The sequence below is a fragment of the Bacillus sp. FAU20 genome (assembly GCF_056033865.1).
Map to the genome: position 1 here is coordinate 518,104 of NZ_JBVYHY010000021.1, position 230,686 is coordinate 748,789.

235 protein-coding genes, 3 other RNA genes, 2 pseudogenes, 7 riboswitches and 3 other annotated features (2 of these 250 running past the window's edge) are annotated in these 230,686 nt (G+C 35.4%); of the genes and pseudogenes, 47 read left to right on the top strand and 193 right to left on the bottom strand.

Features of this window, described 5'->3' with window-relative positions; genetic code table 11:
* The 6 genes from AC0OM3_RS16430 to AC0OM3_RS16455 all read right to left on the bottom strand — a co-directional run.
* Positions 1-761, bottom strand: partial view of a transglycosylase gene (locus AC0OM3_RS16430; protein ID WP_474212434.1) — the 5' portion only. It extends 646 nt beyond the left edge of the window; 761 of the gene's 1,407 nt are visible here — the first part of the coding sequence; the start codon lies at positions 759-761; the stop codon falls past the left edge of the window.
* Between the two features lie 29 nt (positions 762-790).
* Positions 791-2,431 carry a flagellar motor switch protein gene (locus AC0OM3_RS16435; RefSeq protein ID WP_001115010.1) on the bottom strand — a complete coding sequence of 547 codons (1,641 nt, stop codon included), beginning with the start codon at positions 2,429-2,431 and terminating at the stop codon, positions 791-793.
* A 173-nt stretch (positions 2,432-2,604) separates the two neighbouring features.
* Complete coding sequence (locus tag AC0OM3_RS16440; protein WP_001192621.1) at positions 2,605-4,623, bottom strand: chemotaxis protein CheA; 2,019 nt, start codon at positions 4,621-4,623, stop codon at positions 2,605-2,607.
* Between the two features lie 129 nt (positions 4,624-4,752).
* Entirely contained in the window at positions 4,753-5,121 is a 369-nt protein-coding gene (locus AC0OM3_RS16445) for a response regulator (RefSeq protein ID WP_000940568.1), read from the bottom strand.
* Between the two features lie 150 nt (positions 5,122-5,271).
* On the bottom strand, positions 5,272-5,949 hold the full coding sequence (locus AC0OM3_RS16450; protein WP_000033627.1) for an OmpA family protein: 678 nt from the start codon (positions 5,947-5,949) through the stop codon (positions 5,272-5,274).
* Positions 5,950-5,968: 19 nt separating this feature from the next.
* Positions 5,969-6,802, bottom strand: coding sequence for a flagellar motor protein MotP (locus tag AC0OM3_RS16455; RefSeq protein ID WP_000504191.1), 834 nt, complete (start codon positions 6,800-6,802; stop codon positions 5,969-5,971).
* A 172-nt stretch (positions 6,803-6,974) separates the two neighbouring features.
* Between AC0OM3_RS16455 and AC0OM3_RS16460 the strand changes: the two genes are divergently transcribed.
* Entirely contained in the window at positions 6,975-7,577 is a 603-nt protein-coding gene (locus AC0OM3_RS16460) for an HD domain-containing protein (protein ID WP_474212436.1), read from the top strand.
* 27 nt (positions 7,578-7,604) lie between these two features.
* Here the strand turns inward: AC0OM3_RS16460 and hfq are convergent, their stop codons facing one another.
* Positions 7,605-7,793, bottom strand: a complete 189-nt coding sequence (gene hfq / locus AC0OM3_RS16465; protein ID WP_000400665.1) for an RNA chaperone Hfq — start codon at positions 7,791-7,793, stop codon at positions 7,605-7,607.
* 53 nt (positions 7,794-7,846) lie between these two features.
* On the bottom strand, positions 7,847-8,065 hold the full coding sequence (locus AC0OM3_RS16470; RefSeq protein WP_000291691.1) for an aspartyl-phosphate phosphatase Spo0E family protein: 219 nt from the start codon (positions 8,063-8,065) through the stop codon (positions 7,847-7,849).
* 233 nt (positions 8,066-8,298) lie between these two features.
* Between AC0OM3_RS16470 and AC0OM3_RS16475 the strand changes: the two genes are divergently transcribed.
* The 3 genes from AC0OM3_RS16475 (at position 8,299) to AC0OM3_RS16485 (ending at position 10,852) form a co-directional block, all read left to right on the top strand.
* Complete coding sequence (locus AC0OM3_RS16475; RefSeq protein WP_000120179.1) at positions 8,299-8,418, top strand: YjcZ family sporulation protein; 120 nt, start codon at positions 8,299-8,301, stop codon at positions 8,416-8,418.
* Positions 8,419-8,705: 287 nt separating this feature from the next.
* On the top strand, positions 8,706-9,905 hold the full coding sequence (locus AC0OM3_RS16480; RefSeq protein WP_474212437.1) for an MFS transporter: 1,200 nt from the start codon (positions 8,706-8,708) through the stop codon (positions 9,903-9,905).
* 221 nt (positions 9,906-10,126) lie between these two features.
* A complete protein-coding gene (locus AC0OM3_RS16485) occupies positions 10,127-10,852 on the top strand; it encodes a sulfite exporter TauE/SafE family protein (RefSeq protein ID WP_000513084.1) in 726 nt (241 codons plus the stop codon).
* A 59-nt stretch (positions 10,853-10,911) separates the two neighbouring features.
* Here AC0OM3_RS16485 and AC0OM3_RS16490 read toward each other — a convergent pair whose 3' ends face one another.
* The 4 genes from AC0OM3_RS16490 to AC0OM3_RS16505 form a co-directional block, all read right to left on the bottom strand.
* Positions 10,912-11,163, bottom strand: a complete 252-nt coding sequence (locus AC0OM3_RS16490; RefSeq protein WP_003300677.1) for a hypothetical protein — start codon at positions 11,161-11,163, stop codon at positions 10,912-10,914.
* Between the two features lie 220 nt (positions 11,164-11,383).
* Positions 11,384-12,118 (bottom strand): oxygen-insensitive NADPH nitroreductase, encoded by a 735-nt coding sequence (gene nfsA, locus AC0OM3_RS16495; protein WP_001002397.1) that lies wholly within the window; start codon positions 12,116-12,118, stop codon positions 11,384-11,386.
* A gap of 149 nt (positions 12,119-12,267) precedes the next feature.
* Positions 12,268-12,585, bottom strand: a complete 318-nt coding sequence (locus tag AC0OM3_RS16500; protein WP_000678055.1) for a magnetosome magnetite crystal formation protein family — start codon at positions 12,583-12,585, stop codon at positions 12,268-12,270.
* 147 nt (positions 12,586-12,732) lie between these two features.
* Positions 12,733-13,311, bottom strand: coding sequence for a YdcF family protein (locus AC0OM3_RS16505; RefSeq protein WP_474212440.1), 579 nt, complete (start codon positions 13,309-13,311; stop codon positions 12,733-12,735).
* A gap of 161 nt (positions 13,312-13,472) precedes the next feature.
* Here AC0OM3_RS16505 and AC0OM3_RS16510 point away from each other — a divergent pair, with 161 nt between their 5' ends.
* Positions 13,473-14,138: a DUF421 domain-containing protein gene (locus AC0OM3_RS16510; protein WP_000923924.1), complete on the top strand. Its 666-nt coding sequence runs from the start codon at positions 13,473-13,475 to the stop codon at positions 14,136-14,138.
* 36 nt (positions 14,139-14,174) lie between these two features.
* Here the strand turns inward: AC0OM3_RS16510 and AC0OM3_RS16515 are convergent, their stop codons facing one another.
* Together AC0OM3_RS16515 and AC0OM3_RS16520 are read right to left on the bottom strand one after the other, a co-directional pair.
* Positions 14,175-15,530, bottom strand: a complete 1,356-nt coding sequence (locus tag AC0OM3_RS16515; RefSeq protein ID WP_000388398.1) for an MATE family efflux transporter — start codon at positions 15,528-15,530, stop codon at positions 14,175-14,177.
* A gap of 132 nt (positions 15,531-15,662) precedes the next feature.
* A complete protein-coding gene (locus AC0OM3_RS16520; RefSeq protein ID WP_000925915.1) occupies positions 15,663-16,508 on the bottom strand; it encodes a MerR family transcriptional regulator in 846 nt (281 codons plus the stop codon).
* A 270-nt stretch (positions 16,509-16,778) separates the two neighbouring features.
* Between AC0OM3_RS16520 and AC0OM3_RS16525 the strand changes: the two genes are divergently transcribed.
* Positions 16,779-17,942, top strand: a complete 1,164-nt coding sequence (locus tag AC0OM3_RS16525; RefSeq protein WP_000393874.1) for a cation:proton antiporter — start codon at positions 16,779-16,781, stop codon at positions 17,940-17,942.
* A 66-nt stretch (positions 17,943-18,008) separates the two neighbouring features.
* On the opposite strand, the gene AC0OM3_RS16530 is transcribed toward AC0OM3_RS16525, so the two are convergent.
* From AC0OM3_RS16530 to AC0OM3_RS16565, 8 genes are all read right to left on the bottom strand, one after another.
* Positions 18,009-18,287 carry a DUF3986 family protein gene (locus AC0OM3_RS16530; protein WP_000417077.1) on the bottom strand — a complete coding sequence of 93 codons (279 nt, stop codon included), beginning with the start codon at positions 18,285-18,287 and terminating at the stop codon, positions 18,009-18,011.
* 56 nt (positions 18,288-18,343) lie between these two features.
* Positions 18,344-19,693, bottom strand: coding sequence for an aspartate aminotransferase family protein (locus AC0OM3_RS16535; RefSeq protein ID WP_000850944.1), 1,350 nt, complete (start codon positions 19,691-19,693; stop codon positions 18,344-18,346).
* A 189-nt stretch (positions 19,694-19,882) separates the two neighbouring features.
* A complete protein-coding gene (locus tag AC0OM3_RS16540) occupies positions 19,883-21,433 on the bottom strand; it encodes a solute symporter family protein (protein WP_001103249.1) in 1,551 nt (516 codons plus the stop codon).
* A 2-nt stretch (positions 21,434-21,435) separates the two neighbouring features.
* Positions 21,436-21,777, bottom strand: coding sequence for a DUF485 domain-containing protein (locus AC0OM3_RS16545; RefSeq protein ID WP_000817376.1), 342 nt, complete (start codon positions 21,775-21,777; stop codon positions 21,436-21,438).
* A 223-nt stretch (positions 21,778-22,000) separates the two neighbouring features.
* On the bottom strand, positions 22,001-22,630 hold the full coding sequence (locus AC0OM3_RS16550) for a sterol desaturase family protein (RefSeq protein WP_000755399.1): 630 nt from the start codon (positions 22,628-22,630) through the stop codon (positions 22,001-22,003).
* Positions 22,631-22,708: 78 nt separating this feature from the next.
* The gene (locus tag AC0OM3_RS16555) at positions 22,709-23,002 is read right to left on the bottom strand and encodes a hypothetical protein (RefSeq protein ID WP_000286382.1); all 294 of its coding nucleotides are present in this window, start codon (positions 23,000-23,002) and stop codon (positions 22,709-22,711) included.
* Between the two features lie 19 nt (positions 23,003-23,021).
* Complete coding sequence (locus AC0OM3_RS16560; RefSeq protein ID WP_000466565.1) at positions 23,022-23,654, bottom strand: LysE family transporter; 633 nt, start codon at positions 23,652-23,654, stop codon at positions 23,022-23,024.
* 124 nt (positions 23,655-23,778) lie between these two features.
* The gene (locus AC0OM3_RS16565) at positions 23,779-24,507 is read right to left on the bottom strand and encodes a YqcI/YcgG family protein (RefSeq protein WP_001043773.1); all 729 of its coding nucleotides are present in this window, start codon (positions 24,505-24,507) and stop codon (positions 23,779-23,781) included.
* Positions 24,508-24,770: 263 nt separating this feature from the next.
* On the opposite strand from AC0OM3_RS16565, the gene cspB reads away from it, so the two are divergent.
* The gene (gene cspB, locus AC0OM3_RS16570) at positions 24,771-24,968 is read left to right on the top strand and encodes a cold shock-like protein CspB (RefSeq protein WP_001161731.1); all 198 of its coding nucleotides are present in this window, start codon (positions 24,771-24,773) and stop codon (positions 24,966-24,968) included.
* 119 nt (positions 24,969-25,087) lie between these two features.
* Positions 25,088-25,336, top strand: coding sequence for a DUF2564 family protein (locus AC0OM3_RS16575; RefSeq protein ID WP_000534396.1), 249 nt, complete (start codon positions 25,088-25,090; stop codon positions 25,334-25,336).
* A 33-nt stretch (positions 25,337-25,369) separates the two neighbouring features.
* Here the strand turns inward: AC0OM3_RS16575 and AC0OM3_RS16580 are convergent, their stop codons facing one another.
* The 3 genes from AC0OM3_RS16580 to AC0OM3_RS16590 all read right to left on the bottom strand — a co-directional run bounded on the left by AC0OM3_RS16580 (position 25,370) and on the right by AC0OM3_RS16590 (position 26,855).
* The gene (locus tag AC0OM3_RS16580; protein WP_202822489.1) at positions 25,370-25,546 is read right to left on the bottom strand and encodes a zinc-finger domain-containing protein; all 177 of its coding nucleotides are present in this window, start codon (positions 25,544-25,546) and stop codon (positions 25,370-25,372) included.
* 12 nt (positions 25,547-25,558) lie between these two features.
* On the bottom strand, positions 25,559-26,218 hold the full coding sequence (locus AC0OM3_RS16585) for a ribonuclease H family protein (protein WP_000875543.1): 660 nt from the start codon (positions 26,216-26,218) through the stop codon (positions 25,559-25,561).
* Between the two features lie 148 nt (positions 26,219-26,366).
* Positions 26,367-26,855, bottom strand: a complete 489-nt coding sequence (locus AC0OM3_RS16590; protein ID WP_202822488.1) for a QueT transporter family protein — start codon at positions 26,853-26,855, stop codon at positions 26,367-26,369.
* A gap of 6 nt (positions 26,856-26,861) precedes the next feature.
* Positions 26,862-26,906, bottom strand: a riboswitch (PreQ1 riboswitch).
* A gap of 132 nt (positions 26,907-27,038) precedes the next feature.
* Between AC0OM3_RS16590 and AC0OM3_RS16595 the strand changes: the two genes are divergently transcribed.
* The 3 genes from AC0OM3_RS16595 to AC0OM3_RS16605 all read left to right on the top strand — a co-directional run bounded on the left by AC0OM3_RS16595 (position 27,039) and on the right by AC0OM3_RS16605 (position 29,286).
* Positions 27,039-27,911: an aldose 1-epimerase family protein gene (locus tag AC0OM3_RS16595; protein ID WP_000127398.1), complete on the top strand. Its 873-nt coding sequence runs from the start codon at positions 27,039-27,041 to the stop codon at positions 27,909-27,911.
* Positions 27,912-27,980: 69 nt separating this feature from the next.
* Entirely contained in the window at positions 27,981-28,367 is a 387-nt protein-coding gene (locus AC0OM3_RS16600) for a reverse transcriptase-like protein (protein WP_000573872.1), read from the top strand.
* Positions 28,368-28,380: 13 nt separating this feature from the next.
* On the top strand, positions 28,381-29,286 hold the full coding sequence (locus tag AC0OM3_RS16605; protein ID WP_000711149.1) for a DMT family transporter: 906 nt from the start codon (positions 28,381-28,383) through the stop codon (positions 29,284-29,286).
* A gap of 2 nt (positions 29,287-29,288) precedes the next feature.
* On the opposite strand, the gene AC0OM3_RS16610 is transcribed toward AC0OM3_RS16605, so the two are convergent.
* On the bottom strand, positions 29,289-29,549 hold the full coding sequence (locus AC0OM3_RS16610; protein WP_001195212.1) for a DUF6123 family protein: 261 nt from the start codon (positions 29,547-29,549) through the stop codon (positions 29,289-29,291).
* Positions 29,550-29,732: 183 nt separating this feature from the next.
* Here AC0OM3_RS16610 and AC0OM3_RS16615 point away from each other — a divergent pair, with 183 nt between their 5' ends.
* Positions 29,733-30,293: a cysteine hydrolase family protein gene (locus AC0OM3_RS16615; protein WP_000806332.1), complete on the top strand. Its 561-nt coding sequence runs from the start codon at positions 29,733-29,735 to the stop codon at positions 30,291-30,293.
* Positions 30,294-30,327: 34 nt separating this feature from the next.
* On the opposite strand, the gene AC0OM3_RS16620 is transcribed toward AC0OM3_RS16615, so the two are convergent.
* A complete protein-coding gene (locus AC0OM3_RS16620) occupies positions 30,328-31,188 on the bottom strand; it encodes a GNAT family N-acetyltransferase (RefSeq protein ID WP_000593065.1) in 861 nt (286 codons plus the stop codon).
* A gap of 122 nt (positions 31,189-31,310) precedes the next feature.
* On the opposite strand from AC0OM3_RS16620, the pseudogene AC0OM3_RS16625 reads away from it, so the two are divergent.
* Positions 31,311-46,364: pseudogene (locus tag AC0OM3_RS16625) on the top strand (DUF7507 domain-containing protein).
* A 112-nt stretch (positions 46,365-46,476) separates the two neighbouring features.
* Here AC0OM3_RS16625 and AC0OM3_RS16630 read toward each other — a convergent pair.
* From AC0OM3_RS16630 to AC0OM3_RS16700, 15 genes and pseudogenes are all read right to left on the bottom strand, one after another.
* Entirely contained in the window at positions 46,477-48,024 is a 1,548-nt protein-coding gene (locus AC0OM3_RS16630) for a glycoside hydrolase family protein (RefSeq protein ID WP_000084977.1), read from the bottom strand.
* A 92-nt stretch (positions 48,025-48,116) separates the two neighbouring features.
* Positions 48,117-49,170, bottom strand: a pseudogene (locus AC0OM3_RS16635) (glycosyltransferase family 4 protein).
* On the bottom strand, positions 49,167-49,967 hold the full coding sequence (locus AC0OM3_RS16640) for a glycosyltransferase family 2 protein (protein WP_000237678.1): 801 nt from the start codon (positions 49,965-49,967) through the stop codon (positions 49,167-49,169). The pseudogene AC0OM3_RS16635 and the gene AC0OM3_RS16640 overlap by 4 nt, the downstream one beginning before the upstream one ends.
* On the bottom strand, positions 49,942-51,156 hold the full coding sequence (locus AC0OM3_RS16645; protein ID WP_474212448.1) for an O-antigen ligase family protein: 1,215 nt from the start codon (positions 51,154-51,156) through the stop codon (positions 49,942-49,944). The genes AC0OM3_RS16640 and AC0OM3_RS16645 overlap by 26 nt, the downstream gene beginning before the upstream one ends.
* A gap of 3 nt (positions 51,157-51,159) precedes the next feature.
* Complete coding sequence (locus AC0OM3_RS16650) at positions 51,160-52,596, bottom strand: oligosaccharide flippase family protein (RefSeq protein ID WP_000533737.1); 1,437 nt, start codon at positions 52,594-52,596, stop codon at positions 51,160-51,162.
* A 56-nt stretch (positions 52,597-52,652) separates the two neighbouring features.
* Positions 52,653-53,291: a sugar transferase gene (locus AC0OM3_RS16655; protein WP_474212450.1), complete on the bottom strand. Its 639-nt coding sequence runs from the start codon at positions 53,289-53,291 to the stop codon at positions 52,653-52,655.
* An 18-nt stretch (positions 53,292-53,309) separates the two neighbouring features.
* Positions 53,310-53,930 (bottom strand): CpsD/CapB family tyrosine-protein kinase, encoded by a 621-nt coding sequence (locus tag AC0OM3_RS16660; protein ID WP_002163913.1) that lies wholly within the window; start codon positions 53,928-53,930, stop codon positions 53,310-53,312.
* Positions 53,917-54,660, bottom strand: a complete 744-nt coding sequence (locus AC0OM3_RS16665) for a YveK family protein (protein ID WP_000807051.1) — start codon at positions 54,658-54,660, stop codon at positions 53,917-53,919. Before AC0OM3_RS16665 ends, AC0OM3_RS16660 begins: the two co-directional genes overlap by 14 nt.
* Complete coding sequence (locus tag AC0OM3_RS16670) at positions 54,661-55,854, bottom strand: acyltransferase family protein (protein WP_000833038.1); 1,194 nt, start codon at positions 55,852-55,854, stop codon at positions 54,661-54,663.
* Positions 55,855-56,182: 328 nt separating this feature from the next.
* Positions 56,183-56,323, bottom strand: coding sequence for an FbpB family small basic protein (locus tag AC0OM3_RS16675; protein WP_001228048.1), 141 nt, complete (start codon positions 56,321-56,323; stop codon positions 56,183-56,185).
* Between the two features lie 322 nt (positions 56,324-56,645).
* Positions 56,646-57,512, bottom strand: a complete 867-nt coding sequence (locus AC0OM3_RS16680) for a 5'-3' exonuclease (RefSeq protein WP_000757070.1) — start codon at positions 57,510-57,512, stop codon at positions 56,646-56,648.
* Between the two features lie 132 nt (positions 57,513-57,644).
* A complete protein-coding gene (locus AC0OM3_RS16685) occupies positions 57,645-58,370 on the bottom strand; it encodes a P-type ATPase actuator domain-containing protein (protein WP_000964954.1) in 726 nt (241 codons plus the stop codon).
* Between the two features lie 335 nt (positions 58,371-58,705).
* A riboswitch (M-box (ykoK) riboswitch) is annotated at positions 58,706-58,871 on the bottom strand.
* A gap of 211 nt (positions 58,872-59,082) precedes the next feature.
* Complete coding sequence (locus tag AC0OM3_RS16690; protein WP_000606856.1) at positions 59,083-59,469, bottom strand: DUF350 domain-containing protein; 387 nt, start codon at positions 59,467-59,469, stop codon at positions 59,083-59,085.
* The gene (locus AC0OM3_RS16695) at positions 59,462-60,700 is read right to left on the bottom strand and encodes a glutathionylspermidine synthase family protein (RefSeq protein WP_000084946.1); all 1,239 of its coding nucleotides are present in this window, start codon (positions 60,698-60,700) and stop codon (positions 59,462-59,464) included. The genes AC0OM3_RS16690 and AC0OM3_RS16695 overlap by 8 nt, the downstream gene beginning before the upstream one ends.
* 3 nt (positions 60,701-60,703) lie before the next feature.
* Complete coding sequence (locus AC0OM3_RS16700) at positions 60,704-61,015, bottom strand: hypothetical protein (RefSeq protein ID WP_000169028.1); 312 nt, start codon at positions 61,013-61,015, stop codon at positions 60,704-60,706.
* Positions 61,016-61,098: 83 nt separating this feature from the next.
* Between AC0OM3_RS16700 and AC0OM3_RS16705 the strand changes: the two genes are divergently transcribed.
* Positions 61,099-61,548 (top strand): hypothetical protein, encoded by a 450-nt coding sequence (locus tag AC0OM3_RS16705; RefSeq protein ID WP_001235518.1) that lies wholly within the window; start codon positions 61,099-61,101, stop codon positions 61,546-61,548.
* A 54-nt stretch (positions 61,549-61,602) separates the two neighbouring features.
* Here AC0OM3_RS16705 and ssrS (AC0OM3_RS16710) read toward each other — a convergent pair.
* The 5 genes from ssrS (AC0OM3_RS16710) to AC0OM3_RS16730 all read right to left on the bottom strand — a co-directional run bounded on the left by ssrS (AC0OM3_RS16710) (position 61,603) and on the right by AC0OM3_RS16730 (position 63,703).
* Positions 61,603-61,786: non-coding RNA, 6S RNA (gene ssrS / locus AC0OM3_RS16710), on the bottom strand.
* 21 nt (positions 61,787-61,807) lie between these two features.
* Positions 61,808-61,990, bottom strand: a non-coding RNA gene (ssrS, locus tag AC0OM3_RS16715) — 6S RNA.
* A 116-nt stretch (positions 61,991-62,106) separates the two neighbouring features.
* Positions 62,107-62,940 (bottom strand): sulfurtransferase, encoded by an 834-nt coding sequence (locus AC0OM3_RS16720; protein WP_000637536.1) that lies wholly within the window; start codon positions 62,938-62,940, stop codon positions 62,107-62,109.
* A gap of 2 nt (positions 62,941-62,942) precedes the next feature.
* The gene (locus AC0OM3_RS16725; protein WP_000451815.1) at positions 62,943-63,215 is read right to left on the bottom strand and encodes a YpbS family protein; all 273 of its coding nucleotides are present in this window, start codon (positions 63,213-63,215) and stop codon (positions 62,943-62,945) included.
* A 20-nt stretch (positions 63,216-63,235) separates the two neighbouring features.
* Positions 63,236-63,703, bottom strand: a complete 468-nt coding sequence (locus AC0OM3_RS16730) for a GNAT family N-acetyltransferase (protein ID WP_000117689.1) — start codon at positions 63,701-63,703, stop codon at positions 63,236-63,238.
* Positions 63,704-63,775: 72 nt separating this feature from the next.
* Here AC0OM3_RS16730 and AC0OM3_RS16735 point away from each other — a divergent pair, with 72 nt between their 5' ends.
* Positions 63,776-64,030: a DUF3931 domain-containing protein gene (locus AC0OM3_RS16735; RefSeq protein WP_000369740.1), complete on the top strand. Its 255-nt coding sequence runs from the start codon at positions 63,776-63,778 to the stop codon at positions 64,028-64,030.
* 3 nt (positions 64,031-64,033) lie between these two features.
* Here AC0OM3_RS16735 and AC0OM3_RS16740 read toward each other — a convergent pair whose 3' ends face one another.
* Positions 64,034-67,693, bottom strand: a complete 3,660-nt coding sequence (locus AC0OM3_RS16740) for a dynamin family protein (protein WP_000182133.1) — start codon at positions 67,691-67,693, stop codon at positions 64,034-64,036.
* Between the two features lie 550 nt (positions 67,694-68,243).
* On the opposite strand from AC0OM3_RS16740, the gene AC0OM3_RS16745 reads away from it, so the two are divergent.
* On the top strand, positions 68,244-69,407 hold the full coding sequence (locus AC0OM3_RS16745; protein WP_000193187.1) for a DUF418 domain-containing protein: 1,164 nt from the start codon (positions 68,244-68,246) through the stop codon (positions 69,405-69,407).
* A 15-nt stretch (positions 69,408-69,422) separates the two neighbouring features.
* Here AC0OM3_RS16745 and pbuX read toward each other — a convergent pair whose 3' ends face one another.
* From pbuX to AC0OM3_RS16760, 3 genes are all read right to left on the bottom strand, one after another.
* Positions 69,423-70,745, bottom strand: a complete 1,323-nt coding sequence (gene pbuX / locus AC0OM3_RS16750; RefSeq protein WP_000809234.1) for a xanthine permease PbuX — start codon at positions 70,743-70,745, stop codon at positions 69,423-69,425.
* Between the two features lie 3 nt (positions 70,746-70,748).
* Positions 70,749-71,342 carry a xanthine phosphoribosyltransferase gene (locus AC0OM3_RS16755; protein WP_000866486.1) on the bottom strand — a complete coding sequence of 198 codons (594 nt, stop codon included), beginning with the start codon at positions 71,340-71,342 and terminating at the stop codon, positions 70,749-70,751.
* Between the two features lie 107 nt (positions 71,343-71,449).
* Positions 71,450-71,551: riboswitch (purine riboswitch) on the bottom strand.
* 116 nt (positions 71,552-71,667) lie between these two features.
* Complete coding sequence (locus AC0OM3_RS16760) at positions 71,668-72,414, bottom strand: type I methionyl aminopeptidase (protein ID WP_000256351.1); 747 nt, start codon at positions 72,412-72,414, stop codon at positions 71,668-71,670.
* 602 nt (positions 72,415-73,016) lie between these two features.
* On the opposite strand from AC0OM3_RS16760, the gene mphL reads away from it, so the two are divergent.
* Positions 73,017-73,913 (top strand): macrolide 2'-phosphotransferase MphL, encoded by an 897-nt coding sequence (gene mphL / locus AC0OM3_RS16765; RefSeq protein ID WP_474212456.1) that lies wholly within the window; start codon positions 73,017-73,019, stop codon positions 73,911-73,913.
* 40 nt (positions 73,914-73,953) lie between these two features.
* On the opposite strand, the gene AC0OM3_RS16770 is transcribed toward mphL, so the two are convergent.
* The 10 genes from AC0OM3_RS16770 to AC0OM3_RS16815 form a co-directional block, all read right to left on the bottom strand.
* Complete coding sequence (locus AC0OM3_RS16770) at positions 73,954-74,424, bottom strand: GNAT family N-acetyltransferase (protein WP_000263213.1); 471 nt, start codon at positions 74,422-74,424, stop codon at positions 73,954-73,956.
* 46 nt (positions 74,425-74,470) lie between these two features.
* A complete protein-coding gene (gene ypwA, locus AC0OM3_RS16775; RefSeq protein ID WP_000215094.1) occupies positions 74,471-75,988 on the bottom strand; it encodes a carboxypeptidase in 1,518 nt (505 codons plus the stop codon).
* A 101-nt stretch (positions 75,989-76,089) separates the two neighbouring features.
* Complete coding sequence (locus tag AC0OM3_RS16780) at positions 76,090-78,027, bottom strand: ATP-dependent DNA helicase (protein WP_474212460.1); 1,938 nt, start codon at positions 78,025-78,027, stop codon at positions 76,090-76,092.
* A 138-nt stretch (positions 78,028-78,165) separates the two neighbouring features.
* Positions 78,166-78,348, bottom strand: a complete 183-nt coding sequence (locus AC0OM3_RS16785; protein ID WP_000376898.1) for a DUF3921 domain-containing protein — start codon at positions 78,346-78,348, stop codon at positions 78,166-78,168.
* Between the two features lie 61 nt (positions 78,349-78,409).
* Positions 78,410-79,549 (bottom strand): THUMP domain-containing class I SAM-dependent RNA methyltransferase, encoded by a 1,140-nt coding sequence (locus tag AC0OM3_RS16790; RefSeq protein ID WP_000521224.1) that lies wholly within the window; start codon positions 79,547-79,549, stop codon positions 78,410-78,412.
* Between the two features lie 180 nt (positions 79,550-79,729).
* Positions 79,730-80,120: RNase P RNA component class B (rnpB, locus tag AC0OM3_RS16795), an RNA gene on the bottom strand.
* 86 nt (positions 80,121-80,206) lie between these two features.
* The gene (gene gpsB, locus AC0OM3_RS16800; protein ID WP_000622431.1) at positions 80,207-80,542 is read right to left on the bottom strand and encodes a cell division regulator GpsB; all 336 of its coding nucleotides are present in this window, start codon (positions 80,540-80,542) and stop codon (positions 80,207-80,209) included.
* A gap of 97 nt (positions 80,543-80,639) precedes the next feature.
* Positions 80,640-81,194, bottom strand: a complete 555-nt coding sequence (locus AC0OM3_RS16805) for an SLOG family protein (RefSeq protein WP_000864833.1) — start codon at positions 81,192-81,194, stop codon at positions 80,640-80,642.
* A 56-nt stretch (positions 81,195-81,250) separates the two neighbouring features.
* The gene (locus tag AC0OM3_RS16810; protein ID WP_000546270.1) at positions 81,251-81,679 is read right to left on the bottom strand and encodes a CotD family spore coat protein; all 429 of its coding nucleotides are present in this window, start codon (positions 81,677-81,679) and stop codon (positions 81,251-81,253) included.
* 156 nt (positions 81,680-81,835) lie between these two features.
* Positions 81,836-82,363 (bottom strand): YppG family protein, encoded by a 528-nt coding sequence (locus AC0OM3_RS16815; protein ID WP_000487630.1) that lies wholly within the window; start codon positions 82,361-82,363, stop codon positions 81,836-81,838.
* 177 nt (positions 82,364-82,540) lie between these two features.
* Here AC0OM3_RS16815 and AC0OM3_RS16820 point away from each other — a divergent pair, with 177 nt between their 5' ends.
* A complete protein-coding gene (locus AC0OM3_RS16820) occupies positions 82,541-82,732 on the top strand; it encodes a YppF family protein (protein WP_000242653.1) in 192 nt (63 codons plus the stop codon).
* 26 nt (positions 82,733-82,758) lie between these two features.
* Here the strand turns inward: AC0OM3_RS16820 and AC0OM3_RS16825 are convergent, their stop codons facing one another.
* Positions 82,759-83,103, bottom strand: coding sequence for a YppE family protein (locus AC0OM3_RS16825; protein WP_000786940.1), 345 nt, complete (start codon positions 83,101-83,103; stop codon positions 82,759-82,761).
* Between the two features lie 15 nt (positions 83,104-83,118).
* Positions 83,119-83,361: a hypothetical protein gene (locus AC0OM3_RS16830; protein ID WP_001252036.1), complete on the bottom strand. Its 243-nt coding sequence runs from the start codon at positions 83,359-83,361 to the stop codon at positions 83,119-83,121.
* An 85-nt stretch (positions 83,362-83,446) separates the two neighbouring features.
* Here AC0OM3_RS16830 and AC0OM3_RS16835 point away from each other — a divergent pair, with 85 nt between their 5' ends.
* Positions 83,447-83,626: a hypothetical protein gene (locus AC0OM3_RS16835; protein WP_001987054.1), complete on the top strand. Its 180-nt coding sequence runs from the start codon at positions 83,447-83,449 to the stop codon at positions 83,624-83,626.
* A 151-nt stretch (positions 83,627-83,777) separates the two neighbouring features.
* On the opposite strand, the gene AC0OM3_RS16840 is transcribed toward AC0OM3_RS16835, so the two are convergent.
* On the bottom strand, positions 83,778-84,803 hold the full coding sequence (locus AC0OM3_RS16840) for a DUF2515 domain-containing protein (protein ID WP_000495647.1): 1,026 nt from the start codon (positions 84,801-84,803) through the stop codon (positions 83,778-83,780).
* Positions 84,804-84,906: 103 nt separating this feature from the next.
* Here AC0OM3_RS16840 and recU point away from each other — a divergent pair, with 103 nt between their 5' ends.
* Complete coding sequence (gene recU, locus AC0OM3_RS16845; protein ID WP_000155598.1) at positions 84,907-85,509, top strand: Holliday junction resolvase RecU; 603 nt, start codon at positions 84,907-84,909, stop codon at positions 85,507-85,509.
* A 66-nt stretch (positions 85,510-85,575) separates the two neighbouring features.
* Positions 85,576-88,269, top strand: a complete 2,694-nt coding sequence (locus AC0OM3_RS16850; RefSeq protein WP_046945512.1) for a PBP1A family penicillin-binding protein — start codon at positions 85,576-85,578, stop codon at positions 88,267-88,269.
* Between the two features lie 26 nt (positions 88,270-88,295).
* Here the strand turns inward: AC0OM3_RS16850 and AC0OM3_RS16855 are convergent, their stop codons facing one another.
* The 17 genes from AC0OM3_RS16855 to AC0OM3_RS16935 form a co-directional block, all read right to left on the bottom strand.
* On the bottom strand, positions 88,296-88,814 hold the full coding sequence (locus tag AC0OM3_RS16855; protein ID WP_000442648.1) for a YpoC family protein: 519 nt from the start codon (positions 88,812-88,814) through the stop codon (positions 88,296-88,298).
* A 3-nt stretch (positions 88,815-88,817) separates the two neighbouring features.
* Positions 88,818-89,465 carry an endonuclease III gene (nth, locus tag AC0OM3_RS16860; protein WP_000933037.1) on the bottom strand — a complete coding sequence of 216 codons (648 nt, stop codon included), beginning with the start codon at positions 89,463-89,465 and terminating at the stop codon, positions 88,818-88,820.
* Between the two features lie 15 nt (positions 89,466-89,480).
* Positions 89,481-90,188: a DNA replication protein DnaD gene (gene dnaD, locus AC0OM3_RS16865; protein ID WP_000727172.1), complete on the bottom strand. Its 708-nt coding sequence runs from the start codon at positions 90,186-90,188 to the stop codon at positions 89,481-89,483.
* A 121-nt stretch (positions 90,189-90,309) separates the two neighbouring features.
* A complete protein-coding gene (aspB, locus tag AC0OM3_RS16870) occupies positions 90,310-91,497 on the bottom strand; it encodes an aspartate transaminase AspB (protein ID WP_000761561.1) in 1,188 nt (395 codons plus the stop codon).
* A gap of 18 nt (positions 91,498-91,515) precedes the next feature.
* On the bottom strand, positions 91,516-92,019 hold the full coding sequence (locus tag AC0OM3_RS16875; protein WP_000758739.1) for a cell wall elongation regulator TseB-like domain-containing protein: 504 nt from the start codon (positions 92,017-92,019) through the stop codon (positions 91,516-91,518).
* 7 nt (positions 92,020-92,026) lie between these two features.
* Positions 92,027-92,197, bottom strand: a complete 171-nt coding sequence (locus tag AC0OM3_RS16880) for a YpmA family protein (protein WP_000412179.1) — start codon at positions 92,195-92,197, stop codon at positions 92,027-92,029.
* Between the two features lie 250 nt (positions 92,198-92,447).
* Positions 92,448-95,252, bottom strand: coding sequence for an ATP-dependent DNA helicase DinG (gene dinG, locus AC0OM3_RS16885; RefSeq protein WP_474212462.1), 2,805 nt, complete (start codon positions 95,250-95,252; stop codon positions 92,448-92,450).
* Between the two features lie 131 nt (positions 95,253-95,383).
* The gene (panD, locus tag AC0OM3_RS16890; protein ID WP_000490182.1) at positions 95,384-95,767 is read right to left on the bottom strand and encodes an aspartate 1-decarboxylase; all 384 of its coding nucleotides are present in this window, start codon (positions 95,765-95,767) and stop codon (positions 95,384-95,386) included.
* Positions 95,768-95,779: 12 nt separating this feature from the next.
* Entirely contained in the window at positions 95,780-96,628 is an 849-nt protein-coding gene (gene panC / locus AC0OM3_RS16895) for a pantoate--beta-alanine ligase (RefSeq protein WP_046945514.1), read from the bottom strand.
* Positions 96,628-97,464, bottom strand: coding sequence for a 3-methyl-2-oxobutanoate hydroxymethyltransferase (gene panB, locus AC0OM3_RS16900; RefSeq protein ID WP_000851107.1), 837 nt, complete (start codon positions 97,462-97,464; stop codon positions 96,628-96,630). Before panB ends, panC begins: the two co-directional genes overlap by 1 nt.
* A gap of 562 nt (positions 97,465-98,026) precedes the next feature.
* Positions 98,027-99,007, bottom strand: coding sequence for a biotin--[acetyl-CoA-carboxylase] ligase (locus AC0OM3_RS16905; protein WP_001192064.1), 981 nt, complete (start codon positions 99,005-99,007; stop codon positions 98,027-98,029).
* Complete coding sequence (locus tag AC0OM3_RS16910) at positions 98,992-100,185, bottom strand: CCA tRNA nucleotidyltransferase (protein ID WP_000439317.1); 1,194 nt, start codon at positions 100,183-100,185, stop codon at positions 98,992-98,994. The genes AC0OM3_RS16905 and AC0OM3_RS16910 overlap by 16 nt, the downstream gene beginning before the upstream one ends.
* Positions 100,172-101,317 carry an N-acetyl-alpha-D-glucosaminyl L-malate synthase BshA gene (gene bshA, locus AC0OM3_RS16915; RefSeq protein ID WP_000768305.1) on the bottom strand — a complete coding sequence of 382 codons (1,146 nt, stop codon included), beginning with the start codon at positions 101,315-101,317 and terminating at the stop codon, positions 100,172-100,174. The genes AC0OM3_RS16910 and bshA overlap by 14 nt, the downstream gene beginning before the upstream one ends.
* Positions 101,314-102,018: a bacillithiol biosynthesis deacetylase BshB1 gene (gene bshB1 / locus AC0OM3_RS16920; RefSeq protein ID WP_000015673.1), complete on the bottom strand. Its 705-nt coding sequence runs from the start codon at positions 102,016-102,018 to the stop codon at positions 101,314-101,316. The genes bshA and bshB1 overlap by 4 nt, the downstream gene beginning before the upstream one ends.
* A gap of 11 nt (positions 102,019-102,029) precedes the next feature.
* Complete coding sequence (gene mgsA / locus AC0OM3_RS16925) at positions 102,030-102,425, bottom strand: methylglyoxal synthase (RefSeq protein ID WP_000684765.1); 396 nt, start codon at positions 102,423-102,425, stop codon at positions 102,030-102,032.
* A gap of 14 nt (positions 102,426-102,439) precedes the next feature.
* Entirely contained in the window at positions 102,440-103,240 is an 801-nt protein-coding gene (gene dapB, locus AC0OM3_RS16930; RefSeq protein WP_000658810.1) for a dihydrodipicolinate reductase, read from the bottom strand.
* The gene (locus tag AC0OM3_RS16935) at positions 103,240-103,581 is read right to left on the bottom strand and encodes a nucleotide pyrophosphohydrolase (RefSeq protein ID WP_002108639.1); all 342 of its coding nucleotides are present in this window, start codon (positions 103,579-103,581) and stop codon (positions 103,240-103,242) included. The genes dapB and AC0OM3_RS16935 overlap by 1 nt, the downstream gene beginning before the upstream one ends.
* A 550-nt stretch (positions 103,582-104,131) precedes the next feature.
* On the opposite strand from AC0OM3_RS16935, the gene AC0OM3_RS16940 reads away from it, so the two are divergent.
* Positions 104,132-105,013, top strand: coding sequence for a YitT family protein (locus AC0OM3_RS16940; RefSeq protein WP_046945515.1), 882 nt, complete (start codon positions 104,132-104,134; stop codon positions 105,011-105,013).
* Between the two features lie 28 nt (positions 105,014-105,041).
* Here AC0OM3_RS16940 and AC0OM3_RS16945 read toward each other — a convergent pair whose 3' ends face one another.
* The 29 genes from AC0OM3_RS16945 to AC0OM3_RS17085 all read right to left on the bottom strand — a co-directional run bounded on the left by AC0OM3_RS16945 (position 105,042) and on the right by AC0OM3_RS17085 (position 129,749).
* Positions 105,042-105,683, bottom strand: a complete 642-nt coding sequence (locus AC0OM3_RS16945; RefSeq protein ID WP_474212464.1) for a uracil-DNA glycosylase — start codon at positions 105,681-105,683, stop codon at positions 105,042-105,044.
* A gap of 102 nt (positions 105,684-105,785) precedes the next feature.
* Positions 105,786-106,469 (bottom strand): zinc metallopeptidase, encoded by a 684-nt coding sequence (locus AC0OM3_RS16950; RefSeq protein ID WP_058839490.1) that lies wholly within the window; start codon positions 106,467-106,469, stop codon positions 105,786-105,788.
* 101 nt (positions 106,470-106,570) lie between these two features.
* A complete protein-coding gene (gene ypjB / locus AC0OM3_RS16955) occupies positions 106,571-107,359 on the bottom strand; it encodes a sporulation protein YpjB (RefSeq protein WP_000831584.1) in 789 nt (262 codons plus the stop codon).
* Between the two features lie 107 nt (positions 107,360-107,466).
* On the bottom strand, positions 107,467-108,153 hold the full coding sequence (gene lit, locus AC0OM3_RS16960) for a lipoprotein intramolecular transacylase Lit (protein ID WP_000414377.1): 687 nt from the start codon (positions 108,151-108,153) through the stop codon (positions 107,467-107,469).
* A 25-nt stretch (positions 108,154-108,178) separates the two neighbouring features.
* A complete protein-coding gene (gene lhaT / locus AC0OM3_RS16965) occupies positions 108,179-108,769 on the bottom strand; it encodes a lipoprotein heptaprenylglyceryl N-acetyltransferase LhaT (protein WP_025967075.1) in 591 nt (196 codons plus the stop codon).
* Positions 108,770-108,887: 118 nt separating this feature from the next.
* On the bottom strand, positions 108,888-109,655 hold the full coding sequence (qcrC, locus tag AC0OM3_RS16970; protein WP_000554603.1) for a menaquinol-cytochrome c reductase cytochrome b/c subunit: 768 nt from the start codon (positions 109,653-109,655) through the stop codon (positions 108,888-108,890).
* Between the two features lie 43 nt (positions 109,656-109,698).
* Positions 109,699-110,373, bottom strand: coding sequence for a menaquinol-cytochrome c reductase cytochrome b subunit (gene qcrB, locus AC0OM3_RS16975; RefSeq protein WP_000932700.1), 675 nt, complete (start codon positions 110,371-110,373; stop codon positions 109,699-109,701).
* The gene (gene qcrA, locus AC0OM3_RS16980; protein ID WP_001280593.1) at positions 110,374-110,886 is read right to left on the bottom strand and encodes a menaquinol-cytochrome c reductase iron-sulfur subunit; all 513 of its coding nucleotides are present in this window, start codon (positions 110,884-110,886) and stop codon (positions 110,374-110,376) included.
* A 137-nt stretch (positions 110,887-111,023) separates the two neighbouring features.
* Positions 111,024-111,485 (bottom strand): YpiF family protein, encoded by a 462-nt coding sequence (locus AC0OM3_RS16985; RefSeq protein ID WP_046945518.1) that lies wholly within the window; start codon positions 111,483-111,485, stop codon positions 111,024-111,026.
* A gap of 154 nt (positions 111,486-111,639) precedes the next feature.
* On the bottom strand, positions 111,640-112,176 hold the full coding sequence (locus AC0OM3_RS16990) for a ReoY family proteolytic degradation factor (RefSeq protein WP_001095928.1): 537 nt from the start codon (positions 112,174-112,176) through the stop codon (positions 111,640-111,642).
* Positions 112,177-112,249: 73 nt separating this feature from the next.
* The gene (locus AC0OM3_RS16995) at positions 112,250-113,512 is read right to left on the bottom strand and encodes a tetratricopeptide repeat protein (RefSeq protein ID WP_001168671.1); all 1,263 of its coding nucleotides are present in this window, start codon (positions 113,510-113,512) and stop codon (positions 112,250-112,252) included.
* Between the two features lie 480 nt (positions 113,513-113,992).
* On the bottom strand, positions 113,993-115,105 hold the full coding sequence (gene hisC / locus AC0OM3_RS17000) for a histidinol-phosphate transaminase (protein ID WP_152121379.1): 1,113 nt from the start codon (positions 115,103-115,105) through the stop codon (positions 113,993-113,995).
* 132 nt (positions 115,106-115,237) lie between these two features.
* Positions 115,238-116,323, bottom strand: coding sequence for a 3-dehydroquinate synthase (gene aroB / locus AC0OM3_RS17005; protein WP_474212468.1), 1,086 nt, complete (start codon positions 116,321-116,323; stop codon positions 115,238-115,240).
* Positions 116,323-117,495 (bottom strand): chorismate synthase, encoded by a 1,173-nt coding sequence (gene aroC, locus AC0OM3_RS17010; RefSeq protein WP_001269388.1) that lies wholly within the window; start codon positions 117,493-117,495, stop codon positions 116,323-116,325. Before aroC ends, aroB begins: the two co-directional genes overlap by 1 nt.
* Before the next feature lie 264 nt (positions 117,496-117,759).
* Positions 117,760-118,206 carry a nucleoside-diphosphate kinase gene (gene ndk / locus AC0OM3_RS17015; RefSeq protein ID WP_000415884.1) on the bottom strand — a complete coding sequence of 149 codons (447 nt, stop codon included), beginning with the start codon at positions 118,204-118,206 and terminating at the stop codon, positions 117,760-117,762.
* Positions 118,207-118,330: 124 nt separating this feature from the next.
* The gene (gene hepT / locus AC0OM3_RS17020; protein WP_000776077.1) at positions 118,331-119,293 is read right to left on the bottom strand and encodes a heptaprenyl diphosphate synthase component II; all 963 of its coding nucleotides are present in this window, start codon (positions 119,291-119,293) and stop codon (positions 118,331-118,333) included.
* A gap of 31 nt (positions 119,294-119,324) precedes the next feature.
* Entirely contained in the window at positions 119,325-120,038 is a 714-nt protein-coding gene (gene menG / locus AC0OM3_RS17025) for a 2-heptaprenyl-1,4-naphthoquinone methyltransferase (protein WP_001187674.1), read from the bottom strand.
* A gap of 38 nt (positions 120,039-120,076) precedes the next feature.
* Positions 120,077-120,811, bottom strand: a complete 735-nt coding sequence (locus AC0OM3_RS17030; RefSeq protein WP_000332855.1) for a heptaprenyl diphosphate synthase component 1 — start codon at positions 120,809-120,811, stop codon at positions 120,077-120,079.
* Positions 120,812-120,994: 183 nt separating this feature from the next.
* A complete protein-coding gene (folE, locus tag AC0OM3_RS17035; protein ID WP_001151482.1) occupies positions 120,995-121,564 on the bottom strand; it encodes a GTP cyclohydrolase I FolE in 570 nt (189 codons plus the stop codon).
* Positions 121,565-121,684: 120 nt separating this feature from the next.
* Positions 121,685-121,957 (bottom strand): HU family DNA-binding protein, encoded by a 273-nt coding sequence (locus AC0OM3_RS17040; RefSeq protein WP_001043860.1) that lies wholly within the window; start codon positions 121,955-121,957, stop codon positions 121,685-121,687.
* A gap of 298 nt (positions 121,958-122,255) precedes the next feature.
* On the bottom strand, positions 122,256-123,734 hold the full coding sequence (gene spoIVA / locus AC0OM3_RS17045) for a stage IV sporulation protein A (protein WP_000416519.1): 1,479 nt from the start codon (positions 123,732-123,734) through the stop codon (positions 122,256-122,258).
* A 245-nt stretch (positions 123,735-123,979) separates the two neighbouring features.
* Positions 123,980-124,690, bottom strand: coding sequence for a hypothetical protein (locus AC0OM3_RS17050; RefSeq protein ID WP_000758623.1), 711 nt, complete (start codon positions 124,688-124,690; stop codon positions 123,980-123,982).
* Positions 124,691-124,753: 63 nt separating this feature from the next.
* Positions 124,754-124,957, bottom strand: coding sequence for a DUF2768 domain-containing protein (locus tag AC0OM3_RS17055; RefSeq protein WP_001289004.1), 204 nt, complete (start codon positions 124,955-124,957; stop codon positions 124,754-124,756).
* 268 nt (positions 124,958-125,225) lie between these two features.
* The gene (locus tag AC0OM3_RS17060; RefSeq protein ID WP_000369754.1) at positions 125,226-125,477 is read right to left on the bottom strand and encodes a stage VI sporulation protein F; all 252 of its coding nucleotides are present in this window, start codon (positions 125,475-125,477) and stop codon (positions 125,226-125,228) included.
* A 116-nt stretch (positions 125,478-125,593) separates the two neighbouring features.
* The gene (locus AC0OM3_RS17065) at positions 125,594-126,616 is read right to left on the bottom strand and encodes an NAD(P)H-dependent glycerol-3-phosphate dehydrogenase (protein ID WP_000161764.1); all 1,023 of its coding nucleotides are present in this window, start codon (positions 126,614-126,616) and stop codon (positions 125,594-125,596) included.
* Positions 126,617-126,634: 18 nt separating this feature from the next.
* Positions 126,635-127,945 (bottom strand): ribosome biogenesis GTPase Der, encoded by a 1,311-nt coding sequence (gene der / locus AC0OM3_RS17070; protein WP_001125893.1) that lies wholly within the window; start codon positions 127,943-127,945, stop codon positions 126,635-126,637.
* Between the two features lie 124 nt (positions 127,946-128,069).
* The gene (locus tag AC0OM3_RS17075) at positions 128,070-128,255 is read right to left on the bottom strand and encodes a capping complex subunit for YIEGIA (protein ID WP_000979059.1); all 186 of its coding nucleotides are present in this window, start codon (positions 128,253-128,255) and stop codon (positions 128,070-128,072) included.
* Entirely contained in the window at positions 128,252-129,145 is an 894-nt protein-coding gene (locus AC0OM3_RS17080) for a YIEGIA family protein (protein ID WP_000141596.1), read from the bottom strand. The genes AC0OM3_RS17075 and AC0OM3_RS17080 overlap by 4 nt, the downstream gene beginning before the upstream one ends.
* Entirely contained in the window at positions 129,138-129,749 is a 612-nt protein-coding gene (locus tag AC0OM3_RS17085) for a YphA family membrane protein (protein ID WP_000349108.1), read from the bottom strand. Before AC0OM3_RS17085 ends, AC0OM3_RS17080 begins: the two co-directional genes overlap by 8 nt.
* 117 nt (positions 129,750-129,866) lie before the next feature.
* Here AC0OM3_RS17085 and AC0OM3_RS17090 point away from each other — a divergent pair, with 117 nt between their 5' ends.
* Positions 129,867-130,001 (top strand): YpzI family protein, encoded by a 135-nt coding sequence (locus AC0OM3_RS17090; RefSeq protein WP_000513900.1) that lies wholly within the window; start codon positions 129,867-129,869, stop codon positions 129,999-130,001.
* Positions 130,002-130,305: 304 nt separating this feature from the next.
* Here AC0OM3_RS17090 and AC0OM3_RS17095 read toward each other — a convergent pair whose 3' ends face one another.
* The 4 genes from AC0OM3_RS17095 to AC0OM3_RS17110 form a co-directional block, all read right to left on the bottom strand.
* Positions 130,306-131,355, bottom strand: coding sequence for a type 2 isopentenyl-diphosphate Delta-isomerase (locus AC0OM3_RS17095; protein WP_000251039.1), 1,050 nt, complete (start codon positions 131,353-131,355; stop codon positions 130,306-130,308).
* A gap of 12 nt (positions 131,356-131,367) precedes the next feature.
* A complete protein-coding gene (rpsA, locus tag AC0OM3_RS17100; protein WP_000229559.1) occupies positions 131,368-132,516 on the bottom strand; it encodes a 30S ribosomal protein S1 in 1,149 nt (382 codons plus the stop codon).
* Positions 132,517-132,851: 335 nt separating this feature from the next.
* Positions 132,852-133,529 carry a (d)CMP kinase gene (cmk, locus tag AC0OM3_RS17105; protein ID WP_000361251.1) on the bottom strand — a complete coding sequence of 226 codons (678 nt, stop codon included), beginning with the start codon at positions 133,527-133,529 and terminating at the stop codon, positions 132,852-132,854.
* Positions 133,530-133,658: 129 nt separating this feature from the next.
* Positions 133,659-133,832, bottom strand: coding sequence for a YpfB family protein (locus AC0OM3_RS17110; RefSeq protein WP_000738056.1), 174 nt, complete (start codon positions 133,830-133,832; stop codon positions 133,659-133,661).
* 180 nt (positions 133,833-134,012) lie between these two features.
* Between AC0OM3_RS17110 and ansA the strand changes: the two genes are divergently transcribed.
* Positions 134,013-134,987, top strand: a complete 975-nt coding sequence (ansA, locus tag AC0OM3_RS17115; protein WP_000822009.1) for an asparaginase — start codon at positions 134,013-134,015, stop codon at positions 134,985-134,987.
* 35 nt (positions 134,988-135,022) lie between these two features.
* Here ansA and AC0OM3_RS17120 read toward each other — a convergent pair whose 3' ends face one another.
* From AC0OM3_RS17120 to AC0OM3_RS17175, 12 genes are all read right to left on the bottom strand, one after another.
* Positions 135,023-136,003 carry a YpdA family putative bacillithiol disulfide reductase gene (locus AC0OM3_RS17120; protein WP_001168514.1) on the bottom strand — a complete coding sequence of 327 codons (981 nt, stop codon included), beginning with the start codon at positions 136,001-136,003 and terminating at the stop codon, positions 135,023-135,025.
* 108 nt (positions 136,004-136,111) lie between these two features.
* The gene (locus tag AC0OM3_RS17125; RefSeq protein ID WP_001240655.1) at positions 136,112-136,642 is read right to left on the bottom strand and encodes a peptidoglycan recognition protein family protein; all 531 of its coding nucleotides are present in this window, start codon (positions 136,640-136,642) and stop codon (positions 136,112-136,114) included.
* A gap of 79 nt (positions 136,643-136,721) precedes the next feature.
* Positions 136,722-136,958: a DUF3961 domain-containing protein gene (locus tag AC0OM3_RS17130; RefSeq protein WP_001983018.1), complete on the bottom strand. Its 237-nt coding sequence runs from the start codon at positions 136,956-136,958 to the stop codon at positions 136,722-136,724.
* 94 nt (positions 136,959-137,052) lie between these two features.
* Complete coding sequence (locus tag AC0OM3_RS17135; RefSeq protein WP_000426761.1) at positions 137,053-137,262, bottom strand: hypothetical protein; 210 nt, start codon at positions 137,260-137,262, stop codon at positions 137,053-137,055.
* Between the two features lie 80 nt (positions 137,263-137,342).
* Entirely contained in the window at positions 137,343-138,629 is a 1,287-nt protein-coding gene (gudB, locus tag AC0OM3_RS17140) for an NAD-specific glutamate dehydrogenase (protein WP_000225173.1), read from the bottom strand.
* 311 nt (positions 138,630-138,940) lie between these two features.
* Positions 138,941-139,549 (bottom strand): genetic competence negative regulator, encoded by a 609-nt coding sequence (locus tag AC0OM3_RS17145; RefSeq protein WP_001235402.1) that lies wholly within the window; start codon positions 139,547-139,549, stop codon positions 138,941-138,943.
* A 76-nt stretch (positions 139,550-139,625) separates the two neighbouring features.
* The gene (locus tag AC0OM3_RS17150) at positions 139,626-140,501 is read right to left on the bottom strand and encodes a MerR family transcriptional regulator (RefSeq protein WP_001142714.1); all 876 of its coding nucleotides are present in this window, start codon (positions 140,499-140,501) and stop codon (positions 139,626-139,628) included.
* On the bottom strand, positions 140,501-141,277 hold the full coding sequence (locus tag AC0OM3_RS17155) for a metallophosphoesterase (RefSeq protein WP_000637794.1): 777 nt from the start codon (positions 141,275-141,277) through the stop codon (positions 140,501-140,503). Before AC0OM3_RS17155 ends, AC0OM3_RS17150 begins: the two co-directional genes overlap by 1 nt.
* A gap of 67 nt (positions 141,278-141,344) precedes the next feature.
* Positions 141,345-141,824 carry a LysM peptidoglycan-binding domain-containing protein gene (locus AC0OM3_RS17160; RefSeq protein ID WP_001231556.1) on the bottom strand — a complete coding sequence of 160 codons (480 nt, stop codon included), beginning with the start codon at positions 141,822-141,824 and terminating at the stop codon, positions 141,345-141,347.
* A 22-nt stretch (positions 141,825-141,846) separates the two neighbouring features.
* The gene (locus AC0OM3_RS17165) at positions 141,847-142,410 is read right to left on the bottom strand and encodes a CPBP family intramembrane glutamic endopeptidase (RefSeq protein ID WP_001025780.1); all 564 of its coding nucleotides are present in this window, start codon (positions 142,408-142,410) and stop codon (positions 141,847-141,849) included.
* The gene (recQ, locus tag AC0OM3_RS17170; RefSeq protein WP_000762981.1) at positions 142,410-143,939 is read right to left on the bottom strand and encodes an ATP-dependent DNA helicase RecQ; all 1,530 of its coding nucleotides are present in this window, start codon (positions 143,937-143,939) and stop codon (positions 142,410-142,412) included. The genes AC0OM3_RS17165 and recQ overlap by 1 nt, the downstream gene beginning before the upstream one ends.
* The gene (locus tag AC0OM3_RS17175; protein WP_001167007.1) at positions 143,929-144,990 is read right to left on the bottom strand and encodes a YpbB family protein; all 1,062 of its coding nucleotides are present in this window, start codon (positions 144,988-144,990) and stop codon (positions 143,929-143,931) included. Before AC0OM3_RS17175 ends, recQ begins: the two co-directional genes overlap by 11 nt.
* A 298-nt stretch (positions 144,991-145,288) precedes the next feature.
* Between AC0OM3_RS17175 and AC0OM3_RS17180 the strand changes: the two genes are divergently transcribed.
* A complete protein-coding gene (locus AC0OM3_RS17180) occupies positions 145,289-145,537 on the top strand; it encodes a ferredoxin (RefSeq protein ID WP_001151993.1) in 249 nt (82 codons plus the stop codon).
* Between the two features lie 121 nt (positions 145,538-145,658).
* Here AC0OM3_RS17180 and AC0OM3_RS17185 read toward each other — a convergent pair whose 3' ends face one another.
* Complete coding sequence (locus AC0OM3_RS17185) at positions 145,659-146,237, bottom strand: ECF transporter S component (RefSeq protein WP_000810857.1); 579 nt, start codon at positions 146,235-146,237, stop codon at positions 145,659-145,661.
* 161 nt (positions 146,238-146,398) lie between these two features.
* Positions 146,399-146,538: riboswitch (FMN riboswitch) on the bottom strand.
* Between the two features lie 249 nt (positions 146,539-146,787).
* Here AC0OM3_RS17185 and AC0OM3_RS17190 point away from each other — a divergent pair.
* Complete coding sequence (locus AC0OM3_RS17190) at positions 146,788-147,474, top strand: hypothetical protein (protein ID WP_000711797.1); 687 nt, start codon at positions 146,788-146,790, stop codon at positions 147,472-147,474.
* 164 nt (positions 147,475-147,638) lie between these two features.
* Here AC0OM3_RS17190 and AC0OM3_RS17195 read toward each other — a convergent pair whose 3' ends face one another.
* The 14 genes from AC0OM3_RS17195 to AC0OM3_RS17260 all read right to left on the bottom strand — a co-directional run bounded on the left by AC0OM3_RS17195 (position 147,639) and on the right by AC0OM3_RS17260 (position 160,687).
* The gene (locus AC0OM3_RS17195; RefSeq protein ID WP_000866118.1) at positions 147,639-148,253 is read right to left on the bottom strand and encodes a peptidoglycan DD-metalloendopeptidase family protein; all 615 of its coding nucleotides are present in this window, start codon (positions 148,251-148,253) and stop codon (positions 147,639-147,641) included.
* An 86-nt stretch (positions 148,254-148,339) separates the two neighbouring features.
* Positions 148,340-148,921, bottom strand: a complete 582-nt coding sequence (locus AC0OM3_RS17200) for a cob(I)yrinic acid a,c-diamide adenosyltransferase (protein ID WP_000781272.1) — start codon at positions 148,919-148,921, stop codon at positions 148,340-148,342.
* A 136-nt stretch (positions 148,922-149,057) separates the two neighbouring features.
* Entirely contained in the window at positions 149,058-150,833 is a 1,776-nt protein-coding gene (resE, locus tag AC0OM3_RS17205) for a sensor histidine kinase ResE (RefSeq protein ID WP_000964680.1), read from the bottom strand.
* Positions 150,833-151,549 (bottom strand): DNA-binding response regulator ResD, encoded by a 717-nt coding sequence (gene resD / locus AC0OM3_RS17210; RefSeq protein WP_000426861.1) that lies wholly within the window; start codon positions 151,547-151,549, stop codon positions 150,833-150,835. The genes resE and resD overlap by 1 nt, the downstream gene beginning before the upstream one ends.
* A 303-nt stretch (positions 151,550-151,852) precedes the next feature.
* Complete coding sequence (resC, locus tag AC0OM3_RS17215) at positions 151,853-153,010, bottom strand: cytochrome c biogenesis protein ResC (protein ID WP_000250081.1); 1,158 nt, start codon at positions 153,008-153,010, stop codon at positions 151,853-151,855.
* 14 nt (positions 153,011-153,024) lie between these two features.
* Complete coding sequence (gene resB / locus AC0OM3_RS17220) at positions 153,025-154,650, bottom strand: cytochrome c biogenesis protein ResB (protein WP_000910550.1); 1,626 nt, start codon at positions 154,648-154,650, stop codon at positions 153,025-153,027.
* A gap of 121 nt (positions 154,651-154,771) precedes the next feature.
* Entirely contained in the window at positions 154,772-155,293 is a 522-nt protein-coding gene (gene resA / locus AC0OM3_RS17225; protein WP_000742212.1) for a thiol-disulfide oxidoreductase ResA, read from the bottom strand.
* Between the two features lie 100 nt (positions 155,294-155,393).
* Positions 155,394-156,122: a 23S rRNA pseudouridine(2605) synthase RluB gene (gene rluB, locus AC0OM3_RS17230; RefSeq protein ID WP_000440556.1), complete on the bottom strand. Its 729-nt coding sequence runs from the start codon at positions 156,120-156,122 to the stop codon at positions 155,394-155,396.
* Between the two features lie 291 nt (positions 156,123-156,413).
* On the bottom strand, positions 156,414-156,944 hold the full coding sequence (spmB, locus tag AC0OM3_RS17235) for a spore maturation protein SpmB (RefSeq protein ID WP_000029514.1): 531 nt from the start codon (positions 156,942-156,944) through the stop codon (positions 156,414-156,416).
* Positions 156,941-157,537: a spore maturation protein SpmA gene (gene spmA, locus AC0OM3_RS17240; RefSeq protein ID WP_000247811.1), complete on the bottom strand. Its 597-nt coding sequence runs from the start codon at positions 157,535-157,537 to the stop codon at positions 156,941-156,943. The genes spmB and spmA overlap by 4 nt, the downstream gene beginning before the upstream one ends.
* Entirely contained in the window at positions 157,530-158,654 is a 1,125-nt protein-coding gene (locus AC0OM3_RS17245) for a D-alanyl-D-alanine carboxypeptidase family protein (protein WP_001252607.1), read from the bottom strand. Before AC0OM3_RS17245 ends, spmA begins: the two co-directional genes overlap by 8 nt.
* 112 nt (positions 158,655-158,766) lie before the next feature.
* Positions 158,767-159,678, bottom strand: a complete 912-nt coding sequence (locus AC0OM3_RS17250) for a superoxide dismutase (protein WP_001075447.1) — start codon at positions 159,676-159,678, stop codon at positions 158,767-158,769.
* Between the two features lie 105 nt (positions 159,679-159,783).
* Positions 159,784-160,275 carry a YpuI family protein gene (locus AC0OM3_RS17255; protein ID WP_000067558.1) on the bottom strand — a complete coding sequence of 164 codons (492 nt, stop codon included), beginning with the start codon at positions 160,273-160,275 and terminating at the stop codon, positions 159,784-159,786.
* Positions 160,276-160,297: 22 nt separating this feature from the next.
* Complete coding sequence (locus AC0OM3_RS17260) at positions 160,298-160,687, bottom strand: hypothetical protein (protein ID WP_000584658.1); 390 nt, start codon at positions 160,685-160,687, stop codon at positions 160,298-160,300.
* A gap of 182 nt (positions 160,688-160,869) precedes the next feature.
* Between AC0OM3_RS17260 and mprF the strand changes: the two genes are divergently transcribed.
* A complete protein-coding gene (gene mprF, locus AC0OM3_RS17265) occupies positions 160,870-163,449 on the top strand; it encodes a bifunctional lysylphosphatidylglycerol flippase/synthetase MprF (RefSeq protein WP_474212485.1) in 2,580 nt (859 codons plus the stop codon).
* 4 nt (positions 163,450-163,453) lie between these two features.
* On the opposite strand, the gene AC0OM3_RS17270 is transcribed toward mprF, so the two are convergent.
* On the bottom strand, positions 163,454-164,242 hold the full coding sequence (locus AC0OM3_RS17270) for a hypothetical protein (RefSeq protein WP_000232605.1): 789 nt from the start codon (positions 164,240-164,242) through the stop codon (positions 163,454-163,456).
* A 177-nt stretch (positions 164,243-164,419) separates the two neighbouring features.
* Here AC0OM3_RS17270 and deoD point away from each other — a divergent pair, with 177 nt between their 5' ends.
* The 4 genes from deoD (at position 164,420) to AC0OM3_RS17290 (ending at position 168,053) form a co-directional block, all read left to right on the top strand.
* Positions 164,420-165,127: a purine-nucleoside phosphorylase gene (gene deoD, locus AC0OM3_RS17275; RefSeq protein ID WP_000110707.1), complete on the top strand. Its 708-nt coding sequence runs from the start codon at positions 164,420-164,422 to the stop codon at positions 165,125-165,127.
* 157 nt (positions 165,128-165,284) lie between these two features.
* Positions 165,285-167,099, top strand: a complete 1,815-nt coding sequence (locus AC0OM3_RS17280; protein WP_474212487.1) for a sensor histidine kinase — start codon at positions 165,285-165,287, stop codon at positions 167,097-167,099.
* Between the two features lie 107 nt (positions 167,100-167,206).
* The gene (locus AC0OM3_RS17285) at positions 167,207-167,737 is read left to right on the top strand and encodes a tyrosine-type recombinase/integrase (RefSeq protein WP_000806236.1); all 531 of its coding nucleotides are present in this window, start codon (positions 167,207-167,209) and stop codon (positions 167,735-167,737) included.
* 121 nt (positions 167,738-167,858) lie between these two features.
* A complete protein-coding gene (locus AC0OM3_RS17290; RefSeq protein WP_001094860.1) occupies positions 167,859-168,053 on the top strand; it encodes a DUF3924 domain-containing protein in 195 nt (64 codons plus the stop codon).
* 214 nt (positions 168,054-168,267) lie between these two features.
* Here the strand turns inward: AC0OM3_RS17290 and AC0OM3_RS17295 are convergent, their stop codons facing one another.
* Positions 168,268-169,113 carry a DUF72 domain-containing protein gene (locus AC0OM3_RS17295; RefSeq protein WP_000897332.1) on the bottom strand — a complete coding sequence of 282 codons (846 nt, stop codon included), beginning with the start codon at positions 169,111-169,113 and terminating at the stop codon, positions 168,268-168,270.
* Between the two features lie 156 nt (positions 169,114-169,269).
* Between AC0OM3_RS17295 and AC0OM3_RS17300 the strand changes: the two genes are divergently transcribed.
* From AC0OM3_RS17300 to AC0OM3_RS17310, 3 genes are all read left to right on the top strand, one after another.
* Positions 169,270-170,541, top strand: a complete 1,272-nt coding sequence (locus AC0OM3_RS17300; RefSeq protein ID WP_000937259.1) for an ATP-binding protein — start codon at positions 169,270-169,272, stop codon at positions 170,539-170,541.
* A gap of 203 nt (positions 170,542-170,744) precedes the next feature.
* On the top strand, positions 170,745-172,595 hold the full coding sequence (locus AC0OM3_RS17305; RefSeq protein WP_474212491.1) for a Gly-Xaa-Xaa repeat protein: 1,851 nt from the start codon (positions 170,745-170,747) through the stop codon (positions 172,593-172,595).
* 195 nt (positions 172,596-172,790) lie between these two features.
* On the top strand, positions 172,791-173,219 hold the full coding sequence (locus tag AC0OM3_RS17310; RefSeq protein WP_001265550.1) for a hypothetical protein: 429 nt from the start codon (positions 172,791-172,793) through the stop codon (positions 173,217-173,219).
* Positions 173,220-173,343: 124 nt separating this feature from the next.
* Here AC0OM3_RS17310 and AC0OM3_RS17315 read toward each other — a convergent pair whose 3' ends face one another.
* Positions 173,344-175,386, bottom strand: a complete 2,043-nt coding sequence (locus AC0OM3_RS17315) for a transglycosylase domain-containing protein (protein ID WP_000769237.1) — start codon at positions 175,384-175,386, stop codon at positions 173,344-173,346.
* A gap of 311 nt (positions 175,387-175,697) precedes the next feature.
* Here AC0OM3_RS17315 and AC0OM3_RS17320 point away from each other — a divergent pair, with 311 nt between their 5' ends.
* The 3 genes from AC0OM3_RS17320 (at position 175,698) to AC0OM3_RS17330 (ending at position 178,246) form a co-directional block, all read left to right on the top strand.
* On the top strand, positions 175,698-176,318 hold the full coding sequence (locus tag AC0OM3_RS17320; protein WP_000231449.1) for a DUF47 domain-containing protein: 621 nt from the start codon (positions 175,698-175,700) through the stop codon (positions 176,316-176,318).
* A gap of 11 nt (positions 176,319-176,329) precedes the next feature.
* On the top strand, positions 176,330-177,328 hold the full coding sequence (locus AC0OM3_RS17325) for an inorganic phosphate transporter (protein WP_000380272.1): 999 nt from the start codon (positions 176,330-176,332) through the stop codon (positions 177,326-177,328).
* A gap of 117 nt (positions 177,329-177,445) precedes the next feature.
* Complete coding sequence (locus AC0OM3_RS17330; RefSeq protein ID WP_000455762.1) at positions 177,446-178,246, top strand: sulfite exporter TauE/SafE family protein; 801 nt, start codon at positions 177,446-177,448, stop codon at positions 178,244-178,246.
* A 293-nt stretch (positions 178,247-178,539) separates the two neighbouring features.
* Here the strand turns inward: AC0OM3_RS17330 and AC0OM3_RS17335 are convergent, their stop codons facing one another.
* On the bottom strand, positions 178,540-178,767 hold the full coding sequence (locus AC0OM3_RS17335; RefSeq protein ID WP_000883009.1) for a hypothetical protein: 228 nt from the start codon (positions 178,765-178,767) through the stop codon (positions 178,540-178,542).
* Between the two features lie 170 nt (positions 178,768-178,937).
* Between AC0OM3_RS17335 and AC0OM3_RS17340 the strand changes: the two genes are divergently transcribed.
* The gene (locus tag AC0OM3_RS17340) at positions 178,938-179,450 is read left to right on the top strand and encodes a Crp/Fnr family transcriptional regulator (protein ID WP_000600582.1); all 513 of its coding nucleotides are present in this window, start codon (positions 178,938-178,940) and stop codon (positions 179,448-179,450) included.
* A gap of 17 nt (positions 179,451-179,467) precedes the next feature.
* On the opposite strand, the gene hmpA is transcribed toward AC0OM3_RS17340, so the two are convergent.
* From hmpA to AC0OM3_RS17355, 3 genes are all read right to left on the bottom strand, one after another.
* The gene (gene hmpA, locus AC0OM3_RS17345; protein ID WP_000947332.1) at positions 179,468-180,676 is read right to left on the bottom strand and encodes an NO-inducible flavohemoprotein; all 1,209 of its coding nucleotides are present in this window, start codon (positions 180,674-180,676) and stop codon (positions 179,468-179,470) included.
* A gap of 159 nt (positions 180,677-180,835) precedes the next feature.
* Positions 180,836-181,354: a hypothetical protein gene (locus tag AC0OM3_RS17350; RefSeq protein ID WP_474212495.1), complete on the bottom strand. Its 519-nt coding sequence runs from the start codon at positions 181,352-181,354 to the stop codon at positions 180,836-180,838.
* A 114-nt stretch (positions 181,355-181,468) separates the two neighbouring features.
* A complete protein-coding gene (locus AC0OM3_RS17355) occupies positions 181,469-182,566 on the bottom strand; it encodes a site-2 protease family protein (RefSeq protein ID WP_000794471.1) in 1,098 nt (365 codons plus the stop codon).
* A 151-nt stretch (positions 182,567-182,717) separates the two neighbouring features.
* Between AC0OM3_RS17355 and AC0OM3_RS17360 the strand changes: the two genes are divergently transcribed.
* Positions 182,718-182,915: a hypothetical protein gene (locus AC0OM3_RS17360; RefSeq protein WP_001053357.1), complete on the top strand. Its 198-nt coding sequence runs from the start codon at positions 182,718-182,720 to the stop codon at positions 182,913-182,915.
* 107 nt (positions 182,916-183,022) lie between these two features.
* Here the strand turns inward: AC0OM3_RS17360 and AC0OM3_RS17365 are convergent, their stop codons facing one another.
* Positions 183,023-183,877 (bottom strand): YhfM domain-containing protein, encoded by an 855-nt coding sequence (locus tag AC0OM3_RS17365; protein WP_474212498.1) that lies wholly within the window; start codon positions 183,875-183,877, stop codon positions 183,023-183,025.
* A gap of 108 nt (positions 183,878-183,985) precedes the next feature.
* Between AC0OM3_RS17365 and AC0OM3_RS17370 the strand changes: the two genes are divergently transcribed.
* On the top strand, positions 183,986-184,762 hold the full coding sequence (locus AC0OM3_RS17370; RefSeq protein WP_000026277.1) for a class I SAM-dependent methyltransferase: 777 nt from the start codon (positions 183,986-183,988) through the stop codon (positions 184,760-184,762).
* 40 nt (positions 184,763-184,802) lie between these two features.
* Here the strand turns inward: AC0OM3_RS17370 and AC0OM3_RS17375 are convergent, their stop codons facing one another.
* Positions 184,803-185,012: a hypothetical protein gene (locus AC0OM3_RS17375; RefSeq protein ID WP_000880630.1), complete on the bottom strand. Its 210-nt coding sequence runs from the start codon at positions 185,010-185,012 to the stop codon at positions 184,803-184,805.
* A gap of 272 nt (positions 185,013-185,284) precedes the next feature.
* Positions 185,285-185,543, top strand: a binding site (T-box leader).
* Between the two features lie 59 nt (positions 185,544-185,602).
* Between AC0OM3_RS17375 and brnQ3 the strand changes: the two genes are divergently transcribed.
* The gene (gene brnQ3, locus AC0OM3_RS17380) at positions 185,603-186,958 is read left to right on the top strand and encodes a branched-chain amino acid transport system II carrier protein BrnQ3 (RefSeq protein ID WP_001099173.1); all 1,356 of its coding nucleotides are present in this window, start codon (positions 185,603-185,605) and stop codon (positions 186,956-186,958) included.
* 22 nt (positions 186,959-186,980) lie between these two features.
* Here brnQ3 and AC0OM3_RS17385 read toward each other — a convergent pair whose 3' ends face one another.
* The 9 genes from AC0OM3_RS17385 to gltP all read right to left on the bottom strand — a co-directional run bounded on the left by AC0OM3_RS17385 (position 186,981) and on the right by gltP (position 194,655).
* Positions 186,981-187,319 (bottom strand): DUF3922 domain-containing protein, encoded by a 339-nt coding sequence (locus AC0OM3_RS17385; RefSeq protein ID WP_116777483.1) that lies wholly within the window; start codon positions 187,317-187,319, stop codon positions 186,981-186,983.
* Between the two features lie 57 nt (positions 187,320-187,376).
* A complete protein-coding gene (locus AC0OM3_RS17390; protein WP_000598709.1) occupies positions 187,377-188,009 on the bottom strand; it encodes a response regulator in 633 nt (210 codons plus the stop codon).
* Entirely contained in the window at positions 188,006-189,061 is a 1,056-nt protein-coding gene (locus AC0OM3_RS17395) for a sensor histidine kinase (protein WP_000744331.1), read from the bottom strand. Before AC0OM3_RS17395 ends, AC0OM3_RS17390 begins: the two co-directional genes overlap by 4 nt.
* The gene (gene liaF, locus AC0OM3_RS17400) at positions 189,061-189,801 is read right to left on the bottom strand and encodes a cell wall-active antibiotics response protein LiaF (RefSeq protein ID WP_000716094.1); all 741 of its coding nucleotides are present in this window, start codon (positions 189,799-189,801) and stop codon (positions 189,061-189,063) included. The genes AC0OM3_RS17395 and liaF overlap by 1 nt, the downstream gene beginning before the upstream one ends.
* A gap of 106 nt (positions 189,802-189,907) precedes the next feature.
* Positions 189,908-190,570, bottom strand: a complete 663-nt coding sequence (locus AC0OM3_RS17405) for a PspA/IM30 family protein (protein WP_000814126.1) — start codon at positions 190,568-190,570, stop codon at positions 189,908-189,910.
* 47 nt (positions 190,571-190,617) lie between these two features.
* Entirely contained in the window at positions 190,618-190,974 is a 357-nt protein-coding gene (locus tag AC0OM3_RS17410) for a lmo0954 family membrane protein (protein WP_000808640.1), read from the bottom strand.
* Positions 190,975-191,156: 182 nt separating this feature from the next.
* Positions 191,157-192,473, bottom strand: coding sequence for a Na+/H+ antiporter NhaC family protein (locus AC0OM3_RS17415; RefSeq protein ID WP_000665488.1), 1,317 nt, complete (start codon positions 192,471-192,473; stop codon positions 191,157-191,159).
* A gap of 94 nt (positions 192,474-192,567) precedes the next feature.
* A riboswitch (SAM riboswitch) is annotated at positions 192,568-192,673 on the bottom strand.
* Between the two features lie 120 nt (positions 192,674-192,793).
* Positions 192,794-193,312 carry a ribonuclease FAU-1 family protein gene (locus AC0OM3_RS17420; RefSeq protein ID WP_000824650.1) on the bottom strand — a complete coding sequence of 173 codons (519 nt, stop codon included), beginning with the start codon at positions 193,310-193,312 and terminating at the stop codon, positions 192,794-192,796.
* 68 nt (positions 193,313-193,380) lie between these two features.
* Positions 193,381-194,655 (bottom strand): glutamate/aspartate:proton symporter GltP, encoded by a 1,275-nt coding sequence (gene gltP / locus AC0OM3_RS17425; RefSeq protein WP_000821126.1) that lies wholly within the window; start codon positions 194,653-194,655, stop codon positions 193,381-193,383.
* A 494-nt stretch (positions 194,656-195,149) separates the two neighbouring features.
* Here gltP and AC0OM3_RS17430 point away from each other — a divergent pair, with 494 nt between their 5' ends.
* Together AC0OM3_RS17430 and AC0OM3_RS17435 are read left to right on the top strand one after the other, a co-directional pair.
* Positions 195,150-196,424, top strand: coding sequence for a murein hydrolase activator EnvC family protein (locus tag AC0OM3_RS17430; protein ID WP_000726084.1), 1,275 nt, complete (start codon positions 195,150-195,152; stop codon positions 196,422-196,424).
* A gap of 102 nt (positions 196,425-196,526) precedes the next feature.
* Complete coding sequence (locus AC0OM3_RS17435; RefSeq protein WP_001096000.1) at positions 196,527-196,685, top strand: hypothetical protein; 159 nt, start codon at positions 196,527-196,529, stop codon at positions 196,683-196,685.
* Between the two features lie 26 nt (positions 196,686-196,711).
* Here AC0OM3_RS17435 and AC0OM3_RS17440 read toward each other — a convergent pair whose 3' ends face one another.
* The 12 genes from AC0OM3_RS17440 to AC0OM3_RS17495 all read right to left on the bottom strand — a co-directional run bounded on the left by AC0OM3_RS17440 (position 196,712) and on the right by AC0OM3_RS17495 (position 207,724).
* Positions 196,712-198,067, bottom strand: a complete 1,356-nt coding sequence (locus AC0OM3_RS17440) for a sodium-dependent transporter (RefSeq protein ID WP_000665432.1) — start codon at positions 198,065-198,067, stop codon at positions 196,712-196,714.
* 111 nt (positions 198,068-198,178) lie between these two features.
* Positions 198,179-198,427 (bottom strand) — a binding site (T-box leader).
* A gap of 64 nt (positions 198,428-198,491) precedes the next feature.
* Positions 198,492-199,106: an NAD(P)-binding protein gene (locus tag AC0OM3_RS17445; protein ID WP_000283355.1), complete on the bottom strand. Its 615-nt coding sequence runs from the start codon at positions 199,104-199,106 to the stop codon at positions 198,492-198,494.
* Positions 199,081-199,836 (bottom strand): sirohydrochlorin chelatase, encoded by a 756-nt coding sequence (locus AC0OM3_RS17450; RefSeq protein WP_000648889.1) that lies wholly within the window; start codon positions 199,834-199,836, stop codon positions 199,081-199,083. The genes AC0OM3_RS17445 and AC0OM3_RS17450 overlap by 26 nt, the downstream gene beginning before the upstream one ends.
* Position 199,837: 1 nt before the next feature.
* Complete coding sequence (gene cobA / locus AC0OM3_RS17455; RefSeq protein ID WP_000521258.1) at positions 199,838-200,614, bottom strand: uroporphyrinogen-III C-methyltransferase; 777 nt, start codon at positions 200,612-200,614, stop codon at positions 199,838-199,840.
* Positions 200,615-200,700: 86 nt separating this feature from the next.
* The gene (locus AC0OM3_RS17460; RefSeq protein WP_000366922.1) at positions 200,701-200,901 is read right to left on the bottom strand and encodes a DUF3906 family protein; all 201 of its coding nucleotides are present in this window, start codon (positions 200,899-200,901) and stop codon (positions 200,701-200,703) included.
* A 10-nt stretch (positions 200,902-200,911) separates the two neighbouring features.
* A complete protein-coding gene (locus tag AC0OM3_RS17465; protein ID WP_000119627.1) occupies positions 200,912-202,534 on the bottom strand; it encodes a nitrite/sulfite reductase in 1,623 nt (540 codons plus the stop codon).
* A gap of 11 nt (positions 202,535-202,545) precedes the next feature.
* The gene (gene cysC / locus AC0OM3_RS17470; protein WP_000380505.1) at positions 202,546-203,139 is read right to left on the bottom strand and encodes an adenylyl-sulfate kinase; all 594 of its coding nucleotides are present in this window, start codon (positions 203,137-203,139) and stop codon (positions 202,546-202,548) included.
* Positions 203,140-203,151: 12 nt separating this feature from the next.
* Positions 203,152-204,288, bottom strand: a complete 1,137-nt coding sequence (sat, locus tag AC0OM3_RS17475; protein ID WP_000029487.1) for a sulfate adenylyltransferase — start codon at positions 204,286-204,288, stop codon at positions 203,152-203,154.
* A gap of 39 nt (positions 204,289-204,327) precedes the next feature.
* Positions 204,328-205,032: a phosphoadenylyl-sulfate reductase gene (locus AC0OM3_RS17480; protein ID WP_000959020.1), complete on the bottom strand. Its 705-nt coding sequence runs from the start codon at positions 205,030-205,032 to the stop codon at positions 204,328-204,330.
* Between the two features lie 87 nt (positions 205,033-205,119).
* Positions 205,120-205,263, bottom strand: a complete 144-nt coding sequence (locus tag AC0OM3_RS17485) for a YezD family protein (protein ID WP_000058410.1) — start codon at positions 205,261-205,263, stop codon at positions 205,120-205,122.
* A 73-nt stretch (positions 205,264-205,336) separates the two neighbouring features.
* A riboswitch (SAM riboswitch) is annotated at positions 205,337-205,445 on the bottom strand.
* 115 nt (positions 205,446-205,560) lie between these two features.
* Complete coding sequence (gene lysA, locus AC0OM3_RS17490) at positions 205,561-206,877, bottom strand: diaminopimelate decarboxylase (protein ID WP_000280643.1); 1,317 nt, start codon at positions 206,875-206,877, stop codon at positions 205,561-205,563.
* A 180-nt stretch (positions 206,878-207,057) separates the two neighbouring features.
* A riboswitch (Lysine riboswitch) is annotated at positions 207,058-207,239 on the bottom strand.
* A gap of 89 nt (positions 207,240-207,328) precedes the next feature.
* Positions 207,329-207,724, bottom strand: coding sequence for a DUF3888 domain-containing protein (locus tag AC0OM3_RS17495; protein WP_001228752.1), 396 nt, complete (start codon positions 207,722-207,724; stop codon positions 207,329-207,331).
* Positions 207,725-207,978: 254 nt separating this feature from the next.
* Here AC0OM3_RS17495 and AC0OM3_RS17500 point away from each other — a divergent pair, with 254 nt between their 5' ends.
* Together AC0OM3_RS17500 and pssA are read left to right on the top strand one after the other, a co-directional pair.
* On the top strand, positions 207,979-209,865 hold the full coding sequence (locus tag AC0OM3_RS17500) for an LTA synthase family protein (protein WP_474212507.1): 1,887 nt from the start codon (positions 207,979-207,981) through the stop codon (positions 209,863-209,865).
* Between the two features lie 188 nt (positions 209,866-210,053).
* Entirely contained in the window at positions 210,054-210,755 is a 702-nt protein-coding gene (pssA, locus tag AC0OM3_RS17505; RefSeq protein WP_000285417.1) for a CDP-diacylglycerol--serine O-phosphatidyltransferase, read from the top strand.
* 30 nt (positions 210,756-210,785) lie between these two features.
* Here pssA and AC0OM3_RS17510 read toward each other — a convergent pair whose 3' ends face one another.
* The 20 genes from AC0OM3_RS17510 to ilvE all read right to left on the bottom strand — a co-directional run bounded on the left by AC0OM3_RS17510 (position 210,786) and on the right by ilvE (position 229,016).
* On the bottom strand, positions 210,786-211,757 hold the full coding sequence (locus AC0OM3_RS17510; protein WP_474212509.1) for an NAD(P)-dependent oxidoreductase: 972 nt from the start codon (positions 211,755-211,757) through the stop codon (positions 210,786-210,788).
* Positions 211,758-211,901: 144 nt separating this feature from the next.
* Positions 211,902-212,069, bottom strand: a complete 168-nt coding sequence (locus tag AC0OM3_RS17515; RefSeq protein WP_001118886.1) for a YozQ family protein — start codon at positions 212,067-212,069, stop codon at positions 211,902-211,904.
* Between the two features lie 68 nt (positions 212,070-212,137).
* Positions 212,138-213,154, bottom strand: coding sequence for a histidinol phosphate phosphatase domain-containing protein (locus AC0OM3_RS17520; RefSeq protein WP_046945104.1), 1,017 nt, complete (start codon positions 213,152-213,154; stop codon positions 212,138-212,140).
* Positions 213,155-213,166: 12 nt separating this feature from the next.
* A complete protein-coding gene (gene hisE / locus AC0OM3_RS17525; protein ID WP_474212511.1) occupies positions 213,167-213,490 on the bottom strand; it encodes a phosphoribosyl-ATP diphosphatase in 324 nt (107 codons plus the stop codon).
* A gap of 10 nt (positions 213,491-213,500) precedes the next feature.
* Positions 213,501-213,806: a phosphoribosyl-AMP cyclohydrolase gene (gene hisI / locus AC0OM3_RS17530; RefSeq protein ID WP_000803965.1), complete on the bottom strand. Its 306-nt coding sequence runs from the start codon at positions 213,804-213,806 to the stop codon at positions 213,501-213,503.
* Complete coding sequence (gene hisF / locus AC0OM3_RS17535; protein ID WP_000880109.1) at positions 213,803-214,561, bottom strand: imidazoleglycerol phosphate synthase cyclase subunit; 759 nt, start codon at positions 214,559-214,561, stop codon at positions 213,803-213,805. The genes hisI and hisF overlap by 4 nt, the downstream gene beginning before the upstream one ends.
* Positions 214,555-215,274, bottom strand: a complete 720-nt coding sequence (hisA, locus tag AC0OM3_RS17540; protein ID WP_474212514.1) for a 1-(5-phosphoribosyl)-5-[(5-phosphoribosylamino)methylideneamino]imidazole-4-carboxamide isomerase — start codon at positions 215,272-215,274, stop codon at positions 214,555-214,557. Before hisA ends, hisF begins: the two co-directional genes overlap by 7 nt.
* Positions 215,247-215,876 carry an imidazole glycerol phosphate synthase subunit HisH gene (gene hisH / locus AC0OM3_RS17545; protein ID WP_000560354.1) on the bottom strand — a complete coding sequence of 210 codons (630 nt, stop codon included), beginning with the start codon at positions 215,874-215,876 and terminating at the stop codon, positions 215,247-215,249. The genes hisA and hisH overlap by 28 nt, the downstream gene beginning before the upstream one ends.
* Positions 215,877-216,461: an imidazoleglycerol-phosphate dehydratase HisB gene (gene hisB, locus AC0OM3_RS17550; RefSeq protein ID WP_474212515.1), complete on the bottom strand. Its 585-nt coding sequence runs from the start codon at positions 216,459-216,461 to the stop codon at positions 215,877-215,879.
* Positions 216,461-217,750 (bottom strand): histidinol dehydrogenase, encoded by a 1,290-nt coding sequence (hisD, locus tag AC0OM3_RS17555; protein ID WP_000402928.1) that lies wholly within the window; start codon positions 217,748-217,750, stop codon positions 216,461-216,463. Before hisD ends, hisB begins: the two co-directional genes overlap by 1 nt.
* An 11-nt stretch (positions 217,751-217,761) precedes the next feature.
* Positions 217,762-218,397 carry an ATP phosphoribosyltransferase gene (gene hisG, locus AC0OM3_RS17560; protein ID WP_001244491.1) on the bottom strand — a complete coding sequence of 212 codons (636 nt, stop codon included), beginning with the start codon at positions 218,395-218,397 and terminating at the stop codon, positions 217,762-217,764.
* Positions 218,373-219,635: an ATP phosphoribosyltransferase regulatory subunit gene (locus tag AC0OM3_RS17565; protein WP_474212604.1), complete on the bottom strand. Its 1,263-nt coding sequence runs from the start codon at positions 219,633-219,635 to the stop codon at positions 218,373-218,375. Before AC0OM3_RS17565 ends, hisG begins: the two co-directional genes overlap by 25 nt.
* Positions 219,636-219,943: 308 nt before the next feature.
* A complete protein-coding gene (gene leuD, locus AC0OM3_RS17570; protein ID WP_046945107.1) occupies positions 219,944-220,525 on the bottom strand; it encodes a 3-isopropylmalate dehydratase small subunit in 582 nt (193 codons plus the stop codon).
* Complete coding sequence (leuC, locus tag AC0OM3_RS17575) at positions 220,503-221,897, bottom strand: 3-isopropylmalate dehydratase large subunit (protein WP_000518101.1); 1,395 nt, start codon at positions 221,895-221,897, stop codon at positions 220,503-220,505. The genes leuD and leuC overlap by 23 nt, the downstream gene beginning before the upstream one ends.
* Positions 221,897-222,961, bottom strand: coding sequence for a 3-isopropylmalate dehydrogenase (leuB, locus tag AC0OM3_RS17580; protein ID WP_000415381.1), 1,065 nt, complete (start codon positions 222,959-222,961; stop codon positions 221,897-221,899). The genes leuC and leuB overlap by 1 nt, the downstream gene beginning before the upstream one ends.
* Before the next feature lie 77 nt (positions 222,962-223,038).
* Positions 223,039-224,559: a 2-isopropylmalate synthase gene (gene leuA / locus AC0OM3_RS17585; RefSeq protein ID WP_002181741.1), complete on the bottom strand. Its 1,521-nt coding sequence runs from the start codon at positions 224,557-224,559 to the stop codon at positions 223,039-223,041.
* Position 224,560: 1 nt separating this feature from the next.
* Positions 224,561-225,571, bottom strand: a complete 1,011-nt coding sequence (gene ilvC, locus AC0OM3_RS17590; RefSeq protein WP_001151743.1) for a ketol-acid reductoisomerase — start codon at positions 225,569-225,571, stop codon at positions 224,561-224,563.
* A gap of 26 nt (positions 225,572-225,597) precedes the next feature.
* Positions 225,598-226,107 (bottom strand): acetolactate synthase small subunit, encoded by a 510-nt coding sequence (ilvN, locus tag AC0OM3_RS17595; protein WP_000822953.1) that lies wholly within the window; start codon positions 226,105-226,107, stop codon positions 225,598-225,600.
* Complete coding sequence (gene ilvB / locus AC0OM3_RS17600; RefSeq protein WP_000095836.1) at positions 226,104-227,804, bottom strand: acetolactate synthase large subunit; 1,701 nt, start codon at positions 227,802-227,804, stop codon at positions 226,104-226,106. The genes ilvN and ilvB overlap by 4 nt, the downstream gene beginning before the upstream one ends.
* Positions 227,805-227,876: 72 nt before the next feature.
* Positions 227,877-228,104, bottom strand: a binding site (T-box leader).
* 15 nt (positions 228,105-228,119) lie between these two features.
* The gene (gene ilvE / locus AC0OM3_RS17605; protein WP_474212518.1) at positions 228,120-229,016 is read right to left on the bottom strand and encodes a branched-chain-amino-acid transaminase; all 897 of its coding nucleotides are present in this window, start codon (positions 229,014-229,016) and stop codon (positions 228,120-228,122) included.
* A 414-nt stretch (positions 229,017-229,430) separates the two neighbouring features.
* On the opposite strand from ilvE, the gene AC0OM3_RS17610 reads away from it, so the two are divergent.
* Positions 229,431-229,670 carry a DUF3911 family protein gene (locus AC0OM3_RS17610; protein WP_000752512.1) on the top strand — a complete coding sequence of 80 codons (240 nt, stop codon included), beginning with the start codon at positions 229,431-229,433 and terminating at the stop codon, positions 229,668-229,670.
* 86 nt (positions 229,671-229,756) lie between these two features.
* Positions 229,757-229,996, top strand: a complete 240-nt coding sequence (locus AC0OM3_RS17615) for a YkuS family protein (RefSeq protein WP_000101018.1) — start codon at positions 229,757-229,759, stop codon at positions 229,994-229,996.
* A 352-nt stretch (positions 229,997-230,348) separates the two neighbouring features.
* Here the strand turns inward: AC0OM3_RS17615 and AC0OM3_RS17620 are convergent, their stop codons facing one another.
* Both AC0OM3_RS17620 and ytfJ read right to left on the bottom strand, forming a co-directional pair.
* Positions 230,349-230,438, bottom strand: coding sequence for a hypothetical protein (locus AC0OM3_RS17620; RefSeq protein ID WP_000608227.1), 90 nt, complete (start codon positions 230,436-230,438; stop codon positions 230,349-230,351).
* Positions 230,439-230,546: 108 nt separating this feature from the next.
* Positions 230,547-230,686 carry the 3' end of a GerW family sporulation protein gene (gene ytfJ, locus AC0OM3_RS17625; RefSeq protein ID WP_000204241.1) on the bottom strand. It continues 328 nt past the right edge of the window, so only the last 140 of its 468 coding nucleotides appear in the window; the start codon falls outside the window, past its right edge — the gene reads right to left on this strand; its stop codon occupies positions 230,547-230,549.

Below are 230,686 nucleotides of genomic sequence, written 5' to 3' on the forward strand. Positions count from 1 at the left end.
TTATTTGCTTTCCCTTTTAATGTAACGCGCACTTCTTTTACAACCGATTCTATATCTGACGCTTTTACTCGTAGATGTATAGAATCTCCCTGTTTTCGTTCAACTAAGTTCTCTTTTACTTCATCAATAGTAACTTTCTGTAACTTTGGCAATTCTTTATCTATAGTTGGCGTTTCATTTTTAATACGAATGAGTGGGACTTTCACTTCATTTTTTATGAGCTCTTCTTTCTCATTCTCTTTGTAACTTTGAACAAGCTGAAGATTCCAATCACCTTGCAAATCAAAATCCCCTGCTTTATAGTTAGCAACCCAACTCTTCGTTTCTTCATCATACTCAAAAGATAGTATTCTTTCTTGCGCATATTGCTCGCCATTTTTTTGTAACTGCAATATACCTTTCATACTTTGAATGTTTTTCCCATTTGGTTCTACAGCAATTCGCACTTCTTCGCCAACTTTAAGCTCCGGCTTATTTACTGTAATAATTCCCTGTTCTGTTTCTATCTTTCTTTCATTCAATTGTTTATTTACTACTTCTTGTTGTTTTGCTTCTTGTTCTGCTTCTTTTTGTTCCTCTTCATCTTGTTTCGTTTCCACTTGCTCTGAAGATTTTTGAGATTCCTTATTTTCTTCTTGTACATTCACTTCATTTATTTTTTGATCTGGCTCAATTTGTTCCTCAGCCTGACTTTGCAAGGGGAAGAACAAGCACACATGTATGCATAGCCAACTCATTAGAAAAAACTTTACGTTTTTCATCTACTAGTTCAAACTCCTATTTCAATGCCTTATAGTGATTTCGTCACTTTTACTCCGAAAAATCCATCTACATTTACAAGTTCACCATACGCCACTAATACATCATTTACATAAATACGAATCGGTTCATCAATATCCTCATCTAGTACAACTGCTTCATTTTCTTGTAAACTTAATATATCTTGAATCGTTTTCACTGTACTTCCAAATACAAATTTCACATTCATTTCTACATTTTGTAGAATGGACGTGTCCATATATACTGGTTCCATTTGTTTTACTTCTTTAAATTCAATAGGTTGCACAACTGGTTCTACAATTTTTTCTTCTTCAATTTCTTCTGTGGCAATCTCTTCTTCTTCCACCATCGGATACAGAAGTCGCCTTACCATTTCTTTCGCTTCGGAAATTGGCAAAATTTGATACATCTTCGATTGAAGCAGATCGCCAATTTCAAGATTGAACGTAATTTGAACGAGTTCGTCCACTTCCATTGACTCTCCCAAATATTCCATTTCTTCTTTTAACGTTACAAATTTAACATTTGGAGGCGTCATGTCCATTTTTTCTTGAAACATTTCTGACATCGCCGTAGCAGCATGACCCATCATTTGGTTCATAATTTCTTTAATACCGCTCAGTTCTAATTCAGTAAGCTCTTTTTCTGGGTCAACTTCCCCTGTTCCCATCATCATTAAATCTACCATTGTTAAGGCAACATCTTTCGTAAATACGAATACATTCTCATTCTTTAGCCCTTCAACAAAGTCGACATTTAAAATAACAAATGGTACTGGTACTCCATCATAATGACGAACATTGATTGCTTCCACATTTGGTGTACTAATTGTAACTGGTTGATTTAAAAGCGTTGACAATACTGTTGAAGCGGAACCAATTGAAATATTTGCAATTTCACCAAGAACATCTTTCTCTTCTTGTGTTAAATGCTCTTTTTCAACTTGTTCTTCTACAATCTCAGTTTCCACTACTTCTGCTGGTTCGTCTGTTTCTTCTACTCCACCAGATAATTGCATTAATTTATTTACCATTTGTTTCGCATGCTCAACTGAAACAATTTGTACAAGTTTAGAGTTTACAAGATTATCTATCTTTAAATCAAACGATACTTTAACAATCGTATGATTCCCATCGATTTCAGAGATTTTCTCCATTTCTTCTGATAACTTTACAACTTTAATCGTCGGCGGAGACATATCTACTGTATCTTGGAAGAATTCCGACATAGATGTAGCTGCGAATCCCATCATTTGATTCATCGCTTCTTGTACAGCACTTAGCTCTAATTCACCAAGTTCTTTTCCGTCCTCCACTTCACCTGTTCCCATCATCATTAAATCAGCAATGGACAATGCAACATCTTGCTTAAGAACAAGAAGGTTTTCCATATCTAATCCTTTTGTAAAATGAATGTTTAATACAACATGTGGAACTTCGACATCTCTTGAATCATATAAATCTACCAACTCTATACGAGGAGCAGTAATGCTTACTTGCCTATTTAAAATTGTTGATAATACAGTCGAAGCTGAACCAAATGATATATTTGCAATTTCGCCAAGAATATCGCATTCTTGGGGCGTTAAATGCTCATTTTCTTTTTCTAGCACAATCGTGCTCGTATCCCCTTTTGTGTGTTGCTCAGGCATTTTCCCTGCCTCCTCATTTCTGTTTTTCTATCAAATAATATAAACTCTTATTTTATTTTAGCAAAATTATTATATAAAACGTTAATATGTATGTATTCCCATTATTAGATTCGTAACGATTAGCCAAAAAGCTCCCCAATTGTATACAAGTGGGGAGCTTTCCTTCATTCCTATTATAAACCTTCTGGGTTTAAAATGAGGACCACTCGTCCATCACCGAGAATCGTCGCACCAGAGAAATAGTTAGAACTCTCTGCAAAGAAGTCACCTAATGACTTTAAGACTATTTCTCTTTGACCGATAATTGTGTTTACAATAAGTCCATAGCTGCGATGTGTGTTACGAACAATTAACACAGGAACCATTTGACCATCATATGACGCAAACGCCTCATCTACTGTTTTTTCACCAAATACAGTACTTAAATGTTTCACTTCAATAATTTGATTACGATAATTTAACACATCTTTTCCTTGTAAGGATTGGATGTCTTCTCTCTTAATTCGAATCGCTTCAACGATATTTCCAAGAGGTAAAGCATAACGCTTATCATTCGTTTGAATAAGCATAGATTGAATAATAGATAACGTTAATGGAAGTTCAATTCTAAATGTACTTCCCTTTCCTTCCTCAGAATCAATAATTAAATGCCCACCTAAACTATGAATCGTATGTTTTACAACATCTAATCCGACACCGCGTCCAGAAAGATCTGATACAACTTCAGCTGTACTAAATCCTGGTTGGAAAATAAGATCAAACACTTCACGATCTGTTAATCTATTCGCATCCGCTTCAGTTACAACGCCATTTTTAATCGCTTTTTCTAATACTTTCCCTTTATTAATACCGTTTCCATCATCCGTAATTTGAATAACGACATGATTTCCACTATGAAAGGCTTCTAATTTAATCGTACCTGTCTCATTTTTACCTGCATCACGTCGTTTTTCAACAGTTTCTACACCGTGATCGATTGCATTTCGAATTAAATGAACGAGCGGATCACCGATTTCATCAATAACAATTTTATCTACTTCAGTATCTTCACCTGTAATTTGTAAATCGATTTTTTTCCCTAAATCTTTCGCTAACATACGTACCATACGTGGGAAACGATTGAATACAGTTTCAATCGGCACCATACGCATATTTAATAGTACATTTTGAATATCTTTTGAAATATCGCCTAATCGATTTAAATGTTCAATTAGCTCCTTGTTTTGAATCGTTTGAGCCAATTCATCAATGCGCCCACGTTCAATTACACTTTCTTCAAACATATTCATTAATCTTTCGATTTTCTCTAATTGAACACGAATTGAACGATTCTCCACTTTAGCATTTTTCGTTTTTGTAGTACTTTTAGCCGGCATAGCACTTGAAGGTTGATTCGTTGCCTCTACCGGTGATTTTACTTGCGTAACCACAGCTGGTTGTAGCTTTTCTTCTACTTGCACAACTTCTTGTGTAACGACTTTTTTAGAAGCTACTTCCTTCGATATAGGTTCTCCTTGCTTTACTTCCACTTTCTCAATTTCAGAAACATGAAGTACTACTTGTTTCAATTCTTCTATACTACAATCCGTATCCATAAATACTGTAAATTCAAATCCGAAAGCATCTGCTTCAATTTCTTCAATACTCGGAGCTGTTTTTTGTATATTCCCTACATTTTGCAATGCTTCAATACACATAATGGCACGTACTGCTTTTAAAATTGCCTGCTGTTCAACTGTTATATGCACTTCATGCGAAACTGCATCATCGTTGTCTATATGATTTTGCTCTATATGTTCCGTAGGAGTTTCTACATTGCCGTTCAATAATGCTTCTAATTTCTGTTTAGTTGAGACTACATCAATATTGCCCATTCCACCTTGTTGCACATCTGCAACCATCTTCTCCAAATTATCAATGCACTCAAAAATTACATCAATAATATCCGCATTTACAACTATATTTCCATGACGAATTTCATCTAACACATTTTCCATCTTATGCGTTAAATCAGCCATCTCCGTAAATTCCATGCTCGCAGACATACCTTTGAATGTATGAGCGGATCGGAATATTTCTCCTACAACATCCATATCAGCAGGATTTTGTTCTAACACTAGCACATTTTCATTTAGCGACTGTAAATGTTCTTCTGACTCTTCGAAAAATATATTTAATAGATCTGTTTGCATTTTTATCCCCTACCTGTCTAACAAACATTTCATTTATGTATAACAATTTAGTGTTTTACAATGAGAAAAAAGGGGGCCACACGTCGATCCGCTATCACTGTTTTGATTCCTTGTGGCACCCCTTCTATATTAACTATTTGCTACTTTTGTTAAAGCTTCAATTACACGATCCGCTTGGAATGGCTTTACAATAAAGTCTTTTGCCCCGCCCTTAATTGCATCTAATACCATACCTTGTTGTCCCATTGCAGAACAAATAACAACCTTTGCACTTGAATCAATTTTAATAATTTCTTTTAATGCTTCAAGCCCATCCATTTCTGGCATAGTAATATCTAATGTTACAATATCAGGTTGAAGTTCTTTATACTTTTGAATTGCTTCTACCCCATTCTCTGCTTCGCCGATAACTTCAAATTCAGCATTACTTTTTAATAAGTTTTTAATCATCGTTCGCATAAACATCGCATCATCTACTACTAAAATTTTATGTGCCATTCTTTTTAATTCTCTCCTTCTATGTATAAATATATCTTAATATTTCACCTTATCATTCTCACTCATTATACAAAATAAAATGATAAAATTTAATATTTTTTTAAAAGAATTTTCGTATTTTTAGTATTTTATTATTAAAATAATAATATACTACTCTTTTATATAAATAACAACGCGACGGTTTTTTTCCCAGTTTTGCGGTGAATCATTTGGTACAATTGGCTTTGTGTCTGCATATCCTACCGCAGCTAGCCTTTTATCGTCCACATTATACACTTCAATTAAATGGTGAATCATATTTGCCGCTCGTGCTGAAGATAACTCCCAGTTAGAGGGGAATTTCTCGTTATGAATAGGTCTACTATCTGTATGTCCCTCTACAACAATGGGGTTAGGTACGGATTGAAAAAATCCAACTAATTGACTTATTATCCCTTTCGCTTCGGGCTTAACGTTCGCATCGCCTGTATCAAATATTAAATTATCTACTATAACGACGCTTACCCCTGTATCCTCTCGATATACATTCACTTGACTAATACCGTTATTATCTACATACGCTTTTAACTTCTTATATAATTCATCCATTCTCTTTTTTGAAATCATTTTTTCATCATTTTTTTCATGTGAAATATCCGGTATTGTATTTTCCATTACTTTTGCATCTACTTGCCCCGTATCACTAAACTTTTCAAGCATCTTTGACAATTTTACTGCATCTTGCTTTGATGTAGCAACTAGTAATACAAAGAAAGTTAATAATAACATCGTTAAATCTGTAAAAGTCGTCATCCAACGAGGCGATCCCTTTTGCGGTCCTTTACTCATCATACCACTCCTTGAAATATTAGGCTGCTCCTTTTACCTTTTTTACCTTTGTTTCGTATACATATGTATCCAGTTTCAACTTTAATTTAGAAGGGATTTGTCCACGATACAATTCTGAAATTGCTTCTATTACAAACTTCTTCTCTGTATATAAATCTTCAATACCACGATATACTTTTTCCGCAAGAGGGATTGCAATCATATTCGCAAGTACAGACCCATATAATGTCGTTAACATCGCAACTGCCATTCCTGTACCAATTTGCGATGTATCTTGTAAGTTTTGGAGCATAATGATAAGACCGATTAACGTACCAATCATTCCCCAAGCTGGAGCAAAATCACCAATTTTATCTAATAATGCTGCTCCTTTTCTTAACTCATACACTTCCGTTTCAATATCTTTCAATAACACTTCTTTTAATTCATCTTCATCGTAACCGCTTAACATTAATCGAATTCCTTTTTGAATAAAAGGATTGTCTACTTGCTCCCCATCTACCTCTAAAGAAAGTAAGCCGTGCTTTTTAGACTTTTTCGAAAAATCGACAAACAAATCCGTTAACTGTTCTAAATCTTCTTCTCTTCTATGTAAAACAGTAAAAATGCTTTTCGTATATTTTTTTATTTCTCCAAATCGATATGCCACAACAATTGTCGCTGTAGTTCCCCCTATGACAATTAAAATAGATGAAACATCTAAAAAGTTTTTGAAAGCTTTTATTCCACCGCCGCCAAGCATAATTGCCGCTATCACTATAATGAAACCTACTATAATGCCCACTGGGCTAGAAATATCAAACTTCCTTTTTCTTCTTTGTGGTCTAGCTAATACTTGATTTTTCTCTCCCATATTTCTGCCCTTTCCTTTCCATTTTTATATAACATTTTTTTATTTTAATAATACGTTTTCACATATAACATGTATTATACGCTTATCATCTGTTTATCGCAATATACTCATGAAATTGACACATTTCATTTCTATATTAGAATTATGGTATGAATAAATGAGGAGGATGACGATGGAAGACAACATTTTACAAGTCATTGCATTAGCAGAAAAACTAAAATATGAAATGCGACATAGCTGGCTTTCCAACGGGCGTCAAGAAAGTGTTGCCGAACATACATGGCGTATGTCTCTAATGGCCATTTTAGTTGAACCTTATTTGGATCAAAAAGTAAGTATTGAGAAATTACTTAAAATGGTTATTATTCACGACCTAGTCGAAGCCGAAGCTGGTGATATTCCTGCTTTTGATACAATGAATAGTCACGAATTACAGCTACAAAAACAAAAAAATGAACTAGAGGCTATTTTAAATATTAAACAAACGTTAACAGGTTCTCTCGGCGAGGAATTATATGACTTATGGATGGAGTTTGAAGCGAAAGAAACGTACGAAGCAAAAGTTGCTAATGCACTCGATAAACTTGAGGTGAAAATCCAACATAACGAAGCTGATATTGATACGTGGCTACCAATTGAACATAAAATGACGTTCCAAGTAGCAAAGCATACAAACTTTGATTCTTTCCTATCTAAATTACAAAAAATTATTGAACAAGATGGAGAAAAGAAGTTAATTGCTGCCGGCATTGATGTTGAGGCATGCAAGCAATAATGAAATAAGACACTCAATAAGAGTGTCTTATTTCATTATTGTTGATATAGCCTGCTTATAAATAAGCTGTTGTTTTCCATCCACTAAGATTAAAACTGTAAATTTATCCACTCCAACAACTTCTCCTACTATTCTAACGCCACTCTTTAAGAAAATTGTAACTGTACCTTTTTCTTCTTTTATTTGTTTATACAATTCTTCCTGTAAATGTTCCAATTACTGTCCTCCCCTTTCTGTTAAACATCTTAATATAAAAAACTATAAATTCTTTATTTATGCACTTTGTCTTTTATATTCATAAACTTATTAATTAGTATATCTAAATCTCGGCTGAATAACAAAACTTTATCATGATCCAATCCGTGCCTCGCAACAAGTTGAATTAACTCTTTCTTTTTGTTTTCTATTTTATTTTGTAATTGTCCCATCTCCATCTCTATACTAAAACTCCCTTTTCCCATAATATTACTTGTAAAATTATAGTACATATTCTCTCATAAAAAAATAAAAAAATGGTTTTTTTTACAATTTTTTATTTTTCTATGCCTAAATTACGGATTACGTAAAGATTTATTTACAAATCACTAACATACAATCCTAATGAATCTACAGGTATTTGTCTAATTATAAATGAGACTGGCTCGTTTTCTATACAAAAAACATACTGTATATAGTAGTCCATGAACCATATAGATTAACTTACTAAAAAGGAGGAAAACATATGAGTTATGGTGGAAGTTGCGCTGGTTTCGGCGGTGGATTTGCTTTGCTTATCGTACTATTCATCCTTCTAATCATCATCGGATGTAGCTGTTGGGGTGGCGGTGGATACGGATATTAATATATCCTATCCTTGACAAATGAACGAAAAACTATAGAAAAACAGCTCATATTTGAGCTGTTTTTTTCATACTTTCGTATGAATTTATATCCCTCTTATTTGCGATTTCAACTAACAAAATATTGTTTAATATAGAATAAGAAACATTTTACTAAGGAGGATTACAATGATTAAAGGTCTTTACGAAGCACAATTACCTGTTGGACTTCCTACAGAGGAAAAAGTGTATTTAAGCGAATGGAAAAAACAAGTTCAAGCATCATCATTACATAAGGATTAATCTATTTATGTCAGTTTCTTATTCCAAACTTCTTAAAACAAATAAAAACTTCAATAAACTATTTTATGGGCAAACATTAAGTGTACTTGGGGATTGGTTCCATACGGTAGCTTTATTAACATTTGTCTACAGCATAACGGAATCGCCGTTTATGATCGCACTTACTTTTATAAGTAAAAGTTTACCACAGCTTCTTCTTAGTCCATTCATAGGCGGAATTGTAGATCGTTTCTCTAAAAAGAATATTATGATTTTTACCGATATTACACGGGGAATTCTAGTCCTTACATACTTACTCGCAGGCTATAAAATTGAGATTATTTTCATTGCTAATATATGTTTATCTGTACTTTCTTGTTCATTTGAACCGGCTAAACAAGCAACCCTAAAAAATATTGTACACCAAAATCATTTCGTAACTGCTAACTCTCTTTCTAGTACAATTAATGCTTTTATGTCTATTATGGGAGCTTCTTTGGGCGGAGTAATTGCACAATCTTTACATATTGAGTTCGCTTTTTTAGTAAATAGCCTATCATACTTTATTTCAGCCTATTTTATTTATAATATGAGTATTCCTGCTCATGATACTTGTAACAAGAACAAAACATTTTTCACTGATATAAAAGGTGGTTATACATACATATTACAAACAAAAATCATTTTAACATTAATTCTTGTCGGCATTTCATGGGGAATTATTGGAGGCGCTTATCAACTACTTCTAACGATCTATGCCGAAAAAATTTTCCATACGAACATTGGGATTTTATATACGGTTCAAGGGGCTGGGCTTATGATAGGAAGCCTTCTCGTTAATCTTTATATATCCCATAATAAAGAAAAAATGAAAAAAGTATTCGGTTGGGCCTACTTACTACAAGGAATTTTCTTTCTCGGATTCATTCTATCCGATCAACTTATTATCGGTATCATTACTTTATTCTGTATGCGCATAGCAGGAGGAATCATCGTTCCACTTGATACGACATTACTTCAAACTTATACACACGAAAATATGATAGGTAAAGTTTTTTCATTCCATTATTCCATTTACGCATCTCTTATTCAGTTATCGATGTTTTTTACAGGAGGACTGTTAGAAATTCTTTCTCCTCAAATGATTGGCAGTTTATTAGCTACATGCTGTATTTTTGTAAGTTTTATATGGCTGTTCTTGTTTTATCGCGGGGATCTCAGTGAATAATTTAATGATAATCAATACATTTTGATCCCATTCATTATTTTTTTCCCCATAATAAAATTGTTTAAAAATGTAAGTCGGATTTTTTAGGTAAAGAGCCTTATATGGCAACACTATTTAAGAAAAAACTAGATATTTATGTTAAAATACAAATAAGTTTGTGAAATATTGCACTTAAATAATAGACTTTAACTAGTTAAACTTGATTAAATAGGAGGGCTGTTTTGGGTATCACATTCATTTTCATATGCATTATATTAGTGGCTTCTATTCTGCAAGCAAGTACAGGTTTTGGCTTCTCCATAATGGCAACCCCTTTCTTACTTATGTTATTTCTGCCACAAGAAGCTATACAAATAAACATTATTTTATCTTTAATTATCTCCATTTCACTCATTTGGAAAATAAGAATGGATGTTGATTTTGTTCTACTGAAAAGGTTTATTTTTGGAAGTATAGTTGGTGTTCCTTTTGGCATTTTAATTTTCATTTCCGTTAACATAAACACTTTTAAATTAGCAGTTAGCATCCTACTCTTGCTATTAACATTGTTGCTAATATGCAACGTTAAGGTTAGATCAACACAATCTAGAGATTTCATAGTTGGCGGATTATCTGGTCTTTTAACGACAAGTATCGGTATGCCAGGTCCACCCCTGTTACTTTATTTTACAGGAACTGATACTGAAAAAGAGAAGTTAAGAGGAACTACATTAGCTTTTTATCTATTTATATATTTCATTAGCCTAGTAACTCAAATACTCTTTACTGGCACAAACAAAACCATTTGGGAATCAAGTTTTTATGCCATTCCAATTGTATTTTTAGGTTTGTTTATAGGTCAAATTATTTTTAAATGGTTTAATCAACGGATTTTTAAAATATTTACGTATATCCTTTTAAGTTGTACGGGTATGTATCTTCTTATTGAAAGTTTGCATTTATTATAGAAGTTGCTTTAGGTTATGCATTAAGAATTAGGTTTCGAATGAAATATCATGATATATTTTTAAACGTGATAACGATAAAAAGCGGCTATTATGCCGCTTTTTACATTATCAAATTGGTCGATATTAAACCAAATGACAGTAAATACATCGTTATAACAATCATCCACATATTGTTTTTCAATAGGGGTACTTAATGATTTATGAATAATGTACAAAATTAATTTTCCATATTGATCAATCACTTCTTTCAAAGCATCTTGATCATGTTTTTTCATAGCTATAATTAAATCCTCTTCAGAATTGAAAATCATAAGCATCTTCCTTCCTCAGTTCCCCTTTAGCAGCTGCTTTTACTTACTATTGGCATTTCATTCTCATTTTCTATCACTTTTGTAAAAAATTATTAATTTTTATTTCTATGTATATGATAACAAACAAAATACCTAAGTTCAGAAAGAATAAACAACTTTCTGGCCTTAGGTATTTCTCCTCCAAAAAAGGCAAACCTATACGTCAGGTTTGCCTTCTTACTCACTTCTTATTTAATCCTTTTTCACTTAAAAACTCTTTCATATGCATTCTTTTTTCTTTAGACATAAATGAACTCATGGATTCCGTCCATGTTACGCTTTTCTTATTTGATGATCTTTCTTTATAATACGCGTTCATCGTTTCATCATATTCGTTTAGTAATTCATCATATTTTTGTTCATCATATCCATTTTCATGAAGAACTGCTGCTACTGGTAAACGTGGTTTAACTCCATGTTCTTCATCTGGTACACCGACTGTCATTCCAAATACAGGATATACTTTATCCGGTAAATGAAGCAATTCGCTCACTTCTCTCGGATTATTGCGAATACCACCAATATAACAAATACCGTATCCTAATGATTCTGCCGCTAATGCTAAGTTTTGCGCAAAAAGTGAAGCATCTACCGTCGCAACGATAAAGTCTTCTACTCCCTCATGCTTTATCTCTGTACTATGTTTTTCACATGCAATTTCAAGTCGTTTTAAATCTGCACAACAAACAAAAAATGCTGCACAGTCCTTCACATGGCGATTTCCGGATAGCTCTGCTAGTTTAGCCTTTAATTGCTGATCTGTTACATATATAACAGAATACGCCTGTACAAAATGTGATGAAGCTGCATGTTGCGCAGCATGCACCATCTTTTCTACTACATCTTTCGGAATTGATTCTTCTTTATATTTACGAACTGAAACATGTTGCTCCATCTTATGTATGATCTCATTCATGAAAATCACTCCTTTTTTCTCTTCATAATGAAAAATTAACATATTTTTTTCAATTTTCACAACTTATAAGCACAAAAAGAGCAATTCTTTTTGAATTGCCCTTTTTTAAAACGTTTATCAATACGGTAAATGAAATTATACTTATCTTATTACGCCGTTTTCAAAACTTTAATACCTTTTACGATATTCCAAATGAAGTAGTAAATCCCTACAAGAATGAACACTGCATATGTGATAGCCATTCCAATTCCAGCACCGTCAGATTGATTGAACCCTAAACCGTACATGCCTGATACTGCTAGTCCTCCAAATAAGATTGCGTATGGGAAAACATGTGACCAAAATGCTTTTTTCGCGTGATACTTCACTTCATCTTCTGCAACAAAGTACACGATAATTGGTAGTAAAAATGGTGCAAAAAAGATACTAAAGTAACATAACGAAGATAAAATATTATTTCCTTTCATCCGATTCACCTCTAAATAGTTTTTGTTACCTTCATTATGTCAGGAAATCATTCTAGAAACTATCGCTTTACCTTTCACGAACGTGACATATTTGTAAGATTTTCCTCAAACTAAATCCCGCCTGAGTTTCAGACGGGATCACTTTCACTATATTCGATTCATAAACCAATACTGTGTAATTGCTAAATATTCTCGTACATTCGATGGAATGATGATTGGTTTCGGTGTTTTTGCCGGAAGACCTTCTAATTGTAAACCTTGTTTGGCCGCTATTTTTTTCGCTCTAAACATGTGAAAATCGTTTGTTACGATCATACCTTTTTTCATATCGGCTGGAATTAACGGTTTTGAGAATGTAATATTCTCATCTGTACTCGTAGATTTGTTCTCCATTATAATGCGGTCTTCTACGATGTTTTGTTTTATTAATCCTTGTTTCATTGCTAATGCTTCTGAAATGTCTTCACCTTTTCCTTGTCCTCCAGATACGATAGCGATTGTTTTCTCATGTGATTTTAAATATTCAGCTGCTTTATCAATACGATATTGCAATGAATAAGATGGTTTCGTCCCATTTACTTTCGATCCTAGTACAATTATGTAATCAGCATCGTAGGTTGCATTCATATGCCCATGCTTATAAATGTGATATTGTAAAAACCCCGCATACACGGCGCAAATCATTATAACACCTAAAATGCCCTTCATTATTTTCTTCTTTCTCATATTCATATACTCCTATTTTCTTTTACTTCCTTCATGATAATATCCATTTATTTGTTTGTATACAGACAAATTCCAATAAACCCTAATTTATCCTCTGAAAGGTAATATTTATATTACTTTCGGGAATAGTAAGTACAACTTTACACGAAGGAGTGTCTCTATTGCTTCTCTTTTTATGTAACGTGTCGTTCTTTTTCATCTTATTTTTACTATCGCTTAAGTTACTCGGTAAATCCGCGTTAGCGCAACTAACTCCTCATGATTTTGGGGCTATAATTTTTTTATCTTATTTAGCTTTCCAGGCCATACCCGTCTCTGGTGCTTTACAAGCATTTCTCGGTATGGTTGTTATCACATGTTTACATTTACTCCTTACAAAATTAAGCCTATTCAACAAACTAAATCGTTTTATTCTCGGACACCCTATCATTTTAATTAAACATGGTGATATTATTTTTGAGAACTTACAAAAAAGTAGATACCCCATTGCAGAATTGCTTTCTAATCTTCGCGTTGCAGGATATCCAAGTGTTCATGAAATTGAATACGCTATTTTAGAAGCGAACGGCGCTATTAGTATTTTACCAAAAAGAGAACTTGTACCATTAACTCCAAAAGATTTAAACATAGAAGTTAAGTATGCTGGATTACCAATTGCACTTATCGTCGATTCACAAATTCAATATGATAACTTAAAGTTAATACATAAAGATGAAAAATGGTTATATAAAGAATTAAAAGAAAAAGGAATTACAAATATTAAAAACGTTGCCTTTGCTTCTGTTCAAGAAACGGATGGATCTTTTGCGATTAGTTTAAAGGAATAAGAAAATCCCCTTAATTGCTTAAGGGGATTTTCTTCATCATATCGCTTCTTTCTCTCCTGCCATATTTAATGGCACAGGATGTTTCATACGATTCATCGTAAATACGATAACCGCTGTCATTACTTCTGCAACTGGCATAACGAGCCAAATTCCATTTATACCAAATAATTTCGGCATAATCCATAACAATGGAATAATAAATAGTAATCCTCGGCTCATTATAATAAGTACTGATTTCTTCGTTTGTCGCACTGATTGGAAGTACTCTCCATACACAATGTTATAACCTAAAAATACGTATTGGATAAAGAATAAACTAATACCTGTTAAGGTTAACTCCAATAATTCTGGAGATTGAACATCAAATAAACCAATGATATATTTCCCGAAGAATAATCCGACAATTATCGCAAAGCCTCCGAGGACAACAGCAATTTTCACAGCAAACTTCAATCCTTCACGAAGTCTCTCTGATAAATTTGCCCCGTAATGGAAACTAGCAATTGGCTGTAATGCTGCTCCAACACCAAAGAATAATAGTAATGTCATTGCATGAATACTATTCACCATCGCATAGGAAGCTACTCCTACTTCTCCTGCATATTGGACAAATGCAATATTAAAACCAATCGTTACGATTGCAACCGTACTTTCTGCTGTAAAACTTGGGAAACCAATCACCATAATTTGTTTGACAGTATCCCATTCAAAATGAAATTTCGTCCACTTTAAAATACTACTTTTTCTAAAGAAATGGGTTAATAATACAAGGAAACCAATCGCTGCCGAAAGAATAGTCGCTGAGGCAGCACCTGTTACGCCCCATCCAAAGATAAAAATAAAGATATAGTCAAACACTATATTTAATACAGCCGTTACAACAAGACCAGCCATTGCTAAATTAGGATTTCCATCATTTCGTATAAATGTACTTAAAATATTTTCTAAAACGTATATCATTCCAAATGTTAATAATACGTGTAAATAGTCTAACGCATATGGTAAAATTACTTCATTTGCACCAAATAAGTATGCTAAATCTTCTATTCTCCATAAGCAAATCGCTGCTAAAACACCTACGATAACAACTGCTACCGTCATTGATTGAGTAAAAATAGACCTCGCTCTCTCTCGTTTATTTTCACCTAATGCAATGGAATATAACGTTGCCCCGCCCATTCCAATCCATAATGAAATAGAGAAGAAAATCGAAAAGGCTGGAATAGCCACGTTCACTCCTGCTAAACCGTTCGCCCCAACTCCTCTACTAATCATAACCGCATCAATTACAATATTCACTGACATTAATACCATTCCGAGGACGGCTGGTATTAAATAAGAAATAAATAAACTTTTAATTGGTTTTTCTCTTAATTTTTCTGTTGCTTCCATACTCTAATATGCTCCTTTTTTTCAACTCTCTTTTCTTAGTTTAAACCTTCAAGTAACTTTAAGGTCAATAGAGAATTAAAAAATAGGTGACTTAATTATCGCGTTTGATGCTCATTTGTAATTATACGAGTCCTATAACTTATTGCTTTGTTTTTTCATTATAGGAATTTGAATTTCTGTTACTTGCTCCTCAGGATCTTCTGTTACAGACCAATCAATCAATCCAATCTCAATCGAATCTCCATGTACTTCGTAACCTTCTTTATCAATGTATGTAAGTAACTCCTTGTACGTTGCATCTGTTTCTTCATACGGTCCATGATGATAAGAACAAGCATATAAACCTTCTTTAATTTCATCTGAAGTATGCACTTCATACGGCATATAATCCAAAAGAATAAATACACTGCTATATGCTTGAAACTCATTTTGCATTAACCCTTTTTTCGCAACAGTTACACCAATATCTCCAGAAAATAAGCTATCATCCATTTGCCTCATATTTTTTTGCAACGAATGAATGTAGTACTCAAACATATCATCCGTCGTATTCGGGGCAACCGCAATAGCTGTTATTTTTCGCTGCGGGATCTCTTTTATTACCATTTGTTCAGCTTTTGCTTTTGTTGCTTCCTTAATTAAATGAATTCTATGCTCCATTTTCGCCAAAGCATACTCAATTTCTCTTTGTTTCTTCAGCATCATCTCTTGTTGTTTTTCCAGTAAATTGAGTGCGTATGCTGGATTTCTTTCATCAATATATTTCTTAATTTCCTTTAACGGAATATTTAACTGGCGTAAAAATTTAATCGTATCTAACAGTGAAAATTGATCGATTGTATAATAACGATAATTCGTTTGAGGATCAACAATGGACGGATGAAAAATTCCTTTTTCATCATAATACCTTAATGTAGATTCTGCGATATTATGCATTTTTGCCATTTCTCCAATTGTAAAACGTTTATTTAATAACATGTTTCCTTCTCCAATTCATTAAAAATGTTGCCTTATTTCTTCTTATTATATAGCCATTCCCTTCATACTTAAATCAAATTCCATCATGAAAATCTGCTATTTTTTCATTGATTTTTAATAAATTTTATTATATATTAATTACAGGTTCAAATTACGAGTTCAAAAGAACTTGTAATAAGACCCTTTTTGTTTAATGGGTTTTACATATTTTCATTAGGCAAATTCCGAGAAATCGTATGATAAAACTAAAAATGACGAGGAGAGGATCAGATGGAATTCGAATTTTTCTTTCAAATTGCACTTATTTTATTAAGTACAAAACTTGCTGGTGATCTTAGTGTTAGATTAGGTCAACCTTCTGTGCTAGGTAAATTAATTGTCGGTATCGTTATCGGCCCAGCTATATTAGGTTGGATTGAAAATTCAGAGCTTCTAACACAATTAAGTAATGTCGGTGTTATTCTTTTAATGTTTATGGCAGGACTTGAAACAGACTTAGATGAATTAAACGCAAATCGCAATTCTTCTTTAGCAGTTGCACTCGGGGGTATCATTCTTCCATTCGTAGGTGGTTACGTTTCCGGTCTTGTTATGGGAATGGAACAAGGAAACGCTGTATTCTTAGGGCTACTTCTGTGCGCGACAAGTGTTAGTATTTCCGTTCAAACACTTCGTGATTTAGGTAAAATGAAAACACGTGAGAGTACGACGATGCTTGGAGCCGCTGTATTTGATGATATTCTTGTTGTTATTTTATTAGCATTCGCAATGAGCTTCTTAGGCACTGATGATGTTAACTTAACAATGATTATCTTGAAGAAAGTAGTATTCTTCGCTTCTATTATTTTAATTGGATGGAAAGGTGTACCAGCGATCATGCGTTGGTTATCACCACTACGCGTATCTGAGTCTATCGTGAGCGCAGCTCTTATCATCTGTTTCTCATTCGCATATTTCGGCGAATTATTAGGAATTGCTGGTATTATTGGTGCTTTCGCTGCTGGTATTGCAATTTCTCAAACAAACTACAAACATGAAGTAGAAAAGAAAGTAGAACCAATTGCTTACGCTATGTTCGTTCCAGTATTCTTCGTTAGTATCGGTATGAATATTACATTTGACGGTATTGGCAATCAAATTTGGTTCATCCTAGCATTAACAGTAATCGCTGTATTAACAAAACTAATTGGTTGTGGTGTTGGTGCACGCATGACTGGATTTGATGCAAAGTCTTCTGCAATTATCGGTTCTGGTATGGTTTCTCGTGGTGAAGTTGCACTTATCATCGCAGGAACAGGACTCTCTTCAGGTCTATTAGCACAAGATTACTTTACAGCAATCGTTATTGTCGTTATTTTAACTACAATGATTACACCACCAATGTTAAAATACACTTTTGGTGCTAAAGATAAAGCAATGAATGAAAGCAAGTAAATAAGTTTACTATAATAAAAGGAGATTGCTATCTTATAAAATAGCAATCTCCTTTTTGTTTTATCTTTAAACAATCTCGTGCTTTTTTAACCATTTTTCAAAAATAGTTCGAGCTTCTTCATCATCGATATCATTACTAAATGAATACACCTTAATGCCATAATCATCTATATATTCGCCTAGTTTCATTTCCTCCACTTTCTTATAAAAACCGTCTGCCTCATAGTGCGGAATATAAGCATCCCAAACTGGTTCATTTATTCTTTTGTACGCTGTCACTTCCAAATCATATCCATCTTCATAATATCCGATGTGATAATGTTGACTAGGATCATATTTCTCCATAAAAAACTCCTCCTACTAAACAAAAGCGAGCTGTAATCTACAGCTCGCTTCATTCATTAAATGCGTTCCATCGCTGTCTTCAACGTTCCAACAACAAAAGCGATTTCTTCACTCGAAATAACAAGCGGTGGTGCTAATGTTAAGACGTTATTGTATCCTGCTGTTGTCATACCGTTTCGCCCTATAATTAACCCTTTTTCTTTACAAGCATTTACAACACTTGCAATTTTGTCGTTATCAATTGGCTCTTTCGTCTCTTTATCATTTACTAGCTCAATTCCAACTAGTAAACCTTTTCCTCTAATATCCCCAACAAGTGGATGCTCTCCAATTTCTTCTTTTAATTGCTCTAATAAAAGCGAGCCCATTTGTGCAGAGCGCTCAACTAAATTTTCATTTTCCATAATTTCTAAGTTTTTAAGTGCTAATGCACAAGCCGCTGGATTTCCACCAAATGTATTAATATGACGGAAGAATTCATATTCTCCCTTCCCTTTAAATGCTTCATATATTTCTTTTTTCACAGCTGTTGCTGATAACGGTAAATATGCGCTCGTAATCCCTTTTGCCATCGTAATGATATCTGGCTTCACATCATAATTCATAAATCCAAATGCTTTTCCTGTACGTCCGAAACCACAAATCACTTCATCGCTTATGAGCAAGGCACCGTGTTTTTGACACGTCTCATGAACAGCTTTCATATAGTCTTGTGGTGGCATTAAAATGCCTCCACCCGTAATAATTGGTTCCATAATAAAAGCTGCAATCGTTTCACTTAATTCCCATGTCATAACGCGATCTACTTCTTTCACACATTCTACATCATAAATGTTCTCTCTTTCTATTCCAGGCATACGATAGCAATCTGGCGGCGTTACATGTAAAAAGCCTGAAGCAAATGGCTCATATTGATATCTACGCTGTGCTTGTCCCGTCGCTGCCATCGTTGCCATTGTATTTCCATGATACCCGCGGTAACGTGACATAAATTTATAACGATGTGCTTCACCTTTTTGCGCATAGTATTGCCTTGCTATTTTAAAAGCTGTTTCGTTCGCTTCCGAACCACTATTAGAGAAGAAAATAACATACTCTCCTCCAAGCCACTCATTTAATTTTTCTGCAAGCTTTATAGCCGGTTCATGCGATTGTGACATCGGAAAGTATGATAATGTTTGTAATTGCTTATAAGCTGCCTCTGCGAGCTCTTTTCTGCCGTATCCACTATTCACACACCAAAGACCACTCATACCATCTAAATATCTTTTCCCTTGTATATCTTCAACCCAGCACCCTTCTGCTTTTGCCCCTACCATTGTATTATTTGGACTAAAGGGACGCATTCCGTGCCAAACATATTGCTCATCTTTTGCTAATAATTCATCAGTCTGTTTCGTTTTCATCATTTCTTCCACCTTCCATAACAACTTATTTTTCACAAAAGCTGCGCTGGTGCCATGATGATTTAAATTTCTCCCTGCTTATTTTCATTCCACAAAATTAAGACAAATCCTACTTACAAAGCAGTATTATTTACAATAAAATGACAAAAGAAAAAGGAGCTTTTCTTATTATCGAAAAGCCCCTCTTTTTTAATGTGAAGACGCATCACTAATACCATGACCAGTATTAGATTTCACAAGAATTTCATCAAACTTCGCCGCATCTTCTTTCTTACTAGATAAAATGGTCCCTAAATACGCTGCAAGGAATCCGAGCGGGATCGAAATAATTCCAGGTGTCGTATATGGGAATATCGCTTCTCCAACAAATATAGCTTTTCCAGCTACAGGATTCCAAACATTCGGACTTAACGCTACGAGAACAATAGCTGATACGAGACCAACAATCATACCAGAGATGGCACCCGCTGTATTGAAACGCTTCCAATATATTGTGAATAATATAACTGGTAAGTTTGCACTCGCTGCAACTGCAAATGCTAATGAAACTAAAAATGCTACGTTCAATGTTTGAGCAAATAACGCTAGTATAATGGATAATACCGCTACTCCAATAGACGCATAGCGAGCCATTGAAACTTGCTCTTTTTCCGTTGATTTCCCCTTGCGAATAATTTCATTATAAAAATCATGTGCAAAGGCTGACGCTGCTGTTAATACAAGGCCTGCCACTACAGCTAAAATCGTTGCAAAAGCAATGGCTGATACGAAAGCAAATAAGAAATCTCCACCTAACGCTTTCGCTAATAAAGGTGCTGCCATATTACCAGCAGGATTTGCTTTAATAATTGCCTCATTCCCTACAAATGCCGCTGCCCCAAATCCTAAGAAAATTGTCATAATATAAAATGCGCCAATTAACCACGTCGCGTATACTACAGATTGACGTGCTGTTTTTGCATCACGAACTGTAAAGAAGCGAACAAGAATATGTGGTAATCCAGCTGTACCAAGAACTAGTCCTAAATTTAAAGATAGCGTATCAAGGCCATCTTTATACTTTACTCCTGGGTTTAAAAACGAGTCTTTTAACGGTGTAGCTGTCTTCATTTGTGCGAACATTTCAGTCACACTAAAATTAAATTTTGCGAAAACGATAACAGAAATAATAAATGTACCAGCCATAAGTAATACAGCCTTTACAATTTGAACCCAGCTCGTCGCAGTCATTCCGCCAAAAATAACGTACACTGTCATTAATGTACCAACGATTAAAACAGATGTCGTATATTCGATTCCTAATAATAATTTAATAAGTGCACCAGCCCCAACTAATTGTGCAATCATATAAAAAATCGAAATCGTCATCGTATTAAGCGCTGCAACTCCGCGAACTTTTTTCGCATCAAAACGCGCTGCAATCATATCTGCTAACGTGTACTTTCCTAAATTTCGAAGCGGCTCTGCAACTAAGTATAATACAACTAAGTATGCAACTAAAAAACCGATGCTATAAAAGAACCCATCAAACCCAGTTAACGCGATCGCCCCAGCTATACCAAGAAAGGACGCAGCAGACATATAATCTCCTGCAATAGCCAGACCATTTTGCCAACCAGTTAATCCCCCTCCAGCCGTATAAAACTCACTCGCATTTTTCGTTTTCTTCGATGCAAAATAAGTTATGACGAGTGTACCAAGTACGATGATTAAAAATAGTGCAAAAGCGGTTACATTCAAAGTCATCCCCTCCCTTTTTGCATATCTTGCAGAATGTTTTGTGAGATTTTATCAAAGGATTCCGCTTTTTTGCTGTAAATCATACATAATGACCACGTCATAATAAATTGAGCAAATGCAAATACCCATGCCCACGTAACATCACCGAATGCCGGTGTATTGAGTACCTTTGAATACGATGTTAATATAGGTAACGCAATAAAAAAACTTAAAAAGAAAATACTCATTGGAACGATGAACTTCTTTTTCGTATTTAATAGCAATTGAAATTCTTCTGACTGAACAACCTCTGTATAATTCACCTCATTTTGCAACTTACGTGCTGACGTATCATCTCGTTTCATTAACCGATCCCCCCTCTTACTTGAAATGCACTTCCCCCTTGCATACCTAAAGACTAAATTTTATAAATATTCAGAAACTTATACTTATTGTAGACAATCCGTGCATTCATGCAAAGATTTTTTGATAGACATTTTTCGGCAATTTCCCCTAAATTTTTAATATACTTTTTCAACATAAAGTGACACCTTACTTATTTTTTCCTCATTAAGACAAAAGCAGTGCTTAACGCACTACTTTTGTCTTTTTTTCCTTTTCTAAATTACGAGCTGTTTCGCTTAACTCAACCTCTTTTCCGTCTTTAAGTGTTCCAAATATAAAATCGAATACTGGATTTGAAACACCGAACCAAAACTTTTCGTTTTTATAATGGTGTAATATATGTTGTTTTTTTAACCATCTTCCAAACTTAGTGACGGGACGAATCGGTCTATGGGCAATATAATGTTTCCATTCGTAAACGAGTAGCATAATAATCATTCCGATTCCAAATGAAAGTGTAATAGTAACACTTTTTGTAATACCATATGCTATAAGCAAATATATAGTAAAACTAGGTATACTAAACCAAACAGGTAAAAACAAAAGTTTTAAATCATCTGGATATACGTGGTGATCATAATGCAATCTTCTTAACATTTTTAATAGAAATGTGTTTTTAGGTGGCTTTATATGGAATAAAAAACGATGTGTCATATATTCATTAAGTGTATAGAAAGCAATCCCAACCATACATGCTAACATACCAAACCACGTAAAAAATTGCATTTTTAAAATAATAATGAAAATAAATAGAATGCTATACATAATAACGATATCATGTTGTAAAAAGAACTCTTTCCCCACTTTCTTCATCTTGTTTCCCCCTTTTCCAAAAAAACAGCCGCAACATATCGTTACGACTATTTCTTTTCTATTCTTATTCTATTCACTTTACAAATTTGCCTGCTGTTCTATTGTCGAGAAAAAATTGTTTGGTCCAAATATATTTTGCTTCGGAATAATATGTTCCACTGCAAACACTGTTACTTCTCCTCTTTGCACTTCTCCAATAATAAGCCCCAATATTTCATGATTTACTGCAAACGTCGGTTGCTTTGTTTGTAACAATCTTGCTGCATTATGAAATACCGTTTCATATAGTGGATCTCTATCAGTAATTTCTTTTCGGATTTTTGGCGCTAACGTAATTATAATTTCTTTTCCTTCAATAGTGGTTCGATACATAAAAATCTCCCCTTCAATCTTATGTGAACAACTGTAAAGCTTTGTATGCAAAATGTATAGAGTAACATACTAAAATAATACCTGCTCCGGCTGTTATGTAGCCAAGCGCTTTTGGTTTTAATAAAGTTCTTCCAAAATGTACAGAAAAAGCAATATTTAAATTCCATAAAATAATACCAGCAATAATGCAAAGACTGTATAAAAAAGCTTCTTGTTTCGTTACCTTCGTAAGTAATGAGCTAAGTGTACTTCCGTATATACCAAACCAAAAAACAAGATTTAATGGATTGGATATCGCAATTAAAAATCCTGCCATAAACGATTGCTTAAGGCCACCTACCTCTTCTTTTTTATATTCCATATTCGAGTGGAAAATTCCTTGTTTTACACTTTGAAATCCTAAATAAAATAACAAGAAAAAACCCGTGCAATACATGAAGGCTTGTACATATGTATACATAAACACAGAAGATAAACCGAAATAAATGAGAAGCATAAATAAAACATCTGCAGTCATTCCGCCAATTCCAACAACCCAAGCGTGCCAAAACCCACGTTCGATTCCTCGTTTTAACATTTCAATATTAATTGGCCCTACTGGCGCAGCCAATGATATACCTAATACGATTTGCTGTATAATTGCTCCAAACATCGCTCTATCCTTTCTACTCTCTTTACTACTAGTTAATGATGTAATTAAAAAAATAGACTAGCTTTCATAATAAAATACCCTTTTTTATCCAAAATATACAAAAGAACCATCTAGGTGATGGCTCTTACTTTTCTATCCTATGAAGAAAAGGACATTTCCCTTTTATTAGCTCTACATCGTCTCCTATGAAATATTGTTTCCATTCGCGATGCTCTGGGTCACCATAATGACTAATGTTAGGATGTTTCGGCAATTGATCCCACTTTTCAACTCGCTCACGGACCATTTGTCTTGAATATGCTCCTTTAGGATGATCTCCCTCTAATCCATCAAAAATAGTGCGTGGCTGAAACCCAATAACGAGTGAATTCCCTAAATATCTAGTTTTTCGTTTTTTATAAGCTGGCGCATTTCCAAATGCGAATATTGGCTCACCACCAAATGAAAATTCCCATAAATAATGGTCTGGATCTTCAGGAATTTGCTTTGGCCATGCTTGATTATCGTTTTCATGTAAATACTGTAACACTTTCCAAAAGGAATCACGGTAATATTCGAGTGATTGTTCTTCACATTCCGGTTCTACAAAAAGGAAAAAGCCCCTTCTTACAATCGGCCTCTCTTTCATTAACTCTAAAAAAGATAACATTGTATGTGGCAAATGACTCCAATCATTATGAGAAAGAAATGAATAACGAAGTTCATTCTTTTTCAAAGCTGTTAAACCGAAATAACATGGAAAAGTTGGTTCTAACACGACACTTGAAAAAATCTCAAATTCTTTTGCAACCCAATCCGGTATATCGGTTCTCGTTCTCATTCCTTCATTGTCTAATAAGTAAGACTTATTCATTCTTTCACCTCATTATGTATAGCATTCAATTAAGAATATTACATACTCGGTCTGTCCTATACCTATTTAAAAATTTGACTGAAAAATTATTTAAAAATACAAAAAAATAAAATCGCTTACTTGACTAAATTCTCCCAATTCGTGTATATTTAAATTAATCATTTAGCAGAATATTCAAGAATATAGCATTTTTAGTTTATATTATTTTTTTAAATGAATTTCACTAAATGAAAATAGTAAACGCTTTTAGGAGGAATTGTAACATGCAAGGAAAAGTAAAATGGTTTAACAACGAAAAAGGTTTTGGATTTATCGAAATGGAAGGCGCTGACGATGTATTCGTACATTTCTCTGCTATTCAAGGAGACGGCTACAAAGCTTTAGAAGAAGGTCAAGAAGTATCTTTCGATATTACTGAAGGTAACCGCGGACCTCAAGCTGCTAACGTAGTAAAACTTTAATCCAACATATAACAGGAGGTTACCTTACTTGGTAACCTCCTTTGTTATTCCTTTGTATATTTCCGTTTTACAGAGCAAAAACTATGTGAAATGCGCACTATACAAAGGAGGAATTATTAATGGGATCAGAAGTAAATGATTTTGAAGAAGTGAAATTCCGTGTAGAAACAGCACAAAAAATGGTAGGATCAGCAACAATTTCAATGGATCCAGATACATTAGAGCATGCTACTACTGCTGTAGAAGCCGCTCGCTCTCAGCTTGAAATTATGAAGTCTGTTGCAACAGATTTAGATGAGCCGTTTCTGATGAATGAGGAAAAAAAATTAAGTCAATGCGAGCATCAATTAAATGAAGCGAAGCACTAAAAAACATCCAGAGAATTTTCTCTGGATGTTTTTTCATGACAGCTGTTCTCCATACTTTTTCAACATTTCTCCAACTGTACATTGCCTGATACAAAATGAATGAGCGTAATACTTACTATTCGTCTTTCGATTATGTTCTCGCAAAAAACACCCTTCACAATACGTTTCTAATAAGTCATTTACCTCTGTAATGAGTTGCTTTTTATCCACCTTTGCACCTCTCTATTCGGTTATTTCTTTATGACTATCAATAACTGTTCCTTCTAATGCTTGCGTAGCTAATTGATGTGCTTCTTTATTTTGTTTTCTAGATATCGGCTCACATACAAGTTTTAATTTCATTTGCTTCGCCTTTTGTTCAATTTGATCTAAATAATGATTTAAATGTTCATCATAACAAGGCCATTCTCCGGCTAATTGCTGCAGTACCACTTGTGAGTCTCCGCGAAGTGTAACTGCTTCATACTTAATCCCTAGTTCCTCGAGTATATTCATACCGTATAATAATGATGCATATTCCGCTTCATTATTATCATATATACCTTCTATATATGCATTGCGGCGAATGCGGTAGTTTGTATTTCCTTTTTTATAATACACACATATACCAACGCCAGCCTCTTTCGTTTGCACATCATACCCCCCATCAAAATAAACGTGTATTTCTTGAGGCTCTTCCTCCACTTGTTTACTCAGCTTTTTCATTTCCTTTAATGACCATTCGGCATCCATTTCATCGTAAAATAGTAGTTCTTTCACCCTACCCGTTTTCTCAAAATCCTCTGCAAATTGAAGTACTTCTTCTATGTTCATATAATCTGTCGTTAATTCCGTCTGCAAACCGCGCTTTGTTTTATACAACCAATGAATTTTATATTTCATACTAGATTCCCCTTATATAAGACTTCTTATATGTAGCCAGCTAATGAAAGCCTCACTTTATTTTATTATATTGTATCAATAGTCACAGCATTATATTCAATGTGATTACATACAAAAAGAGCTATCCCTATAGGAATAACTCTTTCATCTATTGCATAAATCTTTCAAATTGTACTCGCTTGTTAATCCAGTACATTACAGGCATACCAATCGCCATGACAACAAATTCACCGATTGCACATGTTAACCAAGACAACATAAATGGTAAACCCAATGCAAGATGAAGTTCAATTGCAATCATAAACATTGTAATTGTAAAGATAACTGTATTAAAAATCATACGAGCCCAAACACCTTTAATAAATCGCATAGAAATAATCGTTGCAACTAATGCAAGAATAGATTGCCCTACTCCAAATACTAAATCGTAAGCGATCATAGGTGAGAAAAAGAGATTCGTTAAAAATACACCTAATACAATTCCGTAAATTGCTTTCTTATTAAATACAACAAGATGATTAAACATCTCTGAAATACGAAACTGTACATTCGTAAAGCCAAATGGCTGAATAAGCATAGAAACAGCAATATATAATGCCGCTAAAATACCATTACCGACTAAAGTTCTAATATTCATGACAAAATCTCCTTAGTTTTTTTACGTGGGATGGTTTCGAACCACGTTATTCGTTTTTTAAGCAACAAGATTATATTTTACGTGGTAGCCCCTCTTTCGTCAATAGATTCCTATCGTGAACTACCTTTTTTCTTTTAGACAACGTATAATGAAACATATGAAAGATTTAGGAGGTTTCACTTCATGACAGCAACAATTCAAAATGAAAAAGTGATCGTTTCCATTTCTGACAAAGGTGCAGAATTACAGAGCGTTCGCTTAAAAGAAGACAACATAGAATATTTATGGCAAGGTGATTCTACTTATTGGGGGCGCCGCGCACCAATTTTATTCCCAATTGTCGGTCGATTAGTAGATAATACATACTACGTAGACGGTAAACCATATTCATTAACACAACACGGTTTCGCTCGTGATCTTACTTTCTCTGTGAAAGAACAAAGCGAAACAAAGATCACTTATATCGTTACTAGTAATGAAGAAACATTAAAAAAATACCCATACGAATTCGAATTACTCGTTTCTTATGAGCTAGATGGACAAAGTGTTCATGTAACATACGAAGTAAACAATCCTACTTCAAAAGAGATGTTCTTCTCAATCGGAGCACACCCTGGATTCAACTTGCCTTTATTGGACGGTGAATCATTTACAGATTATCACTTATCGTTTAATGGTTCGGAACACTTAGAAACCAGTGTATTAGAAGGACCTTATCTTTCAAACAAAAAGCAATTAATCGCTGAAAATACAAATGAATTGCCACTTACATATGATTTATTCAAAAATGATGCGCTTATTTTTGAACATATGAATACGAATGAAATTTCGATTCGTTCTCATAAACATAATAAATTTGTAAAAGTAGAATTTGACGGATTCCCATTTGTCGGCGTATGGACACCAGGGGATAATGCACCTTTCTTATGTATTGAACCTTGGTACGGAATTGCCGATGAAGTAACTCCAGCAAAAGATTTCAAGGAAAAAAAAGGAATTCAATCTTTACAAGCGAATGAAACATTTACATGTCGTTATAGCATTACAATCGGCTAATTACTCTATCCCCTACTTCAAAGAAACATATAAGTAGGGGATCATCTTATCATTTGGAGGTTTCTCATTTTGATTGAAGTATATATTGATGGTGCATCAAAAGGAAATCCTGGTCCTTCTGGTGCGGGAGTATTTATTAAAGGGGTTCAACCAGCTGTACAATTATCATTACCCCTCGGGACAATGTCCAATCATGAAGCAGAATACCACGCTTTACTTGCGGCATTAAAATATTGCACGGAGCATAATTATAACATTGTCTCTTTTCGTACAGATTCGCAACTTGTCGAGCGAGCTGTCGAAAAAGAATACGCAAAAAATAAAATGTTTGCACCTTTATTAGAAGAAGCACTGCAGTACATAAAAAATTTCGACCTCTTTTTTATTAAGTGGATTCCAAGTAGTCAAAATAAAGTTGCTGATGAGTTAGCTAGAAAGGCTATCTTACAAAATTAACGGAGGTATGAGTGTGAAAAAAGATTGGATTGCTCCTCTTGCTTTATTATTTGTCTCTTTTATTTGGGGAGCTACGTTTGTTGTCGTTCAAAATGCTATGTCTTTCGTTGGTCCATTTACTTTTAATGGTATTCGCTTTTTATTCGCCGGAATTATTTTATTATTCGTTCAAATGATTTTCGCAAAAAAAACTTCAAAACAAGATATAAAACAGAGTAGCTTTGCTGGATTAATCGTTGGATTCTTTTTATGTGTTGGCTATGTGTTACAAACATTCGGCTTACTTTATACAACTTCTTCAAAAGCAGGATTCTTAACAGGGCTTAGTATCGTTATGGTACCTATTTTGTCTTTTATCTTTTTAAAACAAAAAGCTACTATTTTTATCGTAATGGGCATTGCTGTAGCAACAGCAGGTTTATACTTATTAACAGCTGGTGATTCATTTCAATTAAACATTGGAGATATACTCGTTCTCGGTTGCGCGGTTGCTTTCGCTACTCATATTCTTGTTAATGGCTTCTTCTCTAAGAAAATATCACCTTTATTGTTAAGTACGTCGCAAGTGTTAGCTGTCGGTATGTTTTCTTCTATTTGCGCCTTTTTGTTTGAAGATTGGGAAAAATTACTTTCAGCAGCACTATGGACGAATTCTTCCTTTTTATTCGCCCTATTTCTAACTTCTCTATTCGCAACATCCATTGCTTTTTTCATTCAAACATCAGCGCAAAAACATACGTCTCCAACGAGAGTAGCCATTATTTTCGCAATGGAGCCCGTTTTCGCTGCCTTAACAGGCGTTCTCGTTGCAAACGAACAACTTTCTATTTCCGCTATTATCGGATGCCTCTGTATTTTCCTAGGCATGGTGTTTGTTGAATTACCTTCCAAAACAAAAAAAGAAGCGCAGGCTGCGTGAAGTTACGCTTGTAACTTCCGCATAAAAGCCTTAGCGCTTTTTTTATCTGTAATCTCTTCTTCTTTCAATCGTTCTAATAACGCAACAAAATAACTCCCATCAAACTGTAACTGATGTTTAATTGTCGCTTCTATTGCCGCGTTCACAATTCCATCAGATGCACCCGTATATCCTTGTCCGAACATAATAAACCCTTGTGCTTCCTCTGATAGTTTAAATCCTTTCGTATGTAAGAATGAAAGATAATCTTCTACTGTTTGCATGCTATTCCCACCTACTCAAAAATTCTCCATCTCCTATCATACATGTTTTTACAAGCTATGAGAATGAAATTTATATGACAACTTTGTAAATCTATCCGAAGTAGACGATAGAGGATTTCCTTACAATATAAAAGAATATGTAACTGGTAACTTATTTTATATTAAAGGGGATAGGGATATAAAATGAAACAAGCACTATTAATTATTGATGCGCAACAAGAGTTAATGGATGGAAATGAAAAAGAAAATGCAGTTTTTCGTAAAACCGAGTTACTATCCACACTAAATACAGCTGTGCAGAAAGCAATCGATGCAAATGCCCTTATTGTTTTCGTAAGAGATATCGATGTTGCTTCTGGTAGCGGTGAGGGATTTGAAGTACATAATGAAATTCAAGTACCTCAGTCTGCAATCCTTATTAATAAAGCAGCAACGAACGCATTCTATGGCACTTCTTTACTTGAACTTTTAAAAGAAGAGAAGATTGGCCATATCGTTATCGGTGGATGTAAAACAGAGCATTGTATCGACACTGCCGTTAGGACAGCAACTGTACAAGGATTTGACGTTACATTAATTAAAAATGGTCATTCCACAACTGATTCTAACGTATTATCTGCAGAGCAAATTATCTCTCACCATAATAAAATTCTACATGGACATTATAATGTGGATCATTTTTCAGTTGTTAGGGATGTCGAGGAAGACCTTTTTGTACCTATTCATGATCAATATCGTGATTAACGAAAAAGAATCCTTCATTCAGAAGGATTCTTTTTTATCCAAAAATTTGCGCTGCAATACTATATAGTTCACCATTTCTTTTTAATAACCGATTACTATTTTTCATCATAATTGGTGGTGTATTCACCTTTTTAAAACCAGCAATCTCTAATTCTTTCATGAAATCGTTCTTTCCTTCTGGTACATCCATTCTTAATTTTCCATTATGCCCTCTTACTAAAGCATGTACTATTTTCATTGCCATTTCATCATTTTTAGCAACGATTGGCCCTATTATTTTATTTTCTGGCGTTTGTATACTTAAACCGTAACCTAATACACTTTGTTCCTCATCCTTTACAACGATACACTGTTCACTTTGCATAATTCTTTTCGTTAAAAACTCTTTTCTATTTGTTCCAAACGCATATTCATCTAATTTTATTAGTTCTTCTAAATCACACTCTTGATAATTCATTATATAATCTTCATTTTCTATACAATAATCATTCACATTGTACGAGTTACATATGTATTTAGAAACATAGCTTACTGCTCTAAATCCTAATTTTTTATATAAAAATTCCCCCTCATCCGTAGCAATAAGCATAATGGCAGTTTGAGCCGATACGCTCTTCATGCATGCATTCGTTATCGTCTTTCCAATCCCGCGTCCCTTATAATTCGGATGTACAATGACCATTCCGATAGATGCTAATTTCTCTTCATATAATATTATTGCCGCACTAGCAATGAGTTCCTCCCTCTCATTCCACACACCGTATACAATACCTGAGCTAAAAATAGTCTCAATTTCTTCCCTGTTATAATCCCACCCAATATAAGAAGATAACGCTACAATGTCCTCTATTTTTTCTTTCCTAAGACGTTCTACTCTAATTTCCAATTTAATCATACTCCATCCCCTTATCTAGACATTTAAATCATTATTATCAAATCAACTTGTACATGTTTCCATTTATTTGTCACGTACATATCCTATTTTGACCAAGACTATATCGGAAATGAGGTGACAACATGCCCATTACGAATCGATTTTCTACCACCACTAACGGCGCACTCGCTATTACAGGAAATACTTTAGGATTAAGTAAAATTAGTAATCAAAACCGTGCTGGTACAATCGGAGCAATTGGTGCATTCGCAACTACAAATACTGCTTTACAAGTACCTACTTTTCCTGCTGGTACAACGTTAAACTATACACAAAATAGTTCTACCGCTCTTTTAAATATACCTGCTGGTAGTACGATTCTTTACGCAGAACTCGTTTGGGGTGGAAACTATTTATCTCGTGATCAAAACATTACGAGTGTATTAGGAAACCCGGTTTCTTTTACAACACCTGTTTCAACATACTCGATTACTCCTTCAGCTGTTACAGCTTCAAATCAAACTTTCGTTTCAAATTCTATTACATTTGGCTTTTACACTCGTTCAGCAGACGTAACAACCCTTATTCAAGCTGGAGGCTCTGGTTCTTATACTACGGGAGCTGTCCCTGGACTTGTAGATCCTATAGATGCTTCTAATGGAACAATTAATTCAGCTGGATGGACGCTTATCGTCGCTTATCAAAACGGGACATTACCAGCAAGAAACTTAACAATTTACGTAGCTGGAAACCGTGTTTCTGCTGATACTGGTAGTGCAGATGTAGCTGTTTCTGGATTCTTAACACCTTCAGGAGGACCTGTAAGCGGGAGATTATTTTTAAGTTCTATTGAAGGAGATGCAGATATAACAGGGGATCAAGCGCTATTTGGACCAAATTTCAGTTCATTAAATGCTTTATCTGGGCCAAATAATGCTGTAAATAACTTCTTCGGTTCTCAAGTGAATAATGCTGCAGGAAACTTAGATACAACTGGGACATTTGGAACGCGCAATCAAAGTGCCGCTACAAGCACAAATATCTCCGCAGGCCGGCAAGGTTGGGACATTACTTCTATTGATATTTCTCCTTATTTAACAAATTCTCAAGTGTCCGCCGCAATCCGTTTAACGACTAACGGAGACGCTTATATGTTGAATACAGTCGGTTTACAAATCAACATAAATTCACCTAATATTCAAGCAACGAAAAGCGTAAATAAAAGTGTTGCGGCAATTGGAGACGTTCTCACTTATACAGTTACTATCCCTAACACCGGACTTCTTCCTGCCAATAACGTTATTTTTACAGACATCCTCCCTAACGGTACTTCCTTTATACCTGGCACTGTAACAATAGATAATGTCCCACAAACGAACGCAAATCCGGCCGCTGGTATATCTCTCGGAACCATTAATAATGGTGCTTCTCGTACAGTAACTTTCCAAGCTACTGTCGTTTCTCTTCCAAGTCAAAATCCTATCTCTAACACTGCTAATATTACATTTCAATATACACCAATCGCCGGAGGAACAACCTTTAACGGTCTTGCAACAAGCAACTCTGCTGGAACACAAGTTAACCTCGCAGATATTAATGGCACAAAATCAGTCAACAAACTTTTTACAGATATTGGTGAAACGTTAACTTACAGTATTGCCTTAGCTAATATAGGAAATATCGCGGCAACGAACGTTATATATACGGATCCGATTCCTAGCGGGACTACTTTCATTCCAGGGAGTGTAACTGTTAACGGGGTTACTCAAGCTGGCGCAAATCCCGCTACTGGTATATCAATTGGATCTATTGCTGCTAATTCTACGACTACGGTTTCATTTCAAGTATTCGTTCCTTCTATCCCGCAAACAAATCCAATATTAAATAGTGGTACAACAACTTATCAATACATTCCTGTGCCAAATCAACCGGCAGTAAGCGGGACTGATACGACGAATATTGTCTCCACTCAAGTGAATAATGCTACTGTAACAATGACGAAAGCAGTAGACAAAAATTTTGCAGATATTGGTGATACACTAACGTACACTGTTTCCTTTACAGGTACAGGTAATACGAATGCGAATAACGTTATTTTTACAGATGTCATTCCTACTGGAACAACTTTTGTTCTCAACAGTGTAACAATAGATGGTACGACACAAGTTGGAGCAAATCCCGCTACTGGTGTGAATATAGGATCTATTCCAACTGGCACAACAAAAAATGTTTCATTTCAAGTAGTAGTAAATACAATTCCAGCGTCGAATGTCATATCTAATGGTTCAAGCGCTTCTTATCAATATACCGTCAATCCTAGCCAATCACCCGTTACAAAAAACATTTCTTCTAATCTTGTTTCTACTCAAATTAACAATGCGAATTTAACAGTAACAAAATCAACAAATAAACAATTTGCTACAATTGGCGAAACAATCAGTTATACAATTCTTATTACAAACAGTGGAAATACAGCTGCAACTAACGTGCAACTAACAGATCCACTACCAAATGGAACGATATTAACTCCTGGTACTGTAACACTAAACGGTGTTTTACAAAATGTAGATTCTCTCATTGCTTTACCTATAGGAACAATTCCTGGCGGAGCTACTTTTACTCTTTCTTTCCAAGTAACAGTCATCAATATTACTCCCCAAAATCCTATCATTAATAATGCATTCGCTTCTTACCTATATACTGTAAATCCAAGTGTGCCACCAACTTCAAAAACAACAAATTCTAATTCTGTTACATCAACAATTAGAATAGCAAACCTTCAGGCTACTAAGTCTGTAGATAAAACATTTGCGGAAGTTGGAGATGTTTTAACTTATACCTTTTCTCTTACAAACGATGGAAATGTTGCGGCGAACAATGTAGTACTATCCGATTCAATCGCGAATGGTACTGTCTTTATACCAAACAGTGTTACGATTAACAATGTTACTCAACCAGGCGTTACACCAGCTAGCATCAATATCGATAGTATCAATGCTAATACTACAATTACAGCTTCATTCCAAGTATTAATAACTAGCATCCCAAATCCAAACCCTATTTCAAATAGCGCTTCTATTTCCTATAACTTTATCGTGGATCCTAATGCTTCCCCTGTAAGTAAGAACACAACTTCAAACACTACATTCACTCAAGTAAATGACGCAAATGTCGTTTCAACCAAAGCAGTGGATCGAGCGTTTGCTACTGTTGGGGATGTATTAACTTATACCGTTACTTTGGCAAATGCAGGAAGTGTTTCCGCTGATGGTCCTACTTTTGTTGATACGAATCCAGACGGTACTACCTTTATCCCAAATACTTTCCTTATTAATGGTGTACTCCAAAATAACGTCGATCCAAATGTCGGTGTTCCGTTACCTTCTATTCCTGCTAACGGCTCACTTACCGTCTCTTATCAAGTAACTGTCACCTCTTTACCAACACAAAATCCAACAATAAATTCATCTAGTACACAGTATAGCTTTATTTTGAACCCAGGAGATCCACCAACGATAGAAACATCTTTAAGTAATACTGTAAGTACACAAATTAATTTAGCAAATGTAATTATTTTCAAGGATGTAGATTTAACTATCGCTGATGTTGGGCAACCAATCACATATACAATTGCCTTAGCTAACCCAGGAAATACTCCAGCAGATAATGTAGTCGTTACCGATATACTTCCACCTGGTACGACTCTCGTACCAAATAGTATTTTTATAGGGGGTGCTTTACAGCTAGGTGCGGATCCAAGTGCCGGCCTTCAAGTTGGTACGATTCCAGCAGGCGGCATTACAACAATTGTTTTCCAAATTAGTGCAAATAGTTTACCTTCACCAAATCCAGTTCAAAACAGTGCTGCACTTCAATATAGCTTTATCGCAGATCCAAATTTACCTGCTGTTGTCAGGAACGCTATTAGCAATATCGTAGCTACACAAATTAATACTGCTAATATTGTCGCTACGAAACTAACAAGTACAAATTTCGCTGATGTTGGCGATGTCATAACTTATGCAACAATTTTAACGAATAGCGGCAATATCCCCGCCTCTAATGTAACGTTTACAGATATCATTCCAGCTGGTACCACCTTTCTTCCTAATACTGTAACGATTAACGGTGTCCCTATAGCTAATGCAAATCCTGCTAACGGCATTTTAATTGGTACAATTGGAGCAAATTCATCACGTACTGTTGCATTCCAGGTTTTTGTACCAACTATTCCTAGTCCAAATCCGCTTACGAATCAATCGAGCACTACATTCCAATACATGTACGATCCATCCAAACCAGTTGTAATGCAGATCGTGGCCTCTAACACTGTACAGACAATTATTAATAATGCAACGATTACCGCTGCAAAATCTGCAGATAAACAGTTTGCGAACGTAAATGATATTATTACGTACACGACTACTTTAACGAATAACGGGAACACACTTGCATCAAATATAGTCTTTACCGATGCAATTCCAAGCGGGACATCTTTTATTCCAAATAGTGTAACAGTAAACGGGAATATACTGCCTAATGTAAATCCAACGAATGGAATAGCAATTGATCCTATAAATCCGAATGCAAATACGATAATTTCGTTCCAGGTGCAAGTAAACTCCATCCCGAATCCGAATCCAATCCCGAACCAAAGTAACACAACGTACCAATATATCGTAGACCCGAACTTACCTCCAGCATCCGCCAATGCATCAAGTAATGTAATAACAACTCAAATTAACAACGCTACGATTATCGCTACGAAATCAGTAAACATACCGAATGCTGCAATTGGAGATATCGTTACTTATACGATTGCAGTTACGAACACAGGAAATATCCCTGCTAGTGCTACAGTTTTAACGGATGGACTTGGACCAGGTGCATCCTTCATCCCCAATTCCGTTACGATCAATAACATTTCCCAACCTGGATTAGACCCTTCATTAGGTATTCATTTAGACGATATTTCACCAGGAGGCACTACTTTCATTACATTCCAAGTGAAAATTCTCGCTATTCCACCTAGTGGAACTTTAACGAATAATGCTCTTGTAAACTACGAATATGCAGTGAATCCAACTGAAACACCAGCTGTTGGTAGTACCGTTACAAACACGACAGTTACACCGATTATTGACGCTACTTTAGTAATAAATAAAAATGCTAGTACAACTTTCGCAACAATTGGAGATACGATTACATTCACCTCAGTTGTTACAAATACAGGAAATACTACCGCTAATAACATTGTTTTTACAGATTCCATTCCAAATGGTACCGCCTTTGTCCCAAATAGCTTTAAGATAAATGGTGTAACAATCCCGAATGCAAATCCACAAAACGGTATTACTATTGGTAACTTGAATTCAAATGCATCGGTTACACTTAGTTTTCAAGTGAATATTACAACTCTTCCAAATCCTAATCCCATTCCGAATCAATCATCGCTTCAATATAGCTTTATTGTTGATATAAATGAGTCGCCTGTTTCACGAACAGTTCAATCCAATACAACTTTTACACAAGTAAATACTGCGTCCGTTATCGCAACAAAAACTGCAAGCAGTGCTTTTGCTGCTGTTGGAGATACAATTACGTATACAACTACGCTCATTAATAGCGGAAATACTACCGCAAACACACCTGTTTTTATCGATATATTACCACCTGAACTTTCATTCGTTCCTGATAGCGTACAAATTAACACTATCCCACAACTTGGATTTAGACCAGATAGCGGGATTTCTTTAGACGCAATTCCGGTTGGAGGAACGACAATAGTTAATTTTCAAGCGATCGTCGGCTCAATACCAGCTACAAATCCAACTTTAAATCAATCTAGTACGACATACTCTATCATTGTTGATCCTAACCAGCCACCAGTGACAGAAACAGCTACTAGTAATCCAACTTTAGTGCAAATTAATGAAGCAATTATCCAAGCAACGAAAAGTGTGGATCGACTATTTTCTGACATCGCACCTGGAAATTCATTTTTAACGTATACAGTTTTATTAGAAAATATAGGAAACACGACTGCTACGAATATCATGTTTACAGATTCGATTCCAAATAATACAGTATTCATAGAAGATAGCGTTCGAGTAGGCGGGGTTTTATTACCTGGAGTAAATCCAGCAAACGGGATACCAATTGGGGATATTATTGCAGGAGATTTTATAAACGTTACCTTCCGCGTGCAAGTAGTTAGTATTCCAAATCCTATTTTTACAATCGGACCTGGAGGGCCAAATTCACCAGTTGTAAACGGTGCTTTCATTGATTATCAATTTATGACAGGACCTAATTTACCACTTGTTTCACGAAGTACGACATCTAATTCTGTTTCGACACAAATAAATTCTGGGGAAGTTGTGGCAATCAAATCTGTAGATAAAACTTTCGCTACGATTGGCGATACAATTTCTTATACAATTACATTAAGTAATCCTGGAAATGTCACTTCACAAAATATAATTTTTACGGATATTTTACCTGAAGGAACAACATTTATTTCCGGAACTTTAACAAATGATTCTGGTACACAGCAAATTGGAAATCCTGGGAACGGAATACAGATTGGAAATATAAATCCAAGTGGAACGACTGTTATTACTCTCAATGTTCTTGTTACAAATATTCCAAGTATAAATCCAATTTCTAATTTTAGTTCCGTACAATTTGAACATGTAGTTGATCCTAGCCAACCTTCTGTATTACAAACAACTATATCAAATACGGTTTCAACGACCATTAATAGCGCAATATTAACTACAACAAAAACTGTTGATAAATCGGTTATTTCCGTCGGGGATACACTTACGTATACAACGACTATTACGAATACAGGAAATACCCCAGCTACAAATGTAACTTTTACAAGTACCATTCCAGCTAGTACTACATTTATACCAAATTCAGTTACAATAAATGGAATTCAGCAGTCTGGTGTGCAACCAGCACTTGGAGTAAACATACCAAATATTGCTCCTGGTGAAACAGTAACCATTACTTTCTAAGTAAATGTTCTTTCTGTTCCCCCTTCAAGTTCAATTATGGGGAATGATACCATTTTATATTCTTATACTGTCGATCCAAACGGAACTCCTGTTACAACTTCTACTTCAACGAATATCGTTACAAACCCTGTATTAGATGCTATCATAACGATGATTAAATCCGTCGATCAAACACTTGTAACACTAGGTGATACCATTACCTATACGACCATTTTAACGAATAGTGGTAATACAAACGCTACAGATATTGCTTTCATTGACCTTATACCAGATGGAACAACGTTTATTACTGATAGCGTTACAATAGATGATATCAAGCAAATTGGACTCAATCCTAATACCGGTATAACGATTGGATCAATTGCTCCTAACAGCTCAATATCTATAGCATTTCAAGTTACTGCTACTTCTACACCCGCCCAAAATCCTATTGCCAATTCCGCTACTGCTTCTTACACATTTATCGCTGATCCTAATGCCCCTATTGTTTCAAGGACGGTTACTTCAAACACAGTGTTCACTACGATTAATACAGCTACCATTCTTTCATTAAAACAAGTCGATAAATCCTTTAGTCGTATTGGAGACACACTCACTTATACTGTCGCTTTAACAAACAATGGAAACTCATCCGCACAAAATGTTATATTCACAGATACTGTACCGAACGGAACAGCATTTATTGCAGACACATTTTCTATTAATGGGATTCCTCAAAGTGGCGCAAATCCAGTGAACGGTGTAAATATCGGAACTATAACAGCTGGGACTACAGTAACAATTTCGTTCCAAGTTACTGTAACGTCATTACCAACGGAAAACCCCATTGTAAATTTCTCATTAACATCGTACCAATTAGTCTCACCGCCTGATGCAGAAACTTCAATTAGCAATCCTGTTTCAACGCAAATTAAAGAAGCACTATTATCCATGACGAAAAATGAAAGTGTATCGTTTGCAGGTATCGGGCAAACTGCTTTTTACACTACTTCTATTTCAAATATAGGGAATACAGATGCAGCCAACATTGTATTCAAAGATGTATTACCAAGTGGAATCACATTTGTTCCTAACACATTAACTGTCGATGGTGTTTTGCAACCTGACGCGAATCCGAATAACGGTGTATTTCTTGCAGCACTTCCACCAAATGAAATATATAGTATCACCTTTCAAGTTACAGTGAACAGCATTCCACCTATTAATCCAGCACCAAATACTGCATCAACGACATATGAGTTTACTGTTGATCCTGTTAATCCTCCAGTATTAAGTGCGGCTACTTCCAACACTACGCTTCTTCAAATAAACAATGCAAATATTATAAGTACAAAAACAACAGATCTTACTTTTGCGGATGTTGGTAATACAATAACATTTACACTTAACCTCCCGAATACAGGAAATGTGACTGCAACTGATGTTACCGTTATCGATATACTTGATAGCAATTTAACTTTTGTTCCAAACAGTTTCACGGTTAATGGGCAAACCATTCCAAATGCTGATTTATCTACTGGTGTAAATATCGGTTCAATTAACGGTGGTACTGCAGCCATTATCACATTCCAAGCTACCGTTACAACCCTACCAATCAACAACCCTATTTCTAATTCAGCTCTTACCACTTATCGTTATATTGTTGATCCCGACCAGCCGTTCATTTCAACTTCTAATCAATCTAATACAACGACAACACAAATTAATAGCGCTATCCTTACTGCACAAAAAAATTCAAATGTATCAACGGTAGATATTGGGCAAGATATTATCTACTCCGTTACGATTACAAATAGCGGAAATGTTAGTGCGACGAATGTTATTTTTACCGATATGATTCCAGACGGAACTTCCTTTGAACCGAATAGTTTTACACTCAATGGAACTACTATCCCAAATGCAGACCTAATTACAGGCGTTCCAATTGGTGATATCGCGCCAAACCAGTCTGTCCTCGTAGCTTTTCATATTAGTGCCGATGAAATTCCGCCTATAAATCCAATTTCTAATCAAGCTAGCGTTAATTTCCAACATATCGTCAATCCAGCTAACCCTCCAGTTTCAAAAAACATTACTTCAAATAGTGTTACAACAACAATTGAAAGTGCTATTTTAACTACCACTAAAATTGGAGATAAAGCTTTTGCAACGATTGGTGATACGATTACGTATACAACTACGATCACGAATACTGGAAATATTCCTGCCAATAACGTTATTTTCTCAGACCCGATACCATTGTGGACACAATTTGTTGCAGGATCAGTTATTGTTGATGGCACTCCGTTACCATCCGCTTCTATCATTGACGGTATTGGCATAAATACGATCATTCCAAATCAAACTGTAACAATTGTATTCCAAGTTCAAATTGTAAGTAACCCAACAACATTCACACCAGAGCTCCAAAACTTAGGATTTGTAAACTTCCAATATAACGTAGGAAATGCATTACAGGCTCAACCTGGAAATGTGGAAACGAACGTCTTCGTTACTTCTATTAATTCAGCAATCCTTTCAGCTGTAAAAACTGCTAATACTGCCTTTGCGAATATTGGCGATACGATCACTTATACAGTTTTAATTCAAAATAGCGGTAATACAAACGCTACGAATGTAAATTTCTCAGATACGATTCCAGCAGGAACAACTTTTGTAGAAAATAGTTTTACTGTAAATGGAAGTACCATTCCAGGGGCAGATCCAAATAACGGAGTTAATATCGGAACAGTTAGCGTGAGTAGCTCCTTAACTGTTACTTTCCAAGTCATAGTTACATCAACCCCACCTTCAAATCCGATTACAAACGTAGCATCTATTCAATACGCTTTCATCGTTGATCCGGCCTCTCCTCCTGTTACAGGCACGATAAATTCTAATAGCGCTTCAACACAAATTAATAACGCAACTGTTACAACTGTCTTACAAGCAAATCGTTCAATTGTATCTATCGAGGAAGTAATTACGTATACAGCAACATTAACGAATACTGGAAACTTCCCTGCAAACTCTGTATTACTCATTAATGGCATTCCTGAGGGCGCATTATTTGTTCCAAATAGTGTTACGCTAAATGGAATTTCACTTCCTGATGCAAGTCCAACTCTCGGTATTCCAGTTGGTATTATCGCGCCAGGTGATTCTGCTACTATTACGTTCCAATTTGTCGCTAGTTCTATTCCACCGCAAGGAGCAATTATCAATCAAGCCATTACAAGTTACACGTATATCGTCGATCCAAATCAACCTCCAGTTACAGCAACATCCTCGTCTAATACAGTTAATACAGCTGTTGTTGATGCATCGTTATCCGTAATTAAAAGTACAGATTCTCTCGTACAATCTACTGACGGTACAATCACTTACACAGTAGTCGTTCAAAATAACGGAAATACTACTGCAAATACAGTTACTTTAATAGACTTGGTCCCAGAAGGAACCGCATTTATTCCGAATAGTGTTACCATTAATGGCGTTTCTGTTCCAGGTACCGATCCTAACATAGGAATACCATTAAACTCCGTTTCACCTTCAGAAATCGTCACCGTCACATTTCAAGTTATCGTTCAATTCATTCCAAACGTGAATCCTATTTCTAATACAGCCCGTATTGACTATACTTTTATCGCTGATCCAACTGCTCCTATCATCTCTCGAACAATTACGTCCAATCCAGTTTTCACACAAATTTCGGACGCGACTATTCTTTCTTTAAAAGCAGTCAATGCACAACAAGCAACAACAGGAGATATTTTGACTTATACGATAACACTAGAAAATACCGGAAATATTCCAGCTACAAATCTCATATTTTCAGATACTCTTCCGGAAGGTACTACATTCGTAGAAAATAGTTTTACACTTAATGGAACAGCTATGCTTGGTGCCAATCCAAATGCTGGTGTTACTTTACCTACCTTATCAGCAAACGCTACTCACCTTATTTCTTTCCAAATTCTTATTAACGATCCATTCTCGCAAGAATCAATTACAAATCAATCCAACACAACTTATACAATTCAGCCAGACCCAGGGCAACCGCCTATTACTGAAACATCTACTAGTAATATCGTCATTACAAATTTCGTGCAAGCACAATTGGTAATTACAAAAACATCCAATCCAACAACTGTAGATATTGGCGGAACTATACTTTATATTTCTGAAGTGAAAAATATCGGTAATGTTGACGCAATAAATATTATTTTCACAGACTCTATTCCAGCTGGGACTACATTTGTTCCCGATAGTGTCACAATTAACGGCGTCCTGCAGCCAGGTGTAAATCCTGAAAATGGAATACCGATTGGAACCATTCCTGCTAACAGTTCCAAAACGATACTATTTCAAGTGCAAACAAATAATCCACCTACTGAAACCGAAATTGCAAATCAATCTTCAGCAATTTACCAATATGTAAGCATTCCTACAGCCCCACCAGTAAATCGCTCTGCAAATTCTAACATTGTTACAACATCACTTCAAAATGCAAATATTATTTCTGTTAAAAGCGCGGATGTAACTTTCGTATCAATCGGGCAAATGATTACCTACACAAATACACTACAAAATATAGGAACCGTTCCAGCTAACAATACCGTGTTCGTTGATAATATTCCAGAAGGTACTATATTCATTGAAGATAGCTTAACAATAAATAATGTAATTCAGCCTGGCGTGAATCCTGAAAACGGAGTAACTCTCGGCACGATACAACCAAATGAAACAATCACTATTTCATTCCAAGTACAACTTACAAATATACCAGAGGGCAATGCAGTCATTAATATTTCAGACACTTCGTACGAATACCAAATTGATCCTAGTTCTCCTATTATTCAGCGCATATCGTTATCAAATGCAGTAAATACTGAAGTGCGGACGGCAAATGTTAGTGCAATTAAATCCGCTAACAGATCTATTACACGCATAGGTCAAATCATCACATATACAATCGCAGTTACAAACGCTGGTACAGTACCTATTACAAATACTCTCCTCATTGACGCAATTGCCGCTGGCACCACATTCGTTCCAAATAGCATACTTGTAGATGGCATACCAAGGCCTAATGAAAATCCAATTACCGGTATCAATCTTGATATAATTCTTCCAAATAACACGATTATTGTTACTTTTCAAGTAAGCGTAGTCTCTATACCGCCACAAAATAACATTAATAATATCGCTGTCATTCACTATGAGTATCGACCAGACCCAAGCGCCCCACCAATTTCAGAAACGACCTCTTCCAATAGTACAAATATACAATTTATTGATGCTATTCTTATTGCTACAAAATCTGCTAATACTGTATTAGCTAACATTGATGAAACCATTGAATATACAGTATCCATTCAAAATAACGGATCCACTACAACTAACTCCATCTTTTTTACTGATATTATAGAAGATGGAACGGTATTTATTCCGGGAAGTGTAACAGTTAACAACACTGTACTTCCTGCAGCAGATCCGAATATCGGCTTTTCCATTCCTAATATCGCATCAGGTCAAATAGCTACAATAACATTCCAAGTTTCAGTTACGAATTTACCTGCTGTAAATCCAACACCTAATACTGCAAACATCGTCTACGACTTTATTTTCAATCCTGACTTTGCACCAATTCAAAAATCGACTACTTCCAATACTACTTTCGTTCAAATTAATGATGCTGATATCGTTTCACTTAAAACTGTTGATTTGACCTCTGTAACGATTGGTGACATTTTAACTTATACAACAACTTTAACGAATACGGGGAATACGGATGCAACTGCTGTTGTATTTACAGACAATATACCTGATGGAACAACCTTTATTGACAGTAGCGTTTTAGTAAATAACATTCCTCAGCTTAATGCCAATCCAAGTGCTGGTATACTTGTAGGAACGATTGCTCCTAACACTTCTATCCCAGTCACATTTTCTGTTACTGTCGCAGCTCTTCCAGCCAGCGGCTATGTTCAAAATCAATCAACTTCTCGTTATACAATTACTGGCGAGGAACAACTATCGACTAGTAATATTACTTTCACTGAAGTTATTTCTGCTAATGTAATTGCGACAAAAACAACACCTATCCAATATGCTGACCTACAAACAATCATCCCTTATACAATTTCCATTATAAATAACGGAAATATACAAATAGAAAACATTATTGTTACAGATAGCATCCCAGGAAATACGAACTTTATAGAGAATAGTGTTATTGTGAACGGAAACGCTCGTCCAAATGACAATCCACTTAACGGTATACAAATTGATAACATTCCGCCTAATACGAGAGCAACTGTTCTATTCCAAGTACGGGTCACCTCGATTCCACAAACCAATCCTATCTCTAACACGAGTACAATTGAATATGAATACACGTTACCAGATCGACCACCTATTACGGAAACCATTATTTCATCAGCTGCAGCAACAGAAATTAATCATGCGAATTTGAATAGTAATAAAACTGTTGATCTTGCATTTGCAACGGTTGGTGATACGTTAACGTATACGATTACACTAAATCAAACCGGTAATGTTGCAGTAAATGATGTAATTATTCAAGATATTATTCCTCAAGGTACTACGTTTATAGAAAATAGCGTCATTGTAAACGGAGAAATCCTTCCAGGAGTGAATCCAGTAAGCGGCATACCAATTGGTACTATACCTATTGGTGGAGACGCAATAGTTTCATTCCAAGTAACTGTAACTTCTATCCCAACACCAAATGAACTCAACAACAATGCAATTACTACCTTTAACTATATAGTCAACCCAAATAACGCACCTGTTACGAATACAACTACAACAAATACTGTCACTACAACTGTCCAAAATGATAATGTCGTTGCGATAAAGGTTGTTGATTTCACGAGCGCCTTGCCTGGTCAAACTTTAACGTACACCATTACTATTACGAATAATGGTAATATCACTATTGAAGATCTTCTTCTAGTAGACACGGCACCAGTAGATACGACATTCGTTATTGGTAGTGTTACGATTAACGGAATCAATCAGCCTAATGAGAACCCTGAAAATGGTATTACGTTAGGAAATCTTGCTCCTAATGAATCTGTTATTATTACGTTCCAAGTGAAAATTTCTTCTTCTACTCTTCAATCTAGAATCAATAACGATGCGACTATTTCCTATACGTCTATTGTCGGTCCAACCGAACCACCTATTACGATTAGAAGGCAAATAAATACTGTTACAAAACAAACAAATATTGTTACAACGATAATCATTAATCCAATAGTTCGCATTGAGAAAACAGCAGACAAATCTATCGTCATTATAGGAGATGTTATTACATTCACATTAGAGGCATTTAATGATTCCCCAATTCCTACATTAAGTACTTCCGTTTTAGATATGATTCCAGCTGGTACAACATTAATAGAAAACAGTGTAACAATTAACGGTACTCCCGTTCCAAACATTCGACCAGATACTGGTATTAATATCGGCTCTTTACCCGCAGATTCAGTAGCAACTATAACATTTCAAGTTCTCGTAACTTCTATTCCTTCAAACAGTACAATTATAAATTCTGCAACAGTTACCGCTGCTTTTCAATTGACACCACAGGATCCAATTGTTACTTTCATTGTTAATTCAAATATCGTTCGTATACCAGTTCAATTTGTAACTGCAACAGTCACGAAAAACGCTTCCGTCAGCTCAGTTTATTTAAATCAATATTTTGATTATATGGTACGTGTTACAAATACTTCCGAAATTTCACTCTCAAATATTTCTTTACAAGATACCATTCCAGCAGGTTTACAATTTATAAACGGCACTGTCTTTATTAACGGTGAACGCTCTCCACTAGCGAATCCGAATATCGGTTTCCTAGTCGCTACTAATTTGGAACCAAACGAAACAATTATCGTGTCATTCACAGTACAAGTAATAAGCCCACCTGTTAATAAAGAATTTAAAAATACGGCCAATATTTCGTTACAACTTCAAGTATCGCCTACCGACCCACCAATTACAGTAACCGTTACAAGTAACGAAAACATCGTCACCTTTGTTCCAGAAAATCCAGATGAAACACTTCCAAATTTAAATTGCTTCTTTGACGGTGAACACTTCATTCGCATTACTCCTCGAAATGTACGAAATTACCTTTGGACTTGGATTTGGTGGAAGTAATTTAAACAAAAAAGAGATTGTAGTTTGGTTGAAACCAAATTACAATCTCTTTTTCATTACCTATATCCCACTACGTTGTAACTTGTCTAAGAATATACACTTAAACACCCTCTCAAGTTATTTTAGTCGTAATAAGTTGACCAGCTTCATTAATAGTAACTTTCCATTTCGCTCCACTAGCAGTCTTCATGATTATACCTTTACTTGCCTCTATTTCAATATCTCCAAACATTCTGCCACCAGTTGTCGCTAACCAAGCATTCCCGTTTTCCAGAGAAGATCTTGCAAAGATACGATTAATTCGAAAACGCTTATGATCTTGAGAATAACCACTTAATGTAATTCTTACTTTATATAGTTGATTCGCCTTCATATTCGATATAATTGTATCGCCTACATTTAATGGAACATCCGATGCGATAACCCAATTTCCAGTTGCGCTTAATGCATATTCAATTTTAATTTTTTTTGGACTCTCTCCCCATCCAAAATACATTCCGAAACAATTTAACATTTGTATTGGTTTTTTCGTAAAATCCAGTTCAATAACAACTGGATTACTATCTGGAACGTCAATATAGTTTACACTTTGTTCATCTATTAAATTAAAGCAATTTGCTAGATTTCCACCGTACGGTACTTTCCCACTTACTTGCTTAACAATATACTTTTGCTGAGCATTTACTAATATATCATCTTGATTGCCTATTAAGTGAGGTTTATTTAACGTAATCGGTAACTGAATTCGAAGAGATTCTTCATAGGTAGACTTACAAACATTATATTGCCCTTTATCTACAATAGTTGTCGAAAGCAGATTTGAAAAAAGGTAGTTACGATGAGAATTAGAAGAAAATTCAATGACAATTTGTTCACTACTCATCCGGTACGTATCCCAGATCATACAATCAAATGTATTATACGCACCTGAGCAACGAATTACTTTTTTCGTTTGTTGTCTACATTGTACTTGAATATCATGAAACGTATTTCCTGAACTTTCATTTGGTAAATCACTATTTCCATCTACTTCAATCCCATACACACATCCATCAATAAATATAGATTGAAATACATTGGCGTTAATCCAACAAGGTGTATTGATATCATTTATATATTCTGTCTTCAAATGTATTGCAGTTTGAAAGTTTTTAATTTGAATAAATTTAACTTGAAAGAAACTAATAAAATCCCATGCCTTTTGACAATAAAAATGTATAGCTTTTCCTTTATACGATGGGGTTGCATTTACTATATTTATATTTGATATAACAGATTGATTAGGTACTTCGATTTGTTGTGAACCAGAAACATAAATAACAACAGATTGAAACAATGGATTTATAACTTGAAGAGTACCACCAACTATCGAAGCGTTACTTTGTAGCTCAAATGCATTAAAATCTCCATCAATTTGCAGCGTTACGGTAGGATCTAACTCTAATCTTACGTTTGATTTAATAACAATCGGCTTTACAATTTTGTACGTATTTACCCCGGTAATTCTAACCGTCGAAATTCGATTCGCTACACAATAATCAATAGCTTGCTGAATTGCTAATGAGCTATCATTTCCCGAGTTTGGAACTGCGCCAAAACAATTAATGTGAACGCTACTTTCTGGCACACAATCTTCTTGGGAAGAAATATATTGTGACAAAATAAATTCACTCCTCATATTACCTTTTTCATATAATATGTGAGTTGTCTCTTAAAAGTTTCTATAATAAAAAAAACAAACGACCTACCCGGTCATTTGTTTAATTCATATATATTTTTCGTTTCCTCTATCATTTTAGTTAACGAGAAATACATCATTGCTTTCTCTCGTGCTTTTAGTCTAATAGCAATTACCTTTTCTTCATTCCCTTGTAGTTCCTCAAGCGCACTTGCGAATTCATATTCGCAATATTCAGATATCAAAACACCTGATTCTCCATCTATTACTGCTTCATGTATTCCACCAACATCTATTGAAACTATTGGTGTCCCTGTAGCCATTGCTTCAATTACTACCATTGGAAACACTTCACGAAAAGATAATAAAAGTAAGGCATCCATATTCCCTATAAACTCATGCGGCTCAGAAATATTTCCTAGCATCTTTACACTCTGTTGCAATCCATATTTTTCTATTTCTTTCATAATCGGTTCTTTCTCTGGTCCATCACCTGCAATATAAAACATAAAATCATTTCTCTTTTTCAACACATTTGCAATTTTGACAAATAGTAGATGGTTTTTCTCTTTGGATAATCTAGCTAATATCCCTATTTTATATGTAGATTCTTTCTTTTTCTGCTGGAATAAAAACTTTTCAATATCGACACCGTTATAAATTGTATTTATTTTTTCTTCTGCTACATGAATTGAAATTAAATTATTCTTTTCAAACTCACTTACTGTAATAATATTGTTTACATATTTATTCATGAAATAACGAAAAAGCGTTGGCATTTTCTTTTCTAATATCGTTACATTATGTTTCGTATAAACAATTTTCATCTTTTTTTTTAATAAACTTTTGAAGTAGCAAAGCATATAATACCATTCGCAAACTATTTGCATGAATAAGTTCTATCTTTCGTTTACAAATTTCGTTTCGTAAATAATAAATATTCCTCAAATGATTCCATCGACTAAGTAAGATGAAATTTTCTTTTCTAGTAAGAGATTCATATAGTTCTCCATCACCTGCAGCTGTATAAATCTTAAAATCCTCATAACGCAAATTACTTTCCAATTTACAGAAATAGCTCTCGGCTCCGCCAGTTATCAATTTATCTGTCATCAACAGTATATTCATAATTGCGTCTTCCCAACTACATTGATTTTATTTTTTTTATAAGCATGATAAGCATACTTGCTGAAATAGTAAAAAATTTGTACCGAATTCAGTCTTTCTTGTTCCCTTAACAATTTCCAATACCGGAAAGCTGCTCTAATTTTATTTCTAGAAACAGAATTTGTAACAATTCTATATTTTGCTAACACTTGCTGTATCCCTTTTGCTTCATACCCTTTATGTAATAAGTTCAGCCATAACGCTGTATCTTCCGGCTGTATACTAGGCATTTCTACATACGGAATTTTTTCACGATCAATCATCACTGTTAAACACCCGATAATTGTATTTCCTACTAAATAATGATAGTCAACAGATTTTGGTACACTCACTTCGCAATTTAGTTCATTACCATTTTCATCAATTAAACTATACGACGCATATGAAAAAGCAATATTCATTTCTTCCATAAATAACAATTGTGTCTTCAATTTATGCGGCAACCATATATCATCACTATCTAAAAAGGCAATATACCTTCCTCTTGCCTCTTGGATCGCTAAATTCCGAGCTTTAGCAGCACCAACATTTTCTTTTAATGATAATAATCTAATTCGTGAGTCTCCTTCTATTATCTCTTTAATTTTTTCCGCAGATTGGTCGGTTGAACCGTCATCAACGATAATCATTTCCCAGTTTTCATACGATTGATTCTGTACAGATAAAATTGTCTCACCTATAAATCGTATACTATTATAAGAAGGTGTTATTACAGAAACATAAGGCGGCTCGTTATGTGCTGATAGACATTTTACCATCTATCTTTCCCCTTCCTTCATATATTGAAATATACTTCACAACAACTGCTAAAAATAAAAAGAACGCTTCGTTAATAATGAGTGACAATGACATCATCTGAAATAAAAATGCAATCATAGTCAATAGAAGGTATGGTTTTTCACGAAACAAAGTATGCTGCGCTAGCTTGAATATTAATATGAATAAAAACGCGCTATATAGAAGAAAACCAATTGTACCCGATTCAGACAAAATTTCTAAAAATGTATTGTGTACATACAATTTTTCATTAAATTGATACTCATAATAATTCGAAAAGTTAAAAGCACCGATTCCGATATATGGATTGGATAAATAATATTTAAAAGCAGCTTCCCATAATGTAAATCTACCACTTCCATTATCATGGGAAAAATCAGAGATTCGTTTATTTAATATGTCATCTAATTGCCCCCCCATTACACTATTCGATAAACTAAAAATAACTACACTAAACAATACTAAACTCATAATTATTTTTATTTTTTTAGCGAAACTAGACATACATATATATACAAAAACGACAAGCACAAGCGCTAATATACCACCCCTTGAAAAGGTTAATAGACTCGTCGTAACACATAAAATTAACCCTAGGATGTTAGTGATATTTTGTAAATTAGTCATATAGTACATAAAAAATATTGTATTATAGAAAATAAAAATGTTAGGATCATCTAGCAATCCAATTAACCGTGGATATCCTCTATCAACTAATAAACCAGCAAAAATTTCTCTCTCTTCTCCACCGTATAAACTAAAGTATTGTAAACCGATTATATAGAGTATTAGACTTACAATATTAAATACTACTCCTACATAAGCAATAGATGATTCAAGTACCACTATTTCAGTATTCCCCAATAAATTCCTCATTATAAAATAGCATCCTAAAACGAGTAGCACGCCAAAAATCATACGAATACTAGCATTTAAATACATAGAAAAAATTCCACTTAAACAATAAATGAAATAAAACAGTAAAAATATAACTTCATGAAAATATAACTTTTGAATATGAAAGTTTTTAATTGTTAAACAAAAATATATGACTAAAAAAATCATATATATTTTCAATGAAAATCCAATATATAAATTGTATTTACTTAACATAACAAATAATATTAGAAGAATAATCCATCCCATCGATACTTTCATACTATTTTCCATAAGCTATATCCCCTGTTTCGTAATATAATCCTTTTTGCGTATTTTTCTTATAAAAGAAAGAAGAAGTTTTTTTAGCTCATAATCATATAAGAATATGGCAGCTACTACAATTAGTATATTAAGAACAAGCGCAATTAAATGATATGTATGCAATATATATTGCACTCCAATAAAGGTTACACCAAAATAAATTGTATACGGCATTACAATTTGGAATACAATTTTTTTCTTCACTACACTTACCGCTATATATCCCACTAAAGCGACAATTTCAAATAAAACCATAGCGTATGCCGCTCCTATCACTCCACCAAGACTACTAAAGCTATAAAGCATAACCCCACCTATCACCAATGCTACACACTGCACAACAGTTCTCTTATTTTGGCATCCACTCGTCGTTAAACCGTCAGCAATGGCAATATTTAAACTTTGTAGCACAATAAGAAATGATAATATTTGGAGTGGTTCTACTGCATTGCTCCATTCTTCATGAAAAAATATAGAAATAAAGTATGGTGCTAAATGATATAAACCAATCGTCATACATATTCCTACAATCGCCATTGATTTAATTTGAAGCAAATTTAATTTCGTATGCGCTTCTAAATTATTCTGGTTATAATGCTTAAAGAGCACTGGGAAAAATGCACCTGCAATTACCCCTGGTACTTGATATAAAGCTGCCGGCATCCGGTACGCCACTGCAAAAACACCTACCATACTTAATGGCAATGTATAGTTAAGCAAGATAGGCGCTAATTGTGGCGTACTCATTATTAAAAAACCGCTAATAATAAAGGGAGTTAATTGCCAAAATAACGCTTTATGAATTACGACTTTCATATTCATTTTCGTCTTTCTTCTCATGATATATATACTGAATACACCACCGATCATATACCCAAAAGCATATAAGCGAGCTGTTACATACACCGGTAACTCTCCGAAAATACAAAAACATGTAATTATAATGACAACTGATGCTGATACAACTTTTATGAGCGCTATATACTTCATTCGTTCCGTCAGTTGAAAATAGGCAACCCCTATGTTTTGCCAAGTTAATCCTATTAACATGAAAAACATTACGTTTATCATCATATAAATTAAATTTTTATCCGCATACATATAATGAATAGCAATATAACCGATGATAGAAATAAAAATAAGTAGAATCATCCTTATTTTTATATACGATGATAAAATCTGCTCTAAATCTGCTCCATCCTTTGCCCCTTCTCGAAGAAACGTATTACTAAGTCCTAAGTCTGTAAAAAATAACATAACAAACGTCACTGCTATGGCAACACTAAACATCCCATAATGTTGTGTGTTAAAAAAGTTTGCTAAAACAATTAAACTGACGGCCTGAAGAAGGTTAGCTAAAATCGTACTATAAAATAGATGGATAATATTGTTTAGAATAGATCTACCCATACCAGTTCTCCTTTGCAAGTAACCTACTTACATATGTTGTTTGTTTACATATATATTTATCTTGCACCATTACCATTCAATACAATTAAAACGGTTTTACATAAAATACGGATGTCCATCCGAAATGTTTTCATTTCAATATACTCCATATCCAGCCTCAACTTTTCCTTTGGATCAAGATTATACCCTCCATTTATTTGTGCCCATCCTGTTAATCCTGGTTTTACTATTAAACGTTCCTTAAACTCTGGAATATACGCATCAAACTCATTATAAAAAAACTCTCTCTCTGGTCTAGGGCCTACAAAAGACATATCTCCTCTTAAAATATTTAAAAGTTGCGGTAATTCATCAATTCTCGTTTTTCTTATAAACAATCCAACTTTTGTAATTCTTTGATCATGTTCTTTTGCCCATTGTGGTCCGTTCATTTCAGCACCCTTTACCATCGACCTTAATTTAAATACATTAAACTTCTTCCCGTTTATACCTAAACGTTCTTGAAAGTAAAATGGAGCACCTGATGTTTCTAAAGTAATCATAATACAAAAGAACAACATAATTGGTATTGTTAATAGTAACAATATGATTGAAAATATAATATCAAACAAGCGTTTTACACTTCGATTCAATATACTAGGCTTTTCTTGAGCCGGAATCGTATACAACTTGGCTTGATTTGTTTCACGAATCATGGATCGTTACCCCCACATTCAAGAATATAAAATTATACCTATTAATTCACATTCTTTCCTCTTTATATCCGCTATTACTTTTTGCACTGTACGTAGTGAATCTTTTCGCTTTTTAACTGCTAAGACCACTCCATCGCATTTCCCTGCAATAATGTGCGTAGCAGGAAGATCAAATACTTCAGAAGAATAAAAGAAAATGTAATCAAAATCTTCTTTCCACTTAGCAATCGCATTATCAAATTCATCCATAGCAACTAAGGGGGTCCCTGTGTGTACTGTTTTTTTTGCAGGAATACAATATAAGTATTTAGACAAATTACTAGAAAAAGATTCATAATTGCAGGGGGAAGAGCTTATTATATCGTTTACTGTTATCATGTGATCACTTTGTAATAATACATGTAATTTAGGATCAGAAAAATTCACATCAATAAGTAACACCTTTTTCTTCATTTCCGCAAACACTAGACCCATATTTACTATAAGCGAGGCAACAACCCCTCTGTCCTTCGTTGAACTAACTGTGAACAGTTGTTTTCCAGATTTTTTTAGCTCGTGATACACCGTATAAAACTGTTCTTTCATCAGATCATCATGCAGATCGAATGGCAGCTGTTTCTTTGTCCTAAACATCAACATGTTCACCTCGATATATAGATGATTGTTTATCAACCTCTGTAGGTTTCTTTTTTCTATTCGGTTTCATATTTATGTGACCAATAACAGAGACTGTTGTTATTTTCTCTAAATCTTGTTCCGTGTATATACGTTCATCAAAATAATCTCGAAATACAGCTAAACCTACCCCAACAAAAAAACTAACAATTAAAGAAATAGGAATGATTAGTTGAAATTTTGGAAACAATTTTTCAGCCTGTTCCTGTAACTCAGGATCCGTCAACACTTTCACACCTTGTACATTTGTGTACTGTTGAAAACTTTGTTGTGATTGCTCTGCCAATGTCTTTACAATGTCTTTCACGACTTTCGGATTGGAATCTTTTACTGTAACAGTTACAATTTGTGAGTTATCCGTATTCACAACCGAGATTTTTTGTGCTAATTCATGACTTGATTGCTCTAATTTCAAAGTTTTTTTGACTGTTGAAATAATTAATGGGCTTTTTAAAATATCAACATACGATGTTACTAGTTGCTTATTTTCTTGTGTTTTATTTGTTGAATTTTCCTTATTAAACTCATCTAAATTCCCAACAAGAATTTGCGTTGAATATTGATATGACGGCTTTAGAACATACATTGAGATAAGAACTAAAGAAGCGGTTAAACAACACATCGTCAAAATAATCGTTACGAATCTTCTTTTCAATAATTGTTGAAAATCTTTTATACTCATTTCTTGCTTCAATTATTTCACCGCCCTTTTCTGAATAACATCCTGCAAGTCACTCTTTACAGATAACTCTCTCTTCTTTCTGTCCACTTGTTTTGTTACATAGTTTCCGACTCTGAATGCAAACTTTTCTACATATACATACGAAAGTATTGCAAGTATAAACGAAAAAACAAGTGAAAAAATTAAAATAATAGGCAATGGTAATATTTCATGGAGCATGTATATAAGGGAGAACAACGATATAATATGGTATAAATAAAGACTGTAAGAAATCTTCCCCAAATATAACAAGTATTTATTACGTAGCAAGGACGACAAAGTTGATATTGACAAACTTAATATGACAAATAGACTTGCACTTATCGCCACTACGTAGTCTCGAAATATAAAATTATTGAGCACTTTAATTTCTCCAATAAGTCCTTCATACATAAAAAGTAAAATCGCAAATAAAAACCATGCAATTTTCGTGTTTTTAGTACAATTACTATAAAAAACTATTAAATTGTTTTTATACTTCGCAACTAGTGCTCCTAGTAAAAACAGCACCGTGTAATGCACTGTTAATGCATAGCTTGTCAATGTTAAGCCCGAACGAAACAAAAATAATATTACAACAGAACATATACTTAAACTAAACAATAATAGTAATGAACACCTCAACGTTTTTCGTAAACAAATCATCAAAATTAACGGAAAAATTATTGATATTCGCATTTCATGGACAAGTGACCAAATCACACCGTTATATGCATCTGTATTGTATTTCCCAACCAATAAAATATGTTGCGCTATTAAGCTTGAAGAGCTTTCAATCGTCCATGAGCGATTAAACCATTCACTTAAATAAGAAATACCATATTCACTAATTGTAGCCTGGCATATAATAGCTATAATTAGTGCTACAATATAGGGAATATATATTCTGCATATACGTTTTAAAAGGTATGCCCCATAACTACTATAGTTTTTTTGAATAGATTCGTACAAAACAAATCCGCTCAAAACAAAAAAGATAATAACAGATTCGTTACCACTACTAAAAATAAGACGAGCAGGCGTTTCTTTTAATAGGTACACAACAAATGGTTTATTATCTCCATAACTGTAATTTTGAAATGCTAAAAAAATCATTAAATGATGACCGATCATTACTATTAATGAAGAAATCCCTCTTATAGAATCCAATTCCTCGTATCTCTTCATCTTTTTACATCAACTCCTAATGAAATGATAATAATCATTTCAAAGCGACATCTTTATTCATATTCCTCTCCTTTCTTTTCATTCCAATTTTTCATATTAAAATGATTTTATAGTATAAATTTGAGTGTATTGTAACATTTTTTGTAATATTATGAATAGCGAATCCTAAAAATTGGTATATACCAATTTCAACCTCGAAAAATGAGTAATATTGATAGAAAAACACTATAAAAATATCTTGCATATTTACAAAATTAAAGAGCTGAATAGCGTTTTTTCAATATAAAATAAAAAAGATAGCCTACATAGGCTATCTTTTTTATTTTATTTAATTACTGGCACCACTATATGCTACATGTCGTTTCTCAATTCTCTCTTCAATTTCTTTCATATTTTCTTTATTATTTAATAGTGATTGTTTATTTTCAATTAATAATTGTTTAAAAGATTTTCTCACTTTTTTTCTCATTTTCATTGTCCTCCTTGGGGGATGGTTTATATAAAAGATAAAGAATTATCTGTGTGTTCTTATAATAATTGATTGTTGTGAATTCTATTTGAACTTCATATGAAAATTCTATTTATTTTCTGACAACTTTGTGAACACGCAAAAAGAGACTATCTAAAACTATATTGAAATTAATTTACTTCATTATATTTTGTCGAAACATTTATATATTTAAAATTGAGTTCGACATAATTTTATTTACTATAATACTGTTTACAAAAACAAAAAGAAGGTGTTACCAAGTCAAAGTTCGACTTATGCAACATCCCTCTTTCCAAGCTATTTATAGCATATTTATTAATATTTCAGGTCTTCCCCAATTCATTTCTTCACAAACAAATCTAATTTTTTCTGCATCCATTGTGTGTAATCCTTCTTCTAGTGAACATGAAATTGGAACTTCACAGTGAATTTGGGCTAATTGTAACGAAATATTTAAGTTCTCTAAATCACTTTCAATCTTCGTACGCTGCGCTTTTGTTAATGATTCTACATTTTCTAGTACAGCGGATACTGTTCCGTGCTCTTGAATAAGCTTATACGCTGTTTTTTCACCGATACCTTTTACACCTGGATAATTATCACTTGTATCTCCCATGAAAGCTTTTGCATGGACGATTTGCCACGGCTCTACACCTTTTTCTTCCATGATTTTCTCCGGTGTGTAATATTCGTAATTTCCAATTCCTTTACGCAGAAGCATAACTGTAACGTTCTTATCAACAAGTTGAAGTAAATCTGTATCACCTGTTAAAATATAAACTTCAGCTTCATTGCAGTATTGTTTTGCAAGCGTACCGATACAATCATCCGCTTCGTAGCCTTTCATACCGATAACTGGAATGGATAATTTCGCAGTCATTTCTTGCACTAAATCGAATTGAGGAATTAATTCTTCTGGTGGCGCTGCACGATTTGCTTTATAATTCGAGAACGATTCTGTTCTAAATGTCGTACTTCCCATATCCCAGCATGTAACGATATGTGTTGGTTCGATCGCTTGCGTAGCTGTTAATAAGTGTTTCATATAACCATGAATTCCGTTGGTAGGGGTTCCATCTTGTCGTTTCATAAATTGTCCGTAGACACTTGTTGCGTAAAAAGCACGAAATAATAGTGCCATACCATCAACTAATAATACTTTTTTCATAATTCCTCTCCTATTAAAAAAATAATAACCTTACGTTATCACGTAAGGTTATATAAATAGATTACCATTCTACGTTTTTGCTCAACTTTGTCTATTATACATTGTTTTTGTATATTTAGCATCATTAACACATTAAGACGTTCTACTACAACAAGTATGCAATATGCCTGAATACGTATTTTTCCCAGTAGAAACAACGACAGCTTTTGCATTTCCACTAACGATATACGAACCTTTAAAACATACATTTTCAAGCTCAAGTGGATTATAATCTTTCATCCGTTTTAATGGAATAAATCGTTTACGTTCAAGGTGATAGCAGCTCTCAAACTTCTCTATATTCGCTTCGTTTCCCGTTAACACAGACTCATTCACTAATAAGTCATCTGCATAAATAATACGTACATCAGCTGGCACAGCATCTCCAGCCGAAAGAAAAATCATATCTCCAGGTACAAGTTCTCGCACTGGTATCTCCATCATTTTCAGTTCACTATTTAGCCCTGTACTACTAGAACATTCTACTCTAGATACAGTAATCGTTTCACGTTGTAATTCATCACACACACGTTGTTTTGAAAAACCTGGAATCATGCCACCAAGCTTCATCATGACTTCTGTAAGAAGTGCTCTTTTGGAAGTTAGTTCATTTCGGCCATATACTTGAATACGTTTTTGTGCCTCTTTCATTGATAGTCCGTCTCTTGTTGTTTTAAAATATGCAAATACAGATTTGACATCTCTTGTTGCAATTTCAATTAATAAATCTTTATTTTTTTGGAGCATTGTTTGTTCTTTTATTGATTTTTTACTTAGTTTATATGACGTGTTACCCACAGTTTTGTTTGCATATAACATATTATCGTCTCCTCCTTTACAACATAGGAAGAAACGCTTTGTTTCTCAATTTATCCACTTTACTGTGAAAGTGTCTCGCGCTTTATAAACGCTACATCGTGATAAATATAGAGGGAGGAACAAATCGTTTCCTGCCTACATCATATATTTTTGATTTGAAGTATATGGGTAACGGAACCGAGTCAGAATTTGACATGCTCCTCACCTCCTCGTTTAATTTTATAGTTTATACTATGAAATTACTCATAGCTTGGTAACAAAAAAGACCCCTACCCTTAAGAGAGTAGCGGCCATTACATACACAAATAAACGATTTCTAATATGATTAGAAATCTACGGACCTCTCCCTCACCGAGTTTTAGCACTGTATAGCATAGGTACATTACCAGCTACGTTAAGAAAAACCTTAATTCGATCATTCCTGTTGACCCATTGGCGTCTCTCGACATTTTTGGGCAGTAGCATTTCTCTATACAGGAGCCTCACCTAACAGAGACTTATTTTCATTACATTGAAAATGTTACTCTTATTTAAAATAGATGTCAACCGTAGCCTACAATTTTTTCAAAAGGTATGGCAAACTAACATATATAAAGTGAAACTTTAATCAGTGGGGGGGTGTTTATCCCCACTGTTTATTAGCCCTCACCAAGCGGGCTGTCCTGTAAATAGCGGGATAAAATAAAAAACTTTACGTTTAAACGTAAAGTTTTTAATAAGTTATACAACCAGCAATTACAATCCCAATTGAAAGCGATAAAAACATAAGAAAAAGACCGACTGCTTGATTATCTTCTTCGAGACTTTTGTTTATATTAAAGCGTGGTGTAAGCCACTCAGCTAAATAAAAGACAATAATTTGAGCCAAAATCCCAATTGCCCCCCACGAAATCATATCAAGAAGTGAAATTGAATTAGCTGCTGTCGAATATAAAACAATAGCTAACCCAAGTAATCGTCCTCCAAGCACATAGCTTACCGCCTTATTCCCTTGAGCCATTAACTTAAATTCCTTAACTTTCGTTGTCACTTCCATCAAGAACAGACCAATACATAAAAGTCCGAGTGTTACTGCTAAATATAATAAAAAATTAATCATTTTTCCTCCTCCTTTTTATACCTACCGGTAAATAGTACGATTCATTTCCTGTAATCTTTTCTCCCGCGCGAATACCGATACTACTCGCTTTTCCAGCAATTAAAAAAGAACCAAACACATACGACAGTTTCTCCATCCCTTTTTCTGTTTCCAAGAATACGACTGGAAGTTCTGTATACTTTTGAAATATTGGCAGTGACGTTTTATATGTTTGATGTGCATTTTGAAGCATAATATTTTCATCCTTATCGCGAATCGTAATTGTATCTCCTTCTCTACCAAATGAAGGTTTTTGAACGAAAGAACCTTTTCCTAAAAATAAATCTGGTTCTAAATATGTAGGTAACATATATTCTTTAATCCACTGTTGTTCCTCGTTTGTATAAAAGGCCTCTTCTTCTGCTAACCCCCAAATAAGACACTGAATTGATTTTGGCTGAAGTAAAAATGCTGACAAAGGATTTATTATAAAAAGCTTTCCGGCTTTTACAAGTTGCAGCAGTTCCACCCCTACCAAATCTCCTGTTTCAGAATCTTGATCCTCAATTAAATCTTCTATCGGATATGTTTGGCGATATAAAACGTCAATCTTCGCCCCATCTTTATCGATTAGAGCATCTTTTGTAATTCTAAGTTCTGACATTGGCACTACTTTATTTTCAACATGGCATAACTGACTCAAATACATAGTCGTATTCCAATCCTCAATATGTTCATGATGTGCTGTAAAAACAACATTTGGATTGTCTAATCCCTTTGTCGCTTCCATTACAGCTTTCGTAACACCAGAAGATAGTAATCGTTCTTGATCCGAGTTTGGATCATCATAACCTAGATTTTCACATACTTTCCCATTCATTTGAAAACATTCCACAATAAAAGTTGGTGTATCACTATTAAACTCAAGCATTTTGATTTGGTTATCCTCTGTTACAGCAAAATCAAATCGCGAAATTACAGATTCAGGATAAAGCCCTTTCATTCTAATGAAAGATAAGCTCACAGGAGGAAAACCAAGCTCAAGAAGCTGTTCGTCACTTAAATTACGCAAAAGTCTAGCAGTCTTAAAAAATATTTTTCCCATTCGTTCAGTCGCCAATCGTAATTGTTCCAAAGTCTGATTTGTTATAGAAAAAACATGAAACAAACTATACTCACATTCATATAAATCCGACCAAAAATTTGGATATTTCAAATAAAACTCTTTTCGATCCCTTATGTATTGCGACATATTTTAGCCCCCAAATCCTCCCTTTGAACCGCTTCCAATTCCACCTTTAAATTCAGCAGACGATTGATACGATTTAAACGCCGATGAATTTTTAAAAGAGGATTTATTTTGATAGTATCGCCCACCATAGAAATAATGCCCACGATAACCTGAACTACTATCATCACACTGCCATACCCCAAGTTCATCATCCCAATCCCAATCAGAACAACTATTATCATTCGGTTTTGGGGGAAGATCTTGTGCGCAACCAAATAAAGTGCCAGTCATTAAAGACGTTACGACACCACCTACTAGCCATTTCGTTTTTGTCACTTTCGCACTCCCCTTTTTAATTTCTATTCCTATTATATAGGATAGCATGATAAAGTAGAAGAAAAAGGAAGAAGAGGGATAAAATGCGCTTAGAATATCGACTTAATGATGAAACGAAAGGGTATCCTGCTTTATGGAACTACGCCAATATTTCTAATTCTGAAATTATCGCACGCATGACTTGTGAATATTTTATTAAAGAGAAAAATACTTATGTTGTTACTGCAACTTCGGTTGATCCAGACGGAACAGCAGTTATTTATATTCAAAAAGAAGTTTTCGCAAATGACCCTTCAGACCCTACATACTCCCACATCGGATTTGAAATTAGAGAACTAAGTGAAACGAGTTCAAACATAGTAGATAGTCAAGATGTATGGAAATATGAAGAAATTTTACCATCTCTTCATTCAGATATTATATATATTCAACGAGACGGCATGTCTATGGAATTCTCCTTGGATTCTAGAGAGATTGATGAAGACAGAAAGTGCTACATTTATTACGGAAACTTCACAGGTGAATCAAGATAATATTGATATATCTATACAACAAAAAAACCTTACGTATAAAACGTAAGGTTTTTATATAGCCCCACATATGCCGTTCTCTCTAGATGTCCATAAACCTGCTCTCACAGGTGGATGCTCTCACAAATGTTTGTAACTTCCTTCTTAAAAAGATGGCATGTTAGCTACATTTAAATATTGAACTTCCATATTAAACTTATTGGTTTAAGACATGCATAAGCTACGTACACCGTAGGAATTTTATATAAGGTTAGTTGAAATAAGACCCCCGCACGTGCCGCTCCTCGTAAATGTCCAAAAACCCGCTACTCGCAGGTGGATGCCCTCACAGTTACCGTACATCTTCCTCCACAAGGAAGGCTTGATGATGGTCGCTAAATATTGAGCTTCCGTATAACTAACATCGGTTTTAGACATAAATAAGTTACGCACACCGCAGGATGTATTATTTACTTGTCGTTATATTATCACATTGTTTCTAATGTGTAAAATACAAATTTTTTCGAGCAATCTCTTGCTTGTGACCTTATTTTAATACAAATTATTTTTGCATGCAAGTGATTAATCTTCTTCTTTTGCAATTTGATTTTCTGGATAAGAAATCCAATCACTCCAGCTACCTACATACAATTTAACATTTTGGAATCCAGCCAATTTTAACGCAATGATATTTGGACATGCCGTAACACCAGAACCACAATATACAATGGTTTCCTTATCTTTCGACAGATTTTGGAATCGTTCTTGTTGCTCAGCTTCATTCTTAAATTGTCCTGATTGCAACATTCCATCTTTCCAAAAATAGTTTGCTGCTGTCGGAATATGACCTGCTTTATGATCGACAAGTTCCTCTACACCAGCATAACGTTTTGGCTCTCTTGAATCAATTAATGTAACATCTGCACCTGCCTGGATATTCTCTCTTACTGTTTCCATCGATACAAGCATATGATCTTGTATGTTTGTTTTGAATGTTCTTCGTATAACAACAGGAATTTCCGTTGTTGTCGGTAGTCCATTCTCTTTCCAAGCCGGGAAACCACCATCTAATATATATACTTTCTCATGTCCTACATAGTTACATAACCACCATAAACGAGCAGCATTTGCACCGGCTTGACTATCATACGCAATTACTGTCGTATGTTCATCAATACCAGCCTCCGAAAGCTTGTCTGCAAACTCCTCAATATTTGGTAAAGGATGGCGGCCACCATGTTCTGCTATAGGACTTGATAAATCTAAATTCAAATCAAAATATAACGCATGAGGAATATGTCCTTCTTCATACTCTTCTCTACCCCAATTAGGATTCGCTAAATCAAAACGACAATCGATTATACGGACATTCTCATCTTCTATATGCTCACGTAACCATTCGACTGTAACTATCATCTTTAACGACCTTCTTTCTCTTTCAAACGACTTACATACTCCATAACCATTTCTTCTGTAACATATTTACGCTCTAGTGTAACACCATTTTTTGCAAGATCATTAATTTGCTTCGTTACAACATTAATGACATCAACCGAAAATTCTTTCCCATTTGACGCAAGAGATACAGCAGCTTCAATAGCTGCTTCACGCTGTGCATCTAATTGTAAACATGCTTTTACACTTTCATTTTGTTTACGAGAATGTGCTGTAATTGCTTTATGTACTTCCATCTTCTCTTCCCCCTAAATAGTTATACGTTTTTATTCAATTCCATTGCAAGCCGGATCATATCACGACATACAATCCCATTTTCAATAATCTCTTCTTCATAATGCTTCGAAAAGTAATCAAAATCAATAGAAAAAATACGAAATCCACATTTTTGATATAAAGCAAGTTGTGAAACACTAGAATTGCCTGTACCAACTTCAAGTTTTGACATACCATATCCTTTAGCAGTTTCTACAGCATGCCTTAATAGCTTCTTCCCAATCCCTTTTCCTTGTAAATGCTCTGCAACCGCAATATTCATGATTTCCATCGTCTTTGGCCTTGTTTCCAAAAGAACATATACACCGATAACGCTCCCCCCCTGCTTAGCTACATATGTTAATCCTCTTTGTACATATGTAGCTATTTGCCGTTCACTTGGATCAGCAAGTAGCAATAAAGACTTCGGTATAGCCTCTTTTGGAATACGTTCTATTACAACAGACATAAAAAATTCCCCCTTCTCTATTGTTCTAAACCCTCCTTGTCTACCATAAGTAATAGAAAGGAGGGATTCACCATGGACAACAATGAGAAAAAATGCAACGTCATCTCTATTGATGGAAAGAAGAAGAAAAGCGACACGTATTCCTATCCAAAATTAGTAGTTGAAAACAAAACATATGAATTTTCTTCATTCGTCTTATGCGGTGAAACACCAGATGGCAGACGACTCGTTCTTACTCATATGATTTCTACCGATGAATTTGCTGGATTTGTAAAATCTTTAGATACTGTACTGCAAAAGAAAATTGAACGAATCTTTTTCTCATAACGACTATATAACATAAATTTCTTTTTCAATCTCTACTAACTGCTTTTGCAATTGTTCTTTACTTTGCTCATATAGAGATACATCGATCGTTTCAGCCAATGCAAACAATATACTTTCATAATAGTTCATCACATCTTGCTGCATCACTTTTTGGAATAAGTTCCACTTCATATCCCACTCTTGCTTATAATGATGAACAAATAAATCTTTTTCATCAGCTACATAGTTTGATACGAGCGGTTCTAATACAGATTTAGCGTCTTCTTGCATAAAAGCTTTGTCATTCTTTTCAAAAAAGCTTTTCTCATTTTTAAAATGTGCCAGTGCTTTTTTGAAATCTTTTATTTCAACTGAAGGGAACGGTTCTTTATGTGTAATATCTTTATATTCATACTCCACTGTTCCATTCATAGAAATTGATTCATTTTCCACTTTACAGTTCACTACAATTTCGTCCTTTGCACGCTTCATCGCTTCGTCTATCCATTTTTCAAGGCGTAATGATGTCGCACGCATTTCTTGCAATAAATCATGCTGAATAAATGCTACTAATTCCATAACACACTGTTGCAATTGTGTTTTCACATTTCCATCCGTTCGAAGTGAAGCCGGATTAATAAATTCAGTAAACACATCGTTATAGCGTAGGAATAGGCGCTGTTGCACGTAATAAAGCAACTCTTTCACTTCATTTTGCATCGCCTGTTCTTCAGCAAGTACACTATATGATGAAATGATATGAAGTAGTTGATCACGCTCTGCTTCATATTTTTTTGTTTGCTTCTCTTTCTCTTCATTCCCCTGCTTTGCACCCTTTATCATGTTTACTAAAAGCTGATCTGCCCCTTGCAAAGCACCGTATAGAGCATGCACAGAAACAAGCATTAAATCTCTCATCATAAAGGACGTAAATGATTCCTCAAACTTAGTAATCCCAGAGTTTTGTAAAATACCATACTTCTCTTTTTCAACATTCTTTCCTTGTTTCTCTTCAAGCGCACATAAACTTGAAATTGCAAATAAACGCGGATTTCTAATACCGTATTGCAGTAGCTGATCTGCGATATAACCTTTTACCATTTCAAGTTCTTCTTCAGACTCTGCTAAATCCGCCGCATTAATTAAGAAGAACATTTTATCAAGGGCAAAAGTATCCTTTACACGACCAAGTTGAATTAAAAATTCACGGTCAGCACGAGAGAATACATGGTTATAATATGTAACAAATAAAATAGCATCTGCGTTTTTAATATACTGAAATGCAACATCCGTATGGCGAGCATTAATAGAATCCGCTCCAGGTGTGTCTACAAGCGCTACTCCCTGCCTTGTTAAAGCACAATCATAATAAAGTTCCATATACTCAACGAAGCATGATTTCTCTTCATTCGCTACATAATCAGAGAACTCTTCTAATGTAACTTGTACTTGTTCTCCTAAATAAGTAGAAACTGCATCATACCCTTTTTGTACCGCTCGTAAAAAGCTAAATGTTGTTTTTTGCTTCCCAGTTGGTGAAGGATATTTCATAACTTTATCAATTTGTGCTAACGCTTCATCTAACGTAGCAATCTCATAATGAAACAGCTTATAAACAGCTTTCATATCTTCTAATAACGCTTGCTTTGATTTAAACTGAACAATTACTGTTCCATGTGGTTTTTCCTCTGTAACCGGCAAAATTTGATTAATCGTTGCCGTCGTCGGGTTTGGTGATACAGGAAGTACTTTGTCACCGAGTAAGGCATTGGCAAATGATGATTTCCCAGCACTAAATGCCCCGAATAACGCTACTGTAAATTGTTTTGTTTCCACACGTCTTCTTTTCTCTATTACCTCTTGCTGTACATGTTTCAACGCTGGTAATGGCTCTAATATCGTTTCGGCTTTTTTCACTTTCTCTAATATACGTTGAATATTTAAAGCTGCCGTTCCTTTTAGCTCTTCCTCATGAACCGCTACGTTATCGTTTACGATTTCCTGTTCTTGTAGTGTAAATTTCTCACTAACAATTTGTGTCTCCCTTTGCAATATCTCATCTATTTGCAACCCTTCAGGCGTAGCAACATGATCGTGCCAAACATTTCGTAAATAGTCTTCATATGCCTCCAAATTGTTACTGTATTGTAATTGTGTTTCTTTCGCCGTTTGCAACATCGTATATGTTTCAATCTCTTCTTCAATACGAGCAACTGCTTCCCTCACCTTTTGCTTCAAAACGACCGCACTTTTATCAAAAATTTGCTGTGCTTTTATAAAATAACGTTTCTTCAGTTCATTCGCTACATCCGCTGTATAAAGAAGTAAGTAATCACCTGTGAAACCTGCACCTTGTTTAATTACTTCGGCCAACATTTCTGGTCCGAAAGCAATTTCTAACCCATATATGTCTTTCCCAATTTCCTCCGTGAACAATCCTTCTTCTTTTAAGAAGGCTACAATAAATTCCTTCACATGAAAATCAAGTTGCGTTTCAACAGTTTTTTGAAGGGCAGAATAAAACGCCTCTACACGTCTTTGTTTTTCTTGCTCCGTCTTTCCTTTCGAAAATAGCAAACCGACCTTAAATTTTGTTAATTTCGTTTCTAAATATGCATTTGCCAATTCTCTCATTTCAAATGGCATTAAATAAGCATTATCTAATATAGCTTGTAAACCTTTTATAAATTCGTTTCTCACATGAGATTCTTTACTTGCCTCACGATTTTTCGCTTCCGTTAGCTCTTCCTTCTTTTCAACTACCTCTGAAATAGAAAGTGGTGATGCTAACTCTTCCTCATATTTCAAAAGAGCTTTTTCATTTTCAGAAACAATAAACGAGAAATGTTCCCCCATTAAATATTCTGTTTCTCGCTCCATTCCAGTCCTTACACACTGCTCTTTTTCCTTCATAATAGAAGTAATTAACGCTTCTAAGCTTCTAATTTCATTATGTGGATGGTTCATCATTCGTAATGACGTATAATAAACACCATCTACTTCAATATCCCAGTTAGAGAATGATTGTTTTACACTATCTTTATAATTCTCAAACGATAATTCATTTTCTTTATGTTTATCTATTTGATTTACAACGAGATAAACCGTTTTATTACGTTGTTTCAATTCTTTAACAAATTGTAAATTCACTTCCGATTGGACGTGATTATAATCCATCATATAAAAAATGACATCTGCCAGATGAAGTGTCGATTCTGTCGCTAATTGATGGGCATCATCTGTTGAATCGATCCCTGGTGTATCAACTAACATAACCCCTTCAGGAATTGGCGCGTCGTTTCGATAAATATGAACACCAATTACTTCATCGCCGTCTTTACAAATTTGTTTTAATTCTTCTGCTGAATATGCACCGTCATATTCGTACTGCTCTCCAGATTTAACCGTTACAACAACACGATCCATTCCTTTTTCAATTTTGACAACGTTAGCGCTTGTCGGAATTGGACTTGTCGGTAACAACTGCGCTTTATATAGATGATTCATCATCGTTGATTTCCCTGCAGAGAAGTGACCGCAGAACGCTATCATAAGCTGTTCTTGTTTATATTTTTGAATTACCTCAAACAACTTTAAACTATTCTCTGCATCGCCGTGTTTTTGCCACTCTTCATAAAAACAAACAAGTTTTTTCATACCGTTTGTCTGTACTATGTTTGTCATCCCCTTGTTCCCCTTTATCCAAGATGTATATACTTTTCCCCGCTATTTGCGAGCTCATAACCAGTGAGAGTTACACCTACCCAATGATTACAGTTTCACTTTACTATCATACTAAATTTTCAGCATATTCTCATTAAAAATAAAAAATCCCTTTCATTCTTTTTACAAATGAAAGGGATTTTATGTCATATCACTCATTTTGCTGTTCCTACTCCATTTAAAACATACTTCGCAATAACTGCATATACAGCGACTGTACCTGCTACTAATGCATATACCATACTTACGCACCAACCTTTTTTTGATAATGATTATCACTTTTGAATACAGTGTATCATTAAAGAGAATCATTATCAACACTTTTCATAAAGAAAGCTCCTTATAAGAAGGAGCTTTACCGCCTGTTTTGAAGAAGGTTAAAACTTGTTGTGCAATCTTATTATATCTCATCCTACATAACTTAACAGTTTAAAAAAATGGAAATATCCCCTATCCCCTCCATCTTACATTTTGTATAATAAAAGGGAATTACTTAACAAGGAGGAAAAAAATGACACAAAATCTCACACAAGGCGAGAGGATACACTCCATTGATATTATTAGAGGAATAGCTGTACTAGGTATTTTTCTTGTGAATTGGCCTGTTATCGCCGGGGTTGACTCACGTGATCTTTCAGGAATTTACGAAGGGATAGACAGCTACATTCGCCTATTTTACGATATGTTTATTCAAACGAAATTTTATACAATTTTTTCGTTTTTATTCGGATTAGGTTTTTATATTTTTATGAGTCGTGCTGAAGCGAAAACAGATCATCCGAAAATTTTATTTGTTCGCCGCTTACTTATTTTATTATTATTCGGTTTCTTACATTACGTTCTTTTATGGGACGGAGACATTTTACATACTTATGCGATTGCTGGATTTTTCTTATTTTTATTTTATAAGAGAGAACCTCGTACTATTTTAATATGGGCTATCGTTTTATTGAGTATTTTTCAGTTTTTCATGCTAATCGTAGGTATTATGATTGCATTCGTTCCAAAGGCAGAATTAGGATTCTCCTTACCTATCATGCCACTTGAAGACTGGGTGTCACAAATCCAAAATCGTTTCCATGCATTTTATGCTGATGGAATTGGACTCAACGTATTCATGCTCCCAGAAACAGTTGGGCTGTTTTTACTTGGTTTATACGCCGGCAAAAAGGATATTTTCCGCCGCGCGAAAGAGTTAGATCCAAAGCTTAAAAAATGGCAAATTATTATGTTCATTTTAACATTACCAATGTGGTTCTTCATGGTCCGTTACTTCTTATCAAAACCATTTTATGAACCAATTTATATGCAGGTCTTTACAATGTTTAGCGGAAAGACATTGTTCATCTTCTACATTGTCACGTTAATGCGTTTATTACAAAAAGAAAAATGGCAAACAGTATTACGTCCATTCCAATACGTTGGACGAATGGCATTAACAAATTACATCTCGCATACAATTGTTATATTGCTTGTATTCGGGCTATTATTTAAAAATGATTATCCTTCTCCATTATGGGTTGGACCAATATTCTGCATTAGTTTCTACACGTTACAAATCTTTATTAGCCGCTGGTGGCTTTCACATTACCAATACGGGCCACTTGAGTACATTTGGCGTCTTGGTACTTACGGGAAAATGATGCCACTTAAAAAGAAAAGCAAGGTCTCATAACGAGACCTTGCTTTTTTACGCTTCTCTTACTGCATTTTGCATAGATACTGGCTCTTCTTCTACTTTCACTTTGCGCTGCGGCACCATATTAAATACGATATTTAAAAGTACTGCTGACGCACTTCCAAGTACAATTCCGTTATCTGTTAAAATACGAATGCTTTCTGGAAGTTGTGAAAATAATGTAGGAACGACTGTTACGCCAAGCCCAATTCCAACAGAACATGCAACGATTAATAAGTTTTCTTGTTTACCAAAATCAACGCTACTTAACATTTTAATACCATATGCCATAACCATACCGAACATCGCTAACATCGCACCACCCAGTACTGATTTCGGAATAATTGTTGTAATAGCTGCGATTTTAGGAATGAAACCAAGAACGATTAACATACCACCACACGTGTAAATAATAACGCGATTTCTTACTCCAGTTAATTGAACAAGTCCTACGTTTTGAGAGTATGTTGTATATGGGAATGCGTTGAAAATGCCACCTAACACCATCGCTAATCCTTCTGCACGATAGCCTTTTGTTAATTCTTTTTCACCGATTTTTTTATTGCAAATATCAGATAATGCAAAGTATACACCCGTTGCTTCTACAATCCCTACACAAGCAACAAGAATCATCGTAATAATTGGTGTTAATTCAAAGGTTGGTGTACCAAAGTAAAATGGTTGAATACCGTGGAACCAATCAGCCTCTCCAACCGCTTGCAAACTTACTTTCCCCATAAACGCTGCAACGATAGTACCGAACAACAAACCTAATAGAATAGAAATGGAACGGATAAATCCATCAAAGAAACGATACATAACGATGATAAATAATAACACTCCAAATGCTAACGCTAAGTTTTCAAGACTTCCGAAATCTTTGCTTCCTACTCCACCAGCCATATCATTAATAGCAGCTGGAACAAGTGTAACTCCAATTACTGTAACTACAGATCCTGTTACAACAGGTGGAAACAGTTTTACAAGTTTTCCAAATAATTTCGCAAAAATAACAACAAATAACCCAGCAGCAATAATTGCTCCATAAATTGAAGACACACCGTATTGTTTTCCAATCGCAATCATCGGTCCAACCGCTGTAAATGTACAACCAAGTACAACGGGAAGTCCTATACCAAAAAAGCGATTTGATAATGCTTGTAAAATTGTCGCAACGCCGCACATTAATAAATCAATTGAGACTAAATATGTTAACTCTTTTTGATTTAAACCAAGTCCGCCGCCCACAATAAGCGGAACGATAATTGCTCCAGCATACATTGCAAGCATATGCTGCATACCAAGCGATGCAATTTTAAATGGATGCTGCTTCATCGTTTATTTCACCTCCGCAGTTTCTTGCTGTACAAATGTAACTGTGCCGTTATCAAATGATGCAATTTCTGCTAGTGATTCAACACGAACTCCTTGTTCACGAAGCTTCTTTCCTCCATCTTGAAATGCTTTTTCAATAACAATCCCAATTCCTGCAATACTGGCTCCTGCTTGCTCTACTAAACTCATTAACCCTAAAGCAGCCTGACCGTTTGCTAAAAAGTCATCGATAATTAAAACGCGATCACTTTCATCAATATGATTTCGAGATAATGAAATTTCATTCGTTTCTTGTTTCGTAAATGAATATACGTTTGCAACGTACATATTATCTTGTAACGTTAACGATTTACGTTTTCTTGCAAAAATTACTTTTACACCAAGCTCTAATGCAGCCATAACAGCTGGTGCAATGCCTGAAGATTCAATCGTCACGATCTTTGTAATGTTCTCTTCTTTAAAACGTTTAGCAAATTCTTTTCCGATTTCTTGCATAAGTACTGGGTCAATTTGATGGTTTAAAAAAGCATCTACCTTTAATACGTCACCAGATAAAACCTTTCCTTCGTTCAAAATCTTTTCTTGTAATACTTTCATGTTTGTTCCCCCTCTTATGCAATAAAAAAACTCCAAAAGCCGCCACCACTCGTTACAAGTGAGAGACGCGCTTTTGGAGTTTCGCAAAAAAGAATGCTAAACAAGCAAATATATTCGTCCTCACTCATAGTCAAAGTATTTACGGTACTTCGGTAGAAACTTGCAGGCCATATCCCCGCGATTATATGAGTGTAGCTAACTATTTATTTTATAGATGGATTATAACGCACTTTTTATACTTTGAAAAGTATTTATTAACAAAACACGTACAAATTTTATCAAAATATCATTTTCGTTCGAGTTTTGTAAACTCTTACATATTATTTCAAAGCGCCGTTAAAACGATTGGCCCATCTTTTGTAATCGCAATTGTATGCTCATATTGCGCTGATAATTTCCCGTCCATCGTTCTTGCAGCCCATCCATTTAAATCTACTTTCGAATATCGCATACCTACATTTACAATTGGCTCAATTGTAATTACCATTCCTTCTTGCAGCTCAGGCCCTTGTCCTTGTTTCCCAAAATGAAAAATTGCTGGTTCTTCATGAATCTCTTTACCGATTCCATGTCCCGTAAAGTCTCTTGCGACAGAAAAACCTTCATTTGTTACATAATTTTCAATTGCATAGCCAATGTCTCCTACATGATTACCAATTACCGCCTGATCAATCCCTTTATACAAAGCATTCTCAGCTACTAACAACAACTTTTCTGCTTCATCAGAAACATTTCCAACTCTATACGTCCAAGCAGAATCTGAAAGACCACCATTTAAGTTTACTACCGTGTCAATTGTTACAATATCGCCCTCAGTTAAAGGTACATCCACCGGAAACCCATGGCACATTTCATCGTTTATAGATGCACATATCGCATATGGATACCCGTTATATCCTTTCTGCTGAGATATTGCACCATGCTTTTCTAAATATGCTTCAACAAACGTATTAATTTCTTTTGTCGTAATACCTGGTTTCATCATTTTTGCAATTTCCCTATGACATGAAGCAAGTAACTTCCCGGATTCGTGCATCAAATCTATTTCATTTTTCGTTTTAATTGTAACCATGCTTACCTCTACCTTCCTTGCTAAACTTACTATTTGCTACTAATACAAATCCTCTTCCAAAACTTCCAATTATAAAAGCTAACATCATTTCTTCTATTTTCCGAATGTAAATTTTTATTTAATTCGTTTTTACATATTACATCTAGTATTTTTTGTTGATGTTTACTTATAAACAAAGTATAGTAACACTATACTATTAAAAGGAGGATTGTTAAAGATGATGCATGCAGGAAGACTACGTCAGCAAACTTTGAACAATAAGTAACTTAATATGTTCAAAGGCTCTGTTTTCATAAAGCAGAGTAAACGGGATTAGTCTGCACATTTTTAATAATCTTCAACGGAAGAATACACTTTCCATATGAAGAAAGGCAGATATACATCTGTCTTTTTTTCGTATATTTTTTTGATACAAAAAGAGACGTTTTTTCATTATATCCTCGTTTACTCTTAACCACAGACAGAAGCCCGTCTGTGGTTTTTTTATGATTACATTTTCTTATATCTTGCTACTTCAATCATATGGATGTAGTTAGAAACAATTCGTAACAGAAAACGTATGAAAACATTGAAATCTAAATAAACATTTGGAGGAAATCAAAATGAATACACTTAAAGTGAAACAATTTGCAAATAAGGAAGGACTAAATATATTAGAAGATTCAATAGAAATCAATGAATCTGGCGTTGACTTTCAAGTAGCACACGTCAAAGAACAAAACGGGGATAAATGGATACTACGAATTCCTCGTAGACGAGAATCTATGAGACATGCTCTACGTGAAAAAGAAGCATTAGAAATCATGAAAAAACATGCAGAATTCCAAGTTCCTGATTGGTCTATATTTTCTGAGGAACTAATTGCTTATAAACAACTAAGTGGCGTTCCTGCCGCTACTATCGATATAGAACAACAAGGTTATATATGGACCTTTAACGAAAAGGATGTACCAACTGAATACTATATTTCCTTAGGAAAAGTTTTAGCGAATTTACACTCATTACCTCAGCAAAAATTTAATAGTATAGGTGTTGAAATTCTTACTGCTAATGAATTAAGAACTTCTATGAAACAAAGGATGAATCGAGTGAAGGAACAATACCACATCAATCAAAACTTATGGGATCGTTGGCAAGCATGGCTAGCTGAAGACTCTTTTTGGCCATCTCACGTAGGAGTAAAGCATGGGGATATCCATCCAGGTCATATCCTGATTGATAATAAAAATAAGGTAACTGGCTTAATCGATTGGACAGAAGTAGGGATAGGTGATGTATCTATAGATTTCACATCGCATTATCTACTCTTTGGAAAGGATGGACTAACAAAGTTAATTCACTCTTATGATAACGCTGGCGGTAAAACTTGGTCAAGAATGGATGAATATATTATCGAACTTCTAACAACGAGTAGTATTACTGTTGCTGAATACGCTCAAGTGTCAGGTTTGAAAGACATGCATGAAATAGCTGTACACATGCTATCAACTGAAAGTTAATGAAGTTGCAAAAAACAGAAGAACCCTCTTCTGTTTTTTGTTATTTTTCACATATATAATTCATTTTCAAAAACTCAAAACAACTACCATTCGTCTTCTGTATAAACGTTCCAACTGCTTCAAATCCTGCCCTTTTATATACTTTAATAGCTCTTTTATTAAATGTCGCTACTGATAACGTTATATAATTGCATCCGTATTTTTCTTTAATAAAAGCTAGTCCAGCATTTACGAACTGTAAACCAAATCCATTTCCAGTTATATCAGGTTTCATTCCAAGACCTATATCAACCGTTCCATTATTTATTTTACAAATAGTAAAAAAACCAACGAGAATGCCATTTTCCTTCACTGAAAATGTATGATTCCCTCTACTCTCATCATGTAAAAATCCAGCTAAATCTTCTTCATCTGCCTCTATATCGTAAAAGGAATATTCCCCTTTATAATGCCAGTTATATGCAATCTCTTCCGCCTCTTCTTGCGTCATTACTGTATATGTATAAACCATCTTCTATCCCCCTATAAAAAAAAGCTGCAAGTAAGCAGCTCTTTTTTTACAACTCATAAATTTCTTTATACTTCGCTTCTAAATAATCTGCTAAGTAATTTGCATTTAACCCTTCGCCTGTTACATCTTCTAAAATTTCAAGTGGCTTTTTCGTTTTACCATATTGGTGAATATGTTCAGTTAGCCATTCACGAATTGGCGTTACGTTTCCTTCTTCTAATAATGCATCAAAGTTCGGAATATCTTTTAACATTCTTTGCTTAAACTGCGCTGCGTACATATAACCAAGCGCATAAGATGGGAAGTATCCAAATGAACCACCAGCCCAGTGAACATCTTGCAATACACCTTGTGCATTGTTTTCCGGACGAATTCCTAAATATGCTTCCATCTTATCATTCCAAGCCGCTGGCAAATCTTTCACTTGTAATGTACCATCAAATAATTCTTTCTCAAGCTCATAACGAACCATAACGTGAAGCGGATATGTGAGCTCATCTGCTTCTATACGAATGAACGATGGCTTCGATTCGTTAATCGCATCATAAAACTCATCTACTGATATATCATTGAATTGACCATTGCTATACTCTTTTAATAAATCATAATTTTTCTTCCAGAATGATTTATTACGACCGATAAAGTTCTCAAAGAATAACGATTGTGACTCATGAATACCCATAGATGTTCCACTACATAGCGGTGTACCTTCAAATTTTCCTGCAATATTTTGTTCATATACAGCATGACCACATTCATGAATTGTTCCAAACACAGCCATACGGAAATCCTTTTCGTCATAGCGTGTCGTAATACGAACATCCCCTCTATTTAATGTAATCTCGAATGGATGCACCGTTTCATCAAGACGACCTGCTTCAAAGTCATAATTCAACTGCTTTAATAGCTCTAATGTAAAGTTCTTTTGTTTTTCTTTTGAAAAATGTTCTGATAAAGCACTTGTCTTTAATCTCTTTTGTGACTCCGATATTTCTTTTACAAGCGGAACGATACGCTCACGAAGTTGACCAAATACGTGATCTAACACTTCTACTGTAATACCCGGCTCATACATATCTAATAATGTATTATATTTGTATGTTTCGTAACCCCAATATGTAATAAATTTCTTTTTAAATTCAACTATTTGTTCTAAATACGGACGGAACATTTCGAAATCAGATTTTTCGCGGGCTTCTTCCCACACACTTTCCGCTTTCGCTTCTAATTTCACATACGCTTCATATTCAGCTTGTGGAATTTTTTTATTTCTATCATATTCTTTACGACACTCTTCAACCATTTTCTTCGTCGTTTCAGAAAGTTTGTCTTCACTTATTAAAGCTTCAAGCTCTGTTAAATAATTTCCCATCTCATCTGAAGTCGACATAGCAAACACTTCTGATGAAAGCATACCAATTACTTCTGAACGCTGGTCCACACCTTTTTTAGGCGCACCTGTTCTTAAGTCCCAAAACATTAAGCTTAATGCTTCTCCGTAATTTTGTATCTTCTTCACATATGTTAAAAATTGTTTTTCTACTTCATATGTAGCTACTGTCATCGTATAAAAACCTCCCTTTTCTACCTCAAACTTAATTCGACATGAAAATCTAAATTCCTTTTATAATAGAAAAAAAGCTTGGCAAGCGCCAAGCTTTCTCCTTATAATTCTTTACCTTCTACCGGTAGTACGTTTTTCACCGCTTCTATCACTTTCTCATCTTCTGTATCAGATAAGAAGATTGAAATAGCACCTTTATCGTCACTCGTACGAATTAAACGACCGATGCCTTGACGAAGACGTAAAATCATATATGGTACATCTACATCCCAGAACGGATCATTAACATGTTTACGCTTCGCTTCAAACACCGGATCGTTTGGAGGGAATGGTAATGACCAAATGATAACATGTGATAATGATGAACCAGGAATGTCTAAACCTTCCCATAAATGAACGGCACAAAGTACAGTCTCTTCTTCATTTTGGAAGCGAGAAACGAGCTGACTAATTTCTTGATCCCCTTCATATAGGAACGGAACTGACATTTGTTCTTTACTTACATATTCTTTAAACGCTGCAAGCTCTTGCGTTGTACGGAATAGTACAAGTGTACGTCCATTTGTTTTTTGTATATTTTCAAGTGTATATTGACACTTTCTTTCCCATTCATTTTCTTTCGTATGCGATAGTAAGTTTACTGCCATTTGCTCCTCATAATCAAACGGTGAGGCAACTGAGAATGATAAGTAATCTTTTACCCCTAAGCTATTTGCTGTAAACGCGAATGAATCGTTATTAGATAATGTAGCAGACGAGAAGATATACGGGATTTTCTTCAAGAATACTTTCTCTTGTAACACTTCTTCAACTGCACGTGGCATAATGACTAACGTGAAGGCTCCATCACCTTCTTCGCCCCATGTAATTACATTTTTCTCGTGCATGAACAGACGAAGTGAATGTTCTAACACATCTAAATGTTCATCAACGATATTTAAATCATACGTATTTACTGTATGCATTTCACTTTCAAATACTAATGCATCACCGACTTCACCAATTTTCGCATAAAGTCGTTTTGCTTCAGCTGTTACTTTTTCTGTCACAGTAATTTCTAAACGATCCGAACCGGCAATTTCCTTTTTATTTTCTTGTAACACATCAAAGAATCGCTCTGTTTGCCAAATTGTTTCTTCTACTAAATGTGCAAACTCTTCACGAATATCATTTTGTAATAATCTCGTTAATAGTTGCTCCATCATCGTTTGCTTTAAACGGTATGTTAAAGCTTTTTGAGCTGCATATTCTACAAGATGTCCTTCATCGAATACAACGCAGCTACTTTCTGGTAATAACGGAATTTGCCCTTCACGCTTACGAGCATCGTACGTCCAAATATGATCCATATAGAAATCTTGAGAACAAATAATTAAATCTGCTGCTTTACGATAATGTTCACGAGAAAGAGTTTGTCCACAACGATGACGAGAATCACAAGTAAAGCAATCTTGGAAGTAATCCCAATTTACTTTTGACCATTCTTCGTCATTTAAAAGTGGAAATTCTTTTCTGTCACCATAGTGCGTAAAGTTTTGCATCGTACCATGATCGAATACAAACTGTGGTAACTCGTAATATACGTCTTCAATTACTTCTGGAGCTCGTCCACTCATAACATCTTCAAGTTTACGTAAGCATAAATAATTATCCATTGATTTTGCAAGCCTTACATCAACAGATAGCCCTAATGCTTCAGATAACTTAGCAATGTCCCCTTCTTCTTTCACAAGCTGCTCAATTAACGTTTCATCTGCACAAGCAATAATAGCTGGTTTCCCAGTATAACGCGCATAACAAATTGCATATAGAAGATATACAATTGTTTTCCCTGTTCCTACACCCGCTTCTGCGAACATTACTTTCTTTTCTTGGAAAGCACGCTCTAATTGAAACGCCATAAAAATTTGTTCATCACGCTCTTCAAATCCTTTTTCTGGAAGGATGTCGTAAAACACATCTCCAATCCACTCATTCAACTTATCATAAAAATTATCTTGTTTTCCTACTTCAAATGGTAATCTCTTCTCAGTAAACATCCTTAGCCTCCAACCAAAAAGTTTTTCTATAAAAAGATATAGCAACCGCTACTCATTTGTATGCAGTCACTTTCCCCTGTTACAATACATAGAAATGCACGAAAAAAAATTTTCCTTTCGAAAAAGGAAAATTTTCTTCTATATTAATGACTTTAAATACCGTTTATCAATCGCTGTTTCATGTGAAAGAGCTGACAAATATTCTTCTTGTGCTTTTTGTATTTCATCTACAATCACACCTTGGCTATCCACTTCTTTTCCGAGCTCATCATACGTACGGTGAATAGCTTTTTGAATCATTGATAATTGGAAACTATCCATATTAGTTCCTCCTTTACGCATTACATAATAGCCAGTATATGCGTGCTAGAGGAGTTTTATACTATGAATTACGCGGTGGACGTTTTCCGAAGTATTGGTAGTAATCTGTACGGATAAATCCGTTAAATAGTTTACGTTTCTTCGATGCATCTTTTCCGTAACACTTCTCAAATGCTTCGTAACTTGTTAATACATATGCTGACCATGTATCTAACGGACGGAATACTTGTCCCATTTCTTTGTACAATTGTTCAACAAGTGCTTTTTCACTTAAACGTTCTCCGTATGGAGGATTCGTTACAACGTAGCCATAATCCTCTTTTGTTGTGAAATCTTTTACTTGCATTTGTTTAAATGTAATTAAATCGCCTAAGCCTACTTCTTCTGCGTTATCTTGAGCAACTCGAATCATACGATGATCAATATCTGATCCAATGATTTGTAATCGTTGATCATAGTTCGCTAAATCTTCAGCTTCTTGACGAGCTTCACGCCAGTTTTGTTTACCTACCCAGCCCCACTCGTCAGATGCGAAACCACGGTTAAATCCTGGCGCAATGTTTTGTCCAATTAATGCTGCTTCAATCGGAATTGTACCTGATCCACAGAATGGATCAACAAATGGACGATCTGGCTTCCAGTTTGTTAATTTAATTAAAGACGCAGCTAATGTTTCTTTTAACGGAGCTTCCCCTTGATCCATACGGTATCCACGTTTATGAAGTCCAACACCACTCGCATCAATTGTTAATGTTGCAATATCCTTGAGCATTGCAATCTCGATACGGAATAATGGACCATCTTCTTCAAACCAAGTTGTACGTTTATATGTTGTTTTTAATTTTTCAACGACAGCTTTTTTAACGATACGTTGGCAATCCGAAACACTGAATAATTCAGATTTTAAAGATTTACCGATAACAGGGAATTCGCCATTCTCTGGAATATAATCTCCCCAGTTTAATGCTTTCGTTTTTTCAAATAGCTCATCAAATGTTGTTGCTTTAAATTCGCCAACTTTAATTTTTACACGGTCCGCAGTACGTAACCATAAATTCGTGCGACAAATCGCCTTTTCATCTGCTTCAAATGTTACTTTGCTGTTTTCTACTTGACATTCATAACCAAGATCGCGAACTTCTCGGGCAACTAACGCTTCAATACCCATTGCCGCTGTTGCAATTAAAGTAACTTTTCCCATTTGCATTCACCTCTTATGTATATTCAAACAATAATTAATAGCAATTGGTCCTATTAATCATTACATTTTACGAAAAATTTTCTCATTAACCATTTTAACTCATACTTTATAACTTCATACAAATAAAAAGCCCTCCTCTAACAAAGGAGAGCTGAGTTATTTCATAGTTGGTTCATAACGTTCTGTAAGCCATGTTCTGTTCCTTTGTACTACAAACGGCCCACGCCTCGTACTCCGGTGGCAATCATCTATCTACAGGTTATAAAACCTGTCCTTTCCCATCGTTCATTTCCTTGGAAAAGATTCCCCTACCATTATTTGGGTTTCTCGCTCGTGGGGTTTACCTCGTTCCACTCCTATCATTTCTTCAAGGACTTCGTCACTGTGGCACTTTAAAGGTAGTCAAACCATATCCGAAAGGACTTAGGTTTTTTCCCTGCCGTTAAACCAGCCTTACAGCCAGAATACCCTAGCTTATGAATTGGCTAGGCACGAACACTACAGCCATCTCAGGCCGTGCGAGCATGGACTTTCCTCTACAACGTTGGCGTTGCAGCGATTACCCAAACGTTATGACATCCATTAGTATAGTGGAAACAAAAAGATTTTGCAACGTTTTTTTCTATGTAAAATGCTTAAACCTTTTCCCACCTTACATCATTCGTATAACTTACTTCCAAATACAGCTTTTTCTAAGTTAGATAAGCGTTTTAAAATATCCGTATTCGTGTTGTTATAAACTGGTTGTGCAACTGGTGTTTGTACAGGTTGTTGTGGAACTTGCGTTACAGCTAGTTTTTGTTCCTCTAATTCACGCTTTAAACGAGCATTTTGTTGCTTTAATTGCTCAAACTCTTTGTGGAAAGCTTCATAGTCTTTAATGATCATATCAAGAAACTTGTCTACTTCTTCTTGCTGATAACCTCTCATACCTGTTTTAAATTCTTTTTCTAAAATATCTTTCGCTGTTAATTTAATTTTATCCGAAATCATTTTCTTCACCTCAAATTTTTACCAAAACTTTCATTAACTAAATTTTTTCAGAAACAATGCTTTTTGTCAATCATATATACGAGTACTATATTACATATTACTCTGCATTATTCCACTGTTCCTCTTCTATTATATCTTGTAAATCAGAAAAAAGAATGAAATAACTGTGATAATTTTCTATTTCCCCTTTTTTCTTTGCTGATTCTACAATATATTTGGGAGTTCCTGGTTTTTCTTCATCGTATACCGCTAAAAGCGCATCACTTTTTTCAATAAAAAATTGATTTTTTAATTTAAATTGCTCTGGGCTTTCATACTTCCGTTTCGTGATACTATCAACATGGTCTGCTTGAGAAAGAATAAATTCGTAATATTCACGATTATCTTCTTTCCAATTTTCTTCTTGTTCTAAAAACGGAGTGAATACCCCTAATTTTAAATCTGGATATTCTACTTGCATTTCAAAAACAACTTCAGCAGCCCATAATTCTACACCTAATTGGCCGCTTATTATAACCCACTCTAAACCATCTTCTACAAAAGTGAGTAATTTACGGTGTAATGCTTTCTTTATACACTCCACTCCTGGATGATCATTTTTAAATATTCCAAGTTCAAATGGCTTATATCCTGTTACTGAAATAACTTTCATATCAACACTCCAATTACAAAAAAAGAACTAGCATTTCGCTAGTTCTAACATATCATTTACTTTTTAAATATTCCACCAACGTTTGGTCCGATATTTGGACCTACTGGTGATACATTGTTTGGTAAAAACGGTGATACATTTGGTCCTGGTCCAAACGGTGATACATTCGGTCCCGGCCCAAATGGAGATATTTGATGACCGTGGTGATGATGATGATGACCATGACCACACGGTCCACATCCGCCGCCGAATCCTGGGTCGATTGGGTCCACAACATTTACATTTGAATTTGTTTGTGGGAAGAAGTTTTGGTTTTTAATTTGTTGATGATGTACATGTGTTGTATGTGTTGGGAAAATGTGTGGCACCACCGTTGTTGAAAAAGAGTGTGTTACGCATTGTTTCGTCGGATGAATGACAGGAGCAGTCGTACAAATAGGTCCTGTAGGCTTATGCCCTCCAAAGCAAGGATGACAATGATGCATAGTTTTTTCTCTCCTCTCTCGTTAAAAAAAATCTGATTACACTTTACAGTATGAGAAAAGAGAGAAAGCCGTTTGTTATATATACCCATTTATTACAAGGAAATTTGTCTAGTCCTTTATTTCATCTACATTGTTTTTATAGACAATCCTTCAACATTACTTACCAAAAAAGCCTCCAACTTGCTTTACAATACCTGTCACTTGATTCATCGCATTCATCATTTGTCCAGCTGTATTCATCATTTTATTTACATCATAGTTACCATCTGATGTTTTAAATTGAGAAACAAAACTAGAAAACTGACTTGGCTGTTGTTGCTTTTGCTTACCCTGCGTCGGATACGGTTGTTTTGGTGGATAAAACATCGCTTGTTGATTAGCATACGGCGATGGTGGTGGTGGCATATAATATTGCGAATTCATATAAGGCTGCTGCTGTTGTTGATTCATGTATGGTTGCTGAGCTTGTGGTTGTTGAGCTTGATTCACATAAGGTTGCTGCTGTTGTGGTTGTTGAGCTTGATTCATAAAGGACACTTCAAACGGTTGATAATAATTTTGATTTCCATAATAAGGCTCGAAAGGATACATATTATACCGTAAATATGTATCCGTATTATATTGGTACATATTTTGCTGTACATATGGATTCGTTTGCTGATATACGTTAGGTTGTTGAAACATGCATTCTCTCCTCCTTCACATAAGTTTCTACATATATAATATGTACCTATAAAATAATATGTGTGATGGAGTATCTGTCTATTTTTGTCGGAAGTTTAAATTTTTAAAAAATTAAAAAAGAAAACCCTTCCATGCTATGATAATGAAGAAGAAGATTCTCATGGGGGAGGAATCAACATGGTATTAGGGGATTTAAAACAAGCGTTTTCTCAAAAAAAGGGGTATTGCACAGAGAATGTAAATGAATTATTAGACTTTGCGAGACATTGGTATCTCGAAGGAAAAATATGCATATCAGATTATCGAACATTAATAAAAGAATTAGAAATAAACGGCGCAACAAAACCCACAACAATGACAGAAGCATAAAAATAACAAGAGGGCTCTCCCTCTTGTTATTTACATTGCTCAACTATATTTTGCAAAGTATACGAAATGGCTTGGTGTGTTTCAAAGAATCGTTTACCTTTACCTTTATTTACAAAGCATTGTAACACATTCGTTTGTAAATTATCGTATACTTGATCAATTTGCTGTACATGTATATATTTTGGCTTTTCTTCTTTAATCCACGTATAAGCTAATTCTTTCCACTTCTTTAATTCCTCATCTACCATATCTACAAACGGTTTCATATCCTTATAAAAGTCGTATTCGGTTAGTTCTCTCTTTTTTACATTCGCTTCATTATTATACTGCATGAGTTTTTCTGAAGACTGTATTAACGCTTCATTCTTCATTACTTTCCCACCTTATTATGCACTCACTACGACGTTTTGAAATGTCTTTACCCAATTCCCTTTCTCTTCGTGATGCACTAATTTATTTTCCATATGTTCAATATGCATTTCTGTTATTTCTATCTTATTGCATATTTTTTCACTCGCATCCTTTAATGCATGATTCATTCTAATCCCTATATTCATTTCCAGCAAATCGAGAGAACTTAACATTTGATCCATTTTTTTCATTACATCTTCCTTTTGAACCATCGCCATATACAAAACGCCTCCTTCTTTGCTTTTCCTTTGTCATGTATTTTCGCCGAATGATTCACCACTCCTCCCCACATGACAAAACTAGTTGTTATTCGTCAAAGAAATCATTTCGTATGTCATTTATAGAAATGGTAACAATACAAAAAGGAGGTGTATTACAATGGCAAAGAACAAAAATGAAAAAAAGAAAAACCAAAACAAACAACAAAATAAACCCGAGACTGGCAATCCAAAGCTAGATGGTCCAAACTTCCCTGCTACATAAAGCGAGACTTTATTACGAACAGTTAAATTTCAAGTCACCCTTAATCTCCTACTAGCATTACGTTTTGAGATTAAAGTTGTAGCACACATAGCAGGATTGTTTCAAATTAAGAAGTCCCGTCTTCAAAATGGAAGACGGGACTTCTTTTTTATTATATCATGAACTCATCCATCCTTTTAGCAAAACGATTTACGATAGATAGCCTATAGATTTGTTCTCTCTTTCTTCTATACCATTCTGTTATATTAACTTCCCCTTTAGGTTCTTCAAGTACAAATAGCACATTCATTTTCATATTTGCACAAAACCAATCTCTCATTTTTATTTCTTCATGTAAAATAACAGGATAAATATCTCTAAGTGTTGGCGTATAAGACTTTCGAGTTTCCTTTGCGTAAACTTCATAATCTTCTCTAGACCCAGTATGTGTAGTTTGCAATGCAAACTTATAAAACGAACCATTATAAATTGGATGAAACAATAACCATGCTAATTTTTTTCCTAGTTCTATACGCTGTTGTAACGTTTCAAATTGATAAACCGAAAATCCATACATTCTCCCTTCAATTGTTGGGAAGATAACTGCACTAATATGAAATCTTTCTTGTACTTTAAAAAGTGCAGTATGGAATACATGTTTTTTAAAATATGTGTTCTCAATGACTGGTTTTTGAATTTTATTTTGTTCATTTATAATAAGCGCTGTCATAAGCCTATTTATATCTCTTCTTTCCCAGAAAAATAGCCATTCTTTTTCCATAAAAATTGATACGCTGAAATATTGCAACAAATGAAAGAGAGGTGCACGTCTCTTCTTACTTTCCTCATACAATAATAGCTGTGGAAATGCATCTAAAAAAATAATCCAATTAGCCTGTTCGTACAGAATAAATAAATGTTTTTTTACCGTTTTAGGTAAAACAGTAGCATAATATCTCCCTTCTAAATCAGTCATATTCCAGCCCGCATTTCTCGAAACCATACTCGCTAAAAAGGCCCACCTGATTTCACTATTTCTTAAATAATATTCTTGATAAGATTGTGTTCGAGAAATATTGTCCACATTAGCTATTTCTGTTTTCTTTTTAATATTGCGAATGATTGCTCTTTCTTCCTCTGTACAAAACTTTTTTTCTCGATTTTGTTTAATTTTCATATAATCATTCCATGTAAACATAAATAAGTCATCATACCTTTCATCAAAAAGGTCACATCTTTTTTCATTTTTTGATATAATCACCTTTGTAAGTAATTCTTAGCAAGTTGGGAGTGGACACACTATGACCATTCGTTACCCAAATGGAAAAAGGTATAATCAAGCTTCACAACCTCAAAAAACACCTATAAAAACACATACTTATAGTAATAGAGGTATGTCCCTTGAAGAGGAATTGAATGAAACAAATCAATATTACTTAACCCATAATATTGCATGTGTACATAAAAAGCCTACACCTCTTCAAATTGTAAAAGTAGATTACCCCGCTCGAAGTGCTGCAGTGGTAAAAGAAGCGTATTTTAAACAACCTTCTACAACAGATTACAACGGTGTATACAAAGGGAAATACATCGATTTTGAAGCAAAGGAAACAAAAAATAAAACTAGTTTCCCACTTCAAAACTTCCACCTTCATCAAATTGAACATATGAAGCAAGTGGTTGCTCATAATGGAATTGCATTTGTTATTATTAAATTTACACTTTTTGATGAATTTTATTTACTAGATGCAAAACATATTATTGCATTTTGGAATCGTCAAAATACTGGTGGACGCAAGTCGATTACGAAAGAAGAAATAGAAGAGCATGGATCCTTATTATCATGCGGTTATCACCCTCGGATTGACTATATCCGTGTACTAGACATGGTTTATTTTTCGTGATAGAGTCATCACTAAGGCTCTTTTTTCGACTTTTGGGGGAGAGAATGAAAGGTAGGAGAAAGTATAATGTCAGATAATTATCGTTCTCGTACAGAACGAAATCATGTGAAAAATCAAGAGAAAAAAACACATAAAGAAGAAAAACCAAAGAAAAAAGGCTCCTTTTTCAAGAAATTCCTTATAGGTTGTCTACTTCTTGGTATCGTTGGTCTTGTAGCCGGCGTTTCCGCTTTCTTTGTTATGGTAAAGGACGCTCCAAAATTAGACAAATCCAAACTTGTTAATCCTTTATCAACAAAGTTTCTTGATAAAAACGGAAATTTCTTCTATGAATACGGTGCTGAAAAACGAACACATGTTACTTATGATCAAATTCCAAAAGTAGTTGAAAATGCATTCCTTGCAACTGAGGATTCGCGTTTCTATGATCATAATGGAATTGATTTTAAACGAACTACAAAAGCAGTTATGGAAAATGTCACTGGTGGTTTCGGTTCCCAAGGTGGTAGTACGATTACACAGCAAGTCGTTAAAAACTACTTTCTAACGATGGATAAAACCGCTAAGAGAAAAGTACAAGAATGGTACTTATCTTACAAATTAGAGCAACAATACTCTAAACATGAGATTTTAGAAATGTACTTAAATAAGATTAATTTAGGTAACCGTTCATACGGTATTGCGACAGCAGCGCAAAAATATTATGGTAAAGATTTAAAAGACTTGCAATTACATGAAGCTGCTATGCTCGCTGGTTTACCCCAAGGTCCAAACATTTATGATCCAACCAAAAAGGAAAATGTTGAACGAGCAACAAATCGTCGTAATGTCGTATTGTCATTAATGAATCGACATGGTTATATAACAAAAGAAGAAATGAATAATGCAGTTAAAATCCCAGTAACAGAGGGCCTTCAACCGTCTTCAGAAATAACTGAGATGAAGTATCAAGCATTTTTAGATGCAGTTGTAAAAGAAGTTGAAAAAGAATATCCTGATGTAAATATCGGTTCAGATGGTTTAACGATTCATACAACACTTGATCAAGATGCTCAAGATTATGCTGAAAAAATTATGGATGGCAATCTTATTAAGTATCCAAACGATCAATTCCAAGGATCATTCGTATTTATGGATACACAATCTGGAGAAGTTCGAGCAATTGGTGCTGGACGTAAAGAAAATAAGTCCACTTTCAAAGGTCATAATATGGCAACTGATTTAAAACGCCAAGTTGGTTCAACAATGAAACCAATTTTCGACTACGGTCCAGCGATTGAGAATCTTCAGTGGTCTACTTATCATCAATTAAATGACTCTGAATATACTTATTCTGATGGCACAAAGATTAAAAATGCTACAGGGAGTTTTAAAGGTGACGTTTCACTTCGTGAAGCATTGAAGAAGTCATTAAACATCCCGGCTTTAAAGACAGCTCAAACAGTTGGACTTAATAAATCAAAAGAGTTTGCTGAAGGTTTAGGCATGACATTTGAAAATGGAGTACATGAATCTACTGCAATTGGTAGTAACGATAGTTCTCCCTTAGCAGTAGCAGGTGCATATGCAACCTTTGGTAATAGTGGTAACTACAATAAACCACACTTCGTAAAAGAAGTAACCTTCCCGGACGGGAAAAAGAAAAGCTTTAAACCGAAAGAACAACGTGCTATGCAAGACTATACAGCTTACATGGTAACTGACGTTCTTCGTGACGTAGTAAAACCTGGTTCTGGTGGTACAGGACCAACAGCATATGTTTCAGGTGTTGACGTAGCGGGTAAAACTGGAACGCAAAACTTTGATGCAAAAGATTTAAAGAAATACGGCATTCCAGCTGATGCAAACAGAGATAGCTGGTTCGCTGGATATACACCACAATATACGATGGCTGTATGGACGGGTTACGTAAAGAACGGTCCAGAAAACTACATTAGTGATCGTTATACTAAAATTGCACAGCAAATGTTCCAAGTAATGATGAGCAAATTCGCTACAGATAAATCACGCTTTGAACGTCCTTCTTCTGTTCAAGAAATAAACGGAGAATTATATGTAAAAGGTGCGAAAAAAGATGCAATTAAACAAATTAAAGTAGATGCCCCTAGTGGTCTGAATGTCACTTTTGATGGCGCTAGCACAGTTACACTAAACTGGTCTGGACCAGCAGAAGTTGATGCATATGCAGCCAGCTATAAAGCAACTGACGGTTCAAGTGGCAGCCTATCAGTAAGTGGTACGACAGCTACTCTTGGTGGTATTAAACCAGGTGTTACTTATAGCTTCTCTGTAGTAGCGAAAAAAGGCACTGGCACAAGCCCAGCAGTTGGTGCATCCTTCACTGCGCCTGGCGGAACTCCAGATGCGAAAAAAGCTGAAGAAGAGGCTAAGAAAAAGGCCGATGAAGAAGCTAAGAAAAAAGCTGATGAAGAAGCCCAGAAAAAGGCTAATGAAGATAAAGTAAAACAAGACGAAGCTAAGAAAAAGGCTGAAGAAGAGGCTAAAAAACAACAAGAACAGCAACAAGAACAACAACGTAAACAGCAAGAAGAAGCTCAGAAGAAAGCTGATGAGGAAGCTAGAAGGAAAGCTGAAGAAGAAGCTAAGAAACAAGCTGAAGAAGAAGCTAAGAAGAAAGCTGAAGAAGAGGCCAAGAAAAAAGCTGAAGAAGAAGCTAAGAAACAACAAGAACAGCAACACCAAAATACCGGAGGAGATACACCTCACGCAGACGGTGCTGTTGTTACAACAGAGTCCTAATATACAAAAAAAGAAGTCCGTTTCTCTTAACGAGAAGCGGACTTCTTTTTTGTTATCATTTTCTTTACATACAGCTTTTCTATTTCGATATACAACTGCGCTAATTGAATATAAGAATGATAATTACTCGGTTTCTTTATAATGAATGAATATCTTTCCATAAAATTAACAGGTTGTACTTTTAATTTATTCGTATTTATTTGCATTTCATTCAAACTATGAACAGGTTGTTCATTTAGCCAATAGACAACCGATAACAAGTGAGCTGCAAAAAGAATCATTGGTCCCTCAGCCTCTTGCTTATTTCTATTTCGAAACAGTATAGCAATGTCTTCATGCTTATTTTTCCATACATTCAACATCGCTGGAATACTGTTTTCAATTTCCTTCCATGGCTCATACTGTCTTTCAATATCAAATATAAAGTAAGTATTTTGTATTATCTCTTCAAAAGAATTGTCTGTATGATACTTAATTAAATTTACACTTTCTTCAAAAAATGGTAAACAGTGAAATTCTTTCGGTATTTCTATAACTCGCTCCATCCTTTATTTCACCTTCATTCGCTTCTTTCCTTCACGACATACTTCTAACAGTCTGCACTCCTCACATTGCGGTCGTTGTGCTTTACAGTGATAACGTCCAAAGAAAATCATACGATGATGTGTAACTCCCCACTCATCCATCGGTACTTTTTTCATTAATGTTTTTTCTACTTCTAACACAGAGTCTTTCCATCTACACATAGCTAATCGTTTACTCACTCGCTCCACATGTGTATCAACAGCAATTGCCGGAATTCCAAACGCTACGGAAACTACAACATTCGCTGTTTTCCTTCCTACACCTGGTAATTTCGTAAGTTCATCTCGATCGCTCGGTACTTCTCCATTATAGTCATCTAATAACATTCGGCATAATTTTTGAATGTTTTTTGCTTTATTTCTATACAATCCGATAGAGCGTATATCTTGTTGTAATTCTTCTAGAGAAACACTTAAATAATCTTCTGGTGTTTTATATTTTTGAAATAAATTTCTTGTCACTTTATTTACAAGTACATCCGTACATTGTGCAGATAACGCCACCGCGATTACAAGTTCAAATGGATTATCATGAACCAATTCACAATGTGCTTCTGGATACATATCCGCCATTGTGTCTAAACAATAACGGATTTGCGTTTTGTTAAGCATATTTTTCCTCCTATATTACTGCTCCAACCAATTATAAAAAGGCACTTTTCCAGTAAATTTCGTCTCTTGTTTTGTCATTTGTTGTGTTCTTTGTTGATTCGCTCTAAATTTTTGACCTTGATTTTGAGCCTGATCTACCGTTTTAATTCCATTCTTTTTCCACTCAAATAAAATACGATCAATATATCGGAAATTTAGTTTTCCACTCATTACAGCTTCTCTAAGAGCCGCTTGAATTAAATTTGGATGATGTTGATCTTGGTCCTCCCACATTCCTAACGTTTCACATTCGAACGGCGAAAGTGGTCTTCCAAATTCTTTTTCAAATACTGTATATAAATTTACTTGCAGCTGTTTTTTTTCTTTTTGCTCTTCCTCTATTGATTCATCCATTAAGAAATGTAATATTTTTTCCCATAACGGTTGTAAAGAATAACTTTCGCACATCATCGCTTCTGATCTTTGTCCACCTTCTAGTGATAAAAACCCTTTTTGAATCAATACTTGAATTACTTCCATACATTTCATTTCCGTTATCGTCATCCGTTCAGAAATCTCTGAAGGAGTCGGAAACGAATTACCTGATTCTAAAAATGTGTGTACATGAAGTACCACCATAAATTCCGTCTCATTTAAACCTAATTTTTTATAATGCATCATAAGCAATTTTGGAATTGCAATGCTTCCCTGCTCAAACCACTGTAACATTATTTTCTTTTTCATCACCAAACACCTCGCTCTCTAGTATAACACACCTTTAGCTATTTCTTTTTGCCACAATTCGTCAAAAAAACCTCCCCATTAATAGGGAGGTTTTTTTATATTACATGAATGAAATATAAAATTAAGCTTGCACTTTACTTTTCATAAATGTATGGATGCGCTCTAATGCTTTCTCTACTTGTTCAAGAGATGTCGCATATGATAAACGAACATTATTTGGAGCCCCAAATCCTGTACCGGGTACAAGAGCCACTTTTTCCTCTTCTAATAGAGCTTTTGCCCACTCATCAACTGTTGCATATCCTGATAAAGCTACAGCTTCTTTTACGTTAGGGAATAAGTAAAATGCACCTTGCGGTTTAATACAAGTAAAGCCAGGGATTTGAATTAATTTATCATAAATGATGTTTAATCTCTCTTCAAAGGCTTGACGCATTGTTTCTACAGGTTCTTGTGAGCCTGCATATGCCGCAATTGCGCCGTATTGAGCGATTGAAGTAGGGTTTGACGTACTATGACTCGCTAAGTTCGTCATCGCTTTAATAAGCTGCTTATTCCCTGCTGCATATCCAATACGCCATCCTGTCATAGAATGAGATTTAGATACACCATTAATAATAAGTGTTTGTTCTTTTAATGCATTAGAAAGCTGGGCAATTGAAGTATATTCTACGCCACCATAAATTAATTTTTCATAAATTTCATCAGAAACGATTAAAATATCATGTTCTAAACACACTTCTCCAAGCTGTTGTAATTCTTCTTTGCTATAAATCATTCCTGTTGGATTGCTCGGTGAATTAATAATAACCGCTTTCGTTTTCTCTGTAATTGCCTCACGCAGCTGCTTTGCTGTAATTTTGTACTCATTGTCTTCTAAACCTTCTACATAAACCGGCTTACCGCCAGCAAGCTTCACTTGCTCTGGATAGCTTACCCAGTAAGGAGTTGGGATGATAACTTCATCTCCCTCATCAAGTAATACTTGGAATAATGTATATAATGCATGCTTTGCACCATTACATACAATAATTTCAGATGGATCATACGCAATACCTTGATCGCGAGTAAACTTTTTCACAATTTCTTGTTTTAACGATTGTAATCCACCTGTTGGTGTATACTTCGTATGCCCTTCTAACATCGCTTTATGTGCAGCATCCATAATATGCTCTGGTGTATTAAAGTCAGGTTCCCCTGCCCCTAATGCAATTACATCATGACCCTCTGCTTTTAATGCTTGTGCCTTTGCTGTAATTTCTAAAGTTGAAGACGGTGTTAAAGCAGCTACTCGCTTTGCTAATTTCATTTGTAGTTCCCCCTACATCTATTTTTCAATGCTATATCGTCTTAAAAATTTTCCATCTTTAAATTCAAGATAGTAATAGCTATAACGATTGTCATCATCAATATATGTAACTTCCCATAGTGGTACATCATTTTCAAAGCCTAATTTCACTTTCATAATCTCTTTCGGCTTACTTTTTGATTCCTTACTTTCATTGCCGACTTGCTCTATTGTTCTTTGTATAGCCTCTTTTTCAGAAATACCTTCGCTCTTTTTCCTTACTACAGTATCCCCTTTTTTCTCAGGCACCCAAACGATAAGTTGTTCTCCCTTTTCATCTGTACCTTGCACGACTATATATGCAGATTTTCCATTGTAATAATCAACAGATTTGACCTTTGTAAGCTTTGCTTTTTCTTTAGCAATTTCTACAAATTTCGACTCTTTGGGAATTTTCTTTCCCATCGCTTTATTATAAACATACGCCCCATATATTCCGCTAGCAACGATAACAATAATGATTGCAAAGATCCACTTTTTCATTGTATCACTACGTTCTGTAAATCGTAAATACAGCTGTTTCTTTATCTTTTTCGTCTAATGCTAGTCCGAACATGAGGTCCTGCTCTTTTAACGTACGATTCAAACTATCAACAATTTTATACAAATCAGACGAATATTTAATACGTGTCGTTGATAGTACTTCGATTTTCTTCTCCATGAAAAAACTCCTCCGTTACACAAAAATTTCTAATTATAGAAGAACGCAATGCGGTTACAATAAGAGTACATTCTTTACAACCCCTGCTTCATCACCCATCTATTATAGCAGGACATGTACAGCAAAAAAAGGTTTCAAGTCGAAAACCAACACATTTTGTATACAAGAAGTAAGAAAAATAAAATTCCTCCTACCCACATTTTTTACGCCCGAAGTTTATAAATACTTCAGGCGTATTTTTCTTCCATTTTTATTCATTTGGTGGTTCTTCTAATTGTACTAATAATTCTTCTAATGGTCCTTCATAAAGAGGTACGTTAGGAATCGATTGTAGAAATCGTTTTCCATAAGAAGAACTCGTCAAACGACGATCTAACACTACTACCGTTCCTGTGTCTGTATTCGTTCGAATTAAACGGCCAAATCCTTGTTTGAAACGTAATATTGCTTGTGGGAGCGCTAATTTAGCGAATACATCTTCACCTTGATTTTTTAGCCACTCACCTTTCGCTTCCATCATCGGCTGATGAGGAGGTGTAAATGGTAGACGGACTATAACAAGACAACTTAAGGCATCTCCTGGAATATCTATTCCTTCCCAGAAACTGCTCGTCCCTAATAAAATTGATTTGTCGAACTCTTGAAACTTTCGAATTAAACGGCTTCTACTTCTATTATTCACACTTTGTGTGAGTAATAAATAACCCTCTAATTCATCATTATTTTTTAAATTCGCATACGCTTCTTTTAACATTTCATACGAAGTGAATAAAACGAGCATTCTGCCTTTTGTGGTTTTCGCTATCTTTGCAATATGTTCCGATACAGATTCAATAAATCGTTCATTACTTACTTGCTTAATAAAAGGTACATCCGTTGAAACCATTAATTTCATCTGTTCATCATAACGAAATGGTGACGGAACCTTTAAAGTATTTGGAGCGAAATCATGTAAACCAAGTTCCTCTTTTATATAATCAAACGTATCGTTAATTGTTAGTGTTGCAGATGTAAAAATAACACTCTTTTTTTCTGTTAAAAATTCATCCGCAAATCTTTCACCAATATGAACAGGCTGTGCATATAGAACTGTTGAATGAATCGTCCCTTTCGTTTCAGTCTCCATCCAAGTTACATACGAATTCTTTTCTAATATGAGTAATTGTAATGATTCTGCCATCTTTCTCAGCAACTCAATTAAATGCATAAATTCACCTGTTACAACATGCATCTCCCATTCTAACTTACTTTGCAATATATTCACTTGCTTCTCAAGAGCAGTTACTACCCTTCTTAATTCATATATAAAACGATTTGTTAATTCGACAATACTATCCCACAACTTACCTTTTTCTAGTTCTGGGTTATACCTATAGATGAGCGGCATATTATTCGTTCCTTGTTCTTGCTTTGTTTGTTTAAATATAAAAGTACGTAACATTTGGAAGAGTTCATCCGCATCAAACTTAAGTTCCTTCAAACTATAACTTATCATACGGAAAGTTGAACGAGATGCTTGCTCTGATTTTTTCATCATTTTATATACTTTGGAGAGTACATCTTCTGTTTCTAGCGTCCCAAGACGAGATATAACCAATTGAAAATACATACAAGAGAACTGTTCACCCAATGTTCTACTCGCAGCTTCTTCAATATGGTGAGCTTCATCAAAAATAATATGTTCGCATGAAGCAAACAACGGTTCTTCACTTGAAAAATCTTGAAATAATAACGCATGATTTGTAATAACGATATCTGCAAATAAAGCTTTATTCTTCGCTCGCTGGTAAAAACAACGACTATACCAATTACTTTGCATACCGCCTGGACTATACGCATCGCTACAAATCCGATTCCAAAGTAACTTTCCACCCTCAGGAATATTTAATTCGTCTCGATCACCTGTTTCAGTTTGCAATAGCCAAACTAAAATCTTCGCCTTCGTAAGTGCCATATCATAATTTTTTTCTTCCTCTTGCAAAGCATACTCAAATTTATGTAAGCATAAATAATGCTTTCTTCCTTTTAGAAGAGCTACCTCAAATGAAAATGGCATTATTTTTTGTAATAACGGAATTTCTTTTTCTAATATTTGTTGTTGGAGTTGTACCGTTTGTGTACTTATAATGACAGGTTCTTCTTTTCTCTTTGCAAAATAAAGACTAGGAAGCAAATAAGCAAGAGTCTTTCCTGTTCCTGTACCGGCTTCAATTAGTGAAAAACGAGAATCTCTTAACGCCGTATATATCTCTTTCATCATCAATTGTTGACTTTCTCTTCTTTCAAACTTTGGCATATGTGATTCCAATTTATCCATCGTTTTATTCAAGAAAGCATCAAACTTTGATGAACACGTTTCTCCAAGGTTTAAGGAATAGTTCCGCTTTTTCAGCGCAATATTTCGATGTATTTCATACTCCGCTATATCTTCTTTACCGTGCATTACTTTCTTTAAAATATTTTCAGAAAGCACATCAGCTATATCACTTTGGAACACATCGCTTAATTCATAAAGCGATTGCAACGTGACAAGTGGTAACTTTTCAATTTCATTTAAAAATTGTAAAAATAATTCCGCTGTTGCAAGAGCATCACTATCCGCACGATGTGGTTGATCGTGCTCTAGTTCATGCTTCTTAGCTAAATCACGTAATTTATAACTATCGGCTGTCGGCAAAAGAATTTGAGCCAATTCAACCGTGTCGATTTTCGGACAATGTATTTCTGTATATCCAGCTTGCCTTAATTCTTCATTTAAAAAATTCCAATCAAAGTGAACATTATGCGCAACGAAAGCCGCACCTTGTAATAGCTCAACAATCATCGGGGCTACATCTTGAAATAACGGGGCTTGTTTTACAAGACTTTCATCAATCCCTGTTAATTCTGTAATAAATGGTGGGATCTCTCTCTTTGGATTAACAAAAGACGAAAAAATCTCCAATATCTCTCCATCTTCTACTACAACAGCTGCAATTTGGGTAATTTTATCCTTCCCATCTTTCCAGGAGTTCCCTGTCGTCTCTAAATCAACAACGACATAACGCTTACTCATATATGTAACACCTCAATTTCTTACCTTTCAAACAACAATAATTTATATAATGTTACTATACCACGTTTCATCTCATCTTAATGAAAAGATGCACAAAAAAGCTATCTCCGCAATGGAGATAGCTTTTCTACTTATAATATCGTACCCGCTTTTTCAGCACCTAACATTTCAATAATTTGATTATTATCGTCTAGTACTGCAATTTTTGGTTCTTGTTTATGAATCTCTTCTTCCGTAACTAGCCCATAACAAATAATAATTACTTTGTCCCCTGGTTGTACAAGCCTTGCCGCAGCACCGTTTAAACAAACAACACCACTACCGCGTTCCCCTTTAATAACGTATGTCTCTAAGCGAGCACCATTATTATTATTTACAATTTGGACTTTTTCGTTTTCTACAATATTTACCGCATCCATTAAGTCTTCATCAATTGTAATACTACCTACATAATTTAAATTTGCCTCCGTTACAGTTGCACGATGTAACTTTGCTCTCATCATTGTGCGAAACATAGATGCTCCCCCTTATTTAACCGTTACTGTTATATTGTCAATTAATCTTACATTTTCAAACTTAACTGCAATAGCTAAAATGATCCTTCCTTCGACTTTCTCTACCATTGTTAATGACGGATATGCATATAAATCCACATAATCTACAGTGCCTTTCGTATGCGTCTCAATATACTCTTTCACAAGATTTGTAATGATTTCCGGATTACGTTCACCTGCCTCAATTCTTTCTTTCGCTATACATAGGCTTCGGTATAAATGAAGAGCTTCTTCACGTTCATCTTGTGATAGGTACACGTTACGAGAACTTTTCGCTAAACCATCTTCTTCCCTTACAATATCAACTGGTACGATTGTAACTGGAATATTGAAATCAGTTACAAATCCTTCAATGACAGCAACTTGTTGAGCATCTTTCATACCGAAATAAGCACGCATTGGCAGCGTAATATTAAATAGTTTCATTAGTACAGTTGCAACACCAGCAAAATGACCAGGTCTTTGTTTGCCACATAATACATCGGTACGCTTTACAACTTCAACTGTTGTCGTTTGTTCTGCTGGATACATTTCTTCTACACTCGGATAAAATAAATAATCTACACCGTTTTCTTTTGCTACATTTTCATCTCTATCAATATCACGAGGATATCGATCTAAATCTTCATTTGGGCCAAATTGTAGTGGGTTTACAAATACACTTAAAACTACAATTTCATTTTCTTCTCTTGCCTTACGTAATAAAGTAGCATGGCCTTCATGTAAATAACCCATTGTTGGAACAAAACCAATACTCTTTCCACTTGCACGAAGTTCGTTTGTAATTTGCTGCATCTCTTGCACTGTAGTTACGATTTTCATTATTGTTTTCCTCCGTATAACGCTAAGCATTCTTCCTCTTTCATTGTGAACGAATGTTTTTCTTCAGGAAATTTCCTTGTCTTTACTTCAGTAACATATTGTGAAATCCCGCGTACAATCTCCTCTTGAACAGACGTATATTGCTTCACAAATTTCGGAACACGATTTACGCCGTATGAGATAAGATCATGATAAACAAGCACTTGCCCATCTACTTTTTGTCCTGCACCAATCCCAATTGTCGGTATTGTTAGTTGCTCTGAAATAAGTTCTGCTAGCTGCATTGGTACACATTCTAACACAAGCGCTATTGCACCAGCTTCTTCACATTTCTTTGCATCTTCTATTAATTTTTTTGCACTCTCCGCATCTTTTCCTTGCACTTTATATCCACCCAACACTCCTACAGATTGAGGGGTTAAACCTAAATGCGCTACTACAGGAATTCCTGCGTTCGTCAAATATTGAATCGTCGATATAACTTCTCCAGCACCTTCTACCTTCAGTGCGTGTGCCCCGCTCTCTTGAACGATGCGGCGTGCATTCACCATCGTTTCTTGTAATGATACGTGATACGACATAAATGGCATATCAGTTACAATAAACGTCTCTTTCGCTCCACGGCGTACAGCTTTCGTATGATGAATCATATCCTCTACTGTTACAGGTACTGTTGAATCGTATCCGAGTACAACCATTCCAAGAGAATCTCCAACTAGAATCATATCAACTTCAGCTTCTTCTGCTAATTTAGCAGATGGATAATCATACGCCGTTAGCATTGTAATCGGCTCACCTTGCTCTTTCATCTTCAAAAAATCTGTTTTTGTTTTCAAAAACTACTCCTCCTTTATGCAGGAGAGAGGAGATGGCCGAAATCATATAAAAAACCCCTCTGGCCATAAAAGGGCAGAAGGGTTGTGTGTTAGTCGGCATTATTCATCCCTCTGTCCCAGTCCGTTATTGGATCAAGGCAGAATCCAAGTTATTATTTTTCGTATGACTTCGAATCATGGTGCAGTTCGCTCTGATACTGCCCACATTCGAACTAATTATAGCAAACTACAAAAAGGAATTACTACATTTTTTTGAAAAAATAATTTTTTATTCTTATTACGGTATATGAAATTTAATACGAGAGTATATATGCTATACAGTTTTTATGGATAATTCAATCCTGAAAAGATACATGTTTTTCAACGCATGTTAAAAAAAGTCCAAGTTAATTTTTTCTGTAATCCATTTAACTGTATAGTATAACCCTTAAACTAATGATGCAGGTTAATTGAAGAAAGCACTTAACAAAGGAGAATTGCAGATGAAAAGAATTTATTATCATGTTACAAATTCACCTCAAAACTATTGAAATAAAAAGAAGTTCCAAAAGAGGAACTTCTTTTACTTAATTTCGATATCTGCAGAATGAATATGATGTACTTTTCCTTCATGGTCTTCTAGAAGCAATACACCATCCTCTGTAATTCCTTTTGCTACACCCGTAATCGTCTCTCTCATTGTTCGAGCGGTAATTTCTTTCCCGATGCTCACAGCGTAACTTTCCCAAAGAATTTTAATGACAGAGAAACCATTTTGTAAATACTCTTCATATAATTTTTCTAGTTGTAAATAGATTTGTTGCATAAGTTCTGCACGAACAATCGGCTTACCTGATTCAATCGCTAATGAAGTAGCAATGTGCTGAATTTCTTCATCAAAATGTTCTTGCTTTTGATTCGCATTAATACCGATGCCCATAATGACAGCATTAATTTTATCAGGATCCGCTTGCATTTCTGTTAATATACCTACAGCCTTTTTACCTTGAATTAAAATATCATTTGGCCATTTTATTCCTACGTTTACACCTGTACATTTTTCAATTGCCTGTGCAACACTAACAGCCGCTAACAAAGTAAGTTGCGGTGCATGATGAACTGGGATTGATGGGCGTAAAATAATACTCATCCAAATCCCTGTTCCTTTTGGTGAATGCCATTTTCTGCTTAAACGACCTCTTCCCGCTGTTTGTTCTTCTGCTACAACGACAGTTCCTTCTTCTGCACCTTCATAAGCAAGTTTTGCTGCAATGTGCTGCGTTGATTCAACAGTTTCTTCAAAATACACTGTTCTACCAATTCGCTTCGTTTGTAGCCCTAACTGAATTTCATTAGCAGTCACTTTGTCTGGCTTACTTGCAATTCGGTAACCTAATCGGCGCACAGCTTCAAGTTCATATCCCTCACTCCGGAGATCCTCCATATGTTTCCACACAGCAGTTCTTGAACAACCAAGTTTATCACTAATTGTTTGGCCGGATACAAACTCGCCATCCGCTTCAGAAAAAACTTGCAATAACTGCTTTCTTATAGTAGATTGCATCCTTGCAGCCACTCCCTTATACGCTCTTTCTCATTAACTACGTTTCCTTGTACGATTGCTTCTTCGATTTTCTGAAGCATTTCAGCAACCCACGGACCAGGCTTTTTGTTTGCCCAGTTTAATAAATCATTACCAGTCACATTCATTTCTTGACGCTCCTGGATTGGCAATGCATGAAACATTGATTGTACTCGTTCAACAGATGTAGGATCATAGCTTTCAATCATCGCTTCATATACTCTCTCTGCCATTTCAGCGATATGAATTCCCGTTTTATAAAGAAGGACTGTATCCCAATCCTTCTCCTTTCTAGTACGAATTGCCAATAAAACTGCAACAATATCTTTTATTTTTTTATTCGAAAACTTCCATTGACGTAAAAAGACAGATGGATGTTCTTCTCCGATACAATATAAGAAAAATGCCCACGCCTCAATATCCGTTTCGAAAGAATCCCATTTATACTGCGTAGCTTTTAACAGTCTCTCTTCTGACATTTGTAAATATGGCAAATGAGAAAATAGCTTCGTCTCTACTAATTCTTTGAGACCTTTCACACAATATGTACCAGTTAACAGTTTCTCAAACTCTACTGTAATACGCTCAATTGCTATATGTTCTAGCAAATGCCCATGCGTTTCAATCGCTTGCTTCGTTTTCATTTCTAATGAAAAACCTAACGTGCTTACAAACCGAATACCACGCATCATTCGCAGGGCATCTTCTTGAAAACGATCCGCAGCATTTCCAACTGTCACAATTTCTCTCTGTTGAATGGCTTCCTGTCCAGCAAATAAATCAACCATTTTGCCTTCTTCTGTCATAGCAATTGCATTCATCGTGAAATCACGACGTTTTAAATCCTCTTCTAATGAACGAACAAATTGAACACTACTAGGTCTTCGAAAATCTTCATATTCGCTTTCTGTTCGAAAAGTAGTTACCTCATAAGGCTCACCATTTTCTACAACAATTACAGTTCCATGCTCAAGACCAACAGGAACATTTCTTGGGAATATAGCCATCACTTCTTCTGGTAGAGCGGATGTCGCAATATCAATATCTCCAATCGGCCTATCGATAATAAGATCTCGTACGCTCCCACCAACAAAGTAAGCCTCATGTCCTTGTTGCTTTAATGTCTCAATAATAGAACTAGCTTTTTTAAATCTTTCCATTTTTGTCATCCCTTAGTACGTCATAGTAAATCGTTTCATATTGTGAAACAATTTTTTCTGAGCGAAATTGCTCATAAACACTTTCTCTTGCTCGCTCTCCCATATTACGGTGAAGTTCCTCGTCCTTTAATAGCTGAATAGCTTGATTTGCCACTCCTGTTGTATCGCCAACTTCACATAAATATCCTGTTTCCCCGTGTTGAATAACCTCTGGAATACCTCCAACCCGCGTTCCGATACAAGGTACACCACACGCCATTGCTTCTAATAAAACAAGACCAAAACTTTCCTTCTCTGATAGAAGCAACATTAAATCACTCATCGCGAGTAGTTCTGCAACATTATCTTGCTTCCCTAAGAATAAAACGCGATCTTCAATATGTAAATTTTTCACTATCTGTAAAATCGTACAGAATTCTGGTCCGTCTCCAACAAGAAGCAACTTCGCATCTACTTCTTTAACAATTTTAGCAAATGCCTGAACAACATCCTGCACACGTTTCACTTTACGGAAATTCGAAATATGAATAAGTACTTTTTCACTCTCACTTATACCATATTCTTTCTTTAATTGAGACATATTACGCTTGAAATATACACGTTCGTCTATAAAGTTATATACCGTTTGAATTTCTTTACTTGGTTTTACAAGCTCATGTGTTTCATTAATTAATGAATGCGAGACAGCAGTGACAACATCTGATTGCTCAATACCAAAACGAATTAAATTATTTAACGAAGGGTCGGAACCTAACACAGTAATATCTGTTCCATGTAAGGTTGTAACAATTTTAATACGCTCTCCGATCATTTGTTTTGCTAAATATGCACAAATTGCATGTGGTATTGCGTAATGCACATGTAAAATGTCTAAGTTTTCTCTTTGTGCAACCTCGGCCATTTTACTTGCTAACGCTAAATCGTATGGTGGATATTGAAATACAGAGTATTGATTTACCGTCACTTCATGAAAATAAATGTTTGGATATACTTTATTTAACCGGAATGGTAAACCCGATGTAATAAAGTGAATTTCATGCCCACGTTCCGCCAATTGCTTTCCTAATTCTGTTCCAACAACTCCAGAACCACCTACAGAAGGATAACATGTAATACCTATTTTTAATTTCATTTACATCCCCCTAATAAATCAGCATGTAATAAAACCGGTTTCTTACTCATAAATCCCTCGGCATACAAGACTCCAACTTCTTTTCCAAACATCTTCTCACGAGCGATCACAGTTTCAACGTAACCTTCTGTTAACGGTGTCTTAACACCATCGCTCCCTGTTGAAAACTGACTTTCATACGCTTCTAATGCTTCCACCTTTATAGAGAGGTACTCACTTATATCTATACAAAAATTCGGTTTATGAAAACCATTAATCATATAATTATAAAAAGACTCCACACGATGTGGTGAAAGTTCCGGCATATATTTACGGATTCCTGCTGAAAAAATAGCCTCTTCCACAAGCTTTGCACAATTTGCATGATCTGGATGGCGATCTTCATAGTACGGCGCAAAAACTAGTTTTGGTTTATATGTACGGATCACCTTGACAATTTCACGTATATACTCTTCTTTCATATACAAACCACGGTCTGGCATCGCTAAATTCAGCCTCGTTTTTACTCCCATTATACGAGCTGCGACCTTCGCTTCTTCTTTTCTCAACTCTATCGTTCCATTTGAAGAAAGATCAGCTTCTGTTAAATCACAAATACCTACTTCATACCCTTGCTTTGTATATTTAGCGATGGTACCAGCCATGCCGATTTCAACATCATCGGCATGAGCACCAAACGCTAATATATGTAATCCACTCATAATTGTTCCCCTCATTTTCTTAACTTACGATAATCTAAATCTCCTCGCTCTAATGCGTGCATTAACATTTCAGCACTTGCCATATTCGTTGCAAGTGGAATCGCATATACATCACATAAACGAAGCAATGCATTCACATCCGGTTCATGCGGCTGTGCTGTTAATGGATCGCGGAAGAAAATCACCATATCTAAATCGTTCTTTGCAATCATTGCACCAATTTCTTGATCTCCACCAAGAGGGCCAGATTGATATCTTGTTACAACTAATCCAGTCGCTTCCATAATACGAAGCCCTGTCGTTCCTGTTGCAAATAATTCATGTTGTTCAAAAATTGGTTTATATGCGTATGCAAACGAAACCATATCATTTTTCTTTTTGTCATGTGCGATTAAGGCAATTTTCATCCGTTGTCTCCCCTTTAGTCGATAATATTTTCTAAACCGTACACAAGATGATCAAGGTTCATTACTGTCTCAATTGATAGTTTTACACCTGACATAAATGATGCACGATTGAATGAATCATGACGAACTGTTAACATTTGTCCATCTCCACCGAACATTACTTCTTGGTGTGCAATAAGCCCTGGCAAACGTACACTATGAATGTGAATACCGTCTACATTTGCACCACGTGCACCTGCTAGTTGCTCTACTTCATTTGGATGACCTTGCTGCTTTGATTCACGATTTTGACGAATTAACTCTACCGTTTTTACAGCTGTACCAGATGGTGCGTCTAATTTTTGATCATGATGTAATTCAATTACCTCAACATCTTGGAAATATTTCGCTGCCATTTGTGAGAATTTCATCATAAGAACTGCACCAATTGCAAAGTTTGGAGCAATAATTGTTCCTACGGCTTTTTCTTTTGCATTCTCTGTTAAACGTGCCAATTCTTCTTCTGTAAATCCAGTTGTACCAATAACCGAACGAAGTCCACGCTCAACTGCAAGTGTAACGTGTTGTTTCCCCACTTCTGGTGTTGTTAAATCTAACAACACATCTGCTTCTACTTCATCTAAACAAGTATGTAAATCAGCGTAAATCGGTGCATGTAATGCTGGCATGCCAGGTAAATCAGAAATCTTCTCACCACCATGCTTATAATCCACTGCTGCTACTAAATTAAAATGTTCCGTTCTTTCCATAAGAAGAACTGCTTCATGTCCCATACGTCCTCTTGGTCCGGCGATAATTACTTTAATTTCTTTCATTATTCTTTCTCTCCCTCATCAATACGTGTCCAGCGATCTTTATCACGTGTATTAAATTTATTCATTACAATGTTATGTGCTGTCTCTAAATCAATATTTAAACTATTTGCCATACAAATCATAACAAATAATACATCTCCAAGCTCTTCTTCAATACTTCTTTCTTTTTCAGTTGTTTTCTTCGGTTTCTCACCATAATAATGATTTACCTCTCTTGCAAGCTCTCCCATTTCTTCCGTTAAACGAGCCATCATTGCAAGCGGACTGAAATAACCTTCTTTAAACTGACCAATATATGCATCTACTTCTTTCTGCATATCTTTCATCGTTTTTGCTTCCATACTATTCACCTCTAATCCTTCCTCTTTCATGTTAGCCAATTCATCGCGATTTGACAAATATTATTCCCCGCCAAACACCTATTTGCGACCCATTTTTGGATAGACTATAATAAAGTGAAACTTCTTTTGCGTTTTTTTGCAAAAGATTAGTTGAACTAATCGGGTTCCTACGGCTGGTTCGCCTTTCTTCAGAGCTTTATCTCCTACCAGCCGTTGGTACGGGGTAAAGTGAAACTTCTTTTGCGTTTTTTTGCAAAAGATTAGCCCGTACCAATCGGGTTCCTACGGCTGGTTCGCCTTTCTTCAGAGCTTTATCTCCTACCAGCCGTTGGTACGGGGTAAAGTGAAACTTCTTTTGCGATTTTTGCAAAAGATTAGCCCGTACCAATCGGGTTCCTACGGCTGGTTTGCCCCTCTTCTTTGCTTCATCTCCTATCAGCCGTTGGTGCAGGTTCTTACTATTTTCACTAGCAATTAGAAATTACTTATTATTATGGTTTACCGTTTCAGCGGAGCAATGCAATCATTACATAATTAGGGGGATTTCTATATGACATCAAAATTGAAGATGCGAAATATTATTTTTATTTTAATTGGTTCCGCTATATTTTCTTTCGGTATTGTCAATATCAATATTGAAAATCACCTTGCAGAGGGTGGCTTTACTGGTATTACACTATTATTGTATTTTTTATTTAAGTTTGATCCTTCCTACTCAAACTTAATTTTAAATATCCCTATATTTTTTATTGGTTGGAGGTTACTTGGCAGAGCGACATTTTTATATACATTAATTGGCACCTTTAGCGTATCTTTATTTCTATGGATTTTCCAGCGTTACGAAGTACTCAACTTACATTTAAACTTGCAAAATGATATGACACTCGCAGCTTTATTCGCCGGGGCATTTATCGGTATCGGCCTTGGAATAATATTTAAATATGGCGGGACTACTGGCGGTGTAGATATTATCGCACGACTAGCTCACAAATATGTTGGCTGGAGTATGGGGAAAACAATGTTTATGTTTGATGCTGTCGTTATCGTCGTCTCTATTCTTACCTATTTATCATACCGCGAGGGCATGTATACGCTAGTTGCTGTTTTTATCGGGGCTAAAGTCATTGATTTTATGCAAGAAGGAGCTTATGCTGCCAAAGGAGCGACTATTATTTCAGAGAAAAACGATGAAATTGCTGCCAAAATTTTATCTGAAATGGAGCGCGGAGCAACCTTTTTAAAAGCTGTTGGATCGTATACAAAAGTGGAACGTAACGTATTGTATTGCGTTGTTGCTAAAAATGAAATCGTGAAATTAAAAAATATCATTACTTCTGTAGATCCTCATGCTTTTGTCGCTGTAAGTGATGTACATGATGTAGTTGGTGAAGGATTTACGTTAGATGAAAATAAAAACCCTTTACATAATTAAATGTAACTAGAAAAGCGCCTTAGCTTTTCTAGTTTTTTATTACAAGTCTTTTAAGCTTCTCTAAATCCTCATAAATAAGCTCCAATAAACTCCGATTATAAAAAATGGAAGCTGGATGAAAAGTCGGAAAAACATGATATTCTTTCTCTGACCATGTAAACTCTGCACTTTGCATATCCTTTAATTTTTGAATGGGCTGTTTTAATAATTGCCCGTGTATATCTGTGATTTTTTTATTTTTTCCTGTTAAACGTTGAAGACCGATATTTCCAAGCGTGACGATAAGCTTCGGATGTATTTTCTCTAATTCATAATCTAACAAAGGCGCATGGGCAACTATTTCTCCCTGATTTGGCGTTCTATTATACTTTTTTTGTATGATTTCACCATTTCGTTCTTTTTTCTCTCGCCATTTATAAGGTCTACTTCGAACAGCGCTCGTAATATATACTTCTTCCCTTGTAACATCAATACGCTCTAAAAAATCCATTAATTGTTTTCCCGCCCTCCCGCTAAACGGAATCCCATTATGAATTTCTGTTTCACCAGGCGCTTCTCCTAACAACATAAATTTGGGATTTTCAGGACCTTGTCCACTTAAAAAACCTTCTAGTTGATAAGGAGCACTGCGCTCTTGCACTTGTTTTACTAAATGGTCTGGATATTTCATTTCCCCCCACCGCCTTTCCGCATTACTTCTATTATTTCTATTTGCAATACATTATATAATTCAATCTATACAATAAAAAAAGACTATCAAAATTGATAGTCTTTAGTCGTCGCTACGCTGCATACCAGTATACATTAATACGAGACGTAATAATTCAAATACCGCTACAGCTGCAGCTGCTACATATGTTAATGCTGCCGCATTTAATACTTTACGAGCTTGCCCATATTCATCTGTTGATACAATACCTAACGCTTCAATTTGTTGCATTGCGCGCTTTGACGCATCAAACTCAACTGGCAATGTAACGAGCTGGAACACAACACCTGCTGCCATTAAAATGATACCTAATAACAACAAACCAGACATTTGTGCAAATATACCGATTAGGACGAAAATCCAAGACATATTCGAACCAAAGTTTGCAACTGGCACTAACGAATGACGAACGCGCATAAATTTATAATCTTTTGCATCTTGAATTGCGTGTCCTACTTCGTGTGCTGCAACTGCTGTACCAGCAACTGAATGTCCATAATAGTTATCTGTTGATAATCGAACCGTCTTAGCGGTTGGATCATAATGGTCTGATAAATGACCTGGTGTTTCTTCTACAGCTACGTTGTATAATCCATTTTCATCTAAAATTTTTCGAGCCACTTCCGCTCCTGTCATACCTGATGTTGAATAAACTTGTGAATACTTGCTATAGGCACTACGTACTCTTGACTGTGCATACAACGGTATGATCATTATGATCGCGAAGTAAATTAAATAAAACATCATGAACCTCCATTGAAGTTTTAATTATAGTACTTCTCATTCTATTTTCTTCTGCCACTATTGTCAATGAATAAACCTTACAATCCATATCTTTATTTATTGCATTATCTATTTTTAGAATGTACATTACTTTTTCTTTTTTCTCTCTCTCCTTTATACTTTCTCCATCCAACATAAGTTAATGTGAATAAAATAAGTCCCCCAGTAATTGTCATAAACCAAATGAGAGAGGGTGCAATTTCATCTTTTTTTACTGTGTGAAATATCTTTTGCAAATCCCCTTTAATAATCCCTAATTGCATTTGGCCGCCTTTCGTTTTTAACATAACGTTACGAAATTCATCTAAATAAGATAAATGAACATTTACACGCTGAACCTCGTTTTCTGGCAAAGCAATCATTAAGCTTGGATAAATAATATTGAATTCATTTAAAAACGTATTTAACGTTTGTTGAAACTGCCCAGCATCTTCTTTTTCCATCGCTTTTTCCATTTGAGAAAAGGCATCCATTACTTTCCTTTCTCTTTCCATCCAAAGTGGTTGATATTTCGATACTTGTGCATCAACAGCAAGTTGTAATGCCAGCACATTATCAATTTTAGCTTGCTTACCTAAACCTTCTTCAGAGAGCGATTGTTGCGCCTTATCGTAAGCTAAAGAAATAACTCTAACTTGATCTGGTGTTACTTCCTGCTTCTTTTCATTCCCCTTTATTAAAAATTGCTCCGAGAAATGTTGTAATACTTGTACCGCTTTTTCATCTTCATTACGCTTCACTAACTGTAACGAGTCGTCTAACAACCCTGTTAGCTCATTCCACTCTTCAGCATATATACGTAACGGAAACATTATAATTAGAAATGCTATCAATCCAATTAATGTTCTCTTCATCCCGGTCCCCCCTATAACTACTAGTACAAAATATGTTAATTTGGACAAGAATAGAACAGAACTAGACCGAAAAATATATTATCATTTTACAAAGAAAAAAATTCTCTTTAAGCAGAGAATTTTTTCTGTGACATCCTTTTCTTTTTTACGAAATATCGATATAAACTGTAACAAAGTATACTACCACCTAAAATGAATAATAAAATAGCACACGCAGCATGCATAAAGAACTCTTCTGGTAACATTAATATAATTGGATCTTTTTCAGGATCAAAAACCCAATAATCATTACTAAATAAAAGTTTATGGAATAATACAAAACTCTTTTCAAAATTAATAGCAATTGGTAACATAAGCGCTATCGGAAAAATGATTGTTAAAATCGATCCATGCAGTAAAAACTTTTCATTTTTCTTTTTTAATAAATAAATTCCGCCTATCACTGCAATCATAATTGTCGCATACATCACATATTGAATCTTTACTAAAATATTTTTAACATCTACAAAATGAATACGGCCATTTGTGGACATATCTAATGTTGGCAAATGTAATGCTCCGTCATAAAACGGGGATAAATATGTAATAAGCACATCGTAATTTCTTTTAATTTCATCCTTCGTCATATCCGCTAAATCAGGAATATTTAAAAAATCAATTTCAAAATAATACAGCCATTTTCCATACACAACTGCCGTTGTTGCGAGTGCAAAAATAGAAAATGCTATGCTATATGAAACAACTAAAGTAATCAATCGATCCAATATTTTTGTACCACTCTTATTTTTCTCCATGTTCTCCCCCTAAATGTTCTAACCATCATAAAGAAAATTGTTTCCTTTGCTCACGTAAGCAACAATAATATGTAATACATAGTACAGCAATACTTAACCAAAACGTAAAATAACCAATTTCCTCTACAAACAAATGCATAATTCCATATCGCGGCATTTGCCAAAATAAATAATCAATTGCATCGTTATGCAACGTCCACACAGCTGCTACTATAAAATGCCATTTTTTTATACGATAGAATGGAGCATATAAAAATCCTTGTACTGCCATCGCAAAGTGCGAAAGCATTAACATGTAGCCCATAAGGCCAATAGGCCCTTTTACGTAAATCATAATCCCGTTTACAACAACAGCCCAAATACCATATTTTATTAAAGTTACAATCGCTAACGCTTCTATTAATCCCCAGTTTCTCTTTGCCAAAAAAGCAATTAAAACAAAGACAAAAAAGAGACTCGCCATAGGACTATCTGGTACAAACGGCCAAAATATAGGTGACGTTTCTTTCAATTGATTTCCGTACCATATAAATCCGTAAATTGTACCTAATATGTTAACAATTAATAAAAATAATAATACCGAGCGTTGTCTTAACATTGCATACAAGTACACCAATCCGTATGTCCAACACCTTTCAAGCAAAGTAATTCATTCATTAAATCCTACTCTATTATAACAAACTTCATCCAACTAAATAGAAAAGCTGACTACAAATTTTGTAGTCAGCTTTTTATTATTTTTTATTATACTTTGCAACGAATTCCGAAAGCTTCTTCAGTTCCTCATCCGTACCTTTAAATACACCTTTAGGCATTGAACCTTTTCCCTCTTTCGCAATTTTAGCAATTTCTTCTGGCTTTAAAGTTAAGTTTTGCAGTGCCGGTGCTGCTGCCCCGCCCTGTAAATTGTCACCATGACATGTTAAACAAGTATTTTTTTGCATTAATTTATAGCCATCATCATTTTTATCAACTGGCGCTGTTTTTACAATTGCTCCTTGTTTTTTTGCAGCTTCCCAGTCGTGGTGTGCTACAGATTCCCAAGTTAAAAAAATAATCGATGCAATTGCTAAAAGCATAAATCCAGTTGCCACAGGACGCTTCAATGGACGTCTTTCTGGACCTCGATCAAGAAATGGAGCTAACAGTAATGCTCCAAACGCAATCCCTGGCATAATAAATGCTCCAATTACAGTAAATGAACCGGAAGCATAAGAATACTTTAATAACTGATACAAGAATAAGAAATACCAATCTGGAAGTGGTATATATCCAGCATCAGTTGGGTCCGCCATTCTCTCAAGCGGCGACGGATGCGCCACTGTTAAACATAAATAACCGATTAAAAAAACTGCACCAACCATCCATTCTTTTAACAAGAAGTTCGGCCAAAATGCTTCTGTTTTCCCTGGGTATTCAGAATAGTCTTTTGGAATATTTGGTTTCCGAGCTACTGGTACCCGAGAATCTCCTACAAACTTCATCCCTTTGCCGCGATGCATAATCTCCCTCCTTTTGTTCTTTCCCCTTTAATTTAGCAATCTCTTATAGTGGACCGGAAATACCTTGTTTGCGAATCATGATGAAGTGGAAGGCCATTAAACCTAGAAGTGCTGCTGGTAAGAAGAAGACGTGAATAGCAAAGAAGCGAGTTAATGTTTGAGCGCCAACAATTTCGGAATGACCAGCGAGTAATGTTTTAATATAAGGACCAATGAGCGGTGTTTGCTCTGCAATTTGAATCCCTACTTTTGTAGCAAATAAAGCTTTCATATCCCACGGCAATAAATATCCGGTAAAACCAAGACCTAACATAACAAAGAAAATAAGAACACCAACAATCCAGTTTAACTCACGGGGCTTTTTATACGCACCTTGGAAGAAAACTCTGAGTGTATGTAAAAACATCATTACAATTACGAGACTAGCACCCCAGTGGTGCATACCACGAACAATTTGCCCATAAGCAACTTCATTTTGTAAATAGTAAACTGATTCCCAAGCATTTTTAATATCAGGCACATAATACATCGTCAAAAACATTCCAGATAAAATTTGAATTACAGTAACGAAAAAGGTAAGTCCTCCAAAGCAATAGACGAATGCAGAGAAGTGATGTGCCGGGTTTACATGTTCAGGTACTTCATGATCAGCGATATCACGCCATATTGGTGTAATATCCAATCTTTCATCCACCCAATCATAAATTTTATTTAACATCTACTTTGCACCCCCTCTTGGCTTCGCTTTTCCTAGATACAGCGTTCCATCTTTCACTTTAGACTCGTACACATCAAGCGGAGCAAGGGGTGGCGTACCTTTAATGTTAATCCCATCTTTTGTATAACGCCCCCCGTGACATGGGCAAAAGAATTGATTCGGATGTGCTTTGTCCGAATTCCAGTTAACTGTACATCCTAAATGTTTACATACTGGAGAGAACGCAACAATGTCTCCGCTTTCATCTTTATGAACCCAAGCCGATTTTGGTTCTTCAGACTTGTACCAACCATCAACCTGCTTCACTTTAAAATCGAAACGCTTCGGCTCTGTTGTAATATCCTTTACTTGCGCAACAGCAACCATATCTGTTCCCGCTTCTTTTCTTAACACCGGATCAAGCGCAAATCGCGTCATCGGCATTAAAATACCGGCAGCCATAAAGCCTCCTACCCCTGTGAGTGTGTAATTTAAAAATTGTCTTCTTGACACGCGATGTTCTTTGTCGCTCACGAAAATTTCCCCCCTCTATCAGAAATTGTCCCCTCGTGATAAATTATATAAAAAATAAAAACTAGGACACTATCATGATATAATACGCTCATGCACAGGTCAATATCATACTACTCATAATAATAAGAACTTTCTGTTTATTGCAAGTTTCCCCATTTCTCTTCCAACATCACCATTATATTTTTTATATGCGCATGAATAACTTCTCTTTTTGCTTGATCACTAAATTGTTCTAACGCTAATGAAGGAAACCAAAATAAATCTCCCTGTAACTCTTGCATATCCTCTTTCCATGAAAAATCACTTGTAACATAAGCAATATGCTTAAAACCTTCACTTCGTAAATGATTTGTCCATTCTTGCAAACGACCTTTTTCATTCTTTTGACTTTCTACCAAATACGTAAACGCAGGCAGTAAAAGCACTCTTCCTTTATACTCTCTTTCCAATTCCGTGCTCAACAATTCGATAAATTCACCTTGTTCTACAATCATTTTCATTTCTTTTGCTGCCGAAATTGATAACAGCGGTATTACTCCTGTATCAACATACTCTCTTGCTTGCTCAAACTGTTCTACATCTTTTACAATCCACTTCAAATCCCTTCCCTCCTTCACTTACAAATGACAGAACTTTCACTTTATATATATTAAACCACACTAAAAGAGGTAAAAAAAGAAAAACTACCCAATATAGGTAGTTTTTCTTAATAAAAGTCTGAAATTTGTAAAAATTAATTAATCCAAATAAATTCTATAAAGTCTTTAACTCTGCCGTTAATCTATGAAACGTTTCCTTATCTTGCTTATCTAACGCTTCATCAATTTGTTTCAAAAGGCGTTCTCTCCTAAACGAAAATACACTTTCTTCCAAAAACCTTTCTGCAAGTAAACGATCTTTTTCATTTACTTCAATATGCTTTGGTAGATATGGGTTTTCTTCTAATACAGCTACATAATTCGCATTTTGAAACGATGATTTAAAGTTGAGTTGAATATAAATATCCTCATCTCGATTTAAACGAATATCATGAAACGATTTTTCAGCATCTGTTGTCATAACATTTTGTTTAAAAAAGTGAAACGGTGTGTCTTTCACACAATTCGCTGACATTACTAAGCCACGCGGACAATATTTTGCATGCTCTACGAAGTGGACTTTATGCATCAATTGGTCGTGACTCATTAAATAATTCAGAATCCATACACATTCACGCTGTTTCAGTTGGTAATTATTCAAAAACCATTTTACAAAATCCTTCTTCTCGTTTACAGAAACAGGGGTATTCATAGCAATTAAGTCCCTCCTCTGTCTTTCTCTTTTCTTTTTAGATTCAAGAAGCGGCATTCAGTTTCCTTCCAACTTATGAAAAATCCTCTAAATTATATAACAACTCTTCAATATGAATTTGTGTCGGGTCTAGTTGTAATAACTGGGTAAATACTTCTTTCGCCTCTTTTCGTTTTCCTTCTTCCAATAAGAAATAACCGTACTCTTCTAAGAAGTCTGGATGATTCTTAAAAGAAGTATATGCACTTTCATAGTGTTTTAATGCATCCGAATACATTTCTAATTGTTTTTTTGCATACGCAAGATCCCAAAGTAGTTGTGTATCTGGTTCTCCACTATCAATAGCACGCTCTACAATTGCAATTAACTCTTCGTACTTTTCTTGTTCTTTTAAGATATATGCATATTTTAATGTTGCACCTAAATGCCCTGGATCTAACTCAAGCGCTTTTTGAAGAACTTCCTCTGCTTCTACTATTTTTCCTAATTTCGCCGCAATGTTCGCTAACTCTACATAAAATGGAACTGAAAGCTCATCTACTTTAATTCCTTCATGAAGCGTTTCATAGCTTTCTTGAAGCATTCCTTCTTTTTCATAGCTTTTCGCTAAATACATGTACAGTGATGCGTACTCAGGGTCTAATTCTTTTAGTTCTTGCCAAGCACCAATTGCTCTCTGATATTCTTCACCTTGGTATAATGTAAAGGCATATCCAAATAATGAGTGAATATCTTTTTGTTCCTCTAGGCCTGCTTCATAATAAGAAATCGCTTCTTCCCAGTTTCCGATCGCGCTTAACGTTTCTGCGAGGCGAAGTGCAATCACAACACCACCCATTACTTTATGTTCCGCTAATAGCGATTCATAATAAGTAATTGCCTTTTGTTCTTCACCTTTACTACTATATAATTCTGCTAACCCAAACGTAATAACAGGTTCATCAGGCATCATTTCTTTCGCCTTTAATAGTTTTTGCTCTGCTACATCATCAAAACCTTGCATTTGGAATAAATCTGCAACAAGTAATAACGATTGAACATATAAATCGTCATTTTCTGGAATATCATGAAGCACTTCAATCGCTTCATCTTCTTTATCTAGATCAATATATAATTCTGCTAAAAATACAGTGAATTCACTTTCTTCTGGATACAGTAAACGTAAGTCTTCAGTAATTGCTAATGCCTCATCTGTAAATCCAAGCGTATGATAGTAACGAGCGATATCATACTTCTCTTCATCATTCGCAATTTTTAATTGTTCTTTTAATAATTGTAATCCTTTTTCCGCTTCACCATTTTCAATATATGAAACAGCTTGTTCAAACTTTTGCATAAACGTCTCCTTTAATTCTAAAAAATATTCTCTTCTGTTCATTTACCCCGCTATTAACGGGCAGTAAGACCCCCACCTCAAAATTCAGCTAAGGCAAAGAAGTTAGTTTTGGGATCAACTGCCCGTAAAAGCCCGATTGGTTCAACTAATAATCAGCGGGGGATAAACATCCCCCCACTGATTAAAGTTTCACTTTATCATAAGCAACTCACTGTTAGAACGCAACCTTTAGAATGAGCATGTATCTTCTTATACTTCTTCTTACAGAGTAGGTAATTGTTCAAACGGTTCGAATATGACACCGATACCTTATCCTCATCTTCTATTGTACCGCTTTCTTTTATGACCGTGCAAATAACTTCTCTCACTAATTATCGAGCCATACAAACTATGGTTTACAGAACAACTTAATTAGCAGTCTTCAACCTTTATTTTTAATGCGATAAAAAAGGCTCCTATACTAGGAGCCTTCACAATCTCTTAAGAATATGTTTCTTCTTTCTGTACTTGCTCATTTACAAGCTCTTTCAGCAACTCTATAATTTCATCATTTTCTTCCTTCAAACCGACAGTAATACGAATACCATCATCGATACCAAATGCAGCACCAGAACGAACGATATATCCTTTTTTCATTAATCGTTCGAAAGCTTCATTACCCGGTATACCAAGTTTTAAGAAAATGAAATTTGTTTGAGATGGATAATAGAATACGTTATATTCTTTACAAAATGCATAATACTGATTTAAACCTTCAGCATTCTTTTGCACACAATCTTGTAAAAATGCTTGATCTTCTAATGCAGTGAGTGCTACAGATTGGGCTACAGTTGATGTATTGAATGGTAACCTAGCTACTTCTAGCTGTCCGATTAACTTCGCATCCCCAATCGCATATCCGATACGAAAAGCAGCTAAACCATATGCTTTTGAAAACGTGCGTAAAACCATAAGATTTTCATACTTTTCAAGAAGTGGTAATGTTTGCGGATAATCTTCTGCTTCCGCGTATTCATAATATGCTTCGTCCATAATAACGAGAGCCGACTTAGGAACTGATTCTAAAAATGAAAGTAATTTTTGTTTCTCAACATATGTACCTGTTGGATTATTCGGATTACAAATCCATACAATTTTCGTTTTCTCATCTACTTGCTCTAGCATTGCATCTAAATCGTGAATACCATCTTTAAGTGATACTTCACGAACTTCTGCTCCTTCAATAACAGCATGGTGATGATATTGTGAAAACGTAGGATTCGCCATTACAACGTTTGTTCCTTCATGTAGTAACGCTCGGCTAATCATTTGAATGACTTCATCTAATCCACTACCAAATAGTAGTTGTTCTGCTTTTACACCTAAATGTTCCGCTACTTTTGTCCGAAGTTCAAAGGCATATCCATCTGGATAAAGGGCATATTGGCTCGCTAAAGAAGTTAATGCTTCTGTCACACGTGCTGAACAACCGAATGGATTTTCGTTGGATGCTAATTTCACAATTTTTGATAAACCATATTCCCTTTTTACTTCTTCAATGTTTTTCCCAGGCACATACGCTCTCAAAGTTAACAATTGCTCTTTCACTCTCATTTTTCTTCCCCCAGTCATTTCATTCAATTTGATTACAATACGGTTATAGCCCCTTACTGTAATCTTTTGTCATAACCGTCACTATTACGAGAATACCTCTAAATGAGCACTTCACAGCACTTCGCTATCATTTTAAACCATATCTTTTTGAAATGCCTCTAACGCAATATGAACAGTCTCATCTGAAATAGATACGACATTCACTACCCCATATTCCTGCATAAGCACCATATGAATTGCTCCTGCATTTGCTTTCTTATCTTGTTTCATCAATTGAACGAGGCGCTCTACATTCAAATCTCTTGGCATTTTTGGATAGCCGTATTTCAAGAACCACTGCTTCATATCTTCATAAGCAAGATCAACCTTGTACACTTGCTCACTTAAAAATATGGCGAATAACATTCCAACCGCTACACCGTCACCGTGAGTAATATTTCCATACCCTAGCTCTTTTTCAAGAGCATGTCCTAACGTATGTCCAAAGTTCAAATGAGCACGTATACCCTTCTCTGTTTCATCTTGTGACACAACATTTGCCTTTACAGGAATCGCCTTCGTTAATATATGGATTAACTTCTCATCATGAAGATCCGTTAATGTTTGCACTTCTTCTTTTAACCAATGGTATAGCTCCACATCACCGATAAGAGCATGCTTTATCACCTCTGCATAACCTGAACGCCACTCTTTTTCAGGAAGAGACTGTAAAAACGGTGTATGATATACAACTGCTTCTGGCTGATGGAATGCACCAATCATATTTTTACCTAACGGATGGTTAATCGCTACTTTCCCACCCACTGCGCTATCGTGCGCTAATAAAGTTGTCGGAACCTGCACAAAGCGAATACCACGCATAAACGATGCAGCAACAAAACCAGCTAAATCTCCAATCATTCCGCCTCCAAGTGCAAGAATTAAAGAATTTCTATCTAATTTATTTTCAAGAGCTGACGTATGAGCCGCATAGAAATTTTCGAAAGACTTCTCTTTTTCGCCACTTGGTACAACAAACGAAAACACGTGCTGCTCTACTTGTAATGCATCGATAACTGTCTGTAAATGTAGTGATGCAACAGCTTCATCTGAAATGATCATTACGTTAGATACCGCTGGCTGCATATTTTGAACGATCATTGTTAAGTTTGACAACGCTTCTTTACCAACATGTACATCATATTCTTTTGATTTCGTTTGAATATGTATGTTTCCCATTAAAATCCCCTCGCATATTCATTATGTTTCTCAATATTTTCACGAATTAGTTCCATACGATCTAATCCGAATTGTTCTATTAAAGCTGTCGCTAATTCCCAAGCCACAACCGCTTCTGCAACGACACTAGCTGCTGGCACTGCACAACTATCTGAACGTTCAATACTCGCTGTAAAAGGCTCTTTCGTATCAATATCTACACTTTGAAGAGGTTTATAAAGTGTAGGTATCGGTTTCATCACACCGCGCACAACAATTGGCATTCCAGTCGTCATACCGCCTTCTAGTCCACCTGCATTATTTGTTCTTCGTGTATATCCATGCTCCTCATCCCACAGAATTTCATCATGAACTTCACTTCCTGGTCTATGCGCTGCTTCAAAACCAATTCCAATCTCGACACCTTTAAAAGCATTAATACTCATAATTGCAGCTGCTAATTTCGCATCCAGTTTTCGATCATAATGCACGTAGCTACCTACTCCAATTGGCATCCCTTCCACAATTACTTCAACGATTCCACCAATTGAATCACCATTTGCTTTCGCATCATCAATCGCTTTCATCATTTGGTTACCAGCTTCTTCATCTAAGCAACGTACAGAAGATGCTTCTGTAATACTCTTTAATTCTTCAATTGAACTATACGTAATCTCCTTAGCTTGTACACCGCCAATTTCAATTACATGGCCCGCCACTTTAATACCAAGTTCTGCTAACACCTTTTTAGCAACCGCACCAGCAGCAACACGTACCGTCGTTTCGCGCGCTGACGAGCGTTCCAGTACATTCCTCATATCTCTATGACCATATTTAATCGCACCATTTAAATCAGCATGCCCAGGCCTTGGTTTTGTCACTTTCCTTTTCATCTCTTTTTCTTCTTGCTCAGTTAAAGGCTCCGCCCCCATAATTTTTGTCCAGTGTGCAAAATCACGATTTTCAACAACAAGTGCAATAGGGGAACCTAATGTTTCTCCATGTCTAACACCACTTAAAATTTGCACTTGATCCGTTTCAATTTGCATGCGTCTACCGCGCCCATACCCCTTTTGCCTTCTAGCTAACTCTTCGTTTATATCATCTGCTACTAAAGACAATCCTGCCGGAACACCTTCTATAATCGTTGTAAGTTGTGGACCATGAGATTCACCAGCTGTAATATATCGCATACGTTATTCCTCTTTTCGTATATGTATTTATCTCACTATATTAACTTTTATCATTCTAAAAATATTAAAGAAATTATATCATAAATCGACCATTTTCTTATTCTATATTTCCGATAGGCCTAATTTAAATATCAACATATCATAACAGCTCAAACTTCGTAACTAACTGAAAATAAAAAAAGTGCAAGAAGAATACCCCTATTCTCCTTGCACTTTTTACTATTATCACAGTGATTAAAGCGTTTACAAATCATTTCAAAATAATTAGTAAATCCATTCATTCATTAATTTTGAGTAGTCAACTAATTCTTCTTCTTTAAAGAAAATAGCAATCTCGCGCTCTGCGCTTTCTAAAGAATCAGAACCATGGATAATGTTTTTCGCAACAGTTACACCGAAATCTCCACGAATTGTTCCAGGAGCTGCTTCATGTGGTCTTGTTTTCCCCATCATGTTACGCGCTGTATCTACTACACCTTCACCTTGCCATACCATTGCGAATACAGGTCCAGATGTAATAAACTCTACTAACTCACCAAAGAAAGGTTTTTCCTTATGCTCAGCGTAGTGTTGTCCAGCAATTTCCGGAGTGACTTGCATTAATTTTGCACCAACTAATTGAAAGCCTTTTTTCTCAAAACGAGCTACAATTTCCCCAATGAAGGCACGTTGTACACCGTCTGGTTTTACCATTAGAAATGTTTTTTCCATAAAAAATCTCTCCACTTCTGAATTATGTATGTAATTGTATATCCCCACACACATATTATCACCCTTATCACAATTGTGCAATAGTTTTGAAATAGAGAGATTATTTTATTTTTTAGAATAAACATTAAAATTTTCGTTTTCCAATATACTTTGCAACATTTTGTAATGCGTACTTTGCTTTTCCACGTGGAAGTGGTTTTATTATTTCTAAAGCTTTATGTAAATAACGTTCACTAAACGCAAATGCTTGATCAATTGCTGTACTATTTTTTACAGCATCAATAATTTCTTGCATTTCACTTGCTGTTGAATTTTCATGTACAGATGTGATTTTCTGACGAAGTACTGGATCTTCCATCGCATATAAAGCAGGAAGTGTAATATTCCCTTGTAGTAAATCTCCGCCAGCAGGTTTTCCAAGTTTCTCTTCTGTGGAAACGAAGTCTAAAATGTCATCAATAATTTGATAAGACATCCCTACAAAATACCCATACCAAAATAGACGATTTACCGTATCACGATTAGCACCAGCAGCAATCGCTCCCAATTGACAACTCGCGGCAATTAATAATGCTGTTTTTCGCTTTATTCTTCTTAAATACGTTCTTAAATTTTGGTCATAATTGTATTTATCTTTAATTTGTTCAATTTCACCTTTACAGACTTCTAAAATAGTATGTGATAACGCTTGATGCGCCTCTGGAATTTCGATATTTGTTATACATTCAAGAGACTTAGCGAACAGATAGTCCCCTGTATACATCGCAATACGATCTCCCCATTTCGCATTCACAGTCGCACTGCCGCGTCGTAAAAATGCAGCATCAATAACATCATCGTGAACAAGAGAAGCCATATGAATAAGTTCTAACGCAACAGCAACATGCTTAATCGCATCTAACTTATAATCTCCAAATTTCCCTGCAAGCAACACAAATACAGGACGAATTCGTTTCCCACCAGCTTCAATAAGCTGTAATGCTGCCTCTTCTACTAATGGCTGTTCAGAAGCGACTGTCTTTTTTAATTCTTTTTCTATCACATTAATATCCGATCGTAAAAAAGAGTACATAAGTTGTAACTTCATATTGTTCACCTTAACCTAAAACTTCTTTTTTCTATTTTGATTCTGGTTTAATACCTAAATGCATCGCTGCTACCCCAAAAGTAAATGGTTTCACTTGCACACGTTCAAGTCCAGCTTGCTCAAACATTTGAGCCAATTCTTTCATTCCTGGGAACGTACTAGCAGATTCTTGAAGCCATGAATATTCTTTATAACTTTTCGCAAACATCTTTCCAAATAACGGCATGATATATTTAAAGTATAAAATATACCCTTGTCGAAAACCAATCATTGTTGGTTGAGATGTTTCTAAACAGATTACTTTTCCACCTGGTTTTACTACACGCGTCATTTCTTTTAATACGTGCATATAATCCGGCACGTTACGTAAACCAAACCCAATCGTCACATAATCAAACGTATTATCTTCAAACGGAAGTTCCATTGCATTCCCATGTAGAAGTTCTACTTGTTTTAATTGTAACGCCTCTACCTTTTGCTTACCGACAGATAACATATTTTCACTGAAGTCTAAGCCAACAACCTTTCCTTGTTCACCTACGGCTCCAGCTAGCGCAATTGTCCAATCCGCGGTTCCACAGCATACATCAAGCGCTTGACTGCCTGGTTGTACATCCATAATTCGCATCGTTTCTTTACGCCACGCTTTATGTCTTTGAAAACTAATTACAGAATTCATCACATCGTATTTATCAGAAATCTTTTCAAATACGTCATGTACTCTTTCTTCTTTTGATTGTTGCATGCTCGTACCTTCTTCCAATGTAAAATTGCTTATGTCTTCTATTTATTCCTTAACACAGAATTTATTTTATTTATATCTGTGTGATTTTCTAAAAATTGTTTTTCTTTCTTTCTCAAGTCCTTCAGCCAACCATTAATCACTACTTCTGCTTTATCCCCTAAAGCATCTTGCATAGCTTGAAAAACAGGTGAATGTTGTTTATCAGCATACAATTGAATTTCTTTTTGAAGGCGATTTCCACCTAATACGTATGTGATAAATGGCTTCCAATGTGATAAATGAAAATGATCACATGTTTTTTGAAGGAGTGCAGACTCAATCGTTACTATGCTTTTCATTATGTCATTCATCGTTTCATGCGCTTTTTGGTATAACATAATTTTGTGTTCATTTATCTCTTTAATTCCTTCAGCAAGTGCACGAATTAAAACAATATCACGGTTCATAGACAATAAATAATAATATAGTCCACTATAGTAATCGCCTGCAAGTACTGTTAATTGACGACATTTATGCGATTCAATTTCTTCCTCGCCTACTTTATTTGATACCCTTTCATGTGTATCAAGCGCAATTTGTACAAGCATAATTGTTACTACGTAATGCTCAATTTGTTCTATATGTAAGTTTGCACTCTTTAAAGCACCATATAACAATGCTATCTTTTCTTCATCAATAAATGGTTCTTCAATATAGTTTATAAAATAAGGATGGCGTAATTTCTCCATCAATTTTTCTTTTATACCCGCATACCCTCCGTAGATGTCACACACAAAAAATCACCCTTGTTTTCTAATTCATAAAACTTATTATAACACATACACTCTATTTTCTATAACCAAAACTTGGCTACACCTACCATTCATGTAAGCAATCTTTCTAATCTCACTCTGTCTAGTTAAAACTATATCATTTATTTACTAAAAAAAAAAAGAAAAGCAGTTTCCCGCTTTTCTTTACTTCGTTTTAATAAACGATAAAATTTCACTGCGTGCTGCAGCATCATTTTCAAGCACACCACGTACTGCTGTCGTTACTGTTTTCGCACCTGGTTTTTTCACACCACGCATCGTCATACACATATGTTCTGCTTCTACTACTACCATTACACCATGAGGCTCTAGTACTTCCATAATAGAGTTCGCTACTGTTGATGTAATACGTTCTTGCAGTTGTGGACGACGTGCAATTGTATCTACAGTACGAGCTAATTTACTTAACCCTGTCACCTTTCCACCTTGCGGAATATATGCAACGTGAGCAACTCCATAGAATGGAACTAAATGATGCTCACACATCGAATAAAATGGTATATCTTTTACTAGTACAAGCTCTTCGTGATCTTCTCCGAATACTTTATGCAAATGCTCTTTCGGATCTTCATGCATACCTGAGAACACTTCTGCGTACATTTTTGCAACACGCTTTGGTGTATCAAGTACTCCCTCACGATTTGGGTCATCCCCAATCGCCTCTAAAATAAGGCGTACTGCATGTTCAATTTGTTCTAAATTAACTTTTGCCATCCGCTAGCCCTCCCGAAAACCTAAAAGTGATACGAACACATTCTAGCATATTTATGTTTTTAAAAGCAAAAAGAAGAGTTCCCAAAAAGGAAACTCTTCTTCCCTGTTAATATGTAAGGATTATTTAACCGCATCTTTTAACGCTTTACCAGGTTTGAATGCAGGTACTTTACTTGCAGCGATTTCAATCTCCTCACCTGTTTGTGGGTTACGACCTTTACGAGCCGCACGCTCACGAACTTCGAAGTTACCGAATCCGATCAGTTGTACTTTATCACCTTGTTTTAAAGCTTCTAAGATAGAATCAAAAACAGCGTCTACTGCTTTTGTTGCGTCCTTTTTAGAAAGGGAACTTGCTTCTGCAACAGCATTGATTAAATCTGTCTTGTTCATGCCATTCACCTCCTCCCAAAGATAAGACTGTATAATGATCATAAAATGAGTCTTACTTTCATTTGTAGGCAATTTTTGCAAATTCTATACTACAAAGATGTAGATAAATCATTATCAACGCCTATATTATACGATTCTCCTTTATAATTCAATATTTTTAAGGAAATTGTTACTCTGAAAATGTGAAAATCTGATGAAACTTGACAATTTACAACAATGTATTAGATAATGACTGTTTATTTTTCTATTTTACAATCAAAAAAATAAAAAATCCCTCTACAATGAGAGGGATTTTTTATTATAGTATAATCGCAATTAATCCGCCAGATCCTTCATTAATAATTCTTTCTAGCGTTTCTTTTAATTTATATCTAGCATTTTCTGGCATTAAAGATAATTTTGCCTGAATTCCTTCTCGAACAATCGAGCTAAGTGAACGTCCAAATATATCAGAATTCCAAATTGATAACGGGTCATCTTCAAAATCTTGCATTAAATAACGAACTAATTCTTCACTTTGCTTTTCAGTACCTATAATCGGCTCAAACGTTGACTCTACATCTACTTTAATCATATGAATAGATGGCGCTACCGCTTTTAACTTCACACCAAACCTTGAACCGTGACGAATAATTTCTGGCTCATCTAAGCTCATATCCGCTAATGCAGGCGCTGCTACACCATATCCTGTTTGCTTAACCATACGCAGTGCATCCGCCACTTGATCGTACTCTATTTTCGCATGAGATAAATCGAGCATAAGCTTTAATAAATGATCTTTCCCTCGAATTTCTACTCCTACTACTTCTTTTAAAATCTGATCATATAATTCATCTGGCGCATATAAATCAATCTCCGCCACACCTTGCCCCATATCAATGCCAGCTAGGCTCGCTCGATCAATAAATTCATATTGACTAAACTGCCAAACAACGCGATCCACATCACGAAGACGTTTTATATCCTTCACAGTTTCTTGAACTGCTTCTTGATAACTTTGACGCAACCAATGCCCTTCATTTAGCACCATCACCCAGCTTGGAAGGTTCACATTCACTTCTAATACAGGGAATTCAAATAACGCTTCACGAAGTACATTATATACATCTGTTTCTCTTAAACTCTCCACACTCATTGCAATAACCGGGATATCATATTCTTCTGATAAACTTTGGCGTAATTGCTCTGTATCTGGATGATACGGCTGTACCGTATTAATTATCATAATGAAAGGTTTTCCTACTTCTTTCAACTCATTTACAACGCGTTCTTCTGCCTCTATATAATCTCTTCTTGGAATTTCACCAATTGTTCCATCTGTTGTAATTACAACACCAATTGTTGAATGTTCTTGAATTACTTTACGCGTGCCGATTTCTGCAGCTTCATGGAATGGAATAGGTTCTTCATACCAAGGGGTATTAATCATGCGCGGGCCATTCTCATCTTCATAGCCCTTCGCTCCAGGAACCGTATATCCAACACAATCTACTAATCGAATATTCACTTCAAGTCCTTCATCTACTTCGATAGAAACCGCTTGGTTTGGAACAAACTTCGGTTCCGTCGTCATAATTGTACGACCAGCAGCACTTTGAGGCAATTCATCCTGCGCTCTTTGACGGTCAGACTCATTCTCAATATTTGGAATAACTACAAGTTCCATAAATTTTTTAATGAATGTTGATTTCCCTGTTCGAACAGCTCCTACAACTCCAAAATAAATATCACCGCCTGTTCGTTCTGCAATATCTTTAAAAATATCTACCTTTTCCAAGTGATTCCCTCCCTCAAAATTTTTGGGAATAATTCCGCGTTTATAGTCAACTAATACCTTCTCTAACGTTGCCTATAATATCTGATATAATATAATGGTATTCTAGAAGTTCGGACAATATATCATATAATTTTGTCCAATTTCATATGACTATTAAAAAATATCTTTTGTTTGCATCGTAAGTTGTATAACATAAAAAACCTTTCTTCTAGAACTTATTCACTAAAAGAAAGGTTCATGACTTATCATTTTAAAAAAATTGGTTCTCCGTCCTTTACTGTGTACGGTAAAGAATAAGCTGGTACAAACGGGGAAGCTTTCAAAAGTATATTTCGAATATCTTCTCCCTCTGTAAACTGCCCTTCATTTTTTTTCAAAGCGTCATATAAGTCAATTCTATAATCAACAAAAACTTCTCCTTTTTCATTTATTACAAAAGGAAGTCCTTTACCAGAATATGGACTTGTCACTTGTGGTACATCTTTATAGCCTAGTTTTTTGAAATCCAATTCATATACACCATCTGAAATTACTTTTTTAAAAGGTGGATATTGATGTTCATCACGATACATCCTAAGCTTTAAAGAGAGTTCCTGAATTTGTTCAGCCATCCTAACATCAATTAACTTTACTGTTGGATTTGTTTCAACGTCTATTAATACGTATTGATATACTCCTCCACTTTCATACGCATTCCCTGGCGCTTCTTGTATGTAACGCGGGGCAATCTGTTGAAAATCGATTGGATACTTTTGATAAATAGGTGTACTCATATCCCTCGTCTTAATTGGCAATATCCCATCATTTTGCTCCTTAAATGTCACAACAGCTTTTTGAACAACCTGTAGTTGATCTTCATAAGGAACCGCATTTTGCTTTATATTTTCTTTCGGATACAGACACCCTGTTAAAAGGCTCATACAACAAAATATTAAAATAATATAGACTTTTTTCACTAGCATCACCTTTTCATACTAATATAACTTGCTCCGTATATAGTATTTTCGAGACCATTCCATTTACTGCTGTACAGGTCCACTAAATACAACAAGAAAAATAACAATTCCTGACACAATCATAAGGGTGTAGGCTACTAACGCTGTAATCCCTTTCAAAAATTTATTCTTTATTTTATGTCTACTTAATAAAATAAAACTTACTGCAAAAAACATAAATCCAATTGCCCCTAAAGCCAACCACATTTTCATAAGCCCTTCTGACATATACACACCCCTTTTTATTAATCTATTTTTATACTATTTTAACAAATTAAAATCTTTAAACAAATACAAAAAGAACATTTTACTACAAATTGCGAATATGTAACTTTAATCAATAGGTTTTTTCAGCATTTCTCACCAATCTAGGCAAAAATAAAGCCGAAGCGATTGTATCTCTCGCTTCGGTTGACCAAATATGCCCAAAAACAGCTCTATTCCCATTCTTTCATGGCTATCATATGCAATCTACAAACTCTTTGTTTCTCATAATTTATTTTTTAAACATCTTGCTTAACGAGCCAAAATCTGTTGGCATATTATTATTAATAATCGCTTTTACAATTTGATCCTCTTGCTCTTTCGGCACTTCACGTCCCGCCATAAGAGCCACTTGATGAATTAATTGACGAAGTACAGTTTCATCACGTAAATTCGCATTTTGCACGGATGATGCTAATTTAAAAATATCCTCTTTATTTACTTTCGCTTCCTTCTCAATATTATTAAAAATGTTATTATCCATTCTTTTCACCCTCTCCTCAAGTTACTCTTCATCCTATGCAAAAATGAAAAAATGGTGAAAAGACCCAAAAAATAAAAAAAGCGCCAGAAGTACAAATGTACTTCTGGCGCTTTTCTTTACAGTAAATCAGGTATAGCTTCCACTTCATGTTTTCGAACACGTCCCATCAATGAGCCTACCGCATCTTTTACGTTATTCCCATTGAACAGCACGTCATATAAAGCAGCTGTAATCGGCATTTCAACTTCCATTTTCTCTGCCAATTCATGAGCAGCTTTCGTTGTTCTTACACCTTCCACAACCATACCCATACTTTCTAACACTTCTTCTAAAGAGTGTCCTTTTCCAAGCATATTTCCAGCTCGCCAATTTCGGCTATGAACACTTGTACAAGTTACAATTAAGTCTCCCATACCAGTTAGACCAGCAAACGTTAACGGATTCCCGCCCATCTTTCTTCCTAAACGAGCAATCTCTGTTAAACCACGTGTCATCAATGCTGCTTTTGCATTATCACCTAATCCAAGACCATCAGTTATACCAGCAGCTAATGCGATAATATTTTTTAACGCACCACCAAGTTCAACTCCAACGATATCTGGATTTGTGTATACACGGAAATAACTATTCATAAATAAATCTTGTACTTCCTCAGCCGCTTCCATACGCTTTGCTGCAGACGTAACTGTTGTCGCTTGTCGTAAACCGACTTCTTCAGCATGACTCGGTCCAGACAGTACAACAACATCTTTAATTAAGTGCTCTGGAATTTCTTCCTCAATCACTTCCGAAATACGTTTTGACGTACCAGGTTCAATTCCTTTGCTCGCATGAATCCAAGTAATTGATTCAGTAACAATTTCTTTCATCTCTTGTAATACATCTCTGTACGCTTTCGTTGGTACTACTAGCAGTACTGTATTTACATCTACTAATGCTTCTTCTAAAGAAGAGTAGGCTACGATTGTGCTTGGCAATGTAATGCCTGGGAGATATCGACTATTCTCATGTTTCGTATTAATTTCATCCATAAGTTCTGGGCGATTCCCCCAAATACGTACATCATGTCCATTGTCAGCTAATACCATCGCTAACGCTGTTCCCCAGCTACCTGCTCCTACTACTGTGATTTTTGTCATAAAATCACATCCTCTCCATTAGTCTCTTGCTCTAGCGATAATGTGAATCGGCGTTCCTACGAAGCCAAATGATTCACGTAAGCGATTCTTTAAGAAACGCTCATATGAGAAGTGCAATAATTCTGGATCGTTTACAAACACAACAAATGTCGGTGGTTTTACCGCAACTTGTGTTGCATAGAAAATTTTCAGACGGCTACCATTATGAGTTGGTGTCGGATTCATCGCTACCGCATCCATAATTACATCGTTTAATACGTTCGTTTGAATACGGATACTATGACTTTCATTTACCTCATCGATAACCGGTATTAATGTTTGTGTACGTTTTCTCGTTTTTGCAGATAAGAAAACAATTGGTGCGTATTCTAAGAATTGGAAATGAGCACGGATATTTTCTTCAAATGCTTTCATTGTTTTCTCGTCTTTTTTCACTGCATCCCATTTATTTACAACGATAACAACAGCTCGCCCTGAATCATGAGCATATCCAGCGATTTTTTTATCTTGCTCAATAATTCCTTCTTCACCATCTAAAACAACTAAAACAACGTCAGAACGTTCAATCGCTCTTAGAGCACGAAGTACACTATATTTTTCTGTACTTTCATACACTTTTCCTTTTTTACGCATACCAGCTGTATCAATAATTACATAATCTTTTCCATCTTTACTATATGGTGTATCGACAGCATCACGAGTTGTTCCTGCTACATTACTAACAATTACACGCTCTTGACCAAGAAGAGCATTTACAAGTGATGATTTCCCTACATTTGGACGTCCAATTAAAGAGAAACGAATTGTGTCTTCATCATATCCGTCTTCTTCAATCTTTGGGAAATGTTGTGCAGCTTCGTCTAGTAAGTCACCTAATCCTAATCCGTGTGTACCTGAAATTGGGAATGGTTCGCCAAATCCTAATGCATAAAAGTCATAAATGTCACTGCGCATTTCCGGATTGTCCACTTTATTTACCGCAAGTACAACCGGTTTATTTGAACGATATAAAATTTTTGCAACTTCTTCATCAGCTGCTGTTACACCGTCACGACCGTTTGTCATAAAAATGATAACATCCGCTTCATCAATTGCTACTTCAGCTTGTTGACGAATTTGTGTCAAAAACGGCTCGTCTCCAATATCAATTCCGCCCGTATCAATAATGTTAAATTCATGATTTAACCATTCTCCAGCGCTATAAATACGATCACGCGTTACACCTGGAATATCTTCTACGATTGAAACTCTTTCTCCAACAATTCTATTGAAAATAGTAGATTTCCCTACGTTCGGGCGACCTACTATCGCTATTACTGGTTTCGGCATATACTTTCATCCTTTCAACTTGCTTCTGTTTATTATGTAAAAAACCCTTCTTTGTGCAAGAAGGGATTTGCATTCCAGAATATTTCTCAACGTATCAAAACACCTCACATTATAACACACGTTGCTAATGTTTCACAATAATATATACATTCTCTTGTAAGCGATGTGCAATACCATCTAAAATTGCCTCTAAATTATTTGCAACAAATTCTAGTTCCTCTGTCGATTCGCAAACGAATAAAGGAGCACCACCTGCAAATTTTTCTGGAGTCGTTGTTATAACTGCCAGAATAACACTTTCTAACATCATCTCTTATCTCCCCTTCCTTTCGGGGCTTCCGATGACATATGGACAGCACTTTCTAACGTTGGTACATTTCCTATGACACCTATCGCTTTCTCTGCATCTTGATCTTGCGGCAGGACAAAAATCCCAACCCTGCCATCCTCTAAATCACGCTTTGCTAACGGTACAAGCGCTGGTGTACCAGAATCTCTATAAATCCCTAACGCTACTGAAACATCGTGTAAAATAGCTTGTCGTTGCCCTAAATTTGAGATTGTAACCATCGCATCAATTGATTTCGGCTTTAAAATAAAACCCATACCATATTTCATAATTTCTTCTTGTCTTGCTGGCAATCCAATATTCATAATGTAAATATTGTCAATATAAAGCCCTGCTCCTTCAAAACGAAGCGGAACGTGCTCAATTTCAACAAGATCATGCAGCCTTTTACCAGACATTAATTTTTTCGCGATAAAAAATGCAATTATAGCCATAATTACTCCTGCAATCCATGAACGGAACCCTATATACGCAAACGTCGTTGCAAACGACGTTAACATTGCCAAATAGTTGCGACTTTCAAAAACCAATGCAATTCCTTCAATGTATGTATTTCCACGCGGTACGAGCTCATACCCATCTAATTGTTGAAGCGTATTTCTTTCCATATTACGTACATCACGAAATTGTGTCGCTGCTAACGTAAGAAATGTAATGGCAGAAAAATCTTTTTTCAAAATAGACGGGATTGCAATCGCTCCTAAAGCAGCTGCAATTAAACCCATTGCAATATGAATGATTTTCCCATGCAGCCTCGTCGGATATTGCCGCGTATCCGTCCGCAGCATTAGCACCCTTGTAACTGTCCCTGCTATTACGCCGCATAAAATGGCTGGTGTATATTCAGTCATGTATTACCCTCGCCTTTCTTTTACGTGTTTTTCTCTTAAACTGTTCCCTGTATACTGATGCTTTTGCAATCAAAAACAATACTGCCATGAATAATGTAGAAACGGCGACGATATCAAAAAATGCTAAACTACCGTAATCATATGGAAAATTCAATTTCCTAAAAATAAATGTCACTAGCAACTCTCCTTGTAACATTCCTACATATAGGGAACATAATCGTAATACGCGATCCCCATGCAATAACACCGATGCATACACAAGAGCACTACTTAGCAGAAACACTCTATCCACCACAATCCAAATCGGATCATATATTTCTAACAGATGAAAACTTGTATATAACATTGCGATAATAAGTGCCGAAAGTAAGCTATACAATTTTTTCCAGACAGAATATAGCGTGATCCCTATAAAAGAAATAATACAAAGTAGAAGAGCATTTACCGATACCACGAATGAGGCAATCGTTACATGTAACGGAGAGCAAATTATAAAAATCAGTATACAAGCGCCTAACTTCCACCGAATAGGGTCCTTTTTCATAAAAAAGGTTGCGATGACCCACCCTATCCAAGCTACAAAATAAAAAGTACTTCCATCCATCAACTTCACCTCCTATGTTTTCCATTATGGGAACTTTTTATGAAAGTTAATCCACTTTATTTACGCATAGTTTTTTCTTATAACAGCAACACTTTTAACAAGGAGGTGTTATTCATTATGGGTAAAGATCGCCAAGAACGAAAACTACGAGAATCACGCCGCGTTGAATCCGATCGTGATCAATCACTACAATATCCAGGTGCGACTGGACTTGATACACCAGAACAGGCTCGAAAACAAAACCAGCACTAATTAATACAAAAAGACGGTTTCGATATTGTACGAAACCGTCTTTTACATAATCATTTTAATGTTTTAAATTTATATCAAAATAATATTTTGCGCACTATATCCTTCCACTACTTCTTTTTACCTTCACCTATTCCCATTAAAAATTAAGTTCTCTCCAGTAATTCGACAACACACCATCTACATTTTCAACCCTTTTTCAATTGTAATTTTCACGAAATGATATTTTCATATAATACTAGTTCCATTCTCCACTTTATATTACGAAAAAGAATAGAACAAAAAAATCAACCGAACGGTTGATTTTTTATCTCCTACTATAATGCGCAGTATCAATACCACGTTGCATTAACCAATGATATGTTTCACCCTTTACAACAAGAGGTACAGATTGCAACTCTTCTATCGTCTTCGCACCAAGAGCTGTCATAATAAATTTCAAATCTGTATGTAGAAGCTCAATTTCATCCACTAACTTCTCGATACCATCTTGCATTAAAATACGTAAAAAGTAACCAGCAAACGCAGTTGTATTCGCCCCTAATGCGATTGCTTTCGCTACGTCAAGAGCTGTTTGTATACCCCCAGATGCAATAAAAGAGAGGTTATTATTTGTAGAGGTTGCTTCAATAATCGAGGTTGCTGTTTGTATGCCCCAGTTATTAAAATAAGAAAGCATTCGCTGTCTTCTTTCATTTTCAACAGCAGCAAAATTCGTACCACCTTGCCCACCAATATCAATGGCTGTTACACCTACGTTCGCTAACTGTTGCATCGTTTCCTTACTCATCCCAAATCCAACTTCTTTTACAATGATAGGAACTTTACTATTTAAAACAATTTTCTCAATGCGCTGAAGTACTCCAGTAAAATCACGGTCTCCTTCTGGCATCGTTAACTCTTGTATGACATTTAAATGAATTTGCAATGCATTCGCTTCAATCATATCAACGGCGCGCTCTGCCTGCTCGATAGTTGCCTCACTACCTAAATTAGCAAAGAAAATACCATTTGGGTTTACCTTTCTAATCACCTTATAAGAAGCAACTTCACTTTCATCTTTTAACGCCGCCATTTGCGAACCTACAGCCATAGCAAGGTTATGATGTTTCGCTACATATGCTAATTGCTCATTAATATGTAACGTTTTCTCTCCTCCACCACCAGTCATCGCATTGATAAAAATCGGCGAACTTAGTGAAAGTTCGCCGATTTTTGTTTCACATGTTATTGTGTCATAATTTGAATTTGGCAAGCTTTGATGCACAAAATCAATATCATGAAAGCCATGCGTACGAGACTGACCAGTAGAAAGAGCATATTCAATATGATCTAATTTACGTTTTGCCCTTACCACTTGTACCCCTCATTATTTCTTTAATTTTTTCAGTTGTTCACCAATAATATCACTTAATTGGAAAGTAGCAGAATCAGCATTTGGCTCATACTGACTATAATCTTCAGTTACATTATTTTCCTCAAGCGCTTCTTTTATACTTAAAGAAATACGTTTCTCTGCTACGTGAACTTCAAGTACTTTCACTTTTACTTCTTGTCCCATTTCCAATACTTCATTCGGATTTTTCACGTGACGATTTGCAATTTGAGATACGTGTACAAGTCCTTCAACACCAGGTAAAATCTCAACGAATGCACCAAATGTAACAAGGCGTTTTACTACTCCCTCACGAATATCTCCAGCTTTTATTTCGCCAGCAACGTTTTCCCAAGGTCCTGGTTGAGCTGCTTTAATTGATAAAGAAATACGTTGTGTATCAGCATCAACAGATAACACCTTTACCTTAACTTTTTGACCTTGCTCCAACACTTCAGAAGGTTGCTCTACACGTTCGTGTGAAATTTGTGAAATGTGAACTAAGCCGTCCACTCCACCAACGTTAACGAATGCGCCAAAGTCAGTTAATCGTTGCACTGTTCCTTCAACAACGTCCCCTTCTTTTAATGAAGAAATTGCTTCTTTTTTCTTAGAATCCAGTTCTAATTCTACTACCGCTTTATGCGAAAGGATTACACGATTTTTTTCACGGTCTAATTCAACAATTTTCACCGCTAATGTTTTACCTTTATAGTCAGTAAAGTCTTCTACATAATGTACTTCTACAAGTGAAGCTGGAATAAAACCGCGAACACCAAGGTCCACAACTAATCCGCCATTCACAATATCTTTTACAGTAACATCAAATACATGACCAGAAGTAAATTTCTCTTGTAGTTCTACCCATGCTTTTTCTGCATCAACAGCACGTTTAGATAAGACAAGATCATCTTCTTCTAATTTAATAATTTTCAACTCTAGTGTTTGATCTAATTCTACAACATCGCTTGCTTTTTCAATATGAACGTTAGCTAATTCACTAATTGGAATTACGCCATCTGTTTTGTATCCAACATTTACAAGCACTTGTTTCTCTTCAACCTTCGTTACAGAACCTGTAACAACGTCACCAACTTGTAATTCTTTTGAATCCATAACTTCTTCATTCATTTTCTCTACCATGGAAATACCTCCCTACAGAATTGACAAAGCATTTTTTATGTATATACGAAATGAAAACAAAGTTTTCATTTGCACGTTTAAGAATTTCTCATCACATACTCTTTTTCAATACCATTCACAAGAAAATATATTAAACCTATATAAATAGTATACAGCAAAACTAGCTTGAAAAAAGTATGTTTTGAAATATAATAGCGAATATATTCTGACAGTTTTATTCCTCTTTAACTAACTTCTTACAAATCAGCTCATTTGTCAAGGAAAGAGACTCACAATTCACGTATCCTTTACATTTCTATTTAAACAAAAAAAAGAAAGAGGATTATCCCCTTTCTTTATTTCGCAAACACTCCAGAAACAATGCTCATAATTTTTTGGACAACTTCTTCAATTGATAAAGAAGTCGTATCTAATTCCAATGCATCATCAGCCTTTTTTAGTGGAGAAACTTCGCGTTCTGAATCTAATTTATCACGCTGAGCAATTTCTTCTTTTAACTGCTCTAAATTAGAATCGAAACCTTTATTTAAATTTTCTAAATGTCTTCTTTCCGCTCTTTCTTCAACAGAAGCAAGCATAAAGATTTTCACTTCAGCATCCGGTAATACATGTGTACCAATATCACGGCCGTCCATTACAACGCCGCCTTTTTTCGCTAACTCTTGCTGACGACGTACCATTTCTTCACGAACAAGGCGATGTTTCGCTACAATAGATACTCGATTCGTCACATCAGGTGTACGAATTACTTCAGAAACATCTTGTCCATTTAAAAATACAAGCTGTGTATTGTCTCCTTGCTGAAACTCAATATTTACATTCTTTACAACTTCCATTAACTGCTCTTCATTTTCAATGTCTACTTTTTGTTCAAGGGCTGCATATGTAAGCGTACGGTACATTGCGCCTGTATCAATATAAACGTAAGAAAGTTCCTTCGCAACAACTTTTGCCACTGTACTTTTCCCAGCAGCTGCTGGACCATCTATAGCAATTGAAATTCGTTTATCCATCGTAACACCTCATTTTTTCACTTATAAAACAAAACGAAAAGCAGGTGTTCACCCTGCTTCTTCTCATTTGCTTCACGTCATTAAATCCTCAATTATTGTAGCATAATCCTTCATAGAAGAAAATGAAAACTACCTATTCACCTGCAAGATTTCCATTTTGTTTTTTACCATGACACCCTCATAATAAACAATTTTAGATAAATATTTCACTGATGACTTATGTATAAATAACAATTGCACAACAGAAAGACAAATGAATTGTATTATTAATATACGAATAAAAATTCTCTCCATCTTTTTCACCGCAATCCCTCCCTCCTATACTATATTTGCCCATTTCGTTTCGTGATTTTATACATCGTACATATAGCGGTTAATTTTATTGTCATTTTCGAGGCATACTTTTATACATTTCCATTGTCGAATTTACTCAAAACATGTTATGTTCTAAATGTATTTTTTTACTTGAAAGGGGTATAAGCATTGAAAAGAATCCTAGTTTTACACACAGGTGGAACAATTGCAATGGAGGAAGATAAAGAAACTGGGGTCGTACAACCAGGTGAAAAAAATCCTCTTTTAAAATTCATTCCTGATTTAGAAGGCGATGTTGATTTAATCGTTGAAGATGTGTTCCATCTACCATCTCCTCATATGACACCGAGCGAAATGTTACAATTACAAGTCATCATTGATGAAAGAGTAAAACAAGACAACATTCATGGCGTAGTCATTACGCATGGCACGGATACATTAGAAGAAACAGCTTATTTCTTAGATTTAACAGTACAAGCAACTATTCCGATCGTAGTGACAGGTGCAATGCGCTCTAGCAATGAGTTAGGTGCTGATGGTCTATATAACTTCTTATCAGCTGTAAAAGTTGCTAGTTGTGATGAAGCTGCAGAAAAAGGTGTTTTAGTCGTATTAAATGACGAAATTCATTGCGCTACAAATGTAACGAAAACACATACAAGTAATGTCGCAACATTCCAAAGCCCACAATACGGACCAATTGGAATGGTAACAAAACGCGGCGTTGTCTTCCATCACGCTTTAGTACATCACGAAACATATACGATAAACAAAGTGTCTAAAAATGTAGTTGTTCTAAAAGCATATGCTGGCATGGATGATACATTATTAGCAGCAATCGAAAATCTTCCTGTAGACGGCATTGTTATCGAAGCTCTTGGACAAGGTAATCTCCCTCCGAGAACACTACCTAGCCTAGAAAGATTATTAAATAAAGGTATTCCTGTCGTATTAGTTTCTCGCTGTTTCAACGGTATCGTTCAAGACGTATATTCGTATGAAGGTGGCGGTAAACACTTAAAAGATATGGGCATTGTATTCACATACGGCTTAAATGCACAAAAAGCACGCATTAAATTGCTTGTTGCATTAGAGAATACAAATTCTCATGAATCCATTCAAAATATGTTTATGCACGAATAAAAAGAAGCTGTCGAGGTTTTCCCGACAGCTCCTTTTTATTTTTCTCTTAATGCAATGGTTTGCGCAATCGCATCTCCATGAAATCTACCGTTCTCGATAAATATTTCATTTGCATTATTTCCAGCAGCAATGACACCTGCAATGAAAATATTTTCAGCACTCGTTTCCATTCTATCCTCTGTATAAATTGGACGTCCTGTTTCTTCATCAATCTGAACACCCATCTTCGTTAAGAAGCTATGATCAGGATGATAACCAGTCATCGCAAATACAAAATTGTTTTTGATTGTAAAAGCTTCACCATCAACTGTAAACGTTAATGTATGCTCAGTAATTTCTTTCACATGAGCCCCAAAATGCATTTGAATTGTACCATTTCGTACTAACGCCTCAAATTCCGGCAAAATCCAAGGCTTTATGCTTGGTGAATACTCACTTCCACGATACAGTACCGTTACACGTGCACCAGATTTAACAAGTTCTAACGCGGCATCTACACTCGAGTTTTTCCCACCTATAACTACTACATCTCGATCAAAATAAGGATGCCCCTCTTTAAAATAGTGAGCTACTTTCTTCAATTCCTCACCTGGAACATTCATATAATTTGGATTATCATAATATCCAGTTGCTACAACAATATATTTCGCTATATATATTTCTTTACTTCCGTCACGCTTTGTCGTCTCAACCTGAAAAACTTCTCCATCTTTTTGAACTTTCTCCACTCGCTCAAAAGCATTTACACGTACAGATTTACGTTTTACTACTTCACGATAATACGCAAGCGCTTGATTTCGAACTGGCTTACGATTTTCTGTAATAAAAGCTACATCACCAATTTCTAATTTTTCACTCGAAGAGAAAAATGTTTGATGAGTTGGATAATTATAAATAGCATTTACAATGTTTCCTTTTTCAATTACTAACGGATTTATCCCAACCTTTTGCAACGAAATTGCAGCCGCTAATCCGCACGGACCGCCTCCGATTATAATAACTGTTTCTTTCTGCATACTCGTCCACTCCTAGTCTTCTACCAATACACTATTTATAAAAACAAGAAAAAACCTACTTACAGCAGTAGGCACCTATCTTTATTGTATTCATTTTTCATATATTTGTCATCTAAACGAAACGTACATCCGATAGACATCTGCTAAAAACTGCTGAAATTTAATACCTTGTTTCCCTAATACATTCTCAGGATCAATCTTTCTAGCTGGATCAAGCGTTTTATGTGACACGATATCTTTTTTCGGATTTAAGCCAAAGTTTTGGCATAAATACGCATGATACCATGTAAAACGATTATATGCTTCCCAAAAGTTAACATCACCGCCATAACAAAGTTCCACTCCAATGGCCGCCTTATTCGCGTCATAGCCATATAAGTCATTATCCGTCGGCACACCATATCGAACATGATACGCAACTTCATTTATAGGAATAATCTCCAATATTGTTTTATCATCTATAAATGTATGCGCCGAAGCTTTCGGTTGTAATTCATTAAAGTAATCTCGATTTCCTATCGCATTGCTTCCAGGATTCCCCGTATCATGGCTTACAATAAATCTAACTTTAGTCAGAGGAATCCCTGGTCGTGAACTTCCATATCCAATATAGTTGCGCTCTATAGGAAACATTGCCATTGCTACCAACTCCCGCTCTAGAAGGTTACCTTACTTCCTTATATATGTATTCGGTAACAATGTCCTTATCGCATATTTCTTACGCGAAGAGAAAATCGAAAATATTTGAAGTGAACACCATAAACAACAAGATACTTACAGCCACTCCATAAAAACCGTAAAACCAAACACAATCTTCTTTCGTATCTAAACCGAAAAATTTATTTACCGATTGTAATAATGTGCCACGCTTGCTTTGTTTGTTTCGTAATACTTCCACTCGCTCTACAACATCTGCTGGCATCATAAATCTTTGGTCTACTGTCATTTTCATCATTTATCTCTCCTTAAAATCATTTCCGTTTTGTTTATCTAAGGAGAGTATAGCACGTTTGTTCGTATAGAACAAGCGTTCTTTTTTTGTTTTTATTTTATTTTTCAGCAATCCAAGTAAAAATTGAGATTACAACGGCAATAATCGGCCCTACTACAACCACACCAAATATCAAAAACAGTAGCCCTTCCCCGAACATCCGAACGATACTTATTTTTCGAGCTTTCATCGTTCTTGCAAGTTCTCCCTCTAACCTCTTAACCTTTTCTTCTAATTGTTCTACTCGTTCCAGCATTTCATTCTCCATATACAACACCTCATTCAATATTTCAACAAAAAAACGTGATTTCCTCGAAAGGAAATCACGTTTTCTCAAGATATAATATTTTATACCCAACCTCTGAAGCGGCTTGCTTCAGCCATTTTACGAACACCAACCATGTACGCCGCTAAGCGCATGTTCACTTTACGAACTTGTGCTGTTTCATAAATAGAATCAAATGATCTTACCATTACTTTTTCTAAACGTTGTTCTACTTCTTCTTCAGTCCAGTAGTAACCTTGGTTATTTTGTACCCACTCAAAGTAAGATACTGTTACACCACCAGCACTTGCTAACACGTCTGGAACAAGTAAAATTCCGCGATCTGTTAAAATTTTAGTCGCTTCTAATGTTGTTGGACCATTTGCAGCTTCAACAACGATTTTCGCTTTAATATCATTAGCATTTTCTTCTGTAATTTGGTTCTCAATTGCAGCTGGAACTAAAATATCGCAATCAAGCTCTAACAATTCTTTGTTTGAAATTGTATTGTTAAATAGCTTTGTTACTGTACCGAAGCTATCACGACGGTCTAATAAATAATCAATATCTAATCCGTTTGGATCATGTAACGCGCCGTAAGCATCTGAGATTGCAATAACTTTCGCACCTGCATCATGCATAAATTTAGCTAAGAAGCTACCAGCATTACCGAATCCTTGAACAACAACGCGTGCACCCTTAATATCAATGCCACGTTTTTTCGCAGCTTCGCGAATACAAATTGTTACACCTTTCGCTGTTGCTGTTTCACGTCCATGTGATCCACCTAATACAAGCGGTTTACCTGTAATAAATCCTGGTGAATTAAATTCATCAATACGGCTATACTCATCCATCATCCATGCCATAATTTGAGAGTTTGTGAATACATCTGGAGCTGGAATATCTTTCGTCGGACCTACGATTTGGCTAATTGCTCGTACATAACCGCGGCTTAATCTTTCTAACTCACGGAATGACATTTCACGTGGATCACAGATAATTCCACCCTTACCTCCACCATATGGTAAATCAACAATACCACATTTTAAACTCATCCAGATTGAAAGTGCTTTCACTTCATTTTCTGTTACATTCGGATGGAAGCGAATTCCACCTTTCGTTGGACCAACAGCATCATTATGTTGTGCACGATATCCTGTAAATATTTTAACAGTCCCGTCATCCATACGAACTGGTATTTTCACTGTCATCATACGAATTGGTTCTTTTAATAATTCATATACTTCGTTTGGATAACCCAATTTTTCTAACGCTTCACTAATAACAATTTGTGTTGAATTCAATAGTTCAAAATGTTGTTCCCTTTGTTGTTGTGTTTTTGTTTGAGTTCCCTTTTCGGCTACCATAGTAAGTAAACCCCCTGTAATTTCACTTGTTTAGTAAACCTTCATTGCCTAGTATACACCCTTAAATTTGGAATGCAATAGAAAACGCTAACAAATATATACAAACTATTTTATGTTGCAAGCGTTTTCACTATTATTATAGTCCTTTTATTACTTTTAGAAAAGTAAAATACTTAAATATTTAAATGTTTTTTATTTTCATCAACCATACTCCCATAAAACTGCATATTTTATTTTCAAAAAGTATGTTCGAGTATTTACAATCATCCCTTCCCTTATCCAAATAAAAACAAAACCTCAGCTTTGTTGTATTAGCTGAGGTTTTGTTTTTTCACAAAGTAATTGTGTATTTGTTCTATCGCGTTAACATCCATTAATTCTTTACCGTACTCCATGATGCGATAAATGGTTGCTGTAGACGGATTACCGTATTCCGCTAAAATAGCTATAAAATCCGCCTTTAACAATTGAATTTGTTCCTCTTCTTCCACCCAAAGATAGAAGCGCTCATCCCACGTATATAGCTTTCCGCCAGTTACACCAAGGTTATATAAGCGATTCGACAGGTTAATTACGTCATCTAGCGTAGCAAACTCATATAATATATGCTCACTTTCATCTAGAGTCACTTGCATTTCAATAAACTCGTCACGGAACTCATCATCTGTATCCATTTCTTGATTTTCTTTCGTTACAATTACAACCATCCCTTGTGCTTGTAGAGAAAACACTTCAACTGCAATCGGACCATCTGCTTCAAATCCTAATTCCTTATTTGCTTCTTGCATCATATCACGAAATAATTGCTGTACTTTCGGCGCATTTCTCCATAAATCTTCTTTCGTTAATCCTCGTTCAGATAAATCATCAAATGTTAGAAAAATTTTTATCTTATTGTAATTTAATCGTTCCAGCCTCATCTCATACCCTCCCTACGTAACCAATGCATCTAATTTTATTATATGAAATAGAAAATAGATGGTTCTTTTCGAACAACTATTCCGATATTTTTAACCATTCATCCCATTCTTCTTTCGTATCACCAATTAAGATTGTTTCAATGTCTAACTGCTTTAGAACGCCTAGCTTTCCGATAAATCCAACAGAAAGAGATTCCCTTTTTTCTTGTAATAAATTTATAAAGTTCATCGTCTTTTTCATATCTTGTTCGTCAGCAAAAGATACAAATACATATTTCGGCTGTATTTCCTCTACCGCTGACAACATACCATCTTCAGCTAAGCTTGTCCTAATATATATCGCCTCATATCCTTTTAAGCGTAAATAAGTTGAAAAAATAAATCCTTTCAATGCATTCTTTTCTAACACAATAACTTTGTGTAAAGAGGAAAACATTGAGGCATTGTGATACACCATCCCTAGACGCGTTTGTAAAAATGATAGTGCATATTGGAATTGCACCATTGAAATCTCATTATTATTTTTTGACGTTAATAATTTGTCTGTCACTCGAAGAACGATACTGGCAACAACCTTTTCTGTTGAATATATACTAAAAGCTTCGTTTAATAATGCAGCAATTGTAATTTCATCAAATTTTAACAAAGCTTGTAGCAAATCGTCCACTAAAACAACTTCTTTATCGAAATGTATCTCTTTTTGAACTGTACTCGGCAAACGATTCTCTTCTAATAACTGAACTGCTTGTCCAATCATCATGCCGGAGGAAACTTTTTCCATTAACCATTTTAAAATTTGAATATGCTCTTCTGTATATAAACGATGCCCAGCTTGATTTCGCTTTGGGGCAATAATTTGATATCGTCTTTCCCATGCACGAAGCGTGCTCGGCTGAACTCCAATTATATTCGAAACAGCTTTTATATTATATTTCCCACTAAGAGTTGGCATCATTTCCCTCCGCACAATGTAATGATATGTGTTTGAGCAGGTGCTCGGAAACGAAGTGGTATCAATGTTGTTCCGTACCCATTACTAACAAAGAGAATCGTATTCAAATGCTTATATACGCCACCTTTTAAATATTTTTTAGATGGGAATAATCGGATTTGTCCTCCATGCGTATGTCCACTTAACACAAGTGAAATCTGTTCATTTCCAGACATTTTTTTTATTATATCAGGGTTGTGACTAACTAGGATACGAAAACCATCTTCTTTACAATCCGCCAATGCCAAATCTAGACGATCACGGTGCAATCCAACATCATCGATACCGAGCAAACAAATTTTCTCTCCTAATTCAGACTCAAATACCACTCTTGTATTATCTAAAACTTTTACGTTATTTTCTAATAATAACGCATCTAATTCATGATATTCTATCTCATAATCATTGTTTCCCCACACAAAATATACAGGACCTATCTCTCTTAACTTTTGAATATTCGCAGAGATTTTTGATAAAGAGACACCTTTCTCTGCTAAATCTCCTCCGATAATTACAATATCTACTTTTCCTTTTACTTGTTCAATTAACAAATTCGAAATGACTCTTCTATGAATATCAGAAATAAAAAACACATTTACTTTTTGAAAACTTTTCGGAAATTCTTTAAATACTAAAGTATGTTCCAACACCTTATTACGCATCGCTTCTTTATACATCACAAGAAGTAATAAAATCCCCATGCCTATGAGAGTACTGAATAATATAATCCATATCATATTTTTGACTCCCCTCCTCATAAAGATAATCCTAGGCTTTTATAACAAACTGTGATCGCTTAACTCACTAGCTTTCTTGCTTTGTGGACTTATCTTTTATCGGAATTTTTAATTCTTGACCTGCACTCACTTCATCTTCTTGCAAGTTATTATACTTTTTAATTACTTCAATTCCATTTCCATCTGAAAAATATTGCTTCGCTATACTTTCTAAAGTTTCTCCCTCTTTCACAGTATGCGTTATTACTTTTTCAGACTGTTTCTGCGACTCAGATTTAGCTGAATCAAAGAAGATTACTTCAAACGCACTTTTTCCGGCATTATTACTATCACCCTTCACCTGAATATATTTATCCGTGTACCACAAAATACTAATTGGCAGCAGAATGAATAGAAATGTTAAAACCCGGACGAAAATGTGATTTATTTTAAACTTTTGTTTTTTCTCTTTATTTCTATGAATTTCACTACGCGGCGGTAAACTTTCTTTTTCTTCCACTCGCTCAACTTCTAATTCCTCTTCAAAATCAGGAATTCGTTTCCTCATGTTGTTCACCACCACCTTCCATTTATTTTCTTAATTGGAGTCCCATTATAAAATCAACAAGAAAGTGTGCAAAGATTGTTATAAACAAATTTCCTGTCCATTCAAATACATAACCAAAGACAAAACTAATGAAACAGACGAAACAAAACAAAAATGGCTTTGTTATATAACGAATATGTAACACTGCAAATACGAAGCTCGCAATTACAATTCCAAAATGAGTCTGCACTACACCTCTAAATAAAAACTCTTCTGCAAAACCAATTAAGAACGTAATAACGAGTAAATGCAGAACGGACATTCCTCGAAACATCTTATCGTTAATACCACCATCATCAAACCAAGACTCCGGAAACACTCGCATTGCAACATAATCTAATAACACAATACCAATCGCTAACAAACCACCTATAATAAGTATAGATACTGGTTCCCATTTCCATAAATTAAAGACTTCTTTTACATCTTGAAATAATATATATGCCAGTAAACAGCCAATACCGATAATAATTAACTGTGTTATATATAGATTCAGCCTTATTTCCTGCGGACTCATATCTTCAACATTATGCCTTTGAATGTTCATCATTCCTCCATCTTTTCTAGGCCGAAAAGCTTTTGTAACTCTGTTTCCCAATTATAGTCGAAATCCGATTGTTGCGCTCGTCTTTTTTTATAATCTTCTTTTGTAATACCGCAATAATCGCAGCAATTAATTAACTCTTGCTCTTTCCTATAACCGAACTGTTGCAGCACATATTCACGTCTACATCCTTTAACTTGTATCCATGACTTCATATTTTCTAGCTCACTATATTTATTACGCAACCTTATTTCTACTTCAGCTATTAATCGGTTCATGATTTCATCTGACAAACCTTCTAATAATAATCTTCGTTGTTGTATAATTCCAACCTGTTCGAGATGATAACGAACGAAACGCCAATATTGCTCATTAAATCTTGCTGCATTATAACAAATTTCTTCTACATCTTCTATTGGTAATTCTTTCGTTTGAAACATTCTTTCTTGTAGTAAAGAAAATAAAAATTGTATTTGTGACTTACTTGGCAATTCATCCTCAATGATTGAAATTGGTAAATCATGATCCAACGGACTACATAATAAAATAGCTATACTCGGTTCGCCATCTCTTCCAGCTCTTCCGATTTCTTGTAAGTAAGAAGCTATATTAGTTGGATAATGAAAATGAATAATATATCGCGTATTCGCCTTATTTACCCCCATACCAAATGCACTTGTACATATTACAAGTTGCAATTGATCGTTCATAAACTGCTGTTGAATTAACATACGCTCTTCATGTTCCATACCACCATGATAAAAAGCTACACCAGTAACACCTTTCCCTCTCAAGTATTCCGTTAACCTTTCTGTCCACGCTCTACTTGAGCAATATACAATCCCCGGCCCTTGTAAATACATCACCTGCTCTAAAAGCGTCTCTTTCTTTTCTTCTATCGTCTCTACAAATTGCACATCCATTGCAATATTAGGACGGTCAATAGAGTATACATGTTCCGCAGCACCCTTTAAATTTAAACTATCTGCGATATCCTGCAGTACCCCTTTTGTCGCTGTGGCTGTCAATGCTAATACTGTAGGAGAACCAATATTTTTAATAACTACATTTAGTCTTTTATAGTCCGGTCTAAAATCATAACCCCATTGAGAAATACAATGAGCCTCATCAACAACAAATAATGAAATATGAATTTTCTTCAATTCCCTAATTAATAACTCCGACTGTAACATCTCTGGTGAAACAAAAATAAATTTATATGAAGATAATTTTTTCATCGCTTCTCTTTTTTCATTTAATGTCCGAAAACTATTAAATGCTATTACTCGGTTTTTCACAACATACTTTAATTGTGTCACTTGATCTTCCATTAAAGATAATAACGGTGATACAACAAGCACTGTTCCTTCTCGCATAAGCCCTGGAAACTGATAGCACATAGATTTCCCTCTTCCAGTCGGAAGCATTGCTATCACATCTTTTCCTTCTAATAAATCTGTAATTACTCCTTTTTGACCTGGACGAAATTCAGAATATCCAAACCACTTATATAAATATTCTTCAAGTTTCATTTACACCCTCCATCCGCGCTAATACAAGACGAACTTCAAAATAAGAAATATCTTCTCCAACCGCTTGTTTCAAAACACGTAACTTCCGCGTTTGCAATGCTTCAATTACTTTTATTACTTTGTCTATCTTTTCTTTTTCCATAAACATTTCAATAGAAAAATCTTTTTCTCGCAAAGCAATTTCAACAAAATGATCTTCTATCGTTGCAACCTTTAAATTCCGAATCGTCGCTATTTCTTCTAAAGAACGTCCTTGCCTCCAAAAATTATATGTTTTTTTCGTGGATAAACTAAATAATTCAGCTCTCTCATTTGGATAAGATATAATTTCAGCTAATAGTGGAAATTCATTTTCTTTATCACGAACTTCTTGTATAAAGAAATGCATTGTACCCCAAAATAAAAAATACACCCTGAATATATCTTGTTTCGTAATTTCTGCTAATTGTTGCAATGTACAACCAATACGTTCATAACCCGTTAATCGATATGTTACAATCGTCGCTTCTATCGCATTACTCTTTTCTAAAAGATTCTGTACTTCCGTCCATAGTTTTCTCGCCAACTCACTTCTCTTATATGGCCTTCCTGTTAGAAAACGTTTCACCCACATCATTATTTCTGTATCTTGCTGAATTGGAATAAACCTCGTATTATTCTGTTGTAAATTTGATATGGTTTGAATAATCAATGATAATCTTTTCCAAAATGTTTCACCTAATTCACCGTAATGTAAACCATGCAAATGTGCTGGAAAAGCATAAACTTCCTCCCATTTATGTAACTGCATTTTACCCGTAGGTGTTAACACATATGTATTTTCATGTATTTCTTGAATAAAATCCGCTTGCAACAACTTTGCAACTTCACCATCATAGTCATTTCTATTCAATGATTTATATATTCCGAACAAAAATGAAATTCGGAACATATTTCCATCTTGTAAAGTTTGCGAAGAACGTTTGCCCTTTAGTAAATAATAAATAGAAGAAACGGTTCTCTCACCATTCAATTGTTTTAAACAATGCAACAAAGTATATTGTATTTGCATGACCGCTTCCACCTTCCAATCTTAACTTCATTCTTTTCAGTACAATTACACTATCTACTGTCGCTCATTAAACTTATCATATAAGAACTATATACTTGTATATAGTCTATTGTATCAAACGAAATCATATTTACGTATTTTGAAAATCTTATGACATAATTCAAAAATAAGTTGACACTCTAATTGATAAGCATTATCATTATAATTTTATGTTGAAAAGTTTTACAAACCGTTTTACAATAAGGTTATAATTTTTATGGCGAGCTTTTCACATACATATTATCAGGAGGGAAAAAAGATGGCAAAATATACAATCGTTGATAAAGATACTTGTATTGCATGTGGTGCTTGTGGCGCTGCTGCACCAGACATTTATGACTATGATGATGAAGGTATTGCATTTGTAACATTAGATGATAACCAAGGTATCGTTGAAATTCCAGATGTATTAATTGAAGATATGATGGATGCATTCGAAGGCTGTCCAACTGACTCAATTAAAGTTGCTGACGAATCATTCGACGGAGACGCTTTAAAATTCGAATAGTCTTTTATTAACTTCAAAAAATGCCCCTCATATTGATGAGGGGCATTTTTTGTATCTAAATTTTATTTTCCTTAATAAAAAACCATTAGTAGTTTCACACTACTAATGGTTTTAATATATATTATGCATTTTTCATTTTTGCAAACACCCATACTTTCAGGCGTGAGAATAATGCTACAAATACAATTGTTACAACAATCCCTTTAATTAAATTAAATGGTAAGATTGCCGTTACAACCGTTGTTCTTATGGTTTCGCTAGACATAGCCGGTGAATTTAAAAACCAAGTGTAAGCCGGGAATATGATGATGTAGTTTAATACACTCATAATAAGTGCCATTGTAATTGTCCCTAGCATTAATCCTGTAGTTAAACTCTTCACAGTACGATACTTTCTAAATAAGAAAGCTGCTGGTCCAATAAATAAACATCCTGCAATAAAGTTTGCAATTTCTCCAACTGGTACTCCCGTTAAACTCCCTTGAATCCCGTAATGTAAAATGTTCTTTATCGCCTCTACAATCACTCCTGCTACTGGTCCAAAGATAATTGCTGCAATTAAAGCTGGTACATCACTAAAATCAATTTTCAAAAATGGCGGAAGCCCTGGGAACGGGAAATCCAACATCATTAGTAAATATGCAATACTACTTAGCATCGCTACACTCACCATCTGCACTACACTGTTTTTTTGTTTCATCTTTCTCTCTCCTTTTCCATCGATCATCTCATGGAAAGTGGAAAGGTTCTGCTATGCCTGTTTTTCATAGAACGAAAAAACCCTTTGTGTTTTACACAAAGGGAGAATTTAAGGCACATCAAACAGACGTTCAAATCCATATCTTTTTTGAACGCTTGAACCTCCATCTTCTCCCATCCAGACTATACTGTCGGCTTTGGAATCACACCAAATCCTGCCTTAACGGCTCGCGGGCTTAGAACAAAATCATAAATAGTTCATCACCGCCGGTCGGGATTTTCACCCTGCCCCGAAGATAGACCGATATTCTATTTTCCCCTTCATTATACAACAACCTCATAACATTGTGAACTAAAAAATTGTAACTTATTTAAAATTAGTTATTTATTTTTCATAACAACAAATAAATTGCGAGATATTTTACAATACAATCCATATTTTTTTATTATTCGGCATTTCTCTTTTGGATTACCTAGTCATATATAATTAAAAGTGATAAGATATTGAATTGTTAAGATAAGAACATTTTCTGAGTTATGGAGGAAATGTCATGAAAAAAGAAAAGAGACATTCTATTCGAGAAGCAATGAAAAAAAACTTAAGAAAAGAATACTTTTACTTAAAAAAAGAATTACTTTTCTACTGCCCAATTGATTTAGGCACATTCTCAAATGAGACATACTATGCTACTTTCGATGAAGATGGCATAAGTATTTATCAGTATGATAAAAAAACAGAAAGTAAATTAAAATTGTGTGAGCGTCATCCGTGGAAGAGTTGGAATAAAGTGAAGATTGATCACTATTTGACAACTTCTCAATTTATTTTTCAGGGTGAGCGAAATTGGATCTTATCTCTTTTTCAAAAAGGAAAAGAAGCCCAAAAAATTATTGAAGAGCATACATCTTTACAAACAGAAGTTGTTTCCCGCTCTTTCTTAAAAAAACTTCCTGGTTTTCGTTCTAATACACCACTGAATAAATACATCGGTAGTATTTGTTACACTGCACTTATTGCATTTTTATTAAAATGGATGATTCCATTTCAAGCACCACAAATCGCCCTGTATTCTATTTCGATTGGTTGTATGCTTCTTGGCCTACTTTGTTTGACAATCGGTTTAATTGAACCGACTATCGTACTGTTTCGAACAAAAGAGAAAACAAGAACAAAAGTTTTTTACTTGTATAGCTATTTAGCTATTTCTGGATTTATATGTGTCTTTATTTTTTGGTAAAAGAAGCCGTCCCAAAATAAACTTTGGGACGGTTTTCTTTTAGATATAGATGCTCTGATTCACTCAATAGTTCTAGCAAAAGCGCCCATATAATTTCATTTACATTGAACATTATTTAAGAAGAACATAAATTTGTTCAAAGTTTAATTTTTGAGACGTTTCCTTTACTTAACATATAATTGTTGATTAGGATAAATTAGCTCTTGCTGCAATCCATTTTTTTCTTTAATTTCCTTAAGTGTCATACTAAATTTCCGTGCAATACTAACTAAAGTATCCCCTTTTTGTACGACATATAATGACGAAGAAACAACTTCATTTCTTTGTTCACTTAAAACAAGCAATGGGTTCATCGCATTCTTTTTCGCCATCGTCCATCTTCCTTGATGAAGTTCTAAATGTAAGTGTGCACCTCGCGATTCTCCCGTGTTCCCTACTTCTCCAATTTTTTCTCCTTTTGAAATATAATCTCCTTGTCCCACATATCTCTTATTTAAATGTGCATATACAGCCTCATATTCTCCGTGTTTAATAAATACAACATTTCCATAACTACTCGAATAATAAGACCTCGTTACCTTACCATCTTGGATAGCTGCCACAGGCGTTCCAATTGGCGCAGCTACATCAATACCATAGTGTTTTCCATGCCTTGTCCCAAAATAATCACTTATCTGACCTTCAACAGGCCATGTCCATCGATTTTCTTCTGCATAAACATGTAATTGAGATACAAACAGTATACTCAATAGCATGACGCCGCATTTTAAAACTTTCATATACATCCTCCGTTTTCTAATTACCACTATACCTTCTCTATTTTGGTATATTACAGAAAAAAGTATACAAAAAAAAAGAAAGTGAATTACTCCACTTCCTTCTCTTTCTTATCACGAAAAACTAATGCACTACGGTTATACTCCACATCTTTCACTTGTAATCGAGCATTTATTACTCGAGCTATTGCAAACAAATAATCAGATAATCTATTTACATACTTTAAGACAACTTCATTTATTTTCACTTCTTTTTGCAATGATACTATAGAGCGTTCTGCTCTCCTTACAACAGTACGTGCAATATGAATAGTAGCCGCCGCCTCGCTACCTCCTGGCAAAATAAAGCGTTCTAATGGCGGGGCTTCTTCTATATACAAATCAATCTTTCTTTCTAAGCTTTCAACCATCTCAATTGTCACCTTATAAGGAATTTTTTGTTCCACTATTGCCAAGTCTCCTCCGCAATCAAATAGCTCATGTTGAATATTTTCGAGCTCATTGTAAATATCTCTATAAGTCCCGCCTTGAAGCTTAGTCATTGCATATCCGATATGAGAATTCGCCTCGTCTATTGTTCCATACGCTTCCACACGGATATCATCTTTATCAACCCTACCGCCTATTACACTTGTCGTTCCTTTATCTCCTGTTTTTGTATATAATTTCATTTCTTCACAGCACCTCTCTTGTTATTCTTTATTCGAGCAACATAGAAAAAAGTTCTACCATTCTTTATTTAATTGAGTTTACAAAAAAATAAAAAACAGCAGAACTTTATTCATTATCAACTTTAAAAACACATATCTAAATTATACGATTCGGTAAATAGACAGAAAATGTAGTTCCTTCTCCAACAACACTTGATACAGAAATTTTACCATCATGGCCTTGCACAATATTTTTCGCAATCGCAAGCCCGAGTCCTGTTCCACCCTTTTTCCCACGTGTTCTTGCTTTATCAGCTTTATAGAAACGATCAAATAAAAATGGAATATCCTCTTCTGGAATGCCTGCACCCGAATCTTGTACTTCAAAAATGAGGCCATTATTTTTCGTATCAATTACAAGCGTTACATGTCCGCCTGCGTTTGTATGACGTATTGCGTTATCAATTAAATTCGTCAATACTTGTTCCATACGATCTGCATCAAACGGGTATTGTTCAATTGGATCTTTGAAATCAACCGTTAACGCGACCTCTTTATCCTTTGCAATCCCTTGGAATTTACGACCTATTTTTTCAACGAAAGGATGAATATCAACTTCACCTATATGTAACTCTACATTACCACTTTCCATGCGTGCTAAATCTAATAATTCATTTACAAGTTTACCTAAACGAACGGATTCATCATAAATGATTTGAACAAACTCATTAATTTCTTCTTTCGTTTGCACAATATCATCTAAAATCGCTTCACTATACCCTTGCAGCATTACCATTGGTGTACGAAGTTCATGCGATACATTCGCAATAAAGTCTTGACGCATCTTTTCAAGACGGCGTTCTTCCGTCATATCTCGCAGTACAGCTACAGCTCCACGAATTTTCGTTTGATTGTAAAGCGGCGTCATAAGAACTACATAGTTCCCTTTTTGTAAATTAATTTCAACAACTTGTTGTTGTTCACTTTCTACAACAAGATGGAATAGTTCCACAAGTTCAGAAGGTAGTTTTTTACTTAGCTCTATCTCTTTTTCTTCTTGCCAAACTTGTAAGAAATGTTCGGCCGGCGGATTGATTACTACAACTTCACCTTCTTGATTTAATGTAATAACCCCATCTGCCATACTACTTAAAATACTAGCTAACTGTTCTTTCTCTTGTTGCAAGGCGTTCATATTAAACTTCAACTGTTTTCCCATTTGATTTAAGGCCGTTGCAAGCTCACCAATCTCATCCTGAGATACCATAGGAGCTTTCGCATCAAACTTCCCACGCGACACTTCAAAAGCAACCTCACGCATTTTACGAAGTGGTGCTGTAATTCGAGTAGATAAGAAGAACGCAAAGAAAGTTGTTAATATAATCGCAATTCCAGCCGATAAGAAAATAAAATCAGTCGTTCTTTCCATACCTTGTATCGGTACTTGTAAAGATTCATATACGAACACTGCACTTTGATTTTTTGATTGCACTGGTTTTCCGACGATCATAATATCATTTTCGGTGTTTTTATTCTTCCTACTATTAGACGCTTTTCTAATGTTATTCTTAATTTCTTTTTTGTCTGTAAAAACAGCCGCTAATTCTTTATCTTCTTTTAAGTCATCCATTGTAAGAGTGACTAATCCTTCTTGTTTCGGTGAAGAAGAAATTTCTTTACCATCTTCTACAATAATAATCCTTGAAAGTGGATCAGAGAATTTGTAAGCGATATTCTCAATCGTTTTTACATCGGCACCTTCTTCAATTAACTCTGAAACACTTGTTGCGACTTTTTGAAGCCTAGCTTCACTCATATCAACATAGTATGTTCTAAAAAACTGTGAAAGTAAAATCGCAACAAATCCAAGCACGAACGAAACGAGAAGTAATATGGTCATCCATAACTTCCCTACTACACTTCTCCAAAGCATCAGTCGTTCACAACCTCAAATTTGTAACCTACACCCCAAACAGTAACAATCATTTTCGCTGCATCTGGTGATTTTTTGCTTAACTTCTCACGTAAACGTTTTACATGTGTATCAACTGTACGTAAATCTCCGAAGAATTCATATTGCCATACTTCTTTTAACAGTTGCTCACGATCGAATACTTTATCAGGAGCTTTCGCTAAAAATAATAGTAACTCATATTCTTTCGGCGTTAAGTTTACTTCATTACCATCTGCAGTAACACGGTGTGCATCGTTATCAATTGTTAAGTGCGGGAATACAGTAACATCTTTTGTCGTTGTATCTTGTGTAAAGAATGTTGTTGGTACAGCACGGCGTAATACCGCTTTCACACGTAGTACGACCTCACGTGGACTAAATGGCTTTACAATATAATCATCTGTTCCAACTTCAAATCCTTGTACTCTATTTACTTCTTCACCTTTTGCTGTCAGCATAATAATTGGTGTCGCTTTCTTCTCACGAACCCCTTTACATACTTCAATGCCATCTTTACCAGGCATCATAAGATCTAATAAGATTAAATCGTAATCATTTTGCAACGCCATTTCTAAAGCTGTATCACCATTATCTGCTTCTTCAATCGTATATTGTTCTCTTTCTAAGTACATTTTCAATAAACGACGAATGCGATCCTCATCATCTACAATTAAAATTCTTGATTCATTTTCCATCTCTACCCGCTGCGCACTCTCACCTCAGCGGTTCACACCTACCCTTCTTTAACTATTATGTTGCGCTATTCTCGTTTATTTAAGCAATCTTCTAAATGTTTCACTTCCCATATTATGCTTCACAAGAATAATAAATTTTGTTCAATTTTTTTCCAAAACTATGTATTTTTTTTGAACAGCATATAATGTCCTCGACATCATTTTACAAAATCAACCGCTACTTTGTCATGTTTTTCTCAAAAAAGAAGAAAAGTTGACAAAAATAAAATAGGAAAGTGACATGCACTCTCCTATTTTATTTCTCTATGCATATGAATGTAAACCGGCAATAATTAAGTTTACTACAATAAAGTTAAACATAATTATTGCAAAACCAATTACTGCAAGCCAAGCTGATTTCTCTCCATGCCATCCTTTTGATAGGCGTAAATGTAATACTGCTGCATAAAAGAGCCAAGTGATAAGTGCCCAAACCTCTTTTGGATCCCAGCCCCAAAAACGTGTCCACGCTATTTGTGCCCAAATCATCGCAAAAATTAATGCACCTAATGTGAAAACTGGGAATCCAATTGCAATAGATCGATATCCGATTTCATCTAGTAGATCACTATTCGTATTCTTTACTAACGGCTGAAGTGCCGCCGATACTCGCTTCCGTAAAACAAGTCTTAATACAATATACAGTAACGTTCCTACTAACACTGACCAAATAACAGTATTTAATTTTTTCGCATTTACAATCGCTGGAACTTCAACTGCCGGTTCTAATTTATTTTCTGTCAGTAACTTCCCTTCATGCGGTCCAACTAAGGCCGGAAGATTGTACTTCATTTCCAGTTGTTGTTCATTTTTATCAATCCATTGAAACTTCGCTTCATATTTCATACTAGAAAATACCGTTGTCACTCCAATAAACCCAACCGTACAAACAAGCGTGAATACGACCGTTTCTAACCAAAATGTACGTTTGCTTCTCGTTGATTGATCTACATTTTTCAATAAATACATAACGCCCGTAATAAAACTAATCGCTAAGATTGCTTGTCCTGCTGCTGCAGTCGTCACGTGAATATGTAACCAATTACTTTTTAAAGATGGAATGAGCGGAGATATTTCCCTCGGAAACATACTTGCATAGGCAATTAATAAAAGCGCAACTGGTAATGCAAATAGTCCGATTATACTTACACGGTACATAAAATACATGACAATAAATGCTCCTACAAGCATCATGCCGAAAAATGTACCGAATTCAAAAAAGTTACTAACTGGCGCATGCCCTGATGCAATCCACCTTGTAACAAAATATACTGTTTGTGCTATAAACCCTAAAATTGTAATCGTTATTCCTACATTTGCCCATTTATGACCCTTTTCTTTAATGGCTCCCCCAAAAAATAGAGTCGCAATTAAATATAAAATAAATGCGGTAAAGAGAAAGTTACTACTTATTTGCACCATATCGTTTCCCCACCTTAACTAATTTTTTTATCAATTACTTTATCATTTGGCTGTGGAATTGCTGTACCTTCTATTACTCTTTCAATATCTTTCTTTAAACCGAACCAATTTTTATTTGTATGCCCTGCAATCCACCATTCATCATTAACACGTTGTATCCAAATACGGCGATGATTCCAATACATACCTTGAATGACACCAACCATAAATATAAATCCTCCAATGCCGAGAATCCAAAGCGTTAAATCTTTTCTTACAGTAAGTGCTGTTGCATTTTGCATTTCCACACCTGCGAAGGACATTTTATATTTGTTATTCCCATCTGGTTCTATATTTTGCTGAATACCAACAAAACTCACTTCACCATCTGGCGTTTCAGGTGTAAACATTTTAAATACAAATGCAGGATTGTTTGGTAATTTCGTTTTTGTATTTGGTTTTCCATTCTCATCAAAATAAAAATCAGGAAAATAGCTTAATAGTTCTAAAGAATAACTATTTCCTAAATCATATTTTTCCTTAGGGTTCGTTAAATCTACTTTAATCGGTCCCCACTTTTGATTATTTTCTTTATTTTGCAAGTGAAAGGACATACTTTTAAATTCACTTTCTTTATAATCCACTTGATACACTGCAAATTGATCAAATTTCAGTGGTTCATTCACTCGAATTTCCGCTTCTTTTACTTTTTCTAATTTCGGTTTTTGTCCTGCTATATTTTCTCCTACTGCTTTATATAATACGGCATTCGTTTGGAAGTTTTTCGCAATCATTTTATCGCCTACACGATCAATCGCTTCCTCAAAAACTTCCTTGTCCTTACTTTTATCATAAACTTCTTTTATAAATTTTTCGTTTTTTAAGTAGTATTGTCCATCCGTCCCTGGTATTTCTTTCGTTTCACCGTCACGTAACCAAAGTGCTTCGTCTACGTACATACTCGGTAAAAAACGAAGCATCGCACCGAATAAAAAGATAATAAGACCGATATGATTCACATATGGACCCCAACGCGAGAAGCGTCCCTTTTCTGCTAAAACGTTTCCGTCTTCCACTTTCACGTTATAGTTTCTTTTCTTTAAATTCTTTTGCACTCTTTCCAGGTCACCATCTTGCGGTGTACCAGTCCCATATAATCTCTGTCTCTTTAAAAAGCTAGGATGTCTTTTTACGCCTTGCTTTTTTAAAGCTTTATAAAGTGGAATAACGCGGTCTAAACTACATATCACAAGAGAAATACCGATAGAAGCAATCAAAATCATATACCACCATGAACCGTATAAATTATTAAACCCTAATTGATAGTATAATTGTCCTAAAAATCCGTATTCTTGTTTATAATATTCAGCTGGTGCAATCCCTGGAGTTATGTACATTTCTTGCGGAAAAATAGTTCCTATCGCTGATGCAGCTAAAGTTATTACGATTAGCCATACACCCACTTTTACAGAAGAGAAAAAACTCCAAATTTTATCGACTATCGTTTTTGTCTGCGTGAGAGATCTCCGTGCACTCCCCTCATAGCGCATATCCAATAGTTTTGTATTTTCATTGCTTTCAAATGGTTTCCCGCAAGCTTCACAAAAAACGGTTCCTATCGGATTAACATGTCCACATTCACATTTAATTTCTTTCAACACTCTCACCGCCCCTGTATCTATATGTACTATTGTATATTCTAACCTCAAGTTACCGCAATACTCAGAATTTTTAAACCAGAGGCGCTACAGACACGCACCTCTTATGTAAAGGCTTTCTTTATTACGGAGTAATTTTCTTTAAATACCCTTCTAACTGTTCTTTCGTTTGTTCCCCTATAATTTGCTCCACTACTTTTCCATCTTTATCAATCAAAAAACTTGTCGGTAATGGACCTACGCCATATGTTCCTATAATCTTTTGTCCTTTATCAATGGCAACTGGGAATTTCAAACCATATTGGTTCACAAAGTTCTTTACTGCAATATCCGTTTCATCTGCATCTAACGCTATGATTTCAACGCCTTTTTCTTTATACTTTGGATATAATTCATTCATATAAGGCATTTCTTTTTCACAAGGTTTACACCACGTGCCCCAAAAGTTTAAAAATACACCTTTTCCCTTTAAATCTTTTAGTTCAATTTTCTTCCCTTCTAAATCCGTCACAACAAAGTTAGGTGCTTCTTTTCCGATTTGCATTTTCTCTTTATTAGCAAAGAATCCTTGATAAAGGGTAAATCCTACAGCACCACATAAAATGAGTAGAATAGTAACGCGAAATAATAAGCGATTTTTCTTCATATTACCTCTCCTCGGTACATGTTATGTATTATCTTCTGTAAATGTTGTATGAATAAATCACCAGCAGAGCACTCCACTGGTGAATTTTTAACTCTATAGCTTATCTTGGCTTTGTAGAAGCAAGTGCGCGTAATTGTTTCACCTCATGTGGTGTCAATTCTCTCGCATCACCAGGTCGCAGGCTTCCTACTTCTAAGAAAGCATAACGTTCACGTTTTAATTTCACTACTTTACAGTCTAACGCTTCAAACATACGACGTACTTGACGATTACGTCCTTCATGAATTGTTAATTGTACAATAGCCATCTCTTTACGCTTGTCCCAAGAAATAATTTTCACACGTGCTGGTGCTGTTTTACCGTCTTCTAACGTAACACCGCGTTCTAACATGCGAATTTTCTCACCTGTTAATGGACCTTTTATTTTTGCAACATACGTTTTTTCAACTTTATATCTAGGATGCATTAATACGTTTGCGAAGTCCCCATCGTTTGTCATTAATAATACGCCAGACGTATCATAATCTAAGCGTCCGATTGGGAATAAACGTTGTGTAATTTCCGGGAAAAAGTCCGTTACAACACTTCTTCCTTTATCATCTGATACACTTGAAATTACGCCAGTTGGTTTATATAGTAAAAAATAAACAGGTTCTTCTTTTTCAAGAGGGATGTTATTTACTTCTACTTTATCTTGAGGAGTTACTTTTGTCCCTAACTCCTTCACTATTTTCCCATTAACTTTCACTTTTCCTTGCTGAATTAATTCCTCAGCCTTTCTTCTCGATGCAATACCTGCTTGCGCAATCACTTTTTGTAATCGTTCCATTTCTTTTTTTCACCTCGAATTTATCTTACCTTACATTAGAAAGACTTGGCAACCGCATACGCTTTACGGCTATTCGCTTCATCTTACTTAAACAACATAGCGATGATAATAAACATATAAAGGTCAAATCATGTTTTTACCCTTTATTATTGTCCATATTTTTCATATTTCTCACAATAAAAGTTCATCATTTTGTCAAAAACACCACATAAAAAAACCACTATTAAGCTCTACACCTTAATAGTGGTCGTATACGTATTATAAGCGAAATAGTGTAAAAAATGAATAGTATTACTGAAACAATAAAGAAACGAATACAATTGAGCATATAATCCCGATTAAATCTGCAAAAAGTCCTACTTTTAGTGCATCCCCCATTTTTCTAATCCCAACCGCTCCAAAATATACAGTTAAAATATAGAAAGTCGTATCTGTGCTCCCTTGCATCGTAGAAGCCAATCTCCCAATAAAAGAATCTGGCCCATATGTAGCAATTAAATCGGTCGTAATACTTAAACCAGCAGAGCCTGAAATAGGGCGTATAAGTGCTAATGGTACAATTTCTGCTGGAACATGGATTAAATCTAACATTGGCTTCATTACCGATATCATTGCGTCTAACGCACCTGAAGACCGGAATATAGAAATAGACACAAGCATTCCAACCATAAATGGTAAGATAGAAATTGCAATTTGAATCCCTTCTTTTCCTCCCTCAACGAACGATTCATACGTCGGCACTTTCTTTATCGTGCCATATAAAAGGATAAAACCAATTACACAAGGGATTACCCATAAGGAAATTGTATTTACAATACTCATTTTTTCCGCCCCTTTCTACTCCTTCTTCGGTAAAAATAGCGGTCAATCCAAATTGCTCCAATCATAGAAAGTACTTGTGCAATAAATGTTACCCCAACAATTTCAGTAGGATTCGCTGATTCATACGTCATTCGAATCGAAATGACTGTCGTAGGAATTAATGTAATAGCTGATGTATTTAATGCTAGAAACGTCACCATAGAACGGCTCGCCGAATCCTTTCCTCCATTTAACTCTTTCAGTTGTTCCATCGCTTTAATGCCAAGAGGGGTTGCTGCATTACCTAGACCAAAAAAGTTTGCCATCATATTTGATAGAATAAATCCCATGGACGGATGATCCTTTGGTATTTCTGGAAACAACCTTTTTACTATCGGCATAAAAAGTGTAACTAATTTTTTTAACAATCCGGCTTCCTCTGCAATTTTCATTAAACCGAGCCAAAATACTAAAACACTAATAAGTCCTATACAAATCGTTACCGCATCTTTTGCTCCGTCAAATACAGCTTTATTCACTTCTTCCATCGTTCCATTTATCATGGCGTATACAATCCCAATGACAGCCATCGCTACCCATACGAGATTAACCATCGTTCCCAACACCTATCATGTAAGAAAAAATTTCTTTCACATTATTCCAGTAAAGTCCTGTTGTAGCTACTAACTTCCGTTTACTATAAAATAAATTCCGTTCCCCAACTTTCTCATTGCCAACATAAACATCTGTCTTTCCAACCTTTACTCCATCCTCAAGCTTTATACTTTTATCGAGTTCAACTTTTAATAATACGTTCTTTCTTTCCTCTTCAGTTAACGGCACGGAAAAACTATTTTTCGTATAAACATGGTTGGCATACTTCTTTTCATTTATTTCAGCAATTGCTCCTTGTCCTAAAACTTTCGTTTGTTTAAAACGTTCAAAACCTTTATCAAACAAATTCATATGATCATCCCAATCACTAGAAGCACTCAAAGTTACGACAATTAAATCTAGTCCACCTTTTGATGCCGTTGTCACAAGCGTTCGCCCAGCTTTCTTCGTAAAGCCTGTTTTTCCTCCTGTTGCAAATTCATAATAAGACGTTACCAGCTTATGTTTATTTTTCCACGGGTAATCCCAAGAATCTGATTTATACGTTTTAGTTCCGAAAATTTTCTTAAATGTCTCGTTTCCCATTGCATATTTCGTTAATAATGCCATATCGTAAGCCGATGAATAATGTGATCCATCTCCATCTAAGCCATGGGGGTTTGAGAAGTGCGTATCTTTCATTCCAATTTCTTTCGCTTTTTGATTCATTAAATATACGAATCCATCTATACTCCCACCCACACTTTCAGCAATTACTTGCGCTGCGTCATTACCAGATCTAAGCATGAGTCCGTATACTAAATCTTCTAACTTCACTTTTTGTCCAGGCTTTAAATAGATTGCCGATCCTTCCACCCTCACCGCTTCATTACTAACTGATACCATTTCTTTCATCTTCCCTGATTGAGCAGCTAACAAAGCGGTCATAATTTTTGTTATACTAGCAATTTTTTGAGGCTCATGTTCTGCTTTTCCGTATAATACTCGACCAGACTGTTGCTCCATTAATACAGCATTTCGAGCACTGACATTGCTGTTCATCTTTGCATATGTAGGAATCGGCATAACGCTTGCATACATCATAAGAAGCGTAATGATTATACAAATTCGTCTCATATTTCCCCCCACGTCCTTTTGGCACTTTTTGTACAAGTGTATGCTTGGCCTTTTAAAATATGAACGAAATCTTCCTTCTACTTCCATTAAAAAAGACGCAGAGAATTTGCGTCTAATATGGTGTCCATTCAATTTGTTTCGCAGTTTCAAACCTTTTTTCTACATCAGGCCAATTTACAACATTCCACCAGTTTTTAATATATTCATCTTTTCGATTTTGGTATTGTAAATAATACGCATGTTCCCAGACATCTAGTACAAGGAGCGGTATCGTATCCCATTGTGTAAATAATTGATGAAGTGTACTTTGCAAAATTTCTAACCTTCCAGACCGGGGCACCCAAACGAGAATTGCCCAGCCTGAACCTTCTACTTTAGAGGCCGCTTCTGTAAAATGTTTTTGAAAACGTAAAAAGCTCCCAAAATCTTTTTCAATTTGTTGTGAAAAAGCTCCTCTTGGACTTCCACCACCGTCTTTTTTCATGTTATTCCAAAATATCGTGTGTAAGTAATGACCTGACCCATGAAAAGCCGCTTCCCTTTCCCAATGCTTAATTAAATCAAATTTATTTGTTTTTCTCGCTTCTTCCATCATCTTCTCTGCTTTATTTAACCCTTCCACGTAACTCCGATGATGTTTATCATGATGTAATATCATAATTTCTTTAGAAATATACGGTTCTAATGCATTATACGGATAAGGTAATGGCGGGAGTGTATGTCCTCCAATTGGGACAGCTCGTTCACTATCCCCTCTTTCATATAATTCATATTCTTCTTCTTGCATAAATACTTCCTGCAAGTGATGCTGAATATGTTCTACATCATCGCTTATTTCATACATAAACTCTGCATCTGTTTCATACTCATGCTCTTTCATACGCTCTAATAACGTCTGAATTTTATAAGCAAGCATATGGACATCATACACTTCCATTGCACGGCTATCTAATACGTGAAGAACACTTTCACACCAATTTTCTACTTCATGAAAGTAATCTGTAAATACACCTGGTTGATTCATGTTGCACCTCCCTAATGCTATCCACTTAACTATATTCAATGAAAATCCCTTATATAACTGTACAAAAGGAAAAGAAGCTAAGTCACCTTAGCTTCTTTTCCTCAATCAATATTTGTGTAACATCTTTGTCTGATAATCGGTCTCATAATATTCTAGTTCTTCACGCATCAATTGAAATTTACCTTCTAAACTCTTCATCACTTGCTCTAAAGATACAGGTGGTGTTTGTTGAAAAACGATAGAATTTTTCCCTGTATATGCAGACCGACTATTTTCATACCAATGATCACTCTTCGGTGAAAAAAACTCTGCAATTACTTGATGGTAAATCTTATATAAAATTTTTTCAGCTGCTGTTTTTCGAAATGGCTGACTATTCAACAAAACAAGACATGCATCCTGTCCTTCTTCGCAAAAAACGAGAAGTCGTCTCATTGATGCTAATAACCCTTTATAATATCGCTCATTCCCTGCTGGTGTTTCCTCTAATAAAGAAGGTAACGTATGATAATTCACATAATTGGTTATCAAATTAATAGCATCTTCTAAAAATATAGAAACTTGTTCTGTTTGATTTTCAACCATCAAATTAGACATTTTTTCTCTCTCCTTTGCCATTTCACGCTATTTCTACTCTTTTATTTTTATGTAATTCAGTTAATATTTCTTGTACTTTCGACACCGTTCCCTCATCAAAATATTGTTGAAATTCTTCCATATTATTTAAATACAAACGTTTTTGCGCACGAAGCTCCCTGTCTTTCACTAAACAACATATCGCTACAATATCGCGCAAATATATGTTTTGTTCTTCTACTTTATACACTGGATTTCCTTCAAAAGGATTAATTTCTTGTAAAACTTCTTCAAAATATCGAACGTATAAAACCGAAAAAGTTTTCTCTTTATCATTTAATATATATGTCACTTCAGATCTGTTAAAAAAATCTTCTGATGTATTAGGTTTCGCTTTTTCTAACTCATACCCTACGTAACTTTTTATAATCATATACTCCCCTCCCCTTTCTTTCATTTTATTCTAACTTAATTTTCTGATAAACAAAATATTCCTTTAAATATACCTATATAAAAAATAGCTCGCCTATACAGGATTTTACCTTTTTATTTTTCTTGAAGTTTGTCATAATAATATTATTGTCTCAGTTTTCTTATACAAGGAGAGTTGTATTTATGTCGTTTTCATGGAAACGTTTCTTACAAATCGGGAAAATTATCTTCCCATTTGTTGTATTAACAATTGTATTCTTTCAAGCAAAAAAAGAACTAGCGGGCATTTCTTTTTTAGAAGCGATTGATACAATTAAAAACATTCCAACCGGAGGAGTCTTTTTAGCAATTACACTTGGTGCATTCGCTGTATCAACAATGTTCTTTTATGACTATGTTATGCTTCGTTACTTAAAAGCTGATATCCCTGTCCAAAAGATTTTCCGTATCTCGTGGATTGCTAATACTTTAAATGGATTTATCGGGTTTGGTGGTCTTGTTGGGGCCGGCGTACGCACAATGCTTTATCGTCCATATATAAAAGAAAATGGAAAACTTATTAAAAGTATCGCTTGGATGACAACTGCCTTTATTAATGGATTAGCCATTCTTTCATTTCTTGGTCTTATCGGAATATTAGACACGAGATTTATTCTGCATGAAAAACCATGGCTATGGCCTGTTCTTATCTTCTTCGCTCTTTTCGTCCCTATATATATCGGATTTTCTAAATTAAAAAATAGAAAAGCGACGCAAACAGAGGAACAAGAAGAAGAGGAGAAAAACCCAACTGTTTTATACTCATTAGTTTCATTAGTCGAATGGGTATCTGCTGGTATTGTTATGTACGTCATATTACTATTATTTGGCATTGAAATCGAATTCCAAAAGTTTTTAGGCGTATATATTATTGCTGCTTTAGCTGGTGTCGTTAGTCTTGTTCCTGGTGGCCTTGGATCATTTGATCTTGTCTTCTTAACTGGGCTTGGGCAATACGGCATCGATACAGGTGTTTTACTCCCTGCTATGTTATTATATCGTCTCGTCTATTACATCTTGCCCTTCTGCCTTGGTCTCATTTTTGCAGCTTTTGAAATGACAGGAGTAGCCATTAAAAAGTTTGAAGATAAACCTTTTATTGCGCCTGCATTAGAGACAACTGGTGTTATATGGACTTTGCAGCGTGACTTTCTAGGAAAGTTAGGTTCTTGGGCATCTGCTGCTTTAACAGTATTTGCTGGCTTAATGGTTATTTTATCAACCATTCTACCAACAAGTATAAATCGGGCACACGCCTTACATATTCTAGCTCCAAAACATCTTATTCAATTTTCTTTTAGCTTATCGCTAACATTCGGTATTCTCCTCCTCATTCTTTCGCGGGGGATATATTACGGAACAAAACGTTCTTATTATATGACGATTGTTTCTTTAATTGGAGCGGCTATTTTTAACACACTAAAAGGAATTGATGTTGAAGAAACTTTTATTTTATTAATCGTACTCGCCGTATTGTATATGCTTCGTAAAAGGTTTGTACGTGAGAAAATGGAAGTCTCACTTTCCGATATCGTAAAAGTTTTTATATTCCTACTTGTAACGTTATATTTATATAAAAACTTAGGTATTTTATTTGCAGGTGCAAAAGAAGCTTTCAAACCTGATTTTGTCGTTCGTAATATTACACAAGTGAAACGAAGTGCATTAGCAGCTGCCTTTTTTGTTCCTACTTTTTTACTAATTGGTTCACTCATTGCAAATCGTTATCGAAATGAATTTCCCGGGCAACCAGCTAATGATAAACGATTACAAAACTTCTTAGATGAACATGGTGGAAATGTACTTAGTCATTTAGGTTTTTTAGGAGATAAACAGTTCTTTTTCAGTAGTGATGGAAAAGCACTCATTCTCTTCTCAATAACTGGAAAACGACTTATTGTACTAGGTGATCCAATTGGAGACCCTTCCTCCTATCGTACTGTATTGCAAGAGTTTTTAGCTGAGGCTGATCGATTTGGATACATTTGTGTATTCTATCAAATTGAAAGTAAATGGATGAGTTTATACCACGATTTTGGTTATAACTTCTTTAAGCTTGGTGAAGAAGCTGTTGTTGATTTAAATACCTTTACAATAACAGGAAAGAAACGCGCTGGCATGCGAGCTACTTTCAACCGTTTTGAAAGAGAAGGCTATACATTCTCTATTCATGAGCCACCTTTCTCCGACGAATTATATGAAGAGTTAAGAAAAGTTTCAGATGCATGGCTTGGTGGAAAAAAAGAGAAAGGTTTTTCACTCGGATACTTCGATCGTGAATATATTAGTCGCGCTCCTATCGCAACATTATCTGATGCGGATGGAAAAATCATTGCATTCACAACATTCATGCCCGTATATCAAAACGGATCATTATCTGTCGATTTAATGCGATATTACCCAGATGCGCCTAGCGGCATTATGGACGCAATTTTCATCCACTTATTCCAGTGGGCAAAAGAAAATGAATACCACTCCTTTAATATTGGTATGGCACCACTTTCAAATGTTGGTTTATCCACACAGTCTTTCTGGTCTGAACGAGTGGCTGCTGCGATCTTTAATAATGTTCGCTATACGTATAGTTTCAGCGGATTACGACATTTTAAAGAAAAATATAAACCAGCATGGAGCGGTAAATATTTAGCATTTAGGAAGAATCATTCTTTACCAATTACAATGCTCTCTGTAACAAAATTAATAGGAAAAAGAAAAAACAGCTAAATTCTTAGCTGTTTTTTCTTTTTTGAACTTGTACAATAAATTCTTTTTCATACTTCTTACCATTTATATAGAAATTCCCCCACATTTTATACGTGCCCTCGGCAGGAAATGTAATCCGGTATTGTAATTGCTCATCCGTATCTACAGGCATAGCGTATAAAAAGTTCTCCTTCGTTTCATCCACTATATAGAGTGACTCTACTTCCCCTCTCTCTGAATGTAATTTCAATTTTCCACCCTTTTTCGCTTGAAACTGAAATGTTAACGTAACTGGTTCATTCGGATGTAATGCGCCAAATAAAAGAGAAACTTCATACTCTCCTATTTTTTTTGTAAGTACACTGTCGATTGGAAATTTCACTTTTTTCTTATTGTTCTCCTCTTTCGTTCTACCAAAATCTTTCCTAGCGAATGACTCTACGGACTTATTTTTGTCTTCGTATAAAAATATTGTATATTCTTCGTCTTTCGCTATTTTGGAAGATAACTTATATGACCCGTTCCCTGCAAATGTGGGTTTAATTTGTTGTATGTTTTTTAACTGTCCATCTACAATCACTGCCCTCATTTGATCATTTACACCAAGAATTTCATTATTCTTGTTGTTTAACAACTGAAATACAATATCTACTTTCTCATTTCCCTTTCCATTTGAAACATCCCACTTTACTTCCTGAACATCTCCTACAGTCTCTTCGTTTTCTTGATATTTTTTTATGTAAAATCCTCCTGCCACAATAAGTACTAACGCAATAAGCCCAATGACAAGATTTTTCAAAACATCACCTACCATTTTTATTGTCTCTATTCATACAAAACTTCTTAAGATATATATTCTAGATTATGATTTATGAAATCCTCCTATTTTGTACATATTACAAATAATAAAAAGATTTTAATTGAAAGGATTCGTAGTGTATAATGCAAATGATATTGATTTCTATCAATACATTATAAGGAGGACTTTTTTATGAGTGTACATATCGAAGCAAAACAAGGCGAAATCGCTGAATCTATTCTATTACCTGGTGATCCATTACGTGCAAAATATATCGCTGAAACATTTCTAGAGGACGTTACTTGCTATAATAATGTGCGTGGTATGTTAGGTTTCACTGGAACTTATAAAGGAAAACGTGTATCTGTTCAAGGTACAGGTATGGGTGTTCCTTCTATTTCTATTTATGTAAACGAATTAATCCAAAGCTACGGCGTTAAAAATTTAATTCGCGTTGGAACTTGCGGTGCAATTCAAAAAGATGTAAAAGTTCGTGATGTTATTATCGCAATGACGGCTTGTACTGATTCTAATATGAACCGTTTAACATTCCCAGGATTTGATTTTGCACCAGCTGCAAACTTTGACCTTTTAAAGAAAGCTTATGATGCTGGAACTGAAAAAGGATTACACGTTCGTGTCGGTAACGTTTTAACAGCAGATGTGTTTTATCGTGAAAGCATGGACATGGTTAAAAAACTTGGAGATTACGGTGTATTAGCAGTAGAAATGGAAACAACTGCTCTTTACACATTAGCAGCAAAATACGGTGTAAATGCATTATCTGTATTAACAGTTAGCGATCACATCTTCACCGGCGAAGAAACTACATCTGAAGAGCGTCAAACTACATTTAACGAAATGATTGAAATCGCTTTAGATGCAGCAATTCAACAATAATACACTAAAGAACTTGTCATACGTCTGGCGAGTTCTTTTTATGTGACTTTTTATAAATAACTACTTTATAAAGAGACAGATTTCTCCCCTCTACTTTCTTGTAACGTTTGTTATAATAAAGAAATCATTTACAGTATTTCTCATAAGAGGTGACGCAGTGAAAAACAGAAGTATCGTCTTTAAACTATTTTTATTAACATCCACTTTATTTACAATCATATTCCTACTTTTTTTCCTAGGACAATCTCTATTTTTAGAGAAATTTTATATTAATAAAAAAGTAAAAACAGTCCAAACTGCTTTTGAAAAATTCGTAGATAATTATGATAAAAGTGATAAAAGTTATGAGCAGGTTAGAAAACTAAAACAAGAATTTCATGATAAAACAAATGCAGATATGCAGTTTTTGGATTCTAACGGTATTATTAAAAGTGATAACAATTACTATATCGATGTATTTAATCCCAACAATAATAAACAGTATTCCATTCCACTCAATAATCTTTTAACACCAGAAGAATATAATAAATTCGAAAATTTAGGTTTAAAAAAAGATGTAATAATCAATGTTGATGGAGTCGTACAAGAGAATAATATAATCACACCACAAAAATTAGGAACGAATTATAATCAATGGCAGAACGAACATTTCTATTCGGATTTTCAGTCAATTAATGGTAACCCTTCTAAGAACAGACTTGCAAGCCGATACAAATCTACAACTCGAATCATCTTTACAGGTGTTATAACTAAGTTACAGCTCCCATCCAAAGCTGAGGTTCGTCTTGCAAATGATATTGAAACATTACAAGCCGTTCAATATTTTGCAGATATGATTAGAGAGGGCACTTCTAACTCGAACCAATTAAGTACTTTCATATTAGATGGCGGAGAAAATATAAAAAATAGTATCTTTGTAAAACCTATTATAGAAAATGGAAGGATTACAGAATATGCTTTTGCGATAGCATCTTTGCAGCCTGTTAATGAAGCAATGCTCGTTTTAAAAGATTATTATGTCTATGCCTTAATCATCGTGTTTCTCGTAATTATTTTGTTATCCTTCTACTACTCAAAAATCATTGTTAAGCCATTAATTAAAATAAATCGTGTTACAAAAAAAATGGCTAATTTTGATTTCAGCGAGAAATTACCTGTTACAGCTGACGATGAAATTGGGGGGCTTTCTGGCAGTATCAATACATTATCTGTAAATTTAAAAGATCGAATCGATCGATTAAATGTTGCTAATACAAAGTTACAACAAGATATTGAACGTGAACGTCAATTAGAAAAAACAAGAAAAGAATTCATTTCTGGCGTATCACACGAATTAAAAACACCGCTAAGTGTAATTAGAAGTTTTGCAGAAGGAATTAAGGATGGTGTTAGTAAGGATACTTCGTATTATACTGATGTTATTTTAGAAGAAACAGAAAATATGAACAGGCTGATTGTTGAAATGTTAGAATTAGCAAAGTTGGAATCTGGTACTTACAAACTAGATATGACGACGTTCTCAATCGGTGAATTAACGCAACAAGTCTACAAAAAATTATTATTTAGCATGGAAGAAAAACATTTACAAGTGAACATCGATGCAGACCCTTCTATACTTGTTAAAGCAAATCGCAGTCGCATTGAGCAAGTAGTTGTGAACTTACTAAGTAATGCAATCCGTTATACGCCAGATGGAGAAAAGATACAAGTCTCCATTATAGAAGCAGAAGATACCGTAAAAGTCGAAATCGAAAATACAGGAAACCCTATCCCTGAAGAAAGTCTTGAAAAAATTTGGGATCGCTTCTATCGTCTAGATGCATCACGTAGCCGTCACACTGGAGGTACCGGTCTTGGATTATCTATCGTAAAAAACATTTTAGACCTTCATCATGCCGAGTACGGTGTGTATAATACGACTAACAGTGTTGTATTCTATTTCAATTTACAAAAAGTAAAAGAAGTCAAATAATTTGTCTTAATTTCACTAGGAGTTCACATGAAATTCACACTCTCCCTTTATAGTAAGAAACAAGTTAATCCTTTCCTTTACACATATAAAAGAGGAGAGTGCGTGAAATGAAACAAGCAGGACAACCTATTCAAAATGAAAAACAATTAGAAACTATCAAAAATATACTTTTACAATCTTCGAAACGTGATGGCTTATTATTCGTATTAGCTGTAAATTCTGGCTTAAAAGTAAGTGAAATCTTACAATTAAAAGTTAGTGATGTAATCGATGAAAATGAAAATGTTCGCCATTCCATTTTATTTTACAATGAAAAAGTGAAGAAACATAAATGGTTTGCTGTAAATGAAGACTTACAGCACGCAATCGAAGACTACATGAAAGAACGTAAAACTTGGAAACGTAATGAACCATTGCTAAAATCTCAAAAAGGAACAAAATCTATTACGAGACAACATGCATGGTACATTTTAAACAAAGCTGCAAAAGAAGTTGGATTAGAAGGGATTAGCTCACATACACTTCGAAAAACTTGGGGTTATTGTGCATACAAATCAGGTGTTGATATTGCGTTTTTACAACACTTCTTTGATCACAGTACTCCATCAAAAACTTTAAAGTATATCGGTATTGCTTAATAACTCTTATACATAAAAAAGGTTACCATTTGAAAATTTGGTAACCTTTTTTATATTTCATATTCTCTTTTCTTGTCTCTCCTATACTGTAGTGGTACTCTAATAATAAGGGGGAGAAATTATGAACACACTTACAATTGAATTACCAAAAGAAACGGCTGAAAAACTTGATTTATTAAAACAAGCTTATGAAAAGAAAACAGGTGCTTCTATCTCTGAGAGCACTCTCGTTCAAACACTTATCTCAAAAGAATTTATCCAAGCGATAACTCCTTTTGATTTACAACAATTCGTCAATGGAAAAGAACAGCATTAATCGCTGTTCTTTTTTTATCTCTATTTAAAATATACAAGTTTTTTATATATTTTTAGAAAAACCATTGACAATGATAATGATAACCATTATCATTTATTATGAAGCCAACAATTGATGAATCAACCAAACGCTCAGTAACATTGTTACCCCTCTTTTTCATATAGAAAGGCACTGTACATTCCCCCTGTTTGTACAGTGCCTTTCTTGTTTATTATCATTCAAAAAAATTTAATTGCTCCGGCTTCGGCTCACCATATGTAATGTTCATCATTTTCATAAGCTGTTTCGCATTATCTGCTGCATCCCCACCTGAATTGTTGTTAAACAGTACGTATATATCCTTTGTTTTCTTTTTTAATTGCTCTAATCGTTCAACCCATTCTTCCAGTTCTTTATTGTTGTAGCGATATAAACAGCGAACCGCTCTCCAATTTTCCCCTTTATCAAGCCAACCATGAACATTTCGACCGTGAAAACGTATTAATGCCATGTCTGAATTCGTAACCTCTAACACGAGTGGCACAGAACCTATCCCAGCCTGTGGTTCATCACAAATTGTATGAATCCATTTCTCCTGTTCTAGAAACTGTAACGTCTTATCTCTCATTTCTGGATAAAACCATGTTTGATTTCGAAATTCTATTGCACATGGTAAACCTTCCATTTTTTCTTTCGTATATCGAAGAAAATCTACATTTTTCTTTTTGCAATCAAACCATGGCGGATATTGAAATAAAATTGTTTTTAATTTACTAGCTTCAATTAAAGGAAGAATAGATTGTTTATATACATCAAACATCTCATCGAACGTAGAAAAAGGAATTTCACCTTTCATATGTCCTGTCATTCCTTGATATGCTTTTACTATAAAAGAAAAATCTTTCGGTGTTTCCATTGCCCATTTTATATAGTTTCGTGCAGGTTGCATCGCATAAAATGAACTGTCCACTTCTACAATAGGAAAATACTCACTATATGTTCGTAATTTATTTCTATTTTCATAGGCGTCTATATATAAAGAATCATGATCTCCCCACCCTGTTACTCCAATGAAAAGCAAATATATTCCTCCCTTTTTAACTTCACCTTCTATCCATTCTACTCAATTACTGAACACTTCGACCAATCAATTTTATTAAGTAGTCTCTTCTTTAAGAGTATCCGTATAAAAATATGATATACTAGATGGAAGAATTTTTAAATTGAGGGGTTATTTATGCTTCCAAACGATGATATTATATCTCATGAAAAACGAATAGAAGAACTAGAAAATAAAGTACGTTTTTATGAAGAACTTGTAAATCAATTACCACACCATTTCACATATAAAAATTCACATATTGGTTTACAAATAAAGAAAACGAGATCGACTCATTCCATTCAAAACATACAAAAAGAAAATAAAGAGGCCGATTTTCAACTTACTTGCGACTCATTATTTTTATTTAAACAACTTGAAACATACTTTGTTCATATTTTTGATGCTTTTTCACATCATGTAACCTTTGTTGATAATAAAGGAAATATAACTTTATGTAATCAAGCTGCTGCAGATGATTTTGGTGTAGTACGAAATGATATAATTGGAAAACCAATTCAACAATTACTAAAATTGCCTGAAGAAAAAATTAAAGCTCTAGAAACATTAAGAACAGGCACAGAAATATACAATGAAGAAGTTTTAGACAAAAACTATGGCATTTTAAATAACCGAATTATTCGTGATTATAACGGAGAGATTTTTAGAGTTATTAGTGTCTTTCATTATTTAAATACAGAACGTGATGCAGAAAAATTTTCGTTAGCAGGGCGAATCGCGGCTGGTATTGCACATGAAGTACGTAATCCTCTTACAACCGTACGAGGATATTTACAATTTTTACAAGAAAATGTTTCTCCATCTAATAAAGAACTATTTAAAAACTTACTTATTCCTGAATTAGATCGCGCAAATAGTATCATTACAAAATTTTTATCTATTTCAAAAACACGTGAATTTAAAAGAGAACCCTTTCCCATTAATACATTTTTACGTGAGTATATTCAACAGTTATTAGCTAGTGAAGTCTTTTTACATAACATTTCAATTGATTATAATTTTTCTACCGAATTAGATGATATATTAGTTCATATTGATCGTCATGAACTTGTACAAGTTTTTTTAAACTTATTCCAGAACGCTGTCGATGCTCAAAGCGAAAAAAAACTTTCTATACAAATCGCTAGTTACCGCCTTGATAATTTTGTCCGTATTACTTTCACTGATAATGGAACTGGTATTCCACGAGCCATTCAAGAATATATCTTTGATCCATTCTTCTCAACAAAAGATTCCGGTACAGGGCTCGGCTTGTCAGTAACGAAAAAAATCATTCAAAATCATAACGGTACATTAAAAATGACTAGTAATGAAAATGGTACAACTTTTACTATTTCAATTCCAATCTTACCTAAAACAGCCCTTGAAAGATTAAATCAATACAAATAAAATCCAATCCACGAACTGCATGCCAATTGTTAATCCTTCAACAATTGACATGCAGTTTTTTATGTTGAACTTTTCTTCTTTACGTTATATAAATCCTTCTATACCTTACTTACTTTTTGCTAAGTGGGCCAATTCCTTATTTTTTTATAAATGGTAGTTTGTCCATTACGAATTTAGTATAAATTTCATTTTAATATATAGTAATGACTATTGATTCTATGAAAGAAAGGAATGAAAAGATGAACAATAAAAATAAAGGAAAAGTATTTTATGGTAATGATTGTTGCGAAGTAAGAGCTTGTAGTCATATTAACATCTCTAAGTCCGAACTTACAGAATTCGTTAGACTTCTTCAAGCTCTTGGCCAAGCTATTCAAGCTGTCTTTCAAAACCCTTCTCAAAATAATATAGATAACTTAATCGCTGCCCTAAATAACTTACAAAAATTCCTCAATTGCTTAGATTTATCCCCAGCACAAAAACAAATTGGAAATTCTATTATTGCTAATTTATTAACTATTTTAAGAACAACACCTTTCTCATGTGGAGCATTATACGTTGAGCTACAAAGCTTGCTTAATTATTTATTGTATATCGCTAAGTTATTCAAAGTAGATTGTTGTACGATCGACAAACTAGTTAGACTCATAACAGAAATCCAAACTATCCTAGTTCAATACGGATCAGGTTGCCTTGGAGGCGGAGGAGCAACAGGTGCTACGGGTGCTACGGGTGCTACCGGGCCTCAAGGACCAGCGGGTGCTACTGGTGCTACTGGACCTCAAGGACCTCAAGGCGCTCAGGGACCAGCGGGCGCTCAAGGTGCTACTGGACCTCAAGGGCCTCAAGGTATTCAAGGACCAGCAGGTGCTACGGGTGCCACTGGCGCTACGGGTGCTCAAGGTGTTCAAGGGCCAGCGGGTGCTACGGGTGCCACTGGCGCTACGGGTGCTCAAGGTGCTCAAGGACCAGCGGGTGCTACGGGTGCTACGGGTGCTCAAGGTGTTCAAGGGCCAGCGGGTGCTACGGGTGCCACTGGCGCTACGGGTGCTCAAGGTGTTCAAGGGCCAGCGGGTGCTACTGGACCTCAAGGGCTTCAAGGTATTCAAGGACCAGCAGGTGCTACTGGCGCTACGGGTGCTCAAGGTGCTCAAGGACCAGCGGGTGCTACGGGTGCTACTGGTGCTACTGGCGCTACTGGCGCTACTGGACCTCAAGGGCTTCAAGGTATTCAAGGACCAGCAGGTGCTACTGGCGCTACGGGTGCTCAAGGTGCTCAAGGACCAGCGGGTGCTACGGGTGCTACTGGCGCTACTGGCGCTACGGGTGCTCAAGGTGTTCAAGGGCCAGCGGGTGCTACTGGCGCTACGGGTGCTCAAGGTATTCAAGGACCAGCAGGTGCTACTGGCGCTACGGGTGCTCAAGGTGTTCAAGGACCAGCAGGTGCTACTGGCGCTACGGGTGCTCAAGGTGTTCAAGGGCCAGCGGGTGCTACTGGCGCTACGGGTGCTCAAGGTATTCAAGGACCAGCGGGCGCTACTGGACCTCAAGGGCCTCAAGGTATTCAAGGACCAGCGGGCGCTACTGGCGCTACGGGTGCTCAAGGTATTCAAGGACCAGCAGGTGCTACGGGTGCTACTGGACCAGCGGGTACCCCAATTCCTGTAACGATCGCGGCAATCGGAAACTCCAATGCTCAAACAATATCCCCTGGAACAAATATCCAATTTAATCAAGTTTTCGAAATAAATAACATTAATTTCAATGACACTGCAGATACTTTAACAATTTTAGAAACAGGCGTATATGATATTAGTTTCTCAGCGTCTACAACTTTCCCAGGCTCTTCACCGTTTGGATTCGGTATTTCATTCAACGGCCAACCACCTACTCGTAATTTCTCAACTAACGTTATCGGTAGTGCTGTATCGTTCTCTACAATCGTTACTTTACAAGCTGGTACAACAATTTCTGTACAACCTACAGCAAACACTATTTCTATTCCTAACACGGGCGATACAACTGCAACACTATCTGTATTCCGAATTTACTAATTTTCGCTTGAAAATTATATTTATAATAATATGTATCGTTTAACCGTGCATTAAATCTCTCTTTATATAGAAAGGAGCACTTATTTGGGAGGATAAGTGCTCCTTCTTTACGTTTCTTTACCTCAAATTTACTCTATCTTAATCCTCATTTTGTATGATAAATAGTGAAGTCAAAGATATGAAAGAGGGATGAAAATGAGAGTTATGTCACTAATACGCATTTGGTTTGCACTTATGGTATGCATTATTTTATGTTTAGGATGTTTTTTAACTCTAAAATATTCCACTATATCAAAAGCAGAGAGAAAAACTACTCCATACAAACTTCTATATACGAAACAAAGCAACATCCCTTATTCCAATGCCACAAAGAATGAAAAAAAAGTTATAAAAGGAATGCTTATTACAAAAGCTTCTAGTTCCGAGGCGTTACTTCAGATTGCTGAAACGATTAAAGATCAGTATACAAATAAAAAAATCGATGAAATTACACTTTCTATCCACAATGAAAATAACGGTAATTACGAAGAGGAATTACCTTACGAACCTATTAGTAAAGGCAAAATAATCGTCACATACGATTCCGAATCTTTTGGCAGTACGAATATTATACTTAACGAGTAATATTATGTATCTCAACGGATATGGATTAATAGCTAATTAAGATAGACAAAAATCTCTACCGATTAAAATTTCATTTTGTTTTCATACAAAAAAAGAGGCGAATTTCTTTATTCGCCTCTTTCTTTTACCAAAATGAAGGAATCCATTCTTTCACTTTATCAAGCCACTCTTGTTGCTCTTGTTTTCGTTGTTGTTCTTCTTCTTTTCTTCTCTTCTCTTCTTCTTTTCTTCGTTTTTCCTCTTCTATTGTAGTCAATTGTTTTTTATAATCAGCCTCAGATATGAGCGATAACTGGAACGCTTTTTGAGCTGGATTTGCGTTCGCTTTTTTCATAATATCCCGGAACATTGTCGTCGTAATTTGACTACCACCTGGAACATAATGATCGCTATCTGTTTTATCATATCCTACCCAAATCGCACCTACCAAATCTGGTGTGTATCCAACAAACCATGAATCCTTTGCACCGGTGCTCGGGCCATTTACAATTTGAGTAGTTCCTGTCTTACCTGCTGTATCAACATTAGTAACTTTCGCCTTTTCGCCCGTTCCCTTTTCCACAACACCTTTTAATAAATATGTCATCTTTTGAGAAATTTTCTCGCTCGTCACTCGTGTCTCTTTCTTATACCACTTTCCAATCGTTTCACCTTCAGCATTTTGTATCTCTCTAATTGCATGAGCTTCCACTTGGACACCGTCATTTGCAAATGTACTGTATGCTTGAGCCATTACAAATGGAGATGTCCCCACATGCATACCGCCTAAAGCAATCGGATACGTACGATCTTCTGGTACTAATGGAATACCAAATCGCTCTAAAGATTTCAATCCTTTATCTAATCCAATTTGTTCTAATAGCCACACAGCCGAAACATTGTACGATTTTGCCACAGCTTCATACATTGTCACATCACCGTGAAAAGTATGATCGCTATTTTGTGGTTTATATTCTTTAATGTTAAATGGTTCATCTTTTAATATATCGTATACTTCATATCCTTGTTCTAACGCTGGTACATATACAGCCAAAGGCTTTAGCGTTGAGCCAGGTTGTCTTTTTAATTGCGTTGCATGGTTAAACTGTAAAAACTGATACGGCCCTCTGCCTCCAACTAGAGCTGGTACACCACCTGTTTTTGGATTCATAAGAACTACACCCGTTTGCATAAGTTGGTCTGAGCCACTATCTTTGAAATAACTATCATTATTCACAACGTCTTCTACAGCCTGTTGTTTTTTCGGGTCAAGCTCTGTATAGATACGATAACCACCCGCTAAAATTTCATTTTGTGTTAATTCGTACTTTTCCATCGCTTCTCTAACAATATAGTCTACATATTGAGAGTATTTTCCCTTGTATTTATCATCAACGCCTCGTTTTAACACAAGTCCGCTCTCTTTTTCTTTACTATACTGTTCGTCAGAAATATACCCTTGCTCTTTCATTAAACTTAATACAACATTACGTCTTTCAATTGACTTGTTAAAGTTTTTATAAGGTGAATACGCAGACGGCGCTTTAATTAAGCCCGCAATCGTTGCAGCTTCTGAAATTGTTAAATTTTTTACATCTTTATCAAAATAAGATTTAGCCGCCCTTTTTATACCCCAAGCACCTTCACCAAAATAAATTTGGTTCATATACATTTCAATAATTTCATCTTTCGTATACGTACGCTCTATTTTTTTTGTTAAAAAATATTCCTTTATTTTACGCGAAAATGTGCGGTCTTGTGTCAGAAATACATTCTTCGCAAGCTGCTGTGTAATTGTACTTCCCCCAGCTACAACTTCTCCTGCTGTAATATTTTTAAAAACCGCACTTATAATTCCACTATAATAAATACCATGATGGTTAAAAAATTCCTTATCTTCTACTGCAACAATTGCCTGAACCATAATATCAGGAATATCTTTTCTTTTAACGCCTTCTGTTTTTGAAGAAGCTAATTTTGTTGCAACCTCATTATTTGCATCATAAATTAAAGTCGGTTGTGGAACAGCTTGTTTTAATTCAGATATGTCTTGAATGGAAATTATTATATTTACAGCAATAAATAGAGTAACGAATACACTTCCCAATACAATTAATGAATTACGAAGTTTCTTCCTCTTATTGAACCACTCAAGCATTTTTTTAAAATGAGTGTTCTTCAATTTCATTCGTTCACTTCCTTCATTTATTTACACTCTTCTTTTTAAAAGGAAGAATATACCGCCTTTTAAATTTATTATAATAACGTAGTCATTCCTATAGTGTAAAGCTTTTCTTTTGCATTCATACTTTTTGCAAGAAAAGGACATTCTACAAGTAAGATATTCACTATTGGATATTAATATTATTAATAGAACAACGAGAGTTATGTTAAGTTTTTGTAAACTTTTCGATAAAATGTTTTAAAAAACGACAGTTTTTTGTTAGAATTGATTAGCCAATATATTTTACATATATTACTTTTGTGGGGGTAACAATAATGGTCTTTAAATCAAAAAAAGATAAATTTTCTGAAATGTTAATGAATGTTTCCGAAAATTTAAAAGAAGGCGCGCAGTTTTTCGTGGAGTATAAAATTAAAAATGCTAGCGATTTAAAAGAGTTTTCTATGCGCATGAAAGAGTATGAGTCAAAAGGTGACTCATTTATTCACGAAATCATTATGGAGTTAAACAAAGCGTTTATCACTCCAATTGAGCGTGAGGACATCCTACAACTTGCAATGAGTATGGATGATGTATTAGACGGATTAGATCACAGTGCTGGTCTGTTCGAAATGTATTCTATTACAGAAGCTGATGAATACATGATTAAATTCGTAGAAGCAATTAATCAATGTGCGATTGAGATTGCAAACTCTGTTGAATTAATGTCTAACAAAAAATTAGTCGACATTCGTACAAATGCGATTAAGATTAAGGATTATGAATCACAGTGTGATGATATTCGCCGTCATGCGATTAAGAACTTATTCTCTCGTGAAAAAGATCCGATTAAGATTATTCAATTTAAAGAGATTTACGAAGAGCTTGAAGAAGTAGCTGATAGCTGTCAAAGCGTTGCAAACGTATTAGAAACAATTATTATGAAGAACGCGTAAGGAGTTTGATCATGGATACACTCTTGATACTGACCGTTTTAGTAGTCATTTGCGCTTTAGCTTTTGACTTTATCAATGGATTTCACGATACAGCAAACGCTATTGCAACGGCTGTTTCAACGAAAGCTCTAAAGCCTAGACATGCCATTATTATGGCGGCTATTATGAACTTTTTAGGCGCAATGACATTTACAGGTGTAGCAAAAACGATTACAAAAGATATCGTTGATCCATTCGCCTTACAAAATGGTTCTCTTGTAATTTTAGCTGCTTTGCTTGCGGCAATAGCTTGGAACTTAATTACTTGGTACTACGGTATTCCAAGTAGTTCTTCGCATGCAATTATCGGCTCAATCGCAGGTGCAGCAATTGCGGCCGCTGGGATTAGCTCGCTAAATCTTAAAGGATTTATTAAAATTATTGAAGCTTTAATCATTTCACCGATTATCGCTTTCGTTATTGGTTATATCGTATACAGTATTTTTAAAGTAGTATTTAAAAACTTTAACTTAACGAAAACGAATAAGAACTTCCGTATATTCCAGATTTTCACTGCGGCATTACAAGCCTACACACACGGTACGAATGATGCACAAAAAGCAATGGGAATTATTACGATGGCTCTTATGGCTAATAACTATCATACTTCTAGCGATATCCCGTTCTGGGTACAATTATCTTGTGCTATCGCAATGGGGCTTGGTACTTCTGTCGGTGGATGGAAAATTATTAAAACTGTCGGTGGACAAATTATGAAAATCCGTCCTGTAAATGGTGTAGCTGCCGATTTATCATCATCACTTGTTATTTTCGGTGCAACATTCATTCACTTACCGGTTAGTACGACGCACGTTATCTCTTCTTCTATTTTAGGGGTTGGTGCTTCTCACCGTGTGAAAGGGGTAAAATGGGGAACTGCAAAACGTATGTTAATTACATGGGTTATTACACTTCCTATTTCAGCTTCTTTAGCTGCTCTGTTTTACTACCTATTACATTTTGTTTTCTAATCAAAAGTCGTCTTCCTTATTTTTCTAGGAAGACGACTTTTTTGTGAACAAGCCTATTTCTCATTAAAAAGCGTGTATAATAATTGGTGGATAAGTTATTTAGAGGAGTTGGCAATTTTGGAATACATCATGTTACTTTTCATCGGACTAATCGCCGGAACAGTCGGCAGCCTAGTTGGGCTTGGAGGCGGAATTATTATTGTTCCGTTATTAATTGGATTACACAGTTTATCACCACAACTTGCAGTAGGGACTTCTATGGTAACAGTCGTTTTCACAGGACTATCTTCCACCCTTACTTACATGAAGCATAAGCGAGTAGATTATAAAAGTGGACTTATTTTATTTATCGGAAGCGGCCCTGGTGGTATTATTGGATCATGGGCAAATAAATTTTTAAACCAAGACACATTTTCTTTATACTTTGGGATTTTCCTTATATTCGTCTCAATTCTACTTATGCTTCGAGACAAATTAAAACCTCTTTCCCTCTCAAATACGTCTGTAATTAAGCGTTCTTTTACAGATAATGATGGAAATACTGTACACTACCAATTCCCACCGTTTCTTGCTATCTTTATCGCCTTTATAGTTGGGTTTATATCTGGATTATTTGGAATTGGTGGCGGTGCCTTACTTGTTCCAGCAATGATGCTTCTTTTTGCATTCCCAGCACATATTGCAGTAGCAACTTCAATGTTCATCGTATTTCTATCAGCAATTGTAAGTTCTGCAACTCACATCTCACTTGGAAATGTCAGCTGGATTTATGCATTAATCCTGATTCCGGGTGCATGGATCGGCGGAAAAATCGGGGCTTACATTAATACAAAACTAAGTGGAAATGCCGTAATTAATTTATTACGTATTACGTTAATTATTCTTGGAACTAGATTAATCATTATTTCCCTTTTATAACGTATTCTTTTTAGAATGCGTTTTTCTTATACACATGAATATAAAAATCCTCCGAGGAGAACAAATAAAATTAAACAAACACATAATAACATATAATTTGAAATATGTACTTTCTTCAAGTTGACCACTCCTATAACTGCGACTGTTATCTTTATGATAGCGAAAAAATAGTTCACTTGCAGTTACAGAGCGCTAACAATGCAAAATCAATTATTACAAATTTTATCCTTATATTTCATTTCTTTGTATATTCTATCGATTTAATAAAAAAAGATGTCATATTGACATCTTTTTTAATGAAGAAGTGACCATCCCATGAAGTCTTCATGTACTTGGCACGCCCTCTTATCGTTTCGATCATATAATTCAGCATAACTATCTGTTTCTTCATCATAAGCCATCGTATAAATAATTTGGCCGTCTACTTCAACGGATAAAACGACTCCACCTTTCATCTCTTCTACATGAATGATAGCATTCGCCGGAATTCTCATATCCGTCATTCTCATCGCATCTAACAATATACTAAACCCCCTACAGCGTATTCATTGCTAGTACTATTACACACTAAATAGTATACTACTGTAATAGCATACATTTCGTCAATGAAATTGCTGTTGAAATAGCATATTGTCTATATACATATACGCTAAAATAGAAGAAATAGAAACATATTAATGGGGGGCTAACATTGATTCTACACAAAGGAGATGTACTATTCCGTCAAGGCGAGGACGGTCCTTTATACTTTATAAAAACAGGCTTATTAAAAGTAGTTCGGCTAGAAGAAGACGGAACACCATTTTTATTCAACATTATCGTTCCAGGTGAAACGATACCTCATCATTCTTTAATTTCGCCGAAAGAATATCACGGTACAGCTATCGCTTTAATAAAAACAGAAGTGGAACCGATCACTAGTAATGAATGGTACGAGAGACTTCAAGCAAATCCCGAATCGTATGCTAACATCGCTATGCAATTGCAATCTAAATTAAGAATGATGCAACAACGAATTGATCAATTGACAACCGTCTCTCCGAAAGAACGTCTTCATCGTTTACAAGAATGGTTCACCCTATATTTAGGTGACATTCCTATATATGAAATATTAACACAAACCGAAATTGGCCAACTGATAGGTATACGCCGTGAAACAGTAAACCGTTTATTACGAGAACAAATAAAAAACGAGGTAAAATAAATACCTCGTTTTTTTGCTTATTGTAAGCTTGTTGCTGGGCCGAAAAATTCATAATGAATATGCTCTTGTTTCACACCTAAATCAGTTAGTGCAGCATTTATATGCTTCATAAATGCTACTGGACCACAGAAATAAAATTCTGCTTCAGTTGTCGGAATAATAGTTTTTAACCACTCACTTTCAATGTAACCTTCTTTATCAAAGTTCTTCATTTCTAAATCTTTTTCAGTCGGTGCAGAATAACAAGTATATGCTTTAACTTGTTCATATTCATTTTCTACTGCCTTAACGTGTTCTTTCATTGCATGTGTATTACTATTTATTGCTGCATGAACAAAATATACATTACGTTTTGAATCTTGTTCAATTAACGTATTTAACATACTCATCATCGGTGTAACCCCTACTCCACCACTAATTAGTACAACTGGTAATGTTGAATCCATATTTAACACGAAATCTCCTGCTGGTGCACTTACTGGTAAAACATCTCCTTCTTTTACATGTTCATGTAAGTAATTAGACACTTTACCGTCTGGTGTATCTACACTTTTTTCTTTTTTTACACTAATACGATAATATTCTTTCCCAGGAGCGTCGGATAAACTGTATTGACGATTATGTGTATATGTCTCACCTTCAATATTGATTTGAACCGTTACATATTGACCTGGGATGAATGAAGAAACTTTCCCTCCATCTTCAGGTTTCAAATAAAATGACGTAATAACATCGCTTTCCTTCACTTTTTTAACAATCACAAATTTGCGGAAGTCTTTCCATCCACCTTCTTTATGTGCAGCTTCTTCATACATCTCTGCTTCAATGCTAATGAATGCATCAGCAATGACACCATATGCTTCTCCCCATGCATTTAAAACTTCATCAGGTGCACCTGCGACCTCTTTAATGGCACGTAGTAAACATGTACCTACAATCGGATAATGCTCAGCTTTAATCCCTAAACTTCTATGCTTATGACCAATTTGTTTTACAACTGGAATAATTGCTTCTAAATTATCAATGTACGTTGCAGCTGCATAAACAGCATTCGCTAACGCTTGTTGTTGTCTTCCCTTTTTCTGATTCGTATGGTTGAAAATATTCAACAACTCCGGATGTTCCGAAAATAAAATTTGATAGAATCTCGTTGTAATTTCAACACCTTTTTCTTGTAGTAATGGTACTGTTGACTTTACGATTTCAATTGTTTTTGCACTTAACATTGTATCCCACTCCTCTATTTCCTTAACTGTTTTTAGTTTAACTGAATCTTATAATGCAGATTGTGATTTTAATCACTATTAACACGGTGTTTTTGTGAATAATATATGAACATTGCATTTACAAAACAAAATAAGCTAACTAGAATTCTAGCTAGCTTATTATTTTGTTTTTATAGCTTGTTCAATTACTTTTATATCTTTCCCATCGCCAAACTCCGTATACCCCCAGATATTCGTTTCACCTCTATATTTATTTACGATAATATCCAAGTCATGATATACACGGTGGGCATACACTACATACTCAATATTTTGAAATTCCACACCTTTTTTTACAATTTCATAGCTTCTATTTACATCGCGTTTTATTTTTTCATTCTTTATTTCCGTATGTATATTTTTTAAAGATTGTTCTTGTTGTTGAAACCATTGCTTAAATTGATTCCAATCCCCGTCTGTATAATTCTCTGCTTTACCGTAATTTAAGAAATTATTATAGCTTTCATGTGTCATTCGAATAAAATCTAGCACTTTTGTCTCTTCTTGCACATCTTCTATTTGAGCTATTGTATTTACCTCAGCAGGCTTATTCGCATAATGTAACAGCACTTTCATAAGACTATAACTAGCCATGATCATCACGATAATAATTCCAAATACATTTAACAATTTCTTCATATACAGAACTCCTTCTCTACTAAAAATATTACAACGTATGACTATACATGTAACATTCTCTCGTAGAAATATAATTCCTGTATTAATTCTTCCTATCATTTCGACAATGTTTTTCTATACATTTCTCGTTGGCAAATAATCTTGTAAAACAATATATCCTTCATAAGCTGTGTAACCGAGTATAGCCATTAATCCGATATAACAAGCAAATACTGTCCATTTCGTTTTCGCATCCACTTTATAATAGTTTTCTTGTTGTTCCTTTTCTGTTTTCCATTCATTTAATTTTCTTTCTGACGCTTCAAATGCTTCCCTTATGTGAATTGTATACTCATCTTTTTCATCTTCATATGGAACATAATCTAACGGTTCGAACTTCGGTAAAAGATACTCTAACACTTCCATTTTTTGAAGTTCACCTATTTGTAACTCTTTTTCCCGTTCTCTTTGTCTTAATGCATGCATCTCATGATGCATCACATATATAGTCCGATGTACAGCACCCGTTTCTTTTAATTCCTCTTCAAGCCTAGTAACATATTCTTTCATCCCATCAATTTTATGCCCTAATTCCTTAATCGGCTCATCTCTCTTTATTACTCTATATAACTCCATACAACCGATAATAACAATAAATCCTCCCAAAATACTTTTAAAGTAAATTGAATAGCCAAGTAATAAAATAAGGCCTGCTCCCCAAATTTTAGTACTGACAACTGAAATAATTCTCCCACCATCTAGCGGCGAAACGGGAATTAAATTAAAGAAATTAATCATACTTCCAAGCAAAATAACAAGCGCCCAAAATGGCTCTTTCGTCATTATATAAAGCGGTATCGCTGGTAAAAATGACAGAAGTCCGAAAAGCGGACCCATATAGGCAATGTAAGCTTCATCTTTCGCATTTTTCGGCATCTCTTTCATTCCAATAAGGGCCCCCATAAATGGAATAAAGATTGCTGGCGATGTTGGAATCCCCTTTCTTTTGGCAGCCCATAAATGGCCCATTTCATGAACAAACAACAAATAAATGAGCGCTACTCCAAATTTCCAACCATATAGAACTGCGTATGCGCCAAGCGATAGAAACATACTAAATACCGTTGAAAACTTTGCTAATTTAAAAAATGCAAATACCCACTTTAACTTAGACAGTAAAAATAGACCTATCGCAACAATAATTCCCCATAATCCTTTTTTATTATTTTTCATATTCCTCTCCTTTATCTCTCATTAATGAATCATATTCATTCATCAAAGCTTGTTCTTTTCTCTATTATGACATATTTTTTTCTATTATTAGAAATAATGTTTATATAATCCATTTTAAGCCAAAAATATAAATAAAAGGAGGTGTACACAAATGAATTTACAATCTCTTATAATAGGTGCTCTATCGTTTTTAGCTTCAACTCTTATTTTTTATACCGTTAGTTACGTATTATTATTAGATTTGTTGCCCAATCACGTATTTATTGCCCTTGTCATCCTTTCCGCTCTTATGATTTCTTTTCTTATTACACGAAAATCAATGAATGAGCCATCTACAAAAGCAAAGTAATAGAGAGGGGTGTTTTCCCCTCTCTATTATCATTTCCTAGGAAAGGCCATATAGATTTGACGAGTTTACATTCATTCCAATCAGTAAGGGCTAATTAAAGTCTCACTTTATCTTTGAAAATTCATTTTTTCACCATAATCTTTAACAATCTGAATTATATTTTGAAACAAACCTATTTTTTCTTTTTCACTGTTTAATATTTTCAAATCATAATTTTCGTAATATGTTTCTAATGATTTTAATTGTGATTCTGAAGCGCTTTTTACCTGCACAGTAGCATGCAATTCATATTGCTTATACCCTTCCTTTACTTTTTCACCTAAAATCATTTCACTCTCTTTTGCGCCAATTAATTTTTGAACTTTTTCTGAAAAATTGAGTTGCAAATAATATTCTTTCTCCTTCACTAACTTATTGTATAGTGATTGTGAAATCGTATACCGTACCATATAATTCACGTTTTGATCGCCTGTTTTAATATGAAACGCGGTAATCTGCAAATCTTTTTTTGTTACTTCCGTTAAAGGGCTTACCTGCATCTCATCTTCTTTTTGTTCTGAGACATTTGGAAATATATCCAAAAGCTTTTCCGTATCTTTTTCATTCAACATATACATAGCTTTCTTATATTGCACCCATCCTCGTCTATCTTCTCCCCTTAACCATGCATAATAAGTTTCTTTTTTCCCATCTCTACTAATGTGTATTTCATATTCAGGTTCACCGAAGCTTCCTGTTATTTCTTGTTTTTCAGCTTTATCCAAAATGTCTATTACTAACTTCGCTTCTGATTCTTGCAACTTTTTCTCTTTATGTTTTCTTTGTATAACGGTTACCCCTATTGTTTCTTTCACTTCATTCACCGTCTCTTCTATTTTTTTTGTTTCTTTTTTTGGCTCAACTTGACCACAAGCTGCTAGTAACATAACAAACAACAACACCAATACATATTTCCCTTTCAAATTAATCCTCCTTTTACGATAAGAAATCCTTATAATCTTCATACATAAAACAAAAACGTGACATCCTATTAAATACGCTATACTAATCATTGAAAGGAGGTCTTTATCATGTCCATTAATTTTCATGATGAAAATAATAAGTACACATATGCAACAAGAAACGCTCATATTTCTTGGGCTGAAATGGTAAAAAACATTACAGAAATACAAAACAAGCAAATAATTGATATCGGCTGTGGTGGCGGAATTTATACGAAAGAACTCGCTCTTATGGGAGCAAAAAATGTTGTGGGACTTGATTTTTCAAAAGAAATATTACAAGCTGCAAAAGAAAATTGTAACAACTTTCCAAACATTTCATTCGTCCACAGTGATGCACATAATCTCCCATACCTTAATGAAACATTCGACATAGTTATTTCTCGCGCAGTTATTCATCATTTACAAGACATTCCTACATTTTTACGTGAAGCTTCTCGTATATTAAATAAAAACGGTGTACTTATTTTACAAGATCGAACAATTGAAGATTGTACAATTCCAGGAAGTCCCGAACACATTCGCGGATATTTTTTCTCTCTATTTCCAAAACTTATTGAAATAGAGTCAAAAAGACGTCCAAAAACCAACACTATACAGACAGAATTACAAAAACATTCTCTTCATGTACTTCCCACACAAACACAATGGGAAATACGCAAAATACATGATTCTGTAGAAGCATTATTGCAAGATTTATCTCCTCGAACAGGTCGATCCATTCTATATGAGTTAACAGATGATGAACTTTCTCAACTTCTACATCATATACAGACCGCATTACAAAACGTCTCTCCTATTATTGAAAGAGATCGATGGACAATTTGGAGCGCGATGAAGTTGTAAGGAAGGAAGCCTCACAAAATAATGTGAGGCTTCCTTTCTTTCATAATCTAATTTTGCAACACTCTTGATATCCTCCACTTCTAGCCTGTGCACTTCCACACTTCGGACATACTAAATATCTAGACTGATTTGTCAACAAACTACCTTTTTGAAAGAGTAAAACTTCTGCTTGTTTAAACGAACGCGAATAATATAACCACATAAAACCAATTATAGCAATAATGCCAAATAATACTCCCATCGCAAGCATTTCAGTCACCTCTTTTGGTTTGTTCTTTCCAGCAAGTGGATTGTTGTATTATTCTCTATAAATTCAAACAATCCCTTCTTCACTCCTATAAATATCAATTTTCTCTATAAATTTTACAATTCTCCGCAAATTTTTACTCCCATTTTACAATTCATCATTCCCTTTACAACAACGAATATCACTTTCGATATTTTCGTATATAAATATATCTTCCAAAAAACATATTGACTTTCTAAAAAAAACATGCAACAATACTGTCAGAATACTTGAATAAAAATTCATTGACGAGAACGAGTACGTTATAGAACTGTTCCCCAGAGAGTTGGCGATTTGCTGAAAGCCAACGTTCAGTGCGTAACCGAAAATCATCTCCGAGAAGTAGAACCGAATGTTACAGTAAGTTCTTACCGGCCGTCCCCCGTTACAAGGAACACGTATCATGTTGTACGTTGCAAAGCCGTATACATATAGATTTATTTCTACATGTGTAAATTAGGGTGGTATCGCGGGTAAATATAACTCGTCCCTTTCTTTAGGGACGAGTTTTTTTGTGTTCTTACAAATGAATGAATGAAAAAGGAGGAAAAACAATGAACACTGTATCAAAAAAACATATTTTTTTCACGGGTCTTATGCTATTTTCTTTATTTTTTGGGGCAGGTAATTTAATTTTCCCTCCCATGCTTGGACAAAACGCAGGTGAAAACTTTTGGCCAGCAATGATTGGATTTTTACTAACAGGAGTTGGCTTACCACTACTTACTGTTATCGCAATTTCTCTATCAGGAAATGGAATGCAGCAACTTGCAAGTCATGTTCATCCATTATTCGGAATTTTCTTTACGGTAGTTGTATATATTGCCATCGGTCCATCCATGGGCATCCCACGTGTTGCAAATGTCGCTTATGAAATGGGTGTTAGTTCTTTCTTACCAGAAACAATCCGCTCTAGCAGCCTAGTGCTATTTGTATATACAATCATCTTCTTTACTATCGTATTTTGGCTGAGTTTGAATCCATCTAAACTTGTTGATCGTATTGGAAATATATTAACACCTATTTTATTACTCTCAATTTTCTTATTGTTTGTTAAAAGTGTATTCACACCACTTGGGCAATCAGGACCAGCAATGCAAGAGTATCAAACTTCTCCAATCTTCAAAGGATTTATGGAAGGCTACTTAACAATGGACACCATTTCAGCACTTGCATTCGGAATTATCGTTGTAAATGCAATTCGCTCTAAAGGTGTGAATAATCGTAAGTCCATTGCCATCGCCACAGCAAAAGCAGGGCTTATTGCCGCTACAGGGCTCGTACTTGTATATGGTGCACTCGGCTGGCTCGGGGCAACTAGCGTCTCTCTCGGATATGCAAAAAATGGTGGACAGTTACTTACTGTTATCGTACAACAATTATTCGGTCCGTACGGTTTGCTTCTATTATCTCTTATCGTTACACTCGCTTGCCTAACGACATGTGTTGGACTCGTATCTGCATGCAGCCAATATTTTTCAACGTTATTAACTACATTTTCATACAAAATGTTCGCAAGTATCATTTGTGCTTTAGGGTTACTAGTTGCCAACTTAGGTTTAACAAAAATCATTGCCATCTCTGTTCCAATTCTACTTGTTGTGTATCCAATTGCGATTGTACTCGTACTACTATCATTACTTCATAAATACTTCGGTGGATATCGCTCCGTTTATGTAGGCGCTTTGATTGGAGCAGCAATCGTAAGCGTATTTGATGGATTAAAACAAGGTGGTATTTCCGTTTCATTTATCACATCATATTTTGAATTTATCCCTTTATATAATGAAGGAATAGGCTGGCTAGTACCTGCATTAGCTGGATCTCTTATCGGCCTTACAATCGCTAAGCTAAGTGGTGCGAAAAAAGTCCCCTTGCTAACCGAATCTCATGAAGTAAAAGCATCCTAAAAAACTCCCAAAAGGGAGTTTTTTACATTTGAGAAGCAGTATGATTAAAACTACTTATTTTATACGCTCTCGTATAATAATCGATATTTGTATCCACTGTTTCTACTTTGACAACATCGTAGCAATCTTCTTGCTTTATTAAAAATAAATAGTACTCTTCTGTCGCCTCAATAATTGCAATTTTATCTGTTTCAACATTATATTGTTCACAAAGCGCTTGTAATACGTTCACATAATCCCCTAATTTTTTAGACTTATCCATGCCAAATATAGTTTGAACTAACATATACATTCTCCCCTTTGTATGTACTGTTAACAACCTAATGATAACGCTTACATATATTGACGTCAATAATAAGATTCGGTGCAAATTAATAATCAGTGAGGATAGCTCCCCACTGATTAAAGTTTCACTGTATCATTTCGTCAATTGATGTCTAAACGCATAAATAACCGCCTGTGTCCGATCACTTACATTTAGCTTATTCAATATATTACTCACATGTGTCTTTACTGTTTTGAGCGCAATAAACAACTCATCTGCAATCTCTTGATTACTTTTCCCCTCTGCAATTAATAACAAAATTTCTGACTCTCTTTCTGTTAACTCCTCATGCAAAGGTTGCTCTTTCTTTTGACGCATACGGGACATCATTTTCCCGGTAACTTTCGGCTCTAATACTGTTTCTCCATCATAAGTAGCTCGTACAGCATCTGCAATATCACTTGCTCTTGATGTTTTTAACAAGTAACTGGTCGCCCCAGCCTCAATAACAGGATACAATTTTTCGTCATCTAAAAAACTTGTTACAACTACAATTTTTGCTTCTGGCCATTCTTGAATAATAGCACGTGTTGCTTCGACACCATCCATCTCGTCCATGACAAGGTCCATCAAAATAATATCCGGTCTTAATTGCAAAGCTAACTCTGAACCTTTTCTTCCATTTTCAGCTTCTCCAACTACTTCAATATCTGGCTGCGTTGATAAATATGCAGATACACCCATTCGAACCATTTCATGATCATCCACTAGTAATACTTTTATCATGATTCTCCCCCTCTCTCAATCATAATGGGTACTTTCACTTCTATCTGTGTACCTTTATTTGGAAAACTAAGCACTTTTAATGTACCACCAATTTCATGAACACGCTCTTGCATCGATCTTAGACCATATGAACCAGCCTTATTAACCCCTACTTTAAACCCAACGCCGTCATCAATGATTTTTAAAATCGCATATTGATCAATTTTTCGAAGGCGCACTTCCGTTTTCTTTGCCTTCGCATGCCGTAAAGTATTAGACAGCGCCTCTTGCACAATACGGAATAAGTGATCTTCTACACCTTTTTTTAATTGAATCGGTTCAATTAACCATTCAATTTTCATATGTTGCTTTCTAGACAGTTCTGTTAATAATTCTTCTATACCCTCTGTTAGTTTTTTACCTTCTAACTGTACTGGGCGTAAATGAAGAAGCAATGCTCTCATTTCTGATTGTGCATTTACGACCATATTTTCAACGAGTTGCAACTGCTTTTTCGTCGTTTCTGGAAATTCAGCTACTTGTTCATTAATAGCCGACATCATCATCGACATTGCAAAAAGCTGCTGACTGACAGAATCATGCAGCTCCCTCGCCAATCGATGCCTTTCTTGAGAAATTGCTTCTTGTCTCATCTCTTCATTCCAATGAGCTCGTTCATTCGTTACTTTTTGAAAGAGTCCAGCTTGCTCCTCTAATCGGCGAGCCAGAACGATTACTTTTCGTTCCACTTCATGAAATTCATCATCTGCAGTAAACGAAACATCACTCGGAAAATTCCCTCGCTCTACTTCAAATAGAAACGTATTTAATCCTTGTATACGCTGCTCTATATAGTAACCGATTGCATATCCTACAATTCCTCCGATAAGTAAACTTGTAGTCATAATAAACAAGCCAATTGGAACAGAAGCGATGGATTCCTTCCATAATAAATCATATACTTGTTGCTCGCTTTTCCATACATATACAATTGTACAAATGAGTGCGATACTAACTGAGGACAACATAGAATAACGAATATACATCCACGAAATATTTTTTTGTTTCTTCATTATACTTTCCTCACTTCCGTATCGCCTACGACAAGCGAAGAAATAATTTTTATACGACGAGGAGCCTCTTTATACTGCTCTGTTCTAAATGTAACATTGCGGTTAAACCCTGTCTCCTCATGACCTGGCAAGAGCACACGTCCGACAATAACAGAATGATTTAGAGACAATTCAATATCATACGGCACATATAAACGAATATTACCAACGACACCCCGAATAACAATTACCGTTTCCCCTTCTGGAATCATAGCAGTTGTTAAATCTATTTCCACATCACAAGCACCATATTGAACATTAATATCCTCAAGTTCATAAATATGATCCATCATTCTTACATTGCCTACAAACATATTTTTCAAATATGGTTCTGTACGATATATTTGCTTCTCTTCGTCTATAATCCCTTTTTCTTTAATTTCAACCTTCATTGCTTTTTGCTGATGTCCTTGTTGAATCAATTGATAACCAATTAAAGCTAAACAAGCAAATACGACAAGAACAAATGCTGCTGATGAAAATAAGAAAAATAAAAATACGATACCACCAACAAATAAAAATACATTTCCCCGTACATAACGATTCTTTTTACGATAATGCCTTCCAAACATAAGCATAATAAATGCAAAAATGAGACCACCTGGTTCAAAATGTCCAAGTATCATATCAAGAAAAAGACCGAATCCAAATATGATGAGGAGCATTCCCATTAATTGTGTCTTTGAAAAATGTTTCTTCATTTCAGCTCCCCCCTTCTTGTCACATATACATAGAAGAAAAGGCATTGCTTTCCAACACCTTTTCTCCTATCACTATATCATAAGCCTGTTTTATAATATACTACTATTATTTTGTTAACTCTTTCGTTAACGATATATCATTCTTTTCTTTCATTTCACGCTCAAGTTTTGCAATTTTCATATCAAATGTGTCACGCTCATGCTCTTCATTCATACGAGTTTCTAAGTCACGAATGTGATCTTCAATTTCTTCAAATCGTAAGAACGGATTATTTTCATCCATTTTATGCATCGCAGTATTCATACGACGATTTGCATGTGCCATATTTTCACGTGCCATTAGTTCCATACGCTTTGCGTGCATTTCTTTTAACTTATTTTTCATTTCAGAAAGACGACGCTCTAACTCATCAATTTGCTCTACAACACCTGCATACATTTCTTCTAATCGAGTTACTTGCCCTTCATAATAAGCTACCTCTTCTAAAGCACGTTCATGCAATTGTAATTCGCCTGCTTCTTGAGCAATGATAGCTTGCTTTGATCTTTTATTAACGAAATAACGCGCTTGCTCAAGCTCACGAGCAAAGTTAGATTTTAATGTTTTATGACGCTCAATTAACTTCTCAATTTTTGTTATTTCGCGCTCACTATCACGTAAATATTGGTTTAACATCGCAATTGGATTTTTTCTTTCCTTCTCATCTAACACGTTATGAAAATCAGCTAAAATTGCATCGCGTACACGTCCGAATAAAGATTGTTTCATTATAAATCTTCCTCTCTTCTACTTTATTTATAATTTGATTTATTGTTTTAATTTTTCATTAATTTGTTCCACTCATCTTCAAAGTTGCTATATGGTTTAGAACTTTCTGGAGCAGATTCAACAACTACATCTTTTTCTTTTTTCCACTCACGGTATCCGTAATATAAAACCACTAAAGCAGCGATACCGATTAATGCTGGCGAATGAGAAAGTGCAATGGATAAACCGATTAAACCAACAATACCCCAAGCTAACTTTCCAAAAAATGATTTAGCTCGCACAAATGATTTATAGCTCCAATATACAACTCCTGCTCCGATTGCGAACCCTACAATACCAGCAAGACTACCAAGAGCAATTAAAGCCAAAATACCGGCTGCGATAAACGCTAGAAATTGTTTCATCTTGTGCTTGCCTCCCTTCGATTTGATACTCTTATCTTAACTATTTTTTCATCTTTCCATAACGAGCTTAAGAACCGTTTTTAACTCAGACTTAAGACCGAGTCATATTCAGCCCTTTACGCAAAAAAACGTGCAGAGTCTATTCTCTGCACGTTTTTTTAATTACTAACATTCATATTAAATTAAGCTGTTTTATGATACTTTTTTTTCTCAGCTACTTTCGAAAACCTTGGAAACCCAATTAAAATAGAAACAATCCCACATACTCCAACTAAGATTGGATAAAATGCATATGGTAACAATTCAACCGGAGATAACGCTGCAAATCCTGCTGCCGTTAACATTTGGGCACCGTACGGAATTAATCCTTGCACACAACATGAGAAAAGATCTAATACACTCGCTGATTTACGAGGGTCTATTTCATATTGATCTGCAATATTTTTTGCAAGCGGGCCTGTAAAGATAATTGAAATCGTATTATTCGCTGTACACATATTTGTCATACTCACTAAACCAGCAATACCAAATTCCGCTCCTTTTTTCGAACGAATATTACGTGTTAATACATTCATTAAATATTGAATACCACCATTATATTGGATTAATTCAACCATACCGCCAATTAATATAGCAAGTAATACTAACTCCATCATACCGCCCATTCCAGTCGTTACACTTTTAAAGAAACTTTCTAACGTGTAACTTCCATCTATAAGACCGATAACACCAGATAGTACAGTTCCACCAGTTAATACAATAAGTACATTCCAGCCAAGTAGCGCTGTAATAAGTACTCCTGCATACGGTAAAATCTTTATCCAATCAAAGCTATGCGCTTTAACCTGCGTATCACTTCCTGAAGTAACTATTACTAATAGTACAATTGTGATAATAGCTGCTGGTAATACAATTAAAAAGTTCGTTTTAAACTTATCTTTCATTTCTGTTCCTTGTGAACGAACAGCTGCGATTGTTGTATCTGAAATAAATGATAAATTATCACCAAACATCGCTCCGCCAACAACAGTAGCCATCGCAAGCGCAATTGAGATATCAGTTTGACCACTAATACCTACAGCAATCGGTGCTAATGCTGCAATTGTTCCCATTGAAGTTCCCATCGCTAATGAAATAAACGCAGCAATAACAAAGATTCCAGCTATGATAAATCCTGGCGGTAAAATAGTTAACGCTAAATTAACAGTTGAGTCTACTCCGCCCATTCCTTTAGCAGTTTCAGAAAATGCACCTGCAAGCACAAAAATTAATACCATAATCATAATATCCGGATTTCCTGCACCTTTAGCGAACCGCTCGACTTTCACATTAAAACTTTCTTTACGATTCATCACTAAAGCGACTCCTACAGCAATTGAAATCGCTACAAGTATCGGCAATTTATAGAAATCACCTGTAATAATTCCAGAACCAATAAATAGCGCCAAAAATATCCCAAGTGGTAATAAAGCTAAACCATTTCCTCTCGTTTCTTTCAAAGTACCATCTCTCCCTAGTTTCAACCTTTTTCTAATGAATAACAAAAGACCTCTTCCAATGAGAAGAGGTCTTATACATCTATAAGAAACGCTCTTCTCATCTTTCAAGCACACGCTTGCTGGATTTGGCACAGCACTCTGAAATCGAGTCCGCTGCCGAGGCATCGTAGGGCCAGTCCCTCCGCCTCTCTTTATAAGAAGGTTTCATATTTATTTTTTAATAATAATTTCTTTCCTAACTTTACTCGCTTACAAAACAAAAGTCAATTGTTTTTTGTATAGATTTTTTTGGTAATTATACAAAAATGTGAATACAACAATCATTTTAACTTTTCGATTTCTTCTTCTAATATTGAAATCCAATAAAATTCACTATTTTTTATTGCAGCTAATATCCATTTCGTAGTGTACCAAGCTAACTCATACTCTTCCTTCGTGACATCGCCACTTTTATAAGCATCCTCTAGCTCCTCTTCATCTAATACATACACCTTACCGCTAGATAATAATACTACATCTAAATATAAATCATCAAAATAAGGTAAACCACGATCGTCTATTTTATATTCTTTCGCCACATCGATATAATATTGCACTAATTTTTTCTGATCATCTAACATAGCGGTAATCGCAAAGTTTTTCCCGTCTATGAAATATTGAATCCACATATACTGATCCGCTGCAATACAAAGTTCTTCACCATCATATTCTTTACAACTAGGCTTCCTCACCTTTTTTATATCCAGTATTCCGAGCATCCCCTCTTCCACTTGCTTAACCGTATAACCCTTCTCTATTAGCCTCTTCCACGAAGAACCGTCACCATATTTACGTTTCATTATGTCTGCTCCTCTTCTATATACAGAAAAGCTCCCACATATTATGTGAGAGCTTGTTCATATTATAATTAAGCCGCTTGACCCTTTTCAGAAATCTCTTTTAAATAAGCTTGTCCTTTTTCAGCGTCATATTGACCTTCCCACTTAGACATAACTACAGCTGCTAAAGAGTTTCCTACAACGTTAACTGCTGTACGAGCCATATCTAAAATACGGTCAATACCAGCAATGAACGCTAAGCCTTCAGGTGGAATACCTACTGTACCAAGTGTCGCTAATAATACAACGAATGATACGCCCGGTACACCTGCGATACCTTTTGATGTAACCATTAATACAAGCAATAATGTAATTTGTTGTGTAATAGATAAATCAATACCGTACATTTGCGCTAAGAAAATAGCCGCAATTGCTTGATATAAAGTTGATCCATCTAAGTTAAATGAATAACCTGTCGGAATAACGAAAGATGTAATTGCTTTCGGACAACCGAATTTCTCCATTTTCTCCATGATTTTTGGTAAAACTGTTTCTGAGCTTGCTGTAGAATACGCTAAAATCAGCTCGTCTTTTAAAATCTTAAAGAATTGGAAAATATTAATTCCAAATATTTTCGCTGTAAGTCCTAAGACAACTACTACGAAGAAAATCATTGCTCCATATACGACAATTAGTAATTTCCCTAATGGAATTAATGAAGCAAGACCAAATGTAGAAACTGTAACACCAATTAGTGCAAACACACCAAATGGTGCAAATTTCATAACTTGGTTTGTTACGTAAAACATTGCGTCAGCTACACCTTGGAAAAATTGAAGAACTGGTCTTCCTCTTTCACCAATTGCCGCTACACCTAAACCAAATAGTACAGAGAAGAAGATAATAGCAAGCATATCTCCGTCAGCTAATGACTTCATAATGTTCGTTGGAACAATATTTACAAATGTATCTGCAAATGAATGACTTTGTACTTGCTCTGTCGTATGTGTATATTTCGAAATATCTGTCTTTGTTAACTGCTCCATATTTACGCCTTTTCCTGGTTGGAAAATATTCGCTATTAATAGACCAACAATAATTGCAATTGTTGTAATAATTTCAAAGTAAATAATTGTTTTTCCGCCTAGTCGACCTAGTTTTTTAACATCGCCAACACCAGCAACCCCAACAACAATGCTTGCTACAACAATCGGTACAACGATCATTTTAATTAATCGGATGAAAATATCACCAATTGGTTGTAAGTACTTCACAACAGCTGGATTATCAAAGAAAATCGCCCCAACCGCAATACCAAGTGCAAGTCCTATTAATATTTGCCATGCAAGTCCTATTCTTTTCATATTTGTTGTAACCCCCTCTTCGATGTGTCACTCTATCTCTCATTCTATCTCTATAAAACTTGAAATTAAGAGTATTACATATTATTCGACAATTCACTACATTTTGTCCCTGTTAAAAATCATAAATCAAAAATTTAAATCTGACAACAAAATAACTTTGCCCGAACACAAATAATTTTCTTGACAAAAAGCAGACCCATGTCAGAAAACCTAACATGAGAACGATTCCTCACTAGTGTTTTATTAGCTTTCCAAGCAATATCTTATCTCATAAAAACGATTACTTTCCTCCTTTATTTTACAGATAAATCCCAAAATATACCTTTGTTACACATATGAATAAAATGTAAGCACTATGACAATTACAGTTGAAAAATGATAAATTCCGACAAAACTTAGCAATTTTATAAATTTTTCTTTACATTATGATTACAACGATAGACACCCTTCTTCTTATGATATATAACATTCATAGGGAAAGGAGTCAGACAACAATGAAAAAGAAATTTGCAGCGTTTAGTGTTTTAGCAGCAGGAACGATTTTTGCTTCCCCGTTACTTTCACCCGTATACGCTGAAACGAATCAAGATAAATTATCTAATATTCAATCTGAATTAGAAGGCAAACAAAGTGACTTACAAAATAAATCAGTCGAGAAAGAACAAATAGAAAAAGAAATTCAAGAATTACAGAAGAAAATCGATGAATTAACTACTTCTATTAATAAAAATGAGGCTGAATTAAACGATACAAAAAAGGAAATTAGCAAAACGCAACAAGTAATTACTGATAAAAAGAAACATATAGAACAATTACAAACAAACATAGATACACGTCAGGAAGTTATTAAACAACGATTACAATCTATGCAAGAAAAACCGCGTACAAATATCATTACAGAAGTATTAACAAACTCTACAAACATTGCTGATCTTGTTGATAATATGTACTCCGTAAGTTTAATATTAAACAACGATACAGATATTGTAAAAAAACAAACATCTGATCAAAATGCTGTAACAACAGAAAAAGAAGCTGTTGAGAAAAAAGAACAACAACTGAAAGAATCTGAACAAAAACTAGAACAAAAACAGCAAGAATTACAAAATAACCAACAACAGCAACAAACCCTTATTAACGATCTACATACGAAAGTAGCAAAAGTAGATTCAGAGATTGAAGGATTAGAAGAATCCAAAGGCATTTTAGAAAATCAACGTCAAGCTGTTCAAAGAGCAATTGAAGAAGAAAAACGTGCCGAAGAAGCTCGTAAAGCGGAAGAAGCTCGCCAGGCAGAAGAGGCTCGCAAGCAACAAGCTACTAAATCTGCTCAAAAAGCTCAAGCAGCCCCAACACCACATGATACAAATATCGGTGGCTTTATCAAACCAGCAGCCGGATCAAAAACTTCCGGATTTGGTGTACGTTCTTTAGATAACCATAAAGGAATTGACATCGCTGCTTCGGGAACGGTTCCAATTATCGCTGCTGCAGATGGCGTTGTTATTCGCTCAGAATTATCATCTAGTTACGGAAACGTAGTGTATTTATCTCACCGTATAAACGGAAAAACATATACGACAGTATATGCTCATATGAATAGCCGTTCTGTATCGAATGGACAAACTGTAAAACAAGGCGATCAGCTTGGATTTATGGGGAATACGGGCCAATCATACGGACAACATTTACACTTCGAACTCCATCTTGGAGAATGGAATGTCGGCAAGACAAACGCAGTTGACCCATCTCCTTATATCGGATTATAAAAAACCTCGGTGCCTACCGAGGTTTTTTTATTTATACTTCACACAATATAGGCATTCTACATAGACCATAACTAAATGCCTCTAGTTTACGAGGTGATCCATATGAATACGCAATTACAACAAAAAATAGAAGAAGCTAGAGCGACATATATCAGCCGGATATTTACATTTGGCGGCTCAGTTTTATTTTTAATCGGTTCATTCCTCGCAGTCACCACAGCCTATAAAGCATATAATCCTCTATTACATTCAACAACATAAAAAAGACGGGAGCTCCCCGCCTTTTTTTATGCAAACATTTTAAATACACCTATCGCATTTAAAAATACAATTATTACAGTTATCGGAATAACATAACGAAGTAAGAAGAACCAAATGTTAAATAACGTTTCCCCTTTCGTTTCCGTCACTTCTAATTCTTTCATCAACAATTCTTTACTCATTTTATTTGGTACAAATAATGAAATAGCTAGTACCCCTAACGGTAGCAATACGTTACTTACTGAAAAGTCGACTAAATCAAAGAATGTTTTCCCAAATATTTTCACGTCACTCATAATCCCAAATGATAACGCTGATGGAATACCGACTGCAAAAATAAGAATACCAATTAATAATGATGCTGATGGACGCTTCTTCTCATTACCTTTCGCAACAGATGCTACTACTATTTCAAGCATTGAAATTGCTGATGTTAAAGTCGCAAAGAAGAATAAAATTAAAAACATAATAAAGAAAAATTGACCAAATGGTATTTTTGCAAATACTGCTGGAAGGACGATAAACAGTAATCCTGGTCCTTCAGTCGGTTTAACTCCTAATGCGAAAATCGCCGGGAAAATCGCTAATCCTGCAAGTACTGTAACAAAAACAGTTAAACTTACAATAGATGTTGCTGATTTCGCTAAATGTTCCTCTTTCTTTAAATACGAACTATACGTTACCATTACTGAGGCACCTACTGTTAGCGAGAAGAAAGATTGTCCCATCGCATATAAAATCGTATCTGCTGTAAGCTTTGAAAAATCTGGCTTTAAGAAGAACTCTACTCCAGCAAAAGCACCATCGAGTGTTAACGCACGAACAATAATCGCAATAAATAAAATAAATAATAGCGGCATCATGTACTTACTTGCCTTTTCTATACCTTTCTCTACACCTTTACTTACAACAAAAATCGTACAAAGCATAAAGATAAATTGCGCTCCAATCGCACTTAATGGATTGGAAATCGTTTCACCGAACAATTGTCCATAATCAGCTACTCCATTCCAGAAACTTCCTGTCACACTATAATATAAATAAAGTAAAATCCATCCACCTACAACACTATAAAAAGATAGTACACTAAAACAAGTAACAACTCCCATACGACCAATCCAAGGATATAATTTGCTATTTGGCACTAGTACTTTATAAGCTGTAACCGCCTCTTTTTGCGTGCTACGTCCAATAACAAACTCCGCTATTAGAAGAGGCATACCTATAAATAAAGTTAATAGTAAAAATACAAGGAAGAATGCGCCTCCCCCGCCATTACCTGCAACATATGGAAATTTCCATATCGCACCAAGACCTACTGCGGCTCCGGCTGCTGCGAGTACAAAGCCGATTTTCGACGTCCATTGCTGTGTTTCTTTCATCATAAATTCTCCTTTTCTGAATATTTAAACTTTTGTTAATTATACACTTTCATTTCATACTCGCACACCTCCTTTAGAAAATAAAAAAGTCCCCTACACGCAAATATGCATGTAGAGGACGATATATGTAATGTAAATACCGTGGTACCACCTCAATTGGATTGATAAATCCCACTTGTTCAAGTACAGGAATAATTCCGATACTCTATCCTTTTAACGGCAGAACCCGGGTTGCCTACTACAATGTTCAACATACCTCTCGCAAGCCCATTCTGTATATTTTATCGTACCGGGCTCCCACCTAACCCCAGCTCTCTGAACGCATCAAATATACGTACTCTTCTTGCTCATCGATTTCATCTATTGAAGTTACTTGTGATTATAAATTATATTTTTATATTTGTAAAGCGCACTTTATCTTTTATTATTTTAAAATCTTTTCCTCTAATTCTCGTAAAAAACTTTCTCTTTTCCCCTCGTTTTGCACATATACTGATTTCAACACTTCTTGGAGCAATATATTTCGTTCCCTCTTTTCTAACTGTAAATCTTTTAACTTCAACCTTACTTCATATAAAAAATCTAAATATGATTCATATGTCTCATCATATTTATTTGCAATATCATCTCGAATTTTTTTTGCGAGCTTCGGGCTCGCTCCCCCAGTAGAAACTGCTATATTAAGTAAACCACGATGAATCGCTGCCGGAAAATGAACATTACCACTTTCCGGATTTGTAATAACATTTACTAATTGATTCTCAGCGGCATCTTCAGCAACTTGTTCATTTAATATTGAATCACTACTTGCTGCAACAACTAAAAAAGCACTTTTAATATCACTTTTTTCATATTCTCTTTGATACCAACGAATTTTCTTTTCTTCCACAAGTTTTACTAAATTCGCATCTAATTCTGGACTTATCACAACTATATCCGCACCCTGTTTGAGTAAAGGAATAATTTTAAATCCTGCAACTTTTCCCCCGCCAATAACAACAACGCGTTTCTCATTAACTCGCACTGTAAGTGGATACATACTGATCTCCTTTCAATAACTCCGTCGTTTTCTGAATTAACATATCTTGAAACGCTTCATTCTTCCCTAAATATGGACTGATTTTTATCTCTTCCAATTCATATTGGCGCACTTCTTTCTCAATATGTTTCATAAGTAAACCTGTAAATAACAAGTAAGGCAGTACAACGATGTTCTTTTCTTTTCGTTCTACAACTTCCTTTAACTTCTCCTCAAATTTTGGCTCTGCAGCCGCTAAATAACAAACTTCTACTTTTTTAACCTTCTCTTTTGTTTGAAATAAAGAAGCAATCCAGTTTATATCTCTTAATACTTCAGGATCACTACTCCCTCTTGCAACGAGAAGTAACGTCACTTCATTTTTATCTTCCTGTTCGATGCCACTTCCGCTATACACCGATTTAACAAGTGTTTCTGATACACCAAACGGATTACCATAAGTCACTTTAACATTTGGATATTGATTCTTGAGCTTTACCAATTCAAACGGAATATCTTTCTTCACATGACCTGCCGCTAATAAAAAAACAGGGATAGCAATAATCTCTGTGGCCCCACGCTTCACACATGTACGAAAACCATCTTCAATAGAAGGATTCGCTAACTCTAAAAAACAAACTTCTTGAATAGTCGCTTCTATACGGCTCATACACGATGTAATAAATTGAATCGCCTCTTCTTTCGCTGTCTTCAAACGACTTCCATGACATATATATAAAACGGCTTTCATTTTACAACACTCCACTTACTTGATAAGCATTTTCTGTCTGCTTCTCAAACCAATGAATTTTTTCTCTAAAACGGACAACTTCTCCAATTACAATCATGCTCGGATTTTGAATTTGCTCTTTTTTCGCAACATCTACAATTGTCCCTAACGTTCCAACAACTGTGCGCTGCATAGACGTCGTCCCCTGCTCAATAATAGCAGCTGGCGTACTTTTATCTTTTCCATGCTTCATAAGTTGCTCACATATGTAGAGCAAATTACTAACCCCCATATATACCGCTAAAGTCTCTACACCTTTCGCTAAACTTTCCCATTTCACTTCTTCTTCAGCACCTTCTTTCCTATGCCCAGTCACAATAGCAAAACTTGCACTTGCATCACGGTGCGTCACTGGAATACCAGCATAAGCAGGTGCGGCTATTCCAGACGAAATACCTGGGACGATTTCAAATGGTACACCTTGCTTTGCTAATGCTTCGGCTTCTTCTCCCCCTCTACCAAACACAAATGGATCGCCGCCCTTAAGCCTTGTTACAACTTTTCCTTTTTTCGCATACTTAATAAGAAATATATTAATTGTTTCTTGCTTCATCGTGTGATAATTCGGGAGTTTCCCGCAATAAATCAAATCCGCTTCAGGCTTTGCGTGTGAAAGCAGCTCTTTATTCACAAGACGGTCGTATAAAATAACATCTGCCTTCTCAATACATTTCAATCCTTTAACAGTAATTAAATCTGGATCACCAGGACCCGCTCCAACAATATAAACCTTCCCCATCATCTCTCCTCATTTCTACTATTAAAGTGAAACTTCCATCCTTATATATGAATGGAAGTTTTCATTTCTTCATATTTCAATGTTCCTTACTCATGAATAACAAAGGCCGCGCTTTTTCGAATCTTCTTTTTTTCAAATAAAGCAATCTCCTTTACCTCTGGTAACGGTAAAAAATGTTTTTCAAGCTCCATCTCCGCCATCTTAAATGCCTGTTCTTCACTTTCAGCAACAACAACAATTGGAACAATGCTACTCACTAATACCGCTTCAAATCGATATAAATCCATATTGCCCCTCCTAAGACGCTATTACTTCTTCTAACACGTTATTTAACGCTATTTGTAATGTCTCTATACCAACACGACCTACAAAATCATAAAATGTTTCGGCTGGTAATTTGTTCTCTTTGAAATAACTTATAAATGATGCGAGTACATCAGGTAGATCCTCGCCATCTATTTTTCCTTTTAACTTTTGATTGTAGGCACCGCCATCTAACAATGTTCCACCTACGTATATTTCAAACGCTTCAACAATGCCTTTTTCCTTCGTTTTCATTTTCACCCCTTGTAACCCAATGTCAGCAATTTGACGTTGACCACATGAATTCGGGCAGCCTACCATATGAATTCGAACTGGAACATCGAGTGCAATTTGTGTATCTAAGTATTCTGCAATTTTTCTTAATCTTTCTTTCGTTTCTACTAGTGCAAGATTACAATATTCAATACCGGTACATGAAACCGCATAACCAATAAATGATTTCGGGCTAGCAGATATCGCTTCAAACAGCGGTTCACTAAGTAATCCTTTTACATTTTCCGGAGGAACGTTCGGAATAATGAAGTTTTGCGAGTTACATGTACGAATTTGTCCATTTCCATATCGCTTTGCAATTCTTGCAATCTCAAACATTTCTTCTGCATGTAAACGACCTACCGGTACATTAAAACCTACATATTTTAATCCCTTTTGTTTTTGGTCTTGAACACCATAAAAATAGCCTGCATTCCATCCTTTGAGTGCACTTTCCCCTTTACTTTGTAAAGGCCCTGTATACTCTATTAGTTTCTCTTTAAATTTCTCTGCTCCCCAGTCCGCAACAAGAAATTTCAACCGAGCTAAATGACGTTTTTCACGATATCCAAAATCACGGAATATAGTAGCAATTGCAATCGCCACCGCCTTCACTTCTTCTGGTAAAACGAATACATCTAATTCATCAGCTAAATACGGTCGAGCTGATAATCCTCCACCTACTTTTATATGAAAACCAACTTTTTTCTCACCATCTATTTCTTTCGTTGCAGGCGTAAATGCAACACAGTTAATTTCTGCGTTTGCTGAATTATAAATATTAGAACTAATAGACATTTTAAATTTGCGTGGCAAGTTAGAAAACTCTTCATTATGTTGGAAGTAATCATATACTTCTTTTACAATATGCGTTGTATCGAATAGTTCATTTGCATCAATGCCAGCAAGCGGATTACCTGTAATATTCCGCGTTATATCACCACAAGCCCCCGCTGAAGATAACCCAACTCTTGCTAATCTTTTAAAAATATCTGGAATTTGCTGAATTTCTAACCAGTGAAACTGAATCGCCTGTCTCGTCGTAATATCTATTACATCACGTCCATAATCTTCAGCGATAGAAGCAAGTACTTCTGCCTGTGCATTTGTAATAATCCCCGACGGAATATTTACCCGCATCATAAAATAACCAGCTTCTTTCGGTCTTTGTAAATACAAGCCTGCCCATTTAAAGGCATCCCACTCTTCTTTCGGAATAGATTTGAAACCATTTTCCGCATAGTAAGGAATATCATTGAAAATTTCTAAGCCATCTTTTTCTAATTTATTTTTCTCGGTCTGATTTAATTTTTCATTGTTAGCCCATACTTTTTCATAACTCATTGTTTATCCCCCTATATAAAACTACGCTCTTGTAAGTACTTCACGATTTGTTCTGCACATTCTTCAATAGAATATTTGTGCGTTTCTACAATTAATTCCGCTTGCTCTGGCTCTTCATAAGGCGAATCAATACCTGTGAAATCCTTAATATCACCTTTCCTTGCCTTTTTATAAAGTCCTTTCGGATCACGTTTCTCACACTGTTCAATCGGACACTTCACAAAAATTTCAATAAATTCATCTGCCTCTAATAAATCTCTTACTTGTTTGCGGTCTACTCGAAATGGTGAAATAAATGCTGTAAGGACAACTGCTCCTTGATCTACAAATAACTTTGCCACTTCGCCAATACGTCTTATATTTTCCATGCGATCACTTTCAGAAAATCCTAAGTCTTTATTTAAACCGTGGCGAATGTTATCCCCATCCAGCACATAATTTCCAATATTCTTTTCAAAAAGTTTACGAGCGACCGCATTCGCTACTGTAGATTTACCCGAAGCTGATAAACCAGTAAACCAAATTACAAAACTATGATGTCCATTCTTCACTCTTCTCTCATCTTTTGAAACCGAAGCTGTGTGCCAAGTAATATTCGTATCCATCTCGTTCTCTCCCTATTCTGTTACTACTTCTTTTTTCAAACCTTTAATTAGCACTTCCACTACTTCTTTACGACTAAATGTACTTGGCGGAATCTCACCGTTTCTTAATAATTCTCTTACTTTCGTACCCGATAAAATAACATGATCTTCTTTTCCGTGCGGACATGTTTTCGTTGAAGCCATCGCTTCACATTTCGTGCAGTAAAAACTATGTTCAAAGAATAGTGGTGTAATTCCTAACTCTTCTATCGTAAAATTTGTGAAGATTTCTTGCGCTTCATACGTTCCGTAATAATCTCCTACTCCAGCATGATCACGCCCTACTATAAAGTGGGTACATCCAAAATTCTTTCTTACTAACGCATGAAATATCGCTTCCCTTGGTCCTGCGTAACGCATGGCAGCAGGAAATACACTTAAAAAGACACGATTTTTCGGATAATAGTTTTGAAGAAGTACTTCATAGCTTTCCATTCTTACATCAGCAGGAATATCATCCGATTTCGTTTCTCCGACGAGCGGATTTAAAAAGAGACCATCTACAATTTCAAGAGCAGATTTTTGAATATACTCATGGGCACGATGTACCGGGTTTCTCGTTTGAAATCCGACCACTGTTTTCCACCCACGTTTTTTAAATGCTTCCCTCGTTTCAATTGGGTCTAAATGATAAGAAGGAAATTGATTATTTTCAAAGCGTTTTGTTAGAATAATAGTTCCTCCAACGTAAACGTTTGGTCGTTCATATAATTTTTTCACTCCTGGATGAGCCTCATCCGTTGTTTTATATACAAGTAACGCTTCTTTTTCTTTATCTGGTACAAAAATATCTTCTATTTGAATGACACCGTATATATTTCCGTTGTTGACAAGCTTTACTTCCTCTCCAGTCTTCAGGCTTTCTGCGACTTTTTCTGTTACCGGTAATGTAATCGGTATACTCCACACACTACCATTTGCTAAACGAAGCGTTTCTACAACTGAATCATAATCTTCCTTCCCTAAAAAACCAGTAAGGGGGCTATATCCACCTATCGCCAATAGTTCTAAATCACTTAACGCAATATTGTCTAATTTAATTTCTTTTTCAATTTGTGATACGTCATATGTCTCATCTATACGGTTTACTAATTCGTTTACTATGCTCATTTTTCTATATCCTCTCTTAGCTTTATTTCAAGATTCATCTTATTGGTAATGAAGACCACATTCAGTTTTCACTTTTCCAGCCCATCTACCATCTCTTGAATCGCCACCATCCCCTACAGGTAACGTACATTTCTCACACCCAATACTTGGATAGCCAACATCATGCAACGGGTTATACGGCAAGCTATGTTTGTATACATATCGCCAAACTTCTTTCCACGTCCAATGAATGAGTGGACAAACTTTAATAGATTGAAAACGATGATCTTGATTTATAAACTTTGTATGCTTACGTGTTTCTGATTGTTCCCTTCTTAAGCCCGATATCCATGCTTTTTCCACGACTAATGATTTTTCTAAAGGTAAAATTTTTCTAATCTTACAACAAAGATTCGGATTGCTCTCCCACAGTTTTTCACCATGCAACTTCGCCTGTTCATCAAGTGTAAGTTCTGGCTGTTTTTCTATAATATTCAATGAAGGAAATCGTTCCCGCACTTTTTGAATTAATTCATACGTTTCTTGAAAATGAACATTTGTATCCAAAAATACAACTTTAGCAGATGGATTTACTTGGTTTATAATGTGCAGCAATACCATACCTTCCACCCCAAAGCTACATGCGTAGACAACCTCATCTTTATATTCTTTATAAGCCCAATTTAATACTGATAACGCGCCTTTTGTTTCATCTTCTTCCGAAAACGAAACAACATTTTCTTCCCACGTTTCATACGTCAACATGTTTTTTCCCCCTGTAAAAGCAAAAAGACGGTTTTAACCTAATGAAAATAGGTTAAAACCGCCTCTAGTTTTTCTAGTCAGCGCTTTTCACTTTAAACGTACTTTTTCACTTTTCTCTAACTGAATTACTTTTCCATCTTGCACAACAATTGTAATTGAACCATATTTCATATCAGCAAGCATCGCTTCAATCTTCTCGGATACTTCATCAAAATGTTCCCGTAAACTCACGCGAACAGCCCCCCCTTTTTATTCATAAAAAAAATCTTTCCCATTTCGAAAAGACTGTTCGGTAATATATTTTACCTTATCTTTCAAAATGGATCCCATTTTGCTGGATTTAGCACCTTGCTTTCTATAAGCAGGTTGCCGAGCTTCTTCGGGCCAGTTCCCTCCGCTTCTCTTGATAAGCTTTGTATTTGTATTTTATCACAATTCTGATTTTTTTCAATCCTAGTTTTCCGATATATTTTAATTATTTTATTTTATAAAAAAGGAATTGCCCATTCGAACAACTCCTTTTCCTATTTAGACAAGCTCTTTAATACGTATGCGATCGTTCCCAATAATATTTTCATATGTTTCGCGTTCCACAACTACTTGCGATGTTCCGCCTTTTGCAAAGACAACGGCTGGTCTTCGAATCCGATTGTAATTATTCGCCATCGAATACCCGTAGGCTCCTGTACAGGAAACTGCTAGTAAATCAGCAGAAGCGACTTTTGGTAAATGAATATCCCAAATCAACATATCTCCACTCTCACAGCATTTCCCAGCAATCGAAACGAGTTCCTCATTCTCATCATTCCCTCGATTCGCTAACATTGCTTCATAACGCGCACTATATAAAGCAGGTCTTAAATTATCTGTCATTCCACCATCGACTGATACATATTTCCGAATACCAGGAATATCTTTCACAGATCCAACTGTATAAATTGTTGTCCCAGCATCACCTACAATGCTACGGCCTGGTTCAATCCATATTTCTGGCAATGGATATTCACATACAGTAAATTGTTCTCTCACTGCACTTGTTACAGCTCGCACATATGTTTCAAGAGTTAATGGTGTATCCGACTCTGTGTAGCGTATTCCAAATCCCCCGCCTACATTTAGCACTTTTACTACATAGTTTGTTTGCTCTCTCACTTCTTCTAAAAATTGGCGAAGAACTTCAATTGCTCGAACAAAACCAGCTGTTTCAAATATTTGCGATCCGATATGTGAATGAATCCCTAGCACATTATAATTTGATTTTTGTAAAGCAAATCCAATTGCCTGCATCGCTTGACCGTTTGAAACGCCAAATCCAAATTTCGAATCATCTTGGCCTGTTGTAATATATTCATGTGTGTGCGCCTCTACTCCAGGCGTTACACGAATTAATATGTTCACAAATTTTCCATGTTGCATCGCTAAATCGTGTAAAACTTCTAATTCAAAGAAATTATCTACGACAAAACAACCAATATTCGCCTGAAGAGCCATCACTATCTCTTCTTCTGTTTTATTATTTCCATGAAAATGAATACGTGATGCTGGAAATCCTGCTTGGAGCGCAGTATATAATTCTCCCCCAGAAACAACGTCTAATGACATATTCTCTTCACGAGCTACTCGGCACATCTCCATGCACAAGAACGCCTTACTTGCATATGCTACTTGATAAGAGAAACCACTTTCTTTAAAAGCACGATGAAACGCTCGGCATTTTCCTCGAATAGACTCTTCATCGTATACATAAAGTGGTGTTCCGTATTGCTTTGCTAGCTGCGTCGTATCGCACCCTCCAATTTCTAAGTGTCCTTGCCCATTAATTCGGCTTGTGCCGTGTAAATACATTTAAATTCCTCCCTTATTTCCTCTAAAACTCATAACCCCAATCTTCTATTCATTGCAGCACGCTTTTAGATAGACAAAAAACGCGCGGAACAATGTTCACACGCGTTTCTTATTAGGAAAAATATATATTGAAAAAATAAACGAGTTGTTATCTCCTCAAAATAAGAAACCGCATCAACATCTCCAAATAGCTCTCCATAAAATAAATCTTATGACAGTACTACATTTATTCAATGCAGTCCCAATATATGAATAAGATGGTTATTCTTATATTTCGGCAATAGTCCCTTTCAACCTATGATCACAGATTCCATTAAATCTCCCATAGCTTACTCTTTCCTATCGCGGCCTCTACCTTTGAGAGTAGATGAGGTAAGTCTATTTAATTTTCAAACATCTAATTGTTGCTATTAACAATACCAAAGGACCATTTTATTTGTCAAACAATTTTTTATATTGTTTTTTTGCAGTTTAGTTTGGTATCGTTTGGTAAGCGCTTTACTGAAATCTTTGTCACTTCCCATTCGCCTTCTTCGTTATTAAATGTAATCGTTACCTTCTCAAATGGTGGAGCAATTTTCCCAGCAACACGTTCATACTTTGTAACTTCAATACTTGCTTGAAATAAATATGTACCGCTATACACTTTTTTCAAACTAATAATTTTAGGACATTGATAAGGTTTCAAACTTCCATATTGTTTTTCAATTGCTTTATTTATTTTTGGAAATAAAACAGAATAAAGTGCATCTTCCATAAGAGGTGGATCATATTGGGCTACCGACACACTCGGTGAAGTAAAAAGTACAACACTACTGCATGCTATAAAACATAATAATTTTCGCATTATAACCTCCGTATTATCACGCGATTCTTTCTGCGTACGATAATTATCATACATAGAAATTCTGTTTTATTGTCTCCCACCACTCTTTTTCTACTCGATTATTATAAAAAAGCCCACAACCTTCTTTTATTTTCGTATAATGATACTCATAGTATAATAATCATAATAACAAAGGACTGTTCGTATATATAAAATGAGTCGTTAAGCAAACTGACTCTCAAGAACTGTCATGCTTTTTAGGAGAGGAGTATATTATGCTACAACATCTGTTTCCAAAACTGCGATTTGCACTCGTTGCAGTCGTTTTACTATGGATTAAAACATATATTGTGTACAAGCTAGCATTTGATATTAAAATTGATAATTTCTTTGAAGAATTCATGCTTTTTATCAATCCACTAGCTGCGTTACTTTTATTTTTCGGCTTAGCTTTACTTGCATCTAAGCACCGAAACCGAATTATAATTGGAATCAGTTTTATACTGTCATTTATTTTATTTGGAAACGCAATGTTTTATGGGTTCTATAACGATTTCGTTACTTTCCCGGTTTTATTCCAAACAAACAATATGGCTGATTTAGGGACAAGTATAAAAGAACTCTTTACGTACAAAACATTACTTTTATTTGCAGATGCAATTATTTTAATGTTTATTTCGCGTAAATTCCCATCATTTGGCGACAAAACACCACTTTCCCGCTCAGAGAAGCGAACTTTCTTTAGCGGTGTAACAGCTTTATTAGCACTACAAATTGTTGTATCAGTTATTTATAAACCACAAATGTTCTCACGCTCATTTGACCGTCAAACTGTCGTGAAGAATTTAGGTTTATACACATATCATCTATTTGATATTACGCTTCAATCCAAGTCTTCAGCTGAGCGTGTATTTGCAAGTGGGGATGGGTTTTCTGAAATTAAAAACTATACAGACTCAAAAGACAAACAAGTTGATAAAAACTTATTTGGAGCTGCAAAAGGTAAAAATGTAATTTTAATTTCAATGGAATCTACACAAAGCTTTGTTATTAATAAAAAAATAAATGGAAAAGAAATTACACCATTTTTAAATGAATTTATTAAGGATAGTTTCTATTTCGATAACTTCTATCATCAAACTGGACAAGGTAAAACTTCTGATGCTGAATTTATCGTTGAAAACTCACTTTATCCGCTAGATCGTGGTTCTGTATTCTTTACTCATGCAACAAATGAATACACAGCGACACCAGAACAATTAAAGAAATACGGATATTCTTCTGCTGTCTTCCATTCAAATGATAAAACGTTTTGGAATCGGGATGTAATGTATCCTGCGCTTGGATATGATCGTTACTTTAATTTAAATGATTACGCAGGAACGGAGCAAATGTCTGTCGGTTGGGGATTAAAAGATAAAGAGTTCTTTGAACAATCTATTCCAAAGTTAAAATCTTTACCGCAACCGTTCTATACAAAATTTATTACATTAACAAATCATTTTCCGTTTCTTCTAAATCCGGAAGATCAATATGTTGATGAATTCAACTCGGAAAGTGGTGTTGTAAACCGCTACTTCCCAACTGTTCGTTACACAGATGAAGCTCTTAAATTATTTATTAAACAATTAAAAGAAGAAGGATTGTATGATAATTCCGTTATTGTCATCTATGGTGATCATTACGGTATTTCCGAAAACCATAACGCAGCTATTGCACAGTTCCTAGGAAAAGATACTATTACACCATTCGATTCTATGCAATTACAACGAGTCCCTCTTATTATTCATGTGCCTGGCCAAGAAGGAAAAGTTGTTTTTAAAGTATCCGGTCAAATTGATATTAAGCCAACGCTCTTTCATTTACTTGGTATTAAAACAAATAAATCCGTTGAATTTGGAACTGACTTATTTATTAAAGAGAAAGATCCGCTTATGGTAATGCGTGATGGTAGCTTTGTTTCTGAAGAGTATGTTTATACAAAAAATATGTGCTACAAAAGAAGTACAGGTGAAGAAGCTGACATGGCGCTATGTCAGCCGTATATTGAAAAAGCAAAAACAGAATTAAAACTCTCCGATAAATTAATTTATGGAGATTTGTTACGCTTCGATCCTAATAATCGATATAAAACCGGAACGATGACAACGAAATTTGAATAGTAAAGGAAGCAACTTTATACAAGTTGCTTCCTCTTTTTATTTTCACTTAATTTTCAAACCATCCTTCTATGAAATCTTTCACAAATTGGTAATTTCTTTCGTATGAGGAATAAATTTATGGTATGATAAAATAAGTAAACTTTCATACACTAATTAAGAATTTATTACAGAAAGCAAGGGATCAGATTTTGTATAGAGCAGCTATTCCAAACTTATTTACGCTCGGAAATTTATATAGCGGATTTTTATCAATCGGCTATGCATCTTTAGGATATTATAAATCAGCTGCTATTTTAGTACTTATCGGGATGATGTTAGATAGTCTTGATGGTCGTGTTGCTCGTTTATTACGTGTTGATTCACAAATGGGAAAAGAGCTCGACTCGCTTGCAGATGTCGTAACATTTGGTGCAGCACCAGCTGTTTTAATGTATTACACATCTTTCTCAAACTACGGAATCATCGGATTATACATAGCGGGATTATTCCCTCTTTTCGGAGCATATCGTTTAGCACGATTTAATGTAACACCATCTTCTACTTCAATGAAATATTTCACTGGAGTACCGATTACAGCAGCGGGAGGGCTTGTTGCTTTCTTAACATTATTTTCACATACCATTCCAAAAATCGTTCTTATTACCGTATTTGTAACGTTCGCATTTTTAATGGTGAGCCGCATTCGTATCCCAAGTTTAAAAGATGTACCAATTCCACGATATAGCATCATTATTACACTATTTTTAGTTGGAATCATTATTACAATGTATCAAACAGGATTTGGAAATTTTTCTGTTTTCTTATTCATTGCCATTCCACTATATATTTTGTACATGTTATCTCAATTCATTAGACAAAGACCGTCTAAAAAAGCGAATAAAGAAAAATAAGAAAACCTTCCGAGTCCGGAAGGTTTCTCTTTATTTTGTAACTAATACCTTTTGATTTACAGGTGTTACTGGCTCTTCGCCGTTTAATATAGCTAAAATATTTCTGACAGCCATTTCAGCCATCGCATCACGAGTTTCAAATGTTGCATTCCCTACGTGTGGAGCAAGTACTACATTCTTTAATTCTTTTAGCTCTTCTGTAATTTTCGGTTCAAATTCAAACACGTCAAGAGCTGCTCCTTCAATTTCATTCGTTTTTAATGCATGAGCAAGTGCTGCTTCATTCATAATTGGTCCACGTGAAGCATTTACAATATACGCTGTTTTCTTCATCATTTTAAACTGCTCTTCATCAATCATATGATGTAATCTTGGATTATAAGCACAGTTAATTGTAATAAAGTCTGCTGTTTGTAATAATTCTTCCAACGTCACATACGTTGCTCCCAGTTCACTTTCAGCTTCAAACTTACGATTTGGCCCTGTATATAAAACATCCATTCCAAATGCTTTCGCACGTTTTGCAACAGCCTTCCCGATTTCTCCAAGACCTATAATTCCGATTGTCTTACCATGGACTTCTCGTCCTAAGAAAAATAACGGTGCCCATCCGTTAAATCCAGTCGTACGACATAACGTATCCCCTTCAGGAATTCTACGCGCCGCTGCTAAAAGAAGTGCAAATGTTAATTCTGCAGTCGCTTCCGTTGATACTTTCGGTGTATTCGTAACTGCAATTCCTTTTTCACCCGCATACGTGTAATCAATATTGTCGTAACCAGCACCATAGTTTGCAACAATCTTTAAATGAGGTGCTGCATCAATAACTTCTTTTGGCACCTTTGTCGAAAGTAAACTTAACAATGCATCTTTATCTTTTACACGCTCTGTTAATTCATCTATAGAAATTAACTCCTCTTTATCGTACATTTCTACATCATGATCTTTTAATAGTTCTAATCCAATTTTCGGAATTTTTCCTGCTACTAATATTTTTGCCACTACTAACACCTCTTCTATAGAAAATAAGATATCTCTTATATTTCATTGTAAGAAATCCACATATAAAAACCAAGGAATTTGATTATAGTTTTAAAAATCGACACTTTTCCATGAAAAAAGAGGAGATGCAACTCTCCCCTTTTCTTACGCTTTTTCCTGAGATTCTTTTCCAAGCTTCACATCAATAGTTCCTTCTGCAACCGTATCGCTAATTTGCTCCTCAATAACCGATTGAGATGCAGCATTCGTTTCAGAAGTATAAGCTTGTTGCTGTGTACCTTGTACATTTTGTTTATTTTGTTGTTTCGCCATTTCTTACCCTCCTTTTCATTCTTTCTTATTTTGAACAAAAAGGACAGTTTTCATCAAAAAATTGCGTTTCATTTTGAATTTGTTACTTCTTCTTCAAGCGACCTCATTACTCTTGCTCGCTTCGTAAATGTTGCAACCTGAGTAACACCGTGAGCTAGTAATGTTTGTACATTTTCTTGTACATAATTCCCTAAATCATTTGGATAATGGGCATCCGAAGAAATCGTAATTGGAACACCATACTTAGCTAATACTTGTAAATATAGTGGACTTGGGCACATTTCACGAACAGGATAGCGATAGTATAATCCTGCATTTATTTCTGTTGCCGTATTCGTTTCTACTAACGCACAGGCAATTTCCTCATAATAAGAAAGCTGTTCATTCTCATCCAATCGATAATTAAATACCTTTATATTATCAAGATGAGCGATAATATCAAATAACTCAGTACGAATCGCACTCTCAACTGTTTTAAAAAACATATCATATAATGCGCGTAGGTCATGCTTCTCAAAATATTCTTTCGTATCTGGATTATCGAATCCCCAGCCATTTAGAAAATGAACGGAACCAATTATATAATCAAAGTCTCCTAGCGCTAATAATTCTTTTAACCCTCCTTCACAACCAATAAAATAATCCGCTTCAATTCCAAGTTTAAGTGTGACACCTCTTTTACTCCATCGTTCTTTCGCCTCTTCAATGACCTTTGTAAAATCATACAGTGAAACTACCCTTACTTGATCTAACCATTCCTTCTGTATACGACCGAGCTTAGAATCACTAATATCTACATATTTTTCATAATATCCTTTCGCTTCATGAAAACGATATAAATGATCAACAATCCCAACTTCTGTTATACCTTTTCTCACAGCTTCTTCTAAATAGAGGTCCATCCATTCTGTTGTAAATGGCCCTTCCTTCACACGCTTTTGCAAACGCTCTTGTGTTTTCATAAGCCAATCAATAGAATGCCTTTCTTGAAGCGGTTCATAACATTCCAGCGCTTCATTTATTTTAGCAAGCCATCCTATTGAATACGGTCCTTCTTCTAAGTGAAGATGATAATCTACTTTCATATACATTCCCCCTTATAATGTATCTATTTCCCTTCTATCCCCAACTCTCGAAAGCTTTCCATTTCGTTCTTTCACCTCTCGCATGACATCTTCCAATGTAATATTTTTTTCAGCTAATAAAACGAAACAGTGATAAAATACATCAACCATTTCTTTCACTACTTCTTCTTTATCATTATTTTTACATGCGATAATTACTTCAGCACACTCTTCACCAATTTTCTTTAAAATTTTATCTTCTCCTTTTGAAAATAAATAATTTGTATACGATTCAGGAAGTGGGCTTTCCTTTCGTTCTTCAATTGTTTTATACAGCAACTTAAAGGCATTTTTCATATGTATCCCCCTATAGAATTTGATAGTGAAAACATGTCTTCTCTCCCGTATGACAAGCAGGTCCTACTTGTTTCACATTCACAACAATTGAATCTTGATCACAATCTAAATATAAAGATTGCACATATTGAACATTCCCTGATGTTTCCCCCTTATTCCATAACGACTGCCTCGAACGAGAATAAAACCATGTTCTTTTCGTCTCTAACGTTTTTTCATATGCTTCTTCATTCATATAAGCTAGCATTAAAACTTCTTTCGTACCTTCTTCGATGACAATTGCTGGTATTAATCCTTTTGAAAAATTAGGTTTCATAACCGCACCTCAACATTTGCATCTCTTAATTTTCGCTTTACACTCTGCACTGTCGCCTCACCATAATGAAAGATGGATGCCGCTAACGCTGCATCAACTGTTGTCTTTTGAAAAACTTCTATAATGTGATCCGTATGACCACAGCCCCCTGATGCGATGACTGGAATGGAAACACTTTTTGAAATTTCTTCTGTTAAACGAAGGTCATATCCGCTTTTCGTTCCATCTGCATCCATACTCGTTAACAAAATTTCACCTGCCCCAAGTTTAACAACACGCTTCGCCCATTCTATGGCATCCATTCCTGTGTCAACTCTTCCGCCGTTGACATATACGTTCCATTTACCTTCTGCTACTTTTCTAGCATCAATTGCCACGACAATACATTGTGATCCAAAGTGTTCTGCCCCTTCTTCTATTAACTTCGGGTTTCGCACTGCCGCTGAGTTTATTGAAACTTTGTCTGCTCCAGCTCTTAGTAAATTGTACATATCTTTCACACTTGAAATCCCCCCGCCAACCGTAAGAGGAATAAATACTTTAGCTGCTGTTTTTTCTACAACATCTATAATCGTTTTTCTTCCTTCATGAGTCGCCGTAATATCTAAAAATACGATTTCATCTGCCCCTGCCTCGTTATATGCTTCAGCTATTTCAACCGGATCACCGACATCTTGTAATCCTATAAAATTTACACCCTTTACGACTCTCCCTTCTTTCACATCTAGACATGGAATAATTCGTTTCGCTAACATAACTTCGTTACCTGTAACACTTCTTCTAAATCAATCGTTTTTTCGTAAAGCGCCTTTCCAATTATGACACCATATATATTCATATCATTTAACTTTTTCACATCTTGAATAGATGCCACTCCTCCAGAGGCGATGAGACGAATGCCCACACTTTTTTGAAGTATCGCTAATTGTTCAAAATTTGGACCTGCAAGCGTTCCGTCTTTCGAAATGTCTGTAAACACAATCGTTTGAACACCTAAACTTTCCATTTGTTTCGCTAAACTAACGTAAGAAATTTCAGACAGATCAAGCCAACCTCTCGTTGCTACGAAACCATTTTTCGCATCAATTCCAACAATGATTTTCTCTTTATATAGATGAACTGTTTCCTCTAAAAATGACTTATCATAAAGAGCCGCTGTTCCTAAAATCACTTTTTCTACACCTACTGACAATAACTTCTCCACCGCTTTAAGTGAACGAATTCCTCCTCCCACTTGCACAGGAATACGTACCGCCTTGCAGATTTTTTCAATGACGGGCAAATTTAACGACTCGCCAGCAATTGCACCATCTAAATCAACAATGTGTAGTATTTCCGCTCCAAGCTTTTCAAATATGATCGCCTGCGCTACCGGATCTTCATTCATCACCGTTTCTTTACTAAACTCTCCTTGATAAAGTCTAACGCATCGCCCTTCTTTTAAATCGATAGCTGGGAAGATTTCCATGCTTCTACCACTCCTTGAAAATTTTTTAATATTTGCATGCCAATTTCGCCACTTTTTTCTGGATGAAACTGTGCACCAAATACATTTCCTTTCGCGACAAACCCTGGTACTTGCATTCCATAATCACTTACTCCGCATACAATTTCATCTGGACAATCCGCGTAATATGAGTGAACATAATACACGAAAGAACCATCCACTAATCCATTCCAAAGCGAAAATTCTCTTTCCTTCCTTAATTCATTCCATCCCATATGAGGAATTTTATACGAAACTTTTAACTTACGAATTTCACCTGGTAGTAAACCTAACCCGCTACAATCTTTTAGTTCCTCACTTCGTTCAAATAAAAGTTGCATGCCCAAACATATACCGAGGAGTGGTTTTCCTATGTCACAAACTTCTTTTAGTACACACACTAAATCTCTTTCTTCTAATACATCCATCGCTTTCGGAAATGCACCTACTCCCGGTAGAATCACGCCATCGCTTCTCAATATCTCTTCTTTATCACTCGTTACAATGTACTCTGCCCCAATATATTTTAATGCTTGCTCTACACTGCGAATATTCCCCATTCCATAATCTATAATGGCAATCAATTACAACATCCCTTTCGTTGAATTTACACCAGTAATGTTGGCATTTTTTTCGACCGCTTCTCTAAGCGCTCTACCAAAAGCTTTAAATAATGCTTCAATTTTGTGATGTGTATTACTTCCGTATAGAACGCGCGCATGTAATGTAATATTGGCAGCATGTGCGACTGCTCTAAAAAATTCTTCCGTCAATTCTGTATCAAAATCCCCGAGCTTCGGATTTGTTAATTCCCCTTGAAATACACAATATGAGCGTCCACTTATATCAATTGCGACAAATCCTAAAGATTCATCCATCGGTACATACGCAGAACCGTAACGATTAATTCCCTCTTTGTTTTGCAATGCTTCTTTCAAGCAATTTCCAAGTACAATTCCAACATCTTCAACGGTGTGATGTGCATCGACAAATACATCACCTTCTGCTTCAACTTGCAATCCAAATCTTCCATGTCTAGCAAATAAAGTCAGCATATGATCGAAAAAACCAACCCCCGTTTGAATAGATACACTCGTACTTTCATCAAGCTGCAAATTTAATTTAATTTTTGTTTCTGTCGTCTCACGTACTTGACTGGACTGACGCATTATTTTTCCTCCTCAAACCTTATTTGGATTGCTCTCGCATGTGCATGTAACCCTTCTTTATTTGCAAGCTCTACAATATGATGCTGTACATTTTTTAATGCTTCCTCTGTATAAGAAATAAAACTTGATTTTTTCACGAAATCATCGACTGATAACGGAGAAAAAAATCTTGCCGTTCCGCTCGTTGGTAATACATGATTCGGTCCCGCCAAATAATCCCCGAGCGGTTCAGGTGCATATGGCCCAAGGAAAATAGAGCCTGCATGTTTCACATAATCTAGAGCATTCATTGGTTCTTTTATATGTAACTCTAAATGTTCTGGAGCAATTTCATTTGATAACTTTAGTGCCTCCTTTAAAGAAGGAACGATAAAGATGGCTCCATTTCTATTTATCGATTCACGTGCAATTTCACTTCTTGGCAACGTTTCTAACTGTCTTTCTACCTCTTTTTCTACTTCTTTAGCTAGTTCCATATTCGTTGTAATACAAATCGCCGTTGCTCTCTCATCATGCTCCGCTTGCGATAATAAATCCGCTGCGATATATTTTGCATTACCTGTTTCATCCGCGACAACTACAATTTCTGATGGACCAGCAATCATATCGATATTTACTATTCCGTATACTTCTCGTTTCGCTAGAGCGACGTACAAATTTCCCGGTCCAACTATTTTATCCACTTTCGGAATCGATTCCGTCCCGTATGCTAAAGCAGCAATTGCTTGCGCGCCACCTATCGTATAAATTTCATCTACCCCCGCAAGATTTGCAGCAGCTAATATGTGAGGATTAATTCCTCCTTTACTCGGCGGTGTTACCATTACAATCTTTTTCACACCTGCGAGTTTCGCCGGCAATACATTCATTAATACTGAAGAAGGATATGAGGCTGTCCCACCCGGTACATATACACCTACATTTTCTAACTGCCGAATGAGCTGCCCTCTAATTATGCCTTTACTTTCACAATCGAATATTGAGTACTTCTTTTGCTTTTCGTGATACGAAACAATGTTTTTCTTCGCCTCTTTTAAAGCTTCTAAAAATGAATTCTCTACAAACATACTCGCTTGCTGTATTTCTTCTTCACTTACACGAAAATCTTTCATCTCTACACCATCAAACTTTTTTGTATAGAAAGATAAAGCCTCATCTTTCCCTTCCCTTACATTTCTAATGATTTTTCTTACACTTCTTTGAACAGTTTCTTCTATTATATTAGCGTTTTCTCTTAGCACTTTTATTTTAGATAATGCCTCCTTAAAATCTTCATAAATGATTTCCATTTTAAGTCCTCCTATTTCCCTGATAAGATTTCTTGCTCCATCATATTTATAATACTGAATATTTCGTCTTTTTTAGTTTTTAAGGCTGCCTTATTTACGATCATCCGAGCCGATATAAAGTGCATTTCCTCAAATACAATGAGTCCATTCTCTTGTAATGTTTTTCCTGTTTCAACAATATCTACAATCGCATCTGCCAATCCAAGAAGAGGAGCAATTTCTACAGAACCTTCTATTTTAATAATTTCTACATCCTCTCCCTTATCATGAAAATAAGTAGAAGTAATATGTGGGTATTTCGTAGCGATTCTTTTCTTCCGGTAACTCTTCGGATTATACGTAGGAATAGAAGCAACACAAAACTTACAAATCCCCACTCCTAAATCCAGCATTTCATAAATATCTTTCTCGTTTTCCATTAAAATATCTTTTCCAACGATGCCAATATCAGCTACCCCATGTTCTACATAAGTAGCAACATCAACCGCTTTTACTAAAATAAATGAAACATTTGTATTTTTACTTTGAAATACAAGCTTCCGACCTTTATTTTTGAGCTCGGAACAATCAATTCCAATCTGCTCAAAAAGTGGAATGACATGTTTTTCTAATCTTCCTTTCGTTAACGCAATTTGAATGTTACGCATGAAGCCTCTCCCTCTTTCTGGACTACCCATTTCTCATTCCATACATATTCCACTAAGTATTCATTCTTTGCCTCAACGACCGTTCCTATTTTATTTTTTCTTGCAAATTGAAAGGTATCGCTTAAATTAGAGAATAGAGATAACCAAGCATTTTTCCCATCCTTTCGAAGTAAATTTCGTAGCCTTTCTGCTTCCGCTAATCTATTTAACTCATAATGAATCATAATATCAATTTGATTTCGTTCATATGGTTCTTGCTGCTCTTGCAGAGCCTTCACAATTTGATTTACTTGTACCGCGAGTCCAACAGCTGGCAGCATTTCTCCAAAATTCCCAATTAGCTCATCGTATCTTCCGCCACTAACGATTTCTTCTCCAATTTCATATATATATCCTTTGAAAATAACACCCGTATAGTAATCTAAGTGTTGAATCATGCCCAAATCAATTGATATGTAAGAACCATATCCTAACATTTCAATTGTTTTATACATTTCTTTTACTCTTGCAATTGCCATTTTCATTTCATTACTTGAAGCAAGCTTTTCTGCTTCCTCAATAACTTCTAAATTTCCAAATAGCCTTGGTAATTTCTCAAGTAATCTTACTGTCTCATCGCATCGATCTAATTTCTTTTCTCTGATAAAATTTGAGAGGGCAGCATAATTTTTACTTTCTATATACGTTCTAAGTACCCTTTCTTCTTCATCCTGGATGGAGAGTTTTTTTACAATACATTTATATAACTGGACTTGCCCAATCTCAATTGTAAAAGATTGCACCTTCAACTTTTGAAGTGCTTGAATGACACTTATTACACATTCAATTTCAGCTCTTACATTATCAATCCCAATAACTTCAATACCACTTTGTACGATTTCATTATATTTTCCAGAATGGGATTCATTCGCTCGAAATACATTCCCGCTATACGTCACTTTAAGTGGCGTATCCCATCTCTGTGTTCCAATAACTCTCGCTAAAGGAATTGTCATATCTGGACGTAAAACGATAATCCTTCCCTTTTCATCAAAAAATTTATACATCTTCTCTTCATCTATCGGTCTATTTTGAAATGCAAAAACATCATAAAATTCAATTGTAGGTGTTCTTATTTCCTCATAACCTCTCTCTAAAAAAGTAAGCCTTAATTTTTGCTCCACTTCTTCAATTAACGTACATTCTTCGAATAAATAATCTCTCGTTCCATTCGGGTTTGCCCGTTTCCATTTTGTCATTTGAATTTTCACACCTTTCCCCTTCTAATGTATGCCTATTTCATTCACCTAAGCCGAAAATAAAAAGAGCCTTGTAGACAAAATACCTACAAGGCTCTTCAGTAGAGTGTAGGTACAACGGGAATAACCCTTGTACCTACACGTTTTCACGCTAGGTTCAAGGGTTTCATGTATGATGATGTAGTTGTGTAAGCATTGTAATAGATTGCACGATATTCATAATACTTACTCCCTTTCTCCTCTGATTTTCACATAGTATATAACAGTTCATTTTGAATGTAAATATATTTTAAATATTACGTTATTTCTTAATATACAGCTACCTTTCTTTCATACTCTTTTATTTCTTTTTCATATTGCATTGTAATACTAATTTCATCTAAACCATTTAATAACTTCTCTTTCCACATTTTCTCGATTGTAAAATGAAATCTATGCGTATTCGTTGTCATTATTTCATTTTCTAAATCAACTATGATTTGTTCCCTCGCATCTGTTTTAGCAAGTTGTTCACGCATATCTTTATCCATTACAATCGGTAACATGCCATTCTTCATACAATTCATATAAAAGATATCGGCAAATCCTCCAGCGATAATAACGCGGAAACCATAATCAGCAAGCGCCCACGGAGCATGTTCTCTAGACGAGCCACATCCAAAATTATCACCTGTGATTAATATGCTGGCTCCTTTTCTTTCTTGTGCATTCAGCGGGAAATTAGGGTTTTCTTGGCGATTATTATCATATCGCCACTCATCAAATAAAAACATTCCAAACCCAGTTCTTTCAATTCTCTTTAAATATTGCTTCGGAATAATTTGATCTGTATCAATGTTATCATTCATCAGTACTGCGGCAGTACCTTTATGAATACGAAATGGCTCCATCATAACTCTCCTTTCTAATATCAACAAAATGACCATATAACGCAGCCGCTGCCGCCATTGCCGGGCTAACTAAATGCGTTCGTGCTCCCTTTCCTTGTCTTCCTTCAAAATTGCGATTTGACGTAGAGGCACAATGTTCTCCTTCAGGCACTTGATCTGGATTCATACCTAGACACATTGAGCATCCAGGCTCTCTCCATTCAAATCCAGCTTCTTCAAATATGCGATGTAATCCTTTATGCATCGCCGCTTCTCTTACCCTTTGAGATCCAGGTACAACAAGTGCTCGAACACCTTCTTTTACTTTTTTACCTTTCACGACAGATGCAGCAATTTCTAAGTCAGAAAGCCTGGAATTTGTACAAGATCCAATGAAAACATGTTGAACTGGAATGTCATACGTACTTTGTCCGGGACTCAATCCCATATAAGAAAACGCTCTTTCGTCATTTGCATCATGCTTTTCTGGCAATTTCTCATCGATCCGAACACCCATACTAGGATTTGTTCCCCACGTAACGTACGGCGCTAAATCCGCAACATCTACTAGAATATGTAAATCATAAACTGCATCTAAATCTGTATAAAGTTCTGACCATTTTTTCTTAATAGATTCATAGTCTTTCGGTGCATATTTACGCCCTTTTACGTAAGCAACTGTTTTTTCATCTGGTGCAATAATGCCAGCCTTTGCTCCCCCTTCAATTGCCATATTGCAAAGCGTCATCCTCTCTTCCATATCCATAGCATGAATGGCCTCTCCGTAAAATTCCATTACGTAACCTGTTCCAACTGCTACTCCGTACTTTGAAAGAAGGTGTAAAATAATATCTTTCGCATAAACACCTTGCGGTAACTTTCCTTTTAACTCAATGCCCATCGCTTTCGGCTTTCGTTGCCATAACGTTTGCGTTGCCAATACATGTTCCACTTCACTCGTACCAATACCAAACGCTAGTGCGCCAAAAGCACCGTGTGTTGCTGTATGACTATCACCACAAACAATCGTTTTTCCTGGCTGTGTGAGTCCAAGTTCTGGTCCTATAACATGAACAATCCCTTGCTCTTCATCTCCGATATCCGCTAATGGCACCTGAAATTGTTTACAGTTTTCCCGAAGTGTATCTAGTTGCTGCTTCGCAATGCGGTCGGTAATATTCCAAACATCTTTCGTTGGAATATTATGATCCATCGTTGCAAATGTTAAATCTGGTCTGCGGACTGTTCGATTTGTAAGCCGCAAGCCTTCAAAGGCTTGCGGTGACGTTACTTCATGAACAAGATGTAGATCGATATATAATAAATCCAATCCATTTTCATTAGTCGCAACTACATGTCTTTCCCAAAGCTTATCTAGTAACCTTTTCCCCATTATCTTCCTCTCCCTACTAACGCTTGCTCTTCCATTTCTTGAATAACTGCCTTTGTAAATGAAGTTGTCGTTTCAGTCCCCCCGATATCTGCTGTACATTTTCCTGATTTAAGGACTGCAGAAACTGCTTCTTCAATTGCATGGCCTTCTCTCGTTAATCCGAACGATTGCCCAAGCAGCATTGCAACAGAACGCATCATCGCAATTGGATTTGCCTTATTTTTCCCCGCAATATCCGGTGCTGATCCGTGAATAGGCTCGTATAATGAAGGCCCCTTTTCAGCGTGACTTGCTGATGGAAGCATTCCTAATGATCCAGCTAATACTGAAGCCTCATCACTTAAAATATCACCAAATAAATTTTCCGTTACAATAACGTCAAATCTTCCTGGATTCCGAATTAATTCCATAGCTGCTGCATCTACTAAAATGTGTTCTACTTCCACATTCGGGTAGCGAAGTGCTACTTCTTCTGTCACAGTTCTCCATAATTTACTAGACTCTAAAACATTCGCTTTATCAATAGATGTTACTTTTTTCTTCCGCTTATTCGCTAATTGAAAAGCATACGAAACGATACGTTCAATTTCATGGCGATGATACGTAAGTGTATCTGTCGCCACTTCTTCCGTTCGCTCTTTCGGATAAGAAAAATAAATTCCGCCTGTTAATTCACGAACGACAACGAAATCAATTTCATCAGCGTTTTTTAATGGTGATAAATGTGCAGTTGCACTTTCTACCGTTACAGGGCGAACATTCGCAAATACACCGAGTCCTTTTCTTAATGCTAATAATCCTTTCTCAGGCCTTTCTTTCGCACTATCCCACCTTGGTCCACCTACTGCTCCAAGCAAAACCGCATCACTCGCTAAACAGGCGGCAAGTGTTCGCTGTGGTAATGGTTGCCCAGTTAAATCGATAGCGACACCACCAAAATACTCATCTTGCAAATGAAAATGATGTCCATATAGCCTTTCTACCATATGCAATACTTCCTTCGCACTTTCCATTACTTCTGGACCAACACCATCACCAGCTAAACAAACGATACGTTTTTCCATTTTTAACACTCCTTTTAACAGAATTTTCAGAACTTTAATTTGATAGGTGAGGAAAGCTTCTCTCACCTATCAAATATTTATTTCACAAGCGCTATAAGAGATTTTAATTTCCCTGCTGCATGGACATAAGCTCTCGCCGACGCTTCCAATACGTCTTGCGCAACTCCGAAACCTGATATTTGGTGACTACCTTCTTTTAATTCAACATGAACATGAGCAAGTGCATCTTGACCTTGTGTAATAGATTGTATGCGATAATCCGCCAATTCACATTCTAATCCTAAAATTCTTTGGATTGCATTATAAATCGCTTCAATACTACCAGAGCCAGTAGCTGCATCTTCATATACATTTCCTTCCTCATCTTTTAGTACAACTGTCGCGCATTGTGTACTATTTGATACAAAATGTACTTGTAATTGCGTAATGTTATATTGCTGGGCTGCAAATGCTGCTTCACCAAGCATAAGTGCGCGTAAATCTTCTTCAGTAATTTCCTTTTTACGATCAGCTAATTTTTTAAATGCTTCAAATACTGTATCCCGCTCTTCGTTTGTAAATTCATAGCCAAGTTCTTTCATTTTTTCTGTAAACGCATGACGCCCAGAATGTTTTCCAAGTACAAATAGGTTTTGAGATTCGCCTACTAGTGCTGGTTCAATAATTTCATATGTTGTCACTTCTTTTAATACACCATCTTGATGAATTCCTGATTCATGAGCGAATGCATTCGCTCCAACAATCGCTTTATTTTTCGGCACCACCATACCTGTTAATCTGCTTACCAATGTACTCGTCGCCTTAATTTCTTTTAAAGTCATCGAAGGCTCTGCTTTATAAAAATCTTTTCTAATATGAAGAGCAACTGCGACTTCTTCTAACGCCGCATTCCCTGCTCTTTCTCCAATGCCATTAATCGTTCCTTCTACTTGCAGTGCTCCCCCTTCAACTGCGGCTAGCGAATTTGCTACTGCCATCCCAAGATCATCGTGACAATGACAAGAAAAAATTGCTTTTTCATATGAAGGAACGGATTCTTGTAAGTATTTAAAAAGAGAATAATACTCTTCCGGATTCGTATATCCAACTGTATCCGGAATATTAATTACATTCGCTCCTGCGCGAATCGCAATTTCTACTGCTTCAGCTAAAAATGCTCTCGATGTTCTTGTCGCATCTTCTGCAGAAAATTGTACTGTCGGAAATAATGATTTCCCGAGCGTAACCGAGCGATGAATACTATTTAACACATCTTCTTTTGACATACAAAGTTTATATTTCATATGAATATCACTCGTAGCTAGAAATACGTGTAGACGAGGAGACACAGCACCTTTCACAGCTTCATATGCTCTTCGAATGTCACTTTCTTTCGCTCTAGCTAAACTCATAACCGTAGCATTTTGAATTGTATTCGCAATGCGCTTTACCGATTGGAAGTCTCCTTCGGAAGCTGCCGCGAATCCAGCTTCCATTACATGAATACCAAGCCTCTCTAATTGTCTAGCAATTTGTAATTTCTCTTGTTCATTTAAATTCACTCCTGGTGATTGTTCGCCATCACGTAGCGTCGTATCCATGAACAAAATCTTCTTCATATTATTTAATCCCTACCTTTACTCGCGGCTGTACGAAAGGCATCATTTCACGTAATTTACGTCCAACTACTTCGATTTCATGTTCATTCTCTTTCTCATTTGTCGCATGGAAATTCGGTCTTCCTGCTTTATGCTCTGCAATCCAACCTCTTGCAAATGTACCATCTTGAATTTCTGCTAGCACTGTACCCATCGCTTTCTTCGTATCTTCAGTAACAACGCGTGGTCCTGATACGAAGTCTCCCCACTGCGCTGTATCTGAAACTGAATATCTCATATTTTCAAGTCCACCTTCGTACATAAGGTCAACGATTAGCTTCAGTTCATGTAAACATTCAAAATATGCAAGTTCAGGCTGATACCCCGCATCAACTAACGTTTCAAACCCTGCTTTTACAAGTGCAGTCACTCCGCCGCAAAGCACAGCTTGCTCTCCAAATAAATCTGTTTCTGTTTCTTCTTTAAACGTCGTTTCTAGTACACCAGCTCTCGTTGCTCCAATTCCGTCAGCATAAGAAAGTGCTTTTTCAGTCGCAACTCCTGTTGCATCTTGATATACTGCAAATAATGCAGGAACAGCCCCTCCCTCGGCGAACGTACGGCGTACGAGATGCCCCGGTCCTTTTGGCGCTACTAGAAATACATCTACATTAGCTGGTGGTTTTACTTGATCAAAGTGAACATTAAATCCATGTGCGAACACTAGAGAGTTTCCAGCCTGTAAATTTGGTGCAATTTCAGCTTCATATACTTCTGGTTGTAATTCATCAGGCAGTAGAATCATTACTACATCAGCTTTTTCCGCTGCTTCTGCTACTGTATATACAGAAAACCCATCTTCATTCGCTTTATCCCAAGACTTACCCTTTCTTAAACCTACTACTACATCAAATCCGTTATCACGTAAATTTTGCGCATGCGCATGACCTTGCGAGCCATATCCGATGATTGCTACTTTCTTTTCTTTTAATACATTTACTGTTACATCTTTCTCATAATAAACTTTTGCCATTTTCATTTCCCCCTATATTTAAATGATTATTGGATTAACATAACTTGCTTATCTTGTTTTTTCATACTACGCGTAAAGGCTGTTACACCTGTTCTTGCAATTTCTTTCAAACCGTATGGACGAAGTAATTCAATTAACGCTTCTACTTTTTCCTGAGTACCTGTTACTTGCACAACTATGGAATCCTTCCCAACATCTATTACAGCGGCTCGAAACGGTTCAATTAAACTGTATAATTCAGCTCTTGCTACTGAAGTCGCTACTTTAATAAGTGCAAGTTCTCTTGCAATCATCGCTTCTTCTGTAATATCTGATACTTTCAAAACATCAATTTGCTTATGAAGTTGTTTAATTAACTGCTCGACTTGCTGTTCACTTTCAACGTGTACAACAATCGTCATCCGCGATATGTCAGATGATTCCGTATGACCTACTGAAATACTTTCAATATTAAAATGTCTTCGTGTCATAACCCCTGTAATTCGGTTTAACACACCACTTTGATTTCGAACTGTCGCTGTAACAATTCTCTTCACCCTTTTTCCACTCCCTCCATTTGGTGAACACCTTTTCCTGGTGCAACCATCGGCATAACCTTCTCTGATTGAAGTACACGACAATCAATTACGACTGGCTCTTGTAATTCAATTGCATGCTGGATTTGCTTCTTTGCAAGAAGTGGATTGTCAATACGAACACCTTTTATGCCATATGCATTCGCAAGAGCGACGAAATCTGGTTGGCATGGCAATAAAGAGTGCGAATATCTTTGGTTGTAAAATTCATCTTGCCATTGTCTTACCATTCCTAAAGCTTCATTATTTAAAATAAATACTTTAACAGGTAAAGCGTGTTCTTTTAATACACTTAATTCTTGCAGAGTCATTTGAAACCCAGCATCACCAACAATTGCAATAACTAATTCTTCAGGCTTTGCAATTTGCGCACCGATTGCTGCTGGAAATCCGAACCCCATCGTTCCTAATCCGCCAGAAGTTACCCATTTATCTGGATTTTTCAGCGGATAATATTGTGCTGCCCACATTTGGTGTTGCCCAACGTCTGTTGTTACAATCGCTTCTCCCTTCGTAATTTCATATAGCATATCAATCGCATATTGAGGTTTAATACGTTGAGAATTTCGTTTATAAGAGAATGGATATTTTTCTTTTCTACTCTTTAATAAAAAGAGCCATTCATGATGATTTTCTTTCTTTCCTTCTGATTGAAGCAATACTTCTAACGCCTGCTTAGCACTTGCAACAATAGGAATCTCTGTTGGCACATTTTTCCCGATTTCTGCTGGATCAATATCGATATGTGCAACAGTCGCCCCTTTAGCAAAAAAAGCTAAATTTCCAGTAAGACGATCATCAAATCTCGCGCCTATATTAATGAGTAAGTCGCATTCATATAATGCCATATTGGCTGTATAAGAACCGTGCATTCCCCCCATCCCTAGAAATAGTTCATCATCTGGCGGAAAACCACCAAGTCCAAGTAATGTATGCACAACAGGGATTTCATATTTACGAGCAAAACTTGTCAATTCTTTCGACGCTTTCGCGTGCAATATACCCGCTCCAGCTAAAATTAACGGTTTTTTTGCGGTTTCAATTACTTGTAGTAATTTGTTTATTTGAAGTAGATTCGGTTCATAATTAGGGTTATATCCTGGTAAATCCATTTGTACATTGCTACATCGCTCACCTTTCTCGACTACCATATCTTTCGGAAGGTCAATAACGACTGGTCCTGGTCTTCCTGTTTTAGCAATATGAAATGCTTCTTTAATAATCCGAGGTAAATCTGAGGCCTTTCGCACTTGATAGTTATGTTTTGTCACTGGCATCGTAAGTCCCATAATATCTGCCTCTTGAAAAGCATCGCTCCCAATTAACGTTGTTGCTACTTGGCCTGTAAATACTACAAGTGGCAATGAATCAATCATCGCATCAGCTAGACCCGTAATTACATTTGTAGCACCTGGTCCACTCGTTGCAATTACAACCCCTGGATTCCCTGTAATTCTGGCATACCCTTCAGCAGCGTGAATCGCCCCTTGCTCATGCCTTGTTAAAATATGTGGAATTTCACAATCATACAATGCATCATAGAGAGGTAAAACGGCACCACCCGGATAACCGAAAATCACTTCTACGCCTTCCTTTTCTAGCGCTTCTAACAATAGCTGTGCACCAGTTGCCAGTTTCTCTTCCGTTTTTGAAGACATTGTTCTTATAAGCCCCCTTTTTCAAACTTTTATACAATAAAAAAACCCTACGTCCACACTCCAGCTATGTGCTGAAGGGACGAAAGATTTCGCGGTACCACCCTTCTTTGCAAGAATACTCTTGCCTCAGTGATCCATAAATGGATCTAGCTAATAACGGAGCTACCGTCTAAGCCTAGACAAATGCTTTAGCTTAGCACTCAAGGGCGATGTTCGTCGACGTGAACCATCGGTTTTCAGCAACCACCGACTCTCTGTGAGGCTTCACAATCAACTACTCCTCCCTATCAACGCTTTCTTATGTTAAAAAAGTTGTTATCCAACTTTGTTTTCTTCGTAAATTTTCTCTCCATCTTCTACAACTAACTTACGAAACTCTTCTAATAAACGGTTCGTATGTGGACCTGTTTGCCCTAAGCCAATCGTTCTACCATCTACTGTCGTAACAGCAATAACTTCAGCAGCTGTTCCTGTTAAAAACACCTCATCAGCTACATATACATCATGTCTTGTAAATAACTCTTCTCTTACGTCATATCCAAGTTTTTCACCAATTTCTAAAATGGCGTTTCGTGTAATACCTTCTAACGCTCCAGCAGAACTTGGTGGTGTAATTAATTTATTTCCTTTAACAATAAACACGTTATCTCCTGATCCTTCAGCTACATATCCTTGATCATTTAACATAAGTGCTTCTTGTACTCCAGCTAATTTCGCTTCAATACGAACTAAAATATTGTTTAAGTAATTTAAAGATTTTACTTGAGGGGATAAAACATCGGGACGATTTCGGCGCGTTGCAACTGTTACAACTGGAATCCCTTTCTCATAATATTCTTGTGGGAATAAAGATAATTGTTCTGCAATTACTACTACATTCGGCTTCTTACATGAATCGGGATCCAATCCAAGATTTCCTGCTCCTCTTGATACAACAAGTCGAATGTATCCATTAGATAATTTATTTTGTTGAATTGTCTTAACAACAATATTTGTTACTTCATCTAATGAATATGGAATTTCTAAAAGGATTGATTTTGCTGATTCATACAACCGGACAAGATGCTCTCTCAAACGGAAAACATTACCGCTATAAACTCTAATTCCTTCAAATACTCCATCGCCATATAAATAGCCATGATCATATACTGAAACTTTTGCTTCATCTTTTGGAACAAATTCTCCATTTAAGAAAATCCATTGCTCATTCACTAGAAGCGCCTCCTATGTTCTATGAATTTTTTATTGTTTCCTAGTTTACTCTCCTTTCTAAATAAATCAAGTGAATTTTTAGAAAATTTATAATTTTTAATCGTACGTACTTCTTTAATTATATTGATTTAACAACATTGTTAACGTTTACAAAAAGTCAAAAAATTTTTTCCGCCAATTTCCACTAAAAAAATATTTGTTTAAAAGAAGGATTTTCATCAATTGATACGAATCTATTGTATTCAATAAACGGACATCCGATTTTATAAATCCGGGAATATATAACGACTTTTGGTGAAAAAGGGGGAAAATAACAAAAATAGCGCTGTCTAAAAATAACATTCATATTTTTCATTTCGTAATCATAATCCTATTTTTAAAAAACAATTTGTCAAAATAAAGGAGGAAATAAATATGGCGTGTGTACAAATTAAAGGAACGAGACAAGAGGTAGTAGAAATGCTGCAATTATTTGATCTAATGGATACGAAAGGTTTTTGTAAATTCGATAATTACGTAGAGGTAGAACCAAATACGAAAGAACATAATCATTTTATTGCTTCAATTGACATCCATTCAAATACTTCTTCAGCACAAGATACATTAAACGACCAATTCGTTAGTCAAATGCTTACTGGCGTATATAACGACTAAACAAAGATTTACTTCCTACCGTCTTTTCATAAATATATGCAGTGAACTTGAGCATACTAGCAATTAGATGGTAGGAGGTGAGAATTATGGCTAGAATTGGCGTTGAAAACTCATTAACAGACGTTCAACAAGCTCTTCAGCAACAAGGTCATGAAGTTGTTACACTTAACTCAGAACAGGATGCACAAGGGTGCGATTGTTGTGTGGTAACTGGGCAAGATTCCAATATGATGGGCATTGCAGATGCATCAATTAAAGGATCAGTCATTACAGCTCACGGTTTAACAACGGATGAAATTTGTCAACAAGTTGAAAGTCGCACTTAAAAAATGAAAGAGGACTCCTTTTAAAAGGAGTCCTCTTTTTTATATTCACCTAACGGGAAAGTAACATATACTGGATGAAAGCCCTACCTCTCTCTCATCATTACGGTTCCACTGACCGCTCCTTGATTCACTAGTATACATATATAGCTTACAAATACAATTTATAGGGTTTGTTCACAAAAGTTGTTGATAAAATTACCCGATCTTTCGCAAACTTTTCGTATTGCATTCATAAGAAATATTTACTCTACACTAGCTGTAACCGAGACACGAATTAAAATTTTAACACCAATACAATAACTTGTCAACATTTTTCTGCAAATTAAAAACAGACAGTAACGGTTTGTCTGTTTTAGAATGGAGCTTTTTCTTTTATTACATATACAACAAAGCCGCTTACTAACATAAATAAGCCAACTACTAAGTTTTTAATATTAATCATAAAGTCCTCTCCCTTATTCCATACATCATATATATTTACATTTCAATTATTCCGATCATCCTAAAGCGCACTTTTTCTAATATATCATAATTCCTAAAAAATGCAAGTTCACTTTTGACGACCATTTACAAATTTATCTACAGTGCTTGGTACAGTATTTAAAGCCTTTTCAATTAAATGTGTACTACTGTTGAGATGTAATACTTGCACCCCATTAGAACCAACTACTAAAAAAGCCACTGGACTAA

Excerpts from the sequence above, each read along its gene's own strand:
- AC0OM3_RS16610 (WP_001195212.1), bottom strand. The coding sequence starts at position 29,549 with ATGCAAACAGTAGAAGATTATCTTTCATTCTTACATACGAAAGGATTT.
- AC0OM3_RS17410 (WP_000808640.1), bottom strand. The coding sequence starts at position 190,974 with ATGAAACAATTTCTAGCGTTTATCGCAGCCGGTATTTTGGCTTTAATT.
- AC0OM3_RS16950 (WP_058839490.1), bottom strand. The coding sequence starts at position 106,469 with ATGATGTTTTATTTAATTTACTTCGCGATCATAATGATCATACCGTTG.
- AC0OM3_RS16460 (WP_474212436.1), top strand. The coding sequence starts at position 6,975 with ATGGAAGACAACATTTTACAAGTCATTGCATTAGCAGAAAAACTAAAA.
- AC0OM3_RS17135 (WP_000426761.1), bottom strand. The coding sequence starts at position 137,262 with ATGGAGAATGAAATGCTGGAACGAGTAGAACAATTAGAAGAAAAGGTT.
- AC0OM3_RS17245 (WP_001252607.1), bottom strand. The coding sequence starts at position 158,654 with ATGAGACGAATTTGTATAATCATTACGCTTCTTATGATGTATGCAAGC.
- AC0OM3_RS16780 (WP_474212460.1), bottom strand. The coding sequence starts at position 78,027 with ATGTTTACTGAGAAGAGATTACCATTTGAAGTAGGAAAACAAGATAAT.
- recQ (WP_000762981.1), bottom strand. The coding sequence starts at position 143,939 with ATGAAACTTGAAGAATATTTATATAAGTGGTTTGGATATTCTGAATTT.
- AC0OM3_RS16685 (WP_000964954.1), bottom strand. The coding sequence starts at position 58,370 with ATGTTATATGCAAACAAAACTGTGGGTAACACGTCATATAAACTAAGT.
- AC0OM3_RS17450 (WP_000648889.1), bottom strand. The coding sequence starts at position 199,836 with ATGAAAGCCGTTTTATATATATGTCATGGAAGTCGTTTGAAGACAGCG.
- AC0OM3_RS17360 (WP_001053357.1), top strand. The coding sequence starts at position 182,718 with ATGAATTTACAATCTCTTATAATAGGTGCTCTATCGTTTTTAGCTTCA.
- brnQ3 (WP_001099173.1), top strand. The coding sequence starts at position 185,603 with ATGAACACTGTATCAAAAAAACATATTTTTTTCACGGGTCTTATGCTA.
- liaF (WP_000716094.1), bottom strand. The coding sequence starts at position 189,801 with ATGAAGAAACATTTTTCAAAGACACAATTAATGGGAATGCTCCTCATC.
- AC0OM3_RS16620 (WP_000593065.1), bottom strand. The coding sequence starts at position 31,188 with ATGATTAAATTGGAAATTAGAGTAGAACGTCTTAGGAAAGAAAAAATA.
- AC0OM3_RS16740 (WP_000182133.1), bottom strand. The coding sequence starts at position 67,693 with ATGACAAACATAGTACAGACAAACGGTATGAAAAAACTTGTTTGTTTT.
- AC0OM3_RS16550 (WP_000755399.1), bottom strand. The coding sequence starts at position 22,630 with ATGAAGAAAGTGGGGAAAGAGTTCTTTTTACAACATGATATCGTTATT.
- AC0OM3_RS17310 (WP_001265550.1), top strand. The coding sequence starts at position 172,791 with ATGAGAGTTATGTCACTAATACGCATTTGGTTTGCACTTATGGTATGC.
- leuA (WP_002181741.1), bottom strand. The coding sequence starts at position 224,559 with ATGAAGAAGATTTTGTTCATGGATACGACGCTACGTGATGGCGAACAA.
- AC0OM3_RS17610 (WP_000752512.1), top strand. The coding sequence starts at position 229,431 with ATGGCGTGTGTACAAATTAAAGGAACGAGACAAGAGGTAGTAGAAATG.
- AC0OM3_RS16435 (WP_001115010.1), bottom strand. The coding sequence starts at position 2,431 with ATGCCTGAGCAACACACAAAAGGGGATACGAGCACGATTGTGCTAGAA.
- AC0OM3_RS16840 (WP_000495647.1), bottom strand. The coding sequence starts at position 84,803 with ATGTTTACATGGAATGATTATATGAAAATTAAACAAAATCGAGAAAAA.
- AC0OM3_RS17250 (WP_001075447.1), bottom strand. The coding sequence starts at position 159,678 with ATGAATCAACCAGGTGTATTTACAGATTACTTTCATGAAGTAGAAAAT.
- AC0OM3_RS17315 (WP_000769237.1), bottom strand. The coding sequence starts at position 175,386 with ATGAAATTGAAGAACACTCATTTTAAAAAAATGCTTGAGTGGTTCAAT.
- AC0OM3_RS16560 (WP_000466565.1), bottom strand. The coding sequence starts at position 23,654 with ATGTTTGGAGCAATTATACAGCAAATCGTATTAGGTATATCATTGGCT.
- hisC (WP_152121379.1), bottom strand. The coding sequence starts at position 115,105 with ATGAGAGTGAAAGAGCAATTGTTAACTTTGAGAGCGTATGTGCCTGGG.
- AC0OM3_RS16995 (WP_001168671.1), bottom strand. The coding sequence starts at position 113,512 with ATGCAAAAGTTTGAACAAGCTGTTTCATATATTGAAAATGGTGAAGCG.
- AC0OM3_RS17515 (WP_001118886.1), bottom strand. The coding sequence starts at position 212,069 with ATGGCGAAACAACAAAATAAACAAAATGTACAAGGTACACAGCAACAA.
- AC0OM3_RS17085 (WP_000349108.1), bottom strand. The coding sequence starts at position 129,749 with ATGGATGGAAGTACTTTTTATTTTGTAGCTTGGATAGGGTGGGTCATC.
- AC0OM3_RS16855 (WP_000442648.1), bottom strand. The coding sequence starts at position 88,814 with ATGGAGCGAGTTATAGAAATACCGAAAGAATTTCACTGTTTACCATTT.
- dapB (WP_000658810.1), bottom strand. The coding sequence starts at position 103,240 with ATGAAAGAAATTAAAGTAATTATCGCCGGACCAAGAGGACGTATGGGA.
- bshA (WP_000768305.1), bottom strand. The coding sequence starts at position 101,317 with ATGAAATTAAAAATAGGTATTACATGTTATCCTTCTGTAGGTGGTTCT.
- ypjB (WP_000831584.1), bottom strand. The coding sequence starts at position 107,359 with ATGAAGAGAACATTAATTGGATTGATAGCATTTCTAATTATAATGTTT.
- AC0OM3_RS16745 (WP_000193187.1), top strand. The coding sequence starts at position 68,244 with ATGACACAAAATCTCACACAAGGCGAGAGGATACACTCCATTGATATT.
- AC0OM3_RS16850 (WP_046945512.1), top strand. The coding sequence starts at position 85,576 with ATGTCAGATAATTATCGTTCTCGTACAGAACGAAATCATGTGAAAAAT.
- AC0OM3_RS16565 (WP_001043773.1), bottom strand. The coding sequence starts at position 24,507 with ATGAATAAGTCTTACTTATTAGACAATGAAGGAATGAGAACGAGAACC.
- gltP (WP_000821126.1), bottom strand. The coding sequence starts at position 194,655 with ATGAAAAGAATAGGACTTGCATGGCAAATATTAATAGGACTTGCACTT.
- AC0OM3_RS17190 (WP_000711797.1), top strand. The coding sequence starts at position 146,788 with ATGAAAAAAGAAAAGAGACATTCTATTCGAGAAGCAATGAAAAAAAAC.
- panC (WP_046945514.1), bottom strand. The coding sequence starts at position 96,628 with ATGAAAATCGTAACTACAGTGCAAGAGATGCAGCAAATTACAAACGAA.
- AC0OM3_RS17620 (WP_000608227.1), bottom strand. The coding sequence starts at position 230,438 with ATGATTAATATTAAAAACTTAGTAGTTGGCTTATTTATGTTAGTAAGC.
- hepT (WP_000776077.1), bottom strand. The coding sequence starts at position 119,293 with ATGAAGTTACAACTTATGTACTCTTTTTTACGATCGGATATTAATGTG.
- AC0OM3_RS16905 (WP_001192064.1), bottom strand. The coding sequence starts at position 99,007 with ATGCAATCTACTATAAGAAAGCAGTTATTGCAAGTTTTTTCTGAAGCG.
- resD (WP_000426861.1), bottom strand. The coding sequence starts at position 151,549 with ATGGAAAATGAATCAAGAATTTTAATTGTAGATGATGAGGATCGCATT.
- AC0OM3_RS17155 (WP_000637794.1), bottom strand. The coding sequence starts at position 141,277 with ATGATATGGATTATATTATTCAGTACTCTCATAGGCATGGGGATTTTA.
- ilvC (WP_001151743.1), bottom strand. The coding sequence starts at position 225,571 with ATGGCAAAAGTTTATTATGAGAAAGATGTAACAGTAAATGTATTAAAA.
- lysA (WP_000280643.1), bottom strand. The coding sequence starts at position 206,877 with ATGTATTTACACGGCACAAGCCGAATTAATGGGCAAGGACACTTAGAA.
- AC0OM3_RS17270 (WP_000232605.1), bottom strand. The coding sequence starts at position 164,242 with ATGGTAGGTGATGTTTTGAAAAATCTTGTCATTGGGCTTATTGCGTTA.
- AC0OM3_RS16575 (WP_000534396.1), top strand. The coding sequence starts at position 25,088 with ATGGGATCAGAAGTAAATGATTTTGAAGAAGTGAAATTCCGTGTAGAA.
- AC0OM3_RS16735 (WP_000369740.1), top strand. The coding sequence starts at position 63,776 with ATGGACAACAATGAGAAAAAATGCAACGTCATCTCTATTGATGGAAAG.
- AC0OM3_RS16515 (WP_000388398.1), bottom strand. The coding sequence starts at position 15,530 with ATGGAAGCAACAGAAAAATTAAGAGAAAAACCAATTAAAAGTTTATTT.
- AC0OM3_RS16785 (WP_000376898.1), bottom strand. The coding sequence starts at position 78,348 with ATGGATAGTTTCCAATTATCAATGATTCAAAAAGCTATTCACCGTACG.
- AC0OM3_RS16440 (WP_001192621.1), bottom strand. The coding sequence starts at position 4,623 with ATGCAAACAGATCTATTAAATATATTTTTCGAAGAGTCAGAAGAACAT.
- AC0OM3_RS16660 (WP_002163913.1), bottom strand. The coding sequence starts at position 53,930 with ATGTTGATGTTTAGGACAAAGAAACAGCTGCCATTCGATCTGCATGAT.
- gudB (WP_000225173.1), bottom strand. The coding sequence starts at position 138,629 with ATGGTAGCCGAAAAGGGAACTCAAACAAAAACACAACAACAAAGGGAA.
- spmA (WP_000247811.1), bottom strand. The coding sequence starts at position 157,537 with ATGGTTAATCTCGTATGGGTAGCGATGGCTGTCATTGGGATTGTATAC.
- AC0OM3_RS17125 (WP_001240655.1), bottom strand. The coding sequence starts at position 136,642 with ATGGCAATGTTTCCTATAGAGCGCAACTATATTGGATATGGAAGTTCA.
- AC0OM3_RS17290 (WP_001094860.1), top strand. The coding sequence starts at position 167,859 with ATGAACACACTTACAATTGAATTACCAAAAGAAACGGCTGAAAAACTT.
- AC0OM3_RS16670 (WP_000833038.1), bottom strand. The coding sequence starts at position 55,854 with ATGAAGAGATACGAGGAATTGGATTCTATAAGAGGGATTTCTTCATTA.
- AC0OM3_RS16475 (WP_000120179.1), top strand. The coding sequence starts at position 8,299 with ATGAGTTATGGTGGAAGTTGCGCTGGTTTCGGCGGTGGATTTGCTTTG.
- AC0OM3_RS17440 (WP_000665432.1), bottom strand. The coding sequence starts at position 198,067 with ATGAAAGAAACACAGCAATGGACGTCGAAAATCGGCTTTGTACTCGCA.
- AC0OM3_RS17480 (WP_000959020.1), bottom strand. The coding sequence starts at position 205,032 with ATGTTGACGTATGAAACGTGGGAAGAAAATGTTGTTTCGTTTTCGGAA.
- AC0OM3_RS17120 (WP_001168514.1), bottom strand. The coding sequence starts at position 136,003 with ATGCAGAAAGAAACAGTTATTATAATCGGAGGCGGTCCGTGCGGATTA.
- AC0OM3_RS16875 (WP_000758739.1), bottom strand. The coding sequence starts at position 92,019 with ATGAAAAAGTGGATCTTTGCAATCATTATTGTTATCGTTGCTAGCGGA.
- AC0OM3_RS16545 (WP_000817376.1), bottom strand. The coding sequence starts at position 21,777 with ATGAAACGAGATGATACGTCAGCACGTAAGTTGCAAAATGAGGTGAAT.
- ndk (WP_000415884.1), bottom strand. The coding sequence starts at position 118,206 with ATGGAAAAAACATTTCTAATGGTAAAACCAGACGGTGTACAACGTGCC.
- AC0OM3_RS17200 (WP_000781272.1), bottom strand. The coding sequence starts at position 148,921 with ATGAAATTATATACAAAAACAGGAGATAAAGGAACGACAAGTGTAATA.
- AC0OM3_RS16680 (WP_000757070.1), bottom strand. The coding sequence starts at position 57,512 with ATGAAAAAAGTATTATTAGTTGATGGTATGGCACTATTATTTCGTGCT.
- AC0OM3_RS17260 (WP_000584658.1), bottom strand. The coding sequence starts at position 160,687 with ATGATTATAAAAAGTTACGTAGGGTATGAGTTAGAAAAAGCGAAACCT.
- AC0OM3_RS16720 (WP_000637536.1), bottom strand. The coding sequence starts at position 62,940 with ATGATAGTTACAGTCGAATGGTTACGTGAGCATATAGAAGATGAGAAT.
- AC0OM3_RS16725 (WP_000451815.1), bottom strand. The coding sequence starts at position 63,215 with ATGGAAGTACATAAAGCAATTACAGCACATTCTCGTAAACAAAATGAA.
- AC0OM3_RS17065 (WP_000161764.1), bottom strand. The coding sequence starts at position 126,616 with ATGACAAAAATCACAGTAGTAGGAGCAGGTAGCTGGGGAACAGCGTTA.
- qcrC (WP_000554603.1), bottom strand. The coding sequence starts at position 109,655 with ATGCATCGCGGCAAAGGGATGAAGTTTGTAGGAGATTCTCGGGTACCA.
- AC0OM3_RS16450 (WP_000033627.1), bottom strand. The coding sequence starts at position 5,949 with ATGAGTAAAGGACCGCAAAAGGGATCGCCTCGTTGGATGACGACTTTT.
- AC0OM3_RS17375 (WP_000880630.1), bottom strand. The coding sequence starts at position 185,012 with ATGCTTGCGATGGGAGTATTATTTGGCATTATTGCTATAATTGGTTTT.
- AC0OM3_RS16455 (WP_000504191.1), bottom strand. The coding sequence starts at position 6,802 with ATGGGAGAGAAAAATCAAGTATTAGCTAGACCACAAAGAAGAAAAAGG.
- AC0OM3_RS16500 (WP_000678055.1), bottom strand. The coding sequence starts at position 12,585 with ATGAAAGGAAATAATATTTTATCTTCGTTATGTTACTTTAGTATCTTT.
- hisG (WP_001244491.1), bottom strand. The coding sequence starts at position 218,397 with ATGCGTAACATTCAAATTGCGTTAACGAAAGGAAGATTAGAAAAACAT.
- AC0OM3_RS16820 (WP_000242653.1), top strand. The coding sequence starts at position 82,541 with ATGGTATTAGGGGATTTAAAACAAGCGTTTTCTCAAAAAAAGGGGTAT.
- AC0OM3_RS16555 (WP_000286382.1), bottom strand. The coding sequence starts at position 23,002 with ATGTATCGAACCACTATTGAAGGAAAAGAAATTATAATTACGTTAGCG.
- ypwA (WP_000215094.1), bottom strand. The coding sequence starts at position 75,988 with ATGACAGTAGCTACATATGAAGTAGAAAAACAATTTTTAACATATGTG.
- AC0OM3_RS17420 (WP_000824650.1), bottom strand. The coding sequence starts at position 193,312 with ATGAAACGTAAATATGGTGACGGTTCTTCGTGGAAGAGGCTAATAGAG.
- dinG (WP_474212462.1), bottom strand. The coding sequence starts at position 95,252 with ATGAGTAAGCGTTATGTCGTTGTTGATTTAGAGACGACAGGGAACTCC.
- aspB (WP_000761561.1), bottom strand. The coding sequence starts at position 91,497 with ATGAAATTAGCAAAGCGAGTAGCTGCTTTAACACCGTCTTCAACTTTA.
- AC0OM3_RS17370 (WP_000026277.1), top strand. The coding sequence starts at position 183,986 with ATGTCCATTAATTTTCATGATGAAAATAATAAGTACACATATGCAACA.
- AC0OM3_RS17305 (WP_474212491.1), top strand. The coding sequence starts at position 170,745 with ATGACTATTGATTCTATGAAAGAAAGGAATGAAAAGATGAACAATAAA.
- hisF (WP_000880109.1), bottom strand. The coding sequence starts at position 214,561 with ATGTTAGCGAAACGAATTATTCCATGTCTAGATGTGAAAGAAGGGAGA.
- AC0OM3_RS17090 (WP_000513900.1), top strand. The coding sequence starts at position 129,867 with ATGGGTAAAGATCGCCAAGAACGAAAACTACGAGAATCACGCCGCGTT.
- AC0OM3_RS17075 (WP_000979059.1), bottom strand. The coding sequence starts at position 128,255 with ATGATGTTAGAAAGTGTTATTCTGGCAGTTATAACAACGACTCCAGAA.
- AC0OM3_RS17165 (WP_001025780.1), bottom strand. The coding sequence starts at position 142,410 with ATGAACATTCAAAGGCATAATGTTGAAGATATGAGTCCGCAGGAAATA.
- AC0OM3_RS16595 (WP_000127398.1), top strand. The coding sequence starts at position 27,039 with ATGACAGCAACAATTCAAAATGAAAAAGTGATCGTTTCCATTTCTGAC.
- AC0OM3_RS17500 (WP_474212507.1), top strand. The coding sequence starts at position 207,979 with ATGCTACAACATCTGTTTCCAAAACTGCGATTTGCACTCGTTGCAGTC.
- AC0OM3_RS17465 (WP_000119627.1), bottom strand. The coding sequence starts at position 202,534 with ATGAGTTATGAAAAAGTATGGGCTAACAATGAAAAATTAAATCAGACC.
- AC0OM3_RS16585 (WP_000875543.1), bottom strand. The coding sequence starts at position 26,218 with ATGAAATATAAAATTCATTGGTTGTATAAAACAAAGCGCGGTTTGCAG.
- AC0OM3_RS17520 (WP_046945104.1), bottom strand. The coding sequence starts at position 213,154 with ATGAAAGTAGATTATCATCTTCACTTAGAAGAAGGACCGTATTCAATA.
- AC0OM3_RS17180 (WP_001151993.1), top strand. The coding sequence starts at position 145,289 with ATGGCAAAATATACAATCGTTGATAAAGATACTTGTATTGCATGTGGT.
- AC0OM3_RS16535 (WP_000850944.1), bottom strand. The coding sequence starts at position 19,693 with ATGAAAACGAAACAGACTGATGAATTATTAGCAAAAGATGAGCAATAT.
- deoD (WP_000110707.1), top strand. The coding sequence starts at position 164,420 with ATGAGTGTACATATCGAAGCAAAACAAGGCGAAATCGCTGAATCTATT.
- AC0OM3_RS16490 (WP_003300677.1), bottom strand. The coding sequence starts at position 11,163 with ATGATTTTCAATTCTGAAGAGGATTTAATTATAGCTATGAAAAAACAT.
- recU (WP_000155598.1), top strand. The coding sequence starts at position 84,907 with ATGACCATTCGTTACCCAAATGGAAAAAGGTATAATCAAGCTTCACAA.
- AC0OM3_RS17445 (WP_000283355.1), bottom strand. The coding sequence starts at position 199,106 with ATGTATCCACTTACAGTGCGAGTTAATGAGAAACGCGTTGTTGTTATT.
- hisA (WP_474212514.1), bottom strand. The coding sequence starts at position 215,274 with ATGGAAATCTTCCCAGCTATCGATTTAAAAGAAGGGCGATGCGTTAGA.
- AC0OM3_RS17195 (WP_000866118.1), bottom strand. The coding sequence starts at position 148,253 with ATGAAAGTTTTAAAATGCGGCGTCATGCTATTGAGTATACTGTTTGTA.
- AC0OM3_RS17405 (WP_000814126.1), bottom strand. The coding sequence starts at position 190,570 with ATGAAACAATCTTTATTCGGACGTGTACGCGATGCAATTTTAGCTGAT.
- mgsA (WP_000684765.1), bottom strand. The coding sequence starts at position 102,425 with ATGAAAATTGCCTTAATCGCACATGACAAAAAGAAAAATGATATGGTT.
- AC0OM3_RS16470 (WP_000291691.1), bottom strand. The coding sequence starts at position 8,065 with ATGTACTATAATTTTACAAGTAATATTATGGGAAAAGGGAGTTTTAGT.
- AC0OM3_RS16880 (WP_000412179.1), bottom strand. The coding sequence starts at position 92,197 with ATGGAGAAGAAAATCGAAGTACTATCAACGACACGTATTAAATATTCG.
- hisD (WP_000402928.1), bottom strand. The coding sequence starts at position 217,750 with ATGGAAATCATTTATGAAGATTTTAAGGAGGCATTATCTAAAATAAAA.
- AC0OM3_RS16935 (WP_002108639.1), bottom strand. The coding sequence starts at position 103,581 with ATGGAAGCAAAAACGATGAAAGATATGCAGAAAGAAGTAGATGCATAT.
- pbuX (WP_000809234.1), bottom strand. The coding sequence starts at position 70,745 with ATGAAGCAGCATCCATTTAAAATTGCATCGCTTGGTATGCAGCATATG.
- dnaD (WP_000727172.1), bottom strand. The coding sequence starts at position 90,188 with ATGAAAAAGAAAATAATGTTACAGTGGTTTGAGCAGGGAAGCATTGCA.
- qcrB (WP_000932700.1), bottom strand. The coding sequence starts at position 110,373 with ATGTTAAATAAAATTTATGATTGGGTGGATGAAAGATTGGATATTACA.
- AC0OM3_RS17325 (WP_000380272.1), top strand. The coding sequence starts at position 176,330 with ATGGATACACTCTTGATACTGACCGTTTTAGTAGTCATTTGCGCTTTA.
- AC0OM3_RS16695 (WP_000084946.1), bottom strand. The coding sequence starts at position 60,700 with ATGTCGCAATACATAAGGGATCGAAAAGAGTTTTATTTGAAATATCCA.
- mphL (WP_474212456.1), top strand. The coding sequence starts at position 73,017 with ATGAATACACTTAAAGTGAAACAATTTGCAAATAAGGAAGGACTAAAT.
- AC0OM3_RS17435 (WP_001096000.1), top strand. The coding sequence starts at position 196,527 with ATGAATACGCAATTACAACAAAAAATAGAAGAAGCTAGAGCGACATAT.
- folE (WP_001151482.1), bottom strand. The coding sequence starts at position 121,564 with ATGGCAAAAGTTAATTTAGAACAAATTGAACATGCAGTACGCCTTATT.
- cysC (WP_000380505.1), bottom strand. The coding sequence starts at position 203,139 with ATGGATACGAATATTACTTGGCACACAGCTTCGGTTTCAAAAGATGAG.
- AC0OM3_RS16910 (WP_000439317.1), bottom strand. The coding sequence starts at position 100,185 with ATGGAAAGATTTAAAAAAGCTAGTTCTATTATTGAGACATTAAAGCAA.
- AC0OM3_RS16815 (WP_000487630.1), bottom strand. The coding sequence starts at position 82,363 with ATGTTTCAACAACCTAACGTATATCAGCAAACGAATCCATATGTACAG.
- AC0OM3_RS16810 (WP_000546270.1), bottom strand. The coding sequence starts at position 81,679 with ATGCATCATTGTCATCCTTGCTTTGGAGGGCATAAGCCTACAGGACCT.
- cspB (WP_001161731.1), top strand. The coding sequence starts at position 24,771 with ATGCAAGGAAAAGTAAAATGGTTTAACAACGAAAAAGGTTTTGGATTT.
- AC0OM3_RS16730 (WP_000117689.1), bottom strand. The coding sequence starts at position 63,703 with ATGTCTGTTGTAATAGAACGTATTCCAAAAGAGGCTATACCGAAGTCT.
- gpsB (WP_000622431.1), bottom strand. The coding sequence starts at position 80,542 with ATGATTTCGGATAAAATTAAATTAACAGCGAAAGATATTTTAGAAAAA.
- nfsA (WP_001002397.1), bottom strand. The coding sequence starts at position 12,118 with ATGAATGAGATCATACATAAGATGGAGCAACATGTTTCAGTTCGTAAA.
- bshB1 (WP_000015673.1), bottom strand. The coding sequence starts at position 102,018 with ATGAGTGGATTACATATATTAGCGTTTGGTGCTCATGCCGATGATGTT.
- AC0OM3_RS16945 (WP_474212464.1), bottom strand. The coding sequence starts at position 105,683 with ATGAAATATCCAGACCATTTAGTAAAACAAGTGCAAGAGCGCAGTGCT.
- AC0OM3_RS17040 (WP_001043860.1), bottom strand. The coding sequence starts at position 121,957 with ATGAACAAGACAGATTTAATCAATGCTGTTGCAGAAGCAAGTTCCCTT.
- AC0OM3_RS16645 (WP_474212448.1), bottom strand. The coding sequence starts at position 51,156 with ATGGAAAATAGTATGAAAGTATCGATGGGATGGATTATTCTTCTAATA.
- leuB (WP_000415381.1), bottom strand. The coding sequence starts at position 222,961 with ATGGAAAAACGTATCGTTTGTTTAGCTGGTGATGGTGTTGGTCCAGAA.
- resE (WP_000964680.1), bottom strand. The coding sequence starts at position 150,833 with ATGCTTTGGAGAAGTGTAGTAGGGAAGTTATGGATGACCATATTACTT.
- resA (WP_000742212.1), bottom strand. The coding sequence starts at position 155,293 with ATGAAGAAAAATCGCTTATTATTTCGCGTTACTATTCTACTCATTTTA.
- menG (WP_001187674.1), bottom strand. The coding sequence starts at position 120,038 with ATGCAACAATCAAAAGAAGAAAGAGTACATGACGTATTTGAAAAGATT.
- AC0OM3_RS17615 (WP_000101018.1), top strand. The coding sequence starts at position 229,757 with ATGGCTAGAATTGGCGTTGAAAACTCATTAACAGACGTTCAACAAGCT.
- aroC (WP_001269388.1), bottom strand. The coding sequence starts at position 117,495 with ATGCGATATATTACAGCTGGTGAATCTCATGGTCCACAACTTACAACG.
- hisI (WP_000803965.1), bottom strand. The coding sequence starts at position 213,806 with ATGAAACCTAATTTTTCAAAAGGATTAATACCAGCAATTGTCATCGAA.
- cobA (WP_000521258.1), bottom strand. The coding sequence starts at position 200,614 with ATGGGGAAGGTTTATATTGTTGGAGCGGGTCCTGGTGATCCAGATTTA.
- AC0OM3_RS16825 (WP_000786940.1), bottom strand. The coding sequence starts at position 83,103 with ATGAAGAATGAAGCGTTAATACAGTCTTCAGAAAAACTCATGCAGTAT.
- AC0OM3_RS17060 (WP_000369754.1), bottom strand. The coding sequence starts at position 125,477 with ATGGATAATAACATTTTTAATAATATTGAGAAGGAAGCGAAAGTAAAT.
- AC0OM3_RS16705 (WP_001235518.1), top strand. The coding sequence starts at position 61,099 with ATGCGCTTAGAATATCGACTTAATGATGAAACGAAAGGGTATCCTGCT.
- AC0OM3_RS17430 (WP_000726084.1), top strand. The coding sequence starts at position 195,150 with ATGAAAAAGAAATTTGCAGCGTTTAGTGTTTTAGCAGCAGGAACGATT.
- AC0OM3_RS16530 (WP_000417077.1), bottom strand. The coding sequence starts at position 18,287 with ATGGAGAAATATGATCCTAGTCAACATTATCACATCGGATATTATGAA.
- rluB (WP_000440556.1), bottom strand. The coding sequence starts at position 156,122 with ATGGAACGATTACAAAAAGTGATTGCGCAAGCAGGTATTGCATCGAGA.
- AC0OM3_RS16990 (WP_001095928.1), bottom strand. The coding sequence starts at position 112,176 with ATGAATACCCCTGTTTCTGTAAACGAGAAGAAGGATTTTGTAAAATGG.
- AC0OM3_RS17300 (WP_000937259.1), top strand. The coding sequence starts at position 169,270 with ATGCTTCCAAACGATGATATTATATCTCATGAAAAACGAATAGAAGAA.
- AC0OM3_RS16590 (WP_202822488.1), bottom strand. The coding sequence starts at position 26,855 with ATGAATATTAGAACTTTAGTCGGTAATGGTATTTTAGCGGCATTATAT.
- leuC (WP_000518101.1), bottom strand. The coding sequence starts at position 221,897 with ATGGGGAAAAGGTTACTAGATAAGCTTTGGGAAAGACATGTAGTTGCG.
- AC0OM3_RS17390 (WP_000598709.1), bottom strand. The coding sequence starts at position 188,009 with ATGATAAAAGTATTACTAGTGGATGATCATGAAATGGTTCGAATGGGT.
- AC0OM3_RS16805 (WP_000864833.1), bottom strand. The coding sequence starts at position 81,194 with ATGAAAGTTATTTCAGTAACAGGATATAAGCCATTTGAACTTGGAATA.
- AC0OM3_RS16940 (WP_046945515.1), top strand. The coding sequence starts at position 104,132 with ATGACATCAAAATTGAAGATGCGAAATATTATTTTTATTTTAATTGGT.
- AC0OM3_RS16520 (WP_000925915.1), bottom strand. The coding sequence starts at position 16,508 with ATGTTATTAAATAAACGTTTTACAATTGGAGAAATGGCAAAAATGCAT.
- AC0OM3_RS17565 (WP_474212604.1), bottom strand. The coding sequence starts at position 219,635 with ATGACAAAATGGAAACGGGCAAACCCGAATGGAACGAGAGATTATTTA.
- ilvB (WP_000095836.1), bottom strand. The coding sequence starts at position 227,804 with ATGTCTTCAAAAACGGAAGAGAAACTGGCAACTGGTGCACAGCTATTG.
- AC0OM3_RS16690 (WP_000606856.1), bottom strand. The coding sequence starts at position 59,469 with ATGATTAATTTTTTATTATATTTAGCAGTAACACTCGGACTTTTATGT.
- hisB (WP_474212515.1), bottom strand. The coding sequence starts at position 216,461 with ATGCGTCAGTCCAGTCAAGTACGTGAGACGACAGAAACAAAAATTAAA.
- AC0OM3_RS16640 (WP_000237678.1), bottom strand. The coding sequence starts at position 49,967 with ATGGTAAAATGTCTATCAGCACATAACGAGCCGCCTTATGTTTCTGTA.
- nth (WP_000933037.1), bottom strand. The coding sequence starts at position 89,465 with ATGCTTAACAAAACGCAAATCCGTTATTGTTTAGACACAATGGCGGAT.
- AC0OM3_RS17185 (WP_000810857.1), bottom strand. The coding sequence starts at position 146,237 with ATGAAACAAAAAAACAGTGTAGTGCAGATGGTGAGTGTAGCGATGCTA.
- AC0OM3_RS16505 (WP_474212440.1), bottom strand. The coding sequence starts at position 13,311 with ATGAGAAAGAAGAAAATAATGAAGGGCATTTTAGGTGTTATAATGATT.
- AC0OM3_RS17460 (WP_000366922.1), bottom strand. The coding sequence starts at position 200,901 with ATGGATTTATATCGATTTGAAGCGGTATTAGTGAGTAGCATTGTTCCA.
- AC0OM3_RS16445 (WP_000940568.1), bottom strand. The coding sequence starts at position 5,121 with ATGGCACATAAAATTTTAGTAGTAGATGATGCGATGTTTATGCGAACG.
- rpsA (WP_000229559.1), bottom strand. The coding sequence starts at position 132,516 with ATGGTAGAGAAAATGAATGAAGAAGTTATGGATTCAAAAGAATTACAA.
- cmk (WP_000361251.1), bottom strand. The coding sequence starts at position 133,529 with ATGGATAAACGAATTTCAATTGCTATAGATGGTCCAGCAGCTGCTGGG.
- AC0OM3_RS16525 (WP_000393874.1), top strand. The coding sequence starts at position 16,779 with ATGGAATTCGAATTTTTCTTTCAAATTGCACTTATTTTATTAAGTACA.
- AC0OM3_RS16790 (WP_000521224.1), bottom strand. The coding sequence starts at position 79,549 with ATGGGAAAAGTTACTTTAATTGCAACAGCGGCAATGGGTATTGAAGCG.
- AC0OM3_RS17080 (WP_000141596.1), bottom strand. The coding sequence starts at position 129,145 with ATGACTGAATATACACCAGCCATTTTATGCGGCGTAATAGCAGGGACA.
- AC0OM3_RS16770 (WP_000263213.1), bottom strand. The coding sequence starts at position 74,424 with ATGGTTTATACATATACAGTAATGACGCAAGAAGAGGCGGAAGAGATT.
- AC0OM3_RS17255 (WP_000067558.1), bottom strand. The coding sequence starts at position 160,275 with ATGTCTAATTTGATGGTTGAAAATCAAACAGAACAAGTTTCTATATTT.
- panD (WP_000490182.1), bottom strand. The coding sequence starts at position 95,767 with ATGTTTCGCACAATGATGAGAGCAAAGTTACATCGTGCAACTGTAACG.
- AC0OM3_RS16675 (WP_001228048.1), bottom strand. The coding sequence starts at position 56,323 with ATGAGAAAAAAAGTGAGAAAATCTTTTAAACAATTATTAATTGAAAAT.
- AC0OM3_RS16650 (WP_000533737.1), bottom strand. The coding sequence starts at position 52,596 with ATGGGTAGATCTATTCTAAACAATATTATCCATCTATTTTATAGTACG.
- aroB (WP_474212468.1), bottom strand. The coding sequence starts at position 116,323 with ATGGGAAACATACATATTCAAACGAAATCAAAAGAATATGATGTACAT.
- leuD (WP_046945107.1), bottom strand. The coding sequence starts at position 220,525 with ATGGAGCCATTTCGTATTCATAAAGGTACTGCCGCAGTACTGATGAAT.
- AC0OM3_RS16755 (WP_000866486.1), bottom strand. The coding sequence starts at position 71,342 with ATGAAAGTATTACAAGAAAAGATTTTGAACGAAGGAAAGGTTTTATCT.
- mprF (WP_474212485.1), top strand. The coding sequence starts at position 160,870 with ATGTCGTTTTCATGGAAACGTTTCTTACAAATCGGGAAAATTATCTTC.
- AC0OM3_RS16480 (WP_474212437.1), top strand. The coding sequence starts at position 8,706 with ATGTCAGTTTCTTATTCCAAACTTCTTAAAACAAATAAAAACTTCAAT.
- lit (WP_000414377.1), bottom strand. The coding sequence starts at position 108,153 with ATGGAGAAAAATAAGAGTGGTACAAAAATATTGGATCGATTGATTACT.
- AC0OM3_RS17355 (WP_000794471.1), bottom strand. The coding sequence starts at position 182,566 with ATGAAAAATAATAAAAAAGGATTATGGGGAATTATTGTTGCGATAGGT.
- AC0OM3_RS16760 (WP_000256351.1), bottom strand. The coding sequence starts at position 72,414 with ATGGTTACAATTAAAACGAAAAATGAAATAGATTTGATGCACGAATCC.
- AC0OM3_RS17130 (WP_001983018.1), bottom strand. The coding sequence starts at position 136,958 with ATGATGAAAATGACAGTAGACCAAAGATTTATGATGCCAGCAGATGTT.
- AC0OM3_RS17285 (WP_000806236.1), top strand. The coding sequence starts at position 167,207 with ATGAAACAAGCAGGACAACCTATTCAAAATGAAAAACAATTAGAAACT.
- AC0OM3_RS17055 (WP_001289004.1), bottom strand. The coding sequence starts at position 124,957 with ATGTCAGAAGGGCTTATGAAAATGTGGTTGGCTTTAGGGGCAATTGGA.
- sat (WP_000029487.1), bottom strand. The coding sequence starts at position 204,288 with ATGAGCATAGTAAACGAATTAGTAAACCGTATAGATGAGACATATGAC.
- spmB (WP_000029514.1), bottom strand. The coding sequence starts at position 156,944 with ATGAGTATTGTAAATACAATTTCCTTATGGGTAATCCCTTGTGTAATT.
- hisE (WP_474212511.1), bottom strand. The coding sequence starts at position 213,490 with ATGAAAAATGCCTTTAAGTTGCTGTATAAAACAATTGAAGAACGAAAG.
- resC (WP_000250081.1), bottom strand. The coding sequence starts at position 153,010 with ATGGTGCAAATAAGTAGTAACTTTCTCTTTACCGCATTTATTTTATAT.
- AC0OM3_RS17150 (WP_001142714.1), bottom strand. The coding sequence starts at position 140,501 with ATGCCAACTCTTAGTGGGAAATATAATATAAAAGCTGTTTCGAATATA.
- AC0OM3_RS17145 (WP_001235402.1), bottom strand. The coding sequence starts at position 139,549 with ATGAGGCTGGAACGATTAAATTACAATAAGATAAAAATTTTTCTAACA.
- AC0OM3_RS17160 (WP_001231556.1), bottom strand. The coding sequence starts at position 141,824 with ATGAGGAAACGAATTCCTGATTTTGAAGAGGAATTAGAAGTTGAGCGA.
- der (WP_001125893.1), bottom strand. The coding sequence starts at position 127,945 with ATGCCGAAACCAGTAATAGCGATAGTAGGTCGCCCGAACGTAGGGAAA.
- AC0OM3_RS16830 (WP_001252036.1), bottom strand. The coding sequence starts at position 83,361 with ATGGCGATGGTTCAAAAGGAAGATGTAATGAAAAAAATGGATCAAATG.
- AC0OM3_RS17495 (WP_001228752.1), bottom strand. The coding sequence starts at position 207,724 with ATGCGAAAATTATTATGTTTTATAGCATGCAGTAGTGTTGTACTTTTT.
- hmpA (WP_000947332.1), bottom strand. The coding sequence starts at position 180,676 with ATGTTAAGTGCAAAAACAATTGAAATCGTAAAGTCAACAGTACCATTA.
- AC0OM3_RS16615 (WP_000806332.1), top strand. The coding sequence starts at position 29,733 with ATGAAACAAGCACTATTAATTATTGATGCGCAACAAGAGTTAATGGAT.
- AC0OM3_RS17395 (WP_000744331.1), bottom strand. The coding sequence starts at position 189,061 with ATGAAGAAACAAAAAAATATTTCGTGGATGTATATTCGTTATTCTATG.
- AC0OM3_RS17175 (WP_001167007.1), bottom strand. The coding sequence starts at position 144,990 with ATGCAAATACAATATACTTTGTTGCATTGTTTAAAACAATTGAATGGT.
- AC0OM3_RS16655 (WP_474212450.1), bottom strand. The coding sequence starts at position 53,291 with ATGATTCGTGAAACAAATCAAGCCAAGTTGTATACGATTCCGGCTCAA.
- AC0OM3_RS17350 (WP_474212495.1), bottom strand. The coding sequence starts at position 181,354 with ATGAAGAAATTGTTAAATGTATTTGGAATTATTATCGTGATGATCATG.
- AC0OM3_RS17320 (WP_000231449.1), top strand. The coding sequence starts at position 175,698 with ATGGTCTTTAAATCAAAAAAAGATAAATTTTCTGAAATGTTAATGAAT.